This is a genomic window from Mycolicibacterium arenosum (assembly GCF_024320865.1).
In the GTDB taxonomy this organism is placed as follows: domain Bacteria; phylum Actinomycetota; class Actinomycetes; order Mycobacteriales; family Mycobacteriaceae; genus Mycobacterium; species Mycobacterium arenosum.
The window spans coordinates 230,687-458,854 of record NZ_JANDBD010000004.1 but is presented as its reverse complement, the minus strand read 5'-3'; the positions used below and the strand labels follow the sequence as shown (position 1 = coordinate 458,854).

The following is a 228,168-nucleotide window of genomic DNA, read 5'->3' as shown; positions in this document are numbered from 1 at the left end:
TCGGCACGTGGCTTCCACGCCTGTCACCGCCGCCACCTGCGCGGTGGCGGCCGGGTCGGGAGGACCACGGCACTGTTTCGAACGGGCTACGACGGGCACTCCTGGCGAGGCCGATGCTGAAGCTAGCGGTATCGATCCCATTCCGGCGCGGCGTCATCCGCGACAGATCAATGCGATCGACGACCATTCAACGCAATACGAGGAGCTTCACAATGACCACCACCAATAGTCCCAGTCCAGTACATCGCACCGACGCGCCGAACACTCACGGCGCCCCGGCGAACGCGCAACCGAACCGCGTGGTCACCGCCCCCCGCGGTCGCGAGACGAAGGCCTCGTTCAAGACGACCGAGTTCATCGTCTTCATCGTGGCGACCATCGGTGTACTGATCGCTTCCTACCTGGTCCAGGACACCGACAGCCGAGGCGACTACTTCGTGGCCGACAAGGCATGGCTCTACGTCGTGATCCTGGCCGTCGGCTACATGGTCAGCCGCGGAATTGCGAAGGCGGGCAGCCGCCATCACGACGACGCCTAATCAGCGTGCTGCCGCCTTCTGAGCGGCCTCATCCGGACCTCTCGCCGCAGTGCGAGGGGTCCGGACCCGTTTGGGTGTCCTAATGCAGGGGTTCGAACGGAGGTCCATCGGCGCGCCCACACCGATCACAGGATGAACAAACGACGGGGAAGTTCGCTCTGAAGGGCGATGTTTCTGATCGGGCGATGTGGAGCAAGCCCTTGCCGGTGAGGAGGTTCACCGAAGCCGAGCGGCGAAACATGGTGCGCGATACTGGGATTGAACCAGTGACCTCTTCCGTGTCAGGGAAGCGCTCTCCCGCTGAGCTAATCGCGCCGGGTCCAACTTGGAGGTGGAGACGGGAATCGAACCCGTGTGCACGGCTTTGCAGGCCGTTGCCTCACCACTCGGCCACTCCACCGCTGGGGTTGATGCCACTTGCACCTTCGAGCGGATGACGGGATTCGAACCCGCGACCCTCACCTTGGCAAGGTGATGCGCTACCAACTGCGCTACATCCGCGTGCCACGGGCGAGATCGTCGCCCGTCGCGAAGAGAGACACTAGTCCACACGGGTGAGGCCACACAAATCCCTTGCGCACCGGGCACGTCAGTCCAAGTCGTAGCCCTCGCGGGCGAGGGTGAACTCGCCGCCGTACTGGGTGTCCCAGCACTGGATGCCGGACTCCTCGCTGGTGCACTCGATGACGCCCGAGACGATGGTGTCGCCGTAGGCGAGGGGCTTCCCGACGCCGAACGTGGTGTCGCCCGCGCAGACGAACTCAGCCTCCTGGCCGGTCGACAGGGTGATGCCCTGGCCGAAGCCGACGTTCTCGTTGCAGCTCGACGGGCGGGCCGGCGGGCTCCAGTCGCGCTCCTTGATGTCGCAGCGCACCGACCCGGGCTCTATGGCGCAGGAGATGTTGCCCGATGGCGAGGTGAAGTTCCCCGGACCGTTGACGTTGAAGGTCTCAGCGGAGGCGGCGCCCGGGAACAATGTGGCGACGATGGGCGTCGCAGCGGACAGGGCGATGAGGGCGAGGCGTTTCATGACTCTGACGCTACGAACCTCTGCTTGAGGCGTTCTTGGCGTGTTCTTGGCGACTAGAAGATCGTGTAGGTCTCACGTGCCACGGTGAAGCCGTGACCGCTGTCCGCGTCGCGGCAGGTGACTCCGGTCTCGGCGCTCTCACAGCTCAGTGATCCGACGGTGACCGACTGTCCGTACGCCAGCGGCGGCCCGGCATTCGCGGTGGTGTCCCCGGCGCAGACGACCTCCGCGGGCTCGCCGGCCGACATGCTGACGCCCTGGCCGTAGTCGAACTCGCAGTCCGCGGGGCGCGGCGGCAGGGTCCAGGCCTGCTCGGACACGTCGCATCGGACGTAGGTGTCGTCGAGCACGCAGCCGATGGCCCCGGTCGGGGAGGTGAACCCGACGAGATCCGCCAACTCCTCGTCGTCGGCTTCTGTCGTCGCGACCGTCTTCGGCGGACGGCTCGCTGACGCGGCGTCGCTCGTCGGCTCGTTCGGCGCGGTGGCCCGCGACATGGATGACTCCGACGGCGTTGCGGTGGCGGACTTCTCGTCACCGCAGCCCGCGAGCACCGACCCCGCGACGGCCAGCATCACGACGGCGCACCGGAGCGTCATGCGCGTCACCCTACCGGCGGGATTCCCGGCGGGACGCCGCACCGTGTTAATGTCTGTCGTTCATCGACGACGAGTCGATGCTCCCCGGTCTCGTAGCTCAGGGGGAGAGCGTCCGCCTCACACGCGGAAGGTCGCTGGTTCGATCCCAGCCGGGACCACCATCACGACGCGGGATTCCGCCGTCGTACGTCCGATTGCGTGGTCGCGCCCCCTAACTCGAAGGCCCCGACAGGCGATGCCGCCCACCGCTGAACGTGGTCGGCGTCCCGCCAATCGCCTGCCTTGGTCTTGGCCACGGCGGAAGCCGGAAAACCCTTCGCGTCGAGACTGAGCCGACCGCCGGAGGTCACGTGACCGCGCGCATGCACGCTCGTCACCAGCTTCCGGACCTGATCTGTCGGCGGGATGTCCCGGTGTGCGGCCGAGTCGTCCAGCGGACCGCTGCTGACCAGCCACACTTTCGCGTCACAGAGGGCGTCGGCGTTGTGTGCCTCCGCGTTTGGATCCGTGGACGACGAGTATCGGTGTCATCGCTAGCACCTGTCCTGTTGAGTCGGTTCACGTCCGGATCCCATCGTCGATCGGGACTCGGCCCGCCACTAGAGCCGATGGGCCCCAGCGTGCGCCCGCCGAGCGGACCTTCGGCTCGTCGAGATGCCGCGCCTTGGCGCCGACCTGCGGTTCACCTGCGCGACAGCGTGATTCGGTGGAATCGCTCCATTGCCGTTTGCGGAAGTGCCCGTGTGGCGAGGACCGACGGCGCGGCACTGAGTGACCTTCGGCCGCATCGCGCGGAGACACGCGTGATTAGCGTCGGCCACGCAAGTACCCGATATCGACTGAAGGACGAGACCATGACCAAGACTGTCGACACGAAGAACGGTGCGGCGTCGGAGACCGCGGCCCCGAAGGCGGCGGCATTGACCGAGGAGGTGCGTGAGTCGGCGAAGGCGGGACAGCACGCCGCACGCGAGGCGCTGCAGCAGTTCCGCCACACCATCGACGAGGTGATTCCCGATGCCGTTCAGCCGCTTCGCAACCGCATCGTCGAGGCCGCCATCGAACTGGCTGATCAGCTTGTCACCGCGCAGTTCAACTTCAACCGAAGCATCGTGCGGGCTGCCGACCACGCGTTGAGCTCGCCGAAAGACGACACTCACTGACGCCGTAGGCCGCGAGCCCGGTCGAGCGCACCCGGTGCGGTCGGCCGGGCTCAGTCGTTCGTGCTGGCGGCAGCGCCGCAAACTAGTTAGGACGTTGTCGAGAAGTGCGGAGCGGCGTTATTCTGGAGACGGTTCTGACAGTTCGCTGTGCGGCAGCGGCGCCGTGACCGGGGGTCTCGGCGATGTGCGGGGAGGTGGCGGTTGAACTTGGTTTTGCACTGTTGATCAGCTAAGAACTCGGGTTGGAGACTGACGTCCTGAGCGCTTGGCGGGGGCGTCGAGTCGGTGAGTGATTGCCGAAACAATCGCCACACATGTTTCAGATTGCACACCAGTCACTTGGGTAACGCAATCCCACAGCAAACCTCCACGCCGCCGAACGGACGGCATGCACTTCGAGGAGACGGACCATGAGAACTCTCGTCGCATTCGCGGTCGGCGCACTGGCCGCCAGCGGAATCGCACTGAGCACGGCCGCACCGGCGAGCGCCGGCTGCCAGGGCGGGTGGACGCCCTGGGGCGGTGGAACCACGTGCGACGGCGCCATCAACGGCGACGGCACCTTCCAGCGCTGCGTCACCAGCAGCGCGCTGGGCTTCGGCGGCACCAACTGCTTCCTGCTGAACATCAACGAGATGTCCAACCAGATGCCGTACGTCGGACCCTGATCTCCCGCTCCCGGTTTTCCGGCTCGCTATGCGGGTAACGCGAGCGTCATGACGCGATTCGGCTACACCCTGATGACGGAGCAGAACGGCCCGAAAGACCTCGTGCGCAACGCGGTTGCAGCGGAGCGTTCGGGTTTCGACTTCCAGGTCTGCAGCGACCACTTCTCGCCGTGGCTGTCGGCTCAAGGGCATGCGCCGCACGCGTGGACGACGCTCGGCGCGGTCGCGAACGCCACCGAGACCACTGAACTGATGACCTACGTCACCTGTCCGACGATGCGGTACCACCCCGCGATCGTGGCGCAGCAGGCCGCGACCCTGCAGATCCTCGCCGAGGGTCGTTTCACGCTCGGCCTCGGCAGCGGCGAGAACCTCAACGAGCACGTGGTGGGTCAGGGCTGGCCGACGATCGGTCGCAGGCAGGACATGCTGCGTGAGGCCATCCAGATCATCCGCGAACTGTTCACCGGGGACCTCGTCGACTGGCAGGGTGACTACTTCCAAGTCGACTCCGCCCGCCTGTGGGATCTCCCCGACACTCCGGTGGCCATCGCCACCGCCGTGTCGGGCGATCGATCGGTGGAGGTCTTCGCGCCGCTGTCGGACCATCTGATCGCCGTCGAACCGAAGGCGGACGTCGTCGACGGCTGGCACGAAGCCAGGCGGGGCACCGGGCTTGCGGCGGACTCCAGGGTCATCGGCCAGATCCCGATCTGCTGGGACCGCGACCGGGACGTCGCCGTCGACCGCGCGCACGACCAGTTCCGCTGGTTCGCCGGCGGGTGGGCGGTGAACGCCGACCTGCCGACGACGGCCGGGTTCGCCGGGGCGACGCAGTTCGTCCGCCCCGAGGACACCGCCGAGTCGATTCCGTGCGGCCCGGATCTCGACGCGATCGTCAAGGCGGTCAGCGCATATTGGGAAGCCGGCTTCACCGACATCGCGCTGGTCCAGGTGGGTGGCGACCACCAGGACTCGTTCTTCGAGGAGGCCGCCGCACCGCTGCTGGACAAGCTGCGCGCCGCCGCGCCCTAGGCGCGGGCCCCGGTCCCACTCGCGCGGGCCGGCGCACCGAGGCCGAGATGATCGCGCAGTGTCACGCCGGAGTACTCCGTGCGGAACACGCCGCGCTCCTGCAGAAGGGGCACCACCTGGTCGACGAACGGATCCAGGCCGCCCGGCGTGACGTGCGGAACCAGGATGAAGCCGTCGCTGGCGTCGGCCTGCACGAGGTGGTTGATCTCCTCGGCGACGGTGTTCGGTGATCCGATGAAGTTCTGCCGCCCCGTCACCTCGATGATGACTTCGCGGGTCGTGAGGTCGTCGGCCTCGGCACGCGCGCGCCACTCGTTCGCGACGGCGACGGGATCGCGGTGCATCCGCACGCTGGCCCTGCCGCGCGCGATCGTGTTCTCGCCGACGATCGGATCGACTGACGGCAGCGGGCCATCCGGGTCGTGGTCGGACAGGTCGCGGTTCCACAACTGCTCGAGGAACTTGATCGCGGTCTGCGGCGACACCTGCGCGAGGCGCACCTCGTGGGCGAGGTCCGCCGCCTCGGCATCCGTGTCGCCGAGCACGAAGGTCGCGGCGGGAAGGATGAGCAGTTGGTCGGAGCGACGGCCGTACCTGGCCAGCCGCGCCTTGACGTCGCGGTAGAACTCCTGGCCCTCGGCGAGCGTACCGTGCCGGGAGAAGATCGCGTCGGCCTCGGCGGCGGCGAACTCGCGGCCGCGGTCGGAGTCACCCGCCTGGAAGATCACCGGTCGGCCCTGCGGGCTGCGCGGCACGTTGAACCGGCCGCTGATGTCGAAATGCGGGTCGTGGACGGCGAACTCGCCGGCGGAGGGGTCGGAGAGGAACCGCCCGGTGTCCTTGTCGGCCACGATCTCGTCGCCGCGCCACGAGTCGAACAGCGTGTGCGCCGCGCGTAGGAAGCTCTCGGCGCGCTCGTAGCGTTCGTCTTCGGCGAGGAAGCCGCCGCGCCGGAAGTTCTCGCCGGTGAACGCGTCCCACGAGGTGACGACGTTCCACGCCGCACGCCCGCCGGACAGATGGTCGAGGGAGGCGAACTGCCTTGCCACCTCGTACGGCTCGTTGAACGTCGAGTTGATGGTGCCCGTCAGTCCCAGGCGTTCGGTGACGGCGGCCAGTGCGGCCAGCACGGTGAAGGTATCGGGTCGGCCGACGACGTCGAGGTCGTAGATCAACCCGTTCTGCTCACGCAGCCGCAGACCCTCGGCGAGGAACATGAAGTCGAACCTGCCCCGTTCCGCGGTCCTGGCGAAGTGGACGAACGACCCGAAGTCGATGTGGCTGCCCGACGCCGGGTCGCTCCACACCGTCGTGTTGTTGACGCCGGGGAAGTGTGCGGCGAGATGAATGTCCTTCAGCGGCTTGCCAGCCGGTTGGCTCATCGGGTCTCCTCGCTTAGGTCGTGGCGTAGCGGTTGGCGGGACGGGACAGTCCGAGGCGCTCGCGCAGCGTCGACTCGGCGTACCCGGAGCGGAAGAGGCCACGACGCTGCAACTCCGGAACGAGGCCCCTGGTGATCCGGAGCAGGTCGCGGGGGATGGTGGCGGGCCGCAGCCTGAAACCGGTGATCCCGGCGGCGCTCCACTCCTGCAGCAGATCCGCGAGCTGAGCCGGGGTGCCGACGAACGAGGCGGCGTCGCTGCGGAATTCGGCCCCGGCCCACTCGTCGAGCCGGGCGCGGCGGTCCTGCGCCTCCCGGTCGCCGTCGGCGAGGAAGACCACCAGATCCACGAACACGCGCACCGCGTCGAGGTCGGCGGGGCGGTGCTGTGCGATCCGGTCGACCAGGCCACCGGTGTCCGAGGGGGACTGCGGGGTCACGAACCCCACATCGGCACTGCCGGCGATGAGCTCGAATGCCTCGGGCACGTGCCCGAGCGCAGCGATGACGGGCTGGCCCTGCGGGGGGCGCGGCGTGATGGACGGGCCGCGCACGGAGAACTGCGCCCCCTCGAAGTCGATGTAGTGCAGTTTCTCCCGATCGATGAAACGGCCGGTCGCGGCGTCGCGGATCTCCGCGTCGTCCTCCCAGCTGTCCCAGAGTCGCCGCAGCACCTCGGCGTAGTCGGCGGCTTCGGCCAGTAGGTCGGCGCCGGACAAGGCCGTCACGTCCCGGCGTCCGAAGTGCGCTGCGATGTCGGGTCGGGCCGACACCTGCAAGCGAACCCCCGCCCGGCCGGTGCTGACGTAGTCCAGCGTCGCAATGGCCTTCGACGCGTGAAACGGCTCGGTGTGCGTCGCGACCACCGTCGGAACCAACCCGATGTGCCTGGTCAGCGGGGCGACGCGCGACGCGATGAGCACCGCGTCCAGCCTGCCGCGCACCCGATCGGTCCGCTCGTCCGCGTGCTTCAGGCTGTCGGACTGCGGTCCCAGCCCGTCTTCGACGGTGACGAAGTCCAACAGGCCGGCCTCGGCTTCGGTCACCACGTCGGCCCAGTACCCGGGGGTGGTGAGCTCGATCGGGCGGGCGTCGGCGTCGCGCCACGACGCCGGGTGCCACCCGGTGCCGTCGAGCGCAACGGCCAGGGCGAGGTGTTCGGACGGTCCTACCACGGAGGGCATCCCTTTCGTCTGCGGTCCTAGCGGCAACGTCCCGCCCCGCGCCGGTGATTCCGGCTCACCGCTCCACCACCGCACAGTTTGCCCGCACACCTTCCCTGTGTGAACCCGAACCCGCAGGTGACGACGGTGTTTCGGTACGCTCGAGCGGCGGTGACGGGTCGATCCGACGCTGGACTCACGGCGAGCCGATCTCTGGTCCGGGCCCGAATCGCCGACGACAGTGAGTCGAGAGCGAAAGGGGTGAGGTGGTGCGACCGTTGGCAGACGACTGGACCTGGCAGGTGCGCGGCAGCTGCCGGCAGATGGCGCCCGAGGTGTTCTTCCCCGAGGACTCGGGGCGCTCGGGCCTGCTGGCCCGAGAGGAGCGCGCCAAGCGGGTGTGCCGTGAGTGCCCGGTGGTCGCCTCGTGCCGCGACCACGCGCTGAGCGTGGGGGAGACGCACGGCGTGTGGGGGGCGATGTCGGCGCGTGACCGCGTGAGGTTGCGATCCGGGCGAACCGGGTAAACCCGCGCCGTGACTGGTCGAGCAGCCGCTGGCGCACTGGGACTGCCCGACGACGTACGTGCCTGCCTTTTCGACCTCGACGGGGTGCTCACCGACACCGCGAGCGTTCACAAGCACGCGTGGAAGTCGATGTTCGACGAGTTCCTCCGCGATCGTGACGGCGACGGTTTCACACCTTTCGACATCGACGCCGATTACCTCACCTACGTCGACGGGAAGCCCCGTGACGACGGCGTGCGCAGCTTCCTGGCCAGCCGGAACATCACCCTGCCCGACGGTTCCGCCGCCGACGACGGCGATCGGGTGACCGTCAACGGGCTCGCCAACCGGAAGAACGAGGCGTTTCAGAAGCATCTGAGCACCGACGGCGTGCGGGTTTTCGAGGGCTCTCGCCGTTACCTGGAGGCGGTCGTCGACGCGGGTCTCGCGGTGGCGGTCGTCTCGTCGAGTGCCAACACCCGGCAGGTGTTGGAGCTCACGGGTCTCGCGCGGTACGTCCAAGCCAGGGTCGACGGCGTGACGATCCGCGAGGAGAAGCTCAAGGGCAAGCCGGCGCCCGATTCCTATCTCCGCGGCGCCGACCTGCTGGGTGTGCCGCCTTCGCAGTGCGCGGTATTCGAGGACGCGATATCCGGGGTGCGGGCCGGTGCCGCCGGGGATTTCGGGGCGGTGGTCGGGGTGGATCGGCTCGGTCACGCAGATGCGTTGCGCGACAACGGCGCCGACATCGTCGTCACCGATCTCGCCGACCTGCTGGCGACCCGATGATCAACGAGGGTACGTTTCCCGTCGAGCCGTGGCACATCCGGGAAACTCGACTGGAACTCGACATTCTCGCCCAGAGCGAGTCGGTGTTCGCGTTGTCGAACGGGCACGTGGGCCTGCGGGGCAATCTCGACGAGGGCGAACCGCACGGCCTGCCGGGCACCTACCTCAACTCGTTCTTCGAACTTCGCCCCCTTCCGTACGCGGAGGCCGGCTACGGCTATCCCGAAGAGGGCCAGTCGATCATCGACGTGACGAACGGCAAGATCCTGCGGTTGCTCGTCGACGACGAACCCTTCGACGTCCGCTACGGCGAACTCCTGAAGCACAAGCGGGTCCTCGACATGCGTGCCGGCACGCTCACCCGCGACGCGACCTGGCGGTCACCCGCGGGCAAGAAGGTCGCCGTACGTTCGACCCGCATGGTATCGCTGTCTCACCGCAGCGTCGCGGCGATCGAGTACGTGGTCGAGGCACTCGACGAATTCAGCCGCGTCACCGTGCAATCCGAGCTCGTCGCCAACGAGGACCAGCCGAAGCCGTCGGCCGACCCGCGGGTGGCGGCGCTGCTGAACAATCCGCTGGAGGCCGTCGCCCACGAACACGACGAGAACCGGGCCATGCTCATCCACCGCACCCGCGCGAGCGATCTGATGATGGCCGCCGCCATGGATCACGTCGTCGAGGTGCCGGGACGGGTGGAGGTGACGACCGAGTCGGGGGAGGACCTCGCCCGCACGACGGTGATCTGCGGGCTGCGACCGGGTCAGAGGTTGCGCATCGTGAAGTACCTGGCCTACGGCTGGTCGAGCCTGCGCTCGCGGCCCGCACTGCGCGATCAGGTGGCCGGAGCCATCGCGGGTGCCCGCTACACGGGATGGGACGGACTGCTCGACGCGCAGCGCGAATACCTGGACGAGTACTGGGATTCCGCCGACGTCGAGGTGGAGGGCGACCCGCACATCCAGCAGGCCGTCCGGTTCGGACTGTTCCACGTACTGCAGGCGAGCGCCCGCGCCGAGCGGAGGGCCATCGCCGGTAAGGGGCTGACGGGCACGGGTTACGACGGGCACGCCTTCTGGGACACCGAGGGCTACGTGCTACCCGTGCTGACCTACACCGCGCCGGATGCCGCTGCGGACGCGTTGCGCTGGCGCGCATCGACTCTGGATCTCGCTGAGGAACGGGCGCGGGAGTTGGACATGGCGGGGGCGGCGTTCCCCTGGCGCACCATTCGCGGGCAGGAGTGCTCGGCCTACTGGCCCGCGGGAACCGCGGCCTGGCATGTCAACGCCGACATCGCCATGGCGTTCGAGCGGTACCGGATCGTGACCGGTGATCACGGCATCGAGGAGGAGTGCGGCCTCAAGGTGTTGGTCGGGACCGCACGGCTGTGGCACTCCCTCGGCCACCACGATCGCCACGGCGCATGGCATATCGACGGTGTCACAGGGCCCGACGAGTACACGGCCGTCGTCAACGACAACGTCTTCACCAACATGATGGCGGCGCGCAACATGCTGATCGCCGCGCAGGCGTGCGAACGCCATCCCGACGCGGCGACGGACCTCGCGGTCACCACCGAGGAGACGGCCGCGTGGCGGGATGCCGCTGCGGCCGTTCACATTCCGTACGACGAGGAACTCGGTGTGCACCAGCAGTGCGACGGCTTCACCGGTCTGCGTGAATGGGACTTCACCGACGACACCGAGTACCCGCTACTGCTACACGAGCCCTACGTGCGACTGTATCCGTCGCAGGTGATCAAGCAGGCCGACCTGGTCCTCGCCATGCACTGGCTGGGGCATCAGTTCACCCGCGAACAGAAGGCGCGCAACGTCGACTACTACGAGCGCCGAACGACACGGGACTCCTCGCTGTCGGCCTGTACGCAGGCGGTGTTGTGTGCGGAAGTCGGCCATCTCGAACTCGCGCACGACTACACCTCCGAGGCGGCGCTCATCGACCTGCGCGACCTCCACCACAACACCCGCGATGGCCTGCATATGGCGTCCCTGGCTGGAGCGTGGACCGCGCTGGTGGCGGGATTCGGCGGGCTTCGCGACGACGACGGCGTGCTCGCCTTCGACCCGCAGCTGCCCGACGGGATCACGTCGCTGCGGTTTCGGCTGCGCTGGAGGGGTTTTCGGGTCACCGTGGATGTCCGTCGGGACGCGGCGATCTACACGCTGCGCGATGGGCCCGACGGTCGGCTGCCGATCAGACACGCGGGCGACACCGCGGAGTTGACCACGCACGGGCCCGTCTCGCTGGCGATCGTGCCGAGGGTGCCGCTTCTTCCGCCTCCGCCGCAGCCGCACGGCCGCGCGCCGCTGCGGTCCACGTCGTCGGCCCGCTGATCAGTCTCGGCTGGACTGATCGGTGTCCTCGATGAGATGGCAGATCACGCGTTCGGGGTGGCGAGGTCGTCGACCGGCACGTCGGAGAGAGCGCTTCGGTTGCGTCGCTCGATCGCGCTGAAGAACTCGCCCGTGGTGCGGTCGCCTAGGGCGGTGTGGCGCAACACGACCTTTCTGCGGTCGGTGGGGTCGGCGTCGCGCCTGACGTAGCCCGTGCCGACCAACCGGTCCACGACGTACGTCGCCGCGCCGGCGGACATGTTCAGCAGGCTGCGCAGGCCTCCCGCGGCAAGCGGCGCCCTGTCCAATTCGGATTCCGAGATGTGGATCAGCGCTCGGAAATCGGTACTCGACAGCCCGTTCTGCGCGGCGTACTGCTGAGCCAGCCGTTCCCGCTCGGCCACCAGCCTGCGAACGCAGTGCGACAGGTGAGCGACCGTCACCCGGCGAGGATCGATGTCCTGCGTCCCGTTCACCGCAACGCCTCCCTCCGACGCTTGGTGGCAGGCGTACCCCGGCCAACGGTCGAGTAACCTCGAACGCCCGGTCTGTTCGCAGGCGGGTTTACTCCAGTTCCTCCCGGAGCTTGTCCAGCGTCCGGCTGAGAATCCGCGAGACCTGCATCTGCGAGGTGCCGATCTGGGCGGCGATCTGACTCTGCGTCTTCGACTCGAAGAAGCGCAGATACAGCACGGTGCGCTCCATCTCCGGCAGCGCTTCCAGCAGGGGCCTAACCGCGGTGCGGTCCAGGACGCGGTCGATTCCGTCGTCGGTGTGCCCGACGGTGTCGGCGACCATGCGCGGCGACTGATCACCGGATTCCACGGGTGCGTCGATGGACCGCAGCTGGTACGCGTCGGCGGCAACCAGGCATTCGACCACCAGTTCGTGCTCGACTCCGAGGCTGGCCGCGAGTTCGCCCGCGGTGGGCGCCCGACCCAGATCCTGGGTCAAATACACCCGCGCTCGTCCGATCTGGACGTGCAGATCTCGGATGCGCCGGGGGACGTGCATGGTCCAGCCGTGGTCGCGGAAGTACCGCCGAACCTCGCCCATCATGGTCGGAATCGCGAATGCGACGAAGTTGGTGCCCTTCTCCGCGTCGTAACGGTCGATCGCGTTGATCAACCCGAGGCGAGCCACCTGAGTCAGGTCCTCGAGCGATTCGCCGCGATTGTTGAAGTGACGTGCGACGTGGTCGGCCATCGGAAGGCAACGCGCGGCGATGCGGTCACGCGCCCTGCGGTATTCGTGTGACTCCGCGGGGAGCCTCCGCATGGCGACGAACATGGCTGGCACGTCCTCGTATTCGTCGCCGTAACGAGTCGGGGTCTTCACTGGTGCATCGGCAAGCATGGTCATATCGATCACGACCCTGCGATTACTGCGGAATGTTGTGGTGTGTAAGGGGTTTCCATGTTGTGGACGCCGCCTCTCAGGCACGCGTCGCCGCGTGCCACTGATCGACTGTGGGGCGCCGGAGCGATGTGCTTCCGACAGCCCGCATCGATGTCGTCCAGTCACTACGGCTGGTGGGGTGATCGACGCTGCGTTGCTTGCAGAAGACGTCGGCCCGATTGCCGGTGACTGGCTGGCCCGCTTCTGACCTAAACGGTGAAAGTCCCGAGGACTTGCAAGTGACTGTACCCCGTCACGGCACCGTTTGTCTCGTCAGTTAGTGAACAGATTGTCAGTTAGTGAACGGTTTGTCGTTTGGCTTGCCGCGGGTGAGTCGCGGCGCGAGCGCGGTGGCGGTGGGATCACCGCCGGCTTCCAGTTGGTCGGCCAGCGTGCGGGCGTACGCGGCCAGAGCGACGCCGTCGACGTCGTGCAGTGCCGGGCGGTCGATGGTCTCGGCCGCGCGACGCAGCAGTGCGATTGCGCCGGAACGATTCTCACGCTGCGCGTGGGTGATCCCGACGGCGAGTTGTGCCAGCGCCCGCCACATCCAGCGGTCGGCGGCCGCGCTGGACTTCCATATGGACTCGAACACCTCGTGAGCGTGAAACGCTCGGCCCCGGTTCAGCAGGTCCTGCGCCGTGATCAGCGCCTGCTCGGGGGTGTACGTGACGTCTTCGGAGATACGCGGCACGCCGATCGACCCTCGTGGCAGCGGGCGACCCAGTTCGTCGCGCGGCCGGGCGTTGAGGGCTCGTCCGGCAGCGTCGCGCTCGCGAGAATCGGTCATCTGCCGTTCACGCTAGCCGTTCGCGGCATCCCGAGGGTCCGGCGGCCGCAGGTCGGCGAGCCGGTGGTGGTCCACCTCGTCGTCCCGCGTGATCACCTGATGGATGTCGTGCAGTGTCAGCCAGGCGAGCGGCCGGAAATCCTGCCCGCTGGGCGCCTGGGTGAGCGCGAACTCGACCCCGTCGCGCCGAAGCGCATCCGCGATTCCGCCGAGCGACAGACCGGCAACGGGGATGGGGGTGGCGCATCGTGCGCGCACCCACCACCGCCCACCTCCGTGCTGGAAGGGCGTGAGGCTCGAGAAGTCGGCGGCGTGCCAATCGTTCGCCGGACGTGGCCCGCGGCGTTCCCACTTGCCCGACCCTCCGGATGAGGCCATCAGAAGGTCCCAGGGCTCGCCGCTGATGGTGGGGAGTCGCAGCGCCAGCCCGGCGATGTCGCGAGTGCCGCCCGGAAGCGCAAGACCCTTGGAGATCCGCGCGACGACCGGTCCACTGCGTACCGGAAGTCCGTCATCCGCCTCGGAGCGGTCAACCCGTCCGATAGCCAAGACCCCGGTGGCGTACGGGGTGAGCTTCGCCAGCCTCATGAATGCGGGGTTGCCCCGCTGCGAGGTTGCTGAAACGGCTCGATCGGACGCCGTCGGGTCCGGCGCTCTCCTCGCTTCGCGGCCGACAGCCCCCGAATGTCAGGTACCGCGATAATGCTGTGAACTGCCTGAACGTCTCCTGGACGCGACGTTTCGAGTCGCTGACGCAATCATCCGCCGCGTTGACATCAGTCAGTTTGACAGGCTAGATATATGCCAATCGTGGCGGTCGGTGTCACGCGCGGGAGTCGGGGGTGAACGTCGGATGAGCGGGACCGCGCAGGAGCCGACGAAGATCGCCCGCTTCATCAGAGTGATGGCGCTGCCGATCGTGCTGCTGTGGCTCGCGTTGACGGTCGTCTCCAATATCGCGGTACCCCAGCTCGAAGAGGTCGGCAAGGCGCACGCGGTCTCGATGAACGCCCACGACGCGCCTGCGTTCATGGCGATGCAGCGGATCGGCGAGACGTTCGACGAATTCGACTCCGACAGCAACGCGATGATCATCCTCGAGGGCGACGAGCCACTCGGGGCGGAGGCGCACAGGTACTACGACGGTCTCGTCGCGAAACTGCGGGACGACCCACACGTCCAGCACGTCGCCGACTTCTGGGGCGATCCGCTGACCGCGGCGGGCGCGCAGAGCAACGACGGGAAGTCGGCCTACGTCCAGGTGTACCTGGCCGGCAACATGGGCGAGACGACGTCAGTGGCCTCCGTCGACGCGGTGAAGGCCATCATCGACTCCACCCCGGCACCGCCCGGCATCAAAACCTTCCTCACCGGCGGCGCACCGATGTCGGCCGACCAGAACCACGCCGGCGACAAGGGCGTGGTCAAGGTCACGGTGATCACACTCGTCGTCATCGCCGTGATGTTGATCTTCGTCTACCGCTCGCTGGTGACGATGGTCCTCATCCTGCTGATGGTGTTCATGGAACTCGGTGCCGCCAGGGGCATCGTGGCGTTCCTCGCCGACACCGACGTAATCGGGCTCTCCACGTTCGCCGTGAACCTGCTGACGCTCATCGTCATCGCCGCGGGTACCGACTACGCGATATTCCTCATCGGTCGGTATCAGGAGGCGCGTGGAGAGGGCGAGGATCGGGAAACCGCGTACTACACGATGTTCCACGGCACCGCGCACGTCGTGCTCGGGTCGGGTCTCACCATCGCGGGCGCCATGCTGTGCCTCAGCTTCACCCGGCTGCCCTGGTTCCAGACCATGGGCGTGCCGTGCGCGGTCGGCGTGCTGGTCGCCGTCATCGCGGCGATGACGCTCGGGCCTGCAGTCGTCGTGCTCGGCAGCCGCTTCGGTCTGTTCGAGCCGAAACGCAAGATCAACTCGCGGGGGTGGCGCCGGCTCGGCGTCTTCGTCGTGAGGTGGCCGGGGCCGATCCTGGTCGCGTCGTTCGCACTGGCGCTGATCGGCCTGCTGGCGCTGCCGGGCTACAAGGTCGACTACGACAGCAGACACTTCCTGCCTGAGGACATGCCGTCCAGCCAGGGCTACGCGGCCGCCGAGCGACACTTCGACACCGCCCGGATGAATCCCGAACTGATGATGGTGGAGAGCGATCACGATCTGCGGAACTCCGCCGACTTCCTGGTGATCGACAAGATCGCGAAGGCGATCTTCAAGGTGCCCGGCATCGCGCGCGTGCAGACCATCACCCGGCCCGAAGGCAAGCCGCTCGAGCACGCCACCATTCCGTTCATGCTGAGCATGCAGGGCACCACCCAGGACCTGAACCGCAAGTACAACCAGGACCGGATGGCCGACATGCTGGTCCAGGCCGACGAGATGCAGAAGACCGTCGACACTCTGACGAAGATGTCGGCGCTCACCGCGCAGATGGCCGACGTCACGCACGAGATGGTCGCGAAGATCAAGAACATGACGGTCGACATCGCCGAAGTCCGGGACAACATCGCGAATTTCGACGATTTCTTCCGGCCCATCCGCAACTACTTCTACTGGGAACCGCACTGCTACGACATCCCCGGCTGCTGGGCGCTGCGGTCGATCTTCGACACCCTGGACGGCATCAACACGCTGACCGACGACATTCAGGAATTGACGCCCGAACTGGAGAAGCTGGACACGCTGCTCCCACAGCTCGTCGCGCTGCTGCCGTCGCAGATCCAGACCATGAAGAACATGCAGCAGATGATGCTGACGATGTACCAGACGCAGAAGGGGCAGCAGGATCAGCAGGCGGCGGCGTCGGAGAACCAGTCCGCCATGGGCGAGGCGTTCGACAACGCGCGCAACGACGACACGTTCTATCTTCCGCCGGAGATCTTCGACAACAAGGACTTTCAGCGCGGTATCAAGAACTTCATCTCACCCGACGGGAAGTCGGTGCGGTTCATCATCAGCCACGACGGTGATCCCGCGACGAACGAGGGCATCGAGCGCATCCCCGCCATCAAGCTCGCCGCGAAGGAGGCCATCAAGGGCACGCCGCTCGAGGGGTCGACGATCTGGCTCGGCGGCACGGCGGCGACCTATAAGGACATGCGCGACGGGTCCAACTACGACCTGTTGATCGCGGCGATCTCGGCTGCCGCACTGATCTTCGTCATCATGCTCGTCATCACGCGTTCCGTTGTCGCATCCGCGGTGATCGTGGGCACCGTACTGCTCTCGCTCGGAACGTCGTTCGGACTGTCGGTGCTGCTGTGGCAGTACATCCTCGGTATCCAGCTGCACTGGATCGTCCTGGTGATGTCCGTGATCCTGCTGCTGGCCGTCGGTTCGGACTACAACCTGCTGCTGGTGTCCCGGTTCATCGAGGAACGCCACCGCGGATTGAAAACCGGCATCATCCGGTCGATGGCCGGGTCCGGCTCCGTGGTGACCTCGGCGGGCCTGGTGTTCGCGGCGACGATGGCGTCCTTCGTCTTCGGCGACCTGCTCAGCATCGCCCAGGTGGGTAGCACCATCGCCCTCGGTCTGCTGTTCGACACGTTGATCGTGCGGTCGTTCATGACGCCGTCGATCGCGGCTCTCCTCGGCAGGTGGTTCTGGTGGCCGCAGATCGTGCGGACCAGAGTCGCCAACGGCTGGCCGAAGCCGAAACCGCCTGCCACTGAGGAGAACACCGCGCCGATCACGACGGTCTGACGCTTACCAGGTGACCGGCAGCTCGTCGATCCCGTAGATCTCCTGCTCGTTCTGGAAGCGCAACTGCTCCGCGGGAACCGCGAGCGCCAGACCGGGTACCGACGGACCAGCGTGGCGAGTGCGAAACCGAGGTGGCCGCGGGCGCTGCGGTCGACGTCGAGCGTCTCCGGGGGGTCGACGAACGCGCCGTCCCAGTTGCCTGCGGGCAGGCTCATCAGCACCCGGTCGCCCGCGCGAATCAGCTGGCCGGCGATCGTCAGGTCCTCGAGCGCGACCCGTTCGACGAGACTGTGCACGATGGTGAGGTAGCGCGTGAGCTCCTCGACGACGTTGGCGACGACGGTGTCGTCAGCGGTGTCGCGCAAACGGGTCAGTTGGGCCGGATGCTGAAGCAGCGCAGGCATTCCCAGTGAGATCATGCTGGCCGTGGTCTCGTGCCCCGCCTGCAGCATGATGACGCCGTTCATCGCCGCACCCCCAACAGCAGGGAGATCACCAGAGACGGCACCGGCAGCGACCAGCTCCTGGATCTTCGGGCGCATCGCCTCGGCGCTGGACGATGGACCCGGCGGGCGACGGCTGGCGACGGTACGTGCTGCGAACTGCGCTTCGAGCCGCTGCGGATTGGCCGATGTAGGGTGCCGCCGATGGTGGCCGACGTGGTCATCGCTCTGCGTTCACCAGACCAGATGTTAGGGTCAGTTTCACAGCGGGGACGCGGAGCATAACTGTGATTATGCAGCTAGAACCGGCCAGGCACGACTATTGTTGGGCGACCGCCCAAATCAGGATTGACCAAATATCCGTTCTATCGTAAAGTTCGGCAGGCTCCACCGGCGGGGAGAGTCGGAGCCCGTGGAACTGACGACAAGCCCCTCGGAGGTCGACCACGCCCATGACGGGAGCGCATAGCGGAGTCTCGGCGAGGCGACGGTCCCGACCGTGGCTGCGCCCCGCCGCCGGCCTCGCCATGGTGGTGTCGATCGCGTTGATCGCGGTCTTCGCCGTCGCACTGTTCCGAGGCGACCTCTCGTCGACCACCTCCGTCACCGTGGTGTCCCCACGCGCCGGTTTGGTGATGAACCCCGACGCCAAGGTCAAGATGCGCGGCGTCCAGGTCGGGCGGGTCGAGTCGATCGAGGAGCGATCCGACGGCACGGCGGTTCTGCGTCTTGCGATGGATCCGGCGAAGCTGCCGAGGATTCCGTCGAACGTGACGGTCGACATCGGATCGACGACGGTATTCGGCTCGAAGTTCGTTCAACTGATTCCGCCGAGCGTTCCCGCCGCGGAGAGGATGCACGCCGGCCAGGTTCTCGAGGCGCAGAGCGTCACCGTCGAGATCAACACGGTGTTCGAACAACTCACCTCCGTGTTGTCGTCCATCGAACCCGAGAAGCTCAACCAGACGCTCGGAGCGATCGCCGCTGCGCTGCACGGGCGCGGGCACGACTTCGGCCAGGCCATCGTGGATCTCAACGGTTATCTCGCGGCGATCGAGGGCAGCCTGCCCAACCTCGAGCACGACCTCACCGCCATGCCCGCGGCACTCGAGTCGTTCGCCGACGCGGCTCCGGATCTGCTTCAGGCAGCAGCCAACTCGAACACGCTGAGTCAGACCGTCGTCGACCAGCAGACCGACCTGGACGCCCTGCTGGTCGGCGTCATCGGACTCGGTGACGTCGGTTCCGAGGTGCTCACCGCGACTCGCGGCCCGCTGACGGACACCGTGCGCATGCTCGCGCCGCTGACGGATCTGACCGCGCAGTACGAGGAGGCGCTGTACTGCGGCATCGCGGGACTGCTGCCATTGGCGATCAGCCCGCGGCTGAAGCATCCGGGCGTCGAGGTGATGACGGGTTTCCTATGGGCGAATGAGCCCTGGCACTACCCGGACGATCTGCCGAAGGTCGGTGCGACGGGCGGGCCGCAGTGCACCTACATGCCGCGTGTGCCGTTCATGGCGCGACCGCCGTGGGTGGTCGCCGACACGGGTGCGAACCCGTGGGAGCGCAACGGTCCGGGCATCATGCTCAATTCTGCCGGCCTCAAGGAGGCGCTCTTCGGCCCGAATCCCGGCCCGCCGCGCAACAGCGCGCAGATCGGGCAGCCAGGGTGAACCGACACAACGGCGCCGTCTGGAAATTCGGCGTCTTCACCCTGGTGATGACCGTGCTGACGGCGTGTCTGGTGATGGTGTTCGGTCAGTACCGCGGCGGTTCCACGAACGAGTACAGGGCGGTGTTCACGGACGCGTCGAGCCTGAGGCCGGGGGATTCGGTGCGCGTGTCGGGAATCCGAATCGGCACGGTCACGGCCGTCGACCTGAGGCCGCAGAAGGACGTCGCCGTCACGTTCGACGCGGACCGCAGCATCGTCCTCACGACGGGCACCACCGCCGCGGTTCGATATCTCAACCTGGTCGGAGATCGTTATCTCGAACTCGCCGACGGACCCGGTGACACCGCGATCGTGCATCCCGGCACGGAAATCCCCGCCGAACGGACGGCTCCGGCGCTCGATCTCGATCTGCTGCTCGGCGGTCTCAAGCCGGTCATCCAGGGACTCAACCCGAGCGACGTGAACGCGTTGTCCGCTTCGCTGATTCAGATCATGCAGGGCCAGGGCGGCACCGTCGAGTCGCTGTTCTCTCAGGCCTCGACGTTCACGAACGCGCTTGCGGACAACGGTGAAACCGTCCAGAGCCTGATCGACAACCTCAACGTGGCGATGGCGACACTCGCGAACGACGGAGACGAGTTCTCCGCCACCATCGACGGCCTCGAGCGGCTCCTCACGGGTCTGTCGCGGGACAGGGAGCCGATAGGAGTGGCCATCGACTCGTTGAGCAGCGGTACCGCGTCGCTCGTCGACCTGATGTCGGAGGCTCGTCAACCACTGGCCGACACGGTCGATCAACTCAACCGGTTGGCGCCCAATCTGGACATCAAGAAGGACCGGTTGGACACGGCGCTGGAGAAGGCTCCGGAGAACTACCGGAAGTTGGTGCGCCTCGGTGCCTACGGCAGCTTCATCAACTACTACATCTGCTCGATCGCCATCCGCGTCAGCGATCTCGACAACAAGACCGCGGAGTTCCAGGTCTTCCACCAGCAGGGCGGAAGGTGTGCGGAGACGGCATGATCAAGTACCGAGGCATGCACCTGGTCCGCGCCGGCTTCATGGGCGTGGTGCTCGTCGTGCTGGTGATCGCCATCGGCCTACAGCCCGAGCGGATCATCAACTGGGCCGGTGCGATCCGCTATCAAGCGGTGTTCGCCGAGGCCGGTGGACTGGCCGCGGGCGCGGACGTGAAGATCGCGGGCGTCAAAGTCGGCAGCGTGACCTCCGTGTCGCTGAGCCGGGGAGATGCGCTCGTCGACTTCACGGTCGCCGGTGGAGTCACGCTCGGTGACCGAAGCACCGCACACATCCGCACCGGAACGCTTCTCGGCGAACGGGTTTTGACCGTCGAGTCCTTCGGGGACGACCTCATGCGTCCGCGCGACGCGATCCCGTTGGACCGCACTGCTTCGCCCTACTCGCTGACGGAGGCCGTCACCGAACTCACCGAGAACACCGCGGACACCGATTTCGCCGCGCTGAACCAGTCGCTCGACACGCTCAGCACGACCATCGACCGGATCGCTCCTCAGCTGGGCCCGACGTTCGACGGGCTGACGCGGCTGTCGGCGACGATCAACGGGCGCAACGAACAGGTCACCGAGTTGCTCGCCAACGCCGGCGACGTGACCGCGATCCTCGCCCGGCGCAGCGACCAGTTGAACACGCTGCTGCTCAACGGAAACGATCTGCTGGCGGTCCTCGTGGAGCGGCGCCAGGCGATCGTCAACCTGCTCAACGACACCTCGGCCCTGGCGTTGCACCTCCGCGGAATCGTCGCGGACAACGAGGCCGAGCTGGCGCCCACGCTCGAGAAGTTGAACTCCGTCACGGCCATGCTCGAGGAGAATCGCGACAACATCAATAAGGCGCTGCCCGGGCTCGCCAAGTACCAGGTCACCGTCGGCGAGACCGTCGCCAACGGGCCCGGTTACAACGCTTTGGTGGCCAACCTCGACCTCGCGCAGACCCTGCAGCCCTTCTTCGACTACGCCTTCGGCTTCCGTCGGGGGACCGACGCGGGTCAGCCCCCCGACAACGCGGGACCCCGCGCCGAACTGCCGATCCCGTACAACAACATCCCGATGAGGCCGGTCCCGTGACGCGCGCTCGGATCCGCTCAGCGCTGGCGGGGTTGCTGGCGTGTCTGCTGGTGGCGGGCACCTGTGTCGTGGTCCGGGCCACGTACTTCGGACCGACACGGCTGACCGCGGTGTTCGCGAACGCCACCGGTATCTACCCCGGTGACGAGGTCCGAGTATCGGGTGTCAAGGTCGGCACCATCGAGTCGATCCGGCCCGATGTCACGCAGGCGACCTTGACACTCGAGGTCGATCACGGGGTGTCGGTGCCCGCAGAGGCCAGTGCGATCATCGTCGCCCAGAACCTGGTGTCATCGCGCTACGTTCAGTTGACCCCCGCTTATCGCGACACCGGTGCCGTCCTCCGCGACGGTGACGCGATCCCGCTCGACAGGACCGCCGTCCCCGTGGAATGGGATCAGGTCAAGGACCAATTGACCAGGCTCGCCACCGAACTCGGTCCGAACGGCGACGTCTCCGGCACCGCGGTGACGCGATTCGTCGACAGCGCGGCCAACGCCATGGACGACGGCAACGGGGCGAAGTTGCGCGCGACGCTCCGCGAACTCGCGGGTATCTCCCGAATCATGTCCAGTGGCAGCGGGAATCTCGTCGACATCATCGCCAGTCTGCAGAAGTTCATCTCCACGCTGCGCGACAGCAACCAGCAGATCATCCAGTTCCAGGATCGGCTCGCCACGCTGACGAGCGTCGTCGACGGCAGCCGCTCGGACCTGGACGCCGCACTGCGCAACGTCTCCGACGTCATCGGTGAGGTTCAGCGCTTCGTCAAGGGCACCCGCGATCACACCGTCGAGCAGATCCAGCGACTGAACAACGTGACGCAGAACATGGTCGACCACCGCAAGGATCTCGAGCAGGTGTTGCACGTCGCTCCGACCGCAATCGCCAACCAGTACAACATCTTCGATCCGCGGACCGGGGGTGCAACCGGCGTGTTCGTCTTGAGCAACCTCTCGAACCCCAAGCTCCTGCTGTGCGGCATGCTGGGGGCGATCGAGAACGTTACCGCCACGACGACCGGCAAGCTGTGCAATCAGACGCTCGGACCCGCCTTGGACAGCGTGAGCCTCAACTACCTGCCGTTCCCGTTCAGTCCCGTGCTGACCTCGGCTCCCGGCCCCGAGGATCTGATCTACTCCGATCCCGCGCTGATGCCGGGTGCGTCGGGCACACCCGCGCAGATCGAGTCACCGCCGTCGGTGTCCGCGTACACGGGCCTGGGCGGCGACGTACCTCCGCCGCCGGGTTACGGCCCGCCGCCCGGTCCGCCGCCGGACCTTCAGGGAATGCTGCTGCCGGCCGGCCCGCTGCCCGCCGAGGCTCCCGATCCACCCCCCGCTGACGTACCCGCAGGAGGTACTCCGCCGTGATCCGTGCCAGAAGAGCGATTCTCGCGCTCGGCGCAGTAGCGACCACATGTCTGTCCGCGTGTTCGGGGATCAACTCGCTACCGCTGCCCGGCACGTTGGGGCGCGGCGCTGACAGTCAGACGTTCGTTGTACAGGTGGCCAACATCGGCACGCTGGAATCGAACTCGCCGGTCATGATCGACGACGTCGTGGTGGGCAGCGTGGGCGCCATGCGGGTGGACGACTGGAAGGCGGTCGTCGACGTGCACGTGCAGGCCGACGTCGTCGTGCCCGCCAACGTCACCGCGACGGTGGGCCAAACCAGCCTGCTGGGCTCGATGCACCTGGCGCTCGACCCGCCGCTGGGGGAGCGACCCCGGGGCCGGCTCGACAGCGGGGCGACGATTCCGCTCGGGAGCACGTCGACCTACCCGTCGACCGAGCAGACGCTGTCGTCGCTGTCCACGATCGTCAACGCCGGCGGACTCGGTCAGGTCGGCGACATCGTGCACAACCTCAGCGAGGCGTTCTCGGGCCGCGAGGTGGAAGCGCGCGACCTGCTGACGCGTCTCGACCGGTTCATCGGCGTCTTCGCCAGACAGCGCGACAACGTCATCGCCTCCCTCAGGGCACTCGACCGGCTGTCGGGCACGCTGTCGAGCCAGAACCAGGTGCTGACGACGACTCTCGAGAAGCTGCCGGCCGCCCTGGACGTGCTCGAGCGGCAACGGCCGAACCTGACGGCGGCGCTGGACCGGCTCGGCGCCTTCGGGGACGCGGCGACCACCACCGTCAACGACACTCGGGCCGACCTCGTCCGCAATCTGCGGAATCTGGTGCCGACCCTGAAGTCGCTGGCCGACGTCGGACCCGAGATCGACGAGGCCCTCGCCTACGCCACGGTGTTCCCGTTCGGGCAGAGCACCATCGATCGCGGGTTGCGTGGTGACTACATGAACCTGTTCGTGACCATTGACCTGACACGGAACCGGACCACCAAGACCCTGCCTCTCGGCACGCGCTGGGGCAACCCGAACATGCCGACGGTCCCGGCCCCCGGCGACCCCGGTTACGAGTGGTTCTACACCGTCAACCCGCTTGCCGCGCCCGTGGCCAACCCGCCGTCACCCCCGGTGCGCGCGCCACTGCCCACGGGGATCGACATCGGCATCCCGCCCGACAGTCCCGCGCGCACGTTCCCGTTCAATCAGGGGTGGGGCTGATGCTGACACGCTTCATCCGAATCCAGTTGGCGGTCTTCACGATCGCCTCGATCATCGGCATCACCGCGATGCTGACCACCTACCTGCAGGTGCCGACCCTCCTGGGGATCGGCCGCATCACCGTGACGGTTGAACTCCCCGCGTTGGGCGGGCTGTACCGGTTCGCCAACGTCACCTACCGGGGTGTGACGGTCGGAAAGGTCACGGCCGTCGACCTCACCGATACCGGTGCGCGGGCGACGATGTCGCTGGAGTCCGATCCTCGGATACCCGCGGACCTCGACGTCGCCGTGCGCAGCATGTCCGCGGTGGGCGAGCAGTACATCGATCTGCTGCCGCGCTCGACGTCGCGCGGTTATCTCTCGGACGGTGCGGTGATCTCGATGGCGAACACCAGCGTTCCGCAGCCCGTCGGGCTGATGCTCGACCGGGTCAGCGCGCTGGTGGGCAGCCTTCCCAAGGACCGGCTCAGCGACCTGCTGGATGAGACCTTCACCGGATTGAACGGCGCGGGTGACGATCTCGAGACGATCGTGGATGCCGCGTCGACGCTGTCGCGTGATCTCAACGGGGTGTCCGAGCAGACCCGAGCCCTGATCGATGACAGCGGGCCGTTACTCGACGGGCAGGCGCAGTCGGCCGATGCCACCAGGACCTGGGCGAGAAGCCTCGCCGGGATCACCGGGTCGATAGCGGACAACGACCCCGCTGTGCGCAACATCCTGGCCTCGGGTCCCGGCCTGGTGTCCGAGGTCACCGGCCTACTCGATCAGGTCAAGCCGACCCTGCCGATCCTGCTTGCGAACCTGGCGACCCTGGGCCAGATCGGCGTCACGTATCGTCCCGGTCTCGAGCAGTTGCTGGTGCTGCTGCCACCGTCCGCCGCCTTCTATCAGGCCGAGCGGCCCATCAACAACGCGGCGGGGCAGGTGGTCGGCGACTTCCGGGTGGCCGTCGACGATCCGCCGGCGTGCACGGTCGGGTTCCTTCCGCCATCGCAATGGCGTTCGCCCGCCGACACGACCGTGATCGACACCCCCGACGGTCTCTACTGCAAGCTGCCCCAGGACTCGCCGATCGCCGTCCGCGGGGCGCGGAACTTCCCGTGCATGGGTCACCCCGGCAAGCGGGCGCCCACGGTCGAGATATGCGACAGCGACAAACCGTACGAGCCCCTGGCCATGCGGCAACACGCGCTGGGACCACCACCGTTCGACCCGAACCTGGTCGCGCAGGGCGTTCCGCTTGAGCGCCGGGTGCCAGGGGAACAGCATCTGACCGCACCGATCGAGGGGACGCCGCTGCCGCCCGGTGCCGCGCCGAGCGCGTTCGCGCCCGCCGACGCGCCTCCGGTCGCCTTCGCCGAGTACGACCCGCAGACCGGGCGCTACCTGACCCCCGACGGCACCTCGGTTCGGCAGGCCGACCTCGTCGTGGGAAAGCCGGCCAGCTGGCAGGATCTCGTCTTACCCCGATAGCTCGGTGAAGGAGCGAACACATTGCAGCGTAACCTGATTCGGATAGCGATCGTTGCCGCTGCGGCGTTCACGCACGCCGCGCCCGCCGGAGCCGATACCGACTACAGCGACATCGAACTCAACGGCGTGTTCACCGCGTTCTCGAACGGACAGCAGGCCAAGACCAACGACCGGGACAAGGACGAGGAGTCGGTGACGACCACGTGGACGGTGGAGTCGACCTGCCAGAACTATCTGGAGTGCACCGGCCGTGTGGTCAGTGACCGCGGCTGGGAGGCGAAGCTGACGTACCTCGACAACCGCTGGCGCGCCGTACACACCATCGACGGATGGATGACGTGCCCGGATGGCTCCACCGCGCCGGGGGAGCAGTACTTCTCGTTCTATCGCGACTTCCTGAACCCCACTCGGCTAGTCGGGTGGGACAAGACCGTCGGCCCGAGCGGCGCGTGTGGCGTCAATCAATGGTTGGCGATCGAGATGCCGTTCATCCTGACGCCGAAGACGGACGGCTAGTCCTGGCGAATAACGATGCCGCGCAACACCGTATCGCGCTCCAGGATGAGCGCCTGCCGCACGCCGATCTCGCGCAGGATGTTCTCCGGCACCCACTGCACGCCGATGACGCAGCGCGTCAGAATGTCGATGTTCGGGGTGTCGATGCGCAGCTCACCCGATGCCATGCCCTCGGACAGCAGCGATTTCATCTGTCGCAGGCGCGTCGTGTAGGACCACCCCGGCTCCGCAACGTCGGGTGGGGTCTGTCGCATCCACGCCAGCTGAATGCGGAACTCATCGGGGAAGTAGTCCAGCGCACAGACGTTCAGCCAGCTCAGCGCGTCCAGTTTCTCAGTCGGGCTGGAATCGCAGGCGAGGATCGCCTCCCACGCCCCGCCGACCTTCTGCCCGAACGACAGCATGATCGACATCAACAGCTCCTCCTTGGAGCCGATGACGCGGTAGACGGTGCCGGTGCCGAGGCCGGCTGCGGATGCGATGTCCCGGATCGTCGTCATCTCGTATCCGCGACGACCGAATTCAGCACGAGCCACCGCGCGCACGTGGCGGACCTTGTCGTCGGCATCGTCGGCCTCGGACCACGTCTTGACGATCTCGTCGACGACGGCGAAGGCAGCGGACTTGTCCAACGCCGAGTCGGTGGGGATCTCCGCTGAGAGGCCGTCGAGGTGCAGGCGGCAGAGCACCGTCGCGACCTGATCGCTGGACGCCTTGTGCCGAATCACGTCGAGGCCGACGTGCAGCATGCTCTGACAGATACGGTCGGACAGCGTCGGCAGGTCGACGTCGGAGCGGATGTAGGAACTCCAGCGCCCCGCGCGCAGCAGTTGCAGCATCGCCGCCTGGATGGCGGCGGGTTTGCGCCGCGTCAACTCCATGAGTTCGGGGTCGGCGCTCGGTCCCTCGAAGAACGACATCTGCAGTGCGGCGCGGTGCTCGACGGCACAGCGGGCGATGGCGCAGCCCAGCTCGATGATCTGTTCGGAGATCGGGCGAGGGTCCGGTTCGTCGAGCCGTGCCAGCGCGGTCTCCCCGATGCGGTCGAGCTCGGCGTGGTAGCGCCTGATCAGCTCGACGAGGATGGCTTCCTTGGACTCGAAGTGGTGGTAGAGGCTGCCGGCCAGGATGCCGGCGGCGTCGGCGATCTGCTGCAGCGACGTGCGCAGTCCGGACGCCGCGATCACGGTGTTCGCGGTCTTCAGGATCTCGGTTCGGCGCGTCGCGTCGGGATATCCGTTCTCAGCCGGCGCAGATGACGGCTGGGCCACGGTCATCGCCTCCCGTCAATCATCGCTGTCGCCGAACGTTCTCAGAGGTCGAAGTCTACCGACGCGCGCCGGTTATTCGGGGTTACCCGCTGCCGGTGAGCGTCAGCGGGCGCAGGTAGGACGGATCGGTGCGGTCCTTCGTCGGCGCGTGAACCGCGGACACGGAGCGCCCGCCCGATATCGTCATGTGGCTCGCCGGTTCGCGATCCGTCCCGACGAACAGGTAGTAGGTCTCGGCGTGGGCGGCGTCCCAGTCGACGTCGACGGTGTCATTCAGCAGGTAGTGCTGGTAGCGCATTGCGGTCCCCGCCTATCGACTCGTCGGTGCGGGGAAGTCAACCTCGGCGTTGTCGGGCATGGGGCTGATGCCGAGGCGATCGCAGACCTCGAGCACCTCGTCGACGATCGAGTCCGGGATGATGAAACGTGCGGTGGCCGACACCTCGTCGAGGTGCGCGAGAATGTCGTCCGCGGTCGGATCGCCCGACGAGTCGGCTAGCCAGCCCTCGCCGAGACCCATGAAGGCTCGCGCGTAACGGCCGGCGCTGGCCGAGTAGTTGCGGTGGGTGAACTCACAGGCGCTGCTGGCCAGGAACACCACGAGGGGCACCACGAGTTCGGGCCGGATCGCGCGCATGAAGCCCGACTCGGTGAGGAACTTCTCGTCGCCGACCGTCTCGGTGACCATTCGCGAGAATCCGGTGGGGAGAACGGTGTTGGAGGCTATGCCGTGCGCGGCACCCTCGATGGCGATGACGTTGGACAGGCCGACCAGCCCCGTTTTGGCGGCGGCGTAGTGCGCTTCCATCGGCTGGCCGAAGTTGCCTGCGGACGACGAGATGAACACGAAGCGGCCGTACTTCTGCCGCATCATCGCCCGGTAGGCCGGTTGGCTGACATAGAAGCCGCCGTCGAGGTGGACGCTCAACATCTGTCGCCAGTTCTCCGGAGTGATCTCCTCGAACGGGATGCTGTTGAAGATGCCCGCGTTGCTCACCACGACGTCCAGGCGGCCGAAGGCGTCCAAGGCCGAGTCCACGATCGCCCGGCCGCCTTCGGGGCTGTCGACCGAATCGTAAGAGGCGACGGCAGTGCCGCCGGCCGCGGTGATCTCGGCGACCACCTCGTCGGCCACGCTGGCGTCCGAACCGGCGCCGTGCATCGTCCCGCCGAGATCGTTGACGACCACGGCGGCCCCGCGCCGTGCGAGCTCGAGTGCGTACAGGCGGCCGAGCCCTCGGCCCGCGCCCGTCACCACGGCGGTCTGTCCGGTGAAGTCGATCACGAGTATGCGTTCCCTACAACGGATTTCACGAAGAGATCACCGACCTCCTCGAGGTAAGGATCGGAGCCGCCGAGCAGGGAACTCCACGACAGCAGCCGCCTGAGGTATAGGTGGGTATCGTGCTCCCAGGTGAAGCCGATGCCGCCGAAGAGCTGGACGGCGATGTCTCCGACCGAGGCGAGTCGTGAGGCGAAGGCTTTGAGTCGCCACGCTGCGACGTGACGTTCCTCGGCGTCGCCTTCGTCTGCTGCCCACGCCGCGTGTAGCACCCCGCTGCGCGTCAGTTCGACGGTTTCGAACATGTCGACACACAGGTGTGCGACGGACTGGAAGCCGCCGATCGGCTGACCGAACTGAGTGCGCTTCTTGGCGTACTCCACGACGGTGTCGAGCAGTCGCTGTGCCGCTCCGAGGGCGTCCGCCGCCGTCGCGATGAACACGTCGTCGGTGAGCGCGGCAACGGCGCCGCTCGGGGCGGTGCCGAGTAGTTCCTCCCCGCGGTACAGCGCCTCCCCGTCGGGGTGCGGGGCGGTGCTCAAGACGACGTCGGCGTCCACGGGGGTATCGCCCAACATGACGGCTGCGGTGATCGCGCCGTCGGCGATGCCGCGGAGCAGGTCGGCCGACGCGAGCTCGGCGTCGAACCGGTGGACGGCGCGCGGTGCGGCGACGGCGCTCGACAGCCACGGCTCGGGCAGCAGCGCCGCGCCCGTCTCCTCGGCGACGATGACCGCGTCGGTCATCGACAGACCGGTGCCGCCGAACTCCTCGGCAACCAACAGGCCGGTGGCGCCGAGCTCGGCGAGACCGTGCCACACATCCGGTGAGCGAACGCCGTCGATCCAGGGGCGCACGTGCCCGGCGACCGAGGCGTGCTCGCCCAGGAAGCGGCGCACGGTGGCGCGGAGTTCCCGCTGTTCGCCGGTCGGTTCGAGGTTCATGATCGTCCGCTCCTCGCGCATGCGCTCATCGCGGCTTCGGCAAACCCAGGACGCGTTGCGCGGTGATGTTCTTGGTGATCTGCGTCGTGCCGCCGGCGATCGTCAACGCCCGTGCGGTCAACCGGAAGTCGGCCCACTTCGCGCTGCCGCGGGGACCGAGCACGTCGAACGCCAGCGCGGCGAGGTCCTGCCCGATCTCACCCCAGATCGACTTCGCGAGGCCGGCCGTGGAGTAGGCGTCGCCACCGTGCAGGATCGCCGAGATCGAGCGCTGGCACAGGACTTCCAGGAACTTCACCCGCGCGGCGAGTTCGCCGATGCGATGCAGGGTCACCGGGTCCTCGAGCGCAGGCCGCCGTCCGACCCTGGCGGTTTGCAGGTCGGTGACGAGATCGGCGAGCCGGACCTGCAGTTCGGAGTACAGCCGTGCCGCCGCCGCGCGTTCGTGGGACAACGTCGTGGTCGCCACCTGCCAGCCGCCGTGCAGCGGACCGAGCAGTGCGTCGGCCGGCACTCGGACGTCGGTGAAGAACACCTCGGCGAAATCCTCGTCACCGTTGAGCGTGACCAGGGGTCGGGCCTCGATACCCGGCAGTGACATGTCGACGATGAAGCACGAGATGCCCTCGTGCTTGCGCACATCCGGATCGGTGCGGACGTAGAGCTGACACCAGTCGGCCCGGTGCCCCAGCGATGTCCAGATCTTCTGCCCGTTGACCACGAAGTGATCGCCATCCCGCACCGCCCTGGTCCGCAGCGAGGCGAGATCCGACCCGGATTCCGGTTCGGACATGCCCTGGCACCAGATGTCGTCGGCGCGCAGCATGCGGCGCAGCAGGTCGGTCTTCTGCTGATCGGTGCCGTACTGCATGATCGCCGGTGCGATGTTGTTGATCCCGATGATGTTGAGCGGGTTGGGAACTCGACACTTCGTCGTTTCCTCGGCGTACACCAACTGCTCGAGCACCGATGCACCGCGACCTCCGTAGGCCGCAGGCCAGGACACCGCGGCCCAGCCGGCGTCGGCCATCGTGGCGTTCCACCGGCGCAGCGTGTCGAACGCCGCCGGGTCGGCGCCGGGGTTCCTGCCGGCGTCGATCACGTCGTCGGTGAGGTTGGCGGCGAGCCACGAGCGCAACTCCTTGCGGAATCGCTCGGCCTCCGTCGGGTATGAGAAGTCCACTGAGCTCCAGCCCACGATTGACTGCGGTTGGGACGGGACCTTACGTTGGAACAGATATTTGGTCAACGGATGCCTGCGGAGGTGAGTGCGTGGTTGAACGCGGGGGTGCCGAGCGCGTGGCCGGATGGGCCATGACCGCCTCCGCGCTGGCGGGTCGTGCCGTCGCCGTGCTGTCGCTCGAACCGGGCGAACCGGCGTGGACGGACGGCCAGAGCATTCATCTGGACGCCACCGCGGACACCCGCGGCGGCCTCCGCGCGCTGGCGGTGCAGGCGTGCCTGATCGCCGCGGGCAGCCTCGATGCCGACGTGGTCCGCGAACTGTCCCGCAGGCCGAAGCTGGCGCAGCGCTACCTGCTGCTCGAGGGTCACCGGGCGCTCGCGGCCTGCGCCGACGTGCTGCCGGGGAGGCTGGCCACCCTGGCCGACGCGGAGGTCGCGGCGCGCAGCGACTCGGCGGCGGAGTCCCTGGCGATAGCGCACTCCGCGGCGCCGCTGCCCGATCCGCCGCCGTGGTTCGGCGTGCTCCGCGTGAAGCAGGTGCTCGCCGCATGCGAGAAGGCGGGCGCCCGGAAAGCCGACGAGAGCGTCGGTCACATCCCGCGCCGCGATGCGAAGCGCGACCTCGAGGAACTCGACGACGGGGAGCCGGCCGACGCCGACGGCGGGCCGGATCTGTTCAGCAGTCCTGTCGGCGGGGGCGGGTTCATCGGCAAGTGGCTCAAGAAGATGCTGGGGTCGGCGCGGTCGAGCGGTACCAGCGGCGGGCCGCCGGGGGCGGACAGTCCGACGCACCGCACGAACTCGTCCAATCGCAGCACCCACGCGGTGATGTCCGCTGCCGCGGCGCAGTCCGACGACGGTGCCGACGTGACGGCCGGGGGAGTCACGTATCCGGAGTGGGACGTCAACCGTCGGCGCTACCGGGCGGACTGGTGCACGGTTCGTGAGATACCGGCGCGACTCGACCCGTCGGCGTCGGCCGAGATCGACGACGCGCTGGCGGTGCGGCGTCCTCTCGCTCGACTGGGCATGGGACTGCACCGGCGGCATCGCCAGCCGCAGGGCGACGACATCGACATCGACGCCGCCGTCGAGGCCCGTGTCGAACTCGCGGCCGGCTCGGTGCCCGACGAAGCGGTGTACCTCGACAGCCTGCGCAGGCGCCGCGACCTGTCGGTGCTGGTGCTCCTCGACGTCTCGGGATCCGCGGCCGAAGCGGGCACGCTCGGGCGGACCGTGCACCAGCAGCAGCGCGTGGCCGCGGCCAACCTGGTGGTGGCGCTGCACGATCTCGGTGACCGCGTCGCGCTCTACGCCTACAACTCGCAGGGGCGTTCGGCGGTGAACGTGACTCCCGTCAAGCGTTTCGACGAGCACCTCGACTCGCGCACGCTGAAGCGGCTCAACAGCCTCGAGCCGGCGTCCTATTCGCGGCTGGGTGCGGCCGTCCGGCACGGCTCCGCGGTGCTGGAGCGCAGCGGCGGAACCTCGCGCCGCCTGCTGGTCGTGCTGTCGGACGGGCTGGCCTACGACCACGGGTACGAACTCGGGTACGGCGCGGCCGACGCGCGGCGGGCGCTGACCGAGGCCCGCAGGCGGGGAATCGGCTGTGTATGCCTGACCGTCGGGGCCAGTGTCGACGTCGCCTCGCTTCGCCACGTGTTCGGCAGCGCGGCGCACGCCGTCGTGGCGCGGCCCGACGGGCTCGTCGGCGTCATCGGACCGATGTTCCGATCCGCCCTGCGGTCGGCGGAAGTCCGGCGGCGCGTGTCCTGACCATGGTTGAACCAAACATCTGTTCCGCGCTAGGCTGCCTGCACCGCACCGCCGCGGAGAGGGAGAGGTTGTCGATTGATGGACGCCGAACGGGTCGCCCACCGGAACGGCGCCGCAGTCGTGACTGAGCACGCTCGTCCGTACTACACGTCGGTGGGCAACGAGGAGACGGTCTTCAAAGCCGCGTACCGCCAGGGTCTCTCGCTGCTCCTCAAGGGACCGACCGGCTGCGGCAAGACGCGCTTCGTCGAGGCGATGGCGCACGACCTGGAGCGCAAGCTGATCACCGTGGCGTGCCACGACGACCTCACCACGGCCGACCTCGTCGGTCGATTCCTGCTGCGCGGTGACGAGACGGTGTGGGTCGACGGGCCGCTCACCCGCGCGGTCCGCGAAGGGGCGATCTGCTACCTCGACGAGGTCGTCGAGGCGCGGCAGGACACCACGGTGGTCCTGCACCCGCTCGCCGACTACCGCCGCCAGCTGCCCATCGAACGGCTCGGTGTGACGCTCGACGCCGCACCGGGATTCGGCCTCGTCGTGTCCTACAACCCCGGCTACCAGAGCGTGCTGAAGGACCTCAAGGACTCCACCCGGCAGCGCATGGTCGCCATCGAGTTCGGCTTCCCGCCGCCCGACGTGGAGGAGGGCATCGTCCGGCACGAGGCCGGGGTGGACGCGCGTGTCGCGGCCGATCTGGTGACGTTCGGGCAGGCGATTCGCCGACTCGAGACGGGCGGGCTGCGCGAGGTCGCGTCGACCCGTGTGCTGATCGCCGCGGGCCGCCTGGTCGCCGAGGGGCTGCCGATGCGCGACGCCGCGCGCGCGGCAATCGCGGGGCCGCTCACCGACGACGCCTCCGTCGGCCGCGGGCTGGCGGAGATGATCGACGTCTATCTGGCGAACCCGGCCGTCGGTGATTGACGCTGGTCGTCGCCGCCGCTAGGGTCTGAACAAATATTAGGTTTCGACCGGAGGATCTCGCTGAGGCGATCCCCAGGAGGTCAGATGTCCTACGAGAGCACCGCCCAACCGATCAAGGTCGGCTACCTGATGGACTTCACGCTGCCGCCGGGGTTCCCCGAGGAACTGTTCGCGTCGTTCACCCAGACCTTCGATTTGATCTTCGAGGAGGCCGTCCAGCAGGGGCTGATGGATCGGCCGGTGCAGATGATCTATCGCGAGGTCGAAGGTCTGCCCAAGGGTTCGGTGAAGGCCGTCATCGACGCCTACGCCGAGTTGGTCGACGAGGGCTGCCTGGTGGTCTTCGGCCCGAACATCACCGACAACTGCGTCCCGTTGCGGGAAGCCATCGAGGACCGCTTCAAGGTTCCCGCGATCAGCGTCACCGGCACCGACGACTGGCTGGGCGAGTGGACCTTCGCGTTTCCGCAGGGCTCGCTGACCGACGAACCGATATTCATGGCGGACCTGATGGCCAAGCGCGGACTGAGCGAGGTCGGCGTGCTGGTCGAGCAGAGCCTCATCGGCGAGAGCTATTTGAGGAACCTTCGAAGTGCCTGCGCGCGCAAAGGGATTCGAATCGCCGCCGAGGTGTCGATCGCGCAGACCGCGCAGGACATCAACGCGGCGGTGAAGACGCTGCACGATGCGGAAGCCGAAGCGATCGTGCACCTCGGCTTCGGCTTCGGCATCGTGTTCGTCAACCCGGCACTCGAGGCCATCGGGTGGGACCCGCCGCGGTTCACCAGCACCGCCTTCCAGAACGCCTGGGTCAACCCGATCATGTGGAACGCGTTCATGGGCTGGATCGGCATCGACCAGTACGACGAGCAGAACCTCGTCGGCCAGGCGTTCCTGGACCAGTACGCCGAGAAGTACGACGGCAGCAGGCCCGAGTTCTGCGTCACCGTGGTCAACCGCGATGTCGCGGCAACCCTGGTGCGCGCGTTCACCGACGCCCATCCGCTGAGCCCGCGCGGAGTCAAGGAGGCGCTGGAGCGGGTGAAGATGCTGCCCGCCGCGTCGGGGGCGCCGGGAACCAGGGTGTCCCTTGGCAAGTGGACCCGCCGCGCGTGGATGGGTGCCGGCTATCTGGTGGCACGCACGCTGGATGCCGACGGCGTCAACTCGCATCTGGTGGACCGGTTCGGAGAGGTGTGACATGACCACACAGGACAGGTTGGATCCGACATCCGCTGCGCCCGAGGCGAAGACGCGCCCGAACTGGGGCCGGGTCATCGCGCTGTTCGCGTGGCTCGGCTTCCTCGGACTGTTCGCCGCCGTCGGGCGCGTCGCCGTCGATCCACGGGTGGCGAACCCGAACGTCGAGGGGCGGCCGCGGCCGGTCGAGTTCCTCACCGGGTTCGACCACTGGCAGGTCATCCCGCAGGTGGGCGCGCTGATCATGGTGGTGGTCATCACCATCGTGTTCATTCGGGGCTGGCGGAAGAACCCGGGCAGCCCGGTGCTGCTGATGGTCCTGGTGACGACGCTGATCGTCTGGCAGGACCCGATCATGAACTGGTCGCCGTACGCGGTGTACAACCCGGCGCTGCTGCACTGGCCCGAGTCCTGGTACCTGATCATGATGTCGCCGACCGTCGAGCCCTTCATCGTGTTCGGCTACGTCACCTTCTATTTCGGCCCGTACTTCCCGGCGATCTGGCTGCTGCGCCGGATGCAGGCCAAGCGCGGCCCGGAGGCCTACGTCACCCGGCACCCGTTGATCAGCCTCGGACTGCTGGTGCTGGTGATCGGCTTCGTCTTCGACGCCATCCTGGAGGTCAGCCTGGTGCGCACCGGGCTGTACATCTACTCGCAGACCATCCCGTTCGGCACGATATTCGCGGGCTCCACCTTCCAGTTCCCACTGCTCTGGGAGTCGCTGTCGGTGACGTTCGTGATGATCCCGGCGGCGATCCTCGTCTACCGCGACGACACCGGAAAGTCGGTGGCGGAGAAGCTCGCCGCGAAGGCCAAACTGTTCCCGACGAAGCCGGTGCTCGGCACGTTCCTGGTGATGTTCGCGATCATCAACGTGTCGTACTTCGCCTACGGCGCCTGGTTCTGGGCGATCAAGGCCAGCGGACTGGCCACCTCGGTCGCCTGCCCGTGGCCGTACCCCGAGGCCAAGGTCTTCGACCCGCAGGGTTACTACGAGGAGAACGGCGCCGAGGGCCCGTTCTCGGTCGGCAAGTGGTCCACGTGGCAGTACAACCTGCCGGACGGCAGGCCCGACGTCGAACGGGGCTCGAAGAGCATGCGCTGTGCGCCGGAGAACGCGCAGTGACGGAGCATCGGGCTGGCGATGAGCGCTTGCGCGAAGAGCATCGGGCAGTCGTCATCACCGGCGCAGCTCGCGGTCTGGGGCTCGCCTCCGCGGCGCGACTGTACCGCGAGGGCTGGCGGGTGGTGGCCGCCGTCCGTACACCTGACCGCGCGCTGCCGCTGTTGCGCGCGGCTACGGGTGCGAGCGACGACGACGACCGGTTGACCTGCGTCGCACTCGATCTGACGGACACCGCCTCGATCTCGGCCGCGGCCAAGGTGATCGAGGAGCGCGTCGGTGCCCCCTACGCGCTCGTCCACAACGCTGGGATCTCGGCCGCGGGCATGGTGGAGGAGACGGATATCGAGTTATGGCAGCGCATGTTCGCCACGCATGTGACGGGTCCTGTCGAGCTGACCAAGGCCCTACTGCCCTCGATGCGGGCGGCGGGGCAGGGTCGGATCGTGCTGGTGGGCAGTTCGGCCGGGGTGCGCGGGCAGCCTGGTACCGCGCCGTATTCGGCGAGCAAGGGCGCCATGGAGCGCTGGGGGGAGTCGCTGGCAGCCGAGATCGCGCCGTTCGGACTCGGCGTGACGATCCTGATCACCGGCACCTACGACACCGACATCATCACCGACGCGGGCACCACCGACGACCGCGACTTCGGCGGACCCTACGCACGCCTGCACCAGACGATGAACAGCCGCGGCCGGTTTGCGATCAAGTTCGCCCGCTCGCCGGAACAGTTCACCGACGGCCTGGTGAAGGCGTTGGCCGACAGCGCGGCGTTCCGCCGCCACGCGGTGGGCCCCGATGCGTCGATGCTGCTGGTTTCCAGCCGACTGCTGCCGGCTGCTGGGATGCACCACATGTCACGGCTCGTGCTGGGAATTCCACGACAGGGTGCCATGCGCGACGGGGCGTGGCCGCTGACCACCGTGCAGCGCGCAATGGTGTTGGCGGTCAGGGTGACTCCGAAACCGGTGATGAAACTGCTGACCGACCGGGCGGCGCGGAAAGCCGCCGCTCCCACGACGACCGAGCAGGAGAGTGGGAGCAATGTCTGAGGTCCACCCGTACGAGGCGCGGATGCTGATCGACGGGAAACTCGTCGACGGCGAGTCCGGCACGTTCGTCAACATCAACCCGGCCACCGAGGACGTCCTCGGCGAGGTCGCCGACGCCTCGAAGGCCGACATCAACCGCGCCATCGACGCCGCTCGGCGCAGCTTCGACGAGACCGACTGGGCGACGAATCACCAACTGCGCAAGCGCAGCCTGGAGCAACTGCACGAGGCCATCGTCGGCGAGGTCGAGGAGCTCCGCGAGGAGTTGATCCGCGAAGTCGGCGCTCCACGGGCGGTGACGCACGGTCCGCAACTGGACGCACCACTGGAAGACGGCCTGAGGTACCCGGCCCGCCTCATCGACACCTTCCCGTGGGAAACGGATCTCGGCGACACCGTCGTCTCGGTCACCGGCGTGAACACGACGCGGAAGGTCTGGCACGAGCCGGTTGGAGTCGTCGGCGCCATCACCCCGTGGAACTTCCCCTTCGAGGTCACCATCAACAAGCTCGGCCAGGCGCTGGCGGCTGGCAACACCGTGGTGCTCAAGCCGGCCCCCGACACGCCGTTCAACGCGACGCGGCTGGGCAGGCTGATCGCCGAGAAGACCGACATCCCGGCCGGTGTGGTCAACATCGTGACCGCGTCCGACCACTTCGTCGGAGAGGAGCTCACGCTGTCTCCCAAGGTGGACATGATCTCGTTCACCGGCTCAACCGTCGTCGGCAAACGGATCATGGAGAAGGGCGCCGCCACCATGAAGCGGCTGTTCCTCGAACTCGGCGGCAAGTCCGCGACCATCGTGCTCGAGGACGCCGACTTCACCCTCGCATGCCTGATCGGCATCGGCCCGCTCATGCACGCGGGGCAGGGCTGTGCCGCCCCGACGCGAATGCTGTTGCCGCGCAGCCGATATGCGGAAGGAGTTGCGATCCTGCAGGGCATCTACGAGAACATCCCCGCCGCCGACCCTCAGGATCCGGGGACGCTGTGCGGACCCGTGATCTCGGCCAAGCAGCAGGCGCGCATCCTCGGCTACATCCGCAAAGGCGTCGACGAGGGCGCGACGATGCTCGTCGGGAGCACCGATCCGCCCGAGCAGTTCGACAAGGGCTTCTGGGTCAGTCCAACGCTGTTCACCGACGTCGACAACTCGATGACGATCGCGCAGGAGGAGATCTTCGGACCCGTCCTGGCGGTCATTCCGTACGACGACGAGGACGACGCGGTCCGTATCGCCAACGACAGCCCGTACGGGCTCGCGGGCAACGTCATGTCCAGTTCGCTTGATCACTCGCTCGCCGTGGCCCGCCGACTGCGCGCGGGCTTCATCGGGCTCAACGGCACCGCGGGCTACGGCGCGGACACGCCGTTCGGCGGCTACAAGGACAGTGGCGTCGGCAGGCAGAACGGTCTCGTCGGCTTCAGCCAGTACACCGAGGTCAAGTCCGTGGCCTACCCCGCCCAATGACCTCGACAGCCTGAAGGAGATTCGATGACAGAGCTATTCGACGACCTCGAGGACTTCGGGTCCTTCGACGACGCCGTGTCCGGCGACGTCCGCGACCCGTACCCGGAACTGGCGCGGCTACGCCGCGAGGAACCGATCCAGCGGATCGACATGTCCGCGATGCCCGGCGAGGAGGGCAAGCCGGTGTTCATCGTGTACCGCTACGAGGACGCGCAGCAGATGCTGCGGGACAACCACACGTTCTCGTCGTCGGGCGTTATCGCCGCGTTCGGTCCGGTGCTCGGCGAGCGCGTGATGCTGGGGATGGACGAACCCGTGCACGGTCGGCTGCGCGGCCTGGTGTCGAAGGCGTTCTCGCAGAAGTCGTTATCGCGTTTCCAGGACGAACTGGTGGCCCGTGTCGGGAACGAACTCATCGATCAGTTCGCGGCCGACGGTAAAGCGGACCTGGTCAAGCAGTTCACGTTCGACTATCCGAGCCGGATCATCGCGGGGCTGTTGGGATTGCCCGAGGAGGACTATCCGCAGTTCCAGCGCTGGTCGATCTCACTGCTCAGCTGGATCATGAACCCGGAACGGGGACTCGCCGCCGCCGCCGCGCTGTGCGACTACTTCGCACCGATCCTCGCGGCCCGCCGCGCCGAGCCGCGCGACGATCTGATCAGCCTGCTGGCCGAGGCGGAGATCGACGGCGAGAAGCTCACCGACGAGGAGATCTTCTCGTTCCTTCGACTGCTGCTCCCCGCCGGCGTGGAGACCACCTACCGCTCGCTGGGCAATCTGCTGTTCGGACTGCTCAGCGACACAGCGCAATTGGATGCGGTGCGGACCGATCGGTCGCTGCTGCCGCAGGCGATCGAGGAGGCCGTGCGGTGGAATCCGCCGCTGCTGACGATCACCCGGACCACCGCCTGCGACACCGAACTCGGCGGAGTGCAGATCCCCGAGGGCTGCTCGGTGCTGCCGATGCTGGGTTCCACCAACCGGCAGGAGGATCGCTGGGAGAATCCCGACGAATTCGACATCTTCCGCTCCGCCAAGGGCAATCTCGGCTGGGGACACGGTGTGCACGTCTGCCTCGGCATGCATCTCGCCCGACTGGAGATGCGGACGGCGATCAACCTGCTGCTGGACCGGTTGCCGAACCTGCGCATGGACCCCGACGGGGATGACCCCCACATCCGCGGTCAGGTGTTCCGCTCGCCGACGTCACTGCCGGTGCTGTTCGATGCGGGGGAGGCGGCCCAGTGACCGCCGACGCCACCGAGGATGTGACCGACTTCGAGACGGTCGACTACTTCTTCGACCCGGTCCTGGTACCGGACCCGTACCCGTACTACGACTACCTTCGGTCGCAGTGCCCGGTACGGCCGGCCAGCCCGCACGGCGTCGTCGCCGTCACCGGGCATGCGGAAGCGCTTGCCGCGTATAAGGATCCGGCGTTCTCGTCATGCGTGGCGGTTGCCGGACCCTTCCCGCCGCTGCCGTTCACCCCCGAGGGCGACGACATCAGCGAGCAGATCGAGGCGCACCGCGCGGAGATCCCGATGGCCGAGCACGTCGTCACGATGGACGCCGAGAACCACAGCAGGACGAGGGGCCTGCTGGCGAAGCTCATCACGCCGAAGCGCCTCAGCGAGAACGAGGACTTCATGTGGCGGCTGGCCGATCAGCAGCTCGACACGTTCATCGACAAGGGCTCATCCGAGTTCATGGCGGACTACGCGAAACCGTTCGCCATGCTCGTGATCGCCGACCTGCTCGGGGTGCCGTTGGAGGATCACGCGGAGTTCCGTCAGGTGCTGGGCAACGAGGTCGTCGGTGAGGTCGGTGCCAGCGACACCGTCGCGCACAACCCGCTGGTCTGGCTGGACGACAAGTTCCGGGAGTACATCAGCAGTCGGCGTGAGCACCCGCGCGCGGACGTGCTCACCGAACTGGCCGCGGCCACCTATCCGGACGGCTCGATTCCCGACGTCGAGGAGGTGGTGAAGCTCGCGACCTTCCTGTTCGCCGCGGGCATGGAGACCACCACGAAGTTGTTGAGCACCGGGATGAGGGTGCTAGGTGAGCGCCCCGACATCCAGCGGGCCCTGCGCGAGGACCGGTCGCTGATTCCGTCGTTCCTCGAGGAGTGCCTCCGTACGGAGAGCCCGGTGAAAAGCCATTTCCGGCTGGCACGTACGTCGACGACTCTTGGTGGAGTGGATATTCCGGCGGGCACGATCATCATGCTGCTGCCGGGTGCCAGTAATCGCGATCCCGAGAAGTTCGAGTGTCCGCACGAGTTCCAGCACGATCGCCGCAACGTCCGTGAGCACGTGGCCTTCGCACGCGGGCCGCACTCGTGCCCCGGCGCGCCGCTGGCCCGTTCGGAGGCGCGTATCTCGTTCAACCGCATCCTCGATCGGATGGTCGACATCCGCATCGACGAGACCGTGCACGGGGGTGCGGACGACCGCTCCTACACGTACGACCCGACGTTCATCATGCGCGGTCTGTCCGACCTGCACGTCACGTTCACGCCGCTGACCTGAGCGTGGACTCCTCGTTCACCGGCCGACCATCGCGGGTGCACGACGTGGTGGCGCTGGCGGCCGGGGTGCTGGCCAGGGTGCTGCGGCCGGTGGGCGGCGTGCTCGCCACGGTGCGGCTGCGAATCCCGTTCGTCACCGACGGCGTCCCGCGGGCGGTGTTCACGCGCGGAGTCTCGGTGACGCGAACGGACTTCCACGGCATGCCGGTGCTGACGCTCGTTCCGCCGGAACCCAGCGGCAGGATCGTCGTCGCCGTCCACGGCGGCGCCTACGTGGGCAGGGCGACGTTCTTCCACTGGTGGACCTACGCCGGCATCGCCCGCGAGACCGGTGCCACGGTGCACATACCCGACTACACGCTGGCACCGATCGGCACCGCGCTCACCGAGGTCCCGAGAATGGCCGACTTCATCGCGAGGGTCGTGTCCGAGGACGGTGCCGTCGGTGTGCTCGGTGATTCGGCTGGCGGCGGTTTGGCGCTGCTGGCGGTGCAGGAGCTCGTCCGGCGGGGTGGTCCGACGCCGAATCGGCTGGTGCTGCTGGCACCGTGGCTCGACGTGTCGATGGGCGATCCGCGCAGCGCAGCCGTCGACGACCCGCTGCTCGACGTCGACACCATGATCGAGGACGGCAGGTTGTGGGCTGGCGACCTGGACCCGCGGAATCCTTTGGCGAGCCCCCTGTTCGGCCCGCTTCACGGACTTCCGCCGACGGCGGTGTACTGCTCGTCGCGGGACAGACTGTCGATCGACGTGCTGCGGTTGCGCGACCGCGTGACGGCCGAGGACGTCCCGGACGTCACGTTCCGTCTGCGCGCGGGCCTGCTGCACGACTACGTGATGTATGCGCCCCTTCCCGATGCGAAAGCCGAGCGCGTCACCGTGTACGCCGATCTCGGGTGCTAACCCTCAGCGGCGCTGAGCAGTTCGTCGAATGACGCCTGCATGCACTCGGCGTAGTGCGCGGGGTCGGGAAGCGCACTGCGGTCCGCGGTGGCGCCGATCGAGATCGTGCCGTCGTAGCTCGCCACGACGTGAAAGAGGTTCATCCCCCCAATGAGCGGGCCGAGACCGGTCACCCGCTGCAATCGGGCGCCCGCGAAGTAGATGGGGAACGTCGGTCCCGGCACGTTGCTCACGGTGGTGGTGGCGACGGCGGGGGCGGAGAACGGCATGGCGGTCGCCGCCTTCACCGTCAGACCGAGCAGTGTCGTGGGCACCACGCCCACCAATTCCATGAGCCGCGAACTGCTCTCGTTGTCGGTGTTCTCCCGGAACGCCGACGTCTCCTCGACGATCGCGGCGAGCCGGTCGAGCGGATCGGCGATCGACGTGCCCAGTGGGTGCAGTCTGCCGAACAGCCGGTTACCGCCCGCCCCGCGCTCGTCGCCTGACCGGATGGACGCCGGGCAGGCCGCCACCAGGCTCTCGTCGGGCAGCTCGCCGTGCCCGTCGAGGTAGTGGCGAAGCGCGCCACCGACGTAGGCGAGCGTCACGTGGTTGATCGTCGCCTTGGGCACGCGGGTCTTGATCAGTTTGAAGTCGGCGAGGTCGTGGAACCGGGCCTCGAAGACCCGGTGCGGGGTGGCGGATCCGTTGAACCGCGTGCTCGGAGCCAGGATCGAGCCCTTACCGGGGGTCAGGGCCGCGGCGACGCCGCCCGCGACGGCGCCGGGGAGGGCGGGGAGGTGACGAATCGCTTTGAGCGCGTTGGGAATCACCACCCTGCTCGCCCGCAGCGGGTACAGGGCGATGTTGGTCGCGGTGCGTGCCACCAGGTCCGCTGTCGACGGCAGCGAGCCGGGCGCGAACGGTCGCGTAGGCGGGTCGGGACGCGGGGCGTCGGGGGCGAGGTCGTGCATCGCCGCCATCAGTTCGACGCTCTCCATCCCGTCGACCACGCAGTGATGCAGTTTCAGCGCGATCGCGAACGATCCCGTCGGCACGCCGGGAATCGCGTTGAGCCCCTCGATGACGGTCATCTCCCACGGCGGGCGGCGCAGGTCGAGTTGGCGTCCGTGGATCCGGGCGACCTGAATGCAGAGCTGGCGCCAGTCGCCCGGCCGGGGAAGGGCGATGTGTCGGACGTGGTACTCGAGGTCGAAGTCCGGGTCGTCCACCCAGTACGGCATGTGCAGCCCGCCGGGTAGTTCGGTAAGGCGCCGCCGGAAGCTCTTCGCGAGGTGCAGTCGCGCGTCGAGCGCGTCGAGGATCCGCTTGAAGGTGACCCGGCCGCCGGGTGCCGTCGACTGGTCGTAGATGAGCAGCATCTGGATCTGCATCGGGGTTTCGGGCCGCTCGGCCCGCAGCATCATGTCGTCGGTCCAGCTCAACTGCTCCACGTAGCCAGTCGACACCCTCGGCGCCGCGACGCGCAGCGATTCTCCGAAAGCGTCAGCGACTGCCGTGTGATCCGTCCCCCAACCCCGCGCGAACGTTGGTTACCGCAACGCGAAACTGCGAGAAGCGTGACCGAAACCAACACTCGGCGGGCATGGGCAGCCGCGGTCGCGCAGCGCCGCGACGACTCGCTGGACGATCACCCATGGCCGCTTGTAGAGCATGTCGGCGTTCACGCGGATGAGAATCCACCCGAGCGCCGCCAGTTCGGCGTAGCGGTCGATGTCCCGAGAGCGACGCTCCGGGTCGGTCCAGTGCTGAGGACCGTCGTATTCGACACCGACCTTGAACTCCGGCCATCCCATGTCGATGCGGGCGAAGGCGACCCCCCATCGGTCGTACACCCTGATCTGCGTCACCGGTCGCCGCAATCCCGATTCGACGAGGATCAGCCGGGTGTGGGTCTCCTGGGGTGACTCGGCGCCCCCGTCCATCAAGTCGACGACGTCGCGGAGCTGGACGATCCCGCGCGCCCCCTTGTGTTGCAACGAAACCGAATTCACCTGGGCTGCCGTCAAGCCCGTGGCGTTGGCCAGCGCGTCGACGTTCGCGAGTGCTGTTCTCAGGCCCGGCCGACGACCGAGATCGAACGCCGTGCGAGCGGGTGACGTCGTCGGTATGCCACGGACTTCACACACCTCGTCGTCACGTAGGCGTTCGCGGTAGATCACGATCGTGCTGTTCGTCGCCTGGGTACGTGTGAGTTCGGCTGGTTCGTCGGCCTCGATCCACTCGCTACCGAGGAGCGCAGCCGCGGAGCGTCCGGCGACGGTGGCAGTCCGACCCGACCAGAGCCAGGCCGCGATTGCCCGGTTCGTCGGTGTGAGCTCGGTCCCTGGCGGCAAGTAGACGTTGCGGTAGACCAGGTCGGCCCTACTCTTCAGGGTCCGACGGGTGAACTCGCCGGACGCGACGGCTTCGGTGCCGATGAACGGTTCGCCAATGGTTGCCATGGGCCCACGGCACCGCGACCGTGTGACGCGCAACGCCCATCCCCGTCGGCGCGGACATCCGGCGGTGGATGAACCTTCAACTGTGGATAGACGCCGCCGAGTGTTGGGTTAGGCCACGCGAGATCGCAGTTCGCGTTGCGGTAACCAACGTTCGCGCGAAGGGGGGCGGGGTTAGGGGAGCACGTCGAACACGGCCGCGCAGGACGTGACGGCGCGGTCGTCGTTGCCCTCGTCGTGGATCGTGATCCGCACGCCGATTCGTCCCGGCTCGCCGGCGTACGCGATGCCCTCGGCCCGGAACGGACCGACCTTGCCGCGCGCCATGAACATCACGTGCCAGCTGGTGACCTGCACCCGGGGTGTGCCCGCCAGGTCGGCGGCGAGTTCGGTGGCCGCGGTCTCGAGCAGGACGTGCTGCGGCCCGATGTGCAGGGCGGCGTCGGGCGACGCCAACTCCAGCGTGAGCGGGGGCAGGATCCAGTAGCCGTCGCCGCGCTTCTCGGCGCCGAACGCCTGCCACAGCGGTGGCAGGTCGGGGGAGTCCTCGATGACGATCTCGGTCCCCGAGACGTCCATCCTGTCGAGGCCCTCGGGCGGGATGCCGATGACGGCCCCCTGGCCCTCGATGAACGCGAGCACCCGATCGGGATGATCGGCGTCGACGATGAGGCAGCGGCCGTATCCCATGGTGCGGCCCTGATGCACGACACCGGATCCCACGATCTCGATGGTCTGCACGTCGACGCCGGGGTCGATGATCTGCACCGACGCGATGACGGGGTTGGGCACTGCCACCATGTCGGTCTGGCAGCCCTCGGGCGACGAGATGGCCAGCGGCGCCACCATGAGACCGCCTGCGGCGTTGCGCATGTCCCGACGGATGCGCACGGTGTCGTCGGTGTCTCCGAGGTTCATGCTGTCGTGGTTGCGTCCGATGTACCGGTAGCTGAGCAGGCCGGTCCAGCGTCGGAACAACTCGTCGCGGTACGCGTCCGCGTCGTCCATCAGCTCCCGGATATCGCGCAATCCCTCAGTCATCGTCGACCCTTCGGTAGAGGTTCCCGTAACGCGCAACGTAGCCGCGCGCAGCGTGCTAGACATACTAAAACCGACGCTTTGGGCGACTGCCCAAACAAGTACAGGGGTCAGGTATGGCGGGACGCGTCGACGGCAAGGTCGCATTCATCACGGGCGCCGCGCGCGGCCAGGGCCGGAGCCACGCGGTTCGGCTCGCCCAGGAGGGCGCCGACATCATCGCGCTCGACATCTGTCGCGGCTTCGAGGACTCGACCGCCCCGGCGGCGACGCCCGAGGACCTCGCCGAGACCGCCGACATGATCAAGAACCTCGACCGCCGGGTCGTGACGGCCGAAGTCGACGTCCGCGACTACGACGCCATGAAGGCGGCACTCGACAGCGGTGTCGAACAGCTCGGCGGCCTGGACATCGTGGTCGCCAACGCCGGGATCGGCACCACCGGGGTCAAGCTGCACAAGATGCGCGAGGACATCTGGGACGAGACCATCGACGTCAACCTGACCGGCGTGTGGAAGACCGTGAAGGCGGCCGTACCGCACCTGATCGCCGGCGGCCGCGGCGGATCCATCGTGATCACCAGCTCGGTGGGCGGTACCAAGGCCTACCCGCACGTCGGGCACTACATCGCCGCGAAACACGGTGTGGTGGGCCTGATGCGGACGTTCGCCGTCGAGCTGGGCCACCACTCGATCCGGGTGAACACCGTGCACCCCACCCACGTCTGCACGCCGCTGCTGATGAACGAGCCCACCTACAAGCTGTTCCGGCCGGACCTGGAGAACCCCGGCCCCGACGACCTGGCGCCGATCTGCCAGTCCTTCCACTTCCTTCCGATCCCGTGGGTCGAGCCCGTCGACATCAGCAACGCGGTGCTGTTCCTCGCCTCCGACGAGGCCCGCTACGTCACCGGCGTGACGCTGCCCGTCGACGCCGGGAGCCTGCTGAAATGACCGTCACGTCCGAGGCCGGGGTCTACTACGACCCGTACGACGTCGGCATCGCCGCGGACCCGCACCCCACCTACGCGCGGCTGCGCGAGGAAGCGCCGATCTACCACAACGAGAAGTACCGGTTCTGGGCCATCTCGCGCTACGCCGACGTCGAGAAGGCGCTCAACGACTGGCAGACGTTCTCCAATTCGCGCAGCGACATCCTCGAACTGGTGAACTCCGAATTCGACATGCCGCCCGGCGTGATGATGTTCGAGGACCCGCCGGTGCACACCATGTTGCGCGGCTTGATGTCTCGCGTCTTCACCCCGCGTCGGATGGCGGCCATCGAGGATCAGATCCGGGCCTACTGCGTCGGGTGCCTCGATCCGCTCGTCGGATCCGACGGCTTCGACATCGTCGCCGAACTCGCGGCGATGATGCCGATGCGGGTGATCGGCATGCTGCTCGGCATCCCCGAATCCGAGCAGGTGGCCTACCGCGAGAAGAACGACGCCAACCTTCGCACCACACCCGGCACCCCGATGAAGGTGAAGAGCACCGACGCGATGGCCGACGGCCGCATGTACGCCGACTACGTCGAGTGGCGCTCCAAGAACCCGTCCGACGACCTGATGACCGTGCTGCTGAACGTCGAGTTCGAGGACGCGACGGGGCAGACGCGCAAGCTGACCCGCAAGGAGGTCCTGCACTACACGCAGGTCGTCGCGGGCGCGGGAAACGAGACCACCGGCCGCCTCATCGGGTGGCTGGCCAAGGTGCTCGCCGATCATCCGGACCAGCGCCGTCAGGCGCACGACGACCGCTCGCTGCTCGGACGGGTGGTCGACGAGACGCTGCGCTTCGAGCCGACCGGCCCCCACGTGGCCCGATACACGTTGCGCGACTACGAAGCTCACGGCCGGACGGTGCCCGCGGGGAGTGCGGTGCTGCTGATGTTCGGCGCCGCCAACCGCGACCCGCGCCGGTACACCGACCCCGACGTGTTCGACATCAACGGCGACCACGTCAGCCATCTCACGTTCGGCAAGGGCCTGCACTACTGCCTCGGAGCCAACCTCGCGAGGCTGGAGGGCACGATCGCGCTCGACGAGCTGCTCAACCGCTGGCCCGAATGGGACGTCGACCGCGACACCGCGCGGATGGCGCCGACGTCGACCGTGCGCGGCTGGGAACACCTGAGGATGGTGCTGCCCTGAGCGTTCGCGGCCGTCATGCCAAGCTGGCAACCGTGAACCGCATCCAAGCCCTGCTGGGCGTCGACTATCCCGTCGTCCAGGCGCCGATGACCTACATCGCCCGTGCCGCGCTCGCCGCCGCGGTCTCGGAGGCCGGCGGCCTCGGCATGATCGAAACGCTGACCGAGGAGGGTCGGGCCGACCTGTCGAGGGTGCGCGACCTCACCACCAAGCCCGTTGCGGCCAACCTGATGATCCAGGGCTGGAAGCGGGACCCGTCGATCGTCGACATCCTGGCGGCGGCCGGTGTGCGGCACGTGTTCACCTCGGCGGGCGACCCCGCACTGTTCACCGCGAGGCTGCACGACGCGGGCCTCACGGTCGTGCACGTCGTCGGCTCTCTCAAAGGTGCGCTGAAGGCCGCCGACGCCGGAGTCGACGCGCTGGTGGTCGAGGGCGTGGAGGGCGGTGGCTTCAAGTCGCTGCTGGGCGCCTCCACCATGGTGCTGCTGCCGCTCGTCGCCGACCGGATCGACCTGCCGATCATCGCGGCGGGTGGCATCTGCGATGCCCGCTCTGCGGCGGCCGCGGTGGTGCTCGGCGCCGAGGGCGTGCAGATGGGCACCAGAATGCTCGCGAGCGCGGAGTCCGGAGTGCACGCCAACTTCAAGAACGCGATCGTCGACGCCGACGATTCCGGGACGGTGCTCCTGGACGTCCCCGGAAACCCGACGATGCGGGTTCTGCGGACCGGGTTGGCACAGCGGGTGGCGGCCAACGACGCCAACGCCCACTTGCTCGGACGGATCACCGAGCTGTACTTCGGCGGCGACCTCGACGCCAGCGTGGCCAACACGGGGCAGGTCTCGTCGCGCATCGTCGACCTTCCACCCGTGGCCGACATCGTGCGCGAAACCTGGGCCGGCGTCGCGGCCGTACTCGATTCGGCCGCGGCGCGCGCGGGTTACAGTTAGTTCATCGAATGTAATGCCGACGACGAGGTGGGAGTGCTGAGTTGATCAAGGTGATGGAGGGCGTGCGCGTCCTCGAGGTGGCGCAGTTCACGTTCGTCCCCGCGGCGGGCGCCATCCTCGCCGACTGGGGTGCCGACGTCATCAAGATCGAGCATCCGGTGCGCGGCGACACCCAGCGCGGATTCCTCTACATGGGGGGCATCCAGCTCGAGGCCGACCGGCATCCGCTGATGGAGCATCCCAATCGCGGCAAGCGCAGCGTCGGCATCGACGTCTCCACCCCGGACGGTCAGGAGGTGCTCTACGAGTTGGCGAAGACGTCGGACGTCTTCCTGACCAACTACATGCCGCAGGCGCGGCAGAAGAACAAGTTCGACGTGGAGCACATCCGCGCAGCCAACCCGAACATCATCTACGCCCGCGGCAGCGCCTACGGGGACAAGGGGCCCGAGCGCCTCGTCGGCGGCTTCGACGGCACCGCGTTCTGGACACGCAGCGGCATCGGACACGCGCTGACTCCCGAGGCGCTCGGCGGCGCACTGGGACAGGGTATTCCGGCGTTCGGTGACTCCATCGGGGGGATGAACATCGCCGGCGGGATCTCGGCGGCGCTGTTCCACCGCGAGAAGACCGGTGAGGCAGTCGAACTCGACGTCTCACTGCTGAGTACCGCGTGGTGGGCCGCTGGTGCCAGCGTCACGCAGGGCATGGAGGTCGGCGAGACGATGCGCTCGACGATGCCCAACGAGGCGGCGCCGATGTTCAACCCGTTCCTCGGCAACTTCCTCACCTCCGATGGCGGCACCATCAACCTGTGCGTCGTCAGCCCGACGGGCTACATCCGCGACACCTTCGAGCACCTCGGCCTCGCCGAACTCGCCGACGATCCGAGGTTCTCGGAGGTGATGCCGCTCATCGAGAACGCCGCAGCGGCAGCAGAACTGGTCGCCGAATCCATCCGCAGCAAGCCGTTCGACTACTGGCGCGAGCACCTCAAGACGATGAAGGGCCAGTGGGCGCCGTTCCAGAGTCTCATCGACCTGACGTCCGACGAGCAGGCCATCGCCAACGACATGATCGTCGAATACGAGGCCTCCGCGGGCGAGGAGCCGTTCAGGGTGGTGCGCGGGCCGGTGCAGTTCAACCACGAGCCGCTCGAAACCACCAGGGCACCACAGGCATCCGAGCACACCGAGATCGTTCTCATGGAACTCGGCATGGACTGGGACCGCATCGAGGCGCTCAAGGACTCCGGCGCGATCGCCTGACGGTCAGACGCTCGCGGTGGCCTGCGCCTCCGCGAGCAGGCCCGGATCGTGCGCCGACACGATGAACAGGTCCGGTTCCCGCCGTGCGTACAGTTCGGCGAGGCGATTGTGATTCTCGCGCACCCGTTTTCGGTCCAGCGCCATGATCGGCTCGGTGAACCGCACCACCGCGGGTACGGGTGTCGTGCGGTCGACGGTGCCGCGGTAGTAGAACGAATCACCGCAGTGCAGTACCCAGCGGTGCCCGGCGTCGACGGCCACGCAGGCATGGCCGCGGGTGTGGCCGGGTAGTGAGACGAGCACGATGCCGGGGGAGATCTCGTCGAGTTCCTTCGCGGCGGCGAACCCGCGCCACTTCTCGCCGTCGGGGTGGTGCTCGACGAGTGTCGGTCCGTGGGACCACTGCACTGGGCGGAAGCGGTACCGCTCCTGCCGTGACGGCGATCGCACCGCACCGTCGAGTTCTGCGGAGGTCACGTGAATCTGCGCATCGGGGAAGTCGCCGATGCCGCCGATGTGATCGAAGTCGAAGTGCGTGGTGACGATGTGGCGGACATCGGCGCGCCGGAAGCCCAGCCGCTCGACCTGCCGGGCGGCGGTCTCGGCGGGATCGAACCGGGGCCGGAGCACGTGGCGGGTCGGCCCGATCCTGCTGTGGTCCGCGCAGTCTGCGAGGCCGTAGCCGGAGTCGACCAGAACCAGGCCGCTCGCGGTTTCGACCAGCAGCACGTGGCAGACCGTCGGTGCACCCGGCGAGTCCATCGTTCCGCAGTTCAGGTGATGCACCTTCACGGCCCGACCTCCTCGTCAGCACTCATTCGACCTCTACTCTGCAGCATTCGAGGACGTGCTCGTCGCAGCAGTCCCGCCATTCTTCCCCCCGTCCGCGTCCCGACCGTTGCGCGGGGCGCGCCCGCCGGCCGAAAGCGCTTACCTCCGCGGTAATCGATTCACGCCGCATCAGCCTAGATACTCGAGCTGTGAGCGACTCAGCCAGACCCCCAATCCTGCTTCTGCACAGCGTGTTCGGCACACCGGAACTGATGTCCCGGTGGGCCACCGAACTCGAGGCGGCGGGCTACCGAGTGCACGTGCCCGCGATGCCCGGCCGCGAACCCACCGACGACGCGGTACTCGCCCGCACCGGTATCGATCAGGCATTCGACGTCGCATTAGCGGCCTACGACGCGATCGGTGAGCCCGCCGTCGTCATCGGACACAGCATGGGTGGACTGCTCGCGCAGAAGATCGCGGCCGCGCGGACGCCGCGGGCAGTGGTGACCATGGCGTCAATTCCGCCGGGGGTGTTGTGGTTTCAGCTCAAGCCGCTTCCGCACCTGTTCCGAGTGTTGCCGAAAGTGCTTGCGGGACAGCCGTTCCTCCCGTCGGCGAAGACGATGCGCGAGGTGCCCCTGAGCACTCTGCCCGCCGCGGAGCAGGACGAGTTGGTGCCCCGGCTGGTGCGCGATTCCGGCCGGATGTTCCGCGAGATGTCGCTGGGGTCGGCGTCGACGCGCGTCGACGCAGCCGAGGTGACGTGCCCGATGCTCTGCGTCAGCGGAGGTTCGGACCGCAACGTGGCGCCCTGGATCTCGCGTCGCGTGGCCGCGCGCTACGGCGCCGAGCATCAGGTGCACCCGAACGCGCCGCACTGGATCGTGGCGGACTCGCTGGTCGGGGAGGTGCTGCCGCCGATCCTCGAGTGGTTGAACCGGACGGTCGGTCAGACCGCCGTCAGGTAGCGCTTGGTGACCACGCGCTGCACCAACGCGGTGACCGGACCCGCCAGCCTGCTCCACCACGTGCCGTGCCGGGAGAACGCCGTCACCTCCGCGTGCACGGCCTGCGTCTGCGGGTCGTAGCGGACCGCGAACAGCTCCTCGCCGGTCTCGGCGTGCCCCGGAAGGGTGCCGTAGGCGAACCCGCGGTGGTCGGGCTCGTCGAGCACGTAGACCACCCGGCACGGCACCTGCACCGGGCCCAGCCGGACGAGGACCTCCGAGCCGACAGCGGCGACCTCCGTCGTCGCCGTCACGCCCGCCCCCGCACCGCGCAGCATGCCCCAGCGCATCACTCGATCGGAGGCCTCCTCGAACCGCGCACGACCGTGGCCGATGACCGCGGACTCGCGGACGTGGTGGTAGCCGTCGGGCAGCGGGCCCGCCGTCGCGCCGACCTCGGAGTAGGTCAGAGGGAGGGCTGCGAGGTCCGTGAGCTTCACGTCGACCACCTTGCCATCGGTGTGTGCAGGCGGAGCGAATACGGTGGCCTGGTGGATGCTGACCGGGAAGTTCACGACGGCGGTGGGTTCAACCCGCCGGTGCCGACCAGGAGGGGCGGCCCGGATTACGGGCGGTTCGTCGATGCCGTCCGCACCCTGCAGGACCTCGCGCGGGGTGCTGACGCCCCCGACGAGCTCGTGACGGAGGCCGCCGACCTCGTCGAACGGGTCAACGGGCTGCTGGCTCCGCACCTCACCGACGAATGGCACGCGCCGTCGGGTCGACGATTCGACCTGCCCAACCGCGGCAGCATCCTGTCGATACCCCTGGACCTGGACGTCGTCGACGGCCGCATTCGGGGCACCACGACGTTCCGCCGCTACCACCTGGGCCGCAACGGTGCGGCCCATGGCGGTTCGGTCGCGCACCTCTTCGACTCGCTGCTCGGCTTCACCGCCTTCAAGCTGAGTGAGAGCAAGAAGCAGCGCACCGCGTTCCTGCACGTCGACTACCGCAGGATCGTGCCGATCGGCAAGGAGTTGCAGGTGGATTCCCGAATCGACCGCATCGAGGGCCGGAAGATCTTCGTGGCGGGCCGGCTCTGTGACGGCGGCGACGTGCTGGCCGAGGCCGAGGCACTGTTCGTGATGCTGAAGCCGGGGCAGCCGTGAGTGACCGCAAGCGGGCGGAAGCGGAGCGACCGGGGACCGGCGGACGCAAGCGGGCGTGGGCGCGCTGGCGCGACAAGGTGCGCGACCGGCCGACGGCGAACTTCACCTACCGCATCGTCGTCGGCGTCGTGGGCGTTGCCGTCCTGGCCGCCGGGATCCTCGCGATCCCGTATCCGGGTCCCGGCTGGGCGATCGTGTTCCTCGGGCTCGCGATTCTGGCCACCGAGTTCGAGTGGGCGCAGCACGCGCTCAAGTGGACGAAGAAGCGCTACGACCGCGCCATGGACTGGTTCAAGGACCAGGGCCTCTGGGTGCAGGCGCTCGGTGTGATGTTCACGTTCGCCGTCGTCGTGGCGACGCTGTGGCTGTTCGGGGCGCTGTCGTGGTCCGCCGGACTCCTCGGCGTCGAGTGGCCGTGGCTCAAGAGCCCGATCGGGATAGGGTCGTAAGCAGCCTCACCGATAGCATGGTCGCGTTCGTGAACACCCCGAACCCCCACAACCAGGAGACCGACCGATGAGCGCCGCCGCCAGCCCCGCCCCCGCAGCCCCGATCCGGGTCGCTGCCGGGACCACTGCGGGCGCGGCCGTCCGGGAAGCGGGTCTGCCCAGCCGCGGGGCCGCCGACGCCGTCGTCGTGGTGCGTGACGCCGAGGGCCGGCTGCGCGACCTGTCGTGGGTGCCGGACTCCGACGTCGAGGTGACCCCGGTGGCCGCCGACACCGAGGACGGGCGCAGCGTCATCCGGCACTCCTGCGCGCACGTCCTGGCGCAGGCGGTTCAGGACCTGTTCCCCGACGCCAAGCTCGGCATCGGCCCGCCGATCACGGACGGCTTCTACTACGACTTCGACGTCCCGCAGGCCTTCACGCCGGAGGACCTCGCGGCGCTGGAGAAGCGCATGCAGAAGATCGTGAAGGACGGACAGCTGTTCGACCGGCGGGTGTACGCGTCCAAGGACGAGGCGCGCGGCGAACTCGCGAACGAGCCCTACAAGCTCGAACTCGTCGACGACAAGTCCGGTGATCCCGACGTCATGGAGGTCGGCGGCGACGAGCTGACCGCCTACGACAACCTCAATCCCCGCACGCGGGAGCGGATCTGGGGCGACCTGTGCCGCGGGCCGCACATCCCCACCACGAAGTACATTCCCGCCTTCAAGCTGACCCGCAGCTCCGCCGCGTACTGGCGCGGCGACCAGGAGAACGCCAGCCTGCAACGGGTCTACGGCACCGCCTGGGAGTCGCAGGAGGCGCTCGACCGGCACCTCGAACTGCTGGAGGAGGCCCAGCGCCGCGACCACCGCAGGCTCGGCGTGGAACTCGACCTGTTCAGCTTCCCCGACGAGATCGGGTCCGGGCTGCCCGTGTTCCATCCCAAGGGCGGCATCGTGCGTCGCGAGTTGGAGGACTACTCGCGTCGCAAGCACATCGAGGCCGGGTACGAGTTCGTTAACACCCCGCATATCACCAAGGCGCAGCTGTTCCACACGTCGGGGCACCTGGACTGGTACGCCGACGGGATGTTCCCCCCGATGCACATCGACGCCGAGTTCAACGAGGACGGCACCGTGCGCAAGCCGGGCCAGGACTACTACCTCAAGCCGATGAACTGCCCGATGCACTGCCTGATCTACCGGGCGCGCGGACGGTCCTACCGGGAGCTTCCGTTGCGCGCGTTCGAGTTCGGCGCCGTCTACCGGTACGAGAAGTCCGGCGTGGTGCACGGCCTGACCCGCGTACGCGGCCTGACCATGGACGACGCGCACATCTTCTGCACGCGCGACCAGATGCGCGGCGAGCTCACCTCGCTGCTGCAGTTCATCCTCTCGCTTCTGAAGGACTACGGGCTCGACGACTTCTACCTCGAACTCTCGACGAAGGACCCGAAGAAGTTCGTGGGATCCGACGAGATCTGGGAGGAGGCCACGAACACGCTCGCCGAGGTGGCCGCCGAGTCCGGCCTCGAACTGGTGCCCGACCCCGGTGGCGCCGCGTTCTACGGGCCGAAGATCTCGGTGCAGGCCAGAGACGCGCTGGGGCGCAGCTGGCAGATGTCGACGATCCAGCTCGACTTCAACTTCCCCGACCGCTTCGAGCTCGAATACACCGCAGCCGACGGCAGCAGGCAGCGGCCGGTGATGATCCACCGGGCCCTGTTCGGCTCCATCGAGCGGTTCTTCGGCATCCTGACCGAGCACTACGCCGGCGCGTTCCCGGCGTGGCTGGCCCCCGTCCAGGTGGTCGGCATCCCCGTGGCCGACGGACACATCCCCTACCTGGAAGAGGTTGCCGCGCAACTGAAGGCGCGCGGCGTGCGGGTCGAGGTCGACGGCAGCGATGACCGGATGGCGAAGAAGATCGTCAACCAGACCAACCGATGCGTCCCGTTCATGCTGTTGGCGGGTGACAAGGACATGGAGGCGGGCGCGGTGAGTTTCCGGTTCGGCGACCGCACCCAGGTCAACGGGGTGCCTCGGGATGTCGCGGTCGACACCATCGAGGATTGGATCGCACGCCGCGAGAACGCCGCTCCGACAGCGGAACTCGTCGAGGTGGATCGATCGTCGTGAGCGATCCGAACGGCGAGGACCAGACCATCACCGACCGCGGGGTCGGCGATGCCGATCAGCTGCAGCGGCTGTGGACGCCGTACCGGATGAACTACATCGCCGGCACCATCAAGACCGGCTCGGCGAAGTCGTCCGAGCCGTTCACCGACATCCCCACCATGTCGGACGAGGACGGTCTCGTCGTGGCACGCGGCGAGCTGGTGTACGCGGTGTTGAACCTGTACCCGTACAACCCCGGCCACCTCATGGTGGTGCCGTATCGGCGCGTCGCCGAGCTCGAGGAGCTCACCCCCGATGAGAGCGCCGAGCTGATGGCGTTCACGCAGAAGGCCATTCGCGTGATGAAGGCGATCTCGAGGCCGCACGGTTTCAACGTCGGGCTCAACCTCGGGACGTCGGCAGGCGGATCCCTGGCCGAACACCTGCACATGCACGTCGTCCCCCGGTGGGGCGGGGACGCCAACTTCATCACGGTCATCGGCAACGCCAAGGTCATCCCGCAGTTGCTGCGCGACACGCGCGCACTGCTCGCCTCGCAGTGGGCCGAACTGCCGTGAGTGACGTCTATCTGATGACGAGGGCGGCCTACGCGAAACTGAGCCGCCCGGTCGCCAAGGCCGCGCTGCGCATCGGGTTGACCCCGGACAGCGTGACGATTCTGGGCACCGCCGGTACCGTGATCGCCGCCCTGACGCTGTTCCCGACCGGGCAGCTGTGGTGGGGCGCCTTCGCCGTGTTCATCTTCGTGCTGGCGGACATGCTCGACGGTGCGATGGCCCGCGAACGCGGCTACAGCACACCGTTCGGCGGAGTGCTCGACGCCACCTGCGACAGGATCGCCGACGGCGCGGTGTTCTGCGGCCTGCTCTGGTGGGCGGCGTTCGGGCTGCACAGCACCCACCTCGTAGTGGCGACGATGATCTGCCTTGTCACGTCCCAGGTGATCTCGTACATCAAGGCGCGCGCCGAGGCGAACGGACTGACCGGCGACGGCGGCATCATCGAGCGACCGGAGCGGCTGATCATCGTGCTGGTGGGGGCGGGTCTGTCCGGAATTCCGTTCCTGCACGCCCCGTGGCTGCTCGACGTCGCGATGTGGCTGCTCGCCGTCGCCAGCCTCGTCACGCTCGGCCAGCGGCTGCACTCGGTCCGCACCTCGCCGGGGGCGGTGGATCGTCTCGAGATCGACACCACCCCCGGCACCACCGAGGAGCGGAGCGAGCCGTGAGCACGCCGTCGGCCGGGCTGCCTAACGTCCGCGGCATCCGCGTCCCGCTCGGCGGCCAGCTCGCCGATCTCGGCTACGCGGCGGGCTGGCGAGTGGTGCGCGCGATGCCGGAGTTCGCTGCGCGCAATGCATTCGAGGCGGGTGCTCTCTACGCGGCGCGCGGCGGCGGTCCCGACCAGTTGCGCAAGAACCTGGCCCGAGTGATCGGGGTGCCACCCGCCGAGGTGCCGGGCAGCCTGATCCGTGCTTCCCTTGCCTCCTACGCCCGATACTGGCGGGAGGCGTTCAGGTTGCCGTCGATGGACCATCAGATGCTGGCCGAGAAGCTGGAGGCCGCCGCGATCGGCGGCGAGCACGTCGCGGCCGCGCTGGACGCCGGCAAGGGCGTGATCATCTCCCTGCCGCACAGCGGCAACTGGGACATGTCCGGTGTGTGGATGACCAACACGTACGGCCGGTTCACCACCGTCGCCGAAAGGCTCAAGCCCGAATCCCTGTACAAGCGCTTCCTGGAGTACCGGGAGAGCCTCGGCTTTGAGGTGCTGCCGCTCACCGGCGGTGACCGGCCGCCCTTCGACATTCTCGCCGAACGGTTGCGCGACAATCGGATCGTGTGCCTGATGTCGGACCGTGATCTGACGAAATCCGGTGTGCAGGTGGACTTCTTCGGCGAGCCGACGAGGTTCCCGGCAGGTCCGGCCAAGCTGGCGCTGGCCACCGGGGCGGCGCTGCTGCCGATCCACAGCTACTTCGAACCAGACATCTCGGTCACCGAGATCTTCCCGCCTCTCGACACGTCGTCGGGCGACGTCGGGGTCATCACGCAGGCGCTCGCCGACCGATTCGCGACCAACATCGCCGCCCACCCCGCCGACTGGCACATGATGCAGCCGCAGTGGCTGGCCGATCTGTCCGTTGAGCGGCGGGCCAAGCTGGCGGGCACGAACGGAGACGGCTGAGTGCGCATCGGGATGGTGTGCCCGTACTCCTTCGACGTGCCGGGCGGCGTCCAGGCCCACGTCCTGCAGCTGGCCGAGGTGATGCGCGGTTACGGCCACTACGTGAGCGTGCTGGCGCCGTCGTCGCCGCACGTCGAACTGCCCGACTACGTGGTCTCCGGCGGTAAGGCCGTGCCCATTCCCTACAACGGCTCGGTGGCCCGGCTGCGGTTCGGCCCGGCCACCCACCGCAAGGTCAAGAAGTGGCTGCAGGACGGCGAGTTCGACGTCCTGCACATCCACGAACCGAACGCGCCGAGCCTGTCGATGCTCGCGCTGATGATCGCCGAGGGGCCCATCGTCGCGACGTTCCACACCTCGACCACGAAGTCGTTGACGCTCAGCGTGTTTCAGGGCATCCTGCGGCCGTGGCACGAGAAGATCGTCGGCCGCATCGCGGTGTCGGACCTGGCCAGGCGCTGGCAGATGGAAGCGCTCGGCTCCGACGCCGTGCAGATCCCCAACGGCGTCGACGTGGCGTCGTTCGCGTCCGCCCCGAAGCTGGACGGGTACCCGCGCCCCGGGAGATCCGTGTTGTTCCTCGGCCGCTTCGACGAACCGCGCAAGGGCATGGCCGTCCTCCTCGGTGCGCTGCCCCGACTCGTCGAGGCGCTGCCGGACGTCGAGGTTCTGGTGGTCGGCCGCGGCGACGAGGACGAGTTGCGCGAGGAGGCCGGCGAACTCGCGGGGCACCTCAGATTCCTCGGGTTGGTCGACGATGCCGAGAAGGCGTCCGCGATGCGCAGCGCCGACGTCTACTGCGCCCCGAACACCGGCGGCGAGAGCTTCGGCATCGTTCTCGTCGAGGCGATGGCGGCGGGCACCGCGGTCGTGGCCAGTGACCTCGACGCCTTCCGCCGGGTCCTCGAGGACGGTGCGGCCGGCAGGTTGGTGCCCGTCGACGACTCGGCGGCACTCGGCGAGGCGCTGGTGGAGGTGCTGTCCGACGACGTGGCGCGCGAGCGCTACATCGCGGCCGCAACCGAGGCGGTGCAGCGGTACGACTGGTCGGTGGTCGCGCGCGACATCCTGCGCGTGTACGAGACCGTCGCGGGAGCGGGTGCCAAGGTGCAGGTGGCCGGCTCGGCGGGCAGGAGCGAAGCGACTAGGGGATCCGCATGAGCGTGACGTTGTGGATAGTGATCGGCGCCCTCGTCGTCCTGCTTCTGTTGGCGCTGGCGATGCTCGGCGCGTGGGCCCTCCAGACGGCCAGCCGCCTCAACCGGTTGCACGTGCGCTACGACCTGTCGTGGCAGGCGCTGGACGGGGCGCTGGGCAGACGCGCGGTGGTGGCACGGGCGGTGGCCACCGACGGATACGGCCGCAGTCCGTCGGGCAAGCACCTCACCGCGCTGGCCGTGACGGCCGAACGCGCGCCACGCGCCGGCCGCGAGGCCGCCGAGAACGAACTTTCAGCGGCGCTGTCGGCCGTCGATCCCGCGTCGTTGCCGCTCGGCCTGGTGGCCGAGCTGGCGGATGCCGAGGCCAGGGTGCTGCTGGCCCGGCGATTCCACAACGACGCGGTGCGCGACACCCTCGCGTTGCGCGAGCGGCCGTTGGTGCGGTTGCTCCATCTCGGTGGAACGGCCGCCATGCCAAGCTATTTCGAGATCGCAGAGCGCTCCATTCAGAGCATCTCGACCGACTACGGCAAGCGGGTGTCGGCGCGCGTCGTTCTGCTCGACGAGAACGGCTTCGTGCTGCTGTTCTGCGGCTCGGATCCGGCCAGTGCCGCGGCGCCCCGGTGGTGGTTCACCGTCGGCGGAGCGGTGGAAGCGGGGGAGTCGCTGCCCGACGCCGCGGTTCGCGAGCTGGCCGAGGAGACCGGCCTGCGGGCCAGCGCCGCGGACCTGATCGGCCCGGTATGGCGCCGCGAGGCGGTGTTCGACTTCAACGGCTCGGTGATCCGCAGCGAGGAGCTGTTCTTCCTGTACCGGACGGAGCGCTTCGAACCGTCCCTGACCGGTCACACCGATCTGGAGCGGCGCACCATCCACGGCCACCGGTGGTGCGACGAGGAGGCGATCGCCGAACTCGAGGCCCGAGGTGAGACGGTGTATCCACGTCAGCTCGGCGAACTGCTGGTCATCGCCAATGCGGCGGTGGCCGGCAGCCCGGCCCCCGAGCTGCAATCGATCCGATGACAGTGAGCTGCGGATCTAATCGATTTGGCGGGCCTACTAGACTGGTTTCGCACTGATCTGGAGGAGATAGCCGTGGAAAGCGCGGAGAACAACGGTCGCACCGGCACCGCGCGCGTGAAGCGCGGGATGGCCGAAATGCTCAAGGGCGGCGTCATCATGGACGTCGTCACCCCCGAACAGGCGCGCATCGCCGAAGGTGCGGGTGCGGTGGCGGTGATGGCGCTGGAGCGGGTGCCCGCCGACATCCGGGCCCAGGGCGGGGTCTCGCGGATGAGTGACCCCGACATGATCGAGGGCATCATCGACGCGGTCACCATCCCGGTGATGGCCAAGGTGCGGATCGGGCACTTCGTGGAAGCGCAGATCCTGCAGAGCCTCGGCGTGGACTACATCGACGAATCGGAGGTGCTGACCCCGGCCGACTACGCCAACCACATCGACAAGTGGAAGTTCACCGTCCCGTTCGTGTGCGGCGCGACCAATCTGGGCGAGGCGCTGCGCCGACTCACCGAGGGCGCGGCGATGATCCGCTCCAAGGGTGAGGCCGGTACCGGTGACGTGTCGAATGCGACCACGCACATGCGCAAGATCGGCGGCGAGATCCGTCGACTCACGTCGCTGTCCGAGGACGAGTTGTTCGTCGCCGCAAAGGAACTGCAGGCTCCCTACGATCTGGTGGTCGAGGTGGCGCGGTCGGGCAAGCTGCCGGTGACACTGTTCACCGCGGGCGGCATCGCCACCCCTGCGGACGCGGCGATGATGATGCAACTCGGTGCCGAGGGCGTGTTCGTCGGGTCGGGCATCTTCAAGTCCGGTGACCCCGCGGCGCGTGCCGCGGCGATCGTCAAGGCGACCACGTTCTACGACGATCCCGACGTGTTGGCCAAGGTGTCGCGCGGGCTCGGTGAGGCCATGGTCGGCATCAACGTCGACGACATCCCGGTCCCGCATCGGCTCGCAGAGCGCGGCTGGTAGAACCGAGCGGTGGCTATCGAGGAGATTCTCGATCTGGAGCAGATCGAGGTCAACATCTACCGCGGTGGCGTCTTCAGCCCCGAATCGGGATTCCTGCAGCGGACGTTCGGCGGGCACGTCGCAGGCCAGTCGCTGGTGTCGGCGGTACGGACCGTCGACCCGAAGTTCCAGGTGCACTCGCTGCACGGGTACTTCCTCAAGGGCGGCGATGCCAGAGCGCCATCCGTGTACACCGTCGAGCGCATCCGCGACGGCGGTTCCTTCTGCACCCGCCGGGTGACCGCGATCCAGCACGGCGAGACGATCTTCTCGATGTCCGCGTCGTTCCAGACCGATCAGAGCGGTATCGAGCATCAGGACGCGATGCCGACCGCGCCGCCCCCCGACGACATCCCCGACTTCAAGTCGGCGAGCAAGGTGTTCGACGACGCCAGCTTCCGGCAGTTCGACGAGTGGGACGTCCGGATCATCCCGCGCGATCAGATGAACTACCTGCCGGGCAAGGCGTCCCAGCAGCAGGTCTGGTTCCGGCATCGGGACCCGCTGCCCGATGACCCGGTGCTGCACATCTGCGCGCTGGCGTACCTCAGCGACCTGACGCTGCTCGGGTCGGCGCAGGTCAACCACGTCGAGGAACGCAAGCACCTGATGGTCGCGTCGCTGGATCACGCGATGTGGTTCATGCGTCCGTTCAGGGCCGACGAGTGGCTGCTGTACGACCAGTCCTCGCCGTCGGCGTGCGGCGGTCGCTCGCTGACTCAGGGCAAGCTGTTCAACCGGTACGGCGAGATGGTCGCCGCCGTGATGCAGGAGGGTCTGACCCGCTACCAGCGCGACTTCACGCCGTCCGCCACGTGAGCGCCCCCCGCATCGGGGTTCTCGCACTGCAGGGGGATACCCGTGAACATCTCGCTGCGCTGCGCGAAGCGGGAGCCGATGCCGTCACCGTGCGGCGGCTCGTGGAGTTGGAGTCCGTCGACGGCCTGGTGATCCCCGGTGGCGAGTCGACCGCGATGAGTCATCTGCTGCGCGAACTCGATCTGCTCGAGCCGTTGCGCGCGCTGCTGGCCGACGGCATGCCCGCGTACGGATCGTGTGCCGGGATGATCCTGCTGGCCTCCGAGATCCTGGACGCCGGGGTGCCGGGCCGTGAGGCGCTGCCGCTCGGCGGTATCGACATGACCGTGCGCCGCAACGCCTTCGGACGTCAGGTCGACTCCTTCGAGGACGACATCGCCTTCTCCGGCCTCGACTCCGACATCCACGCCGTATTCATCCGGGCGCCCTGGGTGGAGCGGGTCGGGCCGTCGGTCGAGGTGCTGGCGACGGCGGCGGGACATCCGGTGGCCGTGCGGCAGGGCAAGGTGCTGGCGACGTCGTTCCATCCCGAGATGACCGGCGACCGCCGGGTGCACGCGCTCTTCGTCGCCTCCCTAAGGGGTGAGGATCGGGAGGAGCAGGCGGGATGACGACCGCACGGTGTTGCGCGTGCTGGTGCCGACGCTCGCGTGCCGGAAGTTCATGATCGCCGGTGTCGTTGGATCCTGATCGTCGCTGGCGAGCACCACCTGGACGCGGTGGCCGGCGGCGAACCGGCGGGCGTTCGGCACCAACGGAATCCGGTACTCGACGTCGTCGCCGATCGGCACCGCCACCGGCGAGCGACAGATCAGGGCCGGGGCACCGGGCGTACTGGCGGCCTCGTCGACCTCGCGCAGGCTCGCGCGAAGCCAGCCCGCGGTGACGTCGGTGACACCACCGTCGGGTGCGACGTCCTGCAGCGTCACCAGCCAGGCCGTGTCGGCGGCAGTGGCGGCTGCGACGAGACGCACCTCGATGGCCCCGACGACGTCGAGATCCGCCTCGAGCGCGGCCGACGTCCACGTCAGGGTGGCGGGCGGGTCCAACTCGCTGGCTGTGACTCGGCCCGTTCCGGCGCCCAGTACCAGGTAGTCGCGCGCGCCCGGCGAGCCCTCGTCGGAGTCGAGGGCGCCGTCGGCGCGCAACGCGAACTCGCGGTACGTCGCGGGGGGTGGCCACGACGCGCTGCTATGCCAACCCTCGGCACCGGGCAGGGCGTAGCGCACCCGATCACCGTCGAGAATGCCCGTGTCGCGGCCCTTCAGCCAGTGGTCGTACCAGGCGAGCGCCTCGGTGTGCAGGCTCTCCCACGGCCACGTCAGGCCGAACTCATCGAGCAGGCCCATCTGCACATTCGGGTTGTGCGCCAAGCCCTTCCACGACAAGAAGGTCGACGGCAGATGCAATGGCACGTTCTCCCAGTCGCAGCCGAGGTAGACGGGGATGTCGATGTTCTTCAGCAGCGCTGTGAGATCTCGGTCGTCCCACCACTCGTCGCGCACCGGATGGTTGACGAACACGTCGAGCCACAGCTGATCCCACGGATGCGGATCGTGCGGGAGCTTGAGCAGCTGGTGCATCAGCGTGACCGCCGCTTCGCCGTTCATCGTTCCGAACTTGCGGTGCAGCGGCGGGAGGGCGAGCACCTTGCGGGCGAGGTGCAGGGGCACGCTGCGCCAGAACTCGTCGCTGCGCGCGGCGGTCAACCCCATCATGGACAGGAACGGCGTGATGAACGCGGAGCTGACCAGGCCGTGGTGCGAGGCCGCCTCGAACAGATCGGACGTGACCGCGAGCGGGAAGATCGCCTTGAGGTGGGGCGGCCGCTCCACGGCCGCCTCGAGTTGGGTCATCGCGAAGTAACTGATGCCGATCATGCCGACGTTGCCGTCACACCACGGCTGCGCGGCCGCCCATTCGACGAGTTCGTGCATGTCGCGCCGTTCCTGCGAATCGAAGAACCCGAACTCGCCGCCGGAGCCGCCGGTGCCGCGCACGTTGGCGATGAGGTGGACGTAGCCGCGGGACACCCAGAACTCGGTGTTGCCCGCCTCGATGAAGCCCATCGGCGCGCCGAGATCCTGGATCTGGCGTGGATAGGGCGAGGCGGCGACGAGCACGGGGAAGCGGCCGACGGTATCGGGCCGGTGCACGTCGGCCATCAGCGATACGCCGTCGCGCACCGGCACCGCCACGTTGATGTCGTGCACGACACCGTGTTCGGGCGCGCTGAGGTTGCGGAATTCGCGGCCGGTGGTCTGGGGCCCGTTGAGACGCGCAGTCGTCATGAGTTTCACGCTACGTTGAAATTAGTCTCAACGCAACGTGAAACTTTTGCTAGGGTTGCGGAATGCCGAGGAGACCCACGAAGCCGCCGCCCGGCCCTCGTGACGAGAAGGGCGTGCTGTCCGCGCGCATTCTCGGCGCAGCCCGTGAGGAGTTCGCGCAGCACGGCTGGGCCGGCACCACGATCCGAGCCGTCGCGCGCGGCGCCGACGTCGACCCTGCGCTCGTCTACCACTACTTCGGATCAAAGGAAGCCCTGCTCGACGCGGCGACGACGCCACCCCAGCGCTGGCTGGAGAGCGTGGCGGCCACGTGGGCTACGCCGGTCGAGCGGCTCGGCGAAGCGCTGCTGAGACTCATGCTCGGCGCCTGGGCGGACGACGAGATCGGTCCCGTGTTGCGCGCGGTGCTGCTGACCGCTGCGCATGACGAGACGACCCGTGAGAAGCTGCGGCGTGTCGTCGAGGGCAGTCTGATCGGGGCATCGCACGTGGGCACCGATGGGACCGACCGCGTGAAACGCAGTGGACTGATCTCGTCGCAGATCATGGGATTGGCGATGATGCGGTTCGTCTGGAAGGTGGAGCCGGTCGCGTCGATGACCGACGATGAACTGGTCGCGGCGATAGCACCGAACCTGCAGCGGTACATCGACGGCGACCTGGGCTGACGTGCTCGCGGAGGATCGGCGGCACCCACGTAGACTCGATCCTTGGACTTTGCGTTAAGTGAAAGAGGTTGTACCTGCATGAGCGGCCATTCCAAGTGGGCGACTACCAAGCACCAGAAAGCCGTCAAGGACGCCCGTCGGGGCAAGGAGTTCGCCCGGCTGATCAAGAACATCGAGGTGGCTGCGCGCACCGGCGGCGGTGATCCGAACGGCAACCCGACGCTGTACGACGCCATTCAGAAGGCCAAGAAGACCTCCGTGCCCAACGACAACATCGAGCGTGCGCGCAAGCGCGGCGCCGGCGAGGAGGCGGGCGGCGCCGACTGGCAGACCATCATGTACGAGGGCTACGGACCCAACGGGGTGGCGGTCCTCATCGAGTGCCTGACCGACAATCGCAACCGCGCGGCAGGCGAGGTCCGCGTCGCGATGACCCGCAACGGCGGCAACATGGCAGACCCCGGATCGGTGTCCTACCTGTTCACGCGCAAGGGTGTCGTCACGCTGGAGAAGAACGGACTCTCGGAGGACGACGTGCTGGCCGCGGTCCTCGAGGCGGGCGCCGAGGACATCAACGATCTGGGGGAGAGCTTCGAGATCATCTCGGAGCCAACGGATCTCGTGGCTGTCCGCAGTGCGTTGCAGGAGGCCGGCATCGACTACGACTCCGCGGATGCCAGCTTCCAGCCGTCGGTCACCGTTCCCGTCGACCTCGACGGTGCGCGCAAGGTGCTGAAGCTCCTCGACGCACTCGAGGACAGCGACGACGTGCAGGACGTGTACTCCAACGTCGACATCCCCGACGACGTCGCCGCTCAGCTCGACGAGGACTGAACGGAACTCGTCAGGAACGCGCCGATCTCCCGCGCCGTCCGCGCAGGCTGGTCGAGCATGATCAACACCTTGGCGTCGTCGATGTAACGCACTGTGCCGCCGGTGATTTGAGCGATTCTTTCGCCGTGGGCCACGGGCATGACGCGGTTGCGGCTCCACAGCACCAGCACGTCGCCGGGGAAGTCGGCGAGTCTCTCGGTGGCGCGCACCAGTTCGCTCGTGACGAACTTCGTCCGCGAGTACTTCAACAGGTCGCGCCGGATCCGCACATCGGCGAGCGCGGGTGCCGTCCACGCGTCCATCACCTGCTGCGGGATGCGCTGCGCCGCCATCATGCCCCACATGAAGAATCGGTCGCGGAGCCAACCGATGCGCATCTGCTGCAGCGCCAGTTTCACCGTGCCGGTGGTGCGGGTGGCAACCCAGGTGACCTTACCGGGGAATCCGGGCGGGAAGTTGTCGAAGGCCTCGGAGGGGCAGATCACCATGCGGGCGATCCGGCCATCGCGGCCGTGGTCGGTCAGGAACAGTGGGCCTCCCCAGTCCGTCACCACCAACGTCACGTCGGTGAGGTCGAGCGCGTCGAGGAAGTCCGCGATGATCGCCACCTGACCGGGCATCGTGAGATCGGCGTCCTCGCGCATCGGAACGCGGTGGCCACCCAGTGGCAGGATCGGCAGCAGGTACCGGAAGCCGGTGGGCAGCAGCGGCAGCGTCGACTCCCACTGCGCGTCGTTCATCAGCAGTCCGTGCAGCAGCACCACCGGCGGACCCGACGGATCGCCCTCCTGCCGGTACTCGACCGTGCCCGCCGCGACTTCCACCGATTCCATCGATCCTCCATTAGAACGTTGATTCTAGAACGTATGCTCTAGTGTGTCCTCAGGAGGTGACGATGGCAAGGTCCACACGGGAATCGATCCTGACGGCCGCGGCGGAGTTGATGCGCAGTCGCGGTTACGCCGCGGTGGCGATGAAGGACGTCGCCGCGGCGTCCGGCGCGCCGATCGGATCTCTGTACCACCACTTTCCCGGCGGGAAACTACAGATAGCGCGCGAGGCGCTGGTCAACGCGGGCGTCGCCTACGGTCAGCTGATTCCCACGCTGATGGCGCCGCACGACGACCTCGGCGTCGCGATCGAGGCGGCGTTCGGTCAGGCCGCGGAGGACATGGCGGCCACCGGGTTCGCCAACATGTGCCCCGTGGCCAGCGTCGCGGCCGAGACCGCGGACACCGTGCCGGAACTGCGCGAGACCACGGCCGGGATCTTCACCGGCTGGCTCGACGGCGGTGCCGACTACTTCCGATCACGCGGGCTGGCACCGGATGCCGCCCGCGACCTCATCGTCGCCCTCGTCGGTGCGCTCGAGGGCGCGTTCGTACTCGCTCGCACGCTGCGCAGTACCGAACCGCTCCTCGTCGCGGGCCGGGCGCTGGCCGACGGCCACCGCGGCGTCCCGCTGACCGCTCAGCCGCGGCTGCCGTTGGACGACGTGGCCAACGCCTCGTCGTAGTCCGGGTGCTCGTCGAAGGCGCGACTGCGCTCGTCGGCCTCCGGGCTTCCGGAGAAGAGGTTCGACGTGACGTGGCGCGATCCGCTCTCGCCGGCGCTCCCGTTCGGCACCGGTTCGGTGTCGGGCTCGTACTGGACGAGGCGCTGCATCGGGAACGCGCCGCCGGTGCGGTGCACCCAGCTGACCAGCCCCTCGCGCACGGCGCAGCGCAGGTCGAACAGGGCGCCCGCATTCGGCGCGCTGACGACGACGCGCACACGCACGACACCCGCGACGGCGTCGGTGACCTGCAGGACTCCACGTCGGCCGTCCCACTGCTCGCTCTCGGACAGCAGCCTGCCCAGCTCGGTGCGCATGTCGTTGAACGGCACGCGGAAATCGACGTCCAACTCGACCGAGCCCATGATCTCGGTGGCGTTGCGCGTCCAGTTCTCGAAGGGCGTGGTCGTGAAGTAGGTGGAGGGAAGCACCAGCCTGCGCTCGTCCCACAGCCGGACGACGACGTAGGTCAAGGTGATCTCCTCGATGCGGCCCCACCACTGGCCCTGCTCGAGTTCGACGACGTCGCCGACGCGGACCGCACCGGAGAACGCGATCTGCATGCCCGCGAACACCGCGCCGAGCGACGTCTGCGCCGCGAGACCTGCGACCACCGACAGCACACCGGCGGACGCGAACAGCGTCGTGCCGATGTCGGAGAAGGACGGGAACGTCATCAGGATCGCGGCGACGCCGAGCAGGACGACGACCGCGATGGCGAGCCGGCGCAACACCGTCACCTGGGTGCGCACCCGGCGCCACCGCCGGTCGGCGTCGGTGAGATCGTCGCCGCCGCCGGCGTAGATCGCGATCATCCGGCGCTCGGCCACCAGGACCAGGCTGACGAGGAGCCACGTCAGGGTGGCGATGTTGACGATCAGCAGCGTGTGGTCGACCCATCCGCGCCACGGATCACTCGCGTCGGACGTGCGCTGCACGGCGATCGACGCACCGAAGACCGCGAGCGTGGCGCGTACCGGCATCCGCGTCAGCGTCGCGACGTCGTCGATCACCCTGCTTCGGCGCCCGAGACGCCGGAGCACCCACGTGAGAACCACCCCCGCGAGGAACGCGATCACGACGGCGCCTGCAACCCAGGCGAGCGTGACGGCGAGATTCGTTGCGGATTCGAGTTCGGTCTCGTCGGGCATCGGGTGACATCAGCTCCCACTGCTAGGGGTCGGGTTCGTTCGCGACGTTAGCGTCCGTTCCCGGACTCGTCACATCCGAAACGACGCCCCGGTCGGGGTGATATCGCGCGGAACAGGCACTCCGCCAAGCAAAATAGGCGGGTGGCAGTAGTGACCGACCCCAACGGGGCGCAGTGGAACATCCACCGTCGGTGGTGGCCGTTTCCCGATCTCACCGATCTGTTCGACCTCGACTGGTTCCTGCTGAGCCTCGTCGTGTCGCTGCCCTTCGTGTTCCTCTGGCCGTTCTGGTACGCCGCGAAGTTCCTCGGCGTGAAATGGCGCATCGTCATCGAGCGCAACCAGCACGAGCAGGGCTACGAGCTGGTCCGCGGCTACGGGCGATCGGGGGCGCGCATCGACGAGATCGTGCGGGAGATCGCGCACGGCCGCCGGTCCGGTCACTTCGTGCTGTAGACGACGGCGCGTGTCCCTACCCGGCGATGGGTGAACCGGCCGCTACGCTATCGAACAGCTGTTCTACACCCGAGGAGACGAAGTGCGCGTGATGGGCGTCGACCCCGGCTTGACCCGCTGCGGACTGTCGGTCATCGAGAGCGCGGGCGGCAGGCAGGTCACCGCACTCGACGTCGACGTGGTGCGCACGCCGTCGGACGAGTCACTGGCGCGCCGGCTTTTGACCATCAGCGACACCGTCGACCACTGGATGGACACCCACCTGCCCGACGTCATCGCCATCGAACGCGTCTTCGCCAACCAGAACGCGAACACCGCGATGGGCACCGCACAGGTCGGTGGCGTGATCGCGCTCGCGGCGGCCAGGCGGGACATCGACGTGCACTTCCACACGCCCAGCGAGGTTAAGGCCGCCGTCACCGGCAACGGCCGGGCCGACAAGGCTCAGGTCACCGCGATGGTCACCAAAATCCTTGCGCTGCAAACGAAACCGACACCGGCTGACGCCGCCGACGCGCTCGCGCTCGCGATCTGCCACTGCTGGCGGGCCCCGATGATCGCCAGGATGGCGGCCGCCGAGGCGATGGCGGCCGAACAGCGGCGGACATATCAGGCGAAGCTGAAGGCTGCGCCGGGTCGGATGTCGCGGAGCACGACGTGATCGCCTCGGTCCGGGGCGAGGTGCTCGACATCGCGCTCGACCACGCGGTGATCGAAGCGGCGGGCGTCGGCTACAAGGTGCTGACGACGCCTGCGACGCTGGCCACGCTGCGCCGAGGCGGCGAGACCCGGCTCATCACGGCGATGATCGTGCGCGAGGATTCGATGACGCTGTACGGCTTCGCCGACGCCGAATCCCGCGACCTGTTCACGACGCTGCTCGGGGTGTCCGGTGTCGGTCCCAAGATCGCCCTCGCGACGCTGGCGGTGTACGACGCGCAGGCGCTGCGGCAGGCCCTCGGTGACGGTGACGTCACCGCGCTCACCAGGGTGCCCGGTATCGGAAAGCGCGGGGCCGAGCGCATGGTGCTCGAACTGCGCGACAAGATCGGCGCCACCGCACCGGGCGCGTCGGCGTCGGCGACCGGACACGGGATCCGCGGCCCCGTCGTGGAGGCCCTCATCGGGCTCGGGTTCGCGTCGAAGCAGGCCGAGGAGGCCACCGACAAAGTACTCGCCGGGGACCCGGACGCCAGCACGCAGAGCGCTCTGCGCGCGGCGCTGTCGATGCTGGGCAGGAAGTAGCGATGGGCCGCTTCGACGACCCGGACGACGTCGAACCCGCCGAGGACCGAGACGTCTCGGCCGCGCTCACGGTGGGCGAGGGCGACATCGACGCGAGCCTGCGGCCGCGGTCGCTGCGCGAGTTCATCGGTCAGCCTCGGGTGCGCGAGCAGCTGTCGCTGGTCCTCGAGGGCGCCAAGAACCGCGGGGGCACGCCGGATCACATCCTGCTGTCCGGGCCGCCGGGCCTGGGCAAGACCTCGCTGGCGATGATCATCGCCGCCGAACTCGGGTCGTCGCTGCGCGTCACGTCGGGCCCCGCACTCGAGCGGGCGGGTGACCTCGCCGCGATGCTGTCGAACCTCGTCGAGGGTGACGTGTTGTTCATCGACGAGATCCACCGCATCGCCCGGCCCGCCGAGGAGATGCTGTACCTGGCCATGGAGGACTTCCGCGTCGACGTGGTCGTGGGGAAGGGGCCGGGCGCCACGTCGATCCCGCTGGAGGTCGCGCCGTTCACGCTCGTCGGAGCGACGACGCGGTCCGGCGCGCTGACCGGACCGCTGCGCGACCGGTTCGGCTTCACCGCGCACATGGACTTCTACGAACCGGCTGAACTCGAGCGCGTACTCAGCCGATCGGCGGGCATCCTCGGCATCGAACTCGGCGGTGACGCGGGGTCCGAGATCGCCCGCAGGTCCCGTGGCACCCCGCGTATCGCCAACCGGCTGCTGCGCCGCGTGCGCGACTACGCGGAGGTGCGCGCCGACGGTGTCATCACCCGCGATATCGCGAAGGCGGCGCTCGCGGTCTACGACGTCGACGAGCTGGGTCTGGATCGCCTCGACAGGGCGGTGCTGAGCGCGCTCACGCGTAGCTTCGGCGGCGGCCCGGTCGGCGTGTCCACGCTCGCGGTCGCCGTCGGTGAAGAGGCCACCACCGTCGAGGAGGTGTGCGAGCCCTTCCTGGTTCGCGCGGGCATGATCGCGCGCACCCCGCGCGGTCGCGTCGCCACCCGGCTGGCCTGGACTCACCTCGGGATGACCCCACCGAACGGCGCGGTGGGATTGGGACAACCCGGCCTATTCGAGTGAGGAGCGGCGGAATGATCACGGCGGCATTGGTTTTCGCGGGACTCGCCGCGGTTCTGCACGTCTACATCTTCGTGCTCGAGTCGTTCCGCTGGACGGAGCCCGCTACGCGGAGGACGTTCGGCACGACGCCGGAGGAAGCCGAGACCACCAAGCTGCTGGCTTACAACCAGGGGTTCTACAACCTCTTCTTGGCGATCGTGACCGGCGTCGGCGTGGCCTGGATCAGCTCCGGCGGAATGGCCGTCGGCGCCGCTCTGGTGTTCGCGGGCGTCGGCTCCATGCTGGCCGCCGCCATCGTGCTGCTCGCCTCCGCGCCGGCCAAGGCGCGGTCGGCGGTCGTCCAGGGGGCGTTCCCGTTGATCGCGGTGGTCCTGCTGGCTGTCGGGCTCTCCCTGGCGTAGCCCGTCGCGACGTCGGCGCCCTCGGCCCGCCCGACCACGTAGACCTGATCACCGCCGGACTGTTTGGCTTTGTACATCGCGCGGTCGGCGGCCTCGACCAGCGTGTCGGCGAACGCCAGGACCTTCGCGTCGGGGATCGCGGAGAACGGCGCACTGGCGATGCCGATGCTCGCGGTGATGTCGCCGGGCAGAACGGAGATCTCCGCGCGCAGTCGCTCGGCCAGTTCGACAGCGTGCTGTTCGGGGCCGACGACCGCGACGACGAACTCCTCGCCGCCGATACGGGCGATGACGGAGTCGGTGTGCCGGTTGCGGCGCAGGATGTCGCCGACGGCCACCAGGATCCGGTCGCCTTGGGCGTGGCCCGACGTGTCGTTGATCCGCTTGAAGTCGTCGAGGTCGACCATCACCACCGCCAGTCGCTGCTGAGCGGCGCCCAGCGACGACGTCACCAGAGCCCGCACCGAGCGGTGGAAGCCGCGGCGATTGGGGAGTTCGGTCAGCGGGTCGGTATCCGAGCGCAGCGCGTCCATCCCGAGGATGTGAACGAGCACCTGTGCTGAGAAGGGCACGGCGAACACCGAGATCGCCAGCACGATCAACTTGCTGCTGGCGAGCGCGCCGTCCACGTACACACCGACCCGGACCGTGCAGACCACTGCCGTCAGCGCGGCCATCGCGAGGATCAGCGTGAGCAGTCGACTGCTGTGGAAGAAGGCGACGTAGCCGGCGAGCGCCGCGAACGCCGCGCAGGTTTGAATGCCGGCGCCCGGATAGCTCTGGGTGAGGCACGTGACGGCGATGCAGACACCCGCCAGAATGGAGAAGGCGGTCGACTGGCCCCGCGTCGGCCAGCGGGTGAGCCACATCAGCGCCATCGTCAGGCACGTGCCCGCCACGATGACGGCGGTGGCGAGGAAGATCGGCCCTACCGGCCCGGACGCGCTCGCCCACATGAGCACGGGTACCGTCGCAAGGGCCGTGACGATGACAGCCATCATGTAGCGGGTGAACCGCTGAAGATTGTGTGCAGCAAGGTAGCTGGACAGCCAACGATAGTGATCCGGCTGATGCCACCACTGGCTGATCAGTTGCACTATCTGGTGCTCACCTTGCGATCTTGCCCTGACGAGGGTGTCGATTCGGGCGTATTTCGCGGACCGCAAAAAGCGTTCCCACGTTCAAAGAATCGATAGTACAGACTGCGATGGGTGTTTGCTGCACGAATTCGCGACCGGGCGCGCAGCGGCACTGGCAACGCACCGGTCGGCGTGCAAGCGGCCGTGAGCAGGCGATGCTCCCGCCCGAACTCCGGCATGGCAACCAACCCTGTGCGACCCGCCCGGTGACGGTCCGTCGGGGTTAGGCGTACGCGGGGCCGGGTACTCGCGGGATCGACTGAGGAGGCCCACCAATGAACCACGTCGAGACGCGGGACCACCCGAAGGGTGGACGTCTGCACATGCCGAGGAGTCGCGGCGCGGCGAGCGGACTGCTGCTGATCGTTTTGGGTGCCTGGGGTGCCCTCGCGCCGTTCGTCGGTCCGCAACTCGGGTTCGCCTACAACGACAGTCGCGACTGGACGGCCGCACGCGGACTGCTCGAGGTGCTGCCCGGTGTGGTGACGGTCATCGGCGGTGGTTTGCTGCTGATGTCCCGGAACCGCGTCACCGCGATGCTGGGCGGTTGGCTGGCCGTACTCGCCGGTGCGTGGTTCGTGATCGGCCGCGCAGTTGCGGGCCCGTTCGGTCTCGGCGACGTCGGCGCCCCGGTGGCCGCTACCGACACGCAGCGGCTGTGGCTCGAGTTGTCCTACTTCCACGGCCTGGGTGCGCTGGTGGTGTTCCTCGGCGCCGTGGCGCTCGGGCGGGTGTCGGTGCGGACCGCACGCGACATCGAGTACGCCCGCCGCACCGTCGTCGAGCAACCGGGCGCCGACGCGCCGGTGCCGACGGGTGCGCATGCCGTGGCGATCGACGACGAGTCGCCCACCGAGCCGACACCGAACACGCCGACGCGTCGCAACCGCCGGTGGGGTGTGCTGCGCCGCAGTCCCGCGGGCTCGACGAACTAGCCGCGGGCCTGCTCGGGGTCGAGTTCGTCGAGCAGGGCCTGCATGGTCTTGCACATGTCCGCGAACGCGTGCGATCCGACGGCGGCCCCCCAGCGCTGCTCGATGTCCGCGACGCGATCGCCCGCGTCGGCCAGCAGGCCCTGACCGCGGGCCGTCAGGTCGATCAGCTTGGCACGGCCGTCCTGCGGATCGGGACGACGGGTCAGATAGCCAAGTGCCGCAAGGTCGTTCACCAACTCCGATGCCGCAGCGAGGCTGAGCTGGGCCCGTGCGGCCAGCTCGGTGAGCCTGATGCCGCCCGTCCGGATGTTGCCGAAGATCTGGTAGTGCACCTCGCGGATGTCGTCGTACCCGCGGTCGGCCGCGGGGGCCGCGAGGTCGTCGCGGAACAGTCGCAACAGCCGCACCAGCAGCTGTCCGATCGCCAGCCGGTCCGGGGGCAGATCACTTGACGAGGGCACGTCGAAGAACAATACTACGGAAACCGAAGTTTCGGTTTCCGAAGTAAAGGAGGCGTGGCATGGCATCCCGATACGTCACCACCGCGCTGGGCGAGCTGCACGTCACCGTCACGGGTACCGGACCCCCGGTTGTCCTGTGGCACAGCCTGTTCGTCGACTCCACGTCGTGGGGACCCCTCGTCGGCGAGCTCGCCGGGCACCGAACCGTCTACGCCGTCGACGGCCCGTCGCACGGGGCGAGTGATCCCGTCCCGCGCGACTTCTCGGTTGCCGAGTGCGTGGATGTGGCCGTGCAGGCCCTCGACGGGCTCGGACTCGCCGAACCGGTCGACTGGGTGGGAAACGCGTGGGGCGGGCATGTCGGCTTACGGCTCGCGGTCGGCGCCGCGCCGCGGATCCGCACCTTGACGACGATCGGTACCCCGATACGGGGCTTCACACCGTGGGAGAAGGTGGTCAAGGGCTGGCCGCTGGTGTGGTTGTACCGCTGGCTCGGTCCTGTCGGCCTCGTCACCGGGACGCTGTCGACGTCGCTGATCGGCCCGCACACCGCTGCCGCCCAACCCGAGCGGACTCGGGCGGTGATGCAGTCGTTCACGTCCGCCGACAGGGTCGGCATGACCAGAGCGATCAGGTCCCTGATGCTGCGCCGCACCGGAATCGCCGAACTGCTTCCCGAGGTGGCCGTGCCGACGCTGGTGATGTCGGCTCGCGACGACGCGATGGGGTGGCGGCCAGACGAGGCGCGCAGGACCTGCACGGCGATCCCGGACTGCAGGGTCGAGGTGGTGGAGGGCGGCGGCCACGTGGCGCCACTGCTCGTCGACTCGCCGCGGATCGCACAGTTGATCCGCCGTTTCTGGGAGGTGACTGATCCCAGTACGCCGTCGCGTGCCTGATGCGCGGGCGGTCCGCGAGGCCGCTACCGCTTCGCGAGCACCGCGGCGAGCACGTCCAACCCCTCGTGCAGTAGCTCGTCGCTGATGGCGAGTGGCGGCAGGAAGCGCAGAACGTTGCCGAACGTCCCGCAGGACAGCACGATGACGCCCTCGGCGTGCGCGCCCGCACACAGTGCCTTCGTGAGATCCGCGTCGGGTTCGGTCGTTCCGGGCTTCACCAGTTCGACGGCGATCATGGCGCCTCGGCCGCGGACCTCGCCGATGCGGTCGTCGTCGGCCTGAATCCGGCCGAGCCGCTCCTTCATGAGCGTCTCGATCTCGCGGGCGCGCGCGACCAGGCCATCGGCCTCGATGGTCTCGATGGTGGCGAGCGCGGCGGCACACGCGACGGGATTACCGCCGTAGGTACCGCCGAGGCCGCTGACGTGAGGTGAATCCATGATCGCGGCGCGTCCCGTCACGGCGGAGAGCGGCATGCCGTCGGCGATGCCCTTCGCGGTGACGATGAGATCGGGGGAGATGCCCTCGTGCTCGCACGCGAACATCGCTCCGGTGCGGGCGAATCCGGTCTGCACCTCGTCGGCGATGAAGACCACGTTGTTCTTCCTGCACCAGTCCAGCAGCGCGGGCAGGAAGCCCTCGGCGGGCACGATGAAGCCGCCCTCGCCCTGGATCGGCTCGATGATCACCGCAGCGAGGTTGTCCGCGCCGATCTGCTTGTCCATCACGCTGATCGCGCGCTTGGCCGCCAGCTCGCCGTCGGTGGCGAGTTCCTTGCCGAACTCGGCGTCGCGGAACGGATACGACAGAGGGGCGCGGTAGATCTCCGGAGCGAACGGACCGAAGCCGTGCTTGTAGGGCATCGACTTCGCGGTCAGCGCCATCGTCAGGTTCGTCCGGCCGTGGTAGGCGTGGTCGAACGCCACGACGGCCTGCTTGCGGGTGTAGGTGCGGGCGATCTTGACCGCGTTCTCCACCGCTTCCGAACCCGAGTTGAACAGGGCGGAACGACTATCGCCCTCGATGGGGGTGAGCCGGTTCAGCTGCTCGCACACCGCCACGTACCCCTCGTAGGGCGTGACCATGAAGCAGGTGTGGGTGAACTCCTGCGCCTGCGCACCGACCGCCGCCGCGACGCGTGGCGACGCGTTGCCGATGGTCGTGACGGCGATGCCGGAGCCGAGATCGATCAGGCGGTTGCCGTCGACGTCTTCGACGATGCCCCCACCGGCCCGTGCGGCGTACACCGGCATGGTGGTTCCGACACCGTTCGAGACGGCGGCGGACTTGCGCTCGATGAGGGCCTGCGACTTCGGGCCGGGGAGGCTGGTCGCGAGGTGGCGGCTCTGTTCCAAGGTGCTCACGTTGACTCCTGGGGGTCGGATGACGAGGGCGGTACGCGACTGCCGTAGCTGGCATCGAGGGGTCGCGGCCAGCCTAGTCGCCGCCCTTCGCGAGGCAATCGGAAACGTCGGTAGTCACCCCGCGCGGCGTATGGAATGCGTACCTGTCACCCCCGTTTCGCACGGTTTCGGTAGCACTCCGGGTGTGAGGGGCGGTCGTCAGCAGCCGATTTCCGCTGAGGGTGGACTCAGCCGCTCGCCGTTGTAATGGCACACTGGACCGGACGTGGCCGCGTGCTAACCCCTGGTGTCGGCCGTTCTTCATTGCACTCGATACGAAAGACGCGCTTCCCATGGATCTGGCCCTGTTCCTGCCCCTGCTCATCGTTCTCGGCGCGTTCATGTTCTTCGCCTCGCGCAAGCAGAAGAAGGCCATGCAGGCCACCATCGACCTGCACGAGTCCCTGAAGATCGGCGACCGTGTGCACACGACGTCCGGTCTGGAGGCCACGATCACCGGCGTCGGCGACGACAGCGTCGACCTGGAGATCGCCCCCGGCGTCGTGACCACCTGGATGAAGCTCGCGGTCCGGGATGTCATCGAGCCCGATGACGAGGACGAGGCCGATGAGGACGGCGACGACTACGAGTACGAGGAAGACGTCGCGGACGACGCGTACGACGTGCGGTTGGACAAGGATCCGACTCGCTCGCCCAAGACTGACAGCTGACGGCTCAGGTCGACCACGTACCCTTTCCGGGGCTGACGTACTGAACTGAGGGAGAACCGAGAAACGTGGCATCGTCTTCGGCGCCGGTGCACCCGTACCGCTACCTGACGCTATTCCTGGTTCTACTCATCGGGGCTTACCTGCTGGTGTTCCTGACCGGGGATAAGAAGGCCGAGCCGAAACTCGGCATCGACCTGCAGGGTGGCACCAGGGTGACGCTGACTGCGCGCACGCCCGACGGCTCGCAACCCACTCGCGAGGCGCTGCTGCAGGCGCAGGAGATCATCACGTCCCGCGTGAACGGGCTCGGCGTCTCGGGGTCCGAGGTCGTCATCGACGGCAACAACCTGGTGATCACGGTGCCGGGCAACGACAGCAGTGAGGCCCGCAACCTGGGCCAGACCGCGCGCCTGTACATCCGGCCGGTCATCCACTCGATTCCCGCCGCCGGCCAGGAGGCGCAGCAACCGGGTGGTGTGCCGGGTGCGCCCGGCGGGGTACCGGGGATGCCCGGCATTCCGGGTCTGCCGGGGATGCCGGGGGCGCCCGGAGGACCGGGGTTCGCGCCCCTCGAGCCGGACGCACCGGTCGTCCCGCCGAATCAAGGGCAGCCGCCCGCGCCCGCAGCGCCTCAGCCGCGTCCGTTCCCCGAAGAACCGCCGCCATCACCGTCGCCGTCACCGTCCCCATCGCCCGGCGCCACCACGCCTCCCGCGCCCGGACCCGGTGCCGCACCCACCCCCGCGCCGGGAACGCCGGACCCCAAGGCGGACCGTTCCCAGCGGATCAAGGACGAGCAGATGCTCCGCCAGAGCACGGACCAGAACGTCCAGGTGCTGGCGATGCAGTTCCAGGCCAGTCGCTGCAACGAGGACGACGACCTCGCGGGCAACGACGATCCCAAGCTGCCGTTGGTGACCTGCTCTCAAGACGGCCGCGAGGTCTACCTGCTGGCGCCGTCGATCATCGACGGTGAGCAGATCGCGAACGCGTCGTCGGGTCTCGACCAGCAGCAGGGTCAGTACGTCGTCGACGTCGAGTTCAAGCCAGAGGGCGCCAGCACCTGGGCGGACTTCACGGCGCAGAACGTCGGCACGCAGACCGCCTTCGTCCTCGACTCGGAGGTCGTCAGCGCCCCGGCGATCCGTGAGGCCATCCCGGGCGGCCGCACCCAGATCACCGGGCAGTTCACCAACGACTCGGCACGCGAACTCGCGAACGTGTTGAAGTACGGCTCGCTGCCGCTGTCGTTCGAGTCGTCGGAAGCCGAGACGGTGTCGGCGACGCTGGGGTTGTCGTCGCTGCGGGCCGGACTGATCGCCGGTGCCGTCGGGCTGGCGCTGGTGCTGGTGTACGCGCTGCTGTACTACCGCATGCTCGGTCTGCTCACCGCGCTGTCGCTGGTCGCCTCTGGCGCAATGGTTTTCGCCATCCTGGTACTGCTGGGCAGGTACATCAACTACACGCTCGACCTCGCCGGCATCGCGGGTCTGATCATCGGCATCGGCATGACGGCGGATTCGTTCGTGGTGTTCTTCGAACGCATCAAGGACGAGATCCGCGAGGGTCGCTCGTTCCGGTCGGCGGTGCCACGCGGTTGGGCTCGCGCCCGTCAGACGATCCTCTCGGGCAACGCGGTGACGTTCCTCGCGGCCGCCGTGCTGTACGTGCTGGCGATCGGCCAGGTCAAGGGCTTCGCGTTCACGCTGGGGCTCACCACGATTCTCGACGTGGTCGTGGTGTTCCTGGTGACCTGGCCGCTCGTGTACCTGTCCTCGAAATCGACGCTTCTGGCCAAACCGCGGCTCAACGGACTCGGTGCGGTTCAGCAGATCGCCCGCGAGCGCCGCGCCGCTTCGACCGTCGCAGGGAGGGGTTAGCGCATGTCCAAGCACAGCAGCGACGTCGACGACGACACCAGGGTCTCCGACTCGGAGGCGACCGAGCTCGACTCCTCGGGCGACGAGCTCACCGCCACCGCGGACAGCGCTCCGAAGCACGGCTTCTTCGTTCGGCTCTACACCGGCACCGGCGCCTTCGACGTCATGGGCAAGCGCAAGTTCTGGTACCTGGTCAGCGGTGTGATCGTGTTGATCTGTCTGGCCAGCATGCTGCTGCGCGGGTTCACGTTCGGCATCGACTTCGAGGGCGGCACGAAGGTGTCGATGCCCGCGGCCGGTGCCAACGGGCCCGCGACGACCGAGCAGGTCGAGCAGGTCTTCAGCCGGGCGATCGGCAACGCGCCGGAGTCGGTCGTCATCGTGGGGTCCGGCGACTCGGCGACGGTACAGATCCGCTCCGAGACGCTCGACAACCCGCAGATCGAAGCACTGCGCACGGCGCTGTTCGACGAGTTCCAGCCGCGGGGCGCCGACGGCGAATCGAGTAAGACCGAGATCAGCGACTCCGCGGTGTCCTCGACGTGGGGCGGGCAGATCACCCAGAAGGCGTTGATCGCGCTGGTGGTGTTCCTGGTGCTCGCGTCGATCTACATCACCATCCGCTACGAGCGGTACATGGCGATCTCGGCCATGGCGACGCTGTTGTTCGACCTCGTGGTCACCGCGGGCGTCTACTCGATCGTCGGATTCGAGGTCACCCCAGCGACCGTCATCGGCCTGCTGACCATCCTCGGCTTCTCGCTCTACGACACCGTCATCGTGTTCGACAAGGTCGAGGAGAACACCCAGGGCTTCGAGCACACCACCAGGCGCACGTTCGCCGAACAGGCCAACCTCGCGATCAACCAGACGTTCATGCGGTCGATCAACACCAGCCTCATCTCCGTGCTGCCGATCCTCGCGCTGATGGTGATCGCGGTGTGGCTGCTCGGCGTCGGAACGCTGATGGACCTCGCGCTGGTGCAGCTCGTGGGCGTGCTGGTCGGTACCTACTCGTCGATCTACTTCGCGACCCCGCTGCTGGTCACCATGCGCGAGCGCACCGCGCTGGTGAGCACGCACACCCGCCGGGTGATGAACCGGCGCAAGGCGGCGGCGGCCAAGGCCAGCGGACAGGTCGCGGAGCCGGCGCCCGAAGCGGTGTCCATGTCGAAGTCGGCCGCGCCCGTCGCGGTGGCCGAGAAGCCGGCGCCGGGCGCCAAGCCGATTCGTCCCACCGGTCGACCCTCGGGTAAGCGAAACCCCAGGCGGTAGTCCGTGAGTCCCCTCCGCCCGCGTGGCGCGGTGATACTGGCGGCCGTCGTGTCGCTCATCGGCGTGCTCGGTCTCGCGGCGTGCTCGGGCGGACCCGCCGAGGAGGTCGACTACGCCGTCGACGGCGCGATCGTCACCTACAACACCAACACGGTGGTGGGTGCCGCGTCGGGCGGTCCGCAGGCGTTCGCGCGGGTACTCACGGGCTTCAACTACCACGGCCCGGACGGCCAGGTGGTTTCTGACCGCGACTTCGGAACCGTCTCGGTGGTGGGCCGGTCCCCGCTCATCCTCGACTACCAGATCAGCGGCGACGCGGTGTACTCCGACGGCAAGCCGATCACCTGCGACGACATGGTGCTGGCGTGGGCGGCGCAGTCGGGCCGCTTTCCCGGCTTCGACGCCGCCAACCGGGCCGGATACCTCGACGTCGCGGCGGTCGACTGTGCACCCGGTCAGAAGAAGGCCAGGGTGACGTTCGCTCAGGACCGCGCGTTCGTCGACTACGGCCAGCTGTTCGCCGCCACGTCGATGATGCCCGCGCACGTGATCGCCGACGAACTCGGACTCGGCGACGGGGGAGTCACCAACGCCCTGCAGGCCGGCGACGTCCCCGTCGTCGATCGGATCGCGAAAGCCTGGAACACGCTCTGGGACCTCGCCCCCGATTCCGACCTCAAACGCTTCCCGTCGTCGGGCCCGTACAAGCTCGACTCCGTCACCGAGGACGGGGCGGTGGTCCTCATCGCCAACGACAGGTGGTGGGGCGCCAAGCCCGTCACCGGCCGCATCACCATCTGGCCCCGCGGCGCCGACATCCAGGACCGCATCGACAACGGCTCCTACGACGTCGTCGACGTCGCCGCGGGCTCGTCGGGTGTGCTCAACCTCCCCGACGACTACACCCGCACCGACACGCCGTCCGCGGGCATCGAGCAGCTGATCTTCGCCCCCCGCGGCCCGTTGGCCGATCCGGCGGCCCGCCGCGCGGTCGCCCTGTGCACACCGCGGGACGGGATCGCGCGCAACGCCGAGGTGCCGATCGCCAACTCGCGCCTCAACCCCGTCGCCGAGGACTCGATCACCGCGGTCGAGGCGTCGGTGGAGGCGGGGCAGTACGGGGTCGCGAACCCGATCGCGGCGCGCGACGCCATCGCCGGTCGGCCGCTGACGGTGCGCATCGGGTACCAGCGGCCCAACGCCCGGCTGGCCGCCACCGTCGGTGTCATCGCGAGGTCCTGCTCCGCGGCCGGAATCACCGTCGAGGACGCCGCGTCCGACACCATCGGTCCACAGGCGTTGCGGGACAACCAGATCGACGCATTGCTGGCCAGCACCGGGGGAGCGGCGGGAAGTGGATCGAGCGGATCGTCGGCGGTCGACGCCTACGACCTGCACACCGGCAACGGCAACAACCTGTCCGGCTACTCCAACGAGCAGGTGGACGGCGTCATCAGCGCGCTCGCCGTCACGGCCGATCCCAAGGAACTGGCGCGGCTGCTGGCCGAGAGCGCTCCCGTGCTCTGGGGCGACATGCCGACGTTGCCCCTCTATCGTCAGCAGCGCACACTGCTGACGTCGAAGGACATGGACGCGGTGAGCCCCAACCCCACCCGGTGGGGAGCGGGCTGGAACATGGACAGGTGGGAACTGAGACAGTGAGCGGCACGTCAGACGTCAACGGCGTCATCTCCGCGCTGATGCGCGAGGTGCCGGACTTTCCGGAGCCCGGCATCCAGTTCAAGGACCTGACGCCGGTGCTCGCCAACGCGGTCGGGTTGGCCACGGTGACGAACGCGCTGGCGGAGGTCGCCGAGGGGGCTGACCTGGTGGCGGGCATCGATGCGCGTGGATTCCTGCTGAGTGCCGCCGTCGCGACCAGGCTCGGGACCGGTGTACTCGCCATCCGAAAGGGCGGAAAGCTGCCGCCGCCGGTGCACAGCGAGACGTACGACCTCGAGTACGGGTCCGCGACGCTCGAGATCCCGGCCGACGGCGTCGAGCTCGCAGGCCGGAGCATCTTCGTGATCGACGACGTGCTCGCCACCGGCGGCACCTTGGCGGCGACGTTGAGTCTGCTCGACAGGAGCGACGTCACGGTCACCGGCGTCGGGGTGGTGCTCGAACTGGGTGCGCTGAACGGGCGGTCACGAGTGCAATCGGTGCCGGTCACCAGCCTCTACGTGGTGTGAGGTCTATTCTCGACAGGACGTGTGACGGGCAGGAGGTGATGGCGTGGCGGAGGACCAGGCGCTGACGCAACCGATGCCGGTCGTCACGCCCGACGCCCTGCCCGCCGAACCGCCGAAGACGTCGTCGAGCGCGTCGCGCCGGGTGCGTGCGCGGCTGGCCCGCCGGATGACGGCCCAGCGCAGCACGGTGAACCCCGTGCTCGAGCCGTTGGTGGCGGTGCACCGTGAGATCTACCCCAAGGCCGATCTGGCCGTTCTGCAGAAGGCCTACGAGGTCGCGGAGATGCGGCACGCCGACCAGCTGCGTCGGTCCGGTGACCCGTACATCACCCATCCGCTCGCGGTGGCCAACATCCTGGCCGAACTCGGGATGGACACCACGACGCTGATCGCCGCGCTGCTGCACGACACCGTGGAGGACACCGGCTACACGCTGGAGGCGTTGACCGCCGAATTCGGTACGGAGGTCGGCCATCTGGTCGACGGCGTCACCAAACTCGACAAGGTCGCATTGGGCACGGCGGCCGAGGGCGAGACGATCCGCAAGATGATCATCGCGATGGCGCGCGATCCGCGGGTGCTGGTGATCAAGGTCGCCGACCGGTTGCACAACATGCGCACGATGCGTTTCCTGCCGCCGGAGAAGCAGGCGCGCAAGGCCCGTGAAACTCTGGAAGTCATTGCGCCGCTGGCACATCGGCTGGGTATGGCCACGGTCAAGTGGGAGCTCGAGGACCTGTCCTTCGCGATCCTGCACCCGAAGAAGTACGAGGAGATCGTTCGCCTGGTCGCGGACCGGGCGCCGTCGCGGGACACCTACCTCGCCAAGGTGCGAGCCGAGATCACCGCCACCCTGAACGCGTCGAAGATCAACGCGGTCGTCGAGGGCAGGCCCAAGCACTACTGGTCGATCTACCAGAAGATGATCGTCAAGGGCCGGGACTTCGACGACATCCACGATCTGGTGGGCGTGCGCATCCTGTGCGACGAGATCCGCGACTGCTACGCGGCCGTCGGGGTCGTGCACTCGCTGTGGCAACCCATCGGCGGCCGGTTCAAGGACTACATCGCCCAACCGCGGTACGGCGTCTACCAGTCGCTGCACACCACCGTGGTCGGACCCGAGGGCAAGCCGCTCGAGGTGCAGATCCGCACGATGGACATGCACAAGACCGCGGAGTACGGGATCGCCGCACACTGGCGATACAAGGAAGCCAAGGGGCGCAACGGATCCGCGCTCAGCGCCTCGGCCGAGATCGACGACATGGCGTGGATGCGGCAACTGCTGGACTGGCAGCGGGAGGCCGCCGATCCCGGTGAGTTCCTCGAGTCGCTGCGCTACGACCTCGCGGTGCAGGAGATCTTCGTGTTCACCCCGAAGGGCGACGTCGTCACCCTGCCGACGGGGTCGACGCCGGTGGACTTCGCGTACGCCGTCCACACCGAGGTCGGGCACCGCTGCATCGGCGCGCGGGTCAACGGCAGGCTGGTCGCGCTGGAGCGCAAGCTGGAGAACGGCGAACGCGTCGAGATCTTCACGTCCAAGGCGCCGAACGCCGGGCCGTCCCGCGACTGGCAGGGCTTCGTGGTGTCGCCGCGGGCCAAGGCGAAGATCCGGCAGTGGTTCGCCAAGGAGCGTCGTGAGGAGGCGCTCGAGGCCGGTAAGGACGCCATCGCCCGTGAGGTGCGCCGCGGGGGACTTCCGTTGCAGCGCTTGATGAACGCCGAGTCGGTGGCGACGCTGGCCAACGAGTTGCGCTACGCCGATGTGTCGGCGCTCTACACGGCGGTCGGCGAGGGGCACGTCTCAGCCCGGCACGTGGTGCAGCGACTGGTCGCCCAGATGGGCGGCGACGACGAGGCAGAGGACGAGATCGCCGAGCGGTCGACGCCCGCCACGATGCCGATGCGCCCGCGCACGAGCGACGACGTAGGCGTGGCCGTTCCCGGTGCGCCGGGGGTGCTGACCAAGCTGGCGAAGTGCTGCACGCCCGTACCGGGCGACAACATCATGGGCTTCGTCACCCGCGGCGGCGGAGTCAGCGTGCACCGCACCGACTGCACCAACGCGTCCTCACTGCAGGATCAGTCCGAGCGCATCATCGACGTCAAGTGGGCGCCGTCACCGTCATCGGTGTTCCTGGTGGCAATCCAGGTCGAGGCGCTCGACCGGCACCGGTTGCTGTCGGACGTGACGCGCGTGCTCGCCGACGAGCGGGTGAACATCCTGTCCGCGTCGGTGACCACGTCGAACGACCGTGTCGCGATCAGCCGCTTCACGTTCGAGATGGGCGACCCGAAGCACCTGGGCCACGTGCTGAACGTCGTGCGCAACGTCGAAGGGGTCTACGACGTGTACCGGGTGACCTCAGCGGCGTGAGTCAGTCCAGGCGAACCTGGTCGATCGTGACGGCGAGGTTGGGCGGACCGTCGTCGCCGCCGCCCTTCACACCCGCCGCGGCGACCTTGTCGAGCAGCCCGAGGCCGGTGGTGTCGATGGAGCCGAACACCGTGTACGACGGCGGCAGTTGCGAATCCGCGTACACCAGGAAGAACTGGCTGCCGTTGGTGCCGGGGCCCGCATTCGCCATCGCGAGGGTGCCGCGCGGGTAGAGCACCGGTTCCTTCAGCGCCGGGTCGGCCAGCCGGTACTGGTTGGTGGGGTACTCGTTGGGGAACTGGTAGCCGGGACCGCCGGTGCCGCTGCCGGTCGGGTCCCCGCACTGCAGCACGCCGAGCGACTCGGAAGTGGTGAGCCGGTGGCACGTGGTGGCGTCGAAGAACCCCTGCTGGGACAGGCTCGCGAAGTTGTTCACCGTGCAGGGTGCTTTGGCGTTGTCCAACTGCAGGCCGATCGGGCCGAGATCGGTCTCCATCGTCGCGCCCACGATGGGCGGCGTCGTGGGAACCCTGCCGGTCCGCGGCGGGGTCGCCGGCTTGCTGGCTGGCTCGGTCGTCTTCGGGTACTGGCAGTTCGAGCCCAGCGTGGCGGGCGGGGTGAACGACGGTAAGTTTCTGTCGGGCAACGGATTCGCCGTGCCACTCGGACCGTTCCGGGGGAAGCCGGTCCGGTTCCGCTCGTCGGTGAACTGATTCGACCAGTTCACCATCACCGAGGTGAACCAGACGGCGATGGCCACGACGACGATGGTCAACGCCGTCAGCACGTAGCCGACCACGAGGCCGGCGACGGCGAGTCCCCTACCCTCCTCGCCGGACTTCTTGATCTGCGACAGCGAGATGTGACCGAACACGACTCCGAGCGGTGCGACGAGTAACGCCGTCACCAGCGACACGATCGCCATCGTGTTCGTGCGACGGGGCGGATATCCGGGGGGTGTGCCGTATGCACCGTAACCGGTTGACGGCGAAGGGTATTCACCGTACGGCGGCGGACTGGTCACTGCGCTCCCCGTTCGGTCGACACCGCCGGCCGGCGTCGGCCGGCGACCACCAGATAGACGACGGTCCCGAGAACCACCAGCGCCAGCAGCAGGCCGCTGGCAGCCAGCGCCACCCGCACCGGCGTCGACGCGGCTGCGGGAGGGCCGGGAGCCGTGTCGGCGGAGTCGAAAACCAGTGTCACAGGCAGTGTTCCGTGCCCCAGTACGCTCGCGAGTCCATGCGCATCGGATTCGGTGAACCGCCCGGTGATCTGTGTGCGACCGCCGGGGATCGCCTCCCGGATCTCGGGTGCGCTCACGACTGCGGTGTCGAGCGTGAAAGCGACTTGGGTACCGACGTGCTTGGCGGTGAAGTCGCCCCAGGTGCCCGCGCCCGCGGAGGTGAACTCGACGTCGACCACGTGCTCGCCGTACGACTCGTCGAATCCCGCTGTTGCGCGGGCGACCTCGTCGCCGTTGATGACCGACGGCGACAGCAGGTAGACGACCGCGCCGTCTTGCGAGCACGTGACCAGCGGCAGGGTCGGGTCGTCGTTCCCGACGAGCGGGTCGGCCCTTCCGCACCGACTGGCCTGGAACTGCAGTGCCAGCACCTGGATGTTCGGATCGTCGCTCTGACGCAGGGACTTCTCGTCGGCGACCACCTGCGGTGGCCCGGCGCCGGGTGCCTGTTGGGGCGGCGCGGCCGTCCCCGCCTGCGTGGGGATGGAGTGGATCACCGGTCGCAGTTCGAGTCGGCCGGCGCGACCGATGGCCTTCAGTTCGGACTCGTCGGCACCGCCGACGCTGACCGTCAACGTGGTCCCGTCCAGTGCGACGTCGGCGTCGCCCAACGCGCCGCCGCGGTCCGCGAGGACCTGACGGGCACGGTCGAGTTCGTCGGGGGACGGGGTCGAGCCGTCGGGCGCGAATGCGGTGGAGGCGACGCTGGTGCGATCCTCGGTCGGTGCTCCACCGAGCCACCTGTCCCGGCTCAAGTAGGCGAGCGCCGCATAGCCGCCGACGAGCACGACGACCACACCGACGACGATCACGCGAATCGCGACACCGTGCTGCGCGCGCGCCGGTGGCGCCGCCGGGGGCCACGGTTCGCTCATGCCGGGCTCAGTCCTGCTGAACGGTCTTCAGCTTGACGTCGAGCTTCGGCTTGCCGTCGTCCGGACCGTTCGGGCCGGGCGTGATGCCGCCCGCGGCGATCTTGTCGAGCGTCTGCAGGCCGGTTTCGTCGATGGTGCCGAACATCGTGTAGTTCGGCGGAAGCTGGCTGTCCTTGTACACGAGGAAGAACTGGCTGCCGTTGGTGGCGGGACCGGAGTTGGCCATTGCGAGGGTGCCGCGGGGATAGAGCATGGGCTTCTCCGCGGCCGGATCGCCCGGCGGGTACTGGGTGGAGGGGTACTCGTCGGCGAAGCTGTAGCCGGGACCGCCCGTACCGCTTCCGCTGGGATCGCCGCACTGCAGAACGCCCAGGCCGGGGGCGTTGGTCAGCCGGTGGCACGGCGTGTCGTCGAAGTACTTCTGCGAGGCCAGGCTGATGAAGCTGTTGACGGTGCAGGGTGCCTTGGCGTTGTCGAGCATGAGCCCGATGTTGCCCTGGGTGGTCTCCACACTCACGCTGACCTGGGGCGGGTCGGTGGGCACCTTGCCGTCGGCGGTCTTCGGGGCGGTCGCCGGCTTCGCCGCGTCACCGGCGGCGGGGTAGGCGCAGTCCACCGACGCACCGGCAGGCGCGCTCGGGTCCGCGCTGGCCGTGGTCTCGTCGTCCTTCGTGAACCAGACGACGGACCACACGATGGCCCCCACCAGCACGATCACCCCGAGGGCGGCGCCGCCGATGGTGAGCAGCCGCTGGCGCTTCGCCTTGGCGGCGCGCCGCTCCAGTTGCCGTTCGAGCTTGCGTTTCGCTGTCGCCCGACGTTGTTCATTGGTCGGCACCGCGGCAGTCCTCCTCGTCAGTGGTCGGTCCGTTGACGAAACCGATCGTGATCGGCACCGAGTGTGCCAGGAATCGCTGAGTGCGGGCTGCGCGACCCGCGCCAACCGGGGATGGGAAACTGTTCACCGTGTTGCTCACCGGGTTCCCAGCAGGCATGTTGCAGTGCAACTGCTACGTGCTGGCGCCACGCGAGGGAGCCGACGCGATCATCGTCGACCCCGGTCAGCGCGCATTCGCCCCGTTGCGCCGCATCCTCGACGAGCGGCGGCTCACCCCGGCGGCGGTGCTGCTGACCCACGGTCACATCGACCACATGTGGTCAGCTCAGAAGGTGGCCGACACCTACGGGTGTCCCGTCTACATCCATCCCGACGACCGGTTCATGCTCACCGATCCCATCGCGGGCATCGGCCCGAAGGTCGCCCAGCTGGCGATGGGAGCGTTCTTCAAGGAACCGCGCCAGGTCGTCGAGCTCGACCGCGACGGCGACAAGGTGGAGCTCGGCGGCATCACCGTGGCGGTCGACCACACCCCCGGCCACACCAAGGGATCGGTGGTGTTCCGCGTCGCCGTGGGGCCGGGCGGGGCGAGCGAAGCGACGGGAAACACAAGGGAGCTGGCATTCACGGGTGACACGCTGTTCAAGCAGTCGATCGGCCGGTCCGACCTGCTGGGCGGCAGCGGCCGCGAGCTGCTCACCTCGATCGTCACGAAACTGTTGGTGCTCGACGACGACACCGTGGTACTACCGGGTCACGGCCCGAAGTCGACAATCGGCGACGAGCGCCGGTTCAATCCGTTCATCGAAGGCCTCAGTGACTGACACCTCAGCTTTTCGCGCGCCCAAGGGCGTTCCCGATTACCTGCCACCGGACTCCGCACAGTTCGTCGCCGTCCGGGACGGACTGCTGCAGGCGGCCCGGCTGGCCGGCTACGGCTACGTCGAGCTGCCGATCTTCGAGGAGACCGCGCTGTTCGCGCGCGGGGTGGGGGAGTCGACGGACGTCGTCACCAAGGAGATGTACACGTTCGCCGACCGCGGCGACCGCTCGGTGACCCTGCGACCCGAGGGCACCGCCGGTGTGATGCGCGCGGTCATCGAACACGGCGTCGACCGCGGGCCGCTTCCCGCCAAGCTCTGCTACTCCGGGCCGTTCTTCCGGTACGAACGGCCGCAGTCCGGTCGCTACCGGCAGCTGCAGCAGGTCGGCGTGGAGGCCATCGGCGTCGACGACCCGGCACTCGACGCCGAGGTCATCGCGATCGCCGACGCGGGCTTCCGCACGCTGGGGCTCGACGGATTCCGGCTGGAACTGACGTCGCTGGGCGATGACACCTGTCGCCCGCAGTACCGGGAGCTGCTGCAGGACTTCCTGTTGGGGCTCGACCTCGACGAGGAGACCCGGCGCCGCGCTCAGCTGAACCCGCTGCGGGTGCTCGACGACAAGCGCCCGCACATCAAGGAGATGACGGCGGACGCTCCGCTGATGCTCGACCACCTCTCCGACGCGGCCAAGCAGCACTTCGACACCGTCCTGGTGCACCTCGACGCACTCGGGGTGCCGTACGTCATCAACCCGCGGATGGTGCGGGGGCTCGACTACTACACCAAGACGACGTTCGAGTTCGTGCACGACGGTCTGGGCGCCCAGTCCGGCATCGGCGGTGGCGGCCGCTACGACGGGTTGATGCGCCAACTCGGTGGTCAGGACCTGTCCGGAATCGGCTTCGGTCTCGGCGTCGACCGGACCCTGCTGGCGCTGAAGGCCGAGGGGAAGACAGTGGGCGAGACGGCCCGCGTCGACGTGTTCGGGGTGCCGCTGGGTGGCGACGCGAAGCTGGTGCTCGCGCGGCTGGCCGGCGCCCTGCGGGCGGCAGGTGTGCGCGTCGACCTCGCGTACGGCGACCGCGGCATGAAGGGGGCGATGAAGGCCGCCGACCGGTCCGGCGCCGGCATTGCTCTCGTCGCCGGCGACCGCGACATCGAGGCGGGCACCGTGGGGGTCAAGGACATGACGTCGGGTGAACAGCTGGACGTGGCTGTCGACGGCGTCGTGTCCGACGTGTTGGCGCGGCTCGGCCGGATTCGCCTGGTCTGATCCGCTACCGCGGCGCGCGAGCGACGGCGGCCGTGAGCACCTCGTCGACGTTACCGACACCACCGTCGAAGGGGTTGCCGCGCTTAAGAACTCGAGATCCGTTCGGTAGCACCGCGACGAGCTTGGGCGAGCTCGAGCCGAGCGACATCCGCCGCTCGAACCGGACCTGGTCGAGTTGAATGACGGCACCGCCCGCGTAGCTGAACAGGTTCAACTTGCGGTCGATCACGGCCACCGGCTTGCACGCGTTCAGCGGCTGAGCGCGGCGCTTCCGAAACCTGCGAATCACCAGCGTCGCCGCCACGGCTGCGGCGACGCCGACGGCCAGGAAGGCCGCGCCGAGTGCTGCCGACAGGCTGAACAGCGCAACCGCGCCGAATCCGCCGACGACCAACGTGATGATGCCGAGCACGAACGCGGTGACCGCCAAGGGGCCGGTGCCGCGATCGAAGACCAGGACCCGGCGCCCGTCGTCGGTGACGACGAGCCCACCCGTATCGACGAGCACCTGTGCATCGGACATTTGCTCAGCTTGTCATGCAGCGTCCGTCGCGGTGACGGGTTCGGCGTCTTTGCCGAACGTCATCCGGGACAGCATCCCGTCCCGCAGCGTCAGCGTGTGCAGCAGCACGGCGCTCACGTGCGCGGCGATGACGATCACCAGCAGCACGGCCAGCACCGTATGCGTTTGGCGCAGCACGTAGTACACGTCGGCGTCGAAGGGCGCGATGCGCGGCACATGCAGGCGGGAGAACACCACCGGGGGGCGACCCGCGGCGGATACCATCGCCCAACCGACGAGGGGTTGCGCGAGCAGCAGCGCGTACATGGCCCGCTCCGAGATGCTGACGATCCTGCCCTCGAGTTTCCCCACGGTGGCCGGCCAGTTCGGCGGCGTCGTCCGCAGCCTGTTGACCAGACGCACGACCGTGACGACGAGGATCGTCACCCCGATGGTCATGTGCACGCCGACCAGCGCCGCGTAGGAGCCGAGTGCGTTGACCATCGCGAATCCGATGAGCAGCGCGGCGAATACGAGCGCTGCGGTGAGCCAGTGCAGGATTCGGGAGCGGACCGGGAACCGCTGCGTCACGGTGCCACCTCGTCGACGGTGATCGCCGATGGCGACTTGGGTTCACCGGCGCGCAGCCGGTACGACGCCGCGTACACCGCCGAGCGGGCGGCCAGCAGCGGGTCGTCGGACGGCTCGATGCCGTCCGGCAGCACCAGCGGATCGAAGTTGACGTCGCGCGCGTTGCCCTGGGCCTCGGTTTCGATCGTCGTCAGCGTCAGCGTGCCCGCGGTGACGACGCGCCTGTCCGCGGGCCAGGGCAGCGTTGAATCGATCGGGTCCTCCGCGGTGCCCACGACGAGGTGCAGGTCCCAACTCACCGGGCCCGACTTCAGCTGCCGCACAAGCGCATCGAACAGCGCGTTGTCACCCTTGCCGGCGGGCAGCGCCTGCTGTCGTGGGACGAACACCCAGCGCACCGGGGTGGTGCCCGAGTCGGTGACGAACAGGAACGTGTTGAGGCTCGAGAACGTGCTGTCCGTGAAGCCGGACGTCGGCGGGTGCTCTTTCAGGATCTTCGTGGCGGCGGCGGTCGCCGGATACTTCGCGAGGAAGGCCGCCATGGCGTCGGGATCGGGCTTGCCGGTCGCCGGATCCGGTGCGGATGCCAGCAACTGGTCGTAGAACGCCTCGGGGGAGTTGACCGGGAAGACCGGCAGATTGACCATCGCGGTGCGCCACTGCTGCCCGCCGGGGAAACCGATCGCGAGTCCCAGTCCGCGGACCGTAGCGGGATTGTCGGGCGCCGTGGGATTGCCGCCCCCGAGCGAGAATCGTCCGATGACGGGCGACGTTCCCGCGGCGAACACCTTGGCACTGGAGAGTTCGCGCCCGGCACCGGTGCTGTCGAACCGGCCGGACACTGCAACGCCCTTCGCGTGGTTGCGGCGGAAACCGGGATGCAGGCCGAAGATCCTTTGGAACCGGTCGATGATCGCCTGCCTGGTGAAGCGATCACCGATCACGTTGTTCGCGTAGGCGACGGCGCCGAGGTCGATGGCCAGGAACGCGGTCACCGCGCCGAGGCCCAGGAGGAGGGAACGTCTGCTGACTGCCGTGCCGCGCCAGGTCAGCGCGGGACGTGGGGGCTGGTCCACGACTTCTACAGCTAGCACAGCTCGCTGTTATCCGCTCGTGTGGAAGCATCGCGGCGTGCGGGTTCTGGTGCAGCGGGTCGCCTCAGCGCGAGTGATCGTCGACGGTCAGCAGGTCGGTGCCATCGCGCCCGACGGTCAGGGGCTGCTGGCCCTCGTCGGCGTCACTCACACCGACGACGGATCGCTGGTGCGCAAGATGGCCGAAAAGCTCTGGCGTCTCAGGATTCTCGACGATCAGCTGAGCGCCGCCGACAACGCTGCGCCGATCCTGGTGGTCAGCCAGTTCACGCTGTACGCCGATACGGCGAAGGGGCGCCGCCCGTCGTGGAACGCCGCCGCACCCGGGCCGGTGGCCGAGCCGCTGGTCGACGAGTTCGTCGGCGCGTTGCGCGACCTGGGTGCGCACGTCGAGACGGGTGTGTTCGGCGCTCACATGAGCGTGGAGCTGGTGAACGACGGTCCGGTCACCGTGCTGCTGGAACTCTGACCCTAGGTCTGTCCTGAGACGGTCGCCGAGGCGATGCGCGAGATGCACAACGCCAAGCCGGGTGGCGCCTAGAAGGGTGCCTTGCAGTCGCCGAGGCGGTCTTCGTGGTTGCGTCGGCGTTCGGCGGCGATGGTGGCGGCGCGTTGTTGGGCGCGGGTGCGTCTTCGTTGTGGCATGCGCAGGTCGCGGCCGGGAGCCGGTTGAGTGTCCGGTGTCGGGGTGTCCGGTAGTGGGGTGGTGGGTCCCAGTTCGGGAAGTAGATCCGACTGCCCGGCGGGGCGCGGTGTTTGAGGCCGGATGGGCTGGTCCAGACGATGGTGCCGTCGTCGAGCTGGTTCTCCGACCAGCCGCCGTCGCCGACCCAGAACGTTTTGAGCAGGTGATGTTTTCGGCACAGCGTGGCGATGTTGCCCGGATGGGTCAGCCCGCCGGGGCGGCCGTAGGGGACGGTGTGGTCGAGGTCGGCGTACTCGGCCGGATGATCGCAGCCGAGGAACCGACACGTCATGTCGCGGGCCCGTACGAGACGCTGCGCGGCGATGGAGGGCCGGTAGCGGATCTCGGCGGTCAGGTCTTCGGGTTTGGCGATGGTGCGGATGGAGGCGCCCATCCGGCACAGGTCGGCCAGCAGCGCCACGGGCAGGACGCCACCGCCGGCGATGATCGCGGTGTAGCCACACGGGGTGGGTGTGGGGGTGGGAGTCGTTGCGGATTCGGCGTTCTCGGGCTCGGTGACGGAATCCGCTTGTTCGGGCGCGGATTCCTCGTCCTCGGGTGGTGGTTCGGGCGCCTCGGCATCCTCGGGTGGCGCTTCGTCGGTCCAGTGGTGTTCCCAGTCGTAGTCCGGGTCGTAGCGCGGCACGTCGTCGTCCGGCCGGTCGTTCGGCCCGTCGTCTGGGCCGTCGTCGGGTGCCGGGCCGTCGGCGGGGGTGGGGTTGTCGGTGAGGACGAGGATCTCGAAGTGCTTACCGCGGGCGTCGGGCCCGGTGGCGGGGCAGTCCGCCGATCCGCACAGGCACGGCAGGTGATCGCCGCCGGCGTTGATGATCCCGAGGGCGGCCACGCGACGTTCGCCGTGGGTGCGCGGATCCTCGGGACACACCGATGTCGCCATGGCGTCCAGGCGGCGGTCGGTCAGCTCGGCGTCCACCGCACTGACCCGTCCGTAGATGGAGCGGGTGCCGGTGGCGTCGTCGGGTTTGCCGAACGCGATGTTCAACGAGCGCTGCGCGGTGCGGAACCGGCGCACCGCGTCGGGGTCGTGGCGTTCGATCGCGGCGTCGATCGCATCGGCGAGTTTCTGCTCGGAGTAGCCGCCCCATCGGGTGGCGACTGCGGCGAGGTCGGCGTCCACTCGGGCCAGGGCGTCGGGGTCGACGATCAGTTGGGTGCGCCAGGACGCGGTGGTCGCGACCTTCAGGGTGATGTCGCCGTTGCGCAGCAGGTCCCCGGTCAGGGGGATCCGGTCGCGTAGGTCCAGGGCCTGGTACATCAACCCCGAGGCCGTGCGGTGGCTGACGATCAGGTCGGCGGCGATCTCGGCGGCACAGCAATCCCAGGCGTCGCAGGCCGACCGTTCCCGCGAGAGCGCCAGCTCGGTGCCCAGGCGCCGGTCGGCCAGCTCGGCGATCAGGGCCAGGCGGTGTCCGGCGGTCGCGGCTTCGGCGCGGGCGTAGCCGGTGATCGCCAGATTCAGCGCGGCGTCGTCCATCCCCGCCGGATTCCGAAACGCTTCGCACATACATTCGATTATCCGGACGTCAGGGACCTCTCGCCACGGTGCGAACCCGACCTGTGGATGAATCCCGGACTGTGGATGACTCAGGCCCGCAACACGATTCGTGTCACACCCGTATGCTAAGCGCCCTCCTGCTCAGATGGCCATCGCCGCGCGGACGTCGGCCTCGGACGACGAGCCGCCGGTGCCACTTGAGGTCACACGACCTGCTTCGAGGATGAAGTAGCGCTGCGCCGATTCCAGGGCGAAGCCGATGTGCTGTTCGACGAGCAGCACGCCGAGATCACCGCGTTGGGTCAGCGCCGTGATCGCGGCTTCGATCTCGGCGACAACCGACGGCTGGATGCCCTCGGTCGGCTCGTCGAGAATGAGGCATTTCGGCGTCGTGATGAGGGCGCGGGCGATGGCGAGCTGTTGGCGTTGTCCGCCGGACAGCAGGCCTGCCCGCCGCGTGAGCAGTTCCTTGAGGGCGGGGAACAGGTCGAGCTGCTCGTCGATCAGCGCCTTGCCGTTCTTGCGGCCGTCGGCCACCACCTGAAGGTTCTCGGCGGTGGTCAGCTGACCGAACGACTGCTGTCCCTGCGGCACGTAGGCGAGGCCGCGCGCAACCCGCTTACTGGGCCGCAGCTTCGTGATGTCCTCGCCGTCGAAGACGACCTTGCCCCCCGAACACTTCAGCAGGCCGACGGCGGCACGCAACAGGGTGGTCTTACCAGCCCCGTTGTGTCCCATGACCGCGGCGACGCCGTTGCTCGGCACCTCGAGGTTCACCCCGTGGATGACCTCCGATCGACCGTAACCGCTACGGACGTCGATGAGTTCGAGCATCAGTCCTCCTCGATGAGCTCGCCGGGGATGCCGTCAGACCCCGCGGCCGCGGTGCCCAGGTAGACCTCCTGAACCTTGGGGTTGGCCTGTACTTCGGCGACGGTCCCCTCGGCGATGACGTTGCCGCGGGCGAGTACCGTGACCGAGGTCGCGAACGCGCGCATGAAGTCCATGTCGTGCTCGACGACGACCACCGTTCGCTCACCACCGATGCGGCGCAACAGGTTTCCGGTCTCCTCGCGTTCCTCGTGGCTCATGCCGGCGACGGGTTCGTCGAGCAAAAGCACGTCGGCGTTCTGTACCAGCAGCATGCCGATCTCGAGCCACTGCTTCTGCCCGTGCGCCAGCACGCCCGCCGGCTTGTCGGCGAGGTCGGCCAGACCGGTGATCTCGAGTGCCTCCTCGATCGCCGGCAGGATCCCGGATCGCCTGCGCAACAACGTCAGGAACGACCGCCCCGCACCCGCCGCGATGTCGAGGTTCTGTAGCACCGTCAGCTGCTCGAAGACACTAGCCGTCTGGAAGGTGCGTCCCACCCCGAGGCGGGCGATCTGATGCACCTTCTTGCCGAGCAGTTCGACACCCGACTTGCTGACCGAGCCCGTCGCCGACACCAGGCCGGTGATGGCGTCGATCACGGTGGTCTTGCCCGCGCCGTTGGGTCCGATGAGGAAGCGCAGGTCGCCCTGGAACAGCGTGAGGTCGACGTCGCTGACGGCCTTGAAACCGTCGAAGTCGACTGTGAGTCCGCGGACTTCGAGGTACTGCGTACCCATGCCGACGTTGCCGCCGGTCGACGGCTCCGGTGCCGTCTCGGTATCGAGGTCGGTCATGCCTTGGCCTCCGCCTTCTCCTGCTCGGGCTCGGGATCCGGATCGGGGATCGCCACCGGTTCGGGCTCGGCGTCCGGTCTGCCCCGCCGACGGCGCCGAAGGAACACTCCGAGTCCGGCGAGTCCGGCCGGGAAGAAACCGACCACGACGATGAACAGCAGACCCTGGGCGTACGTCCACTCCGACGGAAACCGTTCGGAGAGAAGGGTTTGCGCCCATGCGACACCGATGGCGCCGAGTACCGGACCGAGTAGCGTGGTGCGTCCGCCGATCGCCACGCCGATCAGGAACGCGATCGACGGCAGGATGCCCACCTGCGACGGCGCGATGAACCCGACGATCGGTGCGAACAGTGCTCCGGCGATGCTGGCGAACAGGGCGGCCACGACGTAGGCGACGACCTTGATGTTGGCCGGGTCGTAGCCGAGGAAGCGTACGCGTTCCTCGCCGTCGCGCACCGCGACGAGGAGTTCGCCGTACCGACTCTGCATCAACTGCCGCACCACCGCGACCGAGATCAGCAGGATCGCGGCGGCGATGAAGTACAGCATCTGCTTGTTGACTGGATCCTTCAGCGCGAAACCGAAGAACGTCCGGAAGTTGGTCAGCCCGTTGCTGCCTCCCACGCTGGTCTGGCCGATCAACAGGATCGCCAGTGCCGCGGCCAGGGCCTGCGAGAGGATCGCGAAGTAGGCGCCCTTGACGCGCCGCTTGAACACGCCCAGACCGAGCAGTGCGGCGATCGCCGTGGGTACCAGGAGAATCGCCAGCAGCGTGACGAGCGGGGACGCGAACGGCTCCCAATAGGCGGGGAGTTCCCGGACGCCGGCGATCTGCATGAAGTCCGGTACCGCCTGTTTGGCGAGTTCGGCGTCGGCGATCTTGAGGTGCATCCCCATGATGTAGCCGCCGAGCCCGAAGAACACGCCCTGCCCGAGGACGAGCATTCCGCCTCGGCCCCAGGCCAATCCGATGCCGACCGCGACGATCGCGAAGCACAGGAACTTCGCCAGCAGGCTGAGTCGGAAGTCGGAGAGGACCGCGGGTGCGATACCGAACAGCACGATGGCTCCGACGGCGAATCCCGCCCAGGTCTGCCATTTTCCGATCAGGTCCCTCATACGAGACTCCTCGTCCGCACGGTGAACAGCCCCTGCGGGCGGACCTGCAGGAAGATGACGATGATCACGAACAGGATCACCTTGGCCAGCGAAGCGGTGGTGTTGTACTCGATGAACGAGTTCAGGAAGCCGAGTGACAGCGCGGCGATGACCGTGCCCTTGATCTGGCCGAGACCGCCGACGACGACCACGAGGAACGCGTCGATGAGGAAGCTCTGCCCCGTCGTCGGACTGGTCGAGCCGATCAGCGTCAGGGCGACACCCGCGACTCCCGCCAGCCCCGACCCGATGAAGAACGTGGTGATATCGGTTCGGCGAGAGGAGATCCCGCTGGTCTCCGCGAGGTCGCGGTTCTGAACGACCGCCCGGATGCGCCTGCCCATCGGGCTGGTCTTCAGCACGGTCGCGAGGACCGCCACGCAGACCACCGCGAGCACCAGGATGAAGATGCGGGTCTTCGGAACGACGGCCCCGAAGATCTCCATTCCCCCCGAGAGCCATTCGGGGGCGACCACGTTCACCGCTGGCGCACCGAAGATGTCGCGTGCCACCTGCTGCAGGATCAGCCCGACGCCGAACGTCACCAGGAGGGTGTCCAACGGCCGGTCGTACATCCGCTGGATGAGCGTGACCTCGAGCAGCACACCCATGGCGCCGCCGACGAGGAAGCCGACGACCAGTGAGATGAGCAGTGACGCACCGGCGCTCGAGATGACCTGCTGCACCACGTAGGCGGTGTAGCAGCCGGCCATGATGAACTCGCCGTGTGCCATGTTGATGACGCCCATCTGCCCGAAGGTCAGTGACAGGCCCAGTGCAGCGAGCAACAGGATCGAGCCGAGGCTCAATCCTGTTGCCAGCTGTCCGATCAGGACATCCATGTGTGCGTCAGCCGGAGAGGCCGGCAGCCCACGGGTAGGTCTTCAGGTACGGATCCGGCTGGATCGGTCCGTCGGACTCCCAGACGGTGTAGATCAGTCCGTCCGCACGGATCTCGCCGATGCGGGCGGTCTTGGTGATGTGGTGGTTCTCGCCGTCGATCGTGACGAGTCCCTCCGGGGCGTCGAACGTCACGCCGCCCGCGTTCTCCTGAATGGCCGCCACGTCGAAGGACTTGGCCTTCTCAACGGTGTTCTTCCAGAGGTAGACCGACACGTAGGCGGCTTCCATCGGATCCGACGTCGGCTTGTTCTCGCCGTACGCCTTCTTGTACGCCTCGACGAACTTCTTGTTCACCGGGGTGTCGATGGTCTGGTAGTAGTTCCACGCGGTCAACTGGCCGGTGATGTTCTGGACACCGATGCCGCCGACCTCCTCCTCGGCGATCGACACCGACACCACCGGCATCGCCTGCGGGGTCAGTCCGACGTTCTTGTACTCGCGGAAGAACGCGACGTTCGAGTCGCCGTTGAGCGTGTTGAACACGGCGTCGGCATCCGCGGTGCGGACCTTGTTGACGATCGTCGAGAAGTCGGTGGAGCCCAGCGGGGTGTAGTCCTCGCCCTTGATCTCGATGCCGTTGGCGCCCGCGTACGCCTTGATGATCCGGTTGGCGGTCTGCGGGAAGACGTAGTCGCTACCGACGAGGTAGAGCGACTTGACGCCCTTCTCCTTCAGGTAGTCCAGCGCGGGGACGATCTGCTGGTTCGTGGTCGCGCCGGTGTAGAAGATGTTCTTGCTCGACTCGAGGCCCTCGTACTGGACGGGGTAGTAGAGCAGCGAGTTGTTGCTTTCGAAGACCGGCAGCATCGCCTTGCGGCTCGACGACGTCCAACCGCCGAATACGGCGGCGACGCAGTCGCTGCTGATCAGCTTCTCGGCCTTTTCGGCGAAGACCGTGGGCTCGGACGCGCCGTCCTCGCCGACGATCTGAATCTGCTTGTCCATCACGCCACCCGCGGCGTTGATCTCGTCGACGGCGAGCTTGATCGCGTCGCGCACGGTGACCTCGGAGATGGCCATCGTGCCCGACAGCGAGTTCAGGGAGCCGACCTTGACGGTGGAACCCGAGGTGTCGACGCATGATTCGGCCGCCGCACCCTCGGTGTCGCTGGCCCGGCTGCCGCACGCCGACAGCAGGAGGCTCGTCGTGACGAGCACGCTTCCCGCAGCCAGTGCCGATCTGCTCATCCTCGAGCGGGTGGGTAGTTGCATGAACAGCCTTTCGTCGTGCCGCACGGCTCGGCTACCGACGGACGTCGGTGCGGAGCACGGAGATTCAGACGCCGGTGCAGCGTCGAGTCGGCACGTTAGAGAGACTTTGTTTCTGTGGAATTTCTGTGCGTCACGAACAAATTAACCAAACGGTCGCCGGGTGTTTCCCCGGATGTTCGTGGGTACCTGAAGGGGTTCACAGTCAGGACGATGCTCGTGTAACGATCCGGTAGCGTGCGTCGATGTGACCGACATGCGAATGACGATGGGTTTGGTCGGTGCTGCGTTCATGCTGGGATCCACCGCGATGGTGGCGCCCACGGCCAGCGCGGAGCCGGTAGAACACGACGTGGTCTACAACCTCTCGGTGACGGGACCGGGCTCGTTCCAGGTGTACTACGCCTATGCGGCGCCGCCGAGCAAGGCCGCGTACGACGCCGATCCGAACGCCTACACGCGCAGTGAGACCGTCGTACTGGACCCAGCTCAGCCGTGGGTGCTGCCGGTGAAGCTGACCGATCCCAACGCCGCGTTCATCAGCGTGAGCCGCGCCGGAAGCGGGCTGCGGGGCGATTCGAACCCGACGTGCGCGATCACCATCGACGGTGCTCCCGGACCGACGAACACCGGCCCGATCGCCGCGCAGTGTGAGCTGCGCTCGTGGTCGCAGCCCTGGTGACGCTCACTTAACTGACATCGTCGGACGTGACGCGTCCGAACCTCGCCGCGGTCGATCTTCTGCTCGTCGGATCGGCGGTGGCGGGCGCGCGGGAGCCATGCTGGTGGCACTCGCTGTGACCGTCGCACCGCACGCGCGGTGACGCAGTGCGCTGATCTCCATCGTCGGCGGGCACGCCGGTCGACGTGCTGCTCGTAACGCTGGTGTGGTCGGGATGACCCGAGACGAACTAAGGGCTGGCAATGTCGTACATTGCCAGCCCTAAGTCACGACGACCTAGATCGCAGTCACTCCAGTGGCCTGCGGTCCCTTGGCGCCCTGGCCAACCTCGAACTGCACGCGCTGGTTCTCCTCGAGGGTCCGGTAACCGGAGCCCTGGATCTCGGAGTAGTGCACGAAGACGTCCTGGCTACCGTCATCGGGAGCGATGAAGCCGAAGCCCTTCTCGCTGTTGAACCATTTCACGGATCCCTGTGGCATATCTCTTCTTCACATGTTGAACGGCGTCGGATGCGTACTACACCCGATCACGGAAGCGTCAAACGTTCCCGCGAGCAGATTATCGCAGGACTTCCACGGATCTCGCACGACTCCACGGTTTCGCTTGACGAATTGTCGAACATGCGTTCGAATTGGGGTGTGCGATGGGACGATCAGAGCGTCGGCGTGGACGACGGAGCGCTGCCCGGCCTGCAGCGGTTGGGCCTGGTGAGGTCGGTGCGCACGCCGCAATTCGAGGGCATCACGTTCCACGAGATCCTCTGCAAGTCGGCGCTGAACAAGGTGCCGGACGCGGCCAACCTGCCCTTTCGCTACACGGTCAACGGCTTCCGGGGCTGTAGCCACGCCTGTCGGTACTGCTTCGCCCGGCCGACGCACGAGTATCTGGACTTCGACTGCGGTACCGACTTCGACACTCAGCTGGTGGTGAAGGTCAACGTCGCCGAGGTGCTGCGCCGCGAGCTGATGAAGACGTCGTGGACCCGCGAAACCGTCGCGCTGGGCACCAACACCGATCCGTATCAACGCGCCGAGGGGCGGTACGCGCTCATGCCGGGGGTGATCTCGGCGCTCGCCGACTCGGGTACGCCGTTCTCGATCCTCACGAAGGGCACGCTGCTGCAGCGTGATCTGCCGCTGATCGCCGCCGCGGCCGACCGCGTCGAGGTGAGCGTCGCGGTGTCGCTGGCGATCGGGGACCCGGAGCTGCACCGGCTGGTCGAACCGGGAACGCCCACTCCGGACGCGCGGCTGGCGTTGATCCGCGCCATCCGAAACGCGGGCCTGTCCTGCCACGTGATGGTGGCCCCGGTGCTGCCGCTGCTCACCGACACGACCGCGCAACTCGACGCCCTGCTCGCGCGCATCGCCGAGGCGGGTGCGACGAGCGTGACGGTGTTCGGGCTGCACCTGCGCGGTACCACGCGGGGCTGGTTCACCGGCTGGCTGGCGCGCACGCGGCCCGACCTGGTGGGCGCCTACCGCGAGCTGTACGGCCGGGGCGCGTACCTGCCGCAGTCCTATCGCGACGAGCTGCGCGACAGGGCGGCGCCGCTGATCGTGAAACACGGCCTCAACGCCGACAGTCGTCCCTTCGCCACGCGCAGCGCTCCGGCGGGCCGACCCGCCGGAGCGCTGCTGCAACCCACGTTGTTCTGAAGCCCGGCGGCGCTAGCAGCGGGTGACGGCCACCCGCCGGTCGGCACCGGCGTGGGCTCGGGTGAACGTGACCGAGTCGTCGACCCGTCCGCGCCGCAGCAGGGCGACGTCGCGCACGTAGTTCTGGTGCAGGCGCCACGGCAGCGCGTCGCCCTGCTTGGGCATCTCGGACATGCTGCGCTGCACGTAGCCGGACGCGAGATCGAGGAACGGCTTGGCAGCGGAGACACCGGTGGCGTCGGGGGTGACCGCGTCGAATCCGTTGCGGTCCAGATAGGTAAGCAGCCGGCTCACGTACTGGGCGATCAGATCGGCCTTGAGCGTCCAGGAGGCGTTGGTGTAGCCGATGGTCCACGCGAAGTTCGGCACACCGGAGAGCATCATCCCCTTGTAGGACACCGTCTGCGCGAGGTCGACGGGCGTGCCGTCGACGACGAGTTCCATACCGCCGATCGCCAGCAGGTTGAGACCCGTTGCGCTGATGACGATGTCGGCGTCGAGGGGCTCTCCGGACGCACACGCGATGCCGGTTTCGGTGAACGTGTCGATGGTGTCGGTGACCACCGAGGCGCGGCCGTCGCGGATGGCGTCGAACATGTCGCCGTCGGGGATCAGGCACATGCGCTGGTCCCACGGGTTGTAGCTCGGGGCGAAGTGGGTGTCGACGGCGTAGCCCTCGGGCAGTGCGGCGACGGCGGCCTTGCGCAGCATCGCCTTGACCATCTCGGGCCTGCGCCTGCTGAGCTGGAAGATCGCCATGCCCTGCAGCGTGTTCTTCCAGCGCACGATCGCGTAGGCGAGCTTCTGTGGAAGACGCGCGCGCAGCCGGTCCGCCAGCGGGTCGCGTGCCGGCCGGGAGGCGACGTACGTCGGGGAGCGCTGCAGCATCGTGACGTGTGCCGCGGTCTCGGCGAGGGTCGGCACCAGAGTCACGGCGGTGGCGCCGCTGCCGATCACGACGACGCGCTTGCCGGCGTAGTCGAGCCCCTCCGGCCAGTGCTGCGGGTGGATCACCGGGCCGGCGAATCGGTCCACACCGGGGAAATCGGGGCTGAAGCCGGCGTCGTAACGGTAGTAACCGGAGCACACGTAGAGGAACCCGCATCGCAGCGTGGTTCGCTCGCCGGTGTCGGTGCGGTCGACGTCGACCGTCCAACGGGCCGTGGCGCTGTCCCACCGAGCCGAGACGACGCGGTGGTTGACCCGGACGAGGTTGTGCACGTCGAACTCGCGGGCGGTGTCGTGGATGTAGCGCAGGATGCTGGGGCCGTCGGCGATCGCCTTGGCGTCGGTCCACGGCCGGAAGCGGTAGCCGAGGGTGAACATGTCGGAGTCCGACCGGATGCCGGGATAGCGGAACAGATCCCAGGTGCCGCCGATGGAGGCCCTGGCCTCCAGGATGACGACCGACCGGCCGGGGTGGTCCTGCTTCAGCTGACAGGCGGCGCCGATGCCGGAGAGCCCGGCGCCGACGATCAACACGTCCACGTCCTCGGTGACATCGCTGCTCGGCATGCTCGCGCCCTCTCCACTATCCGGTCGGTACGCCGTCGTACCAGTCGCCGGTACCTCACCGTACCAGTATTGGACGCGTGTGGAAAGAGTGCTTGCGCTCACCGGTACCGCGACGTACCGTGGCCGCATGGGTGAAGCAACCACAGACCCCGTCCGGCTACCGCCCACGCTGCGGGTGCCCAAATTCGTGCAGGGCCTCGGCTTCGTCGTCAACCGTGAGAAGGCGGTTGCCGCGGTGGCGCGGCGGCACGGGTCCGAGTTCACGCTGGACCTGCCGATCTTCGGTCCCGCCGTAGTCGTCAGCGATCCCGCGCTCGTCAAGGACCTCTTCACGACGAGCACCGACCTGATCGCCCGTGCGGGCACGCTGGGCGAGGTGCTCGGACCGGGTTCGACGTTCAGCCTCGAGGGCACCGAACATCGCCAGCGCCGCAAACTGCTGGTCCCGCCGTTCCACGGCAAGCGCATGCAGTCCTACGAGCACATCATCACCGACGAGGTGATGCGGGAGACCGCGACCTGGCCGGAGGGCGAGGAGTTCGCGACGCTGGACTCGATGATGCGCATCACGCTGAACGCGATCCTGCGCGCGGTCTTCGGTGCCCAGGGAGAGGCGTTCGAGGAACTGCGAGAGTTGTTGCCGCCCATGGTTCTTCGTGCCTCACGCCTCGCAGTTCTCCCGCCTGCGGCGCGACGTGACTACGGGCGCTTCAGCCCGTGGGGTCGCGTCGAGCGACTGCGTACGCGCTACAACGCGATCATCGCGGGACTCATCGCCGACGCGCGCCGGGATCCGGCCTTCGAGGACCGCAACGACGTGCTCGCGCTGCTGCTGCGGGCCCGGTACGAGGACGGTTCGGCGATCACCGACGACCACGTCGCCGACGAGTTGCTGACCCTGCTCGCGGCCGGCCACGAGACCACCGCGACCACACTCGCGTGGACCGTCGAGCGCCTGCGCCGCCACCCCCGTCTTCTCAACCGGCTCACCGCCGAGGTCGACGCGGGCGAAACCGACCTACTGCAGGCGACGATCTTCGAGGTGCAGCGCAGCCGCCCGGTCATCAACGCCACCGCTCGCATCACGAAGTCGCGGATAAGGCTGGGGGAGTGGGTGATTCCAGAGAACCACGTCGTCATCGTCAGCATCTCGCTGGCGCACGCATCCGATCGCAGCTTTCCCGACGCGGCGGCGTTCAATCCGGACCGCTTCGTCGGCAACCCGCCCGACACGCACGCCTGGGTACCGTACGGCGGCGGCGTGCGACGGTGCGTCGGTGCCGCGTTCGCCAACATGGAGATGACGGTGACGCTAGGGACTCTGTTGCGCGAGTTCGAGTTCGGCACCACCTACGCGCCCGGCGAACGTCTGCACTCCCGAGGCGTGGCCACCGCGCCGGCCAGTGGTGCACTCGCGGTGGTGCATCGTCGCCCACCGCGGGCCGAGCAGTCGGTTACCACCGAGATCGAGCAGGTGTCGGCGTGAGTGACGAGCGGGTAAGTCCCGTCGGCCGCGGAATCGACCTGTGCCACGACGCCTTCGGCGATCCGGCCGACCCGGCACTGGTGTTGATCGCCGGCCTCGGCCAGCAGAAGCACACATGGCCGGCCGACCTCGCCGCCACCCTCGCCACGCGGGGCAGGCGCGTCATCCGATTCGACAACCGGGACGTGGGTCGCTCGACGCACATGGACTACCCGCCGCCCAACCCCGTCGCCATCCTGCGCGGCGGCAGCCACCCTCGCCAGTACCACCTCGGTGACATGGCGCGCGACACCGTCGGCCTTCTCGACGCACTCGGCTACGCCGACGCGGACCTCGTCGGTATCTCGATGGGCGGCATGATCGCCCAGACCGTGGCGGCGCACTTTCCGGGCCGGGTGCGGACACTGACGTCGATCATGTCGACCACCGGCGCGCGCCGCATCGGCAGGCCCGCACCGTCCACCTGGCTGAAGATGGCGACGGCGCGGCCTCCCCGCAGCAGGGCGGAGGCGGTCGAGAACGCCGTGGGGATGTTCCGCCACATCGGTTCACACGGCTACCCCTTCGACGAGGCCGCGGTGCGCGAGAAGGCCGGGATCGCGTGGGACCGGGACCCGTCGGCCGCAGGACTGGCCCGCCAGTTGGCCGGGATCTTCGCCTCCGGTGACCGCACGTCCGAACTCACCGCCATCGACGTGCCCACCCTCGTCATCCACGGCGACCGCGACCGCATGGTGAACCCGACCGGCGGCGCCGCGACGGCGCGCGCCATCCCCGGCGCGCGACTGCACACCATCACCGGCATGGGGCACGACCTGCCCGTCGGTGCGTGGACTCGGATTCTGGACCTCATCACCGAGCACATCGCTCGCATCGACACTGTGGAGAAGAACGTATGAGCAGATCGGCCGACCACGTCATCTCGGGCCGCACCGTCGCCATCAGCGGCGCCGCGTCCGGTATCGGACGCGCACTCGCGCAGCGACTTTCCGCGCACGGCTGCCCGGTGGCGATCACGGACGTCAACGAACAGGGGCTCAAGGAGACCGACGCCCTGCTGAGCGGACCGACGCTGGTGCGGGTGCTGGACGTCCGCGACGCGACCGCGCAGCGCGATTTCGCGACCGAGGTCGCCGACTGGGCACCCGCGCCGCTGGGTGCGGTGTTCAACAACGCCGGTGTCGCGGTGTCCTCGAGCGTGCTGGACAGCGACGAGCAGGACGACCAGTGGCTGTGGGACATCAACTTCCACGGTGTCGTCAACGGCACCAGGGCGTTCCTACCCTTGCTCGCGGCCCAGGATTCCGGCGCGATCGTCAACACGTCGAGCGTCTTCGGTCTGGTCGGGATGCCCAATCAATCAGCCTACTGCGCAGCGAAATTCGCGGTCCGCGGGTTTACCGACTCGCTGCGGCAGGAACTGCGGGGCACCGGTGTGCGGGCGATCAACGTGCATCCCGGCGGCATCAACACCGGCATCGTGCGGAACGCGCGGTTCCGCAGGGATCCGGAGGGCCGCGGCCGTACCCACGAGCAGATGGCCGCCGAGTTCGCCGCGATCACGATGACCCAACCCGACAAGGCGGCCGCGATCATCCACCGCGGTGTCGTGGCGGGAAAGGCGCGCATCCTGGTCGGCCCCGACGCGTACGTGTTCGACGCGCTGGCCCGGCTGGCACCGACGCGGTACTACGACGTGATGAGCACGCTGGAGTCGACGCTGCGCAAGCGTGCGCGCGCCGAGGTAAACGCCTGACTCAGTCGCGTCTGCGCTTGACCTGATTGAACGGCACACCCCGGTCGGCGGCGTGCTCGCGCGGAAAGCCCAGCACCCGTTCGCCGATGATGTTGCGGGCGATCTCGGTGGTGCCACCGCCGAGCGACGCCGCCTGCCGGGCCAGGTACCGGTTGCCGATGCGGAACAGACCGCTGCCGTCGTCGACGACACCGGCCGCCCCCGTCATCGCCAGCGTGACGTCCATCTCGAACTGAACGTTCTCCGCGTGCGAGATCCGGATGATGGAACCCGCTGCGGGAGGCAGCGTTCCCTCGAGCACCCCGTGATAGACGTGGTCGATGAGCTGCTCGTGGACGGCCCGCACCACCAGGGCGCGGCCCGCCATCTCACGGATGCGCTCGTTGTCGCTCTGGCCGATCTCCTCGACGAACTCGACGTAGTCGATGGGCTGATCGGACTTGCCCTCCGCGCCGATCCCGCTGGCGAACTCGGAGCCGCCGCCGACGGCCCGCCGTTCGTGATAGAGCTGCCGCGACGCGACGTTCCAGCCGTCGTTGACCTCGCCGACCACCGCGTCGTCGCCGACTTCCAGGCCGTCGAAGAACTCCTCGCAGAACTCCTCCGAGCCGTTGACCTGCTTGATCCGGCGCATGTCGATGCCGGGGCTGTCGAGCTTGACGAGAAACATCGTCAGGCCCTCGTGCTTCGGCACGTCCCAGTTGGTGCGGGCGAGTAGTAGGCCGTAGTCGGCGGCGAATGCGCTGGTGCTCCACGTCTTCGCGCCGTTGATCACCCACCTGTCGCCCCTGCGGTCGGCGCGCGTGATCACGCTGGCGAGATCCGATCCGCCGGACGGCTCGGACAGCAGCTGGACGAGCACCTCCTCGCCGCGGATCGCCGCCGAGATGCGTTCGCGCTTCTGCTCTTCCGACCCGGTGTCCAGGATGGTCGCTGCGCAGATCGTGAACGTCGGCGTGTTCAGGATGAGCGGCATCTCGTAGTCGCGGGACTCCTCGTCGAAGGCCCGCTGATAGGCGATCGGCAGACCGAGTCCGCCGTACTCGCGCGGAAAGCAGATCCCTGCGAAGCCGCCGTCGTAGAGCTTCTTCTGCAGTTCGCGGGCGCGCAGCCACGGCTCGATCTCACCGCGATCGGCGCTCGGCGGGTTGCGCCGGTCGATACCGGGGAGGTTCTCCGCGAGCCACGTCCTGGCCCGCAGCGCGAACTCCTCGACGGTCTCCGACGTGGCCGACGCGGTGGGCGCGGCGGTGGTTTCTGTCACGATGCAGCCTTCTCGGCGTGTGCGAACACACGCAGGTTGTGGTCCTCGGGAGTGCCGAACATGGCGCGGTACAACGTGACTCGGCGCAGGAACAGGTGCAGGTCGTGCTCCCACGTCACGCCGATACCGCCGTGCAGCTGAACGCAGCGCTGCAGCATCGGGGCCGCGTGTTCACCCACGTAGGACTTCGCGATGCTGGCCAGCAGATCGGCGTCGGCGGCACGAGACCCGACGGCGGTGACCGCTGCCGCGGTGGTGGCGCGACAGGCCTCGAGCCAGATCTTCATATCGGCGAACTGGTGCTTGAGCGCCTGATACGACGCGAGCGGCCGGCCGAACGAATACCGGTCCAGCGCCCACTGAATCGTGAACTCCAGCACGGTGTCCAGGATTCCCAGCACCTCCGCGCACTGCAGCACCTGGGCCACCTGCGACTGGCGGGCGATCAGCGCCTCGGTTTGTGCCGAGGTACCCACCGCGACCCCCGCGGTGACGCCCTCGAACGTGACGCGGGCGTAGCGCTTCACCAGGTCGACCGAATCCTGCGGCTCGACCGTCACGCCCGCCGCATCCGCGGGCACCAGGAACTGCTGCAGGTCCTCACCGATCCGGGTGACGACCAGGAACAGGTCGCTGTCGGCACCCGCCTCGACACGGTCCTTGACGCCGTCGACGCGGAAGCCGTCGCCGTCGGGCGTTGCCGTGACGGTGGTCTCGAGGGGCGCCCAGGCCCGTCGCGGCTCGTACACCGCCCAGGATGCGACGAGCTCGCCGCCGACGAGCGCTTCGATGGTCTCGGCGTGGCTCGACGCGTTCTCCGCATCCGCCAGGCCGGCGAGCACGGTGTTCACCGGGTGGAAGGGGCCTGGTGCGACGGAGTGGCCGATCTGCTCGGCCACCAGGGCGAGGTCGCCGACGCCGTCACCGGAGACGCTGCCGCCGCCGAGTTCCTCGGGAACCAGCATGCTGGCCCAGCCCAACTCGGCGGCGCGGCGCCACCAGTCGCGCTCGAAGGACGTTCCGGCGGCGTGCAGTTCGCGTACCCGCGGAAGTGGCGCCTCCTTGGCGAGGAAGGCCTGCGCCGTCGACGCGAACAACAGCCGTTCGGGGGAGTCCGGTTCGCTCATTCAGCGAGCACCAGTTCGGGAACGCCCGGCTTGAACACGACCTCGTTGGGAATCTTGAACAGGTCGATCATGTTGCCGCCCATCACCTTCCGTTGGCCCTCCGCGTCGAGGCCCTGCAGGTCGTCGATCAGATGGGTGGGCTGGGCGAGGCCCTCCGGATGCGGCCAGTCCGATCCGAAGATCACCCGGTCGATCCCGCACAGGTCGGCCATCTGGGCGAAGTCGTCCTCCCAGAACGGTGCGACGTAGACGCACCGGCGGAACGCCTCGATGGGGTCCTCGAGGAAGCCCTGCGGCATCTTCGAGTAGACGCTCTTGAACTGCTTGAAGAGATACGGCACCCAGTCCGCGCCGTTCTCGATCGACAGGATGCGCAGGTCGGGGTTGCGGGTCAGTGCGCCGTGGCAGACCATCGCCGCCATCGTGTCCTCGATGGGCCGCTTGCCCATCGCGACCATCCGGAACGACGTGGGCGCGAACGGCTTGAACTCGTCGCCCGGCTCCCAGTCGTTGAGGTACTCGGAGTAGCCGCTGTCCGAGGCGTGCATCGACACGGGGATGCCGGCCTTGACGCAGGCGTCCCAGAACGGGTCGAACTCCTCCATGCCCAGCGAGCGGGTGCCGCGGTACCCGGGTACCGGTGCGGGCCGGACGAGTACGGTCTTGGCGCCGCGCTCGAGGCACCACTCGAGTTCCTCGAGTGCGCGGTCCACGACGCCCAGGTTGATGACCGGCGTGGAGAAGATGCGGTCCTCGTAGTTGAACTGCCACGTCTCGTACATCCACTGGTTCAGCGCGTGCACGATGTCGAGGATCAGATCGGGATCGTCCTTCAGTCGCTCCTCGACCAGGCTCGCCAGCGTCGGGAACATCAACGTGTAGTCGAGCGCGAGGCCGTCCATCACCTCGAGGCGGGCCTCGGGATTGCGGAACGCGGGGATCGCCTTCATGGGCTTGCCCATGACCTCGCGGAAGCTCTTCCCGCCGCTGCCGTGCCGGAAGTACTCCTCCTGCGCGCCGGGCCGGGCGACGACCTCGAACGTCGGGTTCGGGATGTAGTCGCTGACCACGTTGCGCACCATGATCTTCGTGCGACCCCGGACGTCGATGTAGTCGATGACGCCCTTGCGGTGATCCGGCAGGAACTGGGTCAGCGCTTCCTTCGGCTCGTAGAAGTGGTTGTCGGCGTCGAACACGGGATAGGGCAGGTCGCGGGTCACGATTCGCCTCCTGAAGTCTGGTTCTGGGCTGGTGGTAATGACGTTACCACGTCGGGAGCAGGGAAAACAGGGGTGTTTGTGAGAGTGCTCAGCACGCAGGTCAGGCGGGGTTTCGCGGGTCAGGCACGCAGTGCGCGAAGACAGAAGTCGTAGATGTGCCGCGCCTCGAGGGGGGCGTCGTTGAGCTCGGCGCCGAGCACGCGCAGCCGCATCGCGCCCATCGCCGACTGCATGATCAGCGTCGCGGTCGGATCGACGTCGAGGTCGGCCGCGAACACCCCCTCGGCGATGCCGCGCTCGATGATCTCGCCGATCAGCACTTTGACCGGCGCCAGCACCCGCGCGTACTCGGTCGGCACCGTCTCGGCCAGATGGTCGTTGTAGAACGTCAGGCCGCGGTTGATGCTGTCCTGCTTCGTGGACGTCGCCGGATGGGCGACGCGGTTGATCAACTTGCGCAACGCCTCGGGCGCGGGAAGTCCGTCGGTGTCCTGGCGCCAGCGCAGTGTCGACTCGGCCATGATCGTCTCGATGAGCGCCAGCAGAAGCTCGTCCTTACTGGAGAAGTGCTGGTAGAACGACCGCAGCGACGTCTTCGAGCGCTCGACGACCTCGAGCACGGTGAAGTCGGCGCGGCCCGTCTCGCCGAGGATGGCCAGCGCGGACTTCATGAAGCGGGTGGCGCGCGACTCCTCGTCGGTCGCGCCGGTGGGCGCGGAGTGGGCACTCGACTTGGCCATGAGAATGACGTTACCGTCTGCACAGGGTCCGCGGTGCTGTTGCCGCGACATCGGACGAGAGGTGGGCGCATGACGACGGAGGCTGCTCAAGGCGAGTGGACCGTGGAGGAACTGCTGGAGCTGTTCGACGTCGAGCAGACCGGCCCGGACACCTTCGTCGGGCGGACCGGCGTCGTCGGCGAGGACGCCCGCCAGGTCGTCGAGGGCACCCAGGTTCTGGCGCAGGCGATCGTCGCGGTCGGCAAGCGCTTCGAGGGGAAGTCGGTGCGTTCGGCGTACGCGGTGTTCGCGCGCGCGGTCGTCGTCGGCCCGCCGGTCGAGCTCGCGATCGACGTGGTGGCCGAAGGCCGTTCCACGGCAACGGCTGTCGTGAACGTCACCCAGAACGGGAAACGGTGCATCACCGTGACGGTGTTCGCCGACGTGCCGTCCGACGACGTCATCCGCCATCACCTGCCGAAGCCCGACGTCGGGGCGCCCGCCGACGCCAACCACTCCGAGATGCCGATGGTCGGGCGTCAGCTGCGACTGGTCGACGTGGTCGACGTCAACAGTCCCGACGAGGTCGGCCCGCCCGAGCTGTACGCCTGGCTGCACTACGACCCCGTCCCCGCGCGCGATGAACTCGCCAAGGCGCTGATCGCGTATTTCACCGGCCACCTGGGCATTTCGACGACCATGCGCGCCCACGAGGGGATCGGCACCGCGCAGGCCCACCTGACGGTGTCGACCGCGCCCATGACGATCTCGGTGAGCTTCCACGAGCCGTTCGCCTGGGGCGGCTGGCTGCTGTACAGCCACGAGAGCACACAGGTCGGCGCGGGCATGTCCTATGTCCGAGGCGCCGTGCACACCGAGGAGGGTGAGCTCATCGCGTCGTTCGCCCAGGACGCTCTGATCCGGCCGCTGCGCACCACCGACACGTCGATCAAGGCGGAGTCGCGACTCTAGACCTTGAGGTAGCCCTTGTCCGCGGGGATCTGGGCCGCCGTCAGCAGGGACGAGGCGTCGCTCGCCAGGAACACCACGATGTCGGAGACCAGGTCGGGTGCGGCCAGCGTGTCGGTCGGCAACGCGCCGGGCGAGAAGCTGTGGATGTAGTTCTGGTGGTCGGCGAACATCTGCCACATCGACGTGTCGTTGCCCATCTCGGTGTCGGTGCCGTACGGATGCACGGAGTTGACCCGGATTCCGTACTCGCCCAACTCGACTGCGAGTGAGTTCGTCAGGGCGACGACCCCGAACTTGGTGGCGCAGTAGTGCCCGCACCCCGGCACGGCCTTGATGCCCGCCGCCGAACTGATGGTGATGATGGACCCGCCGTTGCCGGCGTCGATCATCGGCGGCACCACGGCCTTGATCGTGTTCCACACGCCCGTGAGGTTGGTGTCGACGACCTCCTGCCACTGCTGCGGCGAGATCTCCCACAGCCGGCCCCAGTTCATCACCCCGGCGTTGGCGACGACGATGTCGAGCCTGCCGAACTGCTCCACGGCGTCGGCGACGACGCGCTGCTGGCCGTCCAGATCGCGGACGTCGACCTCCTTCGCGACGATCTTGCGGCCCTCGCCCTCGACCAGGCTCACCGTCTCGGCGAGTTCCTCGGATGTGGCGGGCGGGTAGCCGTTGTGCGCGGCGACCGGTCCGCACGCGTCGATCGTGACGATGTCGGCGCCCGCGCGCGCCAGTCGGACGCAGTGCGAGCGTCCCTGGCCGCGTGCACCGCCGGTGACGTAGGCGACGCGTCCTGCCAGTGGCTGTTCGGTGTCGGTCATGCCGTCTGCTCCTCGGGTTGCGGCACCGCGGTCGCGACGCGGCGGGTGAAGTGATAGTCGCTCAGCGGGCCGTGCTTGGCGAACCACCTTGAGCCCGTGATGGTTTGGGGCCGGTGGTACACGGTGTCGCGCTGCGAGTTGACGAAATAGGTATTGAGCTCCGGGTTGCATTCGGTGAAGTAGACGTGCGCGGTTCTGCCGCGGCGGGCCAGCACCGCGTTCCACCGGTTGAACGCGTCCTGGGTGACCTCGGCGACCTGGCTGCCGCTGCGCCGGGTCTCGTCGATCACGCGCGCGGCGTGCGCAGCCATGGTCTCGACGAAATCGCACCACGCGAAGCCGACGAAGCCGTTGGGCCCGACGATCTCCCATCGGTTGGGCAGGCGCGGGTGCGCTGTGCCGCCGTAGCTCTGCATGCCGTGCGCGCGGTAGTAGTGCGCGAGGTCGAAACCGCCTGCGCCCAGAACGGTTCCCGGCCGGTACGTCTCGGGATCGGTCCACAGCTCGTACCCCGTCGCGAGCACCAACAGGTCGGCGGGGTGCTCGACCCCGTCGATCGTGCGCACTCCGGTGCGGGTGATCCGCTCGATGGGTGTGGTGATCAGGTGGGTATCGGGGTTGTTCAGGGCGGGCAGGAACGCGCTCGAGATCACCGGCCGCTTGGCCATGATGCCGTAGTGCGGGACGAGCGCCGCGCGGGTCGCGGGGTCCTTCACGACGGCGCGCAGCAGCAGCCGGTACAGCGCGCGGCAGTAGCCGTCGTACAACGGAATCAGGCGGGCGAGCACCCGCTCGGGCAACCGCGCGAACACGTGCACGATCGGTGCGATCATCGCGACGTCCATCAGCAGCCGGCCCGCCGCGTTCACGGCGCGGAAGACACCGGGCACCCGCAGGATTCGCCGCATCGCGGGCGGGATGTCGAAGTCGATCTTCGGCAGCACCCAAGCGGGTGTTCGTTGGAACACGTCGAGATTGGCGGCGTCCGCGGAGAGCGCAGCGGCGATCTGCACGCCGCTGGAACCCGTGCCCACCACGGCGATCCGCTTGCCAGCGGTGTCGTACGAGTCATCCCATGCGTTGGGTCGCAGCACGGTGCCCGCGAAGTCCTCGATGCCGTCGATGTCGACCGACTGTTTGGCGTTGACGTACCCGCCCACCGAGCTGATCAGGAAGCGGGACGTGAGCGGCGGACGATCGCGAAAGGTCAAGTGCCACAGCCCTTGATCATCGTCCCAGCGTTGCTCGACCACCTCGGCGTCGGCGATCAGATGCTGGTACAGCCCCATCTGCGCCGCAGTGTCGCGCAGGTAGCGGTGCAGTTCGGGCCCCGGCGCGAACAGCCGTGACCAGCCGGGGTTGGGTGCGAAGGACAGCTGGTACCAGAGGCTGGGGATGTCGACGGCCAAGCCGGGGTAGTGGTTGTCGCGCCACGTACCGCCGAAGTCGCCGGCCCGTTCGATGATCGCGAAGTCGCGTATCCCCTTCTGGCGCAGATGATGCGCCGCGGCGATACCACCGGGTCCGGCGCCGATGACGGCGACCTCGTAGTCGGGCTCAGTCACTGCTACCTCCGGTCAACCCGTTGACGACGTGGTCGGTCAGGAACCTGCGCACTGCTCGGGGGCTGTCGAGGTTCACGCCCATCGGTGGGAGCAGTTCGAGACTGAACAGGATCCGGACGATCCACTCGGCGGCGCGGCCGGGATCGACCACCGCGGCCACCTCGCCGCTCGACTGCGCGTTCTTCACCAGCGGTCGCCACATCTGCACGGCGCGTTGCGCGAGGTCGTCACCGCTGTTGCGCAGCAACAGCACCAGAATGCTCTCGTTGATGCCGCGCGCGGTGACCTTGTCCGACTGCTGCCGGTGCGCGCACACCAGGACGCCCGCGGCCGCCACCTGCTGCGCGAGCGTGGGTGCCTTGTCAACCTCGTCGGCCATCGCGTCCACGAAGATCGCCGCGAGGTGGTCCAGCGCGGTCTTGATCGCCTGGTCGCGGCTGCCCAGCGCGTTGTGCACCGTGCCGCGGGAGACCCCGGCGGCGTCGGCGACCGCGGTCAGGCTGAACCGCTGCGGTCCCAGTCGCCGGAGGGTGTCGCACGTCGCGTCGAGCAGGGCGGGGGACACCGGCATTTGAACAGATTAGCGATATGTGTTCAATGTGGTCAATGCCTGATGTTCCTCACGCGAGCGCTCGTCAACCCCTCGGGGTGACGTCCCACGCGTGGTGCACGATGTCGTGTAGGTGGTACCGCGATATCGACGCGATCGTGAACTCGCTTCCGTTGCTGCGGAGTCCGCGTCGCGGCCACGCGTCGGCGGGCACCGAGGCGTAGGTGTCGGCGACGGTCTGCGCGGCATCACGCAACTGGTCTGCGACCACCGTCGGGTCCTGCGACGGGTAGTCGTCGGCGACCGCCGTCTCGTCCTGATCCCAGTTCGGGAAGCGCGGATCGTCCTGCGTCAACATGAGCTGCACCCGCTGGTTGAAGATCCGGTGCACGTCGCGGATGTGACAGCCGTACTCGAGGATCGACCAAACGCCCCTGGCCGGCCGGATCGCCGTGTCCGGCTGGTGCAGCCGCTGATACCACTGGTCGGCGTCGCGTCGGATGTGCTGGCCGACGTCGGTGGGATGAACCAGCGCGGCGTCGAAACCGCACTGCGGACAGGGGCGTTCGAGCACCCAGGTCCAGTCCTTGGTGTCCGGGTTGATGCCGTCCACTAGCCGAGGTCGGCGGCTTTGAACGTGTCGCACTTGTTCGGGTCGCCGGTCTGGTAGCCGATGGTGAACCACTTCTGCCGCTGCTCCGACGAACCGTGCGTCCACGACTCGGGATTGACCCGGCCCGACGTCGACTCCTGGATGTGGTCGTCGCCGACCGACGCGGCGGCCGACAGGGCATCGGCGATGTCCTTGTCCGACAAGGGCTCCAGGAACGGCTCGCCGGTGCTCTCCTGCTTGGTGATCGCGGCGTAGTGCGCCCACACGCCCGCGTAGCAGTCGGCCTGCAACTCGGTGCGCACGCCGTTGCCCTCCGAGCCGGTCGCGCCCTGCTGCGCTCTGCCGAGCACGCCGAGCAGGTTCTGCACGTGATGGCCGAACTCGTGGGCGACCACGTACTCCTGGGCGAGTGGGCCACCGCTGGAACCGAACTGCGACTTGAGCAGGTCGAAGAACGAGACGTCGAAGTACGCGGTCTGATCACCGGGGCAGTAGAACGGCCCGACGTCGGTGGTCGCGGGCCCGCAGGCGGTGTCGACCGACTGGGTGAAGAGCCGCACCTTCGGTCGCTGGTACCCCTCGAGCAACTGCGCCCACACCGCGTCGACCGAGTTGCCGGTGGCGATCACCCGGCACTCGATGATCTCGTTGGCGTCCTTGCCGGTCTTGCACTGGCTGGTGTCGAAGCCGGGCGCGTCGACCCCCTGCGTGTCGTACTGGCCGGCGCCGCCCTGCTGCGGCAGGACCGATCCCGGATCGACTCCGAGGAACAGCGCGATCACCACGATCAGCAGGCCGCCGATACCGCCGCCGAGTGCGATGCCGCGCCCGCCGCCCCGACCGCCTCCGCTCGACGACGTGGTGCTGGTGTCGATCTGCATACCCTCGTTGAAGGTCATCCCGCGAAGTCCTCTCACCCGCTGCGCACCAGCCGCGTTCAGCTTCCCACACTACGATTCGGCCCGTGGCCGCCACGGGAGATACCGCCGATGCCGAACAGCTTTCGACGATCGTCCGGACCAGTGCAGGTGTGCTTCGCGGGACCACCGAGGGCGGGGTCAACGTCTGGCGCGGCATCGCGTACGCCGAGCAGCCCGTCGGGGAGCGGCGCTTTCTCGCGCCCGCGCCGGTGCAGCCGTGGAGCGGGGTGCGCGACGCCCTCGAGCACGGGCCGTTGCCGCCGCAGGGCCGATCGTTCGTCGGGGGAGGCCGCGACGATCCGAAGATCCGCGACGAGGCCTGCCTGACGGTGACCGTGTGGTCGCCCGCCGCGGTGCCCGCGGGAGGACTGCCGGTGATGGTGTGGATTCCCGGCGGCGCGTTCGTGTACGGGGCGGGTCAGCTGCAGCTGTACAACGGGTCCCGGCTGGCGGCCAACGGCAACGTCGTGGTCGTCAACGTCACCTACCGGCTCGGGGTGTTCGGCGGCTTCGAACTCAGCGACCTCGGTCCCGGCTTCGACGACAACCTGTGCCTGCGAGACCAGCTGGCCGCCCTGGCGTGGGTCCGCGACAACATCGCCGGATTCGGCGGCGACCCCGGCAGGGTCACGGTGTTCGGCGAGTCCGCAGGGGCGACATCGGTTCTCGCGCTGCTCGCGAGCACGGCGGCGCGGGGTCTGTTCACCAGGGCGATCGCGCAGAGCCCCGCGTTGCCGTTGATCGCCGACCGGGAGACCCGCGCGGTGCAGGCCCGTCGCTTCCTGGAGCGGCTCGACGTGACCGTCGACGAGGTGCGGGCGTTACCCCAGCGTGCGCTGCGCCGGGCCGCGGGCATGCTGCAGGCGGAGAGCGTGGCCCGGACGCCGGTGCTGGCCTACGGCCTGACCCACGGCGTGGACCTGCTTCCGCACCATCCGATCGAGGCCGCGCGGCTGGGCGCGGTGTCCGGGGCGCCGCTGATCATCGGAACCAACACCCACGAGGCGTCCATGTTCGCGTGGGGTAAGCCGCCCATGTTGCCCACCACCCGGGAGAGCATCGACGGCTACTTCTCCCGCACCGCGCCCGACGCGAAGGACCGGGTGCTCGGCGCGTATCCGGACTTCCCGCGCAGGCGCGCGCTGGTCGCCGTCGGGTCCGATGCCATGTTCGGCGCCCCGACGTGGGCGTTCGCCGACGCGTACTCCCGCCGCGGGCCGACCTACGCCTACCGTTTCGACCACACCACCTGGACGCTGAGGGTGCTGGGCCTCGGTGCGACGCACGGCAGCGAGATCGTGCACGTCCAGCACAGTTACGGCTCCTACCTCGGACGCAAACTGCATCCGCTCGGCAGGCGCGTGCAACCGTCGGTGGGCAGGCGCATGCAGCGGACCTGGCTGGATTTCTCGACGGGACGTCTCGGCGCCGAATGGCCCCTGTACGACACCGAACGCCGCCGGACCAGGGTGATCAGGTCCACGCGCGACGACACCGTCGCCGACCCCGACGAGGTCAGGCGGTCGGTGTGGGAGGGGATCCATTGACGCTCGACTGTGCGTCTACTCCGCGCGCAAGCGCTCGTCGGTGTAGCGGCGCAGATTGTGCAGGAACCGCTGGAACAGCCACCCCATCACCGGCTTGCCCATCGTCATGCCGAGGCGGCCGGCGAGACCGCTGGGTTTCATCGCCATCACCCAGGTGAGGTGGCAACCGGTCGGCGTCTCGACGACGCGGTAGTCCTCGGCGAATGCGGTGATCGCGTTCGACGTGCTCTGGTTGAACCGGAAAGCCATGTGCAAGAACGGTTCCCAGGCGAGGAACTCCTCGTCGCCGACGATGTTCCCCCGCATGGTCACCGTGCGGGTGGTGCCGACGCCGCGCGGTAGCGGACTCGTCCACTCGACGTCGGTGATGACCGTGGCCCAGTGCGGCCAGGAGGTCTCGTCGGACAGCACCTCGAACAGCTGCTCGGGCGTGATCGCCAGGTCGACCGTGCTGACGAACCGGAACGGCGCCGAGTCGATGAAGTCGAGTCCGACGTGCTCGCACGGATACGTCCTGGGCGTCGATGGAGCCATGAGTAGACACCTTAGGGGAAGCTGTCTACCCCGGTCCGTCGCTCGCCGCCGCCAGCAGCGGCACCAGCACGTCGCTGATGGGCGTCGGGATGTCGTGGGTGCGAGCCAGGCGACCGATCACGCCGTTGCGGATGTCCCACTCCAACGGGCGGCCGTGCTCGCGGTCGGTCAGGATCGAGGTCGTCAAATCCTCGGGCACCCGGGTGAACAGGGCGATGGTCTCCTCGACGACCGAGTCGTCCAGGCGCGCCCCCTCGGCGCGGGCGACGGCGAGACACTCGGCGAGGTAGGCGCGGCCGAGCGCGGCGACGTCGGGGCGACGGAACACACCGGACTTGCGGCCCGTCAGGACCATGAGGCCCGCCACGGCGTTGACGAGCAGCTTGTGCCACGTCGCCGCCGCGAAGTCGGCGTCGACCTCCACCGACAGCCGCGGACCCGCCAACCGGTCGGCCAGCTCGCGCGCAGCGGGGTCGTCGGGCAGCACCAGTCGCACCGGCGTGCGCAGTCGCACCCAACCGTCGGGCTGCGTCTCCGCGGAGAACCACACGACGGCGGGTACCACGGTGGCGGCGGGCGCCAGCCGGCCGACCCGTTCGACCTGTTCGACGCCGTTCTGCAGCGCCAGCACCACGGTGTCCTCGCCGCAGAGCCGCTCCAGCCACGCCGCCGCGGCGCCGGTCTGGGTGTCCTTCACCGCCAGCAGCACGACGTCGACGGGGCCGTCGATGCCGGCGGGGTCCGTCAGCACCGGGCCGGGCAGGGTGACGGGGTCGCCGTCGTCGGGTCGCACCTCGATCGACCCGCGCGGCGTGCGCCCGCACACGATGACTCGATGCCCTGCTTCGTGCAGCAGGGCGGCGACGGTGGCGCCGATGGCGCCCGGCCCGACGAGTGCGTAACTGCTGGAAATGATGTCTCCTCCCGCAAGCGGTCGTCGGTCGTCGAAATTACCGTTCGACGGTCCCACTAGACTCGTCACTCGGTCCAACCCCAGTTCTCGAGGAGTTTTCGTGCTGCGCACCCATGCCGCCGGTTCACTGCGGTCCACCGACGCCGGTCAGACCGTGACCCTGGCCGGATGGGTGGCGCGGCGCCGAGACCACGGCGGCGTCATCTTCATCGATCTGCGGGACGCGTCCGGGGTGGCGCAGGTGGTGTTCCGCAGCGAGGCCGTCCTCGAGCAGGCGCACCGATTGCGCGCGGAGTTCTGCGTCGCCATCACCGGTGTGGTCGAGATCCGGCCGGAGGGCAACGCGAACAGCGACATCCCGACCGGTGACATCGAGGTCAACGCGACGTCGCTGTCCGTGCTCAACGAGAGTGCGCCGCTGCCGTTCCAGCTCGACGAGACGGCCGGTGACGAGGCGCGGCTCAAGTACCGCTACCTGGATCTGCGCCGGGAGGGCCCCGGCAACGCGATCCGGTTGCGCTCCAAGGTGAATGCCGCCGCACGCGACGTGCTGGCCCGGCACGACTTCGTCGAGATCGAGACCCCGACGATGACGCGGTCGACGCCCGAGGGCGCCCGCGACTTCCTGGTGCCCGCGCGACTGCAGCCGGGCTCGTTCTACGCGCTGCCGCAGAGCCCGCAGCTGTTCAAGCAGCTGCTGATGGTCGCGGGCATGGAGCGCTACTACCAGATCGCGCGCTGTTACCGCGACGAGGACTTCCGCGCCGATCGGCAGCCCGAGTTCACCCAGCTCGACATGGAGATGAGCTTCGTCGACCAGGACGACGTCATCGCGGTGTCGGAGGAGGTGCTCGCCGCACTGTGGGCGCTGATCGGGTACGACCTGCCGACGCCGCTGCCGCGGATCACCTACGCCGACGCGATGCGCCGATTCGGTTCGGACAAGCCCGATCTGCGCTTCGGCTTCGAGCTCGTCGAGTGCACGGAGTACTTCTCCGACACCACCTTCCGGGTGTTCCAGGCACCGTACGTCGGCGCCGTCGTCATGCCAGGTGGGGCGTCGCAGCCGCGCCGCACGCTGGACGGCTGGCAGGAGTTCGCCAAGCAGCGAGGCCACAAGGGCCTGGCCTACGTGTTGGTCGCCGACGACGGCACGCTCGGTGGCCCGGTTGCCAAGAACCTCACCGACGCCGAACGCGACGGGCTGGCCGCCCATGTCGACGCGAAGCCGGGGGACTGCATCTTCTTCGCCGCCGGTTCGGCCAAGCAGGCCCGTGCACTGCTCGGCGCGACGCGCATCGAGATCGCCAAGCGCCTCGACGTGATCGACCCCAACGCGTGGGCCTTCACCTGGGTGGTGGACTGGCCGCTGTTCGAGGCGGCCGACGAGGCCACCGCGGCCGGTGACGTCGCCGTCGGCTCGGGCGCCTGGACCGCCGTGCACCACGCGTTCACCTCACCGCAGCCGGCCTCGGAGGACACCTTCGACACCGATCCCGGCGCGGCCCTGGCCACCGCCTACGACATCGTCTGCAACGGCAACGAGATCGGCGGCGGTTCGATCCGTATCCACCGCCGCGACGTGCAGGAGCGCGTCTTCGCCATGATGGGCATCGACAAGGCCGAGGCCCAGGAGAAGTTTGGATTCCTGTTGGACGCCTTCGCCTTCGGCGCGCCGCCGCACGGCGGTATCGCATTCGGCTGGGACCGTATCGTCGCGCTCCTCGCGGGTCTGGACTCCATCCGCGAGGTCATCGCCTTCCCGAAGTCCGGCGGGGGCGTCGACCCGCTCACCGATGCGCCCGCGCCGATCACCGCGCAGCAGCGCAAGGAGTCGGGCATCGACGCCAAACCCAAGCCCGAGTAGTGATTTCGGCGCGCTTTCGCCCCGAAAGTGGCCGGTTAGCGCGCCGAAATCACGGGGAACGGGACCAGTCGCACCCGGTCAGCTCCACCGACTCGGCCCACAGTCGCTTCGCCATCGCCGGGTCGAGTGCCCTGGGACGCGGTCTGGTCACCTTCGGCGTGCCCCACTGGTTGAACCTCGGCGCCAGGTAGGTGCCGCTGGGCAGGTCCGTGGTGACGGCCGCGATGGTGGCCCGAGCCCCCTTCGCCGCGGTCTGCAGGTACGGCCGCGGCAGCGAGGACGCGTTCAGCCAGCCCGCGAATCCCGTTGCATCCCTAGCGATGTCGGTATCGGTGGCACCCGGATCGGTCGCGTACGCGCGCACCCCGCGGCGGGCGAGCTCGTAGGTGAACAGCAACACCGCCAGCTTGGATTCGGAGTAACCCCGCCACGGCGCGGGGTTGCGGTTCCGGCCGCCGAGATCGTCGATCGGCAGGCGGGCGAGGGCGTGCATCGCGCTGGCGACCGAGATCACCCGGTCGCCGATCCGGTCGCCGAGCAGGCAGGTCAGCGCGAAGTGGCCGAGATGGTTGACGCCCATGTGGGCTTCGAAACCATCGGCCGTGCGCGTGACGCCGGGGCCCATCACGCCCGCGTTGTTGATCAGCACGTCGACGCGATCGACCGACCCCGCGAAGCCGCGAACCGATGCGAGGTTCGCGAGGTCGAGCGAGGCGACCTCGACGTCGCCGGCCATGGCCCGGGCGGCGCGCCGCGCCTTCGTGACATCGCGGCACGCGATGACGACGTGATGTCCCTGCGCCGCGAGGGCCGCCGACGTCGCCTTGCCCACGCCGCTGTTGCCGCCGGTGACGATGACCTTCACGCGACGATTGTCGATCACGGGAATAGCCGCCGGGCCCGATTCCTTGTCCAAGAGCATGACCGACATCGACAAGGCGAAGCTCGTCGCCGATACTGCAGCGCTCGACGACTTCAACGCCGGCGTCATCGAGGAGTTCCGCGCCAACGGCGGCAGGGTGGGCGGACCCTTCGAGGGCGGCACGCTGTTGCTGCTGCACACCACGGGTGCGAAGTCGGGTAGGACCCGGCTGTCGCCGCTGGCCTACCTGACGATCGAGGGCAGGACGCTCATCATCGGCTCGTACGCCGGCGCCCCGAAGGATCCGGCCTGGGTGCACAACCTGCGCGCGCACCCGCGGGCGCACATCGAGATCGGCACGGAGGCGTACGACGTGACGGCGCGCGAACTACCCGACGACGAACGCGTCGCCACCTATCCGAAGGTCGTCGCGCTCGCGGCGGTGTTCGCCGAGTACCAGGCGAACACCGACCGCGACATCCCGCTGTTCGAACTGATCCGGGACTAGTTGTCGTCGCCGGGCGCGCCGGGTTGGCCCGCGGGCCCGCTGTTCTCACCGGGCAGGTTGTCCCCGGTCGGCGGCGACGGGGATTGCCGCACGGGAGGCGGGGTGGCCGAGTTGCCGCCGCTGACGGTCTGACTCGGGCCAACGGGTGACAGTCCGGTGGTGGGTGACTGCGCTCCGCCGCCCGCCGGGGCGGAGGTCTCGGCGGGTGCGGACGGCGGCGCTTGGGTGTTCGACGGAGGCCTGGTGGTCGACGGCGCCGAGCTGACGCCGGTGGTGATGGTGCCTGACGTCGTCGGATTCTCGACGGAGTCGTCGCTGCTGCCGCAGCCAGCGAGCAGACCGGCGGCGAATACCGCGCCGGACAACGCCAGTGTCATGCGGTGGAGTGTTGTCATGCCGACTTGATGCCCGCTACTTACCTAAGCAAACGACCGCGTGACGTCGCGTCACGATTGTGTAATCCGGCTGTGTAATCCGGCTCAGCCCAGCCGTTCGATGATGGTCGCGTTGGCCATGCCGCCGCCCTCGCACATCGTCTGCAGCCCGTACCGACCGCCACGTTGTTGCAGCGCGTTGACCAGCGTCGTCATAATGCGAGCGCCGCTGGCGCCCAGGGGGTGTCCGATGGCGATCGCGCCGCCGTTCACGTTGGTCTTCGACAGGTCCGCGCCCGTGTCGCGAGCCCAGCTCAGCACGACCGGTGCGAACGCCTCGTTGACCTCGAAGAGGTCGATGTCCGACAGCGACAGCCCCGACCGGGCCAGCACCCTCTCGGTGGCCGGGATGACGCCGGTGAGCATGTACAGCGGGTCCGAGCCCACGACCGTCGTGGTGTGGATGCGCGCCAGCGGGGTGAGGCCGAGCCTCCTCGCCGCGGCTCCGCTGGTGATCATCACCGCGGCACTGCCGTCGGACAGCGGCGACGAGTTGCCGGGCGTGATGTTCCAGCCGATCTGCGGGAAGCGCGCGCCGACGGCCTCGTTGTAGAACGCGGGCCGCAACCCGGCGAGCGTCTCGACGGTGGTGTCGGGGCGGATGATCTCGTCGTAGCGCAGCCCCGCGATCGGCGCCAGTTCGTTGTCGAACAGGCCGTCCTTGGTGGCGCGCGCCGCCTTCTCGTGGCTGGCCGCCGAGAACTCGTCGAGTTCGGTGCGCGACAGCCCCCACTCGGCGGCGATGAGCTCAGCGCTGATGCCCTGCGGGACAAGGCCTTCGGGGTAGCGCGCCGCCATCCCCGCGCCGAACGGGTCGCTACCCGCAAGCACGCTCGACCCCATCGGCACCCGCGACATCGACTCCACGCCCGCGGCGATCACGATGTCGTAGGACCCGGCGATGACGCCCTGGGCGGCGAAGGAGATCGCCTGCTGGCTGCTGCCGCACTGCCGATCGACGGTGGTGCCCGGCACGCTCTCGGGGAACCCGGCGCCGAGCAGGGCATTGCGTGCGACGTTCACCGACTGATCGCCGACCTGCGTCACCGCGCCGGCGATGACGTCGTCGACCAGCACCGGGTCGACGCCCGTGCGCTCGACGACCGTGCGCAGGGCGTGCGCCAGCAGGTCGGCGGGAAGCACGTCGTGCAGTGCACCCGACGCCTTGCCCTTGCCGACGGGGGTGCGCACCGCGCCGACGATGACGGCGTCGCGATCCGAGAATGCGGGCATGTCGTCTCCTAGATGACTCTTCGCTGAGTACTGCCTTCTATACTTAGATGTAACACCTAGGTTCAGTCACAACAACCCAGCTGCGGAGTGATGTACATGACAGTCCTGCAGGGACGGCTCGCCGACCGCGACGCCTGGTCCGCGGTCGGGCAGTGCCCGATCGAACTCACGATGGGGCTCGTCGGCACCAAGTCGGCGATGCTGATCCTTCGCGAGGCGTACTACGGCACCACTCGTTTCGACGATTTCGCCCGGCGCGTCGGTATCACCAAGGCCGCCACGTCGGCACGCCTCGCCGAACTCGTCGAGGCCGGCCTGCTGACCAAGCGCCCGTACCGCGAGCCGGGCCAGCGCAGCCGGGACGAGTACGTCCTGACACCGTCGGGAGTCGACTTCATGCCGGTCGTCTGGTCGATGTTCGAGTGGGGCCGCAAACACGTCAACGACACCCGGCTGCGGATGACGCACCTCGGATGCGGCGCGGAGGCCACGGTCGAGGTCCGCTGCGCCGAGGGGCACGAAGTGCCGTTCTCCGAACTCGGTGTGAAGGTCGTGAGGCGCTAACGTTCTCGGGTGCTGCATCTACGGGTGATCGTGCCGGAGGACCTTCGCGAGGACGTGCTCACCGTCCTGCGCGGCGAGGACGGGGTGGCGAACCTGCTGCTATATCCAGGGGCGGCGCTCGAGCCCCCTGGCGATGAGATCACCGCGGACATCGCAAGGGAGTGCGCCAACGGCGTCATCCGGCAGCTGAAGGCTCTCGACGTCCAGCACTGCGGCGCGATCACGCTGGAGGTCCTCGACACGGTGCTCTCGACCAGGGCGCACCGAGCGGAGATCGATGCCGAGGGCGATCCCGCCGACGCGCTGGTCTGGGACGAACTCATCACGCGCACCCGCGAGGACGCGACGCTATCGGTCACCTTCGTGATGTTCCTGACGCTGTCCTGTCTGCTCGCGGCGGTCGGCGCGGTGACCGACTCGACGGTGACCGTCGTCGGTGCGATGGTGCTGGGTCCCGAGTTCGGTCCACTCGCGGCGGTGAGCGTCGCCCTCGTCCGCAGGCGCGTCGACCTCGCCCGCCGCGCCGGCCTGGCTCTACTCGTCGGATTCCCGGTCGCAATGGCCGTCACCGCGGTCGCGACGCTCGCGGGCGAAGCGGTGGGCTGGGTCAGTCTCGACGCAGTCCGCAACGTCGACGAGGTCGACTTCATCTTCCAGGTGGGGCCGCTGTCGTTCGTCGTCGCACTCCTCGCGGGGGCCGCGGGCATGCTGTCGCTGGTGTCGTCCAAATCGGCCGCCCTGGTGGGCGTGTTCATCTCGGTGACCACGGTGCCTGCGGCCGGATTCGCCGTCGTCGCAGCGATTCTCGGTGACTGGGACGTCGCGGCGGAGTCCGCGCTGCAGCTCGCGGTCAACCTCGTCGGCATCGTCGTGGCGGGCGTCCTGGTACTGGTGCTGCGTCCGCGCAGGCACCTGATCCCACGAGCGGCCCAAACCTGACTCAGTCGAGCTGCGCGCGAAACTCTCTGGCAGCGCTCATCAGCTCCTCGACCCTGGACTTCTCGGCGCGGTTCTCGAACACGCCGTCGGCCTTGAAGTAGGTCCCGACCACCGCGCCGTCGGCGATGCCGAGCTGCGTTGCGACGTTCTCGGCGCGTACCCCCGTGTTGACGAACACCGGGACGTCGCCCGCCGCCGCTTTGACGGTGCGCAGCGCCTCGAGGTCGGTCGGCGAGCCCGCCGTGGCACCGGACACGCAGATCGCGTCGGGCAGCGTCGCGAACACCGTCGTGCGGGTGATCGACTCCAGGTCGCGGTCGACGAGGTACTTCGCGGACTCGGGCACGATGTTGAACAGCAGCTTCACGTCGGCGCCGCCGACGCGAGCCCGGTGCCTCGCCACCTCGCCGACGTTGGTGTCCCACAGCCCGAAGTCGCTCGCGTACACGCCGGTGAAGATCTCGCGCACGAACCGCGCGCCGGTGGCCACCGCCAGGTCGATCGACGCCCGGCCGTCCCACAGCACGTTGACACCGAAGGGGACCGACACGTCGGGCAGCAGCTCGCCGATGATCCGCGCCATCGTGATCGCCGTAATCGGTTCGGTCTTCGTCAGATACGGGAGGCTGAATTCGTTGCTGATCATCACGCCGTCGACGCCGCCGGACTGCAGCGCCTCGAGTTCCTCGCGGGCGCGCGCGACGACGGCGGCGACACCGCCCGCGCTGTCGTAGGCGGGGTCACCGGGCAGTGCGGCGAGGTGCAGCATGGCGATGACGGGCTTTCTGACGGTGAAGACCTCGTCGAGCCAGGTGGTGGTCACGGGGTGCCTTTCTCTTGAGCCGTTAGCGATTCGAGCCGGGTGCGGCCGGGGTTCAGTCCATGTAGGCGCCGCCGTTGACGGCGAGCGCCTCCCCGGTGATGAAGCGGGCGTCGTCGGACAGCAGGAAGGCCACCGCGCGCGCGACGTCGTCGGGCCGCTGCAGCCGGCCCAGCGGGGTGTCGTCGATCATCATCTTCTGGACCGCGTCGGGCGTCGTGCCGCGCAACTCCGCCTCCCACTCCAGTTCCCTTGACTGCATGGGTGTTTCGACGAAGCCGGGGCACACGCAGTTGACGACGATGTCGTGCTCGCCGAGTTCGAAGGCCATCGCCTGGGTCAGCCCCACGACGCCGAACTTCGACGCGACGTAATCGGCGAGGAACGGCACCCGGCCCTGCTTGCCCGCCATCGACGCGGTGTTGACGATGGCGCCCGCCGTGCCGGTGCGGATCATCGCCCGCGCAGCGGCCTGGCCGCAGACGAACACGCCCTTGAGATTCACGTCCATGGTGTGGTCGTATCGCTCCACCGGGGCGTCCAGGAACCGGTGCATGTACGAGATGCCCGCGTTGCTCACCCAGGCGTCGAGCCCGAGCCGGTCGGCGACTCCGAACGCGATCGCGGCCGCGTTGTCGGGCGCGCTGACGTTGAGCACGGCGGACTCGTGACCCGCACCCGCGTTGGGAAGTGCGTCGGCCACCGCGGCGGCGGCGTCGCCGTCGATGTCGGTCACGACGACCCGCCAGTCACGGTGGGCGAGGGTCATCGAGATCGCCCGCCCGATTCCGGAGCCGGCGCCGGTCACTACGACTGTTCTGGTCATCTGCTGGTGTCGTTCCCATCCGTGTTGGCGCCGACCGAACGTCGGCCCGATTCCCTGTCGAAGACGTGGACGGCGCCGGCCGCCGCCGAGAGCGTGACCCGGCCGCCCTCTGCGAGCCCGGTCAGCCGCGCCGCCTCGACGACGCTGGTGAGTTCGGCGCCGCGCACGTCGAGCGTCACGATGGCGCGCGGGCCGAGCAACTCGATGAGCTTGACGGTGGCGTCGCCGTCCTCGGCCGGGACGGGCATCAGGTCGTCCGGCCGGACCCCGAGTGTGACCGGCCCGCGTGCGGCGGCAACGCCGACGGTGATCTCGAAACCGCTTGTCGTCGTGAACGTCTCGCCGGTGAACTCACCGTCGAGCAGGTTCATCTTCGGGCTGCCGACGAACGTGGCGACGAAAGTGTCGACGGGGTTGGCGTAGACGCCGAGCGGGGTGCCCGCCTGCGCGGTCCTGCCGTCGCGCATGACGATCATGCGGTCCGACAGCGTCATCGCCTCCTCCTGGTCGTGCGTCACGTACACGGAGGTGATGCCGAGCCTGCGCTGGATCTGCAGCAGTTCGGTGCGGGTCTCGACGCGCAGCTTCGCATCGAGGTTGCTCAGTGGTTCGTCGAACAGGAACACCGACGGCTCCCGGATGATCGCCCGGCCGATCGCGACGCGCTGCTGCTGGCCACCGCTGAGATCCTTGGGCTTGCGGCCCAACAGGTTCCCCAGCCCCAGCGAGTCCGCGATCTCGTCGGCCCGCTTGAGCGCGCCGGCACGCGGCGTCCTGGTGGCCCGCAGCGGGAAGGCGATGTTCTCGCGCACGGTCAGGTGCGGGTACAGCGCGTAGTTCTGGAACACCATCGCGATGTCTCGGTCGCGCGGCGCCAGGTGCGTGACGTCGCGATCACCGATCGAGATCGTTCCGGACGTCACCGTTTCCAGGCCGGCGAGCATCCGAAGTGATGTCGACTTGCCGCACCCCGACGGTCCGACGAGCACCGTGAAGGAGCCGTCGGGCAGTTCCATGTCGAGGTCGTGCACCACCGTCGTCGAACCGTACGACTTGGTGACGCCGGAGAATCTGACTCCTGCCATGGAGCGCGCTCACCTGCCTTTCATCGGGACTCGGCGGGCCATCAGAACTTCACCGCGCCACCGCTGATGCCCTGAACGAGCTTGCGCTGGATGAAGAAACTCGCGATCACGACCGGGACGACCGCGATCAGGATCGCCGCGCTCATCGAGCCGAGTTGGACGCCGCGGAACGTGTTGAACCCGGCGATGGCGACCGGGAGGATCGCCGCCTTGCCCGGTGCCAGGATCAGGCCGTAGAACAGGTCGTTCCACGACAGGGTGAAGCCGAAGATGGCGGCGGCCCCGATGCCGGGCAGCACCTGGGGGAGCACCACCATGCGGAACGCCTGAAACCGGGTGAAACCGTCGACCTGCGCCTGTTCCTCCAGCGAGCGGGGGACGGCTTCGAAGAACCCGATCAGGAACCAGGTGACGACCGGGAGCACGAAGCTCAGATGAGCGAAGATCACCGGTGCCAGCGTGTCGTTGAGGCGCAGCGCGTACGCCATCGTGATGAACGGGAACACCAGCACGGCGGGCGGAAGCACCTGGGCGGCAAGCATTCCGAATCGGGTGAGCGTGCCGCCCGCGCGATACCGGGCGATGGCGTAAGCGCCCATGGCGCCCACGACGACACTGATGCCGACGGTGACACCCGCGACCAGGGCGCTGCGGCCCGCCGCCTGCAGGATCCCCGATGCCAGCACGTTGCGCCAGCTGTCGAACGACGGGCTGAACGCGACCAGGACGGGGTCGTTGAGCTGCTGCGGCGTCTTGACACTCGCCAGCGCGATCCACCCGATGGGGAAGACGACGAACAGGCCCGTCGCCCACAGCAGGGCGACCCGGAAGACGGTCAGAGTGCGGGAACCGGTCACGACTGCTTAGCCCGTTCCATCCTGCGGAACGCGACCACGATGATCGCCAGTACCACCACCAGCACGATGAACGCCATGGACGACGCCGAACCGAGCCGGAAGAACTGAATCCCCGTCTGGTAGATGAAGAACTGCAGCGTCTCGGTCTCCGTTCCCGGCCCGCCGCGCGTCGTCGCGAACACGTACTCGAACACCTTCGTGGGGGCAACCGACTGCTGGGTCAGCGCCGAACCGGTCAGCGCGACGAGATCGACATCGGACATCTTCGCCGCGAGGTCGGCGACCTCGGAGCCCGCCCTGGCGTCGTTCTGAAGGATGGCGCGGCGCAACGGCTTTCCGCTTCGATCGACCGCGACCACCGCCGGCACCATGCCCGAGGTCGCGACGGCGCCGACGTCCGCCGCACCGACGTCGGCGGTGGCGAGCACCTCGCGAACCGACTCGACCAGTCCGGTGTGCCACTGGCCGGTGTCCGCCTCGGCGAAGCCCGGACCCGGCGAGTGCAGTGCGGTCTCGCGGCTCGCTGTGGCGATGACGCCCCGGTCGGGGTCGAGCAGCACCGTCTTCGTCCCGGTGGTGCCGATGTCCACCCCGATGGTCAGCGTGCTCATCGCGACTCGGCCCGATCGGAGTTCTGCGCCACGCAGACGACGTCGACTCCGGCACCGCGCGCGGCCACCAGGCTCGGGTGGTCGACCGGGCCGTCGGTGACGATCAGGTCGATCTCGGCGAGCGCGGCGATGCTCACGAACGTGACCCGGCCGAGCTTGCTCTTGTCGGCCGCGACGATCACCCGGTCGGCCCGTTTGCTCGCGGCGTGCTTCACCCGGCTCTCGGCCTGGTGGTAGTCCGAGATGCCGCGGTCGCCGTCGATGCCCGCCACGCCCATCACGTAGGTGTCGCAGTTGTAGTGGGAGAGCGTGTCCTCGGTGGTGGGGCCGATGAGGCTCAGCTCGCCGGGACGCAGTTCGCCGCCGGTGAGCACGACGGTGGTCTCGGGTTCGTCGACCAGCTCGAGTGCCACCAGCAGGCTCGGTGTCACGACGGTGAGGCCGAGGCCCCGGCCCCTGAGGGACTGCGCGACCGCCAGTGCGGTGCTGCCGGAATCGAGGATCACCGTCTCGTTGCGCCCCAGCAGGTCGGCGACGACGTCGGCGATGTGTCGCTTCTCCTCGGCAGCATCGGCCACCCTGGTGGCGAACGACGGCTCGGTGTCGGGACCCTTCAGGCCCTTGGTGGCGATGGCGCCACCGACCACCCTGCGCACCACACCCAGCGTCTCCAGCGCCTCCACGTCGCGACGGATCGTCATCTCGGAGACGTCGAAGTCGGCGGCCAACTCGGCGTAACCGACCTCGAGTTCGGTCCGGATGCGCCGCTCGATGCGATCGCGGCGGGTCTTGGCGTCCACGTTCAGAGTCGTCGATCCTGTGGAAATTTCACAGAAGAGGCTTTCTTTCCTGGCGTAATGCCGAACCAGATGCTGATGTGGTGTGAATCTATAACAGATCACTGTTGAGTGCCCACATTTATCGACACGTCCCCCGTCGCGGTCGACGCAGCCTGCGTTGGCGCGCCACGTGTGGTGGGATCGCCGTATGGGCATCAAGGTGGCGCTGGAGCACCGCACCAGCTACACGTTCGACCGACTGGTGGAGGTGTTTCCGCATGTCGTGCGGCTTCGACCGGCGCCGCACTCGCGCACCCCGATCGAGGCGTACTCGTTGCAGGTGGAGCCGGCCGACCACTTCGTCAACTGGCAGCAGGACGCGTTCGGGAACTTCATGGCGCGTCTCGTCTTCCCGTCGCGCACCCGCAGTCTGACCATCACCGTCGGCCTCATCGCCGATCTCAAGGTGATCAATCCGTTCGACTTCTTCATCGAGGACTCCGCCGAAACCGTCCCCTTCGAGTACCCGAGGGCACTGCTCGAGGACCTGAAGCCCTACCTGCGCCCGGTCGACGAGAGCGGCGCGGGCTCCGGCCCCGGTGAGCTCGCACAGGCGTGGGTCAAGAACTTCACCATCCCGGCGGGCACCCGGACCATCGACTTCCTGGTGGCGCTCAACAGGGCGATAAACGGCGACGTCGGCTACAGCGTGCGGATGGAACCAGGGGTGCAGACCCCGGACCACACGCTGCGCACCGGGATCGGCTCGTGTCGCGACTCGGCCTGGCTACTGGTGTCGATCCTGCGTCAGATGGGCCTGGCCGCGCGCTTCGTCTCCGGTTACCTGGTGCAACTGACCTCCGACGTCGAGGCGCTCGACGGCCCGTCGGGCCCCGCCGCCGACTTCACCGACCTGCACGCGTGGACCGAGGTCTACATTCCCGGCGCCGGATGGATCGGGATGGACCCGACGTCGGGCCTCTTCGCGGGCGAGGGGCACATCCCGCTGTCGGCGACACCGCACCCGGAATCGGCCGCGCCCATCACCGGCGCCACCGAGCCGTGTGAAACCACCCTGGACTTCACCAACATCGTCACCAGGGTTCACGAGGATCCCCGCGTCACGCTGCCCTACACCGATGTGGCGTGGGACGCGATCTGCGCGCTCGGCGAACGGATCGACGACCGGTTGGCCGCCGGTGACGTCCGGCTGACGATGGGCGGCGAGCCGACGTTCGTGTCGATCGACAACCAGACCGACCCCGAGTGGACGACCGACGCCGACGGCCCGCTCAAGCGGCAGCGGGCGTCCGATCTGACCGCCCGCCTCAAGGCCCAGTGGGCGCCGCACGGTCTGGTACAGCGCAGCCAGGGCAAGTGGTATCCGGGAGAGCCGTTGCCGCGCTGGCAGATCGGGATCTACTGGCGCACCGACGGGCAGCCGCTGTGGAATGACGCAACACTGATCGCCGATCCGTGGGGGCCGCCGGGCATGGCGGACGTCCCGGCCGACTCCGGGGCCCGCCTGCTGACCGAGATCGCCGCGGGGCTGCGGCTACCCGTGAGCCAGGTGCGACCGGCCTTCGAGGACCCGCTGGCCCGGTTGGCCCGGCTGTCGCGCGAGCCCGCGGGTGAGCCCGTGTCGGCCGATGACGATCTGGAAACCGACGCCGCCGATCCGCGGCGGGACCTGCTCGCCCGTCTCGACGATCCCGTCGTCGCACCGACCGCCCACGTGCTTCCGCTGCATCGTCGCGAGGAAGGCGACGGGTGGGCCAGCGCCGACTGGAGTCTTCGCCGGGGCCGCATCGTGCTGGTCGAGGGCGATTCGCCGGCGGGGCTGCGGCTACCGCTGGACTCGATCAGCTGGCAGCCCCCGCGACCGACCGGGGAGGCCGACCCGCTGGCCGCTCGCGGAGCGCTGGCTGAGGCTGCCGAGGACGACACGGCGCCCGTCGAGGGCGCCGACGGGGTGCCGACGACGGCGATGGTCGCCGAGGTGCGCGACGGGATCCTGTACGTGTTCCTGCCGCCCACCGAGGAACTCGACCACTTCACCGACCTCGTCGCACGCATCGAGGCGGCCGCCGCCCGCATCGGCACGCCGCTGGTGGTGGAGGGCTACGGCCCACCACCGGATCCGCGTCTGACGACGATGTCGGTCACCCCCGACCCCGGCGTCATCGAGGTCAACGTGGCGCCCACGGCGAGCTTCGCCGAACAGCGCGCACAACTCGAGACGCTCTACGAGCAGGCCCGGCTGTCCCGGCTGTCGACCGAGTCGTTCGACGTCGACGGCACCCACGGTGGCACCGGTGGTGGCAACCACATCACGCTCGGCGGCTCGACGCCCGCCGAGTCGCCGATGCTGCGCAGGCCGGATCTGCTGGTCTCGATGCTGACCTACTGGCAGCGCCACCCCTCGCTGTCGTATCTGTTCGCGGGCAGGTTCATCGGCACCACGTCGCAAGCGCCGCGCGCCGACGAGGGGCGTTCAGATGCGCTGTACGAACTCGAGATCGCCTTCGCCGAGATCGACCGGCTGACGAGCGGCCCCGGCGATGCCAAGCCGGATCACGGTCGCTCCGCAAGCTCCGCTCCGTGGATCGTCGACCGCGCCCTGCGTCACCTGCTCACCGACATCACCGGCAACACCCACCGCGCCGAGTTCTGCATCGACAAGCTGTACAGCCCCGACAGCGCTCGCGGCCGCCTCGGCCTGCTGGAGTTGCGCGGTTTCGAGATGCCGCCGCACCCGCAGATGGCCATGGTGCAGTCGCTGCTCGTCCGCGCCCTGGTCGCGTGGTTCTGGGAGGAGCCGTACAAGGCGCCGCTGATTCGGCACGGAGCCAACCTCCATGGCCGATACCTGTTGCCGCACTTCCTGATTCACGACATCGCCGATGTCGCGGCGGACCTCCGTGCGCACGGGGTCAACTTCGACACCAGCTGGCTGGATCCCTTCACGGAGTTCCGCTTCCCGCGCATCGGCACCGCCGTCTTCGACGGGGTCGAGGTCGAACTGCGCGGCGCGATCGAGCCGTGGAACGTGCTGGGGGAGGAGTCGACGGCGGGCGGCACCGCACGGTACGTCGACTCGTCGGTGGAACGCATCCAGGTGCGGCTCATCGGCGCCGACCGGCACCGCTACGTGGTGACGGCCAACGGCCACCCGATCCCGCTGCTCGCGACCGACAACCCAGACGTCCAGGTCGGCGGGGTGCGGTTCCGCGCCTGGCAGCCGCCCAGCGCGCTGCACCCGACGATCACCGTCGACGGGCCGCTGCGGTTCGAGTTGATCGAGACCGGCACCGGCATGTCGCGGGGCGGGTGCACCTACCACGTCGCGCATCCGGGCGGGCGGTCCTACGACACGCCTCCGGTGAACGCCGTGGAGGCCGAGTCCCGCCGGGGACGGCGCTTCGAGGCCACCGGATTCACCCCCGGCAAGGTCGACATGTCCGACGTCCGGGAGAAGCAGGCGCGCCAGTCCACCGATGTGGGCGCGCCGGGGATCCTGGATCTTCGCCGGGTGCGTACCGTTCTGCGTTGATGGTGCTTCGCGCAAGCGGCTCCGAGCCGATTCCCGCCGCCGTCGGTCCCGACGCCGACAACGTGTTGTCCCTGTACCGCAGGACCCGTGCCCAGGTGGCGCTGTTCGACGTGCGCGGCGGCACCGGCTCCGGCTACGACGAGTTCGTCGACCCGGCGGGCAACGTCCGGCCCGCCTGGCAGGAACTCGCCGAATGCGTGGGCGATCGGGGTCTGGCCGGCCTGGAGCGGTTGCGCGCTGTGGTGCGGAGCCTCGTCGACAACGACGGCATCACCTACGTTCAGGTCGACCGGCACGGTGACGCCGTCACCGATGGTGACGGCACGGCGGCGCCGGGCCCGTGGCATCTCGACGCCCTGCCGCTGGTGGTGTCCGCGACCGACTGGGACGTGCTGGAGTCCGGTCTCGTCCAGCGCTCGCGGCTGCTCGACGCCGTGCTGGCCGATCTGTACGGCGAGCAGCGGTCGATCACCAGCGGCGTACTGCCTGCGCGCCTGCTGTTCGCGCACCCCGGTTATCTGCGCGCGGTCCGCGGCATCGAGGTGCCCGGCCGCCACCAGCTGTTCATGCACGGCTGCGACGTGAGCCGCAACGCCGCGGGCGAGTTCCTGGTCAACGCGGACTGGACGCAGGCGCCGTCGGGAGCCGGTTACGCGCTAGCGGATCGGCGCGTCATCGCCCACTCGATCCCCGACCTGTACGAGCGGATCGGCCCACGGCCCGCGTCGCCGTGGGCGCAGGCCCTGCGGCTGGCCCTCATCGACGCGGCACCGGAGTCCGCCGAGGAGCCCGTCGTCGTGGTGCTCAGCCCCGGCATCCTCTCCGAGACGGCGTTCGACCAGGCCTACCTCGCAGGGGTACTCGGCTTTCCGCTGGTCGAGAGCGCCGACCTGGTGGTGCGGGACGGCAAGCTCTGGATGCGGTCGCTGGGCACGCTGAAGCGGGTGGACGTCGTGCTGCGCCGCGTCGACGCGGACTACGCCGATCCGCTGGATCTCCGGAAGGACTCCAGGCTCGGCGTCGTCGGCCTGGTCGAGGTGCTGCGCCGCGGCGCGGTGACGGTCGTCAACACGCTCGGCAGCGGCGTCCTGGAGAGCGCCGGGCTGATGCGCTTCCTGCCCGAACTCGCCGGCTTGCTGCTGGACGAGCAGCCCGCCCTGCAGACGGCGCAGACCTACTGGGGCGGCATCGACGTCGAACGCTCGCACCTGCTCGCGCATCTCGGCACCCTGCTGATCAGGCCCATCACGGGAGGTGATCCCGTCGTCGGGCCCACCCTGAGTGCGGCGGGCCGCGACGAGATGGCGGCCAGGATCTCCGCCGACCCGGAACAGTGGATCGGCCAGGAAGTGCCCGAGTTCTCCTCGGCACCAACGGATTTCCGTCCGGAAGGCCTGTCGGCCGGCAACGTCGGCATGCGGTTGTTCACCGTTGCGCAACGAGGCGGCTACGCGCCGATGATCGGCGGCCTCGGCTACGTGGTGGCCTCCGGTGCCGCCGCGCATCGGATGAACACCATCGCCGCCAAGGACATCTGGGTGCGAACGCCCGCCAGGGTGACGGCCACGCCGACCCCGGTCGCGGATCCGGGCACCCCGCTGCCCGCGCCGATGACGCCGAGCCCCACCCGCGCGGTCAGTTCGCCGCGTGTGCTGTCGGATCTGTTCTGGCTCGGCCGCTACGCCGAACGCGCGGAGAGCACGGCGCGTCTGCTGAACGTGACGCGTGAGCGCTATCACGAATTCCGGTACCGGCGTGAGCTTCCCGGCAGCGAGTGCGTGCCGGTGCTGTTGAGCGCGATCGGCCGGATCACCGGCTCCGATACCGGGGCCGACGGTGACGACGCCGAGATGGTGGCCATCGCGCCCACCACGCTGTGGTCGCTGACCGCTGACCGGCACCGACCCGGTGCCCTGGCGCAGTCGGTGGAACGCCTCGGCCTCGCGGCGCGTGCCGTCCGCGACCAGATGTCGAACGACACGTGGATGGTGCTCGCATCCGTCGAGCGCGCGGTGCTGCATCCGCGCGGGGTGCCGCCGGAGTCGCAGGCCGAGGGCGAGGCCTACCTGTCCGCCGCGCACAGCCAGACGCTGGCCGGCATGCTGGCTCTGTCCGGGGTGGCGGCGGAGTCGATGGTTCAGGATGTCGGCTGGACCATGATGGACATCGGCAAGCGGATCGAACGGGGCGTCTGGCTGACAGCGCTGCTACGGGCCACGATGACGACCGTGCGCAGTCCCGGTGCGGAGCAGACGATCACGGAGTCCGTGCTGGTGGCCTGCGAGTCGTCGGTCATCTACCGGCGACGGACGCTGGGCAAGGTCAGCGTCGCGGCGCTGGCCGATCTGGTGCTCTTCGACGCGGAGAACCCGCGCTCGCTGACCTACCAGTTCGAGCGGCTTCGCGCCGGGCTCAAGGCGCTGCCGGGGTCGTCGGGATCGTCGCGGCCGGAGCGCCTCGTCGACGAGATCGCGGCGCGACTGCGCAGAGTCGACCCGGACGACCTCGAGGTGGTCACCGACGGCACCAGGGTGGAGTTCGCGGAACTGCTCACCGGAATGCACTCCGACCTGCGGGAGCTGTCGCGCCTGATCACCAGCACCCAGCTGTCGCTGCCGGGCGGCATGCAGCCGCTGTGGGGTCCGGACGAGCGAAGGGTGGTGCCGTGACAGCGGCCCGCAGCTACGAGATCACGCACCGCACCCGTTACGAGTACTCCGACGACGTGACGAGCTCGTACGGGCGCGGCTTCCTGACGCCGCGCGACTCGGCGCGGCAGCGCTGCCTGTCGCACGAGCTGATCATCGCCCCCGAGGCCGCCGACAGCTCGACCAGCCGGGACGGCTACGGCAACATCAGCTCGTACTTCCACGTGACTGAACGGCACCGCGAACTGGTCGTCACCAGCCACTCGATCGTCGAGGTCCACGCGCCGCCCGCGGCGCGCTACTCGTCGGGGTCGGCGCTCGCCCCGTGGGAGATCGCCCGTCCCGTCGGGCCGGACGGCGCGCTGGCCTACGAGTTCGTGCTCGACCTGCGGGCCGGTGAGATCACCGACGGGGTACGCGACTACGCCGCACCGAGTTTCGAGCCGGGCCGGCCGCTGATCGAGGTGCTGAGAGACCTGAACGCGCGCATCAACTCCGACTTCACCTACCGTTCGGGATCGACGACCGTGTCCACCCGCGTCGCCGAGGTTTTGGCCGCAGGCGAGGGGGTATGTCAGGACTTCGCTCGCCTGGCCATCGCCTGTCTGCGGGCTAACGGCCTCGCCGCGAGCTACGTCTCGGGGTATCTGGCCACAGATCCACCTCCTGGAAGGGAACGAATGGTCGGCATCGATGCCACCCATGCCTGGGCGTCCGTGTGGACGCGTGAGAACCACTGGCTCGGACTCGATCCGACCAACGATCAGATGGTCGACGAGCGCTACGTGGTCGTCGGTTTCGGGCGTGACTACGCCGACGTACCGCCGCTGCGCGGAATCATCTACACCGACTCGAAGAGCAGCAAGATCGACGTGTCCGTCGACGTGGCGCCGTTCGACGGGAGTGTCCTGCGTGCGTGACTTCACCTGTCCCAACTGCGGACAGCGGTTGGCTTTCGAGAACTCCGTGTGCCTGTCCTGCCGCAGCAGGCTGGGTTTCTCCCTCGACGACATGGCGCTGCTCGTCATCGCGCCGGGACCCGAGAGCGAGCACGCGGGCGCCGTCGACGAGAGTCAGTACCGGCTCTGCGCGAATCTGCATGCCGCCAAGTGCAATTGGCTCGTCGAGAAGACGGGTCCCGTGGTTCAGCTGTGCGCGTCGTGCGCACTGACCCGGACCCGTCCGAACGACGCCGACCCGAAGGCGATGGCCGCCTTCGCCGCGGCTGAGCGGGCGAAGCGCAGGCTCATCGTCGAGCTGAGCGAGCTGAAGCTGCCGATCATCGGCAGGGACGAGGACCCGCGGTACGGGCTGGCCTTCGACCTGCTGTCGAGCCAGCTGGAGAAGGTGTTCACCGGCCACGCCGACGGCGTCATCACGCTCGACCTCGCCGAGGGCGACGACGTCCACCGCGAACAACTCCGCGTCTCGATGGCCGAGCCGTACCGCACCCTGCTCGGCCACTTCCGCCACGAGATCGGGCACTACTACTTCTATCGCCTGATCGGCCCGTCGCAGGACCACACGCAGCGCTTCACCGAGTTGTTCGGGGATCCGAACCTGGACTACCAGGAGGCGCTCGACCGGCACTACGGCGAGGGAGCGCCGGCTGGCTGGGAGAAGACCTTCGTGTCGTCCTACGCGACGATGCACCCTGCGGAGGACTGGGCCGAGACATTCGCGCACTACCTGCACATCCGCGACACGCTGGACACGTCGGCCGCCTTCGGATTCGCGCCCGCGAGTGCGACCTTCGATCGCCGGATGCTGGGGCCGAGCGGCTTCGACACCATCATCGAGATGTGGTTGCCACTGGCGTGGGCGCTGAACATGGAGAACCGGTCGATGGGCAAGGAGGACCTGTATCCGTTCGTCCTGCCGGCGCCGGTGCTCGACAAGATGCGGTTCATCCACACGGTGATCGACGACCTCGCGTGATCGCGTCGCGCTGCATCGTCCTCGGGCTGGCCGCGGTGGTCGGCCTCAGCGCGTGCAGCACGACCTACATGGTCCGGCCCGAGGACGCCGCGCAGGCGATCGTCGACATCATCTCCGAACAGAACGACTACGAGCTCGACGTCGCCGACGTGCACTGCCCGGACAACATCGAGGCCGAGGTCGGAGTGGAGTTCGACTGCCAGTTCACCGGTCGCGGCGGCGATTACGTCGCGCACATGAGGATCCAGAAGGTCGAGGGCGATCAGGTCCTGTTCGAGATCAACGCCGGGCCCGTCGGCAGGTGAGCGCACCCGTCCGCCGGCTCGGTCACTGATCGATCACGGGTTCGGCGCGCCGCCCGGTCGCGCGCGCGGGCGTTCCTAGGCTCGCCGGTGTGAGTGATCGCTACGGTTCCGACATCCTGGCCCGAAACCCGCACGGCGTGACCCGTCCGCGGTCCACCGAGCGGCCCGTCGAGATCGGCCTGGTGGTGGAGGACGCGCAGACCGGTTACGTGGGCGCGGTCGTGCGCGTCGAGTACGGGCGCATGGAACTCGAGGACCGCCGGGGCCATCGGCGTCCCTTCCCGGTGGGTCCGGGCTACCTCATCGACGGCAAGCCGGTCATCCTCACCGCGCCCCGGTCGGCGGCGCCGGTCGCCAAGACCAGGACCGCGTCGGGTTCGGTGGCCGTGCGGGACCAGCGAGCCAGGGTGGCGCTCTCCAGCCGGATCTACGTCGAAGGGCGGCACGACGCCGAACTGGTCGAGCGCGTCTGGGGTGACGATCTGCGGATCGAGGGCTTGGTCGTCGAATACCTCGGTGGCGTGGACGATCTCGTCGACGTGGTCGCCGACTTCCGGCCCGATGCCGAGCGCAGACTCGGCGTCCTGGTCGATCACCTCGTCCCCGGATCCAAGGAGGCGAGGATCGCCGACGCCGTGGCGCGCGGACCCGGCGGCGCGCACACCCTCGTCGTCGGGCACCCGTTCATCGACATCTGGCAGGCGGTGAAACCGGACCGGCTGGGGATGTCCGCGTGGCCGGTCGTCCCTCGCGGGGTCGACTGGAAGCACGGCGTCTGTGACGCGCTGGGCTGGCCGCACGCCGATCAGGCCGACATCGCGACGGCGTGGCGGCGCATCAAGTCGGCAGTCGAGGACTGGACCGACCTGGAGCCCGACCTGATCGGCCGGGTCGAGGAACTCATCGACTTCGTCACCGCGCCCGCGGGCTGAAAACCTGTGAATTCGCGTTCACCGGCACGTCGGGGTGGACGTGACCCCATCCGATAGACGACCATCCCTGGCATGACTGAGCCTCAGCCCTCGGGTTCCGAACAGCCGCCGATCGACTTCACGAAACCGGCCGACGACGCGTACGCACCGCCGCCGCAGCACTTCGACCCCCACAACAGCGCTCCGCCGCCCAACTACGGCGCACCGCCGAGCTACGGCGCGCCGCCCACCTACGGTGCGCCGCAGCCGGACTACGGAATGCCGCCGCCCGGCGCGTTTCCGCCGCCGGCACCTGGCTACGGGGCGCCTCAGCCGTACGGCAACAACCCGTACCCGCAGCCGGGCGCACCCTTCGGGGTCGACCCGTACGGCAGGCCGCTGTCGGACAAGAGCAAGCTGACCGCCGGTCTGCTGCAGCTGTTCCTCGGCGGTTTCGGTATCGGCCGGTTCTACCTCGGCTACAGCACGATCGGCGTGCTGCAGATAGTGGTGACGCTGGTGACCTGCGGCCTCGGTTCCATCTGGGGGCTGATCGACGGGATCCTCATCCTCACCGACAAGGTGCCCGACGCTCAGGGCCGCGCGCTGCGCGACTGAGCCGCGGCTGCCGCGTGGTAAGCCTGAAGCGTGTCCGACGGGCTGTTCGACCTCGCAGGCGATGACGAGCCGCGCGCACCGGGTGGCGCCGTGTCCGCGTCGTCGCCGCTCGCCGTCCGGATGCGCCCGGCGACCCTCGACGAGGTCGTCGGCCAGGATCACCTGCTGCGTCCCGGCAGCCCACTGCGCAGGCTCGTCGACGGGTCCGGCGCCGCGTCGGTCATCCTGTACGGCCCACCCGGCACCGGCAAGACCACGCTCGCGTCGCTGATCTCGGGCGCGACCGGGCGGCGGTTCGAGGCGCTGTCCGCGCTGACCGCCGGCGTCAAGGAGGTGCGCGCGGTCGTCGAGGAGGCCCGGATCGCGCTGCTGCGCGGCAGGCAGACGGTGCTGTTCATCGACGAGGTGCACAGGTTCTCCAAGACCCAGCAGGACGCGCTGCTCGCGGCCGTGGAGAACCGCATCGTGCTTCTGGTCGCCGCGACGACGGAGAACCCGTCGTTCTCGGTTGTCGCCCCGCTGCTGTCGCGCTCGCTCATCCTGCAGTTGCAGCCGTTGAACTCCGACGCCGTGCGGTCGGTGGTCGAGCGGGCGATCGACGACCCGCGCGGGCTCGGTGGCGCCGTCGAGGTGGATCCCGACGCGGTGGACCTGCTGGTGTCGCTGGCGGCGGGCGACGCCCGGCGGGCCCTGACGGCGCTCGAGGTCGCCAGCGAGGTGGGCGAGGCCATCACGGTGGAGACCATCGAGCAATCGCTCGACAAGGCCGCCGTCCGGTACGACCGCGACGGCGATCAGCACTACGACGTCATCAGCGCGTTCATCAAGTCGGTGCGCGGTTCCGACGTCGACGCCGCCCTGCACTACCTCGCGCGCATGCTGACCGCGGGGGAGGACCCGCGATTCCTGGCGCGCAGGTTGATGATCCTCGCCAGCGAGGACATCGGCATGGCCGATCCGACCGCTCTGCCGATTGCGGTGGCCGCAGCTCAGACCGTCGCGCTGATCGGCATGCCCGAGGCGCAGTTGACGTTGGCGCACGCCACCGTTCACCTGGCGACCGCTCCGAAGTCGAACAGCGTCACCACGGCGCTGTCGGCCGCGATGGGTGACATCAAAGCAGGCAAGGCGGGCATGGTGCCGCCCCATCTGCGCGACGGGCACTACTCGGGTGCGGCTGCGCTGGGAAACGCGCAGGGCTACTCGTATCCACACGACAACGTCGATGGCGTTGTGTCGCAACAGTATCCACCGGATGAGCTGGTGGGCGTGGACTACTACCGGCCGACCGGGCACGGCGCCGAGCGCGACATCGGCGGGCGCGTCGACAAGCTCAGGGCGATCATCAGGAGAACGCGCCGATGACGACGTTCACTGATCGCGCAGACAACACTGCCGCTGGAGTCCGGAGCGGATTCCAGCGGCAGCGCTGACGCGGCGGGTCCAAGGGGGGAGTAGAGCCCGCCGCGCCGTGGGGGGTGTGCCTAGCGAAGCAGTCCCGAGCGGCGGCGTCCCATGACACCGGTGCGGCGACGACCACCCATCAGGGCGGAGACCAGGGCGACGCCGAGGGCGGCGACGACGACCTGGACCAGGAGTTCCAGCCAGTCGATTCCGCCCGTGGCGGTGGGGAGGCCGATGGCCCGCGCGAGCGCGGTTCCGAGGAACGCCGAGACGATGCCCACCAGGATCGTGATCAGCATGCCGATGGGCTGCTTGCCGGGTACGAGAAGACGGCCGAGAACGCCGACGACGATGCCGATGAGGATGGCCGTGAAGATGCCGGTGATGGTCATTGGTTCCTCCAGGTGTGGGGTGGTGTAAGAGCAGTACCTCCCGGGGGTCGGAAATAAACACCGGCGTCAATCTCGTAACGCGACGTAACCTCGCCGGGGTGGATACCGAGTTGATGGACGTCGACACCGCCCGGCGCCGGACCGTGGACCTGACCGACGAGGTCCGCGAGTTCTGCGCGGGTCGCGGCGACGGGCTGTGCCATGTGTTCGTGCCCCACGCGACCGCGGGAATCGCGATCTTCGAGACCGGTGCGGGGTCCGACGCGGATCTCGTCGAGACCCTCGAACGTCTGCTGCCGCGGGATGATCGCTACCGGCACGCGCACGGCTCGCCCGGTCACGGCGCGGACCACGTGCTGCCCGCCATCGTGTCGCCGTCGGTGTCGATACCCGTGCAGTCCGGCACCCCGCTGCTGGGGACCTGGCAGAGCGTCGTGCTCGTCGACCTCAATCGCGACAACCCGCGCCGGTCGGTGCGGCTGAGCTTCCTAGACGCCTGAACTGGCGGGGAAGGGCAGACCGGTACTGTAATGCGGTCGAGAACTCCCTCCCATGAAGGACACCAGCACGTGCAGACACACGAGATCAGGAAGCGCTTCCTCGATCACTTCGTGAACGCGGGTCACGCCGAGGTGCCGAGCGCATCGGTGATCCTCGACGATCCGAACCTGTTGTTCGTCAACGCGGGCATGGTTCAGTTCGTGCCCTACTTCCTCGGGCAGCGGACCCCGCCGTGGGACAGGGCGACGAGCGTCCAGAAGTGCATTCGCACACCCGACATCGACGAGGTCGGCATCACGACCCGGCACAACACGTTCTTCCAGATGGCCGGCAACTTCTCGTTCGGCGACTACTTCAAGAAGGGCGCCATCGAGCTGGCGTGGACCCTGCTGACCAATCCGCAGAATCAGCGCGGCTACGGCTTCGATCCGGAGAAGCTCTGGGCCACCGTGTATCTCGACGACGACGAGGCCATCGGCTACTGGCAGGAGGTCGCGGGACTGCCGCTCGAGCGGATTCAGCGCCGCGGCATGGCCGACAACTACTGGTCGATGGGGATTCCGGGGCCCTGCGGTCCGTCATCGGAGATCTACTACGACCGCGGACCGCAGTACGGTGTCGAGGGCGGGCCCGAGGCCAACGAGGACCGCTACATCGAGATCTGGAATCTCGTGTTCATGCAGAACGAGCGCGGTCAGGGGACGTCGAAGGAGGACTTCGAGATCCTCGGCCCGCTGCCGCGCAAGAACATCGACACCGGAATGGGCATCGAGCGGGTGGCCTGCCTGCTGCAGGACGTCGACAACGTCTACGAGACCGACCTGCTGCGCCCCGTCATCGATCTGGTGTCGGCCCGTGCGCCGCGACCCTACGGCGCGGGTTACCACCAGGACGACGTGCGATACCGCATCATCGCCGATCACAGTCGCACCGCGGCGATCATCATCGGCGACGGCGTCAGCCCCGGCAACGAGGGGCGCGGCTACGTGCTGCGCCGGCTGCTGCGCCGAATCATCCGCGCCGCCAAGCTGCTCGGGGTCGACGACGCGATCATGGCCGACCTCATGGTGACGGTGCGCGACGCGATGGGACCGTCGTATCCCGAACTGGTCACCGACTTCGAGCGCATCCAGCGCATCGCGGTCGCCGAGGAGACGGCGTTCAACCGCACGCTGCAGTCGGGCTCCCGCCTGTTCGACGACGCCGCCCGCGCCACCAAGGCGGCGGGCGCCAGCGTGCTGTCGGGCACCGACGCGTTCACGCTGCACGACACCTACGGGTTCCCGATCGACCTGACCCTCGAGATGGCCGCCGAAGCCGATCTGTCCGTCGACGAGGAGGGCTTCCGCGGACTGATGGCCGAGCAGCGGCAGCGCGCCAAGGCCGACGCCGCTGCGCGCAAGCACGCGCACGCCGACCTCACCGCCTACCGCGAGCTGGTCGACGCGGGGCCGACGGAGTTCACCGGCTTCGACGAACTCACCTCCGAGGCAACGATTCTCGGCATCTTCGTTGACGGTCGCCGGGTTCCGGTGGTGTCCCATGACGGGGAAGCGGCCGACCGCATCGAGTTGGTGCTCGACCGCACCCCGCTGTACGCCGAGTCCGGCGGTCAGATCGCCGACATCGGCACCATCGCGGGCACCGGTTCCAGCGAGACGGCGCGAGCCGCGGTCACCGACGTGCAGAAGGTCGCCAAGACACTGTTCGTGCACCGCGTCACCGTCGAGTCGGGCGAGTTCGTCGAGGGCGACACGGTCACCGCCGCCGTCGACCCGAAGTGGCGGCGCGGCGCGACCCAGGGCCACTCCGGCACGCACATGGTGCACGCGGCGCTGCGACAGGTGCTGGGCCCCAACGCCGTTCAGGCGGGGTCGCTGAACCGGCCGGGCTACCTGCGCTTCGACTTCAACTGGCAGGGCGCGCTGTCCGAAGAACAGCGCAGCGAGATAGAGGTCGTCGCCAACGAGGCGGTGGAAGCCGACTTCGCGGTGAACACCTTCCACACCAAGCTCGACAAGGCCAAGGCCATGGGCGCGATGGCGCTGTTCGGTGAGGCGTATCCCGACGAGGTTCGCGTCGTCGAGATCGGCGGTCCGTTCTCGCTCGAACTGTGCGGCGGAACCCACGTGCACAACTCGGCGCAGATCGGTCCCGTGACGGTGCTCGGCGAAGCGTCGGTGGGGTCGGGGGTGCGCCGTGTCGAGGCCTACGTCGGGCTCGACTCGTTCCGCCACCTCGCCAAGGAACGGGCGCTGATGGCAGGTCTGGCGTCGTCGCTGAAGGTGCCGTCCGACGAGGTCCCCGCGAGGGTCGCCAACCTCGTCGACAGGTTGCGCGCCGCGGAGAAGGAACTCGACCGCGTCCGACTCTCCAACGCGCGGGCGGCGGCGGCGAACGCGGCCGCGGGCGCCGAGTTGGTCGGTAAGGTGCGTCTGGTGGCACAGCGAATGGCCGGCGGCGTCTCGGCTGGCGATCTTCGCAGCCTGGTCGGCGACATCCGCGGCAAGCTCGGCTCGGAGCCGGGCGTGGTCGCACTGATCGCCGAGGGGGACGGCGGCGCGGTGCCGTTCGTCGTCGCGGTCAATCCGGCCGCGCAGGACCTCGGGCTGTCCGCCAACGATCTGGTCAAGGTCCTCGGGGCGCCCGTCAACGGACGCGGCGGTGGCAAAGCCGACCTGGCCCAGGGCTCGGGAAGCGGGGCGTCGGGAATCGACGCCGCGCTCGCCGCACTGCACGCCGAGGTTGCGCGGAGCTGACTGGACGTGCCCTCAGCTGAATCCCGCTCGCCGGACCGACCCGGCGGTGACGACCCCGGGCGCGGACGACGGCTCGGGGTCGACGTGGGGACCGTGCGGGTCGGCGTGGCCACCTGCGACCCCGACGGGATTCTCGCGACGCCGGTCGAAACCGTGCAGCGCGATCGCAGGAGCGCTGCGGGTGGGCACGTACGGCGACTGGCCGCGCTCGTCGACGAACTGGACGTGGTCGAGGTCGTCGTGGGCCTGCCGCGTACGCTCGCCGACCGGACCGGGTCATCGGCGCTCGACGCGATCGCGGTGGCCGATGCACTCGCCGCACGCATCGCACCGGTGCCCGTGCGCATGGCAGACGAACGACTGACGACCGTCACCGCGCAGCGTTCGCTGCGCGAGGCGGGGGTCAAGGCGAAGGGACAGAAGGCCATGATCGATCAGGTTGCCGCCGTCGGCATCCTGCAGAGCTGGCTCGACCAACGGCGCGTCGCGCTCACCGAGCGCAGCGGAGCGGCGGATGGCTGACGACTGGAGCACCGAGCGCAGCAGGCCGGAAGCGGTCGGCCGACCGCGGCGGAGCATGAGCCGCGCCGAACGCGGCAGGGCCAAGCGGAACAGGAAGCGCAGGCGCTTCGGCAGCGTGCTGGCGCTGACGGTGCTCATCGTGGTGGTCGTCGGAGCGGTGTTCCTCGGCTCCCGACTCTGGCACGGCCTGTTCGGCACCGAGAGCGACTACGCGGGCGAGGGGCTGAAGGACGTCGTGATCGAGGTGCGCGGCGGCGACTCGACGACCGCGATCGGTCAGACGCTGAAGGATCAGGACGTCGTCGCCACGACCACCGCGTTCGTCGGCGCCGCCTCGGGAAACGCCGCCATCTCGGCCATCCAGCCCGGCTTCTACAAGGTGCGTACCCAGATCTCCGGTGCGGATGCCGTTGAGCGCCTTGTCGATCCGGAGAATCGCGTCGGCCGTCTGGTGATCCCCGAGGGTCGTCAGCTGGACGACATCGCCGACGTGAAGACCAATGCCGTCACCGACGGGATCTTCACGCTGATCTCGAAGGCGACGTGCGTCGACCTCGACGGCGCCCAGCAGTGCGTCGACGCCGACCAGCTCAAGGAGGTCGCGGGGACCGCAGACGCCGCGGCGTTGGCGATCCCGCAGTGGGCCGTCAACCCGATCAAGGTGATGGGCACCGATCACCGGCGCATCGAGGGGCTCATCGCGCCCGGCACGTGGAACGTCGACCCGTCGTCGTCGCCGCAGGACGTCCTCAAGAGTCTGATCGGTGCCAGCGCGGCACAGTACGAGGCGAACGGACTGTTGCAGGCGGGGCAGGCGGGCAACATGTCGCCGTACCAGATCCTGGTCGTGGCGTCGTTGGTGCAGCGCGAATCCAAGCCGCAGGACTTCGCGAAGGTGGCTCGGGTGATCTACAACCGGCTCGTCGCACCCGACCACCGCAGGCTCGAGTTCGACTCGACGGTGAACTACTCGCTCGACCGGCAGGAGGTCGCGACCACCGACGCCGACCGCGGCCGCGACACTCCGTGGAACACCTATGTCCGAGAAGGCCTTCCGGTCACGCCGATCTGCTCGCCCGGCCAGCCGGCGCTGGTCGCCGCGGAGACCCCGGAGCCGGGGGACTGGCTGTACTTCGTCACGGTCGATCTGCAGGGCACCACGCTGTTCACCCGCGACTACCAGCAGCATCTGGCGAACATCGACGTGGCCATGCGCAACGGCGTGCTCGACAGCGCTCGGTAGGAGCCGCTGGTGCGTCGTGCCGGAGTGCTCGGGTCACCGATCGCCCACTCCCGGTCACCTCAGCTGCACCTGGCCGCCTACCGCGCTCTCGGGCTGTCCGACTGGACCTATGACCGCATCGAGTGCACCGCGGCCCAACTGCCTTCGGTGGTAAGCGGTTTCGGCCCCGAGTGGGTGGGCGTGTCGGTGACCATGCCGGGCAAGCTCGCCGCGCTGCAGTTCGCCGAACAGCGCACCGATCGCGCCGGACTGGTCGGGACGGCGAACACGCTGGTGCGCACCGACACCGGCTGGCTGGCCGACAACACCGACGTCGACGGGGTCGCCGGTGCGCTGGGCACGGCGGTCGGGCCCGGCGCGCGAGCGGTGGTCGTCGGATCGGGCGGCACCGCTCCCGCCGCGGTGGTCGCGCTGGCCGAACTCGGGGTCGCCGAACTGGCCGTTACGGCGCGCAGCTCCGAGCGGGCGGCACCGCTGCTGGCGTTGGCGCGGAAGTGCGGGCTGCGCGCCGAGTTCATCGAGCTGGGCGGGCCCCTCGGCGCCGTCGATGCGGTCGTCAGCACGATCCCGGCCGCTGCGGCCGCGGACCACACCGCCACCCTCGCGGGAACGCCGCTGCTGCTCGATGCGATCTACGACCCGTGGCCGACCCCGCTGGCGCAGGCGGTCGAGGCGTCGGGCGGCCGGGTCGTCAGCGGCCTGCAGATGCTGCTGAACCAGGCGTACGCCCAGGTCGAGCTGTTCACCGGAATGCCGGCCCCCGAAGAGGTGATGAGGGCCGCCCTCGGCTGACGCTAGCCTTCACCCATGGCGGCGGGGTTGCTCGCGGTGGGGGTGGTGGCGTGGTTCACCGCCTTGTGCGCCTTCGACATTCGGCATCGTCGGCTGCCCAACGCTCTGACGGTTCCCGGTGCCGTCGCCGTACTGTGCGGCGCGGCGGTCGCGGGACGCGGGTGGCCTGCGCTGGCGGGTGCCGCGGCGCTGCTCGCCGTGTACCTGCTCGTTCACCTCGCGGCACCGGCGGGCCTGGGCGCGGGCGACGTCAAGCTGGCGCCGGGACTGGGCGGGCTGACGGGGGCGTTCGGCGTGGACGTCTGGATGCTCGCGGCCGTGGGCGCTCCGCTGCTGACCGGTCTCCTGGCGGTGGCGGCGCTCGCACGGGGCCGGTCCGACCCCGTGCCGCACGGTCCGTCGATGTGCGTATCGGCGTCGCTAGCCATCGCGGCGGCGTGGTGATGGCTTTACCGTGGCACCACGATGACCGTGCGCCCCGCCTCCGTCGACGATCTGCCCGCGATCGCCGACATCTACGCCCACTACGTCGCCACCAGCGTGGCGACGTTCGAACTCGACGTCCCCGATCGCGACGAGTGGCAGCGCCGGCACGCGGCCATCGCCGCGGCGCGGCTGCCGTTCGTGGTCACCGAACGCGACGGCGCGGTGGCCGGCTACGCGTACTGCGCACCGTGGAAGGCGCGGCCCGCGTACCGGGCGACCGTCGAGGACTCGGTGTACGTGGCGCCGTCGGCCGTCGGCACGGGATGCGGGGCCGAACTGCTTCCGGCGCTGCTCGACATGAGCCGGGCCGTCGGAGTGCGGCAGGTGATCGCGGTGATCGCCGACTCGGGTGACGAGGCGTCGGTGCGGTTGCACCGCAGGTTCGGATTCCGGGACGCCGGACGGCTGGAACGCGTCGGCTACAAACACGACCGCTGGATCGACACCGTCCTGATGCAGTGGAGTGCCTGACGGATTCGGTCGCACCGATGACCTCATGGGAAGATGGGACGCGTGTTGCGATGGACAACTGCTGGTGAATCCCACGGCCGGGCTCTGGTGGCCGTCGTCGAGGGCATGGTCGCGGGTGTCCGCATCACGTCGGAGGACATCGCCGAGCAGCTGAAGCGACGCAGGCTCGGCTACGGTCGTGGCGCCCGGATGAAGTTCGAGGCCGACGAGGTGACGATCCTGGCCGGGGTCCGGCACGGCATCACGCTCGGCGGGCCCATCGCCGTCCAGATCGGCAACACCGAGTGGCCCAAGTGGGAGACCGTGATGGCCTCCGACCCGGTCGACGAGTCCGACCTGGATGTCGCGCGTAACGCGCCGCTGACCAGGCCCCGACCCGGCCACGCGGACTACGCGGGCATGCTCAAGTACGGCTTCGACGACGCCCGGCCCGTGCTGGAGCGCGCCAGCGCGCGCGAGACCGCCGCCCGCGTGGCGGCCGGCACCATCGCCAGGGCGTTCCTCACCCAGGCGCTCGGCGTCGAGGTGCTGTCCCACGTCATCTCCATCGGCGCGTCGAAGCCGTACGAGGGGCCTCCGCCGCGCCCCGAGGACCTCGACGCGATCGACGACAGCCCGGTGCGGGCGTTCGACAAGACCGCCGAGGACGCGATGATCACCGAGATCGAGGCGGCCAAGAAGGACGGCGACACGCTCGGCGGCGTCGTCGAGGTGGTCGCCGACGGCCTGCCGATCGGGCTCGGGTCCTTCACCAGCGGTGACAGCCGTCTCGACAGCCAGCTCGCGGGTGCCGTCATGGGCATCCAGGCCATCAAGGGCGTCGAGATCGGAGACGGCTTCGAAACCGCCCGCCGTCGCGGCAGCGTTGCGCACGACGAGATCTACCCCGGCCCGGACGGCGCCGTGCGATCCACGAACCGTGCGGGCGGCCTCGAGGGCGGGATGACCAACGGACAGGCCGTGCGGGTGCGCGCCGCGATGAAGCCGATCTCGACCGTGCCGCGCGCGCTGTCCACCATCGACATGGCCACCGGTGACGAGGCCGTCGCGATCCACCAGCGCTCCGACGTGTGCGCCGTGCCCGCCGCGGGTGTGGTCGTCGAGACGATGGTGGCGCTCGTGCTCGCGCGGGCCGCGCTCGAGAAGTTCGGCGGCGACTCGCTCACCGAGACTCGCGCCAACGTCGACTCCTACCTCGCCGCGATCCGTAGCAGGGAGCCGGCGCAGACCTCAGAGGCAACGGGCTGATGGCGCCGAAGGCCGTTCTGGTGGGCATGCCCGGATCGGGCAAGTCCACGATCGGTCGGCGGCTGGCCAAGACGCTCGGCGTCCCGCTGCTCGACACGGACGCCAAGATCGTCGAGACCACGGGCCGCAGCATCGCCGAGATCTTCGTCGAGGGGGAGCCCGAGTTCCGCCGGATCGAGGCCGACGTGGTCAAGGCCGCGCTGGCCGAGCACACCGGCATCGTGTCGCTGGGCGGCGGCGCGATCACCTCACCCGCCGTCCGCGAGGCCCTGGCCGGGCACACCGTGATCTATCTGGAAATCAATGCCGCAGAAGGTATTCGGCGGACCTCCGGTGGTGGCAGGCCACTGCTCGCCGGTGGCGATCCCGGTGAGAGGTTCCGCGCGCTGATGTCCGAACGCGTGCCGCTGTACCGCAAGGTCGCGACCATGCGGATCAACACCAACCGGCGCAACCCCGGAGCGGTGGTGCGGCACATCGTCGGAAAGCTCGAGGCGGCGGAGTGCGCGCGGTCGCAGCCCGCGCGCAGACGCAGGCCCACCTGGCGCCGGCTGCCGACCGTCCTCAACCCGGCCCCGACCACAGAGGCGCCGCCGAGTCCCGCGGCGCTGGCCCGTAAAGCGGAAGCACGCAATGACTGAACCCGTAACCGTCGACGTCCTCGTCGATCGGCCGTACCCCGTCATCATCGGCCGGGGTCTGCTCGACGACCTCACGCGCACGCTGACAGGCCGCCACAAGGTCGCGATCCTGCACCAGCCGTCGCTCACGCAGACCGCCGAGTCGATCCGAAGTCGCCTGGGCGACAACGGGATCGACGCGCATCGCATCGAGATCCCCGACGCCGAAGCGGGCAAGGAACTGCCCGTCGTCGGGTTCATCTGGGAGGTGCTCGGCCGCATCGGCATCGGACGCACCGACGCGATCGTGAGCCTGGGCGGCGGAGCGGCGACCGACGTCGCGGGCTTCGCCGCCGCCACCTGGCTGCGGGGTGTCGACATCGTGCACGTCCCGACCACCCTGCTGGGCATGGTCGACGCCGCGGTCGGCGGCAAGACCGGCATCAACACCGACGCGGGCAAGAACCTCGTCGGGGCGTTCCACCAACCGCTCGCGGTGCTGGTGGACCTCGCCACCCTGGAGACGCTGCCGCGTACCGAGATCATCGCGGGCATGGCCGAGATCGTGAAGGCGGGGTTCATCGCCGACCCGGTGATCCTCGACATGATCGAGGCCGATCCCGAAGCGGCGCTCGACCCGACGGGACCTGTTCTGCCCGAACTCATCCGGCGATCGGTCGCGGTCAAGGCCGAGGTGGTCGCGGCCGACGAGAAGGAATCCGCTCTGCGCGAGATCCTCAACTACGGGCACACGCTGGCGCACGCCATCGAGCGTCGCGAACAGTACCGATGGCGCCACGGCGCCGCCGTGTCCGTCGGGCTGGTGTTCGCCGCCGAACTGGGTCGGCTGGCGGGTCGCCTCGACGACGGGACCGCCGACCGCCACCGCGCCATCCTCACGTCGCTGGGACTGCCGGTCGGTTACGACGCCGACGCGCTGCCGCAGTTGCTCGAGTACATGGCGGGGGACAAGAAGACCCGATCCGGCGTGCTGCGGTTCGTGGTGCTCGACGGTCTCGGCAAGCCGGGACGCCTCGAGGGGCCGGACCCGTCGCTGCTGGTGGCCGCCTACTCGGAGATCGCCGACAAGCGCCTGCCGTTGCGCGTGGAGAACTGAGGAGCCCGATGGCCATCAACGTGATCAACGGGCCGAACCTGGGCCGGCTCGGTAAGCGGCAGCCGGAGGTCTACGGCACGACGACGCACGACGACCTGGTGGCGCTCATCGAAGCGGAAGCGCGCGAGTTGGGCGTCGACGTCGTGGTGCGGCAGTCGAACAGCGAGGCCGACCTGATCGACTGGATTCACGCCGCGGCCGACGCGGGGGAGCCCGTCATTCTGAACGCGGGAGCGTTCACCCACACGTCGATCGCGCTGCGCGACGCGTGCTCCGAACTGCGGGCACCGCTGATCGAGGTGCACATCTCGAACGTGCACAAGCGCGAGGAGTTCCGGCACCACTCGTACCTGAGCGGCGTCGCGACCGGCGTGATCGTCGGTCTGGGCGTGAAGGGCTACCTGCTGGCGCTGCGGTACGTCGCAGCCGCAGCGGCGGACTAAGCCCGGTCGGTGGCCACCGGCGCGGTGGCGGTCGCGTTGGGGTCGTGGTCGGGGTTGACCGCTGCGAACACGTCGGTGTCGGCGCGTTCGCCGTCGGCGCTGTGACGCACGACCGGCGGCGCGTTGCGGTCCACCAGGTAGCGACCGAGGGCGACACCCGCGATGGCGGCGACGAAGACCACCAGGGCGGTGAACGCGGCGAAGGTCGTCACCTCGTTGACGACGGCCTCGGCGTACAGGTTGTCGTAGAACAGTGAGATGAACCACGCCACCAGGCCGCTCACGACGCCGGCGAACAGGCCCGCCAGCAGCCACGTCATGGCCAGATCGCCGCGGCGGTCGGGGTCCGGGTTGGCCGTCGCGTCCGCCCGTCCGTCGGAAACGCCCCAGATCAGGGCACCGATCGCGAACAGGACGACGAGCGTGGCGCTGATCGTCAGCGCCCACGTGTCGAAGGCGTTGATCAGCGCGCCCTGAAGCAATCGGACGACGACCATCAACGCCGCGAACACCAGTCCGCGCAGCAACCACTTACTCATGGGTGGACAGCCTAGCGAGTAGCGTCGGAGACCGTGACTATTTCCCAGCGCCGAGACCGGCTGCGTCGTCGGCTGGTTGCCAACGAACTGGACGCGATCCTGGTAACGGACCTGGTCAACGTGCGTTACCTGTCGGGTTTCACCGGTTCGAACGCGGCGTTGCTGGTGTCGGCCGAATCCGAGGTTCCGGTGCTGGCCACCGACGGCAGGTACGTCACGCAGGCGGCGCAGCAGTCGCCGGACGCCGAAGTGGTCATCGAGCGGGCGTGCGCTGCGCACCTGGCGACCCGCGCGGCGGCCGACGGGGTGCGCAGGCTCGGTTTCGAGAGCCACGTCGTGACGTTCGACGGCTACGGCGTCCTGAAGCGCGTCGCGCCGGACCTGGAGTTCGTCCGGGCGGCGGGCACCGTGGAGGCGCTGCGCGAGGTGAAGGACGCGGGCGAGATCGCGCTTCTGCGGCTGGCGTGCGAGGCCGCCGACGCCGCGCTGCGCGACCTGGTGGACGCCGGCGGCCTGCGGCCGGGTCGCACCGAGAAGGAGGTGGGCCGCGAGCTCGAGGCGCGCATGCTCGATCACGGCGCCGACGGGGTGTCGTTCGAGACGATCGTCGCCGCGGGGGCGAATTCGGCCATCCCTCACCACCGTCCGACAGCTGCGGTGCTGGCCGCCGGGGACTTCGTGAAGATCGACTTCGGCGCGCTGGTCGCGGGATACCACTCCGACATGACGCGCACGTTCGTGCTCGACCCCGTGGCGCAGTGGCAGCTCGACGTCTACGACCTGGTGGCGACCGCGCAGCGGGCGGGTCGCGAGGCGCTGGCACCCGGCACCGGCCTCAAGGACGTCGACGCCGCATCGCGCCAGGTCATCGCCGACGCCGGGTTCGCCGAGAACTTCGGTCACGGGCTGGGCCACGGTGTCGGCCTGCAGATCCACGAAGCGCCGGGAATCGGCGCCTCATCCGCCGGTACACTGCTTGCTGGCTCCGCGGTGACCGTGGAGCCAGGTGTCTATCTGCCGGGCCGCGGCGGTGTCCGGATCGAGGACACCCTCGTCGTGGGTGGAGAGGACTCACCCACCCCCGAGTTGCTCACCCGGTTCCCCAAGGAACTGGTTGTCATCAACTGAGACTTATAGGAGTACTACCGCAGTGGCATCGACCGCAGACTTCAAGAACGGGCTCGTCCTGCAGATCGACGGCCAGCTCTGGCAGATCATCGAGTTCCAGCACGTCAAGCCGGGCAAGGGCCCCGCGTTCGTGCGCACGAAGCTCAAGAACGTGCTGTCGGGCAAGGTCGTCGACAAGACCTACAACGCCGGCGTGAAGGTGGAGACGGCGACCGTCGACCGCCGCGACGCCACCTACCTGTACCGCGACGGCAGCGACTTCGTCTTCATGGACTCCGAGGACTACGAGCAGCACCCGCTGTCCGAGACGCTCGTCGGCACCTCCGCCAACTACCTGCTGGAGAGCATGCCGGTCCAGATCGCGTTCCACGACGGCGCGCCGCTCTACCTCGAGCTCCCGGTCACCGTCGAACTCGTCGTCGCCAGCACCGAGCCCGGCCTGCAGGGCGACCGCTCCAACGCGGGGACCAAGCCCGCGACCATGGAGACCGGCGCCGAGATCCAGGTTCCGCTCTTCATCAACACCGGCGACAAGCTCAAGGTCGACTCGCGGGACGGCAGCTACCTGGGAAGGGTCAATGCCTGACCGGGGCGAGCGGAGCGACGGGATATCGGCACGGGGCGAGCGGAGCGACGGGATATCGGCACGGGGCGAGCGGAGCGGTCATTCGGCGGGCGAGTGGAGCCGCGACAGGGGACCCCGCAAGGGCGACCGGGGTCGGCATCAGGCGCGTAAGCGCGCGGTCGAGATGCTGTTCGAGTCGGAGGCGCGCGGCTTGACCGCAGCGGAACTCGTCGACACCCGAACCACGTTGGCGGAGAACGACTCCGAGGTCGCGGCCCTGAACCCCTACACCGTCACGGTCGCGCGCGGCGTCACCGACAACGCCGAGCACATCGACGATCTCATCTCGGCGCACCTGCAGGGCTGGACGCTCACCAGGCTGCCCGCCGTCGACCGCGCGATCCTGCGTGTCGCGGTGTGGGAACTCCTGCACGCCGACGACGTGCCGGAGCCGGTCGCCGTCGACGAGGCGGTCGAGCTGGCCAAGAAGCTCTCCACCGACGAGTCGCCGGGCTTCGTCAACGGAGTCCTCGGGCAGGTCATGCTGGTCACCCCGCAGCTGCGGGCGGCCGCTCAGGCCGTCTCCGACGCCGTCTCGAAGGCGCACGGGGTACCCGAGGTCTCCTGATGAGCGAACCGCAGGACTGGGCGCCGTACACGAGCATCGCGGACGCGGCGAAGGTGTACCTGCGGGACCCCGAGCTGGCGTTGGATCAGCTGCGCTCGCTCGTCGACTTCCCGACCGTCACATCGTTCATCATGTCGCGGGGCGTCACCAACGAGCAGTGGGGCGAGGCGCTGTGGCAGGAGGTCGTGCTGACCGAAGGCCGCCGGCTGATCATCTGGCGCGCCGACGACGAGATGTCGGCCGACGGCCGGGAGTCGCGGCAGCTGCTGGAGGCGTCGGTGCGCACCATCGCGCTGTCGACGATCACCGACCACATCCTCACCACCGAGTTCGACGTCCTCAGCGACGGCACCCGGCGGCTGGCCGAGGTGCGGCTGCGCATGTACACGCAGCTGTTGACCCGCACTCGGCAGAAGAGCGCCGTCGACACGGACCTGTTCTGCGAGTCCTTCCGATACGTCAAGACCGTGGACAACGGGGGACTCGCGCAGATGCAGCGCCTGCTGCAGTTCGGCAGGGTGCTGTCCCGGTCGCTCTGAGCCGCGGCTGAACAATATGAACGCAACCTGGCGCGCCGCCCGGTCGTTCGAGACGGTCATAGGCATGTCGGTCTCGTCGCGTGTCCGCAGCCCGCACTGGTCACTGGCTCGTACCTGGCTGCTGCAGCCGGGTCTGCCCGGCTTCGCGTCGGCGGTCGACACCGTCTGCGACGTCGTCGTCCTCGACATCGAGGACGGCCTGCCCAGTGCGCAGCGCGACGACGGCAGGCGCGCCGTCGCGGACTGGCTGCACGGAGGCGGCAGCGCGTGGGCGCGGATCAACAGCGTGACGACACCCGCGTGGGAGGCCGATCTGGACGCGCTGTCCACCGCGCCCGGCCTGGCCGGTGTGATGCTCGCGAAGACGGAGTCACCCGACGACGTCGCCGCGACCGCGGCGCGACTGCCCGCGGGCACCCCCGTCGTCGCCCTGATCGAATCCGCCCTCGGGATCGAGTACGCGTTCGACATCGCGCGCTCCTGTTCGCGAATCGCGTTCGGCGTCGGCGACTTTCGTAAGGACACCGGAATGAGCGCCGATCCGGTGGTGCTCGCGTATCCGCGGGCGCGGCTGGTGATCGCCAGCCGGGCGGCCGGACTACCCGCGCCGATCGACGGGCCGACCCTGCGGGATCAGACGCGCCACCTCACCCGCGACACCGAGGTCGCCAAGGTGGCCGGGATGACCGGTCGGCTGTGCCTGGACGCCGCCCACGCGGAGACGATCAACACGCTGCTGAGTCCCTCGGTGCCGGAGATCGACGAGGCCCGCGACACCCTGGCCCGCCTCGACGCGCCGACGGGTGCCTACGACGGAAGCGCGGGCCCCACCCGAGCGCGCGCCGAAGCCGTCCTCGATCTCGCCGTCAAACTGGGTGTGCTGTAACGGGTTACAACAGCCCGAGCTCGCGATAGGTGGTCCGGACGAACTTCGGCTGCGCACCCTGGAGCTTCAGCAGCGACGTGTTGCCCGCGATCGCGGCAGCGGTATCCGTGCTCAGGTCCGGCATGTTCTGGATCAGGTAGAAGAGGATCAGGTCGGACGACGGGTCGGCCAGCCACCACGTGCCGTACGCGCCCGGCCAGTTGAACGAGCCGAGGCCGCCGGGGCCGTAGAGCTGCCGGGACTGCGCCGGATCGGTGACGACCGACAGGTTGAGCCCGAAACCGCGGCCGCGCCAGTACGGCATCCCGAGGAACGGCTGGCGCTTCTGCTCGTCGGTCAGGCGATCGCCCCGCATCGCTCGCACGGAGTCCTCGGTCAGCACGCGCACGCCGTCGACCTCGCCGAAGCCCAGCAGCATTCGCGCGAACGTCAGGTAGTCGTCGACCGTGGACCAGAGGCCCGCACCGCCGGTGCAGAACGTCGGCAGCGTGACGTTGGCCGGACCCATCACGTCGTCGCGCAACTCGTTGGTCGCCGCGTCGATCTTGTACATCGTCGCGGCGCGGCGCCTGCCCTCCGGCGTGACGGCGAAACCCGTGTCGGTCATGCCGAGTGGCTCGAAGATCCGCGCCGCCAGGACATCCGACAACGGCTTGCCCTCGATGCGCGACAGCGCGATCCCGAGCACATCGGTGGAGTGGCTGTAGGTCAGCCGCTCACCGGGCTGGTGCGCCAGCGGCAGCGCCGCCAACTCCGCCAGCCAGCGGTCCTGGTCCTGGCGGAACATCAGCCGTCCGTAGGCCCTGCCCAGCGGCGCGCCCACCGAGAAGGCGTAGGCCAGTCCGCTGCGGTGGGTCATCAGGTCGTCGAAGGTGATGGGCCTGCGCATCGGGTCGGTGCGATCGAGCGGACCGGCGGGATCGGCCAGCACCCGTGCATCGGCGAGTTCGGGCAGCCACGTCGACACCGGGTCCGACAGTGTGAGCTTGCCCTCCTCGACGAGCGCCATGGCGGCGGCCACCGTCACCGGCTTGGTCATCGACGCGATGCGGAACACGGTGTCGCGTCTCATCGGCAGGCCGGCGTGCACGTCTCGGTGCCCGAGTTCGTTGACCTGCAGCACCTCCCCGCCGCGCCACACCAGGGTGACCGCACCCGCGAGCAGTCCGGCGTCGATCACCTCGCGGATGGAGGCTTGATTGGCGTCGAGGTTCATCCGCGTCAGCGTAGTCAGCGCGCCGCGGCGCATGTGCTCGGGCGGTCGCGCCGATGGTAGAGTCCCCGCAGTTTGACATCCTTTAACGATCCGTCCGGAGAGGCGGAGAAGGAGGTCCCGGTAGGTGGCTGCCCCGAATGCCGACCGCGAGTTGATGACCGCGGCCGACGTTGGACGGACCGTTTCGCGCATCGCGCATCAGATCATCGAGAAGACCGCGCTCGACGGCGCCGACGCCCCGAGCGTCGTGCTACTGGGCATCCCGACCCGCGGCGTCACGCTGGCGACGCGACTCGCCGCGCGGATCCACGAGTTCTCCGGAGTCACCGTTGCCCACGGCGCTCTCGACATCACGCTGTACCGCGACGATCTGGCGAGTAAGCCGCCGAGGGCGCTCGCCGACACGACGATTCCCGAGGGCGGGATCGACGGTGCGCTGGTCGTCCTGGTCGACGACGTGCTCTACACCGGGCGCTCGGTGCGCTCGGCTCTGGACGCGCTGCGCGACATCGGCCGCCCGAGGAGCGTGCAACTGGCGGTGCTCGTCGACCGGGGCCACCGCGAGTTGCCGCTGCGCGCCGACTACGTCGGCAAGAACGTGCCGACCTCGCGCAGCGAGAACGTGAAGGTGCGCCTCGAGGAGAACGACGGCGGCGAGGACCACGTGTCCATCGCCCCCGAGGGAGGGCCGGTGCGATGAGCGCTTGCGCGAAGAGCAGAGGAGCCGGAGCATGAAGCACCTTCTATCGGCCTCCGACCTGAGCCGCGAGGAGGCCGTGGCGATCCTCGACGACGCCGACCGCTTCCGCGACGCCCTGATCGGCCGCGAGGTCAAGAAGCTGCCGACGCTGCGCGGGCGGACCGTCATCACGATGTTCTACGAGAACTCGACGCGCACCAGGGTGTCGTTCGAGGTGGCGGGGAAGTGGATGAGCGCCGACGTCATCAACGTCAGCGCCTCGGGATCCTCGGTGGCCAAGGGCGAGTCGCTGCGTGACACCGCCCTGACGCTGCGCGCCGCAGGCGCCGACGCCCTGATCATCCGGCACCCGGCTTCCGGGGCGCCGCAACAGCTCTCGGAGTGGACGGCCGAGGCCGACGGGGGCGGGCCGAGTGTCATCAACGCCGGCGACGGTACCCACGAGCACCCCACCCAGGCGCTGCTCGACGCGTTGACACTGCGCCAGCGCCTCGGCGACGTCGAGGGCAGGCGCGTCGTCATCGTCGGCGACATCCTGCACAGTCGGGTCGCCCGCTCCAACGTCACGCTGCTGGCGACCCTGGGCGCCGAGGTGGTGCTGGTGGCGCCGCCGACCCTGCTGCCACTCGGGGTCGACGGCTGGCCCGTCACGGTGTCGCACGACCTCGACGCCGAACTGCCGGGCGCCGACGCCGTGCTGATGCTGCGCGTGCAGGCCGAGCGGATGAACGGCGGCTTCTTCCCGTCGGCGCGCGAGTACTCGGTCCTCTACGGACTCTCGGAGAAGCGCCAGGCGCTGCTGCCCGACAGTGCGGTGGTGCTGCATCCCGGCCCGATGCTGCGCGGCATGGAGATCGCGTCATCGGTCGCCGACTCCTCGCAATCCGCTGTGCTGCAACAGGTCTCCAACGGCGTGCACGTCCGGATGGCCGTGCTCTTCCATCTTCTCGTCGGCGCCGAACGGGAGGCGATCAGCGCATGAGCACGGTCATCAGCGGGGTCCGACTGTACGGCGGGGGAGAGCCCGTCGACGTACTCGTCGCCGACGGGCAGATCGCCGAGATCGGTACCGGATTGGCGGGTGACGAGGTCATCGACTGTGCGGGGCGGGTCCTGCTGCCCGGCTTCGTCGACCTGCACACGCACCTGCGCGAACCCGGCCGCGAATACGCCGAGGACATCGAAACCGGTTCGGCGGCAGCGGCTCTCGGTGGCTACACGGCCGTGTTCGCGATGGCCAACACCGATCCGGTAGCCGACAGCCCGGTCGTCACCGACCACGTCTGGCACCGCGGCCAGCAGGTCGGACTCGTCGACGTGCACCCAGTCGGGGCGGTCACCGTCGGCCTGAAGGGCAAGCAGCTCACCGAGATGGGGCTGATGGCCGCGGGCGTCGGCAAGGTGCGGATGTTCTCCGATGACGGCGTCTGCGTGGACGATCCGCTCATCATGCGCCGGGCACTCGAGTACGCCACCGGCGTCGGCGTGCTCATCGCCCAGCACGCCGAGGAGCCGCGGCTGACCGTCGGCGCCGTGGCGCACGAGGGTCCCAACGCGGCGCGGCTCGGGTTGGCGGGTTGGCCCCGCGCCGCCGAGGAGTCGATCGTGGCGCGCGACGCGCTGCTGGCGCGCGATGCGGGTGCCCGCGTGCACATCTGCCACGCCTCGACGGCGGGCACGGTCGAGCTCGTCAGATGGGCCAAGGAGCAGGGGGTGTCGATCACCGCCGAGGTGACGCCGCACCACCTGCTGCTCGACGACACCCGGTTGACGAGCTACGACGGCCGCAACCGGGTCAACCCGCCGCTGCGCGAAGCGGACGACGCGATCGCGCTGCGCCAGGCGCTCGCCGACGGCGTGATCGACTGCGTCGCCACCGATCACGCGCCGCACGCCGCGCACGAGAAGATGTGCGAGTTCGCCAACGCCCGGCCCGGCATGCTCGGATTGCAGACCGCGCTGTCCGTCGTGGTCGAGACGATGGTGCGGCCCGGCCTGATCGGCTGGCGCGACGTGGCCCGTGTGATGAGCGAGGCGCCCGCCAGGATCGTCGGACTGCCCGACCAGGGTCGACCGCTGGCCGTCGGGGAACCCGCCAACCTCGTCGTCGTCGATCCGGACGCGGAGTGGACCGTCGACGGCGGCGCGCTGGCGAGCCGATCGGACAACACGCCCTACGAGTCGATGACGCTGCCCGCCACCGTGACGCTGACGATGCTGCGCGGCAGGGTGACGGCACGGGACGGGAAGAGTGCCCCGGCGGGCAGGAGCGCAGCGACCGGGGGTTCGGCCCAGTGAACACCGGAACCCTCGTCACCTCGCTGATCATGGCCGCGTTGATCGCTCTGCTGATCGCGTTCCTGATCCGCCGCATGATGAAGGGCTGGCTGCACCGGGCGCAACGCCAGGTCGAGAGCATCGGCACACTGCCGCCGATGCCGGACACCGTTGGGCCCGCGCTGATTCCGGCCATGAAAGGCCTCTACGTGGGAAGCACGATCGCCGACCTGGGTGTCGATGCCGCGGCGTCGTCCGGTCCGAGTTGGCTGGACCGCGTCGTCGTCGGCGATCTCGGCTTCCGCAGCAAGGCGGTGCTGACGCGGTACCCCGAGGGCATCATGCTGCAGCGCACCGGCGCCACCCCGATCTGGATTCCCGACGAGTCGATCAAGACGATCCGGACCGAACGTGCCATCGCCGGTAAGGCACTGACCCACGAGGGCATTCTGGCCATCCGCTGGACGCTCCCGTCGGGGACGCAGATCGACACGGGGTTCCGCGGCGACGACCGTCGCGAACTCGCCAACTGGACGACTGAGGAGGCGGCGTGAGCAGGGCCGTTTTGGTACTCGAGGACGGTCGCGTCTTCACGGGCACGACGTTCGGCGCGGTGGGTCAGACACTCGGCGAGGCGGTGTTCTCCACCGGGATGTCCGGATACCAGGAGACGCTGACCGATCCGAGCTACCACGGCCAGATCGTCGTCGCCACCGCGCCGCAGATCGGCAACACCGGCTGGAACGCCGAGGACGGCGAGAGTCGCGCCGACAAGATCTGGGTCGCCGGGTACGCCGTGCGAGACCCGTCGCCGCGGGCCTCCAACTGGCGGGCGACCGGCACTCTGGACGACGAACTGGTCCGGCAGGGCATCGTCGGCATCGCGGGCATCGACACCCGCGCCGTGGTGCGCCACCTGCGCTCGGCCGGGTCGATGAAGGCCGGTGTGTTCTCGGGCGCAGCCCTGGCGGGCACCGACGAACTGCTCACCAGAGTCCGCGGCCAGGCCTCCATGCTCGGGGCCGACCTGGCGGGCGAGGTCAGCACGAGTGCGGCGTACATCGTGGAACCCGAAGGCGCGCATCGCTTCACGGTCGCCGCGCTGGACCTCGGCATCAAGACGAACACGCCGCGCAACTTCGCGAGCCGGGGCGTTCGCAGCCACGTGCTGCCGTCATCGGCGACGTTCGAGCAGATCGCCGATCTCAAACCCGACGGGGTGTTCCTCTCCAACGGCCCCGGCGACCCGGCGACCGCCGACCACGTCGTCGCCGTCACCCGCGAGGTGCTCGGCGCGGGCATCCCGCTGTTCGGCATCTGCTTCGGCAACCAGTTGCTCGGCCGGGCGCTCGGACGCTCCACCTACAAGATGGTGTTCGGACATCGCGGCATCAACATCCCGGTGCTGGATCACGCCACCGGGCGGGTCGCGATCACCGCCCAGAATCACGGCTTCGCGCTCGAAGGCGAAGCGGGCGAGGAGTTCGACACCCCGTTCGGCCGCGCGATGGTCAGCCACACCTGTGCCAACGACGGCGTCGTCGAGGGCATCAGACTGGTTGACGGGCGCGCGTTCTCAGTGCAGTACCACCCCGAGGCGGCGGCCGGACCACACGACGCCGAGTACCTGTTCGATCAGTTCGTCGATGTGATGGAGCGCTAATGCCACGTCGTGAAGACATCAAGCACGTCCTCGTCATCGGCTCCGGGCCGATCGTCATCGGCCAGGCGTGCGAGTTCGACTACTCGGGCACCCAGGCCTGCCGCGTGCTGCGCGCCGAAGGTATCGAGGTCAGCCTCGTCAACTCGAACCCGGCGACGATCATGACGGACCCCGAGTACGCGGATCACACCTACGTCGAACCCATTACGGCCGCGTTCGTCGAGAAGATCTTCGCCCAGCAGGCCGAGCGCGGTAACAAGATCGACGCCGTGCTCGCCACACTCGGTGGCCAGACCGCGCTGAACACCGCGGTGGCACTGTACGAGGGCGGCGTACTGGAGAAGTACGGCGTCGAGATGATCGGTGCGGACTTCGAGGCCATCCAGCGCGGCGAGGACCGGCAGCGCTTCAAGGACATCGTGGCGAAGGTGGGCGGCGAATCCGCCAAGTCGAGAGTCTGCTTCACCATGGACGAGGTCCGTGAGACCGTCGCCGACCTCGGCCTGCCCGTCGTCGTTCGACCGTCCTTCACGATGGGCGGTCTGGGCTCCGGCATGGCGCACTCGGTTGAGGACGTCGAGCGGATGGCCGGCGACGGCCTCGCCGCGTCGCCGACCGCCAACGTGCTGATCGAGGAATCGATCTACGGCTGGAAGGAATTCGAACTCGAGTTGATGCGCGACCACCACGACAACGTGGTGGTGGTGTGCTCGATCGAGAACTTCGATCCGATGGGCGTGCACACCGGGGACTCGGTGACGGTCGCACCGGCGATGACGCTGACCGACCGCGAGTACCAGCGGATGCGCGATCTGGGTATCGCGATCCTGCGCGAGGTCGGCGTCGACACCGGCGGCTGCAACATCCAGTTCGCGATCGACCCGAAAGACGGCAGGCTCATCGTCATCGAGATGAACCCCAGGGTGTCGCGGTCCAGCGCGTTGGCGTCCAAGGCGACGGGATTCCCGATCGCGAAGATCGCGGCGAAGCTCGCCATCGGGTACACGCTCGACGAGATCGTCAACGACATCACCAAGGAGACGCCCGCCTGCTTCGAGCCGACGCTCGACTACGTGGTGGTCAAGGCGCCGCGGTTCGCGTTCGAGAAGTTCCCCGGTGCCGATCCGACACTGACGACGACGATGAAGTCCGTCGGCGAGGCGATGTCGTTGGGCCGCAACTTCATCGAAGCGCTCGGCAAGGTCATGCGCTCGCTGGAGACCGGTCGGGCCGGATTCTGGACCGGCGGCGACGACGACGCGACCGTCGACGAGCTGCTCGAGCGGTTGCGGACCCCGACCGACGGCAGGCTCTACGACATCGAGCTGGCGCTGCGGCTCGGCGGCACCGTCGAGCAGGTGGCCGACGCGTCCGGCGTCGACCCGTGGTTCGTCGACCAGATCGCCGGCCTGGTGTCCCTGCGCGGCGAGCTCAACGACGCCCCGGTGCTCGATGAGGAACTGCTGCGTCGGGCCAAGCACAGCGGGCTGTCCGATCGCCAGATCGCCGCGTTGCGGCCCGAACTCGCGGGCGAGGTCGGCGTGCGTGCGCTGCGCAGGCGGCTGGGCATCCATCCCGTGTACAAGACCGTCGACACCTGCGCGGCGGAGTTCGAGGCGCGGACGCCGTACCACTACAGCAGTTACGAACTGGACCCCGCCGCCGAGACCGAGGTCGCCCCGCAGACCGAACTGCCCAAGGTGCTGATCCTCGGGTCGGGCCCCAACCGCATCGGCCAGGGCATCGAGTTCGACTACAGCTGCGTGCACGCCGCGATCACATTGAGCCAGGCCGGGTTCGAGACCGTGATGGTCAACTGCAACCCCGAGACGGTGTCCACCGACTACGACACCGCCGACCGGCTGTACTTCGAACCGCTGACCCTGGAGGACGTGCTCGAGGTCTACTACGCCGAATCCGCTTCGGGCGCAGGGGGTCCCGGTGTGGTCGGCGTGATCGTCCAGCTGGGCGGCCAGACGCCGCTCGGGCTCGCGCAACGGCTCGCCGACGAGGGTGTCCCGATCGTCGGCACCAGCCCCAAGGCGATCGACCTCGCCGAGGATCGCGGTGAGTTCGGCGAGGTGCTGACGAACGCCGGCCTGCCCGCACCGCGATTCGGCACCGCGACCAGCTTCGAGCAGGCCCGACGCATCGCCGCCGACATCGGCTATCCCGTTCTGGTGCGGCCGTCGTACGTGCTCGGCGGACGCGGCATGGAGATCGTCTACGACGAGGAGACCCTCAAGGGCTACATCACTCGGGCGACCGAACTGTCCCCCGAACACCCGGTCCTTGTCGACCGGTTCCTCGAGGACGCCATCGAGATCGACGTCGACGCGCTGTGTGACGGCACCGAGGTCTACATCGGCGGCGTGATGGAGCACATCGAGGAGGCGGGCATCCACTCCGGCGACTCGGCGTGCGCGCTGCCGCCGGTGACGCTGGGGCGGCAGGACATCGAATCCGTGCGGCGCGCCACCGAGGCCATCGCACACGGCATCGGCGTCGTCGGCCTGCTCAACGTGCAGTACGCGCTGAAGGACGACGTGCTCTACGTGCTGGAGGCCAATCCCCGCGCCAGCCGCACGGTGCCGTTCGTGTCGAAGGCCACGGCGGTGCCGCTCGCCAAGGCCTGCGCGCGGATCATGCTGGGCACCACCATCGCCACCCTGCGGGAGGAGGGTGTGCTGGCGCCCGACGGCGACGGCGCCAGCCCCGCGCCCAACGCGCCGATCGCGGTGAAGGAGGCGGTGCTGCCGTTCAACCGGTTCCGCAAGGCCGACGGCTCGCAGGTCGATTCGCTGCTGGGCCCCGAGATGAAGTCCACCGGTGAGGTGATGGGCATCGATCGCGATTTCGGGACGGCGTTCGCGAAGAGCCAGACCGCGGCCTACGGTTCGCTGCCCGCGTCCGGGGCGGTGTTCGTGTCGGTGGCCAACCGGGACAAGCGCTCGCTGGTGTTCCCCGTCAAGCGGCTCGCCGATCTCGGCTTCCGGGTACTGGCCACCGAGGGGACCGCGGAGATGCTGCGCCGCAACGGTATTCCCTGCGACGTGGTGCGCAAGATCTTCGAGGAACCGGGTGCGGGACGGCCGGCCATGTCGGCGGTGGACGCGATCCGCGCCGGCGAGGTCAACATGGTGATCAACACGCCGTACGGCAACTCGGGACCGCGCATCGACGGGTACGAGATCCGCTCCGCCGCGGTGGCGATGAACATCCCGTGCATCACGACGGTGCAGGGCGCGTCAGCCGCGGTGCAGGGCATCGAAGCCGGGATCCGCGGCGATATCGGCGTGCGGTCACTGCAGGAGCTGCACAGTCAGCTGGGTTCGTCGCGGTGAGCCCGTTCGGGGTGCGGCTCGCCGAGGCGATGTCGGAGCGGGGGCCGCTGTGCCTCGGCATCGATCCGCACCCCGAGCTGCTGGCGGCGTGGGGGATGCCCGCCGACGCCGACGGACTGCGAGCGTTCTGCGACGTGTGCGTACGCGCCTACACCGGGTTCGCGATCGTCAAGCCGCAGGTGGCGTTCTTCGAGGCCTACGGCGCCGCGGGCTACGCGGTGCTGGAGGCCACGATCTCCGCGTTGCGGGAAGCGGGTGTGCTGGTGCTCGCCGACGCCAAGCGCGGTGATATCGGGACCACGATGGCCGCGTACGCCGCGGCGTGGGCGGGGGAGTCGCCGCTGGCCTGCGATGCGGTCACCGCATCGCCGTACCTGGGCTTCGAGTCGCTGCGGCCGCTGCTCGACGTCGCGGCGCAGCACGACCGCGGTGTGTTCGTGCTCGCCGCGACGTCGAACCCGGAGGGTGCCTCCGTGCAGCGTGCGGTGGTGGACGGCCGGACGGTCGCGCAGTCGATCGTCGACGCCGCTGCCGCCGAGAATCGTTCCGCGGGAACGGGTTCGGTCGGTGTCGTCGTCGGCGCGACGCTCACCGAGGTGCCCGACCTCGGCGCCCTCGGCGGTCCGGTGCTGCTTCCGGGGGTCGGTGCGCAGGGCGGCAGGCCCGATGCGCTGGCCGGGCTGGGCGGCGCGGCACCGGGGACACTGCTGCCCGCCGTGTCCCGCGAGGTGCTGCGGGCCGGACCCGACGCGGGTGCGGTGCGCGCTGCCGCCGAGCGGATGCGCGACGCCGTCGCCCACCTGAACTAGCCTGCGGTCACAGCGGAATCCAGGTGCCCAGGAACCAGAAACCCCACCCCGCGCCGTTGCCCGCCGGGATCGGCGTCACCTGCTGACCGTTCCAGTTGAACGGCTGATGATCACCGCGCCCCTGGTCGATACCGCGGTTGTGCCAGTCGACGCCGCGATTGTCACCGCGGTTGTCGCTACCGGGCCCGCGGTTGTCACCGGGGTGCTGATTGCCGCACGCGGGCTGGCCGGGCGCATTACACGGCTGGCCGGGATCGGCCGACGCGGAGCCGAGACCGACACCCAACAGGCCGGCGAGTCCAACCCCGGCAGCCAGCGTGGAGGCGTACACGGCGCGTGTGACGTTCATCTTCGTTAACTCCAGTCATCGTGCGAGGCGCGAGTTCGCCCCGTGACGACGACGCTATTGAGCCGTGGTTGGCGGGCACTGTGGTGCGCTTAGGTGCGCGCTGTGCGGCCGGTAACGATCCGAAATCCGCTTGTGCTCAACGTGATTACGGTCAGCTGCGAGCGCGCTTGGCGGCACCTCTGACCAGCAGCAGCGTCGCCGCGACGACGCCGACGCCGAGCACTCCGAGGATCAGCAGGCCGGTGAGGTCGCCCCGATGGCGCGTGACGTACACCACCTTCCGGAAGTCGTCGTCCGCGCTCGCCGTCGCGAAGACGTAGTCGCCGTCGATCGACTCCGGTTGTGCGATGAACTCGCTCCACCTGGTCAGGTACGAGCCGCGCGCCAGGTACGGCTCGAGGGCGGGGGTGGAGGCGTCGTCGATTCGGCCGGCGTACTGCAGGATCGGTCGGGTGCCGGGTACCGGGGACGAGTCGGGGTCCATCCGGTGTTGGGCCAGGATGTACAGGTCGATCGTCTGCGGCACCGTCGCCGAGCGCGACAGTCGCATCGGGTAGACCACCGAGTCGGCGTCGAACGAGAGTCGCAGCGGCTGCAGGTCGCCCGTCAGGGCGCCGGTCGCGTCGTCCGGCACCAACTTGATCGCGACCAGCTGCCAGCGCTGCGTCACATAAGCGGCGAGGTTGCGGTCCAGGCCGGCCGGGTTGGGGAAACCGTTGTCGGCGAGCCAGTTGGCCAGCGCGCTCGCGTCGTCGGCAGCCAGACGGCTGACGTCGAACGGCCCGATGCGCTGGCGGTCCAGCACGTTCACCCCGGATGGCGCCCGCGCGCCCGCCGACCCCTCGCTGTCGCCGTATCCCGTTGACAGCCAGTCGAACGTGGGCCACCAGTCGTCGCGGAACTCGACGCGTGGAGCCGTCAACCGGTCGAGATCGGCGAAGAGTTCGGCATCCGCGAGCGTGACCTCTGCGGCCGAGGGCACGGGCATGACCCACGCCGCACTCTCCGACGAGCCGCTCACCTGGAACGACATGACCACGTCCTGGCGCGCACCGTCCCACGCGATGAGCGCCCGCTCCGTCGCCACCGAGGCGCCCGCCGCGTTCGGAATGTAGGCCCCGCAGCCGCACGCCCACGCCGGCGTCGCGACGCTCACTGCGGAGGCCGCGACGAGGAGCAGCAGAAAGGCAGCGACCCAACGGCATCCGCGAGTCACGCGGCACCCCCTCACCGTGGCCGCTGCCGCCACGCCGCGTCCATCGTAGACATCGGGACCGGCGTCACCCGAGGTCCGGCGGTGGTGGGGGTGTGGTCAACCCCGACCGCCGCGCGCTCTGGATCGAGGCTGCGACCGGGCTTTCCCCAGCATGTGAACGGGCAGGGAGACACGGGAGTGGCGAATGATACTGGTGTGACACACGTGACATGGGACGATCGGGACCGTGGGGTCTCGACACGCCCGACACGCCGTGACCAGGGAAAATTTCTAATTCACCGGGTGCGGTCGGACGTGCTGGCGACCACGGTTCGACTCGGGCTCCGGGCAGCCGCCGTGCCGGGCACCTCAAAACCCTTGATACGCAGGCCAATCGACGGTGCGGTCCAGGGTCCGGGGCCACCGCGGCCGGGCTTCGCGCCGTGCCGGGCGTTCTTACCTGGCCCTTACACGCTGGTCATTCAGCCGGAATACCAGGGGGTGGGGTTAGCTTTCGTCAGCCAGCGTGGGTACGGTCGTCGACGCTGGCTGGTTCTACCAGTCAAGACACAAGATGATGATGGAGAGACGGAGGAACCCGTGGCCCTTCCCCAGTTGACCGACGAACAGCGCGCGGCAGCGTTGGAGAAGGCTGCTGCCGCACGTCGAGCGCGTGCCGAGCTCAAGGACCGGCTCAAGCGCGGCGGCACCAACCTCAAGCAGGTTCTCAAGGACGCGGAGTCCGATGAGGTCCTGGGCAAGATGAAGGTCTCCGCGCTGCTGGAAGCCCTGCCCAAGGTCGGCAAGGTCAAGGCGCAGGAGATCATGACCGAGCTCGAGATCGCACCCACCCGCCGTCTGCGCGGCCTGGGCGATCGTCAGCGCAAGGCCCTGCTGGAGAAGTTCGACTTCACAGCGGATTAGTAACTGCCGGCCGAGGGGTCGGACGGCTATGCGTGCGCGTCCGAAGAGCGGAGCTCAACGATGACGCGTGTCGTGGTGCTGTCCGGCCCCTCTGCTGTCGGTAAGTCGACCGTGGTGCGATGTCTCCGCGATCGGCTTCCCGACCTGCACTTCAGCGTCTCGGCGACCACCAGGGCGCCCCGCCCCGGCGAGGTGGACGGCGTGGACTACACGTTCGTCACCCCCGGGGAGTTCCAGCGCCTGATCGACGACGGCGCGCTGCTGGAGTGGGCCGACATCCACGGCGGTCTGCACCGTTCCGGCACTCCTGCCCAGCCCGTGCGCGACGCCGCGGCCAGCGGCAAACCCGTGCTCATCGAGGTCGATCTGGCGGGCGCGCGGGCGGTGAAAGCGGCGATGCCCGAGGCGGTCAGCGTGTTCCTGGCGCCCCCCAGCTGGGCGGACCTCGAAGCCCGACTGGTCGGCCGCGGCACCGAGAGCGAGGACGTGCGGACCCGCCGACTGGAGACCGCCAAGGCCGAATTGGCGGCGCAGGACAGCTTCGATGTGGTCGTCGTCAACAGCGAATTGGAATCCGCCTGCTCGGAATTGGTATCCTTGCTGGTGGGCCGTTAGCCGATGCTGCACGCACGTGCTGCCAGCCGACCCCGCAACCATCTAGGAGAAACTTCGTGAGTAGCCCTGTCGAGAGCATCGACTCCGACGCCGCCAACGCGTACGACACGCCGCTGGGCATCACCAATCCGCCCATCGACGAGCTGCTGGACCGCGCGTCCAGCAAGTACGCGCTGGTCATCTACGCCGCGAAGCGCGCGCGTCAGATCAACGACTACTACAACCAGCTCGGCGACGGCATCCTCGAGTACGTCGGACCGCTGGTCGAGCCGGGTCTGCAGGAGAAGCCGCTGTCGATCGCGATGCGGGAGATCCACGCCGACCTGCTCGAGCACACCGAGGGCGAGGGCTAGGTCCCCGCTCCGGTGGAGAGCAAGCGGGTCGTCGTTGGCGTCGCGGGTGGCATCGCCGCCTACAAGGCGTGCACCGTGGTCCGCCAGCTCGCCGAGGCCGGCCACTCCGTCCGGGTGGTCCCCACCGAGGCGGCACTGAAATTCGTCGGAGCGGCGACCTTCGAGGCGCTCTCCGGCCAGCCGGTGCACACCGGCGTCTTCACCAACGTCGACGAGGTGCCGCACGTCCGGATCGGCCAGGAGGCCGATCTCGTCGTCGTGGCGCCCGCGACGGCCGACCTGCTGGCCAGGGCCGTCTCGGGCCGCGCCGACGACCTGCTCACCGCAACGCTGCTCACCGCGCGCTGTCCGGTGATGTTCGCCCCGGCGATGCACACCGAGATGTGGTTCCACCCCGCCACCGTCGACAACGTCGCCACGCTGCGCCGTCGAGGTGCGGTGGTCCTGGAACCGGCGTCCGGGCGGCTCACGGGCGCCGACAGCGGCGCGGGCCGGCTGCCCGAGGCCGAGGAGATCACCACGCTCGCCGGTCTCCTGCTCGAGCGCGGCGACGCCCTGCCGCACGATCTGAGCGGGGTCAAGGTGCTCGTCACCGCGGGAGGCACCCGCGAGCCGATCGACCCGGTGCGGTTCATCGGCAACCGGAGTTCGGGCAAGCAGGGCTACGCGATGGCCAGGGTCGCCGCGCAACGCGGCGCCGAGGTCACGCTGATCGCGGGCAACACCGTCGGACTGGTCGATCCGGCGGGCGTCGACGTCGTCCACATCGGATCGGCGAGCCAGCTCAAGGACGCGGTGTCCAAGCACGCTCCCGAGGCGCACGTACTGGTCATGGCCGCCGCGGTCGCCGATTTCCGGCCGACCCACGTGGCGACCAGCAAGATCAAGAAATCGCACGACCCCGGCCGAACCGCCGACGCCCCCGCCATCGAACTGACGCGCACCGACGACGTGCTCGCGAACACCGTCCGGGCCAGGGCGGACGGCCTGCTTCCCAACATGCGCGCGATCGTCGGATTCGCCGCCGAAACCGGCGACGCCAACGGTGACGTGCTGTTCCACGCCAGGGCGAAACTGCAGCGCAAGGCCTGCGACCTCCTCGTCGTGAACGCCGTCGGCGAGGGCCGCGCGTTCGAGGTGGACAGCAACGACGGATGGCTACTCACGGCCGACGGCAACGAGGCCGCTCTGGAGCACGGTTCGAAGACCTTGATGGCTAGCCGTATCGTAGACGCGATCGCAGCCTTCCTCGGCAACAAGAATGAGTGACGCGAACCACGCGACACGCTGCGCATAAGTGTTGCGAACAGCTGGTGCAGACGCTTGGCTGCACCGGAATGAAAACATGATTTGCTTGACTAAGCATTGGAAAGGGATCGCACCGTGAGCAAAGCCCGGCTGTTTACCAGTGAGTCGGTAACCGAAGGACACCCCGACAAGATCTGTGACGCCATCAGCGACTCGATTCTCGACTCGCTGCTCGCCGGGGATCCCAAGTCCCGCGTCGCGGTCGAGACGGCTGTGACCACCGGCCAGGTGCACGTCATGGGCGAGGTCACCACCTCAGCCAAGGAGGCCTTCGCCGACATCAACGACACGGTGCGCAAGCGCGTTCTCGACATCGGTTACGACTCGTCGGACAAGGGCTTCGACGGCGAGACCTGCGGCGTCAACATCGGCATCGGCCGTCAGTCGCCGGATATCGCCCAGGGTGTCGACACCGCCCACGAGACCCGTGTCGAGGGCGGTGCCGACCCGCTGGACCTTCAGGGCGCCGGCGACCAGGGTCTGATGTTCGGCTACGCCATCAGGGACACCCCCGAGCTGATGCCGCTGCCCATCGCGCTGGCGCACCGGTTGTCGCGCAAGCTGACCGAGGTACGCAAGAACGGCACGCTCGACTACCTGCGGCCCGACGGCAAGACCCAGGTAACCGTCCAGTACGACGGCACGACGCCGGTGCGCCTCGACACCGTCGTGCTGTCCACTCAGCACGCCGACGGCATCGACCTCGACGGTCAGCTGTCACCCGACATCAAGAAGCACGTGATCGACACCGTGCTGGCCGAGCTCGGCCACGACACGATGGACACCTCGTCACCGCGTCTGCTGGTGAACCCGACCGGCAAGTTCGTCCTCGGCGGTCCGATGGGTGACGCCGGCCTGACCGGTCGCAAGATCATCGTCGACACGTACGGCGGGTGGGCTCGCCACGGCGGCGGCGCCTTCTCCGGCAAGGATCCGTCGAAGGTGGACCGCTCCGCCGCGTACGCGATGCGCTGGGTGGCGAAGAACGTCGTCGCCGCCGGCCTCGCCGAGCGCGTCGAGGTTCAGGTCGCCTACGCCATCGGCAAGGCCGCCCCCGTCGGATTGTTCGTTGAGACGTTCGGCAGCGAGACCGTCGACCCGGATCGGATCGAGAAGGCCATCACGTCGGTCTTCGACCTGCGTCCCGGTGCGATCGTCCGCGACCTCGACCTGCTGCGCCCGATCTACGCACCGACCGCCGCGTACGGCCACTTCGGCCGGACCGACATCGACCTGCCGTGGGAGCGCACCGACAAGGTCGAGGAGCTCAAGGCCTCGGTCTAAGTCCTGCGCCGGAGCGCCGCCGACGACTTCGTCGGCGGCGCTTCGTCGTTTCGGCCAGGATGGTGGGCATGGACCACGTGACGTTCGTGCCGACACCGGATCAGCTGGCCTACACCTTCGGCGGCGCCGAACCGGTGATGCGCATCGTGCCGCGAACGGTGCTGACGCTGTGGACCGAGGACGCGTACGGTGGCCGCATCACCAGCCGCGACGACGTGGCGACCACGGCCCTGAACACCGAGGACCTCAACCCGCAGACGGGGCCGTTCTGGATCGAGGGCGCGAAACCGGGGGACACCCTCGCCGTGCACCTCGTCGATCTCACGCCCGCGCGGACGTGGGGCGCGTCGACGCTGATCCCGTTCTTCGGCGGGCTGACCAGCATTCCGGTCAGCCCGACGTTGCAGGACCCGCTGCCCGAGCGCACCTACCTCTACGACTACGACGCGGGCACCCACACGCTGGGCTTCACCGCGCACGCCAGCGACTTCTCGGTGCGACTGCCCGCCAACCCCATGCTCGGCACGGTCGGCGTCGCGCCGGCACGGCGGGAGGTACGGACGTCGCTGGTACCCGACTACTTCGGCGGCAACATGGACACCCCGGAAATGGCCGCGGGCACAACGTGTTTCCTCCGGGTCAACGTCGACGGCGCGCTGTTCTCGCTCGGCGACGGACACTACCGGCAGGGCGAGGGGGAGTCGTGCGGCACGGCGGTCGAGGGCGCCATGCACGTCACCGCGATCGTCGATCTGATCAAGGGCGGCGGACCCGCCTGGCCGCGGCTGGAGAACGACACCCACCTGATGTGCATCGGGTCGGGCCGGCCGCTCGAAGAGGCCTGGCGCGCCGGGCAAGTCGAGATGATCACCTGGCTCGGCGAGTTGTACGGGCTGGACAGGTTGGACGCCTATCAGTTGCTGACCCAGATCTCGCAGACGCCGATCGCGAACGTCGTCGACACCAACTACAGCGCGGTGACGAAGATCGACAAGAGGTTGCTGCCCGCGGCAGTCGCGTACGGCGGCGTCCACAACGAGTTACGCAGTGCAGCAGGTTCGTTGGGCGCAGTCAACTACTAACCGAAGGGTGTCACCATGGAGCTGGGTCTGAACGGCAAGCGGTTTCTCGTCACCGGCGGCACGCGGGGCATCGGTCGCGCCGTCGTGGAGGGGCTGCTCGCCGAAGGCGCCGCGGTCGCGTTCTGCGCGCGGACCGCCGACGCGGTCGAGACCGCGCAGTCCGACCTGGCGTCGGCCGGCACCGCACTCGGCACACCCGTCGACGTGGCCGACACGGCCGCGGTGGCCGCCTGGGTGGCCGGCGCCGCGGAGGCCCTCGGCGGCATCGACGGACTCGTCGCGAACGTGAGCGCCCTTGCGATTCCGAACAATCCGGACAACTGGCGGAGCAGCTTCGACGTCGACCTCATGGGGACGGTCGGTCTGGTCGAGGCGGCGCTGCCGCACCTGCTCGCCTCGGGCGCTGGCTCCATCGTCACGATCTCGAGCGTGTCCGGGCGCGAGATCGACTTCGCCGCCGGTCCGTACGGCACCGTGAAGGCCGCGATCATCCACTACACGCAGGGCCTGGCCGGTCAACTCGCGGGCAGGGGCGTGCGGGCCAACACCGTGAGTCCCGGCAACACCTACTTCCCCGGCGGCGTGTGGTCGTCCATCGAGGAGAACGACCCCGAACTGTTCGCCACGGCGCTCGGCCTGAACCCGACGGGCCGCATGGCGACGCCGCAGGAGGTCGCGAATGCCGTTGTCTTCCTGAGTAGTTCGGCGGCGAGCTTCATCACGGGCACCAACCTGCTGGTGGACGGCGCGCTGACCCGCGGGGTGCAGTTCTAGGTCTCGGTGCAGATTCAGACGATCTCGTAATCCTCGAGCGGGAAACGCCTGCTGCGCAGCACGGCCTCCGGGGTCGAGGTGGGCCGCAGCGGGACGTCGCCGTTGCGGTCGAAGTAGTAGCTGTTAGCCCGTTGGCAGCTGTCCTGCCAGAACACCTGGCGGTGCCGCTTGCTCATCATCTCGGCGAAGAACCGGTCGTTCGCCTCCTGCGACACCTCGACCCGCGTCGCCCCGTCGCGCTGTGCGCGCTGCAGGCAGCGCAGGATGTGGTGGGTCTGCGCCTCGATGAGCGCGAAGTACGACGAGCCGACGTAGCCGTACGGGCCCATGATCGAGAAGAAGTTGGGGAAGCCGGGCACGCTCACACCCTCGTAGGCCTGCATCCGGTTCTCCTCCCAGAAGCCGGCCAGGGTGCGCCCGTCGCTGCCCGTGACCTCGAACGTCACCGCATCGACGTCGAGGACCTTGAAGCCGGTCGCGAGGATCAGCACGTCGACGTCGCGCAGGACTCCGTCGGCCGTGACCACCCCGGAGCCGGTGATCTTCTCGATCGGCTCCGTGACGAGTTCCACGTTGTCGCGGTTGTAGGTCTGAAGATACGAGTTGTGGAACGCGGGCCGCTTGCACCCGACCGCGTACTGCGGGGTCAGCTTCTCGCGGACCACGGGGTCGTGGACATGCCGTTTGAGGTAGGCCCTGCCGAGCTTCTCGGAGTGCTTCGCCAACGGGAACACGCCGTAGTACTGCGCGGACAGCGGGAACGTCACCTCGACGTAGGCCTGGCTGAGCAGACGCTGCAGCACCTTGCCGCCGGGCATCCGCATCGCCCATCGCGCGAGCGTCCCCAACCGCCAGTCGAACTTCGGGAAGCACCAGATGGGCGTGCGCTGATACACGTCCAGATGCGCCACCCTGTCGGCGATCTCGGGAACGATCTGCACGGCCGACGCGCCGGTGCCGATGATCGCGACGCGCTTGCCGGTCAGGTCCTGGCCGTGGTCCCAGCGGGCGGTGTGCATCGTGACGCCGCCGAACGAGTCGACGCCGTCGATGTCGGGCGACTTCGGCACGGTCAGCACGCCGCTGGCGTTGATCACGTACCGCGCCGTGAGGGAGTCGCCGTCCTCGAAATCCAGCCGCCAGGTGTCGGTGCCGTCGTCGAACGTGGCGGCCACGACCGTGGTGTGGAACCGGATCTTGCGGCGCAGCCCGTACTTCCCGACGCAGTGCTCGGCGTACGCCTTCAGCTCGCGGCCGGGGGCGTAGGTGCGCGACCAGTCGGCGCTCTGCTCGAACGAGAACTGATAGGAGAACGACGGGATGTCCACCGCGATACCGGGATAGGTGTTCCAGTACCAGGTGCCGCCGGGCTCGGCTCCGGCTTCCAGGATGAGGTAGTCGCCCTGGCCCGCCCGGTCGAGTTCGATCCCGGCGCCGATGCCCGCGAAGCCCGCGCCGACGATGACGGTCTGGTAATCGGGTGTTGTCACGAGTCGCCTCCCACAATCAGTTGGCAGACAACCTACGCCCGCGCGACGGTATCCGGTACCGGGGGTACCGCTCGCGCGCCCGGTGGTCAGTCCGAGTGCAGCGCGGCGCGCAGTCCGGCGAGGCCCCGATCCGTCGCCTCGGTGGCCGCGGGCACGATCCCCGCGTAGCCGAGATAGCCGTGCACCAGGGTCTGCGCGTTGTGCACCTCGGCAGCCACCCCCGCGGCGCGGAGCAGTTCGCCGTACTGCACCCCGTCGTCACGCAACGGGTCGTGGCCCGCGACCGCGATGTAGGCGGGCGCCAACCCCGCCAGGTTCGCGCTGCGCGCGGGGATCAGCGTCGCGGGAGCCTCGCGCGTGTTCACGTGGCCGGCGTACCACTTCGAGAACTCGGCGACCGCGTCGAGCGCCAGAATCGGTGCGTCGGCGTTCTCGGTGAACGACGGCAGCGACGTGTCCCACGTCGTGGCCGGGTACCAGAGCAGTTGCAGCGCGAGGTCCACGCCGGCGTCGCGGGCCAGCTGTGCGACCACGGCTGCGAGGTTGCCGCCAGCCGAATCACCCGCCACGGCGAGCCGGTTCGGGTCGGCGCCCAGCTCCCGTCCGTGCTCGGCCACCCACTGCGTCACGGCCCACACGTCGTCGACGGCCGCCGGGAACGGATGCTCCGGCGCCAACCGGTAGTCGACCGAGACGACCAGGGCGCCGGCGCCCACGGCGTGCTCGCGCGCCGTTCCGTCGTAGGTGTCGAGATCGCCGACCACCCAACCGCCGCCGTGGAAGAACAGCACGATCGGGGGCGGTGCGGTAGTGGAGGTCTCCTCCGTCGGCCAGTACAGCCGGACCGGTACTCCGGCGATCGAGCGGTCCTCGACCCGCAGATGCTCGTGCACCGGACGCCGCGGCAGATCGCGGAACCGCTGCCGAGCCGCCTCGGCTCCTCCGTCGGTCGTCAACTGGAAGGGCACGGCTTCCAGTACCTTCTCCAGGATGGCATCGAGGGCTGGCTTGTCGTCTGAGACCGGCATGGGGACACCGTACGCACCGCGACGGATGCGGCTGCTGTGGTGCGCCGCCGTTGCGGTCGGCGCAGCCTACGGTGTGTTCCTCATCGTCACCGCGGTGCGGTTGCCCGCCGGCGCCGAACTCACCGGCCAGTTCGCCCTGCAACCCGCCGTCAAGGCGCTCGCCGCGGTGCTGTTGGCCGTCGCCGCGCTGAGCCACCCGAAGGCCCGCGAGCGGCGCTGGATGGTGCCCGCCCTGATGTTCTCGGCGGCGGGCGACTTCCTGCTCGCCATGCCGTGGTGGGAGCCGTCGTTCGTGCTGGGCCTCGGGGCCTTCCTGGTCGCGCACCTGTGCTTCCTGGCGGCACTGATTCCGCTGTTCGTCCGCACCGGGCCGCGGATCATCGCGGCCGCCGCGCTGATCTGTGTGTGCGTCGGGCTGCTGGTGTGGTTCTGGCCCGCGCTCACGGCCGAGGGCATGACGGTGCCGGTGACGCTCTACATCGCGGTCCTCGGCGCGATGGTCTGCGCGGCGCTGTGTGCCGACCTGCCCACGGTGTGGACGGCGTTGGGCGCGGTCTGCTTCGCGGTCTCCGACGGGATGATCGGGATCGGCAGGTTCGTACTCCGGTCCGAGGCGCTGGCCGTTCCGATCTGGTGGGTGTACGCGGCGTCGCTGATGCTCATCACCGCGGGGTTCTTCTTCTGCCGCACGTCGGACGCCGCTGCTACACCGGAGCGGTGACGACCACCAGGCAGGCGGCGGAATTCGAGCCGATCGCCAGGGTGCTGCCGATGCTCGCGGTGCCGCACCTCGACCGCGACTTCGACTACCTCGTCACCGCGGAACAGTCGGACGACGCCCAGCCCGGCGTACGGGTCAAGGTTCGGTTCCACGGCAGGCTGGTCGACGGCTTCGTGCTGGAAAGGCGTTGGGAGACCGACCACGAGGGCAAGCTGGGCTGGCTCGAGCGAGTGGTCTCGCCGGAACGGGTGCTGACCCCCGACGTGCGCAGGCTCGCCGAGGCGGTGGCCGCACGCTACGCGGGCACCCGCCCCGACGTGCTGCGGTTGGCGATCCCGCCGCGCCACGCGACCGTCGAGAAACAGGCTGCGCCCGAACTGGATCCGCTGGTGGTCGACCCCGTGGACGACGCCGGGTGGGCCGCCTACACCGGCGGGCAGCAGTTCCTCGCGGCACTACGCGAGGGTCGCGCCGCGCGGGCGGTGTGGCAGGCGTTACCGGGTGAGTCGTGGACCGACCGGCTCGTCGAGGCGGCCGCCACCGTCGTGGCATCGGGTCGGGCCGCGCTCGCGGTGGTGCCCGATCAGCGCGACGTCGACGCCCTGCACGCGGCGGCGACCCGGCACCTCGACCAGAGCAGGGTGGTCGCGCTGTCCGCGGGACTCGGCCCGTCGCAGCGATACCGGCGCTGGCTCGCCGCGCTACGCGGCCAGGCGAGGTTCGTCATCGGCACGCGCAGTGCCGTGTTCGCTCCCGTCGCCGCGCTGGGGCTGGTGCTCGTCTGGGACGACGGCGACGACAGCCTCGCCGAACCCCGCGCGCCCTACCCGCACGCCCGTGAGGTGGCGATGCTGCGCGCTCACCAACTCCGCTGCGCCGCGGTCATCGGCGGCTACTCGCGCACCGCCGAGGCCCACGCGCTGGTGCGCAGCGGGTGGGCGCACGACCTGGTGGCTGCCCGCGCGACGGTGCGCGCCAGGGCGCCGCGCGTCAGCGCCCTGGAGGACAGCAACTTCCAGCAGGAGCGTGACTCGGCCGCGATGACCGCGCGGCTGCCGACGATGGCACTGTCGGCGGCCAGATCCGCACTGGCCGCCGATCGGCCGGTCCTGGTTCAGGTGCCGCGCCGCGGCTACGTTCCCGCCCTGGCCTGTGGCAAGTGCCGCGAGATCGCGCGCTGCAGGCACTGCACCGGGCCGATGTCGCTGCCCGAACGCAACCCCGCGGGCGCGGTGTGCCGCTGGTGTGGCCGTGCCGACTCCGCCCTGCGTTGCGGCCGGTGCGGTTCCGATTCGGTGCGCGCGGTCGTCGTCGGCGCCCGTCGCACCGCCGAGGAACTGGGCCGGGCGTTCCCCGGCACCACGGTCATCACCTCCGGCGGGGACGCGATGGTCGCCGAGGTTCCCGACGCGCCCGCGGTCGTGGTCGCCACGCCCGGGGCCGAGCCTCGGGCGCTCGGCGGCTACGGCGCGGCCCTGCTGCTGGACGCCTGGGCGCTGCTGGGCAGGCAGGACCTGCGCGCCGCCGAGGACGCGCTGCGCCGGTGGATGGCGGCCGCCGCGCTGGTTCGCTCGGGAAGCGACGGCGGCGTGGTCGCGGTGGTGGCCGAGTCGGCGATCCCGACGGTGCAGGCGCTGATCCGGTGGGATCCGGTGGCGCACGCCGAATCCGAGCTCGAATCGCGCGCGGAGGTCGGCCTGCCGCCGGCCGTCCACCTGGCCGCGATCGACGGCGCGGCCGGTGCCGTCGCTTCACTCCTGCACACCGCAGCGCTTCCCGACGACGCGGATCTGCTGGGTCCGGTGGACCTGCCGTCGGCGGCCCGTCGGCCGTCGGGACACCCCGTCGACGAGGTGCTGAGCCGCATGCTGATTCGCGTGCCCCGCACCCGTGGGCTGGACCTGGCGGCCGCCCTGCGCCGCGCCACCGGGGTGTCGAGCGCGCGACGCGATCAGCAACCGGTTCGTATCCAGATCGACCCCTTGCACATAGGGTGAGGCGCGTGCGACGGATCATCGGGTGGCTGATCCTGTTGATGCTGGTCGCGTTCGGGTTGCTGTGGCCGCTGGTGTTCACCGGCGGAGCGGCGTCGTCCACCGTCGACGATCCCGTCGTGATCAGCGACTACGACGCCGCGTTCACCGTCAGCGCCGACGGTGATCTCACCGCTGTCGAGACGATCACCGGTGAGTTCCCCTCCGGCAGGCACGGCATCTTCCGATACTGGGACGTCGCCAACCCGAACAGTCCGACCGTGCGCCAGCGGCCCGAGATCACCTCGATCCTTCTCGACGGCGAGCCGGTGTCGTATCAGCTGCTGTGGGAGGACGGTGACCGGTTCCGCGTCGCGAAGATCGGCGACCCCGACAGCACGCTCTGGCCGGGCACCCACGTCTACGAGATCCGCTACACGATCCCCGGCGTCCTCGATCCCGGCAGCACGGGGGAGAACCGCGACTTCGCGACGACCGAGGGTGACCCGAACGCGACGTCGGTGTTCTTCTGGAACGTCATCGCGCCGTCGTGGAACAACGAGATCGACCGCGTGCACGTCACGGCGACGCTGCCCGGCGACGTCACGGGCGCGCAGTGCTCGGTCGGCTACGGCGTCGGCAGCCGGTGTACCGACCTGACGATCTCGGGCGGCACCGTGGAACTCACGGCCGCCGGATTGCCGCCGCGCACTCCGGTGACGTTGCGCGCGGGCGTGGACGTGCCGACCCCTGCGCGCACATCGCTGCCGTGGCCGTACACGTGGGACCGGATCCTCGGGCAATCGGTCACCGGCGCGGCGATCGTGCTCGGCCTGAGCGTGCTCGCCGCAGGCGGCGCGTTCCTCTGGTACCGCACGACTGTCGAACCCGAGCCGGGGTTCCCTGTGCAGTACACGCCCCCGGCGGGCCTGGGGCCGGTGCAACTCGAGTACATCCGCACGGAGTCGGTGCCTGGCAACGGCCTCACCGCGACGCTGTTCCATCTGGCCGAGCGGCGGTTCGTCGAACTCGATCAGGTCAGCGAAACACAGTGGACCATCCGGGGTCTCGCGCACGGCGCCGCGTGGGCCGACCTCGACCCGGTGGGCGTCGCGGTGGGCGCCGCCCTCAAGGTGATGTCACCGGGAGCGGAGTTCCGGGCGACCAAGCAGGCGACGGCGGGCGAGAAGCTGAATCGCGCGAAGACCGACATGGCCGATGCCGTGAAGAAGTGGGCGCTGGACAGCGGCCTGCTGGTTCCCCGCAGGAAGGAACTCTGGGTCCGCACCGCGAACGCGCTGGCGTTCATCGCGGCGATCTGCGGGTTCTTCCGCTGGGGCCTCCCGACGACGATGTGGGGCCTGCCCTTCGCCGCGTTCTTCGTCTTCTCGGTGCGGGCGTGGGCCGACGGTGTCGGTACCCGGCGCACCGCCGCGGGCCGCCAACTGTGGTCGCAAGCGGGCGGTTTCCACCGTCTGATCGCCACGGACTCCGCGGAGAGCCGGTTCGACTTCGCGGCCCGCAAGGACCTCTACACGGCGTACATCCCGTTCGCGGTGGCGGCCGGAACCGCGGCGCTGTGGGCGAAGAAGTACCAGGAGGCGACGGGTACCGTTGCCCCGCAACCGCAGTGGTACTCCACGTCGTCGTCGACCACTCAGAGCAACTTCACCGGGTCCTCCAGCGGCCCGGACTTCGACAGCTTCGAGTCGGCGTTGTCGTCGTCGATAGGCGCCTACACCGCGTCGCAGTCGTCGTCGAGCAGCGGCGGCTCCAGCAGCAGTGGCGGCGGCGGTGGCGGAGGCGGCGGCGGAGGGGGAGGAGGCGGCTCGTGGTGAGGACACTGCTCATCGTCGTGCTCATCATCGCGGTGGCGGTGCTGATCATCTACGTGCTGGGCTACAACAGGCTCAAGTCGGCGGACGTCCGCGTCGCGGAGGCGCTGTCCGGGATCGACGTCGAACTGACCCGGCGAGCGGCGCTGATCCCCAGCCTGGTGCAGACGGTGCAGACGTTCGCCGTGCACGAGCGCGGCGTCCTCGACCGAGTCAGCACCGCGCGCGCCGCCCTGACCAACGCGACCGCGGGCACGTCGGTGGCACAGCGCAGCACCGCGGAGCGGGATCTCGACGCCGCACTCGGCCAGGTGCTCGCGCTCGGTCAGGGCAACGCGGCGCTCGCTTCGTCGAACAACTTCCTGCAGTTGCAGGGCAGCCTGGCCGAGACGGAGGACAAGCTCGCCTTCGCCCGGCAGTACTACAACGACTCGGTCGCCACGCTGAACCGGTTGGTCACGACGATTCCCTGGATGTTCGTCGCCCCGCTGGCCGGGGTGGCGGAGCGCGAGTACTACCGACTGCCGGGCGGGTAGGAACGGGTAAGGTCTTCCACCCGTGCGGATCGTCTTCGCAGGCACGCCCGAACCGGCGCTGCCCGCCCTCCAGCGACTCATCGAATCGCCACGTCACGACGTGGTGGCGGTTCTCACCCGCCCGGACGCCGCGGCGGGGCGACGCGGCAAGCCCGCGCCGTCGCCCGTCGCCGCGCTGGCGCTCGACCGCGGGATCCCGGTGCTGCGCCCGGAGAAGCCCAACGGACCCGACTTCGTCGCCGAGTTGGCCGAACTCGCCCCCGAGTGCTGCGCCGTCGTGGCCTACGGCGCCCTGCTGCGCGAGGGCCTGCTCGCGGTGCCGCCGCGGGGCTGGATCAACCTGCACTTCTCGCTGCTGCCCGCGTGGCGCGGCGCGGCCCCGGTCCAGGCGGCCATCGCCGCCGGTGATGAGGTCACCGGCGCGACGACCTTCCAGATCGAGCCCAGCCTCGACTCGGGACCGGTGTTCGGCGTGGTCACCGAGACCATCCGGGCAGACGACACGGCGGGCGAACTCCTGCACCGTCTTTCGGTCTCCGGCTCCGGATTGCTGGAGGCGACGCTCGACGGGATCGCCGACGGCAGCCTGTCCGCCGTGCCGCAGCCGACCGAGGGGATCACCGTCGCGCCGAAGGTCACCGTCGAGGAGGCCAGGGTGCGCTGGGACCTTCCCGCCCACGTCGTCGACCGCCGCATCCGCGCCGTCACACCGAATCCCGGCGCCTGGACGATGATCGGGGACCTCCGCGTCAAGCTCGGACCGGTCACGGTCGGCGACGGGGGGGACCTGCCCCCCGGCCGCATCAGGGTGGAGCGCCGTGACGTGCTCGTCGGGACCGCCACGACGCCGGTACGTCTCGGGCAGGTGCAACCACCCGGCAAGAAGCTCATGGCCGCGAGCGATTGGGCCCGCGGCGCCCGCCTCGATGAGAGCACGGTCGCGCAGTGAACCGTCCACCGCCGCGAAAGCCGCAGCGCCGCAAGCCCCTCGATCCGGCCCGCCAGGTCGCGTTCGACGTTCTCCGCGCCGTCACCGAGCGCGACGCGTACGCCAACCTGGCGCTACCCGCGCTGCTCCGCGAGCGCGAGATGTCCGGTCGCGACGCGGCGTTCGCGACCGAACTGACCTACGGCACGTGCCGCTGCCTGGGGTTACTCGACGCGGTGATCGCCGCCGCGGCTGGCCGACCCGTGGAGAACATCGACGACGTCCTGCTGGACCTGCTGCGGCTCGGCGCGTACCAGCTGCTGCGCACCAGGGTGGACGCACACGCCGCGGTGGACACCACCGTCGAGCAGGCCGCCATCGAATTCGACACGGCGCGTGCGGGTTTCGTCAACGGGGTGCTGCGCACCGTATCGCGGCGCGATGAGGCGTCCTGGGTGGCCGAGCTGGCACCGCCCGCCGCCACCGATCCCATCGGCCACATCGCGTTCACGCACGCACACCCGAGGTGGATCGGCCAGGCGTTCGCCGACGCGCTGGGTGCCGCCGCCGGTGAGCTGAGTGCACTGCTGGCCAGTGACGACGAGCGGCCGCTCGTCCACCTCGCCGCGCGGCCCGGTGCGCTGACGGCCGCCGATCTGGCCGCGGCGGTGGACGGCACCGTTGGCCGCTTCTCGCCCTATGCCGTCTACCTGCGCGGTGGCGATCCCGGCGCGCTCGCACCCGTTCGCGACGGCCTGGCCCAGGTGCAGGACGAGGGCAGCCAGCTGGTCGCGCACGCGCTCACCGTGGCGCCGATCGACGGACCCGACGGCGCGTGGCTCGACCTGTGCGCAGGCCCCGGCGGCAAGACGGCGCTGCTGGCCGCGCTGGCGGCGCAGTCCGGCGCTCGCGTCACCGCGGTGGAACCGGCCGCACACCGGGCCGATTTCGTGGAGCGGAACACCCGGGGGCTCGACGTCGAGATCCTGCGCGTCGACGGTCGCGACACCGGCCTGGCGCCCGCGTCGTTCGACCGGGTGCTGGTCGACGCACCCTGCACCGGACTCGGCGCGCTGCGCCGTCGACCGGAGGCCCGGTGGCGCCGTCAGCCCGGCGACGTGCCGACGCTCGCAAAGCTGCAGCGTGAACTGCTCGCGTCGGCGATCGCGTTGACCCGCCCCGGCGGTGTGGTGCTGTACTCGACCTGCTCGCCGCACATCGCCGAGACCGTCGGCGTGGTCGCCGACGCGCTGCGCAGGCATCCCGTGGACGCGATCGACGCCCGCCCGCTGTTCGCCCCGGTGCCAGATCTCGGCGACGGGCCGTACGTTCAACTCTGGCCGCACCGGCACGGCACCGACGCGATGTTCGCGGCGGCCCTGCAAGTACGCTGACCGCCATGGCAGGACCGCTCATCGCCCCGTCCATCCTGGCCGCCGACTTCGCTCGGCTGGCCGACGAGACCGCAGCCGTGGCCGGCGCGGACTGGTTGCACGTCGACGTGATGGACAACCACTTCGTGCCGAACCTCACGCTCGGGCTGCCCGTGGTCGAAAGCCTGCTGAAGGTCACCGACATCCCGATGGACTGCCATCTGATGATCGACGATCCGGCGCGCTGGGCGCCGCCGTACGCCGAGGCGGGGGCCTACAACGTGACGTTCCACGCCGAGGCCGCCGACGATCCCGTCGCCGTCGCCCGCGACATCCGCGCCGCGGGCGCCAAAGCCGGGCTGAGCGTGAAGCCGGGCACTCCGATCGACCCGTACCTGGAGATCCTGCGCGAGTTCGACACCCTGCTGGTGATGTCGGTGGAGCCCGGCTTCGGCGGCCAGAAGTTCATCCCGGAGGTGCTGGCCAAGGTCGGCATCGTGCGTCGCCTGGTCGACGCCGGTGAGCTGACGATCCTCGTCGAGATCGACGGAGGCATCAACGACGACACCATCGAGGCCGCCGCGGAGGCCGGTGTGGACTGCTTCGTCGCGGGCTCGGCGGTCTACAGCGCCGCCGACCCCGCCGCGGCGGTGGAGGCGTTGCGCCGCAAGGCCGCTGCGGCCTCACCCCATCTCACGGCGGGATGAACGCCGAAGAGGCCATGCGACTGGCCATCGGCCAGGGCGACCAGGTCAAGGGCGGCACGTACCCGAATCCACCGGTCGGTGCGGTGATCCTCGACCGCGACGGTGATATCGCGGGGGTGGGCGGTACACAACCCGTCGGCGGCCCGCACGCCGAGGTCATCGCGCTGCGCCGCGCGGGGGAGCGCGCCAGGGGCGGCACCGCCGTCGTGACGCTGGAGCCGTGCAATCACCACGGCCGGACCCCGCCGTGCGTGGACGCGCTCGTCGCCGCCGGTCTGGCTTCCGTCGTCTACGCGGTCAAGGACCCGAATCCTGTTGCGGCACAGGGTGCGGCGCGCCTCGCAGCGGCCGGTGTCGAGGTGCGGTCCGGAATCCTGGCCGACGAGGTCGCAGGCGGTGCGCTACGCGAGTGGCTGCACAAGCAGCGCACCGGCAAGCCGCACGTCACCTGGAAGTTCGCCACCAGTGTCGACGGTCGCAGCGCCGCCGCCGACGGCAGCAGCCAGTGGATCACCAGTGAGGCCGCCCGTGCCGACGTGCATCGCAAGCGGGCCGTCGTCGACGCCATCGTGGTCGGCACGGGCACGGTCTTCATGGACGATCCCGCCCTCACCGCCCGGCTGCCCGACGGCAGCCTCGCCGACCGGCAACCGCTGAGAGTGGTCGTCGGAATGCGCGAAATATCCTCGGATGCAAGGGTTCTCAACGACGATTCGCGCACGATGGTGATCCGCACGCGCGATCCGCTCGAGGTGATCGCGGCGATGTCCGACCGGGTGGACGTGCTCGTCGAAGGAGGGCCCACGCTGGCGGGTGCGTTCCTGCGGGCCGGCGTCGTCGACAGGATCGTCGCCTACGTCGCGCCGATTCTGCTGGGCGGGCCCATCACGGCTGTCGACGACGTCGGCGTGCTGAGCATCGCGCACGCGCAGCGCTGGCGCTTCGACGGAATGGACCGCATCGGACCGGACGTTCGACTGAGTCTGGTGCCGAACGACAACCGGTGAGCCGTCTCCGGTGAGACGTGGAATACCCTTGGCCGCCAATGTGACTGGCATCACCGCCACATGGGCTCCAAGGCCCGCTGTTCAACGACTCGTTACCCGTTCGAGACCGGCGACGGGCTATTCGGACCGGGGGCGGACCGGCGGTCCCGGTAAAATCGAGGCAGACAGCGGGCCGACCCGGTTCGCTGCCAATCGAGAAGGACGAAGAGCGTGACTGCACTGCAGGACTGGCTCAGCTTTCGCCCCGTCGATCAGAACGCCATTCTGGAGATGGTGTGCCGTCCGCTCCGCGCGGTGCTGAGCACCCCGGATTCCACGGTGAGCACGGAGTTCAGGGTCATGGGCCCTGGAATCGAACGCTGCTGAGCTCCAACTAGCGCAACGCGCCGACCGCTTCGACATCGACGTCGGGGTCGTCGGCGTGTTCGTTGCGGCCGGCGATCAGCAATCCGAGTACGGCGCCGACCACACACACCAGCGCAGTGGCCATCAGGATGTCGCCGAACTGCATGACGTAGGCGGCCTTATAGCGGCAGGCCACCGCGGAAAGCGGGTTCATCCCTTCGCATTCCGGCGGGGTGCCCATCGTCTGCAGGTACTGGTTCAGCCGGTAGAGACCCCACGCGCTCAGTGCCGCGATACCGATCAGCATGCCGATCATGCGCGCGACGACGACCGCGGCGGACGCGATGCCGTGCTGAGCGGCGGGCACGACCCGCAACGTCGCCGACGTCAGCGGGCCGATCACCAGACCCAGCCCGATACCGGTGATCGAGAGATCGGTCGGCAAGGTGGGCAGCGCAACGACACCCAGGTCGTGCGAATCCGACAGCAGCGTGATCTGCCAGTGCGAGATCAGCCAGAAGCCGACCGCCGCGATGAGCAAGCCGACGAACGCGACGGTACGGTCGCCGATGCGGCTGGCGATCCAGCCGCCGAGCACCGCGCCGATGGGCAGTGCGCCCAGGAACCACACCAGCTTGATCGCGGTGGGGATCTGGTCCAAGCCGAGAACGCCCTGGCCGAACAGTTCGACGTTCACGAGCGTGACCATCAGGGCGGCACCCGCGCACAGCGATGCGCCCAACGCGGCGAGGAACGGGCGGAATCTGACCCCCGCCGGTTCGATGAGCCGCGTCTTCGCGAACTTCTCCCACACGAAGAACGCGACGATGACCACCGCGGCGCCGATCAACAGCGGCGCCCCCCACGGGGGCAGGATCTGCTTACCGTCCGGATTGTTGTTGTAGAGGCCGACGACGGCCAGGCCGAGCGCGACGGCGAGCAGGAGTCCGCCGACGACGTCGACCTTCTCGGGGTCGTCGCTGTGCTGTCGCGCCGGCAGGCTGAAGTGCACCATCACCATCGCGATGACCGCGAGCGGCACGTTGACCCAGAACACCGCCTCCCAGTGGCCGAAGAGCACCACCATCGCGATGCCGTACAGCGGGCCGAGCACGCTGCCGAGCTCCTGTGCGGCGCCGACACCGCCGAGCACCGCGGCGCGGCGCTGGGCCGCCCAGAGGTCGGCGGCGAGCGCGAGCGTCACCGGCAGCAGCGCACCGCTGGCGGTGCCCTGGACGACCCGGCCGATGACCAGCACCGTGAGGGGATCGAGACCGAGGACGTCGGAGACCTCGGCCGACAACGCCGTGATCACCGAGCCGACGGCGAAGCCGGCCAGGCTCACCTGCAGCAGCAGCTTGCGGCCGAACCGATCCGAGGCCCGGCCGAGCAGTGGCATCGCGGCGATGTAGCCGAGCAGGTAGCCCGTGATGATGGGCGTGACCTGCTGGATCTTGTTGATGGCGATGCCGACATCGGTCATGATGTCGCGGATGATCGTCACCACGACGTAGGTGTCGAGAGCGCCGAGCATGACCGCGAGGCTGCCGGCGCTGATGGCGATGACCCGGTTGGTGGCCGCCGGCTTGCCGGCGGTGTGGGCCCCCGCCATCACACCGCGGGCTTGGTGACGGTGACGGGCTCGTCCCACTTGGACAGCGTCATCTGCACGCTGTTGCCCTCACTGATGTCGAGCTGCGCCTGCACCAGCGCGTGGTCGCCGTCGGTCTTGACCCACGCGGTGCCGGGCACCGGGGCCGTGGCCTTGATGTCGGGAGCGATCTTGTTGACCGCGTCGGCGCTCACCGTGCCGGTGACCTTGACCGTTTCGACGCCGTTGATCTCCTCGACGCTGTCGTTCTTGGGATCCGTCATGTTGGCCAGGATGTTGGCCAGGCCCTTCTCCGGGTTCAGGATCGCCGACACGTCGTAGATGTCGGAGGCGGGCCCGAAGTCGGTCCAGCTGCCGGGTGTCAACGCGCCGTAGAGGACGCCGTCGGCGACGACGAACTCGACGTCCTCGACCTTCTGGCCGAGGAAGATGATGGTCGCCTTGCCCTGGGCGGCGACGGCGGGCTCGTTGGCCAGATCGCCGGAGAGGGACTCGATCGGGAGTCCCTCGATCGTCCCGGTGACGGCGAGTTCGAGGTGCACGCTCTTGAGCGCCGCAGTCGACTTCTGGGAATCCGACAGCAGCGTGGCGGGCTCGGGGAGGTCTGCCGTGGACGTGCTCGACGACGAGCATCCTGCGAACAGGAGCACGGTGGCGAGGAGAGCGGAGAAGAGGACAGCGAAGCGGGGGCGCATCTGCATGACTGCATCGTAGAGGGTGGGGGTGAGTGCACCCGTTGCCCAGGGGCGCGCCTCCCATAACCTTGACGTCATGTTCACCGGCATCGTCGAGGAGTTGGGTGAGGTCGTCGGCAAGGAGGACCTCACCGACGCCGCTCGATTCGTCATCCGCGGCCCGCTCGTCACCACCGATGCGGGACACGGCGATTCCATCGCCGTCAACGGCGTGTGTCTGACCGTCGTCGAGGTGCTTCCGGAGGGGTCGTTCACCGCGGACGTCATGCAGGAGACGTTGAACCGGTCGAGCCTCGCCGCGGTCGACGTCGGAAGTCGCGTCAACCTCGAGCGCGCCGCCGCGGTCAACAGCAGGCTCGGCGGCCACATCGTGCAGGGCCACGTCGACGGCACCGGCCACGTCGTCTCCCGCTCACCGTCCGAGCACTGGGAGGTGGTGCGCATCGCGCTGCCCGCGGAGCTCTCGCGCTACGTGGTCGAGAAGGGCTCCATCACCGTCGACGGCGTCTCGCTGACGGTGTCGGGCCTGGGCTCCGACTGGTTCGAGGTCTCGCTCATCCCCACCACGCTGGGGCTGACGACGCTCGGCCGGGCGACGGTGGGCACGCCGGTGAACCTCGAGGTCGACGTCATCGCGAAATACGTCGAGCGGTTGATGTCCCAGAGAGATGGCTTGAGCAGCTAAAACAACCTCAATTGCGTGTCCCGAACGGTAGAACAGCGGTGCAGGTCTAACATATTGGCATGACCGCCGCCGTCCCCGTCGTGGATCTCGCCGCCCTGTTGCCGTCCTGGAAGCTGGCACTTCAAGCCGACCGCAAGTCCCGGCAGACCGTGGACGCCTACACCACGGGTGTGCGCCTGTTCCTGGAGTGGTGCGACGAGCACGGACACGCGCCCGTGCTGGACCGCTCGACGGTGCGCACGTGGATCACGGACCTGTTGAACGGGGGAGCGGCCCCGGCCACCGCCCGGACCCGGCAGATGGCACTCAAGAGGTATTCAGCGTGGCTGCTGGAGGAGGACGAGATCGAGGCTGATCTCATCCGCGACGTCAGTCCCCCCAAGCTCGACGTCAAGGTCGTCGAGGGTCTGACGGACGAGCAGTGCGCCGCACTGGTGAAGGCGTGCCAGGGCAAGGAGTTCATCGACCGCCGCGACGAGGCAGTGGCGCGTCTGCTCATCGAGACCGGGATGCGGGCCGGAGAGGTTCTGGGTCTGGCCGTCGCCGACGTGGACGTGCAACGCGGACTCGCCGTCGTCCGCCGGGGCAAGGGCGGCAAGGGCCGCGTGGTCCCGTTCGGCCCCCAGGTGGCCCGCAGCATCGACCGCTACCTCCGGACGCGGCGTACTCACCGGCTGGCGCACACCGAGACACTCTGGCTCGGCGGAGGAGGTCAGCAGTTCCGGTACCACGGGCTGGACCGCGCCATGAAGGCCCGCGCCGACGCCGCCGGTATCTACGGGTTTCACCTGCACCTGCTGCGCAACACCGCCGCCACCCGCTGGCTGGCCGCTGGCGGGTCGGAGAACGGTCTGATGGCCGTGGCCGGGTGGTCGAGTCGCGAGATGCTCGACCGTTACACCCGTGCCAGCGCATCCGATCGCGCTGCCGCCGAGGCCCGTGGGCTGAACCTCGGCGATCTCGGCGTGTAGTCACACACCCGACACGCCGACGGGACGACGCGCCGAATCGGGAGTCCACCTGCGGAATCACACTGGTGTGATCTTGCTCGCGTCGGTAGTGTCATCACCGCGATAGCCGTTCGACACCCGATGTGTTGAGCGGGGACGCACGACCCGAGCAGGTAACAGGCGACCCCCGACGGCACCGCCGATGACGCCCAGAGGTCGGTAGCTGGGGCTGATCGTCAAGGCCAACCAGGAACGTGGAGCGCGTAGCGCGCTGCGCACGGCATCGCACACGGCATGACGCCGGGTGCTGTGTCCCTGGAGGCCACCACCATGCCCGACCACCCCGCCACGACGTGGCAGCAGGAGCGCGCCCGGATCGCGGGTTTCTCATCCCGCCCCAACCGTCCGCCCGACGACCCCGAACTCGTCGAGGCACGCCGCAACATGCGCGCACTCAAGCTGGAGGACGACGTCCGCAAGGTGCTGGCCGGTGAGCCTGCGCTGAGTCCGGAGCAGTGCCAGCGCATCGCCGACGTGCTGACCGCCGGAGGTGCCCGGTGACTCAGCTGACCCCCGCCGAGCGCACCATGCGTGCACGCCTCGGAGCACACACGTCGTGGGCGAACACCACCGACCGCAGCGCACGTACCGCAGCAGCCCGTGAGGCCGCGCTGCGCCGCTTCGAGACCCAGGTGGACCCCGAGGGCCTGCTGTCCCCCGAGGAGCGTCACAGGCTCGCCGAGCACGCCCGCAAGGCGCACATGCTCAAGCTCTCGATGGCTGCAGCGAAGGCCCGCCGTCGTCGTGCCGGAGGTGTCGCATGACGCCGCTGACGCAGACCGATCGGGACCGCCTCGACGACGTCGGACTGGTTGTCCTCGACGCCGACATCGGGACCGGCGACGGTGCCCAGCACGACGAGGAGAACACGCCATCGTGACCGAAAACGAAAGCCGCCCCGGCAGTGTGGACACCGCCGAGGCGACTGATAAGCCCGCTTCAAGGACTGACGACCACGATACCCCCGCAGGGTATGCGCCGACCAGGGCGGAGGTGACCCGTGGCTGACGTCGAACAGAATCTTCTGGCGTTGATGACGACGCCCGAGGGCATGGCCACGGTGGACGAATACTCGTTGAGTGCCAACGTCTTCGAGGATGATCGGCACCGCATCGTATTCGAGTTCATGCGGAACTACTGGCGCACCTCGACCAAGGTGCCCACCCTGTTCATGATCGAACGGGAGTACCCCTCGATTCCGATCACGCCGGTTCCCGAGGTCGAGGAGACCGCCGGGTGGTACTGCGAGCACCTCAACCGCCGGTACCAGGTCAACCGGGGTCAGGACATCATCCGACGCGCAGCGGTGGCCCTCGGCGAGGAGCAGTCCAAGGTCGGGGGTGACCCGTTCAAGGCCCTGACGGCGATGCGCGACGACCTGACCGTCACGCTGGAGAACAGCCGTGTCGTCGACCGTTACGCCGAGGAGTTCCTCGACGCCGACCAGCTCGACGACGTCACCACGCCGCCGTCACTGATCGCCGGGGTGCTGCCGCGAGACGTGTACGGCATCCTGCGCGGGCGTGACGCCTCGTTCAAATCCTTTGTGGCCCTTGACTGGTCGCTGTGCCTGGCCACCGGCACACCGTGGCAGGACAGGCCCGCCGAGCCGGTCAAGGTGCTGTATGTGGCCGGTGAGGGTGCCTACGGACTGGCCGAGCGCAAGCGGTCCTGGGAGTCGGCGCACGGCGTCAAGGCCGACGCGGACCGGTTCGTCGTCCGCCGTTCCGCCGTCAACCTGTTCCGGGGCGGACCCGACTTCGACCACCTCCTGACCTACGTCGAGGAGTACGGGTTCGGACTGGTGGTCCTGGACACCCTGCGCCGGATGTCGGGCGGTGCCAACGGCAACAGCAGCGACATGGGTGTGGTCGTCGACAACATCGACCGCCTCAAGCGCGCCACCGCCGACGGGTCGGTCCTGACGGTGTCGCACACCGACAAAGGCGACAACGACTCCCGGGGATTCAGCGGCATCGAGGACGACGCCGACGTGGTGTGGTCGGTCAAGCGACCGGAACACACCAACGAGGTCGTGTTGACGTGCTCCAAGATGAAGGACGGACCCGACGGGCACCACTTCGATCTGGCCATGCGCGCCGAGGGCGACTCGCTGGTGGTGTCCGAGGCCGGAGCGGTGGCCGGGGTGCTGTCGAAGGACCGCGAGACGGATCAGATCATCGTCGCCGTGATGCGGGACGTGTTCGCCGTGGACGGGGCGACGGTCAAGGATCTCATCGAGATGACCGGCCTGTCACAGGCCTCGATCTACCGCTCCCGCGCAAGGCTTCTGGAGTCGGGTGTGCTGATCTCCAACCGGGCGCACAGGCTGTTTCTCACGGCGACGGCGGAGGCTGATCATGGCTGACCTCGGTCGTGAGAATCCCCAGGTCGCGAGGGTGATAATCCGAGGCCGATTATCACGTGATTATCACCGTGATTCTCAACCCCTGATCACCCCTGATAACGCTCTGATCTGCCGATTCTCACGATTATCAGCCCGTTCTCACCCTGATTCTCACGATTATCACCGAACCGGGGTGTCTATAGAAGACACCCGGTGAGAAAGAGAACGGAATGAGAACGAGAAACGAGGGCAACGAGGCCTTCGCAACCACTTCGAAAGGATGCCGATGAACACCCGAATCCTGCTCGCCGACGGGTGGCACGACGTCACCGCTCTCACGTGGCCCACGTTCCGAGGTGCACCCGGATACGCCGCCCAGCGGCTCGACTCCGCCCGCTGGCTGATCGGTCCGGTCTCGGCACTGCTGGCCGTCGAGTCCGACGACGAGATCCTCGACGCCGTGCTGACCGTGCTGCCGACCGCTGCACGCCTCGACGGGGAGACGCTGCCCGACGTGCTGGCGCGGCTCGTCGAGGACGTCGCACCCGATTCTGCGGAGGCCGCGTCGTGAGTTGGCTTGCCGCACTGACCCTGTTCGCCACCGCCGCCACGATGCGGCTGACCGTGAGGAGTACCGAAAGATGATCGACGACGCTGACACCCGCGAGTTCGTGCACCACCTGTTCGGCGACGACGCCGATGCGCCACCGGTTCCGCGTGACGTGACGTCCACGCCGATCCCGCTGACCCGTGAACGGCTCAAGCGTGAGAGTGCACTGGTCGGCACCGTGGGCCGCTACACGACGGGCGGGGAACTCGTCGAGATGTGGGACGACGACGCACCCCTGTACGCCGCGCCGATCGAGTCCCACGACACCCTGATCGGTCCGTTCGTCTACTTCGATTCCCAGATCCGCGCACTGGGGATCACCGCCGACGAACTGGCCCGCGACTTCCCCGGCATCCACACGATGCCCGACCCCCGATAGAGGAGAACGACAAGATGACCGACGACAACACGACTCCCGACGCCGAGTCCACCGACGTGACAACCGAACCCGGCACACCCGTAGACGGCCCTGACGGCCCCGTGGAGGCACCGGAGGCCGACGAGAGCCTCGACGGTGCCGAGGAGCAGGACGGCGGCAACCGTGAGGCAGCCAAGTACCGCCGCCGACTGCGGGACGCCGAGGCCGAACGCGACACCCTGCGCACCCGGCTGGAGACCCTGCAGCGCACCGAGGCCGAACGTCTGGCCGGTCGGCACCTCGCCAAGGGTGCCGCGCTGTGGGTCGGCGGAACCGAGCTGGCCGAGCTGCTCGACGCCAACGGCGACGTGGACCCGGCCAAGGTCACCGAACGCGCACAGCACGTCCGCGACGAGTACGGCGTCGAGCAGCCCCGCAAAGGCCCGTACGTGGCGCGTGAGGGGGAGAACCCGTCGCCGCGTCACACGGGCGGGATGCTCGACGTCGTCATGGGACGCCGCCCGTAGCAGGTGATATGCTGAGTTCAGACGACTGAACCGAGGTCGGGTACCCGGTCCGCCGTCACGTTCCGCCCCAGGAGGGCACCGAGGTCGCGCCAGTGGCGCACACCTCCAGTCAAATACGTTCTCCTGGAGGAGTTTTCACGTGGCTACACAGACCACACCAACCAGCCCCGCCGCATGGCGGCCCGACGTCACCGCATACGTTCCCGGTGACGTCATCCCCGACGCCCTGATCCTGACCCACGCGATCGTCGCCGGGTCCATCGAGGGCGACGAACCCAGCGTTCGCGTGCCGTTCGTGGCCGACGACGGCACCGTGGGAATCGTCGCCGAAGGCGCGGCCATCCCCGACGCCGGTCAGGACTTCGACGAGGTCGTCATCCAGACCGACAAGGTCGCCACCCTCGGCAAGTACTCGTACGAGACCCTGCAGCAGCCCAACGCCGCCAAGCTGGTGACCGACAGCCTGCAGCGATCCATCGTGCGCAAGGCCAACGCGCTGTTCCTCGGCAGTGCCTCGAACCCGACGGGTCTGCTCAACGTCTCGGGTGTCGTCAACGCGGGCACCGTGACCGCCGACCTCGACCCGATGGTGGACGCCATCGCGGCCATCGAGGACGCGGGCGGCACCGCCACCAACATCGTGGCCAGCCCCTCGGCGTGGGCCGAGGTGTCCAAGCTCAAGACCGGCACCGACTCCAACGTCTCCATCGTGGGAGCCGGTACCGCAGCGGGCACCCGTGCGCTGCTGTCGCTGCCGGTGACCGTCACCCCCGACATGCCCGACGGCGGACTGCTCGTCGTCGACCGCAACAGCATCGTGGCCGCAGTCGGCAACGTCCGGGTGGCCCGGTCCGAGGAGGCGTTCTTCGTCAACGACGTCGTGGCCATCCGCGTCACGTTCCGCCTCGGCTGGGGTGTCATGCATCCGGGTCGCCTGGCCAAGCTGACCGCACCGACACCCGGAAGCTAAGGCGCGCAGACGTGCCCGCCGTCGTCATCACCCCGGAGGACCTGACCCCATTCGCCGACATCCCCGAGGACAAGGCGTACGCCATGATCGCCGACGCCCTGGCGATGGCGCGGCTGGTGGCCCCGTGCATCGACTCCGCCGAGTTCGGGCACGACGCCGCAGCCAAGGCCGTGATCCGTGGCGCGGTCCTGCGCTGGCACGACTCGGGTACGGGTGCCTCGGCACAGCTGACCGCACTCGGGTTCAGCCAGACCTACGACACCCGGCAGACACGCCGAGTCCTGTTCTGGCCGAGTGAGATTCAGCAGCTGCAGCAGATGTGCAACGAGGACTCCGAGCGCAGCGCGTGGGCGTACGACATGCTCGGCGCACCCGTGCGCAACCACATCACGGCGTGCAGTTTCAACGTCAGTGCCGACCGCTGCTCCTGCGGTGTGGTGCTGGTGTGAGTGTGCCCGGTGAGGCTTCGTGGTTCGTTCCTCATCGGGTGATGCGGCTGCAGCGTCAGACCCGTGGGACGGTCTCGACGCGCGCGCATCGGGTGACCCGGTCCGGATCTTCTTCCGGCCCGGACCGGGTCAATACCCGAACCTCGGACCCCTGGGGCGGGTCCCCTCACCCCGGCCCGCCGGAGCCACGGCCTCCATAGGCCCTACCAGCCACCGTGCTAGCGCAACAGATTCCGAGAGGACACCCGATCATGACCGACACAGCAGGGCAACGCCTGCGCGACCAGCTCGACGAGGCACTCGAACGCACCGGGCGGGAACGCAACGTCAGCCTCCAGTGGGACGAACGCGAGCTGGCCCACCTCGACGCCGCGCAAGCGGCTGCCGACACCGCCGAACTGCTCGCCGTTCGTCTCGACGACCCGGAGCTGGACCCCGCCCTCGTCGTGCGCCTCGGTGCCGAACGTCGGCTGCAACTCAAGGCCGTCGCCGATCATGTGGACCGGCTCTCGATCTGGGCGGAGGTGCCGAAGTCGGCGCGTCACGTCAAGGCAGGACAGGCCCGCTGGGACCACTGGCGCGCCAACACGTCCAAGGAGACCGCGTGACCATCGAGAGACCGGTAGAACGGCAACCAGACGCCGCCGACGTACCGCCCCGCTGCCCGGACTGCGGCACTGAGTTCGTGCGCGGCGCAACGCATCCGTGGGTGTCGAGGTGCCTGTGCGAGTACCGGCACCTCTGACCACCGCGACGGGAGAGGGTCAGTCCTTGAGGCCCGCCATACAGCCGTCATAGGCCTCTGACTGGTCAAGCTGACTGTCGAACATGCCACCCATCCCGGCGACGGACCGACACGCGTAGCTGTTCGAGACTCCACCGTTGACGAGACTCGCAGCGTTGCCAGCGTGGTCGTACCCGTATTGCCACGACTCACTGTGGCCGATACCGCCGGAGAGCAGCGCGGCACCGACGAACAGGACAATCAGGATCGGCACGCAGACGACCGCGACACGACCCCAGGCGGGCAGTCCAGCCCAGGCCCGCTGGAAGTCGCTGGGCATCCAAGAGCTGCTCATTGAGTCCCCTCCTCGACCGTGGCCCCGCACCACGACTGCAGGGCCATGGTGGCACGGGCAACAGGTTGCTGTGCGACAACCGTTGACGAAGTTGCAAAAGGCCTGCAAGGTAGCTGTATGGGGTGGACCACATTCAAGATCGCAGCCTGTTCAGCCGTCGTGCTCAGCGCGGGCGGTTTGCTCGGCGTCCCGGTCGCGCACGCAGATGAACAGAGCTACTTCGACCGGCTGAACGACGAGAACCTCGGCAGGTACATCACCACCGAACAGGCCCTCGACATGGGCAACTGGTACTGCCAGCAGCTCCGCAACGGGCGCAGCCCGCAGGCCGCGTACTCGGATCTACTTGATTACAACCTGCAGCAGGGTCTCCTACCGGGGTACGGCCAAGTCGGGACGCTCTACGGTGCCGCAGTGAACCAGCTATGCCGGGACCAGAAATACCGTCTCAACGGCGAGGACGACGCCACTTATCTGCCCGTGGGGCAGCGGTAGTCGCCGTCGAACCGCAGAACAGATACAGCAAGCGGTGCCCTAACCACCCGGCGATCGAGGTGCGGGACGGGTGGTTACACGCCCGACGGCAGACGTGTGACCGGTCGAACATAACTCACCGAGTTCGGACTGTTCTGACCAGTGCAAGCCCCTGACCAGCACAGCGGTGGGTCGCCTCTAATCGCGAAGTACGTCGAGCGGTTGCTGGCCGATCGAGCACCGTGACGGGCGTCACCCGACCGACCCCCTGGTCGGCGGGGGCAATAACCCGCGCGTGTCGGTGGTTCATACTGAAGGCGATTGGTTGAGCTCCCCGGTCGGGGTCGGCAAGTAGGTGGCGATAGATGACGAGGTTGGATTCCGTCGAGCGGGCGGTAGCCGACATTGCGGCGGGTAAGGCCGTTGTCGTCATCGACGACGAGGACCGCGAGAACGAGGGCGACCTGATCTTCGCCGCCGAGAAGGCGACGCCGGAGCTCGTCGCGTTCATGGTCCGCTACACCTCCGGCTACCTCTGCGTGCCGCTGTCCGGCGAGGTCTGCGACCGGCTCGGCCTGCTACCGATGTACGCGGTCAACCAGGACAAGCACCAGACCGCCTACACCGTCACCGTCGACGCGAAAAAAGGTGTGGGAACCGGTATCTCCGCCATGGACCGGGCAACCACCATGCGACTGCTCGCCGACCCGGAAGCCGTCGCCGACGACTTCACCCGCCCCGGCCACGTGGTGCCGTTGCGCGCCAAGGACGGCGGCGTGCTGCGCAGGCCGGGCCACACCGAGGCGGCCGTCGACCTGGCCAAGCTGGCGGGACTGCAGCCCGCGGGTGCGATCTGCGAGATCGTCAGCCAGAAGGACGAAGGCGCCATGGCGCAGACCGACGAGCTGCGGGTGTTCGCCGACGAGCACGATCTCGCGCTGATCTCGATCGCCGACCTCATCGAATGGCGGCGCAAGCACGAGAAGCACATCGAGAAGATCGCCGAGGCACGCATTCCAACCCGCTACGGCGAGTTCCTGGCCGTGGGCTACACCAGCGTCTACGACGACGTCGAGCACGTCGCGCTGGTCCGCGGCGACATCGTGAATCCCGAGGCGGGACCCGGAGCCGACGGCCACGACGTGCTGGTGCGCGTGCACTCGGAGTGCCTCACCGGCGATGTGTTCGGGTCACGCCGCTGCGACTGCGGCCCGCAGCTCGACGCGGCCATGGCGATGGTCGCGCGCGAGGGCCGCGGCGTCGTGCTCTACATGCGCGGCCACGAGGGCCGCGGCATCGGGCTCCTGCACAAGCTGCAGGCCTACCAGTTGCAGGACGCCGGCGACGACACCGTCGACGCCAACCTGAAGCTGGGCCTTCCCGCCGACGCCCGCGACTACGGAATCGGCGCGCAGATCCTCGTCGACCTGGGCATCAAGTCGATGCGGCTGCTCACCAACAATCCGGCCAAGCGCGTCGGCCTGGACGGCTACGGGCTGCACATCATCGAGCGGGTTCCGCTGCCGGTGCGCGCCAACGCCGACAACATCCGGTACTTGATGACCAAACGCGATCGGATGGGCCACGACCTCAGCGGTCTCGACGACTACGACGAGTCGGTGCGGATGAGCGGGTACGACGAGGCCGTCTACCTGCTGGGGCACCGGCTGCCGCCGACCGCCGACGACGCCGGCGAACACCAGTGAGCGGGGGCGCGGGCATCCCGGACATGCCCGAACTCGATGCGGCCGACGTGAAGCTGGCGATCGTCGCGAGCACGTGGCACGCCACCATCTGCGACGCGCTGCTCGAGGGAGCGCTGCGGACGGCCGCCGACGGCAAGGTCACCGATCCGACCATCGCGCGGGTCCTGGGTGCGATCGAGATCCCGGTGGTGGCACAGGAACTCGCGCGAACGCACGACGCCGTCGTCGCGCTCGGCGTGGTGATCCGGGGCCAGACGCCGCACTTCGACTACGTGTGCGATGCGGTCACCCAGGGGTTGACCAGGGTGTCTCTCGACGAGCGCACCCCGGTCGCCAACGGAGTCCTGACGACGAACGACGAGAAGCAGGCACTCGACCGGGCGGGTCTGCCCGGGTCGGCCGAAGACAAGGGCGCGCAGGCCGCGGCGGCCGCGCTGTCGACCGCTCTGCTGCTGCGCGGGTTGCGCTCGTGAGCGAGTGGGACCTGGTGGTGAAACCACATCTCACGCCCTATTTCGCTTATGCCGCAGCGATTGTGATCGCGACGGCCCACATCGCCGTCGGCTTCCTCTTGAAGGTCGGCACGAGCGGCGTCATCTTCCGGACCGCCGACCAGGTGGCGATCGCCCTGCTGGGTGTCGTCATCGCCTGCATCGTGCTGCTGTTCGCCCGGCCGCGGTTGCGGGTCGGCGCCGACGGAGTCGCCGTGCGGAACCTGTTGACCTACCGGCTGATTCCGTGGTCGGAGGTCGAGGGCATCTCGTTTCACCGCGGTGCCCGGTGGGCCAGGCTCGACCTGCCGGACGACGAGTACGTGCCGGTCATGGCGATTCAGGCCATCGACAAGGGGCGTGCCGTCGACGCGATGGACCGGGTGCGCGCCCTGGTGCACCGCTATCGCCCCGACGTCAGCTCAACGCCAGCGCCATGACGACCTCGGTCGTCTGAGCCGAGTCGCTCGTCGGCACGATGCGGAACCCGAGCCCCTCGTACACACCCATCGCCGCGTGGTTGGTCGCGTGGACGCGCAGCGTCACCGTGCCGACCCCCTCCGCGCGCGCCCACTCGACCGCCGTCGACACCAGCGCGCGGCCGAGACCGTTGCGCCGCGCTCCCGGTTCCAACCACAGCGAGTACAGGTAGACCGACGCGGTGGTCTCGCGCTGCGCGCCGATCAATCCCACGGGGCGGTCGTTCACGATCGCCGCGAACTGTGCGTGCACGCGCAGTCTGCGGCGCCACTGCGCGGCGGTGAACGTCGACTCGTCGCGATGTTGGGGATCGCCCTCGCCGAGGGTGTCCGCGAGCGCCTGCAGGCGCAGCGCGGCGAACGCCCGCCAGTCCGCCTCGGCGAGGCGCGTGACGGCGAACGGACGCTCTGCGTCGATGCGATAGAATGCGCTGATAGTGAGTGATTTTCGCATGTCGACGACCACCCTGGACGTTGTATCGGTGCCACATCTCGTCGCACATCCCGGTACCAGTCCCTCCGTCACCGTTCCCATGGTCGGCGCCGCCGCGCCCGACGTCGATGACGTGTGGGGTCACCTCGCTGAACCCGCCGACTTCTTCGGGTTGGTCATCCCACCCGTCGCGGTGCTGGCCGATGCGCTGCGGGCGGTGGTCCCCGCACCGACCCTGAGCGCGGTGACCGTGACGCTGGTCGCGGGGGAGTCGCGGTTCGTCGTCACGGCCGCGCCGGTGCGGCCGGTCCGGTCCGAGCCCGTCCGCATCGATCGCTGCGACGTCGACGTGCCCCTCACCCTCCCCGAGGATCCGCACTGGCAGCGCATGGCCGCACGCACCACCAGCCGCGCCGACCGCGACCAACTGCGCCGGTGGCTCGCCGCTCGCGGTGTCGCCGACGCGGTCTGCGCGCACGGCCCGTTCGTGCCGTTCCTCGGTGCGCTGATCTACACCCGTGACGGCGACACGCTCGGCGTCGACAACCCGGAGCCCGTCTCGCTGCTGGCTCAACTGCAGCGCAGCGGCGCCATCGACGACGTCCGCCGGGTCACCGTCGGCCCCGCTGACGGCGATACCGTCTGGTGGCTGTCACCGGACTACGAGTTGCATCCGGTGAGCGCCATCGGGGACACCGTTCACCCCATCTCCGGCGACGCCCCGACGTTCGCGAGGCTGCCATGACCGACGTCTTCGACCCGGCGTCGTTCTCGGTGCTGACGATCGACGGCTACGAGTTCGCCGACGGCGTGTTCACCGCGCGGTACACGCTGCGCGGCAGCTCGGGCGACGCGCCGTTCGCCGAGGTCGTCGACTTCACCACGGCGCTCGGCGACCGGCGACCCGATGACCGGTTGCTCGGGCTGCTGGCGTTGACGGCGTCGCTCAGCTACTACAAGGCGGCGGCGCCCCCGCGCATCGAGATCGCCTTTCCGACAGCCGAGTTCGAGCAGCAGTATCTGCGCGAGCTGATCGCCGGAGGTCTCGGCGAGTTCGCCTACCGGAACTCGCTGCCGGACGCCCTGACCCCTCACGTCTCCGGACCCGTCGGCCGGCGGGCGCCGCAGCCGGCCGTTGACGACTGGGACGCCCGCCGCGAACCCCTGGTGCCCGTCGGTGGCGGTAAGGACTCCGTCGTCAGCATCGAAGCGCTCAAGCGCACCGGCATGCGGCCGATGCTGTTCAGCGTCAACGAGTTCGACCCGATCGACCGCTGCATCGAGGTCAGCGGCCTGGACAGCGTGCGGGTCCGACGGACCATCGACCGCAGGCTGATCGAGGCGAACGCGGCGGGCGCGCACAACGGCCACATCCCGGTGACGGCGATCAACAGCGTCATCGGATTGATCGTCGCCGATGGCAACGGCCTAGGGCCCGTGGTCCTGTCGAACGAGCGGTCGTCCAACATCGGAAACGTCGAATGGCTCGGTCGTGACGTGAATCACCAGTGGTCCAAGAGCATTCACTACGAGACCCTGCTCAGGGAGACGCTGCGCGGGCTGGGCTTCAACCCGGACCGCTACTTCTCGCTGCTGCGCCGCCTGTCGGAGTCCGAGATCGCCGATCGGTTCCGCGCCTGCCCCGACTACTTCCGGGTGTTCATCAGCTGCAACCGACCCTTCGCCCTGGACAAGGGCAGGCGGGGTGCCACGTGGTGCGGGCACTGCCCGAAGTGCCTGTTCGTCTGGCTGCTGATGGCGCCGCGCCTGGGCCGTCCGGAGGTCGAGGCGATCTTCGGACGCAACCTGTTCGAAGCGGCGGACAACCTGGCGGGCTTCGCGGACATCGTCGGACTCGGGGTGCACAAGCCGTTCGAATGCGTCGGCGAGTACTACGAGGCCGCCGAATCGCTGCTGTCGGTGCTCGAGGGAGAGTCGGCCGAGCAGTGGCGCGGCCTGCCGCTGGTCGAGGAGTTTCGCACGCGCCGAACCGAATTGGGTGCGGTGGCGGCGGCACCCGACGACTCGGATCCGGCGGACTACGTGCCCGCCGAGTACGCGGCGAGCCTCGACTTCGCCGAACTGCCCGGCTGACGTGATGGCAGCACCGCTTCGCGACCTCGCCGGTCTCGTCGTCGGCGTCTGGGGCGTCGGCAAGGAGGGTTTGTCGATGGCGCGGACCGCCTCCGAGGCGGGGGCCGAGCGCATCGACGCCGTCGACGACGCGGGCAAGGGTCGCATAGCGGTGCCGGATGACATTCCGCGACTGACGGTGTACCGCGGTGCCGAGCACCTCGACCGGTTGCGGAGGTGCGACGTCGTCTTCGTCAGCCCCGGGGTGCCGTGGGCGCATCCGCGGTTCGTCGAGTTGCGCACGGCGGGAATCGTTTCCAGCGCTGCCGACTGGTACATGGCCCGATACGCGGAGTGCACCGTCGGCGTCACCGGCACGAAGGGTAAGAGCACGACGGCGTCGTTTCTCGGTCGGCTGCTCGAGACCGTCGGGGTGGACGTCGTCGTCGCGGGGAACATCGGCACGCCGCTGTCGGACCTGAAGCCGGACCGCGACGTCGTGGTGGTCGCCGAGGTGTCGAGCCAGCAGGCGGCGCTGCTGTCGGCGTCCCCCGTCATCGCCGTGGTCACGAACCTCTACGAGGACCACCTCGACTGGCACGGTGACGTCGCGGCGTACTACCGCGCCAAGGCGAACGTCTTCCGCAACGGCGCACGGACCCTGGTCACCACGCCGGCGACACTCGCCGCGTTCGAACGTGTCGGCGTCACCGACTTTCCAGACGTCGTGCTGGTGGACCCGGACACCGTCGAGAACCCGGAATCTCCCACGCTGATGGGATACGCCCACAACGTGGTCAACGGGGCGCTCGCCATCGCCGCCGCTGAACTGGTGATCGGCAGGCCGGTGACGGCGGCCGAAGCGGAGACGGCCCGACAGGCCTTCGAGGGCCTGCCCGCGCGACTGCAGACGGTGCGGACGACGGGCCGGATCCGATGGGTCGACGACACGCTGGCGACCACGGGGGAGAGCGTGGTGGCGGCGCTGACCGCCATGCGGCCCGACGAGCACGTCGCGGTGATCGTCGGCGGGATGGACCGTCAGCTGAATTACGACCAGGTGGACGACTACCTGTGCGGCGGGCAGCGTCGGGTGACGCTCATCCAGTCGCCGTCGAACGGGGCGGCCATCGGCGCGCGCTTCGCCGCCGAGCACCCCGAGCACGTGCACCGGGTGGACAGTCTGGCGGCCGCGGTGCGGACGGCGGCGGCTCTGCCGGACGTCGATGTCGTGCTGCTCTCGCCCGGCGCGGCGAGCTACGACCTGTTCGCCAACTACGAGGCCAAGGGTGCCGCGTTCCGCTCGTTGATCGACGGCCTCGCGGAATCCGTCGGCGGCGCTGACTAACCTGGACCGCGTGCCCGATCCAGCGACCTACCGACCGGCGCCGGGGTCGATCCCCGTTGAGCCGGGCGTGTACCGGTTCCGGGATCCGCACGGCAGGGTGATCTACGTCGGCAAGGCCAAGAGCCTGCGCAGCCGGCTGAACTCCTACTTCGCCGATCTGGCCAACCTCGCGCCCCGCACGCGGCGCATGGTCATGACGGCGGGCAGCGTCGAGTGGACCGTCGTCACCACCGAGGTCGAGGCGCTGCAACTCGAGTACAACTGGATCAAGGAGTTCGACCCGCGGTTCAACATCCGGTACCGCGACGACAAGTCCTACCCGGTGCTCGCCGTCACACTCAACGAGGAGTACCCGCGGCTCTTCGTCTACCGCGGACCCCGCCGCAAGGGCGTCCGGTACTTCGGGCCCTACTCGCACGCGTGGGCGATTCGCGAGACGCTGGACCTCCTCACCAGGGTGTTCCCGGCGCGCACCTGCTCCGGCGGAGTGTTCAAGCGGCACAACCAGATCGGCAGGCCCTGTCTGCTCGGCTACATCGACAAGTGCTCGGCGCCGTGCGTCGGCAGGGTCAGCGCCGAGGAGCACAGGAGGATCGTGCTCGATTTCTGCGACTTCCTCGCGGGCAAGACCGACCGGTTGGCGCGCGACATGGAACAGCAGATGCTGGCTGCGGCGGAGGAGCTCAACTTCGAGCGAGCGGCCCGGTTGCGCGACGACATCGGCGCGCTGAAGCGAGCGCTGGAGAAGCAGACGGTCGTGTTCGGTGACGGCACCGACGCCGACGTGGTGGCGTTCGCCGACGACGACCTCGAGGCGGCGGTGCAGGTGTTCCACGTCCGGGGCGGACGAGTGCGCGGCCAGCGCGGCTGGGTGGTCGAGAAGTCCGGGGAGTCAGGCGATTCCGGCAAGCAGTTGGTCGAGCAGTTCCTCACGCAGTTCTACGGGGATCAGGCCGAGTTGGGCGGGGCGGCGGACGAGGCCACCAACCCGGTGCCCAAACAGGTGCTGGTGCCGGTGCTGCCCGACAACGCCGAGGAACTGGCGGAATGGCTGTGCGGCCTGCGGGGGTCGCGGGTGCAGCTGCGGGTCGCCGCGCGCGGTGACAAACGGGCACTTGCCGAGACGGTGCAGCGCAACGCTCAGGACGCGCTGGCGCAGCACAAGCTCAAGCGCGCGGGCGACTTCAACGCGAGATCCGAAGCGCTGCAGAGCATCCAGGAGACGCTGGGATTGGCCGACGCTCCGTTGCGGATCGAGTGCATCGACATCAGCCACGTCCAGGGCACCGACGTCGTCGCGTCCCTGGTGGTGTTCGAGGACGGGCTGCCGCGTAAGTCCGACTACCGGCACTACGCGATCCGCGAGGCGGCGGGTGACGGTCGCTCCGACGACGTCGCATCCATCGCCGAGGTGACGCGGCGCCGGTTCCAGCGGCACGTCGCCGACGTGGAGCGGCCGGTCGTCGAGGACGGTAAGGCCAGACGGTTCGCCTATCCGCCAAATCTTTTCGTCGTCGACGGTGGTGCCCCGCAGGTGAACGCCGCGGGCGCGGTGCTCGACGAACTCGGGGTCACCGACGTCGCGGTCATCGGGTTGGCCAAGCGCCTCGAGGAGGTCTGGGTGCCTGCGGAGCCCGATCCGGTGATCTTCCCGCGCAACAGTGAGGGCCTGTACCTGTTGCAGCGCGTCCGCGACGAGGCGCACCGGTTCGCGATCAGCTATCACCGCAGCAAGCGCTCCAAGCGGATGACGGCGTCGGCGCTGGATCAGGTGCCGGGACTCGGCGAACACCGCCGCAAGGCGCTCGTCACGCACTTCGGGTCGGTCGCTCGGCTCAAGAGTGCGAGCGTCGATGAGATCACCGCGGTGCCGGGGATCGGCGTCGCCACGGCCAGAGCCGTGCTGACGGCGCTCGGCGGCACCCCCGAATCGGTCCCGTCGGCCGGTCTCGGCGAGGATGATCAGCAGACGGTCTCCCCGATGACGGACGGCGGGCAATGAGCGAGCACCTGCACGACGAGCACGCGACCGGAGGTATCGAGGTCCTGCTGGTCACCGGGCTGTCGGGTGCTGGGCGGGGGACGGCGGCGAAGGTGCTGGAGGATCTCGGCTGGTACGTCGCGGACAACCTCCCGCCCGAGTTGATCTTCCGCATGGTGGAACTGGGTCTGGCCGCCGGCTCGCGCATCACTCAGCTGGCCGTCGTCATGGACGTCCGCTCGCGGGGGTTCACGGGGGACCTGGACTCGGTGCGGTCGGAGCTCGCCACCCGGCAGATCACGCCGCGGGTGCTGTTTCTCGAGGCGTCCGACGACATCCTGGTGCGCCGGTACGAGCAGAACCGGCGCAGCCATCCGCTGCAGGGCAATCAGACTCTGGCCGAGGGCATTACGGCCGAACGGGCGATGCTCGCTCCGGTGCGGGCGGTGGCCGACCTGGTGATCGACACGTCGAAGCTCTCGGTGCACGAGCTGAGGGCCAGCATCGAGCGGGCGTTCGGTGGCGAGGCGGTGGCGCAGACGAGCGTCACCGTCGAGTCGTTCGGGTTCAAGTACGGGCTGCCGATGGACGCCGACACGGTGATGGACGTCCGCTTCCTGCCCAACCCGCACTGGGTGGATGAACTGCGGCCGCACACCGGCCAGCATCCGGCGGTTCGCGACTACGTGTTGGGGCAACCCGGCGCACGGGACTTCATCGACACCTACCATCGGCTGCTGGAGACCGTCATCGACGGCTACCGCCGGGAGGGAAAGCGCTACATGACCGTCGCCATCGGGTGCACGGGCGGCAAGCACCGCAGCGTCGCGATCGCCGAGGCGCTCGCCGCCGGGCTGCAGGGCGGCGGCGAGCTGACGGTGCGGGTGCTGCATCGGGACCTGGGGCGCGAATGAGCGCACGCATCGTCGCCCTCGGAGGTGGCCACGGGCTGTACGCGACGCTGTCGGCCGCCCGCAGGCTCAGCCCGCACGTGACCGCGGTCGTCACCGTCGCCGACGACGGCGGCTCGTCGGGTCGGCTGCGTAGCGAACTCGACGTCGTGCCGCCCGGCGACCTTCGAATGGCGTTGGCGGCGTTGGCCTCCGACAGCCCGCACGGTCAGCTGTGGGCCACGATCATCCAGCATCGCTTCGGCGGCAGCGGCGCGTTGGCGGGGCACCCGATCGGCAACCTCCTGCTCGCCGGACTCAACGAGGTGCTCGCCGATCCGGTGGCCGCGCTCGACGAACTGGGCCGCATGCTCGGTCTCAAGGGCCGGGTGCTGCCGATGTGTCCGATCGCCCTGCAGATCGAGGCCGACGTGGGGGGACTCGAGTCCGATCCGCGCATGAGCCGCGTGATCAGGGGACAGGTCGCGGTCGCCACCACCGTGGGCAAGGTGCGGCGGGTGCGGCTGCTGCCGGGCAACCCGCCGGCCACCCGGCAGGCGATCGACGCGATCATGACCGCCGACCTGGTGGTACTGGGACCCGGCTCGTGGTTCACCAGCGTCATCCCCCACGTGCTGGTGCCGGACATGGTGGCCGCCCTGCAGGCGACGCAGGCCCGCCGTGCCCTGGTGCTCAACCTGGTCGCCGAGCCGGGGGAGACCGCCGGGTTCTCGGCCGAGCGCCACATCCACGTTCTGGCGCAGCATGCGCCGGGATTCACCGTGCACGACATCGTGGTCGACGCGGCCCGGGTACCGGGCGAACGCGAACGCGACCAACTACGGCATACCGCAGCAATCTTGGATGCTCACGTCGAGTTTGCTGACGTGTCTAGACCTGGTACACCTTTACATGACCCGGCGAGGTTGGCCGCAGCCCTGGAGCGGGTGAGGCTGCGCGGTGGCGCGACGCCGGACGCGCCCCAGCTGCCGACGGTGCCCACACCCGCAGCCCGGTCGGTCGACGAGAGGTGACGTTTTCGTGGCGATGACAGCCGAGGTCAAGGACGAGCTCAGTCGTCTGAACATCAGCTCGGTGAGCGCGCGGAGGGCGGAGGTCGCGTCTCTGCTCCGGTTCGCCGGAGGGTTGCACATCGTGGCGGGCCGCGTCGTGGTGGAGGCGGAGGTCGACCTCGGCGTCATCGCGCGGCGCCTGCGCAAGGACATCCACGACCTGTACGGCTACAACGCCGTGGTGCACGTGTTGTCCGCGAGCGGCATTCGCAAGAGCACCCGCTACGTGGTGCGGGTGGCCCAGGACGGTGAGGCCCTGGCCCGCCAGACGGGTCTGCTGGATCTCCGGGGCCGCCCGGTCCGCGGGCTGCCTGCGCAGGTCGTGGGTGGCAGTATCGGGGACGCCGAAGCCGCTTGGCGGGGAGCGTTTCTCGCGCACGGATCGCTGACCGAGCCCGGCCGGTCCTCTGCTCTGGAAGTGAGTTGCCCGGGACCGGAAGCGGCGCTGGCGCTCGTCGGCGCGGCCCGCCGTCTCGGGGTCAGCGCAAAGGCCCGTGAGGTGCGCGGCAGCGATCGTGTGGTGGTCCGCGACGGTGAGGCCATCGGCGCCTTGCTGACGCGGATGGGCGCTCAGGACACCCGGCTGGTGTGGGAGGAACGTCGGCTGCGCCGCGAGGTCCGCGCCACCGCCAACCGGCTGGCGAACTTCGACGACGCGAATCTGCGGCGCTCCGCGCGTGCGGCAGTGGCCGCGGCGGCCCGCGTCGAACGCGCGTTGAACATTCTCGGCGACGGGGTGCCGGACCACCTGGAGACGGCGGGCAGGTTGCGCGTCGAACACCGGCAGGCCTCTCTCGAGGAGTTGGGCAGGCTCGCCGACCCGCCGATGACGAAAGACGCTGTCGCGGGCCGCATCCGACGGCTGCTGTCGATGGCCGATCGCAAGGCCAAGCAGGACGGCATTCCGGACACCGAGTCCGCCGTCACACCGGATCTACTCGACGACGCGTAGCGGTCGCGTAGCTCGAAATCGCACTGGCGCAGGGAAAGTGCGAGAAGCGCCCTGCGTGACGGCGATTTCGAATGTCGCGCCACCGTGCGCAGCCTAGGTTGAGGGCATGACGACTTTCAGGGTCGGCGTCGCATATCCCGACCCGCCGTTCAACGGGATGGGGGAGGATCGCGGCGGTCTGGACATCGACCTCATCTCGGCCATCGGCGACCGGCTCGGCGCGACGGTGCGGTTGGTTCCGTACGAGGGCGCGGACTTCAACGGCATCTTCGACGGGCTGACCGCCGGTATCTACGACTGCGTGATCGCGGGCACCACGGTGACGCCCGAGCGGCAGCGCAGGGCCGACTTCGCGCCGCCGTACCTGATATCCGGCCAGTCGCTGGCGGTCGATACCGCCCGACTGCCGCGCGTGCACTCGATCGACGACCTGGCCGGGCTGACCATCGGCGTGCAGCGGGGCAACACCAGCCAACCCATCGCGCAGCGGCTCGTCGCAGAGGGCCGGGCCGCCGGTGTCCGGGTCTACGACTACGGCGGAATCCGCGGCGCGCTCGACGATCTGGCGACGGGCGGCTGCGACGCCTTCATGAAACTCGCGCCGGTGCTCACCGAGCTCGTCAAGCCGATCGCCGACGTCGAAGTGGTGCAACGGGGTATCTCCCGCGAGGAGATCGCGATCGCCGTGCCGCTCGGCGATGACGCGGCGCTTCGGCGGATCACCGACGCGCAGGCCGAACTCGAGACCGACGGCACCCTGCAGACCCTGCGCCGCAGGTGGCTCGGCAACCCGTATCGGGACCAGGGGCTCACAACGCATTGAGGTGCGTCCGACCAGCCTGCACACGCGGGACCCGGCGCTACTAGGCTGACCTCCGGGTAAATCATCACGACGTGATTGATCAGTACGACTAAGGAGATTTGCGTGACCATCCGCGTAGGCGTGAACGGCTTCGGACGTATCGGCCGTAACTTCTTCCGGGCCCTCGACGCGCAGAAGGCGACGGGTGCCAACCAAGACATCGAGATCATCGCGGTCAACGACCTCACCGACAACGCGACGCTCGCGCATCTGCTGAAGTTCGACTCGATCCTCGGCCGGCTGCCCTACGACGTCAGCCTCGAGGGCGAGGACACCATCGTCGTCGGTGACACCAAGATCAAGGCGCTCGAGGTGAAGGCCGGACCGGCCGAACTGCCGTGGGGCGATCTCGGGGTGGACATCGTCGTCGAATCCACCGGCATCTTCACCAAGCGCGACAAGGCGCAGGGCCACCTCGACGCGGGCGCGAAGAAGGTCATCATCTCGGCGCCGGCCAGCGACGAGGACATCACGATCGTCCTGGGCGTCAACGACGACAAGTACGACGGCAGCCAGAACATCATCTCCAACGCGTCGTGCACCACGAACTGCCTCGGTCCGCTGGCCAAGGTGCTCAACGACGAGTTCGGCATCGTCAAGGGCCTGATGACCACCATCCACGCCTACACGCAGGACCAGAACCTGCAGGACGGCCCGCACAGCGACCTGCGCCGTGCCCGCGCCGCAGCGCTGAACATCGTGCCGACCTCGACCGGCGCCGCGAAGGCGATCGGGCTGGTGCTCCCCGAGCTGAAGGGCAAGCTCGACGGCTACGCGCTGCGGGTGCCGATCCCCACCGGTTCGGTCACCGACCTGACCGCCGAGCTGAGCAAGTCGGCGAGCGCCGCCGACATCAACGCGGCGATGAAGTCGGCTGCCGAGGGCAAGCTCAAGGGCATCCTGAAGTACTACGACGCGCCGATCGTGTCCAGCGACATCGTCACCGACCCGCACAGCTCGATCTTCGATTCGGGTCTGACGAAGGTCATCGACAATCAGGCCAAGGTCGTGTCCTGGTACGACAACGAGTGGGGTTACTCGAACCGCCTCGTCGACCTGGTCGCGCTCGTCGGCAAGTCGCTCTAACAGCGATGGCCGTCAAGACACTCGACGACCTGCTGGCCGACGGTGTCGAGGGCCGAGGCGTTCTCGTCCGCTCGGACCTCAACGTCCCGCTCGACGACGAGGGGCACATCACCGATCCCGGCCGCATCATCGCCTCGGTCCCGACGCTCAAGGCGCTGTCCGACGCGGGCGCCAAGGTGGTCGTCGCCGCCCACCTCGGCAGGCCCAAGGACGGTCCGGACCCGAAGCTCTCGCTGGCGCCGGTCGCGGCCGCCCTCGGCGAGCAATTGGGCAGGCACGTCCAGTTGGCGGGCGACGTCGTCGGCACCGATGCGCTGGCTCGCGCCGAGGGCCTCACCGACGGCGATGTGCTTCTGCTGGAGAACATCCGCTTCGACCCTCGCGAGACCAGCAAGGACGAGGCCGAGCGCCTCGCCCTGGCCAAGGGGCTCGTCGAACTCGTCGGTGGCCCAGACGGTTCGGGCGGGGCTTTCGTCTCTGACGGCTTCGGCGTCGTGCACCGCAAGCAGGCCTCGGTGTACGACGTGGCGACGCTGCTGCCGCACTACGCGGGCACGCTCGTCGCCGCCGAGGTCAAGGTGCTCGAGCAGCTGACCACGTCGAGCGAGCGGCCGTACGCCGTGGTGCTCGGCGGGTCCAAGGTGTCGGACAAGCTCGCGGTGATCGAGAACCTCGCGAGCAAGGCCGACAGTCTGATCATCGGCGGCGGCATGTGTTTCACCTTCCTTGCGGCGCAGGGGGTTCCGGTTGGAACGTCGCTGCTGCAGGAGGAGATGATCGACACCTGCAAGAAGCTGCTCGAGGATTACGGTGACGTGATCCACCTGCCGGTCGACATCGTGGTGGCCGAGAAGTTCGCCGCGGACGCGACTCCGGAGACGGTCGACGCCGATCGCATTCCCGAGGGCAAGATGGGCCTGGACATCGGGCCGGGCTCGGTCGAGCGCTTCACCACGCTGCTGTCGAACGCCAGGACGGTGTTCTGGAACGGGCCGATGGGCGTGTTCGAGTTCCCGTCCTTCGCCGCGGGCACCAAGGGTGTCGCCGAGGCGATCATCGGGGCGACCGCCAAGGGTGGGTTCAGTGTCGTCGGCGGCGGCGATTCGGCCGCGGCCGTGCGCCAACTCGGCCTCCCCGAGGACGGCTTCTCGCACATTTCCACCGGTGGCGGCGCCTCGCTGGAATACCTTGAGGGCAAAGAGCTGCCCGGAATAGCAATCCTCGAGAGCTAGGAACTCAATGGCGCGTAAGCCGCTCATCGCGGGCAATTGGAAGATGAACCTCAACCACTTCGAGGCCATCGCCCTGGTACAGAAGATCGCGTTCTCGTTGCCGGAGAAGTACTTCGCTCACGTCGACGTGACCGTGGTGCCGCCCTTCACCGATCTTCGCAGCGTGCAGACGCTCGTCGACGGCGACAAGCTGAAGCTCACCTACGGCGCGCAGGACGTGTCGCAGCACGACTCCGGCGCGTACACCGGTGAGATCAGCGGCGCGTTCCTCGCCAAGCTCGGCTGCACCTTCGCCGTCGTCGGACACTCGGAGCGCCGCACGTACCACGGCGAGGACGACGCTCTGGTTGCCGCCAAGGCGGCGGCGGCGCTCAAGCACGGGCTGACGCCGATCATCTGCATCGGCGAGGGCCTCGAGATCCGCGAGGCGGGCGAGCACGTCGAGTACAACGTGAACCAGCTGCGCGGGTCACTGGCCGGGTTGTCGACCGAGCAGGTCAATCAGGTCGTGATCGCCTACGAGCCGGTCTGGGCCATCGGCACGGGCCGGGTGGCCAGCGCCGCGGATGCCCAGGAGGTGTGCGGGGCGATCCGCAAGGAGCTCGCAGATCTGGCGTCGGTCGATGTCGCGGCCACCGTGCGGGTGCTCTACGGCGGCTCGGTGAACGAGAAGAACGTCGGCGAACTCATCGGCCAGGAGGACGTCGACGGCGCTCTCGTCGGCGGCGCGTCGCTCGACGGGGAGAAGTTCGCGCAGCTCTCCGCGATCGCGGCCGGCGGCCCCCTGCCGTAACCCACGGCGGTCACCCCGTCGCGCGCCCGGTAGGCTGTCGGCCATGTTCCTGGCTCTGCAGATCACCCTCGTCGTCACCAGCTTGTTGGTGGTGTTGCTGGTGTTACTGCACCGGGCCAAGGGCGGCGGCCTGTCGACGCTGTTCGGTGGCGGTGTGCAGTCCAGTCTGTCGGGTTCGACGGTCGTCGAGAAGAACCTGGACCGCCTGACCTACTTCGTGGTCGGCATCTGGGTCATCGCGATCGTCGCCGTGGCGCTGCAGATCAAGTACGGCGCCTAGTCAGAGCAGGCCGCCCAGTCCCGGCAGATTGCCGACGACGGGGGCGTCGCCGAGAAGACCACCCGAACCGCCCGGCTGATTGCTGGTGCAATCGGGCCCCGGTCCGGGCGCATCGCCGACCTTGACGCAGCACGACGTCGGGCTGCCGGCAGGCGAGTTCGCGCAGTCGGGTCCCGCGCTCGCGGTGGCGGCCAACCCGCCGCCGGTGATGGACATCAGAATTAGCGCGGCACTACCGATGCCGAGGCGTTTAGCGGTGGTCATGGGCTGTGTGGTCATGGATCGTTCCCTGTGTAGAGGTTTGCCGATAGCGCTCTGTTCCCGATGCTTCGCGAGCCTAAACACATAGCCGCCTCGCCTCGTTCTGCATGCCCGAACGCTCCGAACGATAATTGAACACATGGCTGACGGACCGGATACCGCACTCGCTCCCATCGGATCCGTTAGGCGGACGCAGGTGGGCCGAGAGGCCACCGAGCCGATGCGCGAGGACATTCGCCTGCTCGGCGCGATTCTCGGCGACACCGTGCGCGAGCAGAGCGGCGACGACGTGTTCGACCTCGTCGAGAAGGCGCGGGTCGAGTCCTTCCGGGTGCGGCGCTCGGAGATCGATCGGGCCGACCTGTCCCGGCTGTTCGACGGCATCGAGGCCAAGCGCGCCATTCCGGTGATCCGGGCGTTCACGCACTTCGCGCTGCTGGCCAACGTCGCCGAGGACATCCACCGCGAGCGCAGGCGCGCCGTCCACGTCGCCGCGGGGGAGCCGCCGCAGCACAGCACGCTGGCGGCCACCTACCTGAAGCTCGACGGGGCGGAACTCGATGCCGCGACGGTCGCCGACGCGCTCGAGGGCGCTCTGGTGTCACCCGTCATCACCGCCCACCCCACCGAGACGCGCCGCCGCACCGTGTTCGACACCCAGCACCGCATCACCGAACTGATGCGGATGCGGCTGTTCGGCTGGACGGAGACGGAGGACGGGCGCAACATCGAGATCGAGCTGCGCAGGCACATCCTGGTGCTGTGGCAGACGGCGCTGATCCGGTTGTCGCGGCTGAAGATTCAGGACGAGATCGAGACCGGACTGCGCTACTACTCGGCGGCGTTCTTCGAGGTCATTCCGAAGGTGAACGCCGAGGTACGGGCTGCGCTGCAGGCCCGCTGGCCCGACTCGCACATCCTCGACCAGCCGATCCTGCGGCCGGGATCGTGGATCGGCGGGGACCGCGACGGCAATCCCAACGTCACCGCCGACGTCGTCAGGCTCGCCACGGGAAGCGCCGCGTACACCGCGCTCGCCCAGTACTTCGTGGAACTGACCGCGCTGGAACAGGAACTCTCCATGTCGGGTCGGCTGGTGAAGGTGAGCGACGAACTCAGCGCGCTCGCCGACACCTGCACCGAGCCGGCACGCGCTGACGAGCCGTACCGTCGCGCGCTGCGCGTGATCCACGGCCGTCTCACCACCACGGCGGCCGCGATTCTGGACCGGCAGCCGGGACACCGCCTCGATCTCGGGATGCCCGGTTACGAGACGCCCGCCGAACTGCTCGCCGATCTCGACGTGATCGACGGCTCCCTGCGCGCACACGGCAGCGCCGTGCTGGCCGATGACCGCCTCGCCAGACTGCGGGAAGCGGTGCGCGTCTTCGGTTTCCATCTGTCGGGTCTCGACATGCGGCAGAACTCGGAGGTGCACGAGGAGGTCGTCGCGGAGCTGCTGGCCTGGGCCGGTGTGCATTCGGACTACCTCTCGCTCGACGAGGCGGAGCGGGTGGAGGTACTGGTCACCGAACTCGCCACCAGGCGTCCGCTGATCGGCCCCGGTGCCGAGTTGTCCGAGCTCGCCGCGAAGGAACTCGACATCGTCAGGGCGGGCGCCAGGGCCGTCCAGGTGTTCGGCCCGCAAGCCGTCCCGAACTACATCATCTCGATGTGTCAATCGGTGTCGGACATGCTCGAGGCCGCCATCCTGCTGAAGGAGGCCGGCCTCCTCGACGCGTCGGGGGAGCGGCCCTACAGCCCGGTCGGTATCGTGCCGCTCTTCGAGACGATCGACGACCTGCAGCGCGGATCGGCGATTCTCGAAGCGGTACTGGACCTTCCGCTCTACCGCGGGCTGGTGACCGCGCGCGGCGATCACCAGGAGGTCATGCTCGGCTATTCCGATTCCAACAAGGACGGCGGTTATCTGGCGGCCAACTGGGCGCTGTACCGGGCCGAGTTGGATCTCGTCGAGTCCGCACAGAAGACCGGTATCCGGTTGCGGCTCTTCCACGGTCGCGGCGGCACCGTCGGCCGAGGCGGCGGTCCGAGTTACGACGCCATTCTGGCGCAGCCGCCCGGCGCGGTGAAGGGCTCGCTGCGGCTCACCGAGCAGGGTGAGATCATCGCGGCGAAGTACGCGGAACCCCGTATCGCGCACCGCAATCTGGAGACGCTCGTCGCCGCGACGCTGGAGTCGACCCTGCTCGATGTCGAGGGTTTGGGTGACACCGCGGAACCGGCGTACGAGGTACTCGACGACCTCGCGGCCAGAGCGCAGCGCGCGTACTCCGAACTCGTCCACGAGACACCGGGTTTCGTCGAGTACTTCAAGGCCTCGACGCCGGTGAGCGAGATCGGAGCGCTGAACATCGGCAGCAGGCCCGCGTCGCGCAAACCGACCACGGCCATCTCGGATCTGCGGGCGATCCCGTGGGTGCTGGCCTGGAGCCAGTCCCGTGTGATGCTGCCCGGCTGGTACGGCACGGGCACCGCGTTCCAGGAGTATGTCGGCGACGGTCCGGATGCCGAAGCCAGGCTCGGCGTCTTACGTGACCTGTACGCGCGTTGGCCGTTCTTCTCGACCGTGCTGTCCAACATGGCCCAGGTGCTGGCGAAGGCCGACATGGGTCTGGCCGCGCGGTACTCGGAACTGGTCGACGACGAAGCGCTGCGGCACCGGGTCTTCGACAAGATCGTCGCGGAACACGACCGCACCATCGAGATGCTGAAGCTCATCACCGGCCAGGACGACCTGCTGGCCGACAACCCGGCGCTGGCGCGTTCGGTGTTCAACCGCTTCCCCTACCTGGAGCCGCTGAATCACCTGCAGGTGGAGTTGTTGCGGCGGTATCGCTCCGGTGACGAGGACGAGTTGGTCCAGCGCGGAATCCTGCTCACCATGAGCGGTTTGGCGACGGCGCTGCGCAACAGCGGCTAGTTGACACCTCGACCGCTCGGTGTAATGCTCGACGCCATTAAGTGAAAACGTTGTTTTCAGTTGGAGGCGTCCGTGCGCGAGTCGAACCCCATGGCGTGGCTGCCGTTCTCGATCGCGGAGGCGGCGCTGTCGGACGGTGACGACGAGGATCTGCACGAGGCGTGGTCACATCTGCTCGAGCGACTGACGGCGGCGCAACGACTCGTCGCGACCGCGCCCGTCACGCGAAACCGAGTCGATCACGCGTCCGGCATGCGGCACCTGATGGTACTGCTCGCCGTCGGTGTCGACGAGGCCCTGCGCGTCGAACCCGACCCGATCCTCGCGGTCGGGCGCACCAGCACCGACGACATTCTGACCTGGGGGATGGAGTGCCCCGACTGTCTCTACCTGCGTGCCACGCTACGCGCCGGCGAGACCTACCGCCTGCACGGAAACCGAGGCACCGCAAGGTATGTCGGCCTGCAGACGATGAACGGCATCGTGTCGACCACCAACGCCCTCGTTGACGAACTCGACGTCGATGACAACGGTGACTTCGAGGTGATCCTCTCCGCGGACCGCCACGACGGAAACTGGATGCGGATCGACGGCGAGCGCCCGACCCTCATCGTGCGGCACTTCTTCTACGACTGGGACGCCGAGGTGCCGTCCGAACTGCGCATCGAACGCCTCGGTGCGGCGATCGAACCCTTAACCGAACCGGTGATCCCGAACGTCGGCAGGCAGCTGGCGGCGGTGGGCGACTTCGTGCACGACAACCTGAAGTTCTTCCTGGATTTCAACGCCGCGCCCCCCGTCAACGGCTTCATGGCGCCGATCGACCGCAGCGGAATGGGCGCCGCCGCCGAGAACCGGCCCGTCATCGGGCGCTGGGAACTGGAGCCCGATGAAGCCCTCGTCCTCGAGGTCGAACCGCCGGACGGCGTCTACTGGAGCTACTCGCTGGGCAATCAGTGGTGGGAGACCATCCACTACGGCCGTCGCCAGTCGAGCCTCAACGCGCACCAGGCCGTCGTCGACTCCGACGGGATCGTGCGCGTGGTCGTCAGCTCCACGGATCCGGGCGTGACCAACTGGCTCGACGCCGCGGGTCACAGCAACGGCTCGATGATCCTGCGCTGCGTGCGCACCGAGACCGCGCCCGTCCCCACCGCCCGTGTCGTGAAGGTCGACGACATCGCCGCGGCGCTGCCCGCCGACACCGCAACCGTCACCCCGGACGAGCGTGCGCAGACCATCGCCTGGCGTCGCCGGGCCGTCGCCGAGAGGTTCGCGAAATGACCTTCTCCGCAGACGAGTTGGAGGACGGCGCGCGCGCCGCGACCGGGCTGGACGACTTCGGCTCGTCCTACTACCGCGAGGGCCTCGAACGCACGGTGGACGGACTCAACAACGAGGCCGACCTCAACGACCTGGGCAACGTGATTCAGCACGCGACGATCAGCAACGCGCTGATCCAGCGGCTGAAGATCATCGACACCTACAAGACCCACCCGGAGATCGCCGACGAGGTGATCGGCGGTCCCGTCGTCATCCTCGGGCTACCACGCACGGGCACAACGGCTTTGGGTCAGCTGATCGCCAACGACCCGCAGTTCCGCTCGTTGCGCACGTGGGAGTCGCAGGCGCCGACGCCGCCGCCCGAGGCCGCCACGCAGTTCACCGACCCGCGGATCGCGCAGGCCGCCGAGGGTATCGCGATGATCAACACCATGTTCCCGGACTTCACGACGATGATGAGTTCGGAACCGGAGGCGGCGACCGAGTGTCAGGACCTGATGGGCATGAGCTTCCGCACCTATCACTTCGACGGCGTGGTGCGGGTGCCGAGCTACGTCGAATGGCTGCTGGAGACCGACATGCGCGAGACCTACGAGTATCACCGGCAGGTGCTCAAACTGCTGCAATGGCACTGCAAGCCGAACCTCTGGCATCTGCGCACACCGGTGCACATGTTCGCCCTCGACGCCTTCGTAGACGTCTACCCCCACGCGAAATTCCTCTGGAGTCACCGCGATCCCGCGAGGGTGCTGGGCTCGGTCTGCAGTCTGATCGCCTACATCCGCAGTTGGAGCAGCGATCGCAGGGACCTTCACGAACTCGGCGCCGAACAGCTGGCGTGGTGGGCCAAGGGCACCGAGCGAGCTCTCGAGTTCCGCAGAAGGTTCGGCGACGACCGCTTCGTGGACGTGTCGTTCGCGGATCTGCAGAACGACTCCGTCGCGACGGTCGCCGACAGCTACGAGAAGCTGGGCCTCGAGTTCAGTGCCGACGCGCGGGCCAGGGTGCGGCAGTGGGCGGACGGGCACAGGCCCGGCGACCGCGGCGCGCACACCTACGAGCTGGCCGACTTCGGGCTGACCGAAGAGCGGGTTCGCGAGGCGTTCGGCGAGTACCTCGCGACCTACGACGCCTCCGCGTGACGGTCGGCCGGATGGACGACGACGGGGGGCGCCGGGGTCGGCGACTGGAACCCGATCCGAGGATTCGTGCGGCGCTGGTGGCCGCCGCGACGACCGCCATTCGCGAGGAGGGTGTTCGGGGGCTGAGCGTGGCGAACGTGCTCGCCCGCGCGGGCCTCGGTACCAGGGCGTTCTACCGGCACTTCGATTCCAAGGATCAGCTCGTCGCCGCCGTGTTCCTCGACATGGCGAAGGCGGAGTCGGACCGGTTGCGACAGCGGATGGCCGGCGCACCGGACCCGGTGGGTGCGGTGGTCGCGTGGATCGACGGGCGGCTGGACCTCGCGTTCGACGACGCGGTCGAATCCGATCTCCGTCGGATGTCGCTGGAGGCGCAGTCCCAGATGTTCGCCGCTCCGGAGGTCGTCGGGGCCGCGTACGCGGAGATCCTGGTCCCGCTGATCGAGCAGCTCGAACGCGGCCGCGCCGCAGGCACCTTCGCGGACGTCGACCCGAACGCCGACGCATTGTCGATTCAGGGTGTGCTGTGGTCCAGCGTCGAACGACACTGGGCGACAGGCGATTGCGACCGCACCGTAGCACGGCGCCGAATCCTGCGATTCTGTCTGCGCGGGTTGGGCGTTACCGGGTACGAAGGAGAGGCATGGACCTAGGACTGGCGGGCTCAACGGCGGTCGTCACCGGCGGCAGCAAGGGGATGGGCTTGGCGATCGCGGAGACGCTCGCAACGGAGGGTGCCCGTGTCGCGGTGATGGCCAGGGGACAGGAGGCGCTGGACGCCGCGGTGCAAGTGCTGCGCGCCGCGGGCGCACCCGACGCGATCGGCATCAGCGTCGACATGGCCGACGCCGACTCGATCGCCGCGGGCTTCGCCGCGGTCGCGGACTGGTGGGGTGAGGTCAACAGCCTGGTACACACCATCGGGCCGGGCGACGGGTACTTCGAGGACATGGGTGACGACGACTGGGAGGCCGCCTTCGCGCTGGGCACCATGTCGGGCGTGCGGTCGATCCGCGCCGCGCTGCCCCTGCTGAGGGCGGCGTCCTGGGCCAGGATCGTCACGCTGTCGGCCCACTCGATTCAGCGGCAGAATCCGCGCATCGTCGCCTACACCGCGTCCAAGGCGGCGCTCAGCAGCGTCACCAAGAACCTGTCCAAAAGCCTTGCCAAAGAAGGCATTCTGGTCAACTGCGTGTGCCCCGGCACCATCGTGACCGCGAGTTTCACCGAGAACCTGAGGGACATCCTGGCCGCCGACGGACTGGACGCGACGAACCCCGTCGACGTGATGACGTGGATCGACGACAACTTCCACCAGCCGTGCGACCTCGGCCGGGCCGGGCTTCCGGAGGAGATCGCCTCCATCACGACGTACCTCGCGTCCAAGCGCAACGGTTACGTCACCGGCGCCACGGTCAACGTCGACGGCGGCTCCGACTTCGTCTAGCCGCCGAGCAGGCCCACCACCATGTCGGTCGGCATGACGTCGCCGAACGTGGTGTAGACCGCGCACAGTGCGTTGTTGTGGTCGGCGTCGGTGTCCGCCGCGTTGGCGTCGGATACCAGGATGACGCGGTAGTTGAGCATCATGCCGTCGCGGGAGGTCGCCTCACAGCAGACGTCGGTGATGACGCCCGTGATGATCAGCGTGTCGATTCCGCGATCGCGCAGGAAGGTGTCGAGCTCGCTCGAGCCCTGCACGAGGGCGGAGAACTTCGTCTTCTCGATCACCGGATCACCCTCGAGGACGTCGAGCTCGGCCCAGATGTGATGTCCCTCAGACCCTCTGGTGAGCGCTTCGCGTCGTCTGTCCCCGATCTCCGGCGTGGTCAGCTGATAGAAGGCCGACCAGTCGACGGTTTCGGTGTCGCTGTAGGTCATCTGGATCCACACGACCGTCGCGCCCGCGGACCGCGTGGCCGCTGCGAGGCGGTTGACGTTCGGCACGATCTCCGGGGCGGTCTTGATGACGGCGAATGCGACCTCGGGTTTCATGAACGCGTTCTGCATGTCGATCACGACCAGCGCCGTCTTCGCCGGGTCCAGATCGGTGAGGACGTGCTCAGCGCCGCGCTTGGCGATCACCCTTTCGACCACCCATTGCGGAATGTCGATGTCGTGCACGGAGTTCCCCTTTCACTGCCGGATGTCGTCGTCGTTCAGTTCGATGGGTTCGCCGTGCGGCGTGCGGTGCGCGGCGTGCAGCCACGCCCGGCGGTACCGCTCGAGGGCCGCGCCGGACACCACGCCGTCGGCGGCGAGTACGTGCTCGAGCGCCGCGAGCCAGTGGTCGTACCGGACCTCGCCCTCGCCCGCCACGTCGCCGAGTGCGGTCATCCACTGGTCCGCCGACACCACGCCGCTGTCGCGCAGTGACCGGACGATCGCGAACGTGCGCGCCTCCCACGGCGCCGCGAAGGACGACGGCTCGCTCATGTCAGGCCGGTTCAAGATACGGCTCGAAGGCGTCGACCGAGATCTCCGTGCCCGCCTCCGCGGCGTCGCCCCAGAGTTCGCGCCCGTCGAAACGCACCGTGTACAACCACTGCGGCGCCTCACCGTCACCGCGAACCATGCTGTCGGGGAACACGTTCGGCCGGTGGACCCGGCCGACGACGCCGGTGTGGCCCCGGACGTAGCGGGGCAGCCTGGTGTGCCGACCTCGGATGAATGTTGCGGGCGCGGACGCGGTCACCGACCTCGAACCGCGGATCGTCGGCGGCGGGCCGAACGTACGAGCCGCGGGCCAGCACTCGCGGTACATCGGCCACGCTGAACGCGGCGGCCGCTGTCAGCGCGTCGGAGTACTGCGACAACAGGCTCTCGAGCTTTGCCAGCCAGAGCTGGTAGTAGGAACTCGTCACGTAGGTTGCGGGCGGCAGCGACTCGATGCCGAACCTGCCGATGTCGATGTTCCACAGCCCGCGCGCTCATCGCGGTGTTCAGCGCGTACACCCTGCCCTCCCACGGCTCGTGGAAGACGGGTTCGTCGGGTTCGGCGCGCACGGGGCCGTACCCGTCGGTGCCTCCGAGGTCGTGTACGCCGTCCATCAGCCGGCCTTCGGGACGGCGGTGCCGATCATGCAGTCGCGCCCGACGAGTTCGGCGAGCCGCTCCTCGGACCAGCCGTCGGTGCCCGCGGGCCGCATCGGTAGCACCAGGTAGCGCAGTTCGGCGGTGGAATCCCACACTCGCACAGTCGTTTCGACGGGGAGGGTCAGGCCGAACTCGGCGAGTACGGCGCGCGGCTCCTTCACCGTTCGCGAGCGGTAGGCGGGTGACTTGTACCAGACCGGCGGCAGGCCCAGCACGTCCCACGGGTAGCAGGAGCACAGCGTGCACACCACCACGTTGTGCATCGTCGGCGTGTTCTCGACGACAACCAGTTGATCGCCGACCCGGCCGGTGTGGGTGAACGGCGCGATCGCCGCGGCCGCGTCGTCGAGCAGAGCTCGGTGGTAGTCCGGATCGGCCCAGGCGCGCGCCACCGCACGCGCGCCGATATGCGGCCCGATCACCGTTTCGTGGACTTCGACGATTCGGTCCAGTGCCGCGACCTCGACGAGGCCGCCCGCTACCAAAGCCGACTCGAGCGCCCGGACGCGCACCTCGATGTCCGACAACGTCGAACCGCCATCATGATCGGCCTTCCGCATGGCCGAACCTTACGTATTCGACCCGGCATTCGTCACGGGAACGGGCGACGCCGCCGATTTGCTGCGGTACCGGGCGCGGGTACCGCCGCCACTGCGGCGTTATCTCGTATCGGCTGAGCAGCCGGATCATCGCGGTCGTCATGGCCGACAGCGAGAACGGCTGGGCCGGACACGAGTGCTTGCCGTGGCCGAACGCGGTGACCAGCATCGGGGAGTCGAGTACCCGAGTGTCGGCCAACCGGTACCGATTCCAGCGATCCGGCGCCCACCGCTCCAAGCCCGGCGCAGCGGACGTGTTGAGCAGGGGGAGCAACGTGGCGATCGTCCAGCCGGCGGGAACCTCGATGACGGCATCGCCGGTGTCGAATTCGACGGGCGTCACCACCGCCCTCGACATGATCGAGCGCTGTGCCAGCCGGGTGCTCTCCAACGCGCACCGCGACGCCAGCCCGGTGTCGCCGTCGACCACCCGTGCCGCGACGTCGGGGTGGCCGATGAGATCGACCAGCGCCCACCCGAGGGCGGCCATCAGGTTCGACATCGACGCGATGTGGATCAACGCGACGTCCAGAGCGATCCCGCGGGTGCGCACCTCCGCAGGCTCGTCCGCCCACGCGCCGACCACGCGTCCGAACAGCGAGTCGGCGGCGATCGACTCACCACGCGCGAGTGCGTCGCCGACGACGGCAACGACCTCCTCGAGCGCTGCGCGTTCGGCTCGCTTATCCGACGCGGCGATCGCGGCCATCGCGTCGGGATGAACGAACGCATCCGAACCGTCGAGGGCGTCGAACGCCGCGACGAGGCGCTCGAACGCCGTACCGTCGGAGCAGCCGGGGCCCGCCCACGACGCCAGGCCCATCCGGTGCCCGAGCCTGCGGGTCATCTCGAAGAGTTCGACCTCACCGCGCTCGCCGAGTTCGACATCGGTGTGATCGAGTGCGCGTTCGAGATTGGCCAGGTAGGACGTGACGTCATCGCGGCGGAACAGCGTGCCCGGCAGGGTCCGACGTCCGGCGAACAACTCCTCGGGCAGCTTGCGTCGCAGCATCAGGTAGTCGGCGAGCCCCTTGCTGGCGCTCTCCTCCGGTAGTGCGTAGAACGATTCGACCCCCGCGGCGGAGAACGTGAACAGGTAGTGGTCGCGGCCGCTCTCGACGACGAAGGTGTCACCGATCCGCCGGCGGGCGGCTCCGATCGCCTCCACCGCGTCGCGGGTCTCGACATCCCACGGCAGTCCGACGCCGTCGGCCACCGGTAGCGACGCCGCGGCGACGGGCACGGGTGGCCGGGCCCTCAGAGGCCGGTGCTCTTGCGGACCGCGTTGACCGCGCCGCGCACGGCGTTCTCGGTAACCGCCCACGGTGCCATCACCGACTCGCCGATGCCCACGATGCGCTCGACGCGTTCGACGATGGCCTCGAGGCGCTCCACCACCCCGATGAGGCGCGGGGCGAGTTCGTCAATGCGCGTGATGGTCTCGTTGAAGCGTTCCAGCGTCGCGTCCAGGCTGCTGGTCGAGACGTTCAGATCGGTGAGCGTGTCGCCGAGGTCCTCGAGGACGGCCTCGACCTGCTCGACCGTGACGTCGGCGTTGAGGGCGGCCTGTGTGAGCGTCTTGATGCGCTCGCGGCCCGTGCGTGAGCGTGGGGAGCGATCGGACTTGTCAGCCATGAGGTCAGTATGCGGTGCCCTACAGGTTCGCCGCGGCGGCTTCGTCGAGCAGCCACACCGTGGCGGCACTGCCGACTGCGCCGGCTGCCGGGATGTCCACGGGCGCCGCACCTCCGATCGCCGCGGCGACGGCATCGGCCTTCTCGCCGCCCGCGACCACCAGCCACACCTCGCGCGACCGGCGAACGGCGGGCAGCGTGAGCGTGATGCGCCGCGGCGGCGGCTTCGGCGAGTCGGTGACGTCGACGACGAAGCGCGACGTCTCGCGGACGGCCGCGCTGTCGGGGAACAGCGAGTTCACGTGCCCCTCGCCGCCCATACCGAGAAGGTGGACGTCGAACTGCGGGGTGGGCACCCCGTCGGCGGCGAGCACGCGCTCGTAGGCCGCTGCGGCAGCCTCGATGTCGTCGCCGAACTCCCCATCGCTGGCCGGCATCGCGTGCACGTTCGCCGCGGGTATCGCGATGTGATCGAGGAGCGCCTCGCGGGCCTGCTTGTCGTTGCGGTCGTCGTCGGCGGCGGGCACGAACCGCTCATCGCCCCAGTAGAGGTGCACCTTCGACCACTCGATGGCACCGCCGCGTTCCCCGACGCGCTTGAGCAGTTTGACGCCGGTGCCGCCACCGGTCAGCACGACGTGCGCGACGTCGCGCGCCGCGACCGCCTCGGTGATGGCCGAGACCAACCGATCACCGGCCGCCGCGACGAGTTCATCGGCGTCCGCGTAGGTCTCGACGGTCACACCGGGCTGCGAATCAGACATACGTCACCTTGTCGATGCCCTGCAGGGCGGCTTGATAGATCTCGTCCGCATCGAGACGTCGCATGTCCTCCGCGAGGCACTCGCGGGTCTCCCTGCGCGCCAACGGAACCAGCGCGTCCGGGTGACCGGTTCTGGTCAGCGACGCGGTGATGCCCTCCTGCGGTCTGCTGAGAGTGATCGTCTCGCTGGCACGCACCAACTCGACCTTGAGCTCACCGACCGCTCGGGTCACGGGTCCGTCGATGCGGCTGGCGAGCCAGCCCGCCAGGACGTCGAGCGCGGGCTCGGTCGCCAAGCCGGACACCACGGCCGACTGGATCGGCTCGTACGGCGGCTGGTCCACCGCCGCGGCGAGCAGCGCGCGCCAGTAGGTGATCCGGCTCCATGCGAGGTCGGTGTCGCCCGGCGTGTAGCCCGCCAGCCTGCCCTTGATCGACTCGAGCGGGTCGGTACCGTTGGTCGCGTCGGTGATGCGCCGAATCGCCAACTGGCCCAACGGATCCTGAGCGGGCACGTCCGGTGCGATATCCGGCCACCAGGTCACCACCGGGGTGTCGGGCAGCAGGAACGGCATGACGACGCTGCTCGCGTGGTTGGCCAGCGGACCGGACAGCCGCAGCACCACGACTTCGTTGGCGCCGGCGTCGCTTCCGACCCGCACCTGGGCGTCGAGGCGGGCGTCGGAGGCCAACCGGTCGCCGGGCGCGACCACGATGACGCGACACGGATGCTCGCGGCTCGCGGCGTTGGCCGCCTCGATCGACTCCTCGAGAACGGCTTCGGTGTCGGGGGCGATGACGAGGGTCAGCACCCGGCCCAGCGTGATCGCCCCGCCCTCCTCGCGGAGCGCGACGATCTTCTTGTTGATGGCACCGGTGTCCGTGTCCGGCAGATCGACGATCACGGCCGCCTCCATTCCCGGCCCGAGCGCGCCAACATGTCGATCGCAGACTGAGGTCCCCAGCCGCCGGATTCGTAGGGGTCGGGCTTTCCGTGGGACGCCCAGTTCTCCAGCGCGGGATCCAGTATCTTCCAGGCCAATTCGACCTCGGCGTTGACCGGGAAGAGTGACGGCTCGCCCAGCAGCACGTCCAGGATCAGCCGCTCGTAGGCCTCCGGCGACTCCTCGGCGAACGCCGACCCGTAGGAGAAGTCCATGCTGACGTCGCGGACCTCCATCGCGTTGCCCGGCACCTTGGACCCGAACCGCAGCGTGATGCCCTCGTCGGGCTGGACGCGAATCACCAGAGCGTTCTGCCCGAGTTCCTCGGTCATGGTCGCGTCGAACGGCAGATGCGGCGCCCGCTTGAAGATCAGCGCGATCTCGGTCACCCTGCGGCCCAGGCGTTTTCCGGTGCGCAAATAGAACGGCACACCCGCCCAGCGCCGGGTGTCGACGTCGACGGTGATGGCGGCGAACGTCTCGGTGGTGGACGTCTTGGAGAAGCCCTCCTCGTCCAGCAGGCCGACCACCTTCTCACCGCCCTGCCACCCGGCGGTGTACTGGCCGCGCGCGGTCGTCTCGTCGAGTGGCTCGGCGAGCGCACTCGCCGAGAGCACCTTGATCTTCTCGGCCTGTAACTCGCTGGGGGAGAAGCTGACCGGCTCCTCCATCGCGGTCAACGCGAGAAGCTGCAGCAGGTGGTTCTGGATCACGTCACGGGCCGCGCCCACGCCGTCGTAGTACCCACCGCGACCGCCGAGGCCGATGTCCTCGGCCATCGTTATCTGCACGCTGTCGACGTAGTGCGAGTTCCAGACCGGCTCGAACATCTCGTTGGCGAACCGCAGCGCCAGGATGTTCTGCACGGTCTCCTTGCCGAGATAGTGGTCGATGCGGAACACCGACGACTCCGGGAAGACGCTGTTCACCACGCCGTTGAGGGCCTCGGCGCTCTTCAGGTCGTGACCGAACGGCTTCTCGATGACCACGCGACTCCAGCAGCCGTCCGGCTTGTCGGCCAGGCCGGACTTCGACAGCTGCCCGCACACCTGCGGAAACGCGTTCGGTGGAATCGACAGGTAGAATGCGTGATTCCCGCCCGTGCCACGCTCCTCGTCGAGCGTGTGCAGCGTCTCCTTCAGGCTGCTGAACGACGCTTCGTCGTCGAAGGTGCCCTGCACGAAGCGGATTCCCTCGGCCAGTCGGTCCCAGACCTCCTGGCGGAACGGCGTCCGCGCGTGCTGCTTCACGGCGTCGTACACGACCTGGCCGAAATCCTCGTCGGCCCAGTCCCTGCGGGCGAAGCCGACGAGAGCGAACGTCGGCGGCAGCAGGCCGCGGTTGGCCAGGTCGTAAATCGCCGGCATCAGCTTCTTGCGGGCCAGATCGCCCGTCACACCGAAGATCACGACCGCACACGGCCCCGCGATGCGAGGCATCCGCTTGTCGCGCTTATCCCGTAGCGGGTTCACCCAGTCAGCGGGCATGCTGGCGCAGTCGTTCATTTCTTCTCGTCAAGCTGTCCCTGCGTCGCCTCGAGAAGCTCGTTCCAGGCCTTCTCGAACTTGTCGACGCCCTCGTCCTCGAGCACCTTGAAGACGTCGGGCAGGTCGACACCGACTTCGGCGAGGCCGTCGAACACCGCGGTCGCCTCGTCGGCGGTGCCGCTCACGGTGTCGCCCTGGATGTCGCCGTGGTCGGCCACGGCGTCGATGGTCTTCTCCGGCATGGTGTTGACGGTGTCGGGCGCCACCAGTTCGGTGACGTAGAGCGTGTCGGCGTAGTCCGGGTTCTTCACCCCGGTCGACGCCCACAGCACGCGCTGCACCCTGGCGCCCTCGGCCTTGAGAGCCCCGAAGCGGTGGCCCTGCTCGAACACCCGCTGATAGAGGGCGTAGGCGAGGCGCGAGTTGGCGATACCGGCCTTGCCGCGAAGCGCCAAGGCCGCCTCCGAGCCGATCTTCTCCAGCCGGGCGTCGATCTCCGTGTCGACGCGGGATACGAAGAACGACGCGACGGAGTGGATTCGGGACAGGTCGTGCCCGGCCTCCTTGGCCTTCTCCAGGCCGTCGAGGAAGGCGTTGATGACCGCCTCGTGGCGTTCCACCGAGAAGATCAGCGTCACGTTCACCGAGATGCCCTCGGCGATCACGGCGGTGATCGCGGGCAGGCCGGCGAGCGTCGCGGGGATCTTGATGAGCAGGTTCGGCCGATCGACGATCTTCCACAGTTCGATCGCCTGCAGGATCGTCTTGTCGGTGTCGTGTGCCAGTCGGGGATCGACCTCGATGGACACCCGGCCGTCGAACCCGCCCGACGTCTCGTAGATCTTGGCGAACACGTCGCAGGCGTTGCGCACGTCGTCGGTGGTGACCGTCCGGATCGTCGCGTCCACGTCGGCCCCGCGCTCCGCGAGTTCCTTCACCTGGTCGTCGTAGGCGTTGCCCTTGGACAGGGCGGCCTGGAAGATCGACGGGTTGGTCGTGACACCCACGACACTGCGGGTGTCGATGAGCTGCTGCAGGTTCCCGGTCTGCAGACGCTCACGGGACAGGTCGTCGAGCCACACGGATACGCCCGCTGCGCTCAGCGCCGCGAGGTTCGGGTTCTGAGTCATGCTTCGCTCCTTGGTGCGCGGTGTTGTCTGTTAGTTGTCCATCGATCGCTCCGCGGCGGCCACCACTGCCTCAGCGGTGAAGCCGAACTCGCGGAACAACGTCTTGTCGTCGGCGGACTCGCCGTAGTGCTCGATCGAGATGATCTCGCCGGTGTCGCCGACCAGCTTGTGCCAGCTCTGAGCGACACCCGCCTCGACCGCCACGCGCGCCGACACGTCGGGCGGAAGCACCGAGTCCCGGTACTCCTTCGGCTGGGACTCGAACCACTCGACGCAGGGCATCGACACCACGTAGGCGACGATGTCCTTGTCCGCCAGCTGCTTTCGCGCCTCGACCGCCAACTGCAATTCCGATCCCGTTGCAATGATCAGCACGTCCGCGTCGTCAGCGGGGTTACCGCCACCGAGCACGTAGCCACCCTTGGCCACGCCGTCGGACGACGTGCCCTCCAGGACCGGGATGCCCTGGCGCGTCAAGATGAAACCGACCGGACCGCTGCCGTTGCCGCGGGCGATGATGCTCCTCCACGCGTAGGCCGTCTCGTTGGGATCGCCCGGCCGCACCACCGAGAGATTCGGGATGGCGCGCAGTGCGGAGAGGTGCTCGATCGGCTGGTGCGTCGGGCCG

General features: G+C 68.6%; 229 protein-coding genes, 4 tRNA genes and 5 pseudogenes (1 of these 238 running past the window's edge). 151 read left to right on the top strand and 87 right to left on the bottom strand.

The window, feature by feature from the left end; translation table 11 throughout:
- Positions 1-212: 212 nt before the first annotated feature.
- A complete protein-coding gene (locus NM203_RS12335) occupies positions 213-539 on the top strand; it encodes a hypothetical protein (protein WP_255060211.1) in 327 nt (108 codons plus the stop codon).
- 240 nt (positions 540-779) lie between these two features.
- On the opposite strand, the gene NM203_RS12330 is transcribed toward NM203_RS12335, so the two are convergent.
- The 5 genes from NM203_RS12330 to NM203_RS12310 all read right to left on the bottom strand — a co-directional run bounded on the left by NM203_RS12330 (position 780) and on the right by NM203_RS12310 (position 2,168).
- Positions 780-854: transfer RNA gene (locus tag NM203_RS12330), tRNA-Val, on the bottom strand.
- An 11-nt stretch (positions 855-865) separates the two neighbouring features.
- Positions 866-939: transfer RNA gene (locus NM203_RS12325), tRNA-Cys, on the bottom strand.
- A 28-nt stretch (positions 940-967) separates the two neighbouring features.
- Positions 968-1,040: transfer RNA gene (locus NM203_RS12320), tRNA-Gly, on the bottom strand.
- Between the two features lie 88 nt (positions 1,041-1,128).
- Positions 1,129-1,569 (bottom strand): DUF6636 domain-containing protein, encoded by a 441-nt coding sequence (locus NM203_RS12315; protein WP_255060210.1) that lies wholly within the window; start codon positions 1,567-1,569, stop codon positions 1,129-1,131.
- 53 nt (positions 1,570-1,622) lie between these two features.
- On the bottom strand, positions 1,623-2,168 hold the full coding sequence (locus tag NM203_RS12310; RefSeq protein WP_255060209.1) for a DUF6636 domain-containing protein: 546 nt from the start codon (positions 2,166-2,168) through the stop codon (positions 1,623-1,625).
- Positions 2,169-2,254: 86 nt separating this feature from the next.
- Here NM203_RS12310 and NM203_RS12305 point away from each other — a divergent pair.
- The 4 genes from NM203_RS12305 to NM203_RS12290 all read left to right on the top strand — a co-directional run bounded on the left by NM203_RS12305 (position 2,255) and on the right by NM203_RS12290 (position 5,034).
- Positions 2,255-2,329 (top strand) — tRNA-Val (locus NM203_RS12305).
- A gap of 693 nt (positions 2,330-3,022) precedes the next feature.
- Positions 3,023-3,331, top strand: a complete 309-nt coding sequence (locus tag NM203_RS12300; RefSeq protein WP_255060208.1) for a hypothetical protein — start codon at positions 3,023-3,025, stop codon at positions 3,329-3,331.
- 410 nt (positions 3,332-3,741) lie between these two features.
- Positions 3,742-3,999, top strand: coding sequence for a CDGP domain-containing protein (locus NM203_RS12295; protein ID WP_255060207.1), 258 nt, complete (start codon positions 3,742-3,744; stop codon positions 3,997-3,999).
- 48 nt (positions 4,000-4,047) lie between these two features.
- Positions 4,048-5,034, top strand: a complete 987-nt coding sequence (locus tag NM203_RS12290) for an LLM class F420-dependent oxidoreductase (protein WP_255060206.1) — start codon at positions 4,048-4,050, stop codon at positions 5,032-5,034.
- On the opposite strand, the gene NM203_RS12285 is transcribed toward NM203_RS12290, so the two are convergent.
- Both NM203_RS12285 and NM203_RS12280 read right to left on the bottom strand, forming a co-directional pair.
- Positions 5,031-6,416: an NtaA/DmoA family FMN-dependent monooxygenase gene (locus NM203_RS12285; protein ID WP_255060205.1), complete on the bottom strand. Its 1,386-nt coding sequence runs from the start codon at positions 6,414-6,416 to the stop codon at positions 5,031-5,033. The genes NM203_RS12290 and NM203_RS12285 overlap by 4 nt on opposite strands.
- Positions 6,417-6,429: 13 nt before the next feature.
- The gene (locus tag NM203_RS12280; RefSeq protein WP_255060203.1) at positions 6,430-7,590 is read right to left on the bottom strand and encodes an LLM class flavin-dependent oxidoreductase; all 1,161 of its coding nucleotides are present in this window, start codon (positions 7,588-7,590) and stop codon (positions 6,430-6,432) included.
- 257 nt (positions 7,591-7,847) lie between these two features.
- Between NM203_RS12280 and NM203_RS12275 the strand changes: the two genes are divergently transcribed.
- Genes NM203_RS12275 through NM203_RS12265 form a run of 3 tightly spaced genes read left to right on the top strand, consistent with a single transcriptional unit; the run spans position 7,848 to position 11,230 of the window.
- Entirely contained in the window at positions 7,848-8,105 is a 258-nt protein-coding gene (locus tag NM203_RS12275; RefSeq protein ID WP_255060202.1) for a WhiB family transcriptional regulator, read from the top strand.
- Between the two features lie 9 nt (positions 8,106-8,114).
- Positions 8,115-8,873: a beta-phosphoglucomutase family hydrolase gene (locus NM203_RS12270; RefSeq protein ID WP_255060201.1), complete on the top strand. Its 759-nt coding sequence runs from the start codon at positions 8,115-8,117 to the stop codon at positions 8,871-8,873.
- Positions 8,870-11,230, top strand: a complete 2,361-nt coding sequence (locus NM203_RS12265; protein WP_255060200.1) for a glycoside hydrolase family 65 protein — start codon at positions 8,870-8,872, stop codon at positions 11,228-11,230. Before NM203_RS12270 ends, NM203_RS12265 begins: the two co-directional genes overlap by 4 nt.
- Positions 11,231-11,274: 44 nt before the next feature.
- Here NM203_RS12265 and NM203_RS12260 read toward each other — a convergent pair whose 3' ends face one another.
- The 4 genes from NM203_RS12260 to NM203_RS12245 form a co-directional block, all read right to left on the bottom strand.
- Entirely contained in the window at positions 11,275-11,673 is a 399-nt protein-coding gene (locus tag NM203_RS12260) for a MarR family winged helix-turn-helix transcriptional regulator (protein ID WP_255060199.1), read from the bottom strand.
- Between the two features lie 121 nt (positions 11,674-11,794).
- Positions 11,795-12,586, bottom strand: coding sequence for a SigB/SigF/SigG family RNA polymerase sigma factor (locus tag NM203_RS12255; protein ID WP_255060421.1), 792 nt, complete (start codon positions 12,584-12,586; stop codon positions 11,795-11,797).
- Positions 12,587-12,920: 334 nt separating this feature from the next.
- Complete coding sequence (locus NM203_RS12250; RefSeq protein ID WP_255060198.1) at positions 12,921-13,418, bottom strand: DUF309 domain-containing protein; 498 nt, start codon at positions 13,416-13,418, stop codon at positions 12,921-12,923.
- A 12-nt stretch (positions 13,419-13,430) separates the two neighbouring features.
- Positions 13,431-14,006: a phosphodiesterase gene (locus NM203_RS12245; RefSeq protein ID WP_255060197.1), complete on the bottom strand. Its 576-nt coding sequence runs from the start codon at positions 14,004-14,006 to the stop codon at positions 13,431-13,433.
- Between the two features lie 265 nt (positions 14,007-14,271).
- Here NM203_RS12245 and NM203_RS12240 point away from each other — a divergent pair, with 265 nt between their 5' ends.
- A complete protein-coding gene (locus tag NM203_RS12240; RefSeq protein WP_255060196.1) occupies positions 14,272-17,136 on the top strand; it encodes an MMPL/RND family transporter in 2,865 nt (954 codons plus the stop codon).
- Positions 17,137-17,345: 209 nt separating this feature from the next.
- Here the strand turns inward: NM203_RS12240 and NM203_RS33495 are convergent.
- A pseudogene (locus NM203_RS33495) lies at positions 17,346-17,540 on the bottom strand (cytochrome P450); the annotation flags it as partial.
- Positions 17,541-18,031: 491 nt separating this feature from the next.
- Here NM203_RS33495 and NM203_RS12230 point away from each other — a divergent pair.
- From NM203_RS12230 to NM203_RS12200, 7 genes are read left to right on the top strand one after another with little or no spacing between them, the layout of a single operon-like run.
- Positions 18,032-19,255 (top strand): MCE family protein, encoded by a 1,224-nt coding sequence (locus NM203_RS12230; protein ID WP_255060195.1) that lies wholly within the window; start codon positions 18,032-18,034, stop codon positions 19,253-19,255.
- Positions 19,252-20,280, top strand: a complete 1,029-nt coding sequence (locus NM203_RS12225; protein WP_255060194.1) for an MCE family protein — start codon at positions 19,252-19,254, stop codon at positions 20,278-20,280. Before NM203_RS12230 ends, NM203_RS12225 begins: the two co-directional genes overlap by 4 nt.
- Positions 20,277-21,362, top strand: a complete 1,086-nt coding sequence (locus NM203_RS12220; RefSeq protein WP_255060193.1) for an MCE family protein — start codon at positions 20,277-20,279, stop codon at positions 21,360-21,362. Before NM203_RS12225 ends, NM203_RS12220 begins: the two co-directional genes overlap by 4 nt.
- Complete coding sequence (locus tag NM203_RS12215; RefSeq protein WP_255060192.1) at positions 21,359-22,735, top strand: MCE family protein; 1,377 nt, start codon at positions 21,359-21,361, stop codon at positions 22,733-22,735. Before NM203_RS12220 ends, NM203_RS12215 begins: the two co-directional genes overlap by 4 nt.
- Positions 22,732-23,937, top strand: a complete 1,206-nt coding sequence (locus NM203_RS12210) for an MCE family protein (protein ID WP_255060191.1) — start codon at positions 22,732-22,734, stop codon at positions 23,935-23,937. The genes NM203_RS12215 and NM203_RS12210 overlap by 4 nt, the downstream gene beginning before the upstream one ends.
- On the top strand, positions 23,937-25,415 hold the full coding sequence (locus tag NM203_RS12205; RefSeq protein ID WP_255060190.1) for an MCE family protein: 1,479 nt from the start codon (positions 23,937-23,939) through the stop codon (positions 25,413-25,415). The genes NM203_RS12210 and NM203_RS12205 overlap by 1 nt, the downstream gene beginning before the upstream one ends.
- Positions 25,416-25,436: 21 nt before the next feature.
- Positions 25,437-25,931 (top strand): Rv2253/PknI dimerization domain-containing protein, encoded by a 495-nt coding sequence (locus NM203_RS12200; RefSeq protein ID WP_255060188.1) that lies wholly within the window; start codon positions 25,437-25,439, stop codon positions 25,929-25,931.
- Here the strand turns inward: NM203_RS12200 and NM203_RS12195 are convergent.
- The 5 genes from NM203_RS12195 to NM203_RS12175 all read right to left on the bottom strand — a co-directional run bounded on the left by NM203_RS12195 (position 25,928) and on the right by NM203_RS12175 (position 30,611).
- A complete protein-coding gene (locus NM203_RS12195; protein WP_408633340.1) occupies positions 25,928-27,202 on the bottom strand; it encodes a TetR/AcrR family transcriptional regulator in 1,275 nt (424 codons plus the stop codon). The two genes, NM203_RS12200 and NM203_RS12195, sit on opposite strands and share 4 nt — an antisense overlap.
- Before the next feature lie 82 nt (positions 27,203-27,284).
- Positions 27,285-27,500, bottom strand: coding sequence for a hypothetical protein (locus NM203_RS12190; RefSeq protein WP_255060185.1), 216 nt, complete (start codon positions 27,498-27,500; stop codon positions 27,285-27,287).
- Between the two features lie 12 nt (positions 27,501-27,512).
- Complete coding sequence (locus NM203_RS12185; protein WP_255060184.1) at positions 27,513-28,487, bottom strand: SDR family NAD(P)-dependent oxidoreductase; 975 nt, start codon at positions 28,485-28,487, stop codon at positions 27,513-27,515.
- Positions 28,484-29,428: an acyl-CoA dehydrogenase family protein gene (locus NM203_RS12180; protein WP_255060183.1), complete on the bottom strand. Its 945-nt coding sequence runs from the start codon at positions 29,426-29,428 to the stop codon at positions 28,484-28,486. Before NM203_RS12180 ends, NM203_RS12185 begins: the two co-directional genes overlap by 4 nt.
- Positions 29,429-29,453: 25 nt before the next feature.
- Positions 29,454-30,611 (bottom strand): acyl-CoA dehydrogenase family protein, encoded by a 1,158-nt coding sequence (locus tag NM203_RS12175; protein ID WP_255060182.1) that lies wholly within the window; start codon positions 30,609-30,611, stop codon positions 29,454-29,456.
- Positions 30,612-30,700: 89 nt separating this feature from the next.
- Between NM203_RS12175 and NM203_RS12170 the strand changes: the two genes are divergently transcribed.
- The 9 genes from NM203_RS12170 (at position 30,701) to NM203_RS12130 (ending at position 41,601) form a co-directional block, all read left to right on the top strand.
- A complete protein-coding gene (locus tag NM203_RS12170) occupies positions 30,701-32,389 on the top strand; it encodes a nitric oxide reductase activation protein NorD (RefSeq protein ID WP_408633332.1) in 1,689 nt (562 codons plus the stop codon).
- Between the two features lie 78 nt (positions 32,390-32,467).
- Positions 32,468-33,313 carry a CbbQ/NirQ/NorQ/GpvN family protein gene (locus NM203_RS12165; protein ID WP_255060181.1) on the top strand — a complete coding sequence of 282 codons (846 nt, stop codon included), beginning with the start codon at positions 32,468-32,470 and terminating at the stop codon, positions 33,311-33,313.
- Between the two features lie 84 nt (positions 33,314-33,397).
- Positions 33,398-34,513, top strand: a complete 1,116-nt coding sequence (locus tag NM203_RS12160) for an ABC transporter substrate-binding protein (RefSeq protein WP_255060180.1) — start codon at positions 33,398-33,400, stop codon at positions 34,511-34,513.
- Position 34,514: 1 nt separating this feature from the next.
- Positions 34,515-35,642 carry a spirocyclase AveC family protein gene (locus tag NM203_RS12155; protein WP_255060179.1) on the top strand — a complete coding sequence of 376 codons (1,128 nt, stop codon included), beginning with the start codon at positions 34,515-34,517 and terminating at the stop codon, positions 35,640-35,642.
- Positions 35,639-36,688, top strand: a complete 1,050-nt coding sequence (locus tag NM203_RS12150; RefSeq protein WP_255060178.1) for an SDR family oxidoreductase — start codon at positions 35,639-35,641, stop codon at positions 36,686-36,688. Before NM203_RS12155 ends, NM203_RS12150 begins: the two co-directional genes overlap by 4 nt.
- Positions 36,681-38,159 (top strand): aldehyde dehydrogenase family protein, encoded by a 1,479-nt coding sequence (locus tag NM203_RS12145; protein ID WP_255060177.1) that lies wholly within the window; start codon positions 36,681-36,683, stop codon positions 38,157-38,159. Before NM203_RS12150 ends, NM203_RS12145 begins: the two co-directional genes overlap by 8 nt.
- A gap of 24 nt (positions 38,160-38,183) precedes the next feature.
- Positions 38,184-39,410 carry a cytochrome P450 gene (locus tag NM203_RS12140; protein ID WP_255060176.1) on the top strand — a complete coding sequence of 409 codons (1,227 nt, stop codon included), beginning with the start codon at positions 38,184-38,186 and terminating at the stop codon, positions 39,408-39,410.
- Between the two features lie 20 nt (positions 39,411-39,430).
- Positions 39,431-40,696 carry a cytochrome P450 gene (locus NM203_RS12135; RefSeq protein ID WP_255060419.1) on the top strand — a complete coding sequence of 422 codons (1,266 nt, stop codon included), beginning with the start codon at positions 39,431-39,433 and terminating at the stop codon, positions 40,694-40,696.
- 2 nt (positions 40,697-40,698) lie between these two features.
- Positions 40,699-41,601, top strand: a complete 903-nt coding sequence (locus NM203_RS12130; RefSeq protein WP_255060175.1) for an alpha/beta hydrolase fold domain-containing protein — start codon at positions 40,699-40,701, stop codon at positions 41,599-41,601.
- Here NM203_RS12130 and NM203_RS12125 read toward each other — a convergent pair.
- The 3 genes from NM203_RS12125 to NM203_RS12115 form a co-directional block, all read right to left on the bottom strand.
- The gene (locus tag NM203_RS12125) at positions 41,598-43,052 is read right to left on the bottom strand and encodes a wax ester/triacylglycerol synthase family O-acyltransferase (RefSeq protein WP_255060174.1); all 1,455 of its coding nucleotides are present in this window, start codon (positions 43,050-43,052) and stop codon (positions 41,598-41,600) included. The two genes, NM203_RS12130 and NM203_RS12125, sit on opposite strands and share 4 nt — an antisense overlap.
- Positions 43,053-43,136: 84 nt before the next feature.
- Positions 43,137-44,048: an endonuclease domain-containing protein gene (locus tag NM203_RS12120; RefSeq protein ID WP_255060173.1), complete on the bottom strand. Its 912-nt coding sequence runs from the start codon at positions 44,046-44,048 to the stop codon at positions 43,137-43,139.
- A gap of 171 nt (positions 44,049-44,219) precedes the next feature.
- Entirely contained in the window at positions 44,220-45,086 is an 867-nt protein-coding gene (locus NM203_RS12115; protein WP_255060172.1) for a hypothetical protein, read from the bottom strand.
- 113 nt (positions 45,087-45,199) lie between these two features.
- On the opposite strand from NM203_RS12115, the gene NM203_RS12110 reads away from it, so the two are divergent.
- From NM203_RS12110 to NM203_RS12095, 4 genes are read left to right on the top strand one after another with little or no spacing between them, the layout of a single operon-like run.
- Entirely contained in the window at positions 45,200-46,036 is an 837-nt protein-coding gene (locus NM203_RS12110) for a mycofactocin-coupled SDR family oxidoreductase (RefSeq protein WP_255060171.1), read from the top strand.
- On the top strand, positions 46,033-47,235 hold the full coding sequence (locus NM203_RS12105) for a cytochrome P450 (RefSeq protein WP_255060170.1): 1,203 nt from the start codon (positions 46,033-46,035) through the stop codon (positions 47,233-47,235). Before NM203_RS12110 ends, NM203_RS12105 begins: the two co-directional genes overlap by 4 nt.
- 32 nt (positions 47,236-47,267) lie before the next feature.
- Positions 47,268-48,188 (top strand): NAD(P)H-dependent flavin oxidoreductase, encoded by a 921-nt coding sequence (locus NM203_RS12100; protein ID WP_255060169.1) that lies wholly within the window; start codon positions 47,268-47,270, stop codon positions 48,186-48,188.
- A gap of 53 nt (positions 48,189-48,241) precedes the next feature.
- Positions 48,242-49,456: a CaiB/BaiF CoA transferase family protein gene (locus NM203_RS12095; protein WP_255060418.1), complete on the top strand. Its 1,215-nt coding sequence runs from the start codon at positions 48,242-48,244 to the stop codon at positions 49,454-49,456.
- A gap of 3 nt (positions 49,457-49,459) precedes the next feature.
- Here NM203_RS12095 and NM203_RS12090 read toward each other — a convergent pair whose 3' ends face one another.
- Entirely contained in the window at positions 49,460-50,248 is a 789-nt protein-coding gene (locus NM203_RS12090; RefSeq protein WP_255060168.1) for an MBL fold metallo-hydrolase, read from the bottom strand.
- Between the two features lie 188 nt (positions 50,249-50,436).
- Between NM203_RS12090 and NM203_RS12085 the strand changes: the two genes are divergently transcribed.
- The gene (locus tag NM203_RS12085; RefSeq protein ID WP_255060167.1) at positions 50,437-51,198 is read left to right on the top strand and encodes an alpha/beta hydrolase; all 762 of its coding nucleotides are present in this window, start codon (positions 50,437-50,439) and stop codon (positions 51,196-51,198) included.
- Here NM203_RS12085 and NM203_RS12080 read toward each other — a convergent pair.
- The gene (locus NM203_RS12080; protein WP_255060166.1) at positions 51,180-51,677 is read right to left on the bottom strand and encodes a DUF1990 domain-containing protein; all 498 of its coding nucleotides are present in this window, start codon (positions 51,675-51,677) and stop codon (positions 51,180-51,182) included. The two genes, NM203_RS12085 and NM203_RS12080, sit on opposite strands and share 19 nt — an antisense overlap.
- Before the next feature lie 51 nt (positions 51,678-51,728).
- On the opposite strand from NM203_RS12080, the gene NM203_RS12075 reads away from it, so the two are divergent.
- The 11 genes from NM203_RS12075 to pdxT all read left to right on the top strand — a co-directional run bounded on the left by NM203_RS12075 (position 51,729) and on the right by pdxT (position 61,734).
- Positions 51,729-52,349, top strand: coding sequence for a PaaI family thioesterase (locus NM203_RS12075; protein ID WP_255060165.1), 621 nt, complete (start codon positions 51,729-51,731; stop codon positions 52,347-52,349).
- On the top strand, positions 52,346-52,798 hold the full coding sequence (locus tag NM203_RS12070) for a TIGR02611 family protein (RefSeq protein ID WP_255060164.1): 453 nt from the start codon (positions 52,346-52,348) through the stop codon (positions 52,796-52,798). The genes NM203_RS12075 and NM203_RS12070 overlap by 4 nt, the downstream gene beginning before the upstream one ends.
- Before the next feature lie 67 nt (positions 52,799-52,865).
- Complete coding sequence (thrS, locus tag NM203_RS12065) at positions 52,866-54,920, top strand: threonine--tRNA ligase (protein ID WP_255060163.1); 2,055 nt, start codon at positions 52,866-52,868, stop codon at positions 54,918-54,920.
- Positions 54,911-55,477, top strand: a complete 567-nt coding sequence (locus NM203_RS12060; protein WP_255060417.1) for an ATP adenylyltransferase — start codon at positions 54,911-54,913, stop codon at positions 55,475-55,477. The genes thrS and NM203_RS12060 overlap by 10 nt, the downstream gene beginning before the upstream one ends.
- Positions 55,474-56,148, top strand: a complete 675-nt coding sequence (gene pgsA / locus NM203_RS12055) for a phosphatidylinositol phosphate synthase (protein ID WP_255060162.1) — start codon at positions 55,474-55,476, stop codon at positions 56,146-56,148. Before NM203_RS12060 ends, pgsA begins: the two co-directional genes overlap by 4 nt.
- Positions 56,145-57,107, top strand: a complete 963-nt coding sequence (locus NM203_RS12050) for a phosphatidylinositol mannoside acyltransferase (RefSeq protein WP_255060161.1) — start codon at positions 56,145-56,147, stop codon at positions 57,105-57,107. The genes pgsA and NM203_RS12050 overlap by 4 nt, the downstream gene beginning before the upstream one ends.
- Positions 57,108-58,268: a glycosyltransferase family 4 protein gene (locus NM203_RS12045; RefSeq protein WP_255060159.1), complete on the top strand. Its 1,161-nt coding sequence runs from the start codon at positions 57,108-57,110 to the stop codon at positions 58,266-58,268.
- On the top strand, positions 58,265-59,290 hold the full coding sequence (locus tag NM203_RS12040; protein ID WP_255060158.1) for an NUDIX hydrolase: 1,026 nt from the start codon (positions 58,265-58,267) through the stop codon (positions 59,288-59,290). Before NM203_RS12045 ends, NM203_RS12040 begins: the two co-directional genes overlap by 4 nt.
- Positions 59,291-59,362: 72 nt before the next feature.
- On the top strand, positions 59,363-60,265 hold the full coding sequence (gene pdxS / locus NM203_RS12035; protein ID WP_255060156.1) for a pyridoxal 5'-phosphate synthase lyase subunit PdxS: 903 nt from the start codon (positions 59,363-59,365) through the stop codon (positions 60,263-60,265).
- A gap of 9 nt (positions 60,266-60,274) precedes the next feature.
- A complete protein-coding gene (tesB, locus tag NM203_RS12030; RefSeq protein WP_255060155.1) occupies positions 60,275-61,123 on the top strand; it encodes an acyl-CoA thioesterase II in 849 nt (282 codons plus the stop codon).
- On the top strand, positions 61,120-61,734 hold the full coding sequence (pdxT, locus tag NM203_RS12025; RefSeq protein WP_255060154.1) for a pyridoxal 5'-phosphate synthase glutaminase subunit PdxT: 615 nt from the start codon (positions 61,120-61,122) through the stop codon (positions 61,732-61,734). The genes tesB and pdxT overlap by 4 nt, the downstream gene beginning before the upstream one ends.
- On the opposite strand, the gene NM203_RS12020 is transcribed toward pdxT, so the two are convergent.
- On the bottom strand, positions 61,699-63,414 hold the full coding sequence (locus tag NM203_RS12020; protein ID WP_255060153.1) for a CocE/NonD family hydrolase: 1,716 nt from the start codon (positions 63,412-63,414) through the stop codon (positions 61,699-61,701). The two genes, pdxT and NM203_RS12020, sit on opposite strands and share 36 nt — an antisense overlap.
- A 62-nt stretch (positions 63,415-63,476) precedes the next feature.
- Between NM203_RS12020 and NM203_RS12015 the strand changes: the two genes are divergently transcribed.
- Both NM203_RS12015 and NM203_RS12010 read left to right on the top strand, forming a co-directional pair.
- Positions 63,477-64,082, top strand: a complete 606-nt coding sequence (locus tag NM203_RS12015) for a TetR/AcrR family transcriptional regulator (protein WP_255060152.1) — start codon at positions 63,477-63,479, stop codon at positions 64,080-64,082.
- A 78-nt stretch (positions 64,083-64,160) separates the two neighbouring features.
- Positions 64,161-64,916 carry a YebC/PmpR family DNA-binding transcriptional regulator gene (locus tag NM203_RS12010; protein WP_255060151.1) on the top strand — a complete coding sequence of 252 codons (756 nt, stop codon included), beginning with the start codon at positions 64,161-64,163 and terminating at the stop codon, positions 64,914-64,916.
- On the opposite strand, the gene NM203_RS12005 is transcribed toward NM203_RS12010, so the two are convergent.
- Entirely contained in the window at positions 64,898-65,749 is an 852-nt protein-coding gene (locus NM203_RS12005) for an alpha/beta fold hydrolase (protein WP_255060150.1), read from the bottom strand. The genes NM203_RS12010 and NM203_RS12005 overlap by 19 nt on opposite strands.
- A gap of 62 nt (positions 65,750-65,811) precedes the next feature.
- On the opposite strand from NM203_RS12005, the gene NM203_RS12000 reads away from it, so the two are divergent.
- A complete protein-coding gene (locus tag NM203_RS12000; RefSeq protein ID WP_255060149.1) occupies positions 65,812-66,432 on the top strand; it encodes a TetR/AcrR family transcriptional regulator in 621 nt (206 codons plus the stop codon).
- Here NM203_RS12000 and NM203_RS11995 read toward each other — a convergent pair.
- The gene (locus tag NM203_RS11995; RefSeq protein WP_255060148.1) at positions 66,387-67,622 is read right to left on the bottom strand and encodes a mechanosensitive ion channel family protein; all 1,236 of its coding nucleotides are present in this window, start codon (positions 67,620-67,622) and stop codon (positions 66,387-66,389) included. The two genes, NM203_RS12000 and NM203_RS11995, sit on opposite strands and share 46 nt — an antisense overlap.
- A 141-nt stretch (positions 67,623-67,763) precedes the next feature.
- On the opposite strand from NM203_RS11995, the gene NM203_RS11990 reads away from it, so the two are divergent.
- From NM203_RS11990 to NM203_RS11970, 5 genes are all read left to right on the top strand, one after another.
- Positions 67,764-68,078 (top strand): hypothetical protein, encoded by a 315-nt coding sequence (locus tag NM203_RS11990; protein ID WP_255060146.1) that lies wholly within the window; start codon positions 67,764-67,766, stop codon positions 68,076-68,078.
- An 82-nt stretch (positions 68,079-68,160) separates the two neighbouring features.
- Complete coding sequence (gene ruvC, locus NM203_RS11985) at positions 68,161-68,739, top strand: crossover junction endodeoxyribonuclease RuvC (RefSeq protein WP_255060144.1); 579 nt, start codon at positions 68,161-68,163, stop codon at positions 68,737-68,739.
- On the top strand, positions 68,736-69,323 hold the full coding sequence (gene ruvA / locus NM203_RS11980; RefSeq protein ID WP_255060143.1) for a Holliday junction branch migration protein RuvA: 588 nt from the start codon (positions 68,736-68,738) through the stop codon (positions 69,321-69,323). The genes ruvC and ruvA overlap by 4 nt, the downstream gene beginning before the upstream one ends.
- A gap of 2 nt (positions 69,324-69,325) precedes the next feature.
- Complete coding sequence (gene ruvB / locus NM203_RS11975) at positions 69,326-70,396, top strand: Holliday junction branch migration DNA helicase RuvB (RefSeq protein WP_255060142.1); 1,071 nt, start codon at positions 69,326-69,328, stop codon at positions 70,394-70,396.
- A gap of 11 nt (positions 70,397-70,407) precedes the next feature.
- Positions 70,408-70,797 (top strand): DUF1304 domain-containing protein, encoded by a 390-nt coding sequence (locus NM203_RS11970; RefSeq protein WP_255060140.1) that lies wholly within the window; start codon positions 70,408-70,410, stop codon positions 70,795-70,797.
- A 47-nt stretch (positions 70,798-70,844) separates the two neighbouring features.
- Here the strand turns inward: NM203_RS11970 and NM203_RS11965 are convergent.
- Positions 70,845-71,330: pseudogene (locus NM203_RS11965) on the bottom strand (GGDEF domain-containing protein); the annotation flags it as partial.
- A gap of 881 nt (positions 71,331-72,211) precedes the next feature.
- On the opposite strand from NM203_RS11965, the gene NM203_RS11960 reads away from it, so the two are divergent.
- Positions 72,212-72,871: a hypothetical protein gene (locus tag NM203_RS11960; RefSeq protein ID WP_255060138.1), complete on the top strand. Its 660-nt coding sequence runs from the start codon at positions 72,212-72,214 to the stop codon at positions 72,869-72,871.
- Here the strand turns inward: NM203_RS11960 and NM203_RS11955 are convergent.
- Positions 72,868-73,332: a MarR family winged helix-turn-helix transcriptional regulator gene (locus NM203_RS11955; RefSeq protein ID WP_255060137.1), complete on the bottom strand. Its 465-nt coding sequence runs from the start codon at positions 73,330-73,332 to the stop codon at positions 72,868-72,870. The two genes, NM203_RS11960 and NM203_RS11955, sit on opposite strands and share 4 nt — an antisense overlap.
- A gap of 59 nt (positions 73,333-73,391) precedes the next feature.
- Between NM203_RS11955 and NM203_RS11950 the strand changes: the two genes are divergently transcribed.
- Positions 73,392-74,231 carry an alpha/beta fold hydrolase gene (locus NM203_RS11950; protein ID WP_255060135.1) on the top strand — a complete coding sequence of 280 codons (840 nt, stop codon included), beginning with the start codon at positions 73,392-73,394 and terminating at the stop codon, positions 74,229-74,231.
- A gap of 23 nt (positions 74,232-74,254) precedes the next feature.
- Here NM203_RS11950 and gabT read toward each other — a convergent pair whose 3' ends face one another.
- Entirely contained in the window at positions 74,255-75,595 is a 1,341-nt protein-coding gene (gene gabT, locus NM203_RS11945) for a 4-aminobutyrate--2-oxoglutarate transaminase (RefSeq protein WP_255060134.1), read from the bottom strand.
- A gap of 332 nt (positions 75,596-75,927) precedes the next feature.
- On the opposite strand from gabT, the gene yajC reads away from it, so the two are divergent.
- The 6 genes from yajC to NM203_RS11915 all read left to right on the top strand — a co-directional run bounded on the left by yajC (position 75,928) and on the right by NM203_RS11915 (position 84,032).
- On the top strand, positions 75,928-76,305 hold the full coding sequence (gene yajC, locus NM203_RS11940) for a preprotein translocase subunit YajC (protein ID WP_255060133.1): 378 nt from the start codon (positions 75,928-75,930) through the stop codon (positions 76,303-76,305).
- A gap of 65 nt (positions 76,306-76,370) precedes the next feature.
- Positions 76,371-78,185, top strand: a complete 1,815-nt coding sequence (secD, locus tag NM203_RS11935) for a protein translocase subunit SecD (protein WP_255060132.1) — start codon at positions 76,371-76,373, stop codon at positions 78,183-78,185.
- 3 nt (positions 78,186-78,188) lie between these two features.
- On the top strand, positions 78,189-79,460 hold the full coding sequence (gene secF / locus NM203_RS11930; protein WP_255060131.1) for a protein translocase subunit SecF: 1,272 nt from the start codon (positions 78,189-78,191) through the stop codon (positions 79,458-79,460).
- A gap of 3 nt (positions 79,461-79,463) precedes the next feature.
- Positions 79,464-81,122, top strand: coding sequence for an ABC transporter substrate-binding protein (locus NM203_RS11925; RefSeq protein WP_408633331.1), 1,659 nt, complete (start codon positions 79,464-79,466; stop codon positions 81,120-81,122).
- Positions 81,119-81,652, top strand: coding sequence for an adenine phosphoribosyltransferase (locus NM203_RS11920; protein WP_255060130.1), 534 nt, complete (start codon positions 81,119-81,121; stop codon positions 81,650-81,652). The genes NM203_RS11925 and NM203_RS11920 overlap by 4 nt, the downstream gene beginning before the upstream one ends.
- A 73-nt stretch (positions 81,653-81,725) precedes the next feature.
- Positions 81,726-84,032: a RelA/SpoT family protein gene (locus NM203_RS11915; protein ID WP_255060415.1), complete on the top strand. Its 2,307-nt coding sequence runs from the start codon at positions 81,726-81,728 to the stop codon at positions 84,030-84,032.
- A gap of 1 nt (position 84,033) precedes the next feature.
- Here NM203_RS11915 and NM203_RS11910 read toward each other — a convergent pair whose 3' ends face one another.
- From NM203_RS11910 to NM203_RS11900, 3 genes are all read right to left on the bottom strand, one after another.
- Positions 84,034-84,957 (bottom strand): peptidylprolyl isomerase, encoded by a 924-nt coding sequence (locus NM203_RS11910; RefSeq protein ID WP_255060129.1) that lies wholly within the window; start codon positions 84,955-84,957, stop codon positions 84,034-84,036.
- Between the two features lie 95 nt (positions 84,958-85,052).
- On the bottom strand, positions 85,053-86,153 hold the full coding sequence (locus NM203_RS11905) for a SecDF P1 head subdomain-containing protein (RefSeq protein WP_255060128.1): 1,101 nt from the start codon (positions 86,151-86,153) through the stop codon (positions 85,053-85,055).
- Positions 86,154-86,160: 7 nt separating this feature from the next.
- Positions 86,161-86,991, bottom strand: a complete 831-nt coding sequence (locus tag NM203_RS11900) for a peptidylprolyl isomerase (protein ID WP_255060127.1) — start codon at positions 86,989-86,991, stop codon at positions 86,161-86,163.
- Between the two features lie 128 nt (positions 86,992-87,119).
- Here NM203_RS11900 and NM203_RS11895 point away from each other — a divergent pair, with 128 nt between their 5' ends.
- Together NM203_RS11895 and hisS are read left to right on the top strand one after the other, a co-directional pair.
- Entirely contained in the window at positions 87,120-87,815 is a 696-nt protein-coding gene (locus tag NM203_RS11895) for an MBL fold metallo-hydrolase (protein WP_255060126.1), read from the top strand.
- Positions 87,808-89,091: a histidine--tRNA ligase gene (hisS, locus tag NM203_RS11890; RefSeq protein WP_255060125.1), complete on the top strand. Its 1,284-nt coding sequence runs from the start codon at positions 87,808-87,810 to the stop codon at positions 89,089-89,091. Before NM203_RS11895 ends, hisS begins: the two co-directional genes overlap by 8 nt.
- A 4-nt stretch (positions 89,092-89,095) precedes the next feature.
- Here the strand turns inward: hisS and NM203_RS11885 are convergent, their stop codons facing one another.
- Genes NM203_RS11885 through NM203_RS11875 form a run of 3 tightly spaced genes read right to left on the bottom strand, consistent with a single transcriptional unit; the run spans position 89,096 to position 91,260 of the window.
- Positions 89,096-89,614, bottom strand: a complete 519-nt coding sequence (locus NM203_RS11885) for a hypothetical protein (protein WP_255060124.1) — start codon at positions 89,612-89,614, stop codon at positions 89,096-89,098.
- Positions 89,615-89,626: 12 nt separating this feature from the next.
- Complete coding sequence (locus tag NM203_RS11880) at positions 89,627-90,184, bottom strand: cytochrome b (protein WP_255060123.1); 558 nt, start codon at positions 90,182-90,184, stop codon at positions 89,627-89,629.
- On the bottom strand, positions 90,181-91,260 hold the full coding sequence (locus NM203_RS11875; protein WP_255060122.1) for a catalase family peroxidase: 1,080 nt from the start codon (positions 91,258-91,260) through the stop codon (positions 90,181-90,183). Before NM203_RS11875 ends, NM203_RS11880 begins: the two co-directional genes overlap by 4 nt.
- A gap of 55 nt (positions 91,261-91,315) precedes the next feature.
- Between NM203_RS11875 and dtd the strand changes: the two genes are divergently transcribed.
- The gene (gene dtd, locus NM203_RS11870; RefSeq protein ID WP_255060414.1) at positions 91,316-91,747 is read left to right on the top strand and encodes a D-aminoacyl-tRNA deacylase; all 432 of its coding nucleotides are present in this window, start codon (positions 91,316-91,318) and stop codon (positions 91,745-91,747) included.
- On the opposite strand, the gene NM203_RS11865 is transcribed toward dtd, so the two are convergent.
- The 6 genes from NM203_RS11865 to urtA all read right to left on the bottom strand — a co-directional run bounded on the left by NM203_RS11865 (position 91,725) and on the right by urtA (position 98,421).
- Complete coding sequence (locus tag NM203_RS11865) at positions 91,725-93,488, bottom strand: HNH endonuclease signature motif containing protein (RefSeq protein WP_255060121.1); 1,764 nt, start codon at positions 93,486-93,488, stop codon at positions 91,725-91,727. The genes dtd and NM203_RS11865 overlap by 23 nt on opposite strands.
- 132 nt (positions 93,489-93,620) lie before the next feature.
- Positions 93,621-94,313, bottom strand: a complete 693-nt coding sequence (gene urtE / locus NM203_RS11860) for an urea ABC transporter ATP-binding subunit UrtE (protein ID WP_255060120.1) — start codon at positions 94,311-94,313, stop codon at positions 93,621-93,623.
- Entirely contained in the window at positions 94,313-95,146 is an 834-nt protein-coding gene (urtD, locus tag NM203_RS11855; protein ID WP_255060119.1) for an urea ABC transporter ATP-binding protein UrtD, read from the bottom strand. The genes urtE and urtD overlap by 1 nt, the downstream gene beginning before the upstream one ends.
- On the bottom strand, positions 95,143-96,267 hold the full coding sequence (gene urtC, locus NM203_RS11850) for an urea ABC transporter permease subunit UrtC (protein ID WP_255060118.1): 1,125 nt from the start codon (positions 96,265-96,267) through the stop codon (positions 95,143-95,145). The genes urtD and urtC overlap by 4 nt, the downstream gene beginning before the upstream one ends.
- A complete protein-coding gene (urtB, locus tag NM203_RS11845) occupies positions 96,264-97,148 on the bottom strand; it encodes an urea ABC transporter permease subunit UrtB (RefSeq protein ID WP_255060117.1) in 885 nt (294 codons plus the stop codon). The genes urtC and urtB overlap by 4 nt, the downstream gene beginning before the upstream one ends.
- A gap of 7 nt (positions 97,149-97,155) precedes the next feature.
- Positions 97,156-98,421: an urea ABC transporter substrate-binding protein gene (urtA, locus tag NM203_RS11840; protein WP_255060116.1), complete on the bottom strand. Its 1,266-nt coding sequence runs from the start codon at positions 98,419-98,421 to the stop codon at positions 97,156-97,158.
- Positions 98,422-98,665: 244 nt separating this feature from the next.
- Between urtA and NM203_RS11835 the strand changes: the two genes are divergently transcribed.
- Positions 98,666-99,100 (top strand): Rv2576c family protein, encoded by a 435-nt coding sequence (locus NM203_RS11835; protein ID WP_255060115.1) that lies wholly within the window; start codon positions 98,666-98,668, stop codon positions 99,098-99,100.
- Positions 99,101-99,376: 276 nt separating this feature from the next.
- On the opposite strand, the gene NM203_RS11830 is transcribed toward NM203_RS11835, so the two are convergent.
- Positions 99,377-99,580: a cold-shock protein gene (locus NM203_RS11830; protein WP_255060114.1), complete on the bottom strand. Its 204-nt coding sequence runs from the start codon at positions 99,578-99,580 to the stop codon at positions 99,377-99,379.
- 141 nt (positions 99,581-99,721) lie between these two features.
- Here NM203_RS11830 and NM203_RS11825 point away from each other — a divergent pair, with 141 nt between their 5' ends.
- Positions 99,722-100,759 (top strand): Rv2578c family radical SAM protein, encoded by a 1,038-nt coding sequence (locus tag NM203_RS11825; RefSeq protein WP_255060113.1) that lies wholly within the window; start codon positions 99,722-99,724, stop codon positions 100,757-100,759.
- 12 nt (positions 100,760-100,771) lie between these two features.
- Here the strand turns inward: NM203_RS11825 and NM203_RS11820 are convergent, their stop codons facing one another.
- Positions 100,772-102,274 carry a flavin-containing monooxygenase gene (locus NM203_RS11820; protein ID WP_255060112.1) on the bottom strand — a complete coding sequence of 501 codons (1,503 nt, stop codon included), beginning with the start codon at positions 102,272-102,274 and terminating at the stop codon, positions 100,772-100,774.
- A 127-nt stretch (positions 102,275-102,401) separates the two neighbouring features.
- On the opposite strand from NM203_RS11820, the gene NM203_RS11815 reads away from it, so the two are divergent.
- The 3 genes from NM203_RS11815 to NM203_RS11805 are packed head-to-tail and all read left to right on the top strand — an operon-like array spanning position 102,402 to position 105,516.
- Entirely contained in the window at positions 102,402-103,760 is a 1,359-nt protein-coding gene (locus tag NM203_RS11815; RefSeq protein WP_255060111.1) for a cytochrome P450, read from the top strand.
- The gene (locus tag NM203_RS11810) at positions 103,757-104,659 is read left to right on the top strand and encodes an alpha/beta fold hydrolase (RefSeq protein ID WP_255060110.1); all 903 of its coding nucleotides are present in this window, start codon (positions 103,757-103,759) and stop codon (positions 104,657-104,659) included. Before NM203_RS11815 ends, NM203_RS11810 begins: the two co-directional genes overlap by 4 nt.
- The gene (locus tag NM203_RS11805; RefSeq protein ID WP_255060109.1) at positions 104,656-105,516 is read left to right on the top strand and encodes an SDR family NAD(P)-dependent oxidoreductase; all 861 of its coding nucleotides are present in this window, start codon (positions 104,656-104,658) and stop codon (positions 105,514-105,516) included. The genes NM203_RS11810 and NM203_RS11805 overlap by 4 nt, the downstream gene beginning before the upstream one ends.
- A gap of 1 nt (position 105,517) precedes the next feature.
- Here the strand turns inward: NM203_RS11805 and NM203_RS11800 are convergent, their stop codons facing one another.
- From NM203_RS11800 to NM203_RS11785, 4 genes are all read right to left on the bottom strand, one after another.
- Positions 105,518-106,780 carry an acyl-CoA dehydrogenase family protein gene (locus tag NM203_RS11800; RefSeq protein WP_255060107.1) on the bottom strand — a complete coding sequence of 421 codons (1,263 nt, stop codon included), beginning with the start codon at positions 106,778-106,780 and terminating at the stop codon, positions 105,518-105,520.
- A complete protein-coding gene (locus tag NM203_RS11795; RefSeq protein ID WP_255060106.1) occupies positions 106,777-107,907 on the bottom strand; it encodes an acyl-CoA dehydrogenase family protein in 1,131 nt (376 codons plus the stop codon). The genes NM203_RS11800 and NM203_RS11795 overlap by 4 nt, the downstream gene beginning before the upstream one ends.
- Positions 107,904-109,130 (bottom strand): amidohydrolase family protein, encoded by a 1,227-nt coding sequence (locus NM203_RS11790; RefSeq protein ID WP_255060413.1) that lies wholly within the window; start codon positions 109,128-109,130, stop codon positions 107,904-107,906. The genes NM203_RS11795 and NM203_RS11790 overlap by 4 nt, the downstream gene beginning before the upstream one ends.
- Before the next feature lie 116 nt (positions 109,131-109,246).
- Complete coding sequence (locus NM203_RS11785) at positions 109,247-109,867, bottom strand: TetR/AcrR family transcriptional regulator (protein ID WP_255060105.1); 621 nt, start codon at positions 109,865-109,867, stop codon at positions 109,247-109,249.
- A gap of 69 nt (positions 109,868-109,936) precedes the next feature.
- Between NM203_RS11785 and NM203_RS11780 the strand changes: the two genes are divergently transcribed.
- Positions 109,937-110,818, top strand: a complete 882-nt coding sequence (locus NM203_RS11780; protein ID WP_255060103.1) for an acyl-CoA thioesterase — start codon at positions 109,937-109,939, stop codon at positions 110,816-110,818.
- On the opposite strand, the gene NM203_RS11775 is transcribed toward NM203_RS11780, so the two are convergent.
- The 5 genes from NM203_RS11775 to ypfJ form a co-directional block, all read right to left on the bottom strand.
- Positions 110,815-111,642 carry a mycofactocin-coupled SDR family oxidoreductase gene (locus tag NM203_RS11775; RefSeq protein ID WP_255060102.1) on the bottom strand — a complete coding sequence of 276 codons (828 nt, stop codon included), beginning with the start codon at positions 111,640-111,642 and terminating at the stop codon, positions 110,815-110,817. The genes NM203_RS11780 and NM203_RS11775 overlap by 4 nt on opposite strands.
- Positions 111,639-113,207 carry a flavin-containing monooxygenase gene (locus NM203_RS11770; protein ID WP_255060101.1) on the bottom strand — a complete coding sequence of 523 codons (1,569 nt, stop codon included), beginning with the start codon at positions 113,205-113,207 and terminating at the stop codon, positions 111,639-111,641. Before NM203_RS11770 ends, NM203_RS11775 begins: the two co-directional genes overlap by 4 nt.
- Complete coding sequence (locus tag NM203_RS11765) at positions 113,200-113,778, bottom strand: TetR/AcrR family transcriptional regulator (RefSeq protein WP_255060100.1); 579 nt, start codon at positions 113,776-113,778, stop codon at positions 113,200-113,202. The genes NM203_RS11770 and NM203_RS11765 overlap by 8 nt, the downstream gene beginning before the upstream one ends.
- 64 nt (positions 113,779-113,842) lie before the next feature.
- Positions 113,843-114,370, bottom strand: coding sequence for a DinB family protein (locus NM203_RS11760; RefSeq protein WP_255060099.1), 528 nt, complete (start codon positions 114,368-114,370; stop codon positions 113,843-113,845).
- Positions 114,370-115,269 carry a KPN_02809 family neutral zinc metallopeptidase gene (gene ypfJ / locus NM203_RS11755; protein ID WP_255060098.1) on the bottom strand — a complete coding sequence of 300 codons (900 nt, stop codon included), beginning with the start codon at positions 115,267-115,269 and terminating at the stop codon, positions 114,370-114,372. Before ypfJ ends, NM203_RS11760 begins: the two co-directional genes overlap by 1 nt.
- A 65-nt stretch (positions 115,270-115,334) precedes the next feature.
- Here ypfJ and NM203_RS11750 point away from each other — a divergent pair, with 65 nt between their 5' ends.
- Complete coding sequence (locus NM203_RS11750; RefSeq protein ID WP_255060097.1) at positions 115,335-116,837, top strand: carboxylesterase/lipase family protein; 1,503 nt, start codon at positions 115,335-115,337, stop codon at positions 116,835-116,837.
- A gap of 15 nt (positions 116,838-116,852) precedes the next feature.
- On the opposite strand, the gene NM203_RS11745 is transcribed toward NM203_RS11750, so the two are convergent.
- Both NM203_RS11745 and NM203_RS11740 read right to left on the bottom strand, forming a co-directional pair.
- Complete coding sequence (locus tag NM203_RS11745) at positions 116,853-117,371, bottom strand: SRPBCC family protein (protein ID WP_255060096.1); 519 nt, start codon at positions 117,369-117,371, stop codon at positions 116,853-116,855.
- Between the two features lie 25 nt (positions 117,372-117,396).
- Positions 117,397-118,284 (bottom strand): oxidoreductase, encoded by an 888-nt coding sequence (locus tag NM203_RS11740; protein WP_255060411.1) that lies wholly within the window; start codon positions 118,282-118,284, stop codon positions 117,397-117,399.
- A gap of 100 nt (positions 118,285-118,384) precedes the next feature.
- On the opposite strand from NM203_RS11740, the gene aspS reads away from it, so the two are divergent.
- The gene (gene aspS, locus NM203_RS11735; protein ID WP_255060094.1) at positions 118,385-120,151 is read left to right on the top strand and encodes an aspartate--tRNA ligase; all 1,767 of its coding nucleotides are present in this window, start codon (positions 118,385-118,387) and stop codon (positions 120,149-120,151) included.
- A gap of 49 nt (positions 120,152-120,200) precedes the next feature.
- Here aspS and NM203_RS11730 read toward each other — a convergent pair whose 3' ends face one another.
- Positions 120,201-121,016: an SDR family NAD(P)-dependent oxidoreductase gene (locus NM203_RS11730; protein WP_255060093.1), complete on the bottom strand. Its 816-nt coding sequence runs from the start codon at positions 121,014-121,016 to the stop codon at positions 120,201-120,203.
- Positions 121,017-121,071: 55 nt separating this feature from the next.
- Between NM203_RS11730 and NM203_RS11725 the strand changes: the two genes are divergently transcribed.
- The gene (locus tag NM203_RS11725; protein ID WP_255060092.1) at positions 121,072-121,521 is read left to right on the top strand and encodes a nitroreductase family deazaflavin-dependent oxidoreductase; all 450 of its coding nucleotides are present in this window, start codon (positions 121,072-121,074) and stop codon (positions 121,519-121,521) included.
- Here the strand turns inward: NM203_RS11725 and NM203_RS11720 are convergent.
- Both NM203_RS11720 and NM203_RS11715 read right to left on the bottom strand, forming a co-directional pair.
- A complete protein-coding gene (locus tag NM203_RS11720) occupies positions 121,518-121,898 on the bottom strand; it encodes a hypothetical protein (protein WP_255060091.1) in 381 nt (126 codons plus the stop codon). The genes NM203_RS11725 and NM203_RS11720 overlap by 4 nt on opposite strands.
- A gap of 102 nt (positions 121,899-122,000) precedes the next feature.
- A complete protein-coding gene (locus NM203_RS11715) occupies positions 122,001-123,188 on the bottom strand; it encodes a thiolase family protein (protein ID WP_255060090.1) in 1,188 nt (395 codons plus the stop codon).
- Between the two features lie 96 nt (positions 123,189-123,284).
- Between NM203_RS11715 and NM203_RS11710 the strand changes: the two genes are divergently transcribed.
- Complete coding sequence (locus tag NM203_RS11710) at positions 123,285-123,752, top strand: winged helix-turn-helix transcriptional regulator (RefSeq protein ID WP_255060089.1); 468 nt, start codon at positions 123,285-123,287, stop codon at positions 123,750-123,752.
- A 54-nt stretch (positions 123,753-123,806) separates the two neighbouring features.
- Positions 123,807-124,691 carry a DUF389 domain-containing protein gene (locus NM203_RS11705; RefSeq protein ID WP_408633339.1) on the top strand — a complete coding sequence of 295 codons (885 nt, stop codon included), beginning with the start codon at positions 123,807-123,809 and terminating at the stop codon, positions 124,689-124,691.
- Position 124,692: 1 nt separating this feature from the next.
- Here the strand turns inward: NM203_RS11705 and NM203_RS11700 are convergent, their stop codons facing one another.
- The 7 genes and pseudogenes from NM203_RS11700 to NM203_RS11670 all read right to left on the bottom strand — a co-directional run bounded on the left by NM203_RS11700 (position 124,693) and on the right by NM203_RS11670 (position 129,696).
- Positions 124,693-125,514 carry a BtpA/SgcQ family protein gene (locus NM203_RS11700; RefSeq protein ID WP_255060087.1) on the bottom strand — a complete coding sequence of 274 codons (822 nt, stop codon included), beginning with the start codon at positions 125,512-125,514 and terminating at the stop codon, positions 124,693-124,695.
- 52 nt (positions 125,515-125,566) lie between these two features.
- A complete protein-coding gene (locus NM203_RS11695) occupies positions 125,567-126,337 on the bottom strand; it encodes an SDR family NAD(P)-dependent oxidoreductase (RefSeq protein ID WP_255060086.1) in 771 nt (256 codons plus the stop codon).
- A complete protein-coding gene (locus NM203_RS11690) occupies positions 126,334-127,422 on the bottom strand; it encodes an ABC transporter ATP-binding protein (RefSeq protein WP_255060085.1) in 1,089 nt (362 codons plus the stop codon). Before NM203_RS11690 ends, NM203_RS11695 begins: the two co-directional genes overlap by 4 nt.
- A gap of 41 nt (positions 127,423-127,463) precedes the next feature.
- Entirely contained in the window at positions 127,464-128,279 is an 816-nt protein-coding gene (locus tag NM203_RS11685) for a carbohydrate ABC transporter permease (protein WP_255060084.1), read from the bottom strand.
- Positions 128,276-128,476, bottom strand: a pseudogene (locus tag NM203_RS11680) (carbohydrate ABC transporter permease); the annotation flags it as partial. The gene NM203_RS11685 and the pseudogene NM203_RS11680, both read right to left, overlap by 4 nt.
- A 36-nt stretch (positions 128,477-128,512) precedes the next feature.
- Positions 128,513-128,890 (bottom strand): annotated as a pseudogene (locus tag NM203_RS11675) (FGGY family carbohydrate kinase); the annotation flags it as partial.
- Positions 128,887-129,696 carry a DeoR/GlpR family DNA-binding transcription regulator gene (locus tag NM203_RS11670; protein WP_255060410.1) on the bottom strand — a complete coding sequence of 270 codons (810 nt, stop codon included), beginning with the start codon at positions 129,694-129,696 and terminating at the stop codon, positions 128,887-128,889. The pseudogene NM203_RS11675 and the gene NM203_RS11670, both read right to left, overlap by 4 nt.
- Positions 129,697-129,877: 181 nt before the next feature.
- On the opposite strand from NM203_RS11670, the gene NM203_RS11665 reads away from it, so the two are divergent.
- The 8 genes from NM203_RS11665 (at position 129,878) to NM203_RS11630 (ending at position 141,007) form a co-directional block, all read left to right on the top strand.
- Positions 129,878-133,222 (top strand): transglutaminase family protein, encoded by a 3,345-nt coding sequence (locus tag NM203_RS11665; protein ID WP_255060083.1) that lies wholly within the window; start codon positions 129,878-129,880, stop codon positions 133,220-133,222.
- Positions 133,222-135,891: a circularly permuted type 2 ATP-grasp protein gene (locus NM203_RS11660; RefSeq protein ID WP_255060082.1), complete on the top strand. Its 2,670-nt coding sequence runs from the start codon at positions 133,222-133,224 to the stop codon at positions 135,889-135,891. Before NM203_RS11665 ends, NM203_RS11660 begins: the two co-directional genes overlap by 1 nt.
- Complete coding sequence (locus NM203_RS11655; RefSeq protein WP_255060081.1) at positions 135,888-136,790, top strand: transglutaminase family protein; 903 nt, start codon at positions 135,888-135,890, stop codon at positions 136,788-136,790. The genes NM203_RS11660 and NM203_RS11655 overlap by 4 nt, the downstream gene beginning before the upstream one ends.
- Positions 136,783-137,808: a zinc-binding metallopeptidase family protein gene (locus tag NM203_RS11650; RefSeq protein WP_255060080.1), complete on the top strand. Its 1,026-nt coding sequence runs from the start codon at positions 136,783-136,785 to the stop codon at positions 137,806-137,808. The genes NM203_RS11655 and NM203_RS11650 overlap by 8 nt, the downstream gene beginning before the upstream one ends.
- Complete coding sequence (locus NM203_RS11645) at positions 137,805-138,113, top strand: DUF4333 domain-containing protein (RefSeq protein WP_255060079.1); 309 nt, start codon at positions 137,805-137,807, stop codon at positions 138,111-138,113. The genes NM203_RS11650 and NM203_RS11645 overlap by 4 nt, the downstream gene beginning before the upstream one ends.
- Positions 138,114-138,202: 89 nt before the next feature.
- Positions 138,203-139,045 (top strand): DUF3097 domain-containing protein, encoded by an 843-nt coding sequence (locus NM203_RS11640; RefSeq protein ID WP_255060078.1) that lies wholly within the window; start codon positions 138,203-138,205, stop codon positions 139,043-139,045.
- 72 nt (positions 139,046-139,117) lie between these two features.
- Complete coding sequence (locus NM203_RS11635; protein WP_255060077.1) at positions 139,118-139,642, top strand: TM2 domain-containing protein; 525 nt, start codon at positions 139,118-139,120, stop codon at positions 139,640-139,642.
- 30 nt (positions 139,643-139,672) lie between these two features.
- Complete coding sequence (locus NM203_RS11630) at positions 139,673-141,007, top strand: replication-associated recombination protein A (RefSeq protein ID WP_255060076.1); 1,335 nt, start codon at positions 139,673-139,675, stop codon at positions 141,005-141,007.
- A 119-nt stretch (positions 141,008-141,126) separates the two neighbouring features.
- Here NM203_RS11630 and NM203_RS11625 read toward each other — a convergent pair whose 3' ends face one another.
- Entirely contained in the window at positions 141,127-141,438 is a 312-nt protein-coding gene (locus NM203_RS11625) for a GlsB/YeaQ/YmgE family stress response membrane protein (protein WP_255060075.1), read from the bottom strand.
- Positions 141,439-141,536: 98 nt separating this feature from the next.
- On the opposite strand from NM203_RS11625, the gene NM203_RS11620 reads away from it, so the two are divergent.
- From NM203_RS11620 to aroQ, 11 genes are all read left to right on the top strand, one after another.
- Positions 141,537-141,938, top strand: a complete 402-nt coding sequence (locus tag NM203_RS11620) for a secondary thiamine-phosphate synthase enzyme YjbQ (protein ID WP_255060074.1) — start codon at positions 141,537-141,539, stop codon at positions 141,936-141,938.
- Positions 141,939-142,007: 69 nt separating this feature from the next.
- Positions 142,008-144,698 carry an alanine--tRNA ligase gene (gene alaS / locus NM203_RS11615; protein ID WP_255060073.1) on the top strand — a complete coding sequence of 897 codons (2,691 nt, stop codon included), beginning with the start codon at positions 142,008-142,010 and terminating at the stop codon, positions 144,696-144,698.
- Between the two features lie 6 nt (positions 144,699-144,704).
- Entirely contained in the window at positions 144,705-145,220 is a 516-nt protein-coding gene (gene ruvX, locus NM203_RS11610) for a Holliday junction resolvase RuvX (protein ID WP_255060072.1), read from the top strand.
- Positions 145,213-146,463 carry an endolytic transglycosylase MltG gene (mltG, locus tag NM203_RS11605; RefSeq protein WP_255060071.1) on the top strand — a complete coding sequence of 417 codons (1,251 nt, stop codon included), beginning with the start codon at positions 145,213-145,215 and terminating at the stop codon, positions 146,461-146,463. Before ruvX ends, mltG begins: the two co-directional genes overlap by 8 nt.
- A gap of 6 nt (positions 146,464-146,469) precedes the next feature.
- The gene (locus tag NM203_RS11600; protein ID WP_255060409.1) at positions 146,470-147,255 is read left to right on the top strand and encodes a shikimate dehydrogenase; all 786 of its coding nucleotides are present in this window, start codon (positions 146,470-146,472) and stop codon (positions 147,253-147,255) included.
- Between the two features lie 15 nt (positions 147,256-147,270).
- On the top strand, positions 147,271-147,699 hold the full coding sequence (locus NM203_RS11595; protein WP_255060070.1) for a prepilin peptidase: 429 nt from the start codon (positions 147,271-147,273) through the stop codon (positions 147,697-147,699).
- A 21-nt stretch (positions 147,700-147,720) separates the two neighbouring features.
- Positions 147,721-148,212, top strand: a complete 492-nt coding sequence (locus tag NM203_RS11590) for a GNAT family N-acetyltransferase (protein WP_255060068.1) — start codon at positions 147,721-147,723, stop codon at positions 148,210-148,212.
- Positions 148,213-148,254: 42 nt separating this feature from the next.
- Positions 148,255-149,460, top strand: a complete 1,206-nt coding sequence (aroC, locus tag NM203_RS11585; protein WP_255060066.1) for a chorismate synthase — start codon at positions 148,255-148,257, stop codon at positions 149,458-149,460.
- On the top strand, positions 149,460-150,101 hold the full coding sequence (locus tag NM203_RS11580) for a shikimate kinase (RefSeq protein ID WP_255060064.1): 642 nt from the start codon (positions 149,460-149,462) through the stop codon (positions 150,099-150,101). The genes aroC and NM203_RS11580 overlap by 1 nt, the downstream gene beginning before the upstream one ends.
- Positions 150,094-151,197, top strand: a complete 1,104-nt coding sequence (gene aroB, locus NM203_RS11575; protein ID WP_255060063.1) for a 3-dehydroquinate synthase — start codon at positions 150,094-150,096, stop codon at positions 151,195-151,197. The genes NM203_RS11580 and aroB overlap by 8 nt, the downstream gene beginning before the upstream one ends.
- Before the next feature lie 8 nt (positions 151,198-151,205).
- Positions 151,206-151,640, top strand: coding sequence for a type II 3-dehydroquinate dehydratase (aroQ, locus tag NM203_RS11570; protein WP_255060062.1), 435 nt, complete (start codon positions 151,206-151,208; stop codon positions 151,638-151,640).
- Here aroQ and NM203_RS11565 read toward each other — a convergent pair.
- Entirely contained in the window at positions 151,637-152,179 is a 543-nt protein-coding gene (locus NM203_RS11565) for a B-4DMT family transporter (protein ID WP_255060060.1), read from the bottom strand. The two genes, aroQ and NM203_RS11565, sit on opposite strands and share 4 nt — an antisense overlap.
- 33 nt (positions 152,180-152,212) lie before the next feature.
- On the opposite strand from NM203_RS11565, the gene NM203_RS11560 reads away from it, so the two are divergent.
- From NM203_RS11560 to NM203_RS11540, 5 genes are all read left to right on the top strand, one after another.
- Complete coding sequence (locus tag NM203_RS11560) at positions 152,213-153,307, top strand: M24 family metallopeptidase (protein WP_255060058.1); 1,095 nt, start codon at positions 152,213-152,215, stop codon at positions 153,305-153,307.
- 22 nt (positions 153,308-153,329) lie between these two features.
- Entirely contained in the window at positions 153,330-153,893 is a 564-nt protein-coding gene (gene efp / locus NM203_RS11555; protein WP_255060057.1) for an elongation factor P, read from the top strand.
- Positions 153,886-154,500, top strand: a complete 615-nt coding sequence (gene nusB / locus NM203_RS11550) for a transcription antitermination factor NusB (protein ID WP_255060055.1) — start codon at positions 153,886-153,888, stop codon at positions 154,498-154,500. The genes efp and nusB overlap by 8 nt, the downstream gene beginning before the upstream one ends.
- Complete coding sequence (locus NM203_RS11545; protein WP_255060053.1) at positions 154,500-155,039, top strand: hypothetical protein; 540 nt, start codon at positions 154,500-154,502, stop codon at positions 155,037-155,039. The genes nusB and NM203_RS11545 overlap by 1 nt, the downstream gene beginning before the upstream one ends.
- Before the next feature lie 64 nt (positions 155,040-155,103).
- Complete coding sequence (locus tag NM203_RS11540; RefSeq protein WP_255060052.1) at positions 155,104-155,925, top strand: HpcH/HpaI aldolase/citrate lyase family protein; 822 nt, start codon at positions 155,104-155,106, stop codon at positions 155,923-155,925.
- A 4-nt stretch (positions 155,926-155,929) separates the two neighbouring features.
- Here NM203_RS11540 and NM203_RS11535 read toward each other — a convergent pair whose 3' ends face one another.
- Positions 155,930-157,141, bottom strand: coding sequence for a serine hydrolase domain-containing protein (locus NM203_RS11535; protein WP_255060050.1), 1,212 nt, complete (start codon positions 157,139-157,141; stop codon positions 155,930-155,932).
- A gap of 124 nt (positions 157,142-157,265) precedes the next feature.
- On the opposite strand from NM203_RS11535, the gene pyrR reads away from it, so the two are divergent.
- From pyrR to pyrF, 7 genes are read left to right on the top strand one after another with little or no spacing between them, the layout of a single operon-like run.
- The gene (gene pyrR, locus NM203_RS11530) at positions 157,266-157,841 is read left to right on the top strand and encodes a bifunctional pyr operon transcriptional regulator/uracil phosphoribosyltransferase PyrR (protein WP_255060049.1); all 576 of its coding nucleotides are present in this window, start codon (positions 157,266-157,268) and stop codon (positions 157,839-157,841) included.
- 31 nt (positions 157,842-157,872) lie between these two features.
- The gene (locus NM203_RS11525) at positions 157,873-158,823 is read left to right on the top strand and encodes an aspartate carbamoyltransferase catalytic subunit (RefSeq protein ID WP_255060047.1); all 951 of its coding nucleotides are present in this window, start codon (positions 157,873-157,875) and stop codon (positions 158,821-158,823) included.
- Positions 158,820-160,139 carry a dihydroorotase gene (locus NM203_RS11520; RefSeq protein ID WP_255060045.1) on the top strand — a complete coding sequence of 440 codons (1,320 nt, stop codon included), beginning with the start codon at positions 158,820-158,822 and terminating at the stop codon, positions 160,137-160,139. The genes NM203_RS11525 and NM203_RS11520 overlap by 4 nt, the downstream gene beginning before the upstream one ends.
- Entirely contained in the window at positions 160,136-160,672 is a 537-nt protein-coding gene (locus tag NM203_RS11515) for a PH-like domain-containing protein (RefSeq protein WP_255060043.1), read from the top strand. The genes NM203_RS11520 and NM203_RS11515 overlap by 4 nt, the downstream gene beginning before the upstream one ends.
- On the top strand, positions 160,669-161,781 hold the full coding sequence (carA, locus tag NM203_RS11510; RefSeq protein WP_255060042.1) for a glutamine-hydrolyzing carbamoyl-phosphate synthase small subunit: 1,113 nt from the start codon (positions 160,669-160,671) through the stop codon (positions 161,779-161,781). The genes NM203_RS11515 and carA overlap by 4 nt, the downstream gene beginning before the upstream one ends.
- Positions 161,781-165,125, top strand: coding sequence for a carbamoyl-phosphate synthase large subunit (gene carB / locus NM203_RS11505; protein ID WP_255060041.1), 3,345 nt, complete (start codon positions 161,781-161,783; stop codon positions 165,123-165,125). The genes carA and carB overlap by 1 nt, the downstream gene beginning before the upstream one ends.
- A complete protein-coding gene (gene pyrF / locus NM203_RS11500) occupies positions 165,122-165,934 on the top strand; it encodes an orotidine-5'-phosphate decarboxylase (protein ID WP_255060039.1) in 813 nt (270 codons plus the stop codon). The genes carB and pyrF overlap by 4 nt, the downstream gene beginning before the upstream one ends.
- Before the next feature lie 7 nt (positions 165,935-165,941).
- Here the strand turns inward: pyrF and NM203_RS11495 are convergent, their stop codons facing one another.
- Positions 165,942-166,283: a hypothetical protein gene (locus NM203_RS11495; protein WP_255060038.1), complete on the bottom strand. Its 342-nt coding sequence runs from the start codon at positions 166,281-166,283 to the stop codon at positions 165,942-165,944.
- A 151-nt stretch (positions 166,284-166,434) separates the two neighbouring features.
- On the bottom strand, positions 166,435-167,499 hold the full coding sequence (locus tag NM203_RS11490; RefSeq protein WP_255060036.1) for a DUF2330 domain-containing protein: 1,065 nt from the start codon (positions 167,497-167,499) through the stop codon (positions 166,435-166,437).
- Positions 167,500-168,078: 579 nt separating this feature from the next.
- Between NM203_RS11490 and mihF the strand changes: the two genes are divergently transcribed.
- From mihF to NM203_RS11455, 7 genes are all read left to right on the top strand, one after another.
- Entirely contained in the window at positions 168,079-168,402 is a 324-nt protein-coding gene (gene mihF, locus NM203_RS11485; protein ID WP_057165041.1) for an integration host factor, actinobacterial type, read from the top strand.
- Between the two features lie 60 nt (positions 168,403-168,462).
- Positions 168,463-169,017, top strand: a complete 555-nt coding sequence (gene gmk, locus NM203_RS11480; protein WP_255060031.1) for a guanylate kinase — start codon at positions 168,463-168,465, stop codon at positions 169,015-169,017.
- A 56-nt stretch (positions 169,018-169,073) separates the two neighbouring features.
- Complete coding sequence (gene rpoZ / locus NM203_RS11475; protein WP_255060030.1) at positions 169,074-169,370, top strand: DNA-directed RNA polymerase subunit omega; 297 nt, start codon at positions 169,074-169,076, stop codon at positions 169,368-169,370.
- A gap of 12 nt (positions 169,371-169,382) precedes the next feature.
- Complete coding sequence (gene coaBC / locus NM203_RS11470; RefSeq protein WP_255060028.1) at positions 169,383-170,639, top strand: bifunctional phosphopantothenoylcysteine decarboxylase/phosphopantothenate--cysteine ligase CoaBC; 1,257 nt, start codon at positions 169,383-169,385, stop codon at positions 170,637-170,639.
- Between the two features lie 114 nt (positions 170,640-170,753).
- Positions 170,754-171,962 (top strand): methionine adenosyltransferase, encoded by a 1,209-nt coding sequence (gene metK / locus NM203_RS11465; RefSeq protein ID WP_255060027.1) that lies wholly within the window; start codon positions 170,754-170,756, stop codon positions 171,960-171,962.
- Positions 171,963-172,030: 68 nt separating this feature from the next.
- Positions 172,031-173,044, top strand: a complete 1,014-nt coding sequence (locus NM203_RS11460; RefSeq protein ID WP_255060026.1) for an acetamidase/formamidase family protein — start codon at positions 172,031-172,033, stop codon at positions 173,042-173,044.
- A gap of 15 nt (positions 173,045-173,059) precedes the next feature.
- Entirely contained in the window at positions 173,060-173,818 is a 759-nt protein-coding gene (locus tag NM203_RS11455; protein WP_255060024.1) for an SDR family NAD(P)-dependent oxidoreductase, read from the top strand.
- 14 nt (positions 173,819-173,832) lie between these two features.
- On the opposite strand, the gene NM203_RS11450 is transcribed toward NM203_RS11455, so the two are convergent.
- Together NM203_RS11450 and NM203_RS11445 are read right to left on the bottom strand one after the other, a co-directional pair.
- The gene (locus NM203_RS11450) at positions 173,833-175,308 is read right to left on the bottom strand and encodes a flavin-containing monooxygenase (RefSeq protein ID WP_255060023.1); all 1,476 of its coding nucleotides are present in this window, start codon (positions 175,306-175,308) and stop codon (positions 173,833-173,835) included.
- Positions 175,309-175,394: 86 nt separating this feature from the next.
- Positions 175,395-176,336: an alpha/beta hydrolase gene (locus NM203_RS11445; RefSeq protein ID WP_255060022.1), complete on the bottom strand. Its 942-nt coding sequence runs from the start codon at positions 176,334-176,336 to the stop codon at positions 175,395-175,397.
- Here NM203_RS11445 and NM203_RS11440 point away from each other — a divergent pair.
- The 9 genes from NM203_RS11440 to NM203_RS11400 all read left to right on the top strand — a co-directional run bounded on the left by NM203_RS11440 (position 176,335) and on the right by NM203_RS11400 (position 185,782).
- On the top strand, positions 176,335-177,057 hold the full coding sequence (locus NM203_RS11440; RefSeq protein ID WP_255060021.1) for a lysoplasmalogenase: 723 nt from the start codon (positions 176,335-176,337) through the stop codon (positions 177,055-177,057). The genes NM203_RS11445 and NM203_RS11440 overlap by 2 nt on opposite strands.
- Entirely contained in the window at positions 177,054-179,054 is a 2,001-nt protein-coding gene (locus NM203_RS11435; protein WP_255060020.1) for a primosomal protein N', read from the top strand. The genes NM203_RS11440 and NM203_RS11435 overlap by 4 nt, the downstream gene beginning before the upstream one ends.
- 5 nt (positions 179,055-179,059) lie before the next feature.
- The gene (locus NM203_RS11430) at positions 179,060-180,868 is read left to right on the top strand and encodes a DUF2207 domain-containing protein (RefSeq protein WP_255060019.1); all 1,809 of its coding nucleotides are present in this window, start codon (positions 179,060-179,062) and stop codon (positions 180,866-180,868) included.
- Positions 180,862-181,401, top strand: coding sequence for a LemA family protein (locus NM203_RS11425; RefSeq protein WP_255060017.1), 540 nt, complete (start codon positions 180,862-180,864; stop codon positions 181,399-181,401). The genes NM203_RS11430 and NM203_RS11425 overlap by 7 nt, the downstream gene beginning before the upstream one ends.
- Positions 181,402-181,423: 22 nt before the next feature.
- Entirely contained in the window at positions 181,424-182,350 is a 927-nt protein-coding gene (gene fmt / locus NM203_RS11420) for a methionyl-tRNA formyltransferase (protein WP_255060015.1), read from the top strand.
- A complete protein-coding gene (locus NM203_RS11415; RefSeq protein ID WP_255060014.1) occupies positions 182,347-183,723 on the top strand; it encodes an RsmB/NOP family class I SAM-dependent RNA methyltransferase in 1,377 nt (458 codons plus the stop codon). The genes fmt and NM203_RS11415 overlap by 4 nt, the downstream gene beginning before the upstream one ends.
- A gap of 5 nt (positions 183,724-183,728) precedes the next feature.
- Positions 183,729-184,409 (top strand): ribulose-phosphate 3-epimerase, encoded by a 681-nt coding sequence (gene rpe / locus NM203_RS11410; RefSeq protein ID WP_255060013.1) that lies wholly within the window; start codon positions 183,729-183,731, stop codon positions 184,407-184,409.
- Positions 184,406-185,416 (top strand): bifunctional diaminohydroxyphosphoribosylaminopyrimidine deaminase/5-amino-6-(5-phosphoribosylamino)uracil reductase RibD, encoded by a 1,011-nt coding sequence (ribD, locus tag NM203_RS11405; protein WP_255060012.1) that lies wholly within the window; start codon positions 184,406-184,408, stop codon positions 185,414-185,416. Before rpe ends, ribD begins: the two co-directional genes overlap by 4 nt.
- Before the next feature lie 210 nt (positions 185,417-185,626).
- Positions 185,627-185,782 carry a hypothetical protein gene (locus tag NM203_RS11400; protein WP_255060011.1) on the top strand — a complete coding sequence of 52 codons (156 nt, stop codon included), beginning with the start codon at positions 185,627-185,629 and terminating at the stop codon, positions 185,780-185,782.
- Between the two features lie 7 nt (positions 185,783-185,789).
- Here the strand turns inward: NM203_RS11400 and NM203_RS11395 are convergent, their stop codons facing one another.
- Both NM203_RS11395 and NM203_RS11390 read right to left on the bottom strand, forming a co-directional pair.
- Positions 185,790-187,373, bottom strand: coding sequence for an MFS transporter (locus tag NM203_RS11395; RefSeq protein ID WP_255060009.1), 1,584 nt, complete (start codon positions 187,371-187,373; stop codon positions 185,790-185,792).
- Positions 187,373-188,068: an LppX_LprAFG lipoprotein gene (locus NM203_RS11390; protein ID WP_255060408.1), complete on the bottom strand. Its 696-nt coding sequence runs from the start codon at positions 188,066-188,068 to the stop codon at positions 187,373-187,375. The genes NM203_RS11395 and NM203_RS11390 overlap by 1 nt, the downstream gene beginning before the upstream one ends.
- A gap of 76 nt (positions 188,069-188,144) precedes the next feature.
- On the opposite strand from NM203_RS11390, the gene NM203_RS11385 reads away from it, so the two are divergent.
- The 12 genes from NM203_RS11385 (at position 188,145) to NM203_RS11330 (ending at position 195,769) form a co-directional block, all read left to right on the top strand.
- Entirely contained in the window at positions 188,145-188,753 is a 609-nt protein-coding gene (locus NM203_RS11385; protein ID WP_255060008.1) for a riboflavin synthase, read from the top strand.
- 59 nt (positions 188,754-188,812) lie between these two features.
- Positions 188,813-189,724 (top strand): tyrosine-type recombinase/integrase, encoded by a 912-nt coding sequence (locus tag NM203_RS11380; RefSeq protein WP_255060006.1) that lies wholly within the window; start codon positions 188,813-188,815, stop codon positions 189,722-189,724.
- 273 nt (positions 189,725-189,997) lie between these two features.
- A complete protein-coding gene (locus NM203_RS11375; RefSeq protein ID WP_255060005.1) occupies positions 189,998-190,264 on the top strand; it encodes a hypothetical protein in 267 nt (88 codons plus the stop codon).
- A complete protein-coding gene (locus NM203_RS11370) occupies positions 190,261-190,527 on the top strand; it encodes a hypothetical protein (RefSeq protein ID WP_255060003.1) in 267 nt (88 codons plus the stop codon). The genes NM203_RS11375 and NM203_RS11370 overlap by 4 nt, the downstream gene beginning before the upstream one ends.
- 236 nt (positions 190,528-190,763) lie before the next feature.
- The gene (locus NM203_RS11365) at positions 190,764-192,131 is read left to right on the top strand and encodes an AAA family ATPase (RefSeq protein WP_255060002.1); all 1,368 of its coding nucleotides are present in this window, start codon (positions 190,764-190,766) and stop codon (positions 192,129-192,131) included.
- Positions 192,132-192,396: 265 nt separating this feature from the next.
- Positions 192,397-192,681: a hypothetical protein gene (locus tag NM203_RS11360; protein WP_255060000.1), complete on the top strand. Its 285-nt coding sequence runs from the start codon at positions 192,397-192,399 to the stop codon at positions 192,679-192,681.
- A gap of 70 nt (positions 192,682-192,751) precedes the next feature.
- Positions 192,752-193,099 carry a hypothetical protein gene (locus NM203_RS11355; protein ID WP_255059998.1) on the top strand — a complete coding sequence of 116 codons (348 nt, stop codon included), beginning with the start codon at positions 192,752-192,754 and terminating at the stop codon, positions 193,097-193,099.
- Between the two features lie 14 nt (positions 193,100-193,113).
- Complete coding sequence (locus tag NM203_RS11350; RefSeq protein WP_255059997.1) at positions 193,114-193,605, top strand: hypothetical protein; 492 nt, start codon at positions 193,114-193,116, stop codon at positions 193,603-193,605.
- 139 nt (positions 193,606-193,744) lie between these two features.
- Positions 193,745-194,575, top strand: coding sequence for a phage major capsid protein (locus NM203_RS11345; RefSeq protein ID WP_255059996.1), 831 nt, complete (start codon positions 193,745-193,747; stop codon positions 194,573-194,575).
- Positions 194,576-194,586: 11 nt separating this feature from the next.
- Entirely contained in the window at positions 194,587-195,024 is a 438-nt protein-coding gene (locus tag NM203_RS11340; protein ID WP_255059995.1) for a hypothetical protein, read from the top strand.
- Between the two features lie 251 nt (positions 195,025-195,275).
- Positions 195,276-195,632 carry a hypothetical protein gene (locus NM203_RS11335; protein ID WP_255059994.1) on the top strand — a complete coding sequence of 119 codons (357 nt, stop codon included), beginning with the start codon at positions 195,276-195,278 and terminating at the stop codon, positions 195,630-195,632.
- On the top strand, positions 195,629-195,769 hold the full coding sequence (locus NM203_RS11330) for a hypothetical protein (RefSeq protein ID WP_255059992.1): 141 nt from the start codon (positions 195,629-195,631) through the stop codon (positions 195,767-195,769). The genes NM203_RS11335 and NM203_RS11330 overlap by 4 nt, the downstream gene beginning before the upstream one ends.
- Before the next feature lie 19 nt (positions 195,770-195,788).
- Here NM203_RS11330 and NM203_RS11325 read toward each other — a convergent pair whose 3' ends face one another.
- A complete protein-coding gene (locus NM203_RS11325) occupies positions 195,789-196,088 on the bottom strand; it encodes a hypothetical protein (protein WP_255059991.1) in 300 nt (99 codons plus the stop codon).
- 132 nt (positions 196,089-196,220) lie between these two features.
- Here NM203_RS11325 and NM203_RS11320 point away from each other — a divergent pair, with 132 nt between their 5' ends.
- The 4 genes from NM203_RS11320 (at position 196,221) to NM203_RS11305 (ending at position 199,214) form a co-directional block, all read left to right on the top strand.
- Complete coding sequence (locus NM203_RS11320; RefSeq protein WP_255059989.1) at positions 196,221-196,598, top strand: DUF732 domain-containing protein; 378 nt, start codon at positions 196,221-196,223, stop codon at positions 196,596-196,598.
- Positions 196,599-196,942: 344 nt separating this feature from the next.
- A complete protein-coding gene (locus tag NM203_RS11315; RefSeq protein ID WP_255059988.1) occupies positions 196,943-198,283 on the top strand; it encodes a bifunctional 3,4-dihydroxy-2-butanone-4-phosphate synthase/GTP cyclohydrolase II in 1,341 nt (446 codons plus the stop codon).
- Entirely contained in the window at positions 198,280-198,756 is a 477-nt protein-coding gene (gene ribH / locus NM203_RS11310) for a 6,7-dimethyl-8-ribityllumazine synthase (RefSeq protein WP_255059987.1), read from the top strand. The genes NM203_RS11315 and ribH overlap by 4 nt, the downstream gene beginning before the upstream one ends.
- Entirely contained in the window at positions 198,753-199,214 is a 462-nt protein-coding gene (locus NM203_RS11305; protein ID WP_255059986.1) for a PH domain-containing protein, read from the top strand. The genes ribH and NM203_RS11305 overlap by 4 nt, the downstream gene beginning before the upstream one ends.
- Here NM203_RS11305 and NM203_RS11300 read toward each other — a convergent pair.
- The gene (locus NM203_RS11300) at positions 199,192-199,707 is read right to left on the bottom strand and encodes a GNAT family N-acetyltransferase (protein ID WP_255059985.1); all 516 of its coding nucleotides are present in this window, start codon (positions 199,705-199,707) and stop codon (positions 199,192-199,194) included. The two genes, NM203_RS11305 and NM203_RS11300, sit on opposite strands and share 23 nt — an antisense overlap.
- On the opposite strand from NM203_RS11300, the gene NM203_RS11295 reads away from it, so the two are divergent.
- The 12 genes from NM203_RS11295 (at position 199,706) to secG (ending at position 212,256) form a co-directional block, all read left to right on the top strand.
- Positions 199,706-200,431 (top strand): hypothetical protein, encoded by a 726-nt coding sequence (locus NM203_RS11295; RefSeq protein WP_255059984.1) that lies wholly within the window; start codon positions 199,706-199,708, stop codon positions 200,429-200,431. The two genes, NM203_RS11300 and NM203_RS11295, sit on opposite strands and share 2 nt — an antisense overlap.
- Complete coding sequence (locus tag NM203_RS11290; RefSeq protein ID WP_255059983.1) at positions 200,428-201,780, top strand: MurL-like N-terminal domain-containing; 1,353 nt, start codon at positions 200,428-200,430, stop codon at positions 201,778-201,780. The genes NM203_RS11295 and NM203_RS11290 overlap by 4 nt, the downstream gene beginning before the upstream one ends.
- A 4-nt stretch (positions 201,781-201,784) precedes the next feature.
- The gene (gene murD / locus NM203_RS11285) at positions 201,785-203,107 is read left to right on the top strand and encodes a UDP-N-acetylmuramoyl-L-alanine--D-glutamate ligase (RefSeq protein ID WP_255059982.1); all 1,323 of its coding nucleotides are present in this window, start codon (positions 201,785-201,787) and stop codon (positions 203,105-203,107) included.
- Between the two features lie 10 nt (positions 203,108-203,117).
- Positions 203,118-205,109: an excinuclease ABC subunit UvrC gene (gene uvrC, locus NM203_RS11280; RefSeq protein WP_255059981.1), complete on the top strand. Its 1,992-nt coding sequence runs from the start codon at positions 203,118-203,120 to the stop codon at positions 205,107-205,109.
- Positions 205,106-206,002 (top strand): RNase adapter RapZ, encoded by an 897-nt coding sequence (gene rapZ, locus NM203_RS11275; RefSeq protein ID WP_255059980.1) that lies wholly within the window; start codon positions 205,106-205,108, stop codon positions 206,000-206,002. The genes uvrC and rapZ overlap by 4 nt, the downstream gene beginning before the upstream one ends.
- Positions 205,999-207,012: a gluconeogenesis factor YvcK family protein gene (locus tag NM203_RS11270; protein WP_255059979.1), complete on the top strand. Its 1,014-nt coding sequence runs from the start codon at positions 205,999-206,001 to the stop codon at positions 207,010-207,012. The genes rapZ and NM203_RS11270 overlap by 4 nt, the downstream gene beginning before the upstream one ends.
- A 13-nt stretch (positions 207,013-207,025) precedes the next feature.
- On the top strand, positions 207,026-208,003 hold the full coding sequence (gene whiA / locus NM203_RS11265) for a DNA-binding protein WhiA (RefSeq protein ID WP_255060407.1): 978 nt from the start codon (positions 207,026-207,028) through the stop codon (positions 208,001-208,003).
- A 106-nt stretch (positions 208,004-208,109) separates the two neighbouring features.
- On the top strand, positions 208,110-208,826 hold the full coding sequence (locus NM203_RS11260) for an ABC transporter substrate-binding protein (RefSeq protein ID WP_255059978.1): 717 nt from the start codon (positions 208,110-208,112) through the stop codon (positions 208,824-208,826).
- Between the two features lie 102 nt (positions 208,827-208,928).
- Positions 208,929-209,951 carry a type I glyceraldehyde-3-phosphate dehydrogenase gene (gap, locus tag NM203_RS11255; RefSeq protein WP_255059977.1) on the top strand — a complete coding sequence of 341 codons (1,023 nt, stop codon included), beginning with the start codon at positions 208,929-208,931 and terminating at the stop codon, positions 209,949-209,951.
- Positions 209,952-209,956: 5 nt separating this feature from the next.
- Complete coding sequence (locus NM203_RS11250; protein WP_255059976.1) at positions 209,957-211,183, top strand: phosphoglycerate kinase; 1,227 nt, start codon at positions 209,957-209,959, stop codon at positions 211,181-211,183.
- Positions 211,184-211,190: 7 nt separating this feature from the next.
- Positions 211,191-211,976: a triose-phosphate isomerase gene (gene tpiA / locus NM203_RS11245; RefSeq protein WP_255059974.1), complete on the top strand. Its 786-nt coding sequence runs from the start codon at positions 211,191-211,193 to the stop codon at positions 211,974-211,976.
- Positions 211,977-212,019: 43 nt separating this feature from the next.
- Positions 212,020-212,256: a preprotein translocase subunit SecG gene (gene secG / locus NM203_RS11240; protein ID WP_255059973.1), complete on the top strand. Its 237-nt coding sequence runs from the start codon at positions 212,020-212,022 to the stop codon at positions 212,254-212,256.
- Here the strand turns inward: secG and NM203_RS11235 are convergent, their stop codons facing one another.
- A complete protein-coding gene (locus NM203_RS11235) occupies positions 212,257-212,535 on the bottom strand; it encodes a hypothetical protein (protein WP_255059972.1) in 279 nt (92 codons plus the stop codon).
- A gap of 121 nt (positions 212,536-212,656) precedes the next feature.
- Between NM203_RS11235 and ppc the strand changes: the two genes are divergently transcribed.
- The 5 genes from ppc (at position 212,657) to NM203_RS11210 (ending at position 219,334) form a co-directional block, all read left to right on the top strand.
- Positions 212,657-215,461, top strand: a complete 2,805-nt coding sequence (ppc, locus tag NM203_RS11230) for a phosphoenolpyruvate carboxylase (protein ID WP_255059971.1) — start codon at positions 212,657-212,659, stop codon at positions 215,459-215,461.
- 90 nt (positions 215,462-215,551) lie between these two features.
- Positions 215,552-216,745 carry a DUF1214 domain-containing protein gene (locus NM203_RS11225; RefSeq protein ID WP_255060406.1) on the top strand — a complete coding sequence of 398 codons (1,194 nt, stop codon included), beginning with the start codon at positions 215,552-215,554 and terminating at the stop codon, positions 216,743-216,745.
- The gene (locus NM203_RS11220) at positions 216,742-217,887 is read left to right on the top strand and encodes a sulfotransferase family protein (RefSeq protein ID WP_255059970.1); all 1,146 of its coding nucleotides are present in this window, start codon (positions 216,742-216,744) and stop codon (positions 217,885-217,887) included. Before NM203_RS11225 ends, NM203_RS11220 begins: the two co-directional genes overlap by 4 nt.
- Before the next feature lie 11 nt (positions 217,888-217,898).
- On the top strand, positions 217,899-218,540 hold the full coding sequence (locus NM203_RS11215; RefSeq protein WP_255059969.1) for a TetR/AcrR family transcriptional regulator: 642 nt from the start codon (positions 217,899-217,901) through the stop codon (positions 218,538-218,540).
- A complete protein-coding gene (locus NM203_RS11210) occupies positions 218,531-219,334 on the top strand; it encodes an SDR family NAD(P)-dependent oxidoreductase (protein WP_255059968.1) in 804 nt (267 codons plus the stop codon). The genes NM203_RS11215 and NM203_RS11210 overlap by 10 nt, the downstream gene beginning before the upstream one ends.
- Here NM203_RS11210 and NM203_RS11205 read toward each other — a convergent pair.
- The 12 genes and pseudogenes from NM203_RS11205 to tkt form a co-directional block, all read right to left on the bottom strand.
- A complete protein-coding gene (locus tag NM203_RS11205) occupies positions 219,331-220,011 on the bottom strand; it encodes a cysteine hydrolase family protein (RefSeq protein ID WP_255059967.1) in 681 nt (226 codons plus the stop codon). The two genes, NM203_RS11210 and NM203_RS11205, sit on opposite strands and share 4 nt — an antisense overlap.
- A 12-nt stretch (positions 220,012-220,023) precedes the next feature.
- Positions 220,024-220,323, bottom strand: coding sequence for an SH3-like domain-containing protein (locus tag NM203_RS11200; protein WP_255059966.1), 300 nt, complete (start codon positions 220,321-220,323; stop codon positions 220,024-220,026).
- A 1-nt stretch (position 220,324) separates the two neighbouring features.
- Complete coding sequence (locus tag NM203_RS11195) at positions 220,325-220,582, bottom strand: SH3-like domain-containing protein (RefSeq protein WP_255059965.1); 258 nt, start codon at positions 220,580-220,582, stop codon at positions 220,325-220,327.
- A 124-nt stretch (positions 220,583-220,706) separates the two neighbouring features.
- A pseudogene (locus NM203_RS33490) lies at positions 220,707-220,938 on the bottom strand (nitrile hydratase subunit beta); the annotation flags it as partial.
- Positions 220,938-221,543, bottom strand: a complete 606-nt coding sequence (gene nthA, locus NM203_RS11190) for a nitrile hydratase subunit alpha (protein WP_255059963.1) — start codon at positions 221,541-221,543, stop codon at positions 220,938-220,940. The gene nthA and the pseudogene NM203_RS33490, both read right to left, overlap by 1 nt.
- Positions 221,524-222,825, bottom strand: a complete 1,302-nt coding sequence (locus NM203_RS11185; RefSeq protein ID WP_255059962.1) for a cytochrome P450 family protein — start codon at positions 222,823-222,825, stop codon at positions 221,524-221,526. Before NM203_RS11185 ends, nthA begins: the two co-directional genes overlap by 20 nt.
- A 14-nt stretch (positions 222,826-222,839) precedes the next feature.
- Positions 222,840-223,217, bottom strand: a complete 378-nt coding sequence (locus NM203_RS11180; protein WP_255059961.1) for an ATPase — start codon at positions 223,215-223,217, stop codon at positions 222,840-222,842.
- A 19-nt stretch (positions 223,218-223,236) separates the two neighbouring features.
- A complete protein-coding gene (gene pgl / locus NM203_RS11175; protein WP_255059960.1) occupies positions 223,237-223,980 on the bottom strand; it encodes a 6-phosphogluconolactonase in 744 nt (247 codons plus the stop codon).
- Positions 223,973-224,884: a glucose-6-phosphate dehydrogenase assembly protein OpcA gene (gene opcA / locus NM203_RS11170; RefSeq protein WP_255059958.1), complete on the bottom strand. Its 912-nt coding sequence runs from the start codon at positions 224,882-224,884 to the stop codon at positions 223,973-223,975. Before opcA ends, pgl begins: the two co-directional genes overlap by 8 nt.
- A complete protein-coding gene (gene zwf, locus NM203_RS11165) occupies positions 224,881-226,428 on the bottom strand; it encodes a glucose-6-phosphate dehydrogenase (RefSeq protein WP_255059957.1) in 1,548 nt (515 codons plus the stop codon). Before zwf ends, opcA begins: the two co-directional genes overlap by 4 nt.
- A complete protein-coding gene (gene tal / locus NM203_RS11160; protein ID WP_255059955.1) occupies positions 226,425-227,540 on the bottom strand; it encodes a transaldolase in 1,116 nt (371 codons plus the stop codon). Before tal ends, zwf begins: the two co-directional genes overlap by 4 nt.
- A gap of 30 nt (positions 227,541-227,570) precedes the next feature.
- Positions 227,571-228,168, bottom strand: partial view of a transketolase gene (gene tkt, locus NM203_RS11155; RefSeq protein WP_255059954.1) — the 3' portion only. 1,496 nt of this gene lie beyond the right edge of the window; only the last 598 of its 2,094 coding nucleotides appear in the window; the start codon falls outside the window, past its right edge — the gene reads right to left on this strand; the stop codon is at positions 227,571-227,573.

What these genes read in the sequence shown, in the direction of transcription:
- NM203_RS12240 (WP_255060196.1), top strand. Translation starts at nt 14,272, where the DNA reads ATGAGCGGGACCGCGCAGGAGCCGACGAAGATCGCCCGCTTCATCAGA.
- NM203_RS11715 (WP_255060090.1), bottom strand. Translation starts at nt 123,188, where the DNA reads ATGCCCGCATTCTCGGATCGCGACGCCGTCATCGTCGGCGCGGTGCGC.
- NM203_RS11210 (WP_255059968.1), top strand. Translation starts at nt 218,531, where the DNA reads ATGGACCTAGGACTGGCGGGCTCAACGGCGGTCGTCACCGGCGGCAGC.
- NM203_RS12290 (WP_255060206.1), top strand. Translation starts at nt 4,048, where the DNA reads ATGACGCGATTCGGCTACACCCTGATGACGGAGCAGAACGGCCCGAAA.
- mltG (WP_255060071.1), top strand. Translation starts at nt 145,213, where the DNA reads ATGGCTGACGACTGGAGCACCGAGCGCAGCAGGCCGGAAGCGGTCGGC.
- NM203_RS11220 (WP_255059970.1), top strand. Translation starts at nt 216,742, where the DNA reads ATGACCTTCTCCGCAGACGAGTTGGAGGACGGCGCGCGCGCCGCGACC.
- NM203_RS11520 (WP_255060045.1), top strand. Translation starts at nt 158,820, where the DNA reads ATGAGCACGGTCATCAGCGGGGTCCGACTGTACGGCGGGGGAGAGCCC.
- NM203_RS12250 (WP_255060198.1), bottom strand. Translation starts at nt 13,418, where the DNA reads ATGACCGATTCTCGCGAGCGCGACGCTGCCGGACGAGCCCTCAACGCC.
- NM203_RS12005 (WP_255060150.1), bottom strand. Translation starts at nt 65,749, where the DNA reads ATGGAATCGGTGGAAGTCGCGGCGGGCACGGTCGAGTACCGGCAGGAG.
- NM203_RS12040 (WP_255060158.1), top strand. Translation starts at nt 58,265, where the DNA reads ATGAGCGTGACGTTGTGGATAGTGATCGGCGCCCTCGTCGTCCTGCTT.
- NM203_RS11590 (WP_255060068.1), top strand. Translation starts at nt 147,721, where the DNA reads ATGACCGTGCGCCCCGCCTCCGTCGACGATCTGCCCGCGATCGCCGAC.
- NM203_RS11380 (WP_255060006.1), top strand. Translation starts at nt 188,813, where the DNA reads ATGACCGCCGCCGTCCCCGTCGTGGATCTCGCCGCCCTGTTGCCGTCC.
- NM203_RS12000 (WP_255060149.1), top strand. Translation starts at nt 65,812, where the DNA reads ATGGCAAGGTCCACACGGGAATCGATCCTGACGGCCGCGGCGGAGTTG.
- NM203_RS12265 (WP_255060200.1), top strand. Translation starts at nt 8,870, where the DNA reads ATGATCAACGAGGGTACGTTTCCCGTCGAGCCGTGGCACATCCGGGAA.
- NM203_RS12255 (WP_255060421.1), bottom strand. Translation starts at nt 12,586, where the DNA reads ATGCTTGCCGATGCACCAGTGAAGACCCCGACTCGTTACGGCGACGAA.
- NM203_RS11595 (WP_255060070.1), top strand. Translation starts at nt 147,271, where the DNA reads ATGGCGGCGGGGTTGCTCGCGGTGGGGGTGGTGGCGTGGTTCACCGCC.
- ppc (WP_255059971.1), top strand. Translation starts at nt 212,657, where the DNA reads ATGGCTGACGGACCGGATACCGCACTCGCTCCCATCGGATCCGTTAGG.
- NM203_RS12010 (WP_255060151.1), top strand. Translation starts at nt 64,161, where the DNA reads ATGAGCGGCCATTCCAAGTGGGCGACTACCAAGCACCAGAAAGCCGTC.
- nthA (WP_255059963.1), bottom strand. Translation starts at nt 221,543, where the DNA reads ATGCGGAAGGCCGATCATGATGGCGGTTCGACGTTGTCGGACATCGAG.
- NM203_RS12310 (WP_255060209.1), bottom strand. Translation starts at nt 2,168, where the DNA reads ATGACGCTCCGGTGCGCCGTCGTGATGCTGGCCGTCGCGGGGTCGGTG.
- NM203_RS11805 (WP_255060109.1), top strand. Translation starts at nt 104,656, where the DNA reads ATGAGCAGATCGGCCGACCACGTCATCTCGGGCCGCACCGTCGCCATC.
- NM203_RS11545 (WP_255060053.1), top strand. Translation starts at nt 154,500, where the DNA reads ATGAGCGAACCGCAGGACTGGGCGCCGTACACGAGCATCGCGGACGCG.
- ribD (WP_255060012.1), top strand. Translation starts at nt 184,406, where the DNA reads ATGAACGCCGAAGAGGCCATGCGACTGGCCATCGGCCAGGGCGACCAG.
- NM203_RS12145 (WP_255060177.1), top strand. Translation starts at nt 36,681, where the DNA reads ATGTCTGAGGTCCACCCGTACGAGGCGCGGATGCTGATCGACGGGAAA.
- rpe (WP_255060013.1), top strand. Translation starts at nt 183,729, where the DNA reads ATGGCAGGACCGCTCATCGCCCCGTCCATCCTGGCCGCCGACTTCGCT.
- NM203_RS12165 (WP_255060181.1), top strand. Translation starts at nt 32,468, where the DNA reads ATGGACGCCGAACGGGTCGCCCACCGGAACGGCGCCGCAGTCGTGACT.
- NM203_RS11385 (WP_255060008.1), top strand. Translation starts at nt 188,145, where the DNA reads ATGTTCACCGGCATCGTCGAGGAGTTGGGTGAGGTCGTCGGCAAGGAG.
- thrS (WP_255060163.1), top strand. Translation starts at nt 52,866, where the DNA reads ATGAGCGCCGCCGCCAGCCCCGCCCCCGCAGCCCCGATCCGGGTCGCT.
- NM203_RS11360 (WP_255060000.1), top strand. Translation starts at nt 192,397, where the DNA reads ATGAACACCCGAATCCTGCTCGCCGACGGGTGGCACGACGTCACCGCT.
- NM203_RS12140 (WP_255060176.1), top strand. Translation starts at nt 38,184, where the DNA reads ATGACAGAGCTATTCGACGACCTCGAGGACTTCGGGTCCTTCGACGAC.
- tpiA (WP_255059974.1), top strand. Translation starts at nt 211,191, where the DNA reads ATGGCGCGTAAGCCGCTCATCGCGGGCAATTGGAAGATGAACCTCAAC.
- ypfJ (WP_255060098.1), bottom strand. Translation starts at nt 115,269, where the DNA reads ATGACCTTCAACGAGGGTATGCAGATCGACACCAGCACCACGTCGTCG.
- NM203_RS11780 (WP_255060103.1), top strand. Translation starts at nt 109,937, where the DNA reads ATGACGACGGAGGCTGCTCAAGGCGAGTGGACCGTGGAGGAACTGCTG.
- NM203_RS11395 (WP_255060009.1), bottom strand. Translation starts at nt 187,373, where the DNA reads ATGGCGGGGGCCCACACCGCCGGCAAGCCGGCGGCCACCAACCGGGTC.
- NM203_RS11215 (WP_255059969.1), top strand. Translation starts at nt 217,899, where the DNA reads ATGGACGACGACGGGGGGCGCCGGGGTCGGCGACTGGAACCCGATCCG.
- NM203_RS11540 (WP_255060052.1), top strand. Translation starts at nt 155,104, where the DNA reads ATGTCGGTCTCGTCGCGTGTCCGCAGCCCGCACTGGTCACTGGCTCGT.
- NM203_RS11820 (WP_255060112.1), bottom strand. Translation starts at nt 102,274, where the DNA reads ATGCCGAGCAGCGATGTCACCGAGGACGTGGACGTGTTGATCGTCGGC.
- NM203_RS11795 (WP_255060106.1), bottom strand. Translation starts at nt 107,907, where the DNA reads ATGAGCGAACCGGACTCCCCCGAACGGCTGTTGTTCGCGTCGACGGCG.
- urtA (WP_255060116.1), bottom strand. Translation starts at nt 98,421, where the DNA reads ATGCAACTACCCACCCGCTCGAGGATGAGCAGATCGGCACTGGCTGCG.
- NM203_RS12015 (WP_255060152.1), top strand. Translation starts at nt 63,477, where the DNA reads ATGCCGAGGAGACCCACGAAGCCGCCGCCCGGCCCTCGTGACGAGAAG.
- NM203_RS11225 (WP_255060406.1), top strand. Translation starts at nt 215,552, where the DNA reads ATGGCGTGGCTGCCGTTCTCGATCGCGGAGGCGGCGCTGTCGGACGGT.
- zwf (WP_255059957.1), bottom strand. Translation starts at nt 226,428, where the DNA reads ATGAACGACTGCGCCAGCATGCCCGCTGACTGGGTGAACCCGCTACGG.
- urtC (WP_255060118.1), bottom strand. Translation starts at nt 96,267, where the DNA reads ATGAGGGACCTGATCGGAAAATGGCAGACCTGGGCGGGATTCGCCGTC.
- NM203_RS12295 (WP_255060207.1), top strand. Translation starts at nt 3,742, where the DNA reads ATGAGAACTCTCGTCGCATTCGCGGTCGGCGCACTGGCCGCCAGCGGA.
- NM203_RS12120 (WP_255060173.1), bottom strand. Translation starts at nt 44,048, where the DNA reads ATGGCAACCATTGGCGAACCGTTCATCGGCACCGAAGCCGTCGCGTCC.
- NM203_RS11200 (WP_255059966.1), bottom strand. Translation starts at nt 220,323, where the DNA reads ATGAGCGAGCCGTCGTCCTTCGCGGCGCCGTGGGAGGCGCGCACGTTC.
- NM203_RS11355 (WP_255059998.1), top strand. Translation starts at nt 192,752, where the DNA reads ATGATCGACGACGCTGACACCCGCGAGTTCGTGCACCACCTGTTCGGC.
- NM203_RS11315 (WP_255059988.1), top strand. Translation starts at nt 196,943, where the DNA reads ATGACGAGGTTGGATTCCGTCGAGCGGGCGGTAGCCGACATTGCGGCG.
- NM203_RS11235 (WP_255059972.1), bottom strand. Translation starts at nt 212,535, where the DNA reads ATGACCACACAGCCCATGACCACCGCTAAACGCCTCGGCATCGGTAGT.
- NM203_RS11290 (WP_255059983.1), top strand. Translation starts at nt 200,428, where the DNA reads ATGACCGACGTCTTCGACCCGGCGTCGTTCTCGGTGCTGACGATCGAC.
- urtB (WP_255060117.1), bottom strand. Translation starts at nt 97,148, where the DNA reads ATGGATGTCCTGATCGGACAGCTGGCAACAGGATTGAGCCTCGGCTCG.
- NM203_RS11325 (WP_255059991.1), bottom strand. Translation starts at nt 196,088, where the DNA reads ATGCCCAGCGACTTCCAGCGGGCCTGGGCTGGACTGCCCGCCTGGGGT.
- NM203_RS11350 (WP_255059997.1), top strand. Translation starts at nt 193,114, where the DNA reads ATGACCGACGACAACACGACTCCCGACGCCGAGTCCACCGACGTGACA.
- carB (WP_255060041.1), top strand. Translation starts at nt 161,781, where the DNA reads ATGCCACGTCGTGAAGACATCAAGCACGTCCTCGTCATCGGCTCCGGG.
- NM203_RS11335 (WP_255059994.1), top strand. Translation starts at nt 195,276, where the DNA reads ATGACCGACACAGCAGGGCAACGCCTGCGCGACCAGCTCGACGAGGCA.
- NM203_RS12105 (WP_255060170.1), top strand. Translation starts at nt 46,033, where the DNA reads ATGACCGTCACGTCCGAGGCCGGGGTCTACTACGACCCGTACGACGTC.
- NM203_RS12155 (WP_255060179.1), top strand. Translation starts at nt 34,515, where the DNA reads ATGACCACACAGGACAGGTTGGATCCGACATCCGCTGCGCCCGAGGCG.
- NM203_RS11295 (WP_255059984.1), top strand. Translation starts at nt 199,706, where the DNA reads ATGTCGACGACCACCCTGGACGTTGTATCGGTGCCACATCTCGTCGCA.
- NM203_RS11830 (WP_255060114.1), bottom strand. Translation starts at nt 99,580, where the DNA reads ATGCCACAGGGATCCGTGAAATGGTTCAACAGCGAGAAGGGCTTCGGC.
- NM203_RS12315 (WP_255060210.1), bottom strand. Translation starts at nt 1,569, where the DNA reads ATGAAACGCCTCGCCCTCATCGCCCTGTCCGCTGCGACGCCCATCGTC.
- urtD (WP_255060119.1), bottom strand. Translation starts at nt 95,146, where the DNA reads ATGACCGACCTCGATACCGAGACGGCACCGGAGCCGTCGACCGGCGGC.
- NM203_RS12095 (WP_255060418.1), top strand. Translation starts at nt 48,242, where the DNA reads ATGGAGGGCGTGCGCGTCCTCGAGGTGGCGCAGTTCACGTTCGTCCCC.
- urtE (WP_255060120.1), bottom strand. Translation starts at nt 94,313, where the DNA reads ATGCTCGAACTCATCGACGTCCGTAGCGGTTACGGTCGATCGGAGGTC.
- NM203_RS12230 (WP_255060195.1), top strand. Translation starts at nt 18,032, where the DNA reads ATGACGGGAGCGCATAGCGGAGTCTCGGCGAGGCGACGGTCCCGACCG.
- secF (WP_255060131.1), top strand. Translation starts at nt 78,189, where the DNA reads ATGTCCAAGCACAGCAGCGACGTCGACGACGACACCAGGGTCTCCGAC.
- rapZ (WP_255059980.1), top strand. Translation starts at nt 205,106, where the DNA reads ATGAGCGAGCACCTGCACGACGAGCACGCGACCGGAGGTATCGAGGTC.
- NM203_RS11690 (WP_255060085.1), bottom strand. Translation starts at nt 127,422, where the DNA reads ATGGCAGGAGTCAGATTCTCCGGCGTCACCAAGTCGTACGGTTCGACG.
- NM203_RS12160 (WP_255060180.1), top strand. Translation starts at nt 33,398, where the DNA reads ATGTCCTACGAGAGCACCGCCCAACCGATCAAGGTCGGCTACCTGATG.
- pgl (WP_255059960.1), bottom strand. Translation starts at nt 223,980, where the DNA reads ATGTCTGATTCGCAGCCCGGTGTGACCGTCGAGACCTACGCGGACGCC.
- NM203_RS11250 (WP_255059976.1), top strand. Translation starts at nt 209,957, where the DNA reads ATGGCCGTCAAGACACTCGACGACCTGCTGGCCGACGGTGTCGAGGGC.
- NM203_RS11815 (WP_255060111.1), top strand. Translation starts at nt 102,402, where the DNA reads ATGGGTGAAGCAACCACAGACCCCGTCCGGCTACCGCCCACGCTGCGG.
- NM203_RS11390 (WP_255060408.1), bottom strand. Translation starts at nt 188,068, where the DNA reads ATGCGCCCCCGCTTCGCTGTCCTCTTCTCCGCTCTCCTCGCCACCGTG.
- nusB (WP_255060055.1), top strand. Translation starts at nt 153,886, where the DNA reads ATGCCTGACCGGGGCGAGCGGAGCGACGGGATATCGGCACGGGGCGAG.
- NM203_RS11910 (WP_255060129.1), bottom strand. Translation starts at nt 84,957, where the DNA reads ATGGCGATCGTGTCGCTGGTGACGGCGTTACTCGTCGCACCGCTCGGA.
- NM203_RS11565 (WP_255060060.1), bottom strand. Translation starts at nt 152,179, where the DNA reads ATGAGTAAGTGGTTGCTGCGCGGACTGGTGTTCGCGGCGTTGATGGTC.
- NM203_RS11995 (WP_255060148.1), bottom strand. Translation starts at nt 67,622, where the DNA reads ATGCCCGACGAGACCGAACTCGAATCCGCAACGAATCTCGCCGTCACG.
- NM203_RS11660 (WP_255060082.1), top strand. Translation starts at nt 133,222, where the DNA reads ATGGTGCTTCGCGCAAGCGGCTCCGAGCCGATTCCCGCCGCCGTCGGT.
- NM203_RS11725 (WP_255060092.1), top strand. Translation starts at nt 121,072, where the DNA reads ATGACCGACATCGACAAGGCGAAGCTCGTCGCCGATACTGCAGCGCTC.
- NM203_RS11825 (WP_255060113.1), top strand. Translation starts at nt 99,722, where the DNA reads ATGCGTTCGAATTGGGGTGTGCGATGGGACGATCAGAGCGTCGGCGTG.
- NM203_RS12335 (WP_255060211.1), top strand. Translation starts at nt 213, where the DNA reads ATGACCACCACCAATAGTCCCAGTCCAGTACATCGCACCGACGCGCCG.
- NM203_RS12180 (WP_255060183.1), bottom strand. Translation starts at nt 29,428, where the DNA reads ATGAACCTCGAACCGACCGGCGAACAGCGGGAACTCCGCGCCACCGTG.
- NM203_RS11440 (WP_255060021.1), top strand. Translation starts at nt 176,335, where the DNA reads ATGGGGACACCGTACGCACCGCGACGGATGCGGCTGCTGTGGTGCGCC.
- NM203_RS11270 (WP_255059979.1), top strand. Translation starts at nt 205,999, where the DNA reads ATGAGCGCACGCATCGTCGCCCTCGGAGGTGGCCACGGGCTGTACGCG.
- NM203_RS12245 (WP_255060197.1), bottom strand. Translation starts at nt 14,006, where the DNA reads ATGAGGCTGGCGAAGCTCACCCCGTACGCCACCGGGGTCTTGGCTATC.
- NM203_RS12205 (WP_255060190.1), top strand. Translation starts at nt 23,937, where the DNA reads ATGCTGACACGCTTCATCCGAATCCAGTTGGCGGTCTTCACGATCGCC.
- NM203_RS11445 (WP_255060022.1), bottom strand. Translation starts at nt 176,336, where the DNA reads ATGCCGGTCTCAGACGACAAGCCAGCCCTCGATGCCATCCTGGAGAAG.
- NM203_RS11745 (WP_255060096.1), bottom strand. Translation starts at nt 117,371, where the DNA reads ATGGCTCCATCGACGCCCAGGACGTATCCGTGCGAGCACGTCGGACTC.
- NM203_RS11460 (WP_255060026.1), top strand. Translation starts at nt 172,031, where the DNA reads ATGGACCACGTGACGTTCGTGCCGACACCGGATCAGCTGGCCTACACC.
- yajC (WP_255060133.1), top strand. Translation starts at nt 75,928, where the DNA reads ATGGATCTGGCCCTGTTCCTGCCCCTGCTCATCGTTCTCGGCGCGTTC.
- NM203_RS12300 (WP_255060208.1), top strand. Translation starts at nt 3,023, where the DNA reads ATGACCAAGACTGTCGACACGAAGAACGGTGCGGCGTCGGAGACCGCG.
- NM203_RS12115 (WP_255060172.1), bottom strand. Translation starts at nt 45,086, where the DNA reads ATGACTGAGGGATTGCGCGATATCCGGGAGCTGATGGACGACGCGGAC.
- NM203_RS11625 (WP_255060075.1), bottom strand. Translation starts at nt 141,438, where the DNA reads ATGACCATCACCGGCATCTTCACGGCCATCCTCATCGGCATCGTCGTC.
- NM203_RS11960 (WP_255060138.1), top strand. Translation starts at nt 72,212, where the DNA reads ATGAACCACGTCGAGACGCGGGACCACCCGAAGGGTGGACGTCTGCAC.
- NM203_RS11320 (WP_255059989.1), top strand. Translation starts at nt 196,221, where the DNA reads ATGGGGTGGACCACATTCAAGATCGCAGCCTGTTCAGCCGTCGTGCTC.
- NM203_RS11905 (WP_255060128.1), bottom strand. Translation starts at nt 86,153, where the DNA reads ATGAGCGAACCGTGGCCCCCGGCGGCGCCACCGGCGCGCGCGCAGCAC.
- NM203_RS11455 (WP_255060024.1), top strand. Translation starts at nt 173,060, where the DNA reads ATGGAGCTGGGTCTGAACGGCAAGCGGTTTCTCGTCACCGGCGGCACG.
- NM203_RS11970 (WP_255060140.1), top strand. Translation starts at nt 70,408, where the DNA reads ATGATCACGGCGGCATTGGTTTTCGCGGGACTCGCCGCGGTTCTGCAC.
- NM203_RS11720 (WP_255060091.1), bottom strand. Translation starts at nt 121,898, where the DNA reads ATGACACTGGCGTTGTCCGGCGCGGTATTCGCCGCCGGTCTGCTCGCT.
- aroB (WP_255060063.1), top strand. Translation starts at nt 150,094, where the DNA reads ATGACTGAACCCGTAACCGTCGACGTCCTCGTCGATCGGCCGTACCCC.
- tal (WP_255059955.1), bottom strand. Translation starts at nt 227,540, where the DNA reads ATGACTCAGAACCCGAACCTCGCGGCGCTGAGCGCAGCGGGCGTATCC.
- NM203_RS12020 (WP_255060153.1), bottom strand. Translation starts at nt 63,414, where the DNA reads ATGACGACTGCGCGTCTCAACGGGCCCCAGACCACCGGCCGCGAATTC.
- secG (WP_255059973.1), top strand. Translation starts at nt 212,020, where the DNA reads ATGTTCCTGGCTCTGCAGATCACCCTCGTCGTCACCAGCTTGTTGGTG.
- gmk (WP_255060031.1), top strand. Translation starts at nt 168,463, where the DNA reads ATGACGCGTGTCGTGGTGCTGTCCGGCCCCTCTGCTGTCGGTAAGTCG.
- NM203_RS12110 (WP_255060171.1), top strand. Translation starts at nt 45,200, where the DNA reads ATGGCGGGACGCGTCGACGGCAAGGTCGCATTCATCACGGGCGCCGCG.
- NM203_RS11785 (WP_255060105.1), bottom strand. Translation starts at nt 109,867, where the DNA reads ATGGCCAAGTCGAGTGCCCACTCCGCGCCCACCGGCGCGACCGACGAG.
- ruvB (WP_255060142.1), top strand. Translation starts at nt 69,326, where the DNA reads ATGGGCCGCTTCGACGACCCGGACGACGTCGAACCCGCCGAGGACCGA.
- NM203_RS11535 (WP_255060050.1), bottom strand. Translation starts at nt 157,141, where the DNA reads ATGAACCTCGACGCCAATCAAGCCTCCATCCGCGAGGTGATCGACGCC.
- NM203_RS11300 (WP_255059985.1), bottom strand. Translation starts at nt 199,707, where the DNA reads ATGCGAAAATCACTCACTATCAGCGCATTCTATCGCATCGACGCAGAG.
- NM203_RS11695 (WP_255060086.1), bottom strand. Translation starts at nt 126,337, where the DNA reads ATGACCAGAACAGTCGTAGTGACCGGCGCCGGCTCCGGAATCGGGCGG.
- NM203_RS11885 (WP_255060124.1), bottom strand. Translation starts at nt 89,614, where the DNA reads ATGTCCGATGCACAGGTGCTCGTCGATACGGGTGGGCTCGTCGTCACC.
- NM203_RS11525 (WP_255060047.1), top strand. Translation starts at nt 157,873, where the DNA reads ATGAAGCACCTTCTATCGGCCTCCGACCTGAGCCGCGAGGAGGCCGTG.
- whiA (WP_255060407.1), top strand. Translation starts at nt 207,026, where the DNA reads ATGACAGCCGAGGTCAAGGACGAGCTCAGTCGTCTGAACATCAGCTCG.
- NM203_RS12220 (WP_255060193.1), top strand. Translation starts at nt 20,277, where the DNA reads ATGATCAAGTACCGAGGCATGCACCTGGTCCGCGCCGGCTTCATGGGC.
- NM203_RS11775 (WP_255060102.1), bottom strand. Translation starts at nt 111,642, where the DNA reads ATGACCGACACCGAACAGCCACTGGCAGGACGCGTCGCCTACGTCACC.
- NM203_RS12190 (WP_255060185.1), bottom strand. Translation starts at nt 27,500, where the DNA reads ATGCGCTACCAGCACTACCTGCTGAATGACACCGTCGACGTCGACTGG.
- aroQ (WP_255060062.1), top strand. Translation starts at nt 151,206, where the DNA reads ATGGCCATCAACGTGATCAACGGGCCGAACCTGGGCCGGCTCGGTAAG.
- NM203_RS11665 (WP_255060083.1), top strand. Translation starts at nt 129,878, where the DNA reads ATGGGCATCAAGGTGGCGCTGGAGCACCGCACCAGCTACACGTTCGAC.
- NM203_RS11260 (WP_255059978.1), top strand. Translation starts at nt 208,110, where the DNA reads ATGACGACTTTCAGGGTCGGCGTCGCATATCCCGACCCGCCGTTCAAC.
- NM203_RS11580 (WP_255060064.1), top strand. Translation starts at nt 149,460, where the DNA reads ATGGCGCCGAAGGCCGTTCTGGTGGGCATGCCCGGATCGGGCAAGTCC.
- NM203_RS11950 (WP_255060135.1), top strand. Translation starts at nt 73,392, where the DNA reads ATGGCATCCCGATACGTCACCACCGCGCTGGGCGAGCTGCACGTCACC.
- NM203_RS11375 (WP_255060005.1), top strand. Translation starts at nt 189,998, where the DNA reads ATGACGCCGGGTGCTGTGTCCCTGGAGGCCACCACCATGCCCGACCAC.
- NM203_RS11765 (WP_255060100.1), bottom strand. Translation starts at nt 113,778, where the DNA reads ATGCCGGTGTCCCCCGCCCTGCTCGACGCGACGTGCGACACCCTCCGG.
- NM203_RS12285 (WP_255060205.1), bottom strand. Translation starts at nt 6,416, where the DNA reads ATGAGCCAACCGGCTGGCAAGCCGCTGAAGGACATTCATCTCGCCGCA.
- NM203_RS11865 (WP_255060121.1), bottom strand. Translation starts at nt 93,488, where the DNA reads ATGTGCGAAGCGTTTCGGAATCCGGCGGGGATGGACGACGCCGCGCTG.
- NM203_RS11495 (WP_255060038.1), bottom strand. Translation starts at nt 166,283, where the DNA reads ATGAACGTCACACGCGCCGTGTACGCCTCCACGCTGGCTGCCGGGGTT.
- NM203_RS11180 (WP_255059961.1), bottom strand. Translation starts at nt 223,217, where the DNA reads ATGGCTGACAAGTCCGATCGCTCCCCACGCTCACGCACGGGCCGCGAG.
- NM203_RS11635 (WP_255060077.1), top strand. Translation starts at nt 139,118, where the DNA reads ATGACTGAGCCTCAGCCCTCGGGTTCCGAACAGCCGCCGATCGACTTC.
- NM203_RS11915 (WP_255060415.1), top strand. Translation starts at nt 81,726, where the DNA reads ATGCCGGTCGTCACGCCCGACGCCCTGCCCGCCGAACCGCCGAAGACG.
- murD (WP_255059982.1), top strand. Translation starts at nt 201,785, where the DNA reads ATGGCAGCACCGCTTCGCGACCTCGCCGGTCTCGTCGTCGGCGTCTGG.
- NM203_RS11710 (WP_255060089.1), top strand. Translation starts at nt 123,285, where the DNA reads ATGACAGTCCTGCAGGGACGGCTCGCCGACCGCGACGCCTGGTCCGCG.